Origin of the sequence: Acinetobacter sp. VT 511 (genome assembly GCF_001077515.1) — a bacterium.
Taxonomy (GTDB): domain Bacteria; phylum Pseudomonadota; class Gammaproteobacteria; order Pseudomonadales; family Moraxellaceae; genus Acinetobacter; species Acinetobacter schindleri.
Map to the genome: position 1 here is coordinate 173,015 of NZ_LFRE01000089.1, position 190,456 is coordinate 363,470.

The following is a 190,456-nucleotide window of genomic DNA, read 5'->3' on the forward strand; positions in this document are numbered from 1 at the left end:
AGCTTGCTCCGGTCGATCCGCGCTCAATCTTGCAAGGCGATTATATGGCACTGAATTATGAGCTGCATTTCGAGGGTGATGCTGAAGCTGACCGTGGAGAAGAGGGTGGTTTAGCGGATAAGAAAATTGCAGCCTTAGAAAAGCGTATTCAGGATCAGACACATCTTTTAAGCTATGTGCAGCTAGATGATCAGCATCGTGTGATTCAAACCAGCCTGGATGAAAATCTTTTAAAAACTCATCCGGGAAATTCCGCGCGTTTGCTTCTAAAAAATCCTTCCAACCGATTGGCCAATTTATATCCGGCAGCGAATAGCTTTCTGTTTGCAGAAGGATTGGAGCCATGCTATCACAACGCAAAATATGCCGAGATTAAAGTTAAAGATAATGGACAGGCTTTATTGGCGAATCTGGTAGATCAGAATCTGCGAGCTTTAAATTGCGAAAGCCAAAAAGACTGGGTACAGGGCAGTTAATTAAGGTTTATTTTTAGAAGTATTTTTCAATAAAAAAGCCCGCATATTGCGGGCTTTTTAAAATCTTGGACTTAAGCTACTTGCACAGGAATACAGTTCGCTGTGTGGTTTACCGTGTTGTCTGGATTTGCATAGACAAGGCGTGGTTTGTGGGCATTTGCTTCAGCTTCAGTGAAATCACCGAATGTAGCAATAATTACGATATCACCAACATCAGCCTGATGCGCAGCACCACCATTCACTGAAATGATGCCTGAATTGTCTTCGCCACGAATTGCATAAGTTGCAAAACGTTTACCATTGGTCACGTTCCACACATGAATTTCTTCGTATTCACGAATGCCAGCCAAATCCATCAAAACGCCATCAATTGCACATGAACCTTCATAGTGTAGTTCTGCATGTGTAACGTGAGCACGGTGAATTTTGCATTTTAATAAACGAGATAGCATGGCTAGCGTCCCCTGAGTTGACCTAAGAGTTTGATCATTTGGTTAAATCAATCTTGCTTGCTGTATGGTGAACAATCGAGCAAACGCATTTTGCTCTGAAATGCGTAAGATGGCAAGAAAGATTATTCAACAATTTATAGAATGATCAGTTTGGTTTATAGGCATTGATTTGGTTCATGGCCTGTTGTACTTCACCATTGACCAGCATCTTGATGCGATTCATGGCATGTGCAATCGCGTCATCCATTAAAGTCTGCTCACTGCTCGGTGCCTTACTCAGTACATGACCGGACACGCGTTCCTTAGAACCTGGGTGACCAATACCGATACGTAAGCGATGGAAGTTCGGACCGATGTGCGGCACGATATCGCGCAAACCATTGTGACCACCATGACCACCGCCAGTTTTCAGGCGAATGATTCCTGGATTCATATCCAGCTCATCATGTGCGATCAGGATTGACTCAGGAGCGATATTATAGAATTTGGCAAAGGGAACAACACTTTTACCAGAAAGATTCATGAATGTTGTTGGAAGAAGTAGACGAACGTCTTGGCCTTCGATATTACCACGACCGCTAAATCCATTGAATTTTGGGTCTTTTTTGAGGGAAATGCCATATTGTTTGGCAAGGCGTTCTACGAACCAGAAGCCTGCATTATGGCGGGTCTGGGCATACTCAGAACCTGGGTTGCCCAAACCTACAATCAGTGAAATATTTGACACTAATTTACACCATCAACACTTATGCGCGTTTGAAGTCAGCGTGCATAGGTGTGTTTTTAGCTGGGTGACGTTGAAGCGCTTGGATTTTAACGCTTTCAGTTTTGCCGTCGATGTTGATTTCAACAACTTCTTCGAAGAAAGCATTGCTTTCTAAAGCTTTAACAAGCTCACGAAGTTCAAGAGTAACAGCTACAGGAGCAGCTTCGCCACCGTAGATGATCGCTGGAACTTTAGCAGCATGACGAAGGCGGCGGCTCGAACCTTTCCCTTGTTGTGCTACTTCACGTGCTTCTGCGTTTAATACGAAGTTTGCCATGATAGACATCCTATTTAAGTTTTAAATGAACCAGACCTGCGACCGATCCGGTGATAGAAAGCCCCGCCAAATGGCAGGGCTTTGGAAATTCAGCGCACTATTATAGATAAGAATCGAACATTGCGCTAATAGATTCTTCGTTGTTAATACGACGAATTGTTTCAGCAACCATGCTTGCTACTGAAACCTGGCGAATCTTACCAAGAGATAAAGCTTCTTCTGAAAGCGGAATGGTATCAGTTACAACCAATTCGTCGATTACAGAATTTTTAAGATTTTCAATCGCTTTACCAGACAGTACCGGGTGAGTTGCATAAGCCACCACTTTACGAGCACCAAAAGTTTTCAATGCATCAGCTGCTTTGCAAAGCGTACCCGCTGTATCCACCATGTCATCAACAATGACACAGTCACGATCTTTTACATCACCAATCAAATGCATCACTTGTGATTCATTCGCTTTTTGACGACGTTTATCGATGATTGCCAGGTCGATATCACCCATCTGTTTCGCAACAGCACGAGCACGTACTACACCACCCACGTCAGGAGAAACAACCATCAGGTTATGATGCTGTTGTTGACGTAAGTCAGCAAGCAATGCTGGAGTACCGTAGATGTTGTCTACAGGGATATCGAAGAAGCCTTGGATTTGGTCAGCATGAAGGTCGATCATCACTACACGGTCAATACCCACAGTCGTCAGCATATCTGCAACAACTTTTGCGGTAATTGGTACACGGCTAGAACGAGGACGACGGTCTTGACGGGCATAACCGAAGTAAGGAATAACGGCGGTAATACGACCAGCACTTGCACGACGCAGCGCGTCAGCCATCACGAGGACTTCCATTAGGTTGTCGTTCGTTGGGGCACAAGTAGGTTGTACGATAAATACGTCTTTACCACGTACATTCTCAGTGATTTCTACAGCAATTTCACCATCAGAAAAGGTAGAAACAGATGCAGCACCTAGAGGAATATGTAAGTGACTTACGACTTTTTGAGCGAATTGTGGATGCGCGGTTCCACTAAAAACGACAAGATTGGGCATGAAGCACCCTTGGCGGTTGGTATGTATGGAAGTAGATGGCAGGGGTAGCTGGATTCGAACCAACGAATGCCGGGATCAAAACCCGGTGCCTTACCACTTGGCGATACCCCTAATGCGGCAGAACTTTAATATTTTTGCGGTATTGTGTCAAGGTAAATTAACACTCTTACTGCAAAACCATGTCCTGTCTTTTTTGAGAAAATGGCAGGGGCGGCTGGATTCGAACCAACGGATGGCGAGATCAAAACCCGCTGCCTTACCACTTGGCGACGCCCCTAATTTGATGACTGTAAGATGGCAGGGGCGGCTGGATTCGAACCAACGGATGGCGAGATCAAAACCCGCTGCCTTACCACTTGGCGACGCCCCTACTACAGTACATCTACAGGTGAAAAATGGCAGGGGTAGCTGGATTCGAACCAACGGATGGCGAGATCAAAACCCGCTGCCTTACCACTTGGCGATACCCCTAACAAACCTTAAAATGACGTAATGGTGATTCTTGTAAACTATTCACCAGGTAAGCTTTACATGGTGCATTTTCAAGAATGTTGGTTACATTCATCTTTTCAGTTACTTCGATAAACACGCAGGCACCTGTACCTGTAAGCTTTGCAACACCGAACTGGTCGAGATACTGCATTGCTTCATCGACTTCAGGATATAAGCTTCTTGCCAGTGGCTCAAAGTTATTTCCGAAATCAGATGGCGTTATCTGATAGGCGCAAAATTTAGAGCTCTTCGTGTCTCTTGTCAACGTTTTTTGTGAAAAAAGCAGTTGAGTGCTGATAAAACAGTCAGGTTTGAGCACAATGAACTGTTTTTGATCTAAGTCAATGAATGTTAAGTGTTCACCGATGCCTTCTGCCCATGCATTTCGGCCATAAACAAAAATCGGCACGTCGGCACCAAGCTTGACACCCAGTTCAGCTAACTGCTCAATTGTTAGCCCACAATCCCAAAGCTGGTTCACGACAATTAAAGTGGTGGCAGCATTCGATGAACCACCACCCAGTCCAGCACCCATCGGAATATTTTTTTCCAGACGGATTTTTAGACCCGAATAAGCTTTTGCATAAGGTTTAAGCACCTGAATCGCACGATAGATCAGGTTTTGTTCCAGATCGACAGATGCCAGCCCTTCAATCTGAATCTGTTTATCTGCAGTTTGCTCAAACTCCAGCCAGTCGCACAAATCAATCAGCTGAAAAATACTTTGCAGCTCATGATAACCATCTGGTCGGCAACCCGTAATGTGGAGAAACAAATTCAGTTTAGAAGGCGAGGGAACACGAATCATGGTTAAGTTTCAATCAAATGCATTAACGATTTTGAATCACCATTGTAATACGGTTTTCACCGCCATTCCCAAGTGTCTGTTTTAAAATCAGGCGGTTTGGCAGACGTGCCTGTGCTGCATAACTGAGATCCACGGTCCAGCCATCTTCAATAATCTGGCTGATGCGTTGAGTATCATCTTTTTGCAATTGGGCATTGCTGGTCGCAGGACGAGCCTGTACCCAATCGACCAGATGGGTAATCGGTGCCTGCCAGCCAGTTGCACGTTGCAGTAGCTCTTCTGGTGTAGCAGCTTTAATTAGACCTGTTTTGGCGCTATTCAGCGAAACTTGACCAGGTTGGCCAGTGATCTGGGTTTTGCCTACGCCCAGAATACCCGTCAGTTCAATATCAAATTGTTCCTGCTGCTGTGCCCAGGTAAAGAAGGCACTGCCACTTTGTTGTGGGGTACGCACACCAATCTTGCCTTGGAGCTGGAATTCATTTTCAGCAGTTGGAATTGCCGATGTGGCAGGTTGTTTCGGTTGCGCAATCTGCTGACAACCGGTCAGAATCAAAGTGCCTGATGCAAGGAAGCAACAGGCCAGCTGGCTAAGCTTAGGCATAATAGAATTAACTCGTTTTCATCGGTGGTGATAACAATAACGAATGAAGCTGCTTTAATTCAGGATCATCCGGATAATTTTGTTGTAATTGTTTAAAGACTTGTTGGAATTGTTCAATATCACCGTTCATGTACAGTGAGCGAGCCAGTCGTACGCCAATTTTTGCGCTCGGATTCAGGTTGTAGGCTTTTTCCCAAGCTAGAGCAGCAGTAGCAAAGTCATTTTGCTGATAGCAGATAAAGCCGAAGGTATCTAAAATCGAGGCTTGCTCAGGAGCATATTCCAGTGCTTGCTCGACATAACGACGGGCTTCTTCCAGACGACGGTTCTGCATTGCCAGTGTATAGGCATAGGCATTCAAATAAGCTGGATTATTCGGTTCAATGTTCAATAAGCGTTTCAGCAACTGATCGAGCAGAAGACGATCCTGATGTGGATCTAACAATAGTACTTGAGCATAGACCAGTTCCGGATCATCTGGCAGATTGTTGCTGGCTTCCTCCAGTAGACGCAGGGCAGCTTTCTTGTTGTCCATCTTTTTTAAGATATCTGCCTGAGCCAGATACAGAAAACTGGCATGTTGTGGATAATTAACTCGTTCCTGGGTCAGGAAACGCAGGGCATCTGTCAGTTTTTCCTGCTTGCTGAAGATAGAGATCATGTTACGCCTGGAAACGGTGTATAAGCTACCATCCACCAAACGGTAATAGGCTTTGGCAGTTTCATAATGCTGCTTACGCTCGGCATTAATCGCCAAATAATAATAAGCTTCATTCTGATACTGATCTGAGTAGCGCAGTTCGACCAGATATTTTTCTGCTTTGTCGTACTCTTCAAGGTCAATACTGGTCAGGCCTGCAATAAATAAGGCCTCTTCATGCGTAGGCCATTTTTTTAGAATAGTTTCCAGTTTTTGCAGGGCTAATCTAGTTTCATTGAGCTTGATCAGGTATTTGACTTCAGCCAGGCGCACTTCGATATTGTTGCGGTTTTTGTTGCTGGCTTTTTCATACCATTTTAAGGTCTGTTCCTGGTCATCTAAGGCCTGTAACAGATTGGCCTTCAGCAGAATATAGCCCGTAGATCTGGGACGCTTCTTTAGAGCACGATTAATGGTCAGCAGTGCCTGTTCAAACTGACCATTCTGGGCTTCCAGTCCTGCGACCAGGACAAGAATAGAGGGGTTATTTTTGGCTTTGCTGGAACTGAGTGCCTGTATCAGATAATTTCGATCGTCAGTATCTGTTGGGACGATTCCTGCAAGAATTTCTTCCAGATCGGCACTGTCATCAATCTGTAGAATTTTATCTAGGGTTTCTGCTGCCAGTTCATATTCGTGGGCTTTTAAGGCGATATGCGCCAGATAGAACATTGCTGGGACATCTTGTGGTTCCTGAACTACCCAATGTGTCGAAATATCAAGGGCTGCACGCAGATCATCATGTTCCAAAGCAACATTCAAGGCACGTTGTTTTACTGTGGTGGAATTGCTCTTGATGGCCAGCACAGTATAGTTATGTAGTGCAGTTGGAATGTCGTTGGAAGCTAAAGCAAACTCGGCGATCATACTCTGTTTTATTGCTTCATAATTTGGGTTGGCATGGTAAACTGTTCCTGCTGCCTGAAGCTGGGCAGTGGAAGCCATGCTACCCACAAGTAAGAATGTGGTAGAATATTGCTTAATTGTATGGCCGTGACCACGGCTGTTGATATATCGCAATTTTTTCTTGATCCAAGTAATGCTTTTTATGACACCGATGTTGCACAATAGCATAAATTTAGTGAAATGATGACCTGATATGTCTTTCTTTGCATTGGGTGTCAACCATCAAACTGCCTCTGTAGAACTTCGTGAACAAGTCGCTTTTAATCCTGAAAAATTAAGTGTCTTGCTTGCTGAACAAAGCCAGCACCCTGAGTTGAATGACATGGTGGTGGTGTCTACATGTAATCGAACTGAAATCTACGCGATGTCTGACAATGTCGACATGGTGCTGAACTGGCTCGCCCAAAAAAATGGGATTAATGTCAAGCAGCTGCAAAACCATGTGTATCGCTATGAAAATGCTCAGGCAGTTACTCATCTGATGCGTGTCGCCAGTGGTCTGGATTCACTGATGTTAGGTGAACCGCAGATTCTGGGACAAGTAAAAACCGCTTTATCCTTGGCTAAAGAAGCTCATACCGTTTCGCCAAACCTCAACCGTATATTTGAATATACCTTCTATGCAGCCAAACGTGTGCGTTCGGAAACTGCAGTGGGGAGTCATGCTGTATCGATGGGGTATGCGGTGGCACAGCTGGCGATTCAGGTTTTTTCCAAGCCAGAAAAACTGACCGTCATGATTGTTGCCGCAGGTGAAATGAATAGCCTGGTGGCCAAGCATCTGGCGGAAATGGGTGTCGGTAAGGTCATTATCTGCAACCGTACCCGCGCACGTGCTGAAAGTCTGGCACAGGAAATCGCGCATCGTGTCGATGTTGAAATTATTGAATTTGATCAGCTGGCAGCGAACCTGCATCGTGCTGATGTCATTTCCAGTTGTACAGGTAGTCTGCATCAGGTGATCCATTTTGCTGATGTCAAAGCCGCATTAAAGAAACGCCGTTACCAGCAAATGCTACTGGTTGATCTGGCTGTACCGCGGGATATCGATGCCAAGGTTGAAAAGCTGGATGGAGTCTATCTCTATGGTGTCGATGACCTGCAAAGCGTGATTGAGGAAAACCTGGCACAGCGTCGTCAGGCGGCGGTTGAAGCGGAAGTAATGGTCAATCAGCTGGCAACTGAACTGGTTACCCAACAGAAAGTAAATCTGGCAGGTGACACTATTCATGCCTATCGTGACTATGGTGAACAGTTACGTGAAGAAGAACTGGCCCATGCCATGCAACGTATTGCCAAAGGTGATCTAGCTGTAGAGGTACTGGCAGATTTATCACATCGTCTGACTCAAAAGCTGCTACATCCCACTTCGATTGTGCTGCGTGAAGCGGCCAAAGCTGAAGACCCGAGCTGTTTTGAGATGGTACAGCATACCTTGCATGAGGTCATGCTAAAACGCCGTAAACCAAAGCACTAGATGTTTTCGATCCAATAAAAAATGGAGATCTACAGATCTCCATTACTCAACTTAAAATAAGAAAATTATTCTTCAAGCAGTGTCATGGTACGCTTCCGGTCAATCTCAAAAATCTGCAACTTCAGATTCTTCATTTCTTCAATACTGCTAAATTTCTTCGACTTAATCTTGTTTTTTAAACATTGATATTGCAGCTTGGTCGAGAAATCAGCTGCCAGCTTGTCTGCCTGTTCAGGAGAAGAGGTATAGTCGCTGACATTGGCATGTTGCAGGATGTGCTGTAATTCATGGTGATGTGCGGCACAGGCACCGAGTACATAATAAGTCGACAATTCTGGATCATCTGGTAGATCATCAAAAATCACATTCAGAATATTCAAGATCTTATAGAGCAATTGGTCCGGTGAAACCAAGGCACGCAATGGTTCAAAATGAATGTACAAATAGGGATGATTCAGCAAGATTGCAATTACATATTCTTCAGCATCAATCTTAGTACTAAAGCTTAAGCTGGCATCATTATTAACCTTGGGTTGCCATTTGCGGTTAAAGCCCAGTTTTTCCCGGAAAAACTGTTGCAGCAAATAGCGATAAGAACCTTGCTTTGGTAATAGCTCGGTCAGCTGACGCAACTCTGCCATGACCTGGCTTTTACCCTCAGGTGTAGTCACATCATGGTTTTGAGCCAGATGAGCAAATACAAAATCGGATAACAGCGGAGCCTGATCTAATAGACGGCGAAAGTTTTCAATGCCTTCACGACGGATCAATGAATCTGGATCATGGTCATTTGGCAGTACAAAGAACTTCAGCTCACGACCATCATTGAGTAACGGCAGGGCAATCTCAAGTGTACGTCGTGCCGCTTTCTGACCGGCAGCATCACCGTCAAAGGCAATGGTAATACGATGATTCTGCTTGAACAGGATATTTAGATGTTCGGTATTACTGGCAGTCCCCAGTGTCGCCACAGCACCATGAATGCCATATTGCTGCAAGGCAATGACATCCATATAGCCTTCGACCATCAGCCACTCTTGGGCTTTCTGCTTACGGCCCTCATACAGGCCATACAGCAACTGATTCTTATGGAAAACTTCCGAATCCGGCGAGTTGATATATTTCGGCTTGATTTCATCATTGAGCGCACGGCCACCAAAGCCGACCACGCGACCTTTCGCATCTCGAATCGGGAAAATCACCCGGTCACGAAGCAGGTCGAAATCACGACCATTGTCGCTGGTACGAATCAAACCTAAGAGCTTGAGACCTTCAATATCCTGCGGGAAAGCTTTTTCCAGGTGCTGCCAGTCTTCCGGTGCATAGCCTAAGCGCCAATAGGCAATTGTTTCAGCACTGAGGCCACGTTGGCGGAAATACTGCTGTGCACTGGCACTATTCGGTAACTGGCGCTCATAGAACTGTGCGATATTTTCCAATAGGTCAAACAGGTTGCCTTCCTGAGGCGCGTCCTGCATTGGCATTTGCTCAAAAGCAGCAAACGGATCGCTATAGTAATCCTGTTCAGGATTCTGAAACTCTGCAAAAGGGTCAAAACTGGCGGCCGATGCAGTATCACTGGCAGTTGAAGGTGCCTGATTCTGATTATTGGATGTATTGGTTGCTGCCTTTGGCGCAGACGATTTTGTTGCAGCTTTAGGCTTCGCTGCTTCACGCTTATATTTAAGCTTGCTGGATTCCTGATTATCTTTAGGTAATTCAATGCCGGTCTGACTGGACAGGTCTTTCATCACTTCAATGAAATTACGGTTGCCAATGTCCATTAAAAAACGGATGGCATTCCCATTGGCCTGACAGCCGAAACAGTGAAAATACTGCTTGTCACGGTAAACGTGGAAAGAAGGCGATTTTTCCTGATGGAAAGGGCAACAGCCCGAATAGGTACGGCCAGTTTTTTTTAATTTCACGAATTGACCAATCACATCGACAATGTCGGTGCGATCGAGAATCTGATCAATCGTATGTTGAGGAATGGCCATAGTCTGCTGAGCTTCTCGTGCTGCGTTTATAAGGTGTAAATCATTGAAAAATTAAGAGTAGGAATTAAGCCGGCTCTATATAAATTCCTTTGTATACCTTTTGCACGATTTGTTCAAGCGCTGCTCAGAAATGGCAAAAGGGCAAGTATGATACCTTGCCCTTTGCAAAATTGCACCTGTAACAGTCGGCTTATTCAGCAGTCGGTTCAGGCTGTTCAGTTTCAGTGTTTTTAGGGCGATCTAACAAACCAAATGACATGCGATTGGTCAGGCTGCGTTCCTGTTTTGGTTCCGGAATATTGTCAGAACCTGAATAGGTACGCGCTTCTTTACCGAAGATCCCTAAGGTTGCACGGTTAAAGAAACTGCCTTCACTGCGTGCTGAACTTAAGTCCACTGTACCATCGGCATTCACCAGATTTGGATAGTTCAGTTTCAGCACTTCGATATATTGCTGTGAAGTTGCTTTATCACCGAGCTTGTCATAGCCGTAGGCAATGGTCGCCAGAGCTTCTGGAGTTTGTGGCACTTGTGGGTAATGTTCAATCACCCATTGCGCACGTTCAACAGCCGCAAGGTAAGCTTTACGCTTGATATTAAAACGCGCCGCATTCATTTCGTGCTCAGCCAGTTCCTGACCAATAAACTTCATACGTTGAGCAGCATCAACTGCATATTCGCTTGAAGGATAGCGACGAATGAAATCGACGAAGTTCTGATAAGCCACTTTCAGATAGCTGACATCGCGGTGTGACTGTTTCAGTTTGGTATAGCGCAGCAGACCGTTATAGTTCTGCTCCATGTTGGCTACACCACGCACATAGTAGGCATAGTCCACATTTGGATGTTGTGGATTCAGGCGGATGAAGCGTTCAGCCAATGCTACTGCACCTTCAAAATCCTTTTGCTGGAATTTGACATAGATCAGATCCAGTTGCGCCTGAGCTGCATACTGACTGGTAGGGAAATAGGTTTCCAGACCTTCAAGCTGACGTGCAGCATCACTATATTGCTGACGATCAAGCGCTTTTTGTGCTTTTTGAATATAAACCTGTTCGCTGGCTTCAGGGCCTTTATCCACGACGTCTTTTTTTGTTGGATTACTGCTACAGCCTACCATTGCCGATGCAACGCCTAACGTAATTGCAAGCATTGTCATTTTATAATGTGGTAGCGACATAAAAATTCCTCTGTTAATACGGGCAATGAGCTACAATTGCACTATTAAACCACTTTTGTCTGAATGAGCAAATGAGTCAAGCACAATCTTCCAATTCTAATTTCCCTGAAACTGATTTTAATTTACTTGAAGATTCTGAGGATGCAGATAACCATACTTCAGACACAACTGCAACACGTTTAGCGTTGCAATTTCAAGTGGATGAAACCTATCTGGGCCAGCGTATCGATCAGGTTGCCGCGATCGTATGGAGCGATTTTTCCCGCGAAAAGCTGAAACAGTGGATCAAAGACGGTAATTTATTGGTCAATGGCCAGCCTGTAAAGCCTAAATATAAATGTGATGGCTTTGAAACGCTTACATTAAATGTTGAACTTGAAGCACAGACCCGCAGCCTTCCTGAAGATATTCCACTGGATATCATCTATGAAGATGATGACATTATTGTGGTCAACAAACCAGTTGGCATGGTCGTACATCCGGGTGCAGGCAATAGTTCTGGTACTTTGGTGAATGCCTTATTGCATCATTATCCAAAATCAGCAGAACTGGCGCGTGCCGGTCTGGTGCACCGTATCGATAAAGATACCTCGGGTTTACTGGTCGTTGCGAAAAACCTTGAAGCGCAATTCTCTTTAAGCCGTCAGCTTGAGAAAAAATCGGTGTACCGCGTTTATGATCTGGTTGTGTATGGCAACATCATTGCCGGCGGTACCATTGATGAGCCAATCAAACGTCATCCGGTAGATCGTGTCAAAATGACCGTACTTCCAGGTGGCAAAGATGCAGTCACGCATTACAATGTGAAAGAACGCTTCCAGCACTTTACCCGTGTTCAAGCGCGTCTGGAAACTGGTCGTACTCACCAGATCCGTGTGCACTTTAGCTATATCGGTTATGGTCTGGTGGGTGATCAGGTGTATATGCCGCGTGTCCGTATGCCAGCCGGTGCTTCACAGTTGCTTGAAGATACCTTGCGTGGCTTTAAACGTCAGGCACTGCATGCTGCGACTTTAGGTCTGAAACATCCACGGACCAAAGAAGAAATGACCTTTAATGCGCCGTGGCCAGAAGATTTCACCAATCTGGTTGAAGTACTGCGCAGCGAAAACAAGGCTTATTAATTTCTTCATTTCCAGCATTGGTCATTAAAAGGAAAGAGACATGCAATTTGTACAAGGTTTGCCTCAAGGCGTTTATGTAGGGCAGACCCGTGTTCATCATGAACAGGTACAGCCATCGGAGCAGCCAGAATTGGCGGGCTTTAATCTGGCATTGCATGTCAATGACAATCCGGCGCGTGTGCAAAAACATCGCATCCAGTTGCTAAAAGACTTCCAGCCTTTTGGCGTGGATAAAATCACCTGGATGACCCAAACCCATAGCACGATTTGTCATACCATCAATGAGAAGATGCCATTTGAGGCGCTGATCGGTGATGGTCTGGTGACGCAGCGCAAAGCGCACGCCTTGATGATGATGACCGCAGACTGTTTACCTGTGGTACTGGGAAATGCAGATGGCACAGAAGTTGCCAATTTACATGCAGGCTGGCGCGGGCTGGCAGGGGGGATTGTGGAAAATACAATTACTGCCATGCAGACTCCGCCGACTTGGGCATGGCTCGGTGCGGCGATTAGTCAGCCGTGTTTTGAAATTGGCGCAGAAGTAAAAGCAGCTTTCTGTTCCAAATATCCTGAACTGGACAGTGCATTTCAGGCAGGAGAGCAGGCAGGCAAGCAATATGCCGATCTGTATGCAATTGCCCGTTATATCCTGAATCAGCATGGTATCAAAACTGTGCTGGGTGGTGATCAGTGCTCTTACCGTCAGGCAGATGAATACTTCTCTTATCGCCGTGAAGCCAAGACCGGACGTATGGCAACATTCGTGTTTATGGCTTGAAAATGTTAAACTTGACTGAAATTCTTGGTTTTTAAGTATTATGTCCCTATCTTCCCAATCTATTGCGATTGTTTATCACAGTCCTTATGGACACACGGCTAAAGTGGCAAATTTCATTGCCGATGGTGCACGGGAAACTGGTGTTCAGGTGCATATGATGAATGTCGAACATATAGATTGGGAGGTGCTGGACGCCGCAGATGCCATTATTTTTGGCTGTCCAACTTATATGGGTAGTCTAACCTCTGCGATGAAGCTGTTTATGGAGCAGTCGTCCAAGCGCTGGCTGGCACGTAGCTGGCAAGGCAAGCTGGCAGCAGCCTTTACCAATGGTGGTGGCTTAAGTGGGGACAAGCTGGCTGTCTTGCAGCAGATTAACCTGTTTGCGATGCAGCACGGCATGTTATGGGCAGGTTTGCCATTAATGCCAACTGGGCGTGGCGTAACTGACCTGAATCGTATGTCCAGCTTTTTAGGTTTGATGACTCAATCGGATAATGCACCTGTTGAAGTAACCCCACCTGAAGGGGATTTAAAAACTGCGCTGTGGTTCGGTGAATATATTGCCTTGACGCTGGCCCGTATGAATCTGAAGGCTTAATTGGATTCATAAAAAAACCTCCATTACATGGAGGTTTTTTTATAGGCATTATGTAACCATTAGCGATGGAAAATTCGCGCTTTGTCGCGTTGCCAGTCACGGTCTTTCTCAGTTGCACGCTTGTCATGCAGCTGTTTACCTTTTACCAACGCAATTTCCAGCTTGGCATGTGGACCTTTCCAGTAGCAAGCCAGTGGTACGCATGAATAACCCTTTTGGTTGATTGCACCCAGAAGTTTTTCAATTTCACGGCGATTCAGCAACAGTTTACGGGTACGCGTCGCTTCAGGCACTACATGGGTAGACGCGCTCAATAGCGGCTGAATCTGGGCACCAAACAGGAAAGCTTCACCATTTTTAAAGGTGATATAGCTCTCCACGATGGTCATACGACCAGCACGCAAGGATTTTACTTCCCAGCCTTGTAAGGAAAGCCCAGCTTCAAATTTTTCTTCAATAAAATAATCGTGACGGGCACGTTTGTTTAGCGCAATCGTTCCGCCGTTATTTTTTTTAACTACAATACTTGCTTTCGCCATAATCTGATACTTCCAAACTTGCTGCTATTGTACCGCAACTTTAATTGAGTTGAAGTTTTTAAATTGATGGAGTTTCTTCGCCAAAAAATCAAGATTTTGTTAAAATGGAAAACTTACACAATAAACAGAGTAAAAATGGATGACTAAAACTCGTGTAATTTATCCGGGGACCTTTGATCCGATCACCAATGGCCATATTGACCTGGTGACCCGTGCAGCAAAGATGTTTGATGAAGTGGTGGTTGCAATTGCGATTGGACATCACAAGAACCCGGTATTTAGTCTGGAAGAGCGAGTTGAGCTGGCCCAAGCGTCGTTGAGCCATTTGAACAATGTTGAATTTGTAGGATTTGACGGCCTGCTGGTGAATTTCTTCCGTGAGCAGAATGCTACAGCAGTCCTGCGTGGTCTACGTGCAGTGTCAGATTTTGAGTATGAATTTCAGTTGGCCAATATGAACCGTCAGCTGGATTCACATTTTGAAGCGGTATTTTTAACCCCTTCAGAACAGTATTCCTTTATTTCATCCACTCTGGTGCGTGAAATTGCCCGCTTGCGAGGGGATGTAACCAAGTTTGTTCCGCCAAACGTGGTTGCTGCCTTCGAGCGTAAACTTCAACAAGGTTGGTAGCGTGTCTTTATATATCACCGATGAATGCATCAACTGTGATGTCTGTGAACCTGTATGCCCGAATGAGGCAATTTATATGGGGGAACTCATTTACGAGATCAATCCTGATCTGTGTACCGAGTGCGTCGGACATCATGATAAACCGCAGTGTCAGTTATTCTGTCCTGTAGACTGTATCCCGCTGGATCCGAACCATGCAGAGACGCAGGAACAGCTTCAAGCCAAGTATGAAAAACTGACTGCTCAAAAAACATCAAGCAATTAGTTGCCAGATTTGATACTATGCGGCTCGAAGTGAGCCAGACGATCGCTGCTGTGGAGATCTCCGTGATTGAAGCAGGGGAGGAAAGTCCGGGCTTCATAGGGCAAGGTGCCAGGTAACGCCTGGGCGGCGTGAGCCGACGGAAAGTGCAGCAGAGAGTAGACCGCCTTCATTATGGTTCTGAGCAATCGGAATCGGAGGTAAGGGTGAAAGGGTGCGGTAAGAGCGCACCGCATGGCTGGTAACAGTTCATGGCGAGGTAAACCCCACCGGAAGCAAGACCAAATAGGAATCCATTAGGCATGGCCCATGCTGGATTCGGGTAGGTCGCTTGAGCGCATGAGTGATTGTGCGCCTAGAGGAATGATCGTTCACGACAGAACCCGGCTTATCGGCTCACTTCAACAAATTTTGATCAAACAGCACAATATGGGGTTGACGTGATTTACAGAAAATCCCATAATGCGCGCACAGTTTAAGGCTATGTAGCTCAGTTGGTTAGAGCACCGCACTCATAATGCGGGGGTCACAAGTTCAAGTCTCGTCATAGCCACCATATTCTGAAAAAGCCCACTCCGATTGAGTGGGTTTTTTTATGGCTGAAATTTATTTTTGTTAGTTTGAATATCTGAGATGGCTGATTTTAAGACCTGTAGACAAATTTTTGCTGTTTGTTCTCTAGGCGAAAATCTTTCAGTCATTTGCTGAAATGGGTGAATATAATTTCTAAAATCTCTTAGTTCTTTGCTGAATCTATAGGTATCTTTCTCGATTATTCCAATGGAATGGGATACTTCAATAAAATTATTGAGCGTCCATTGATCAAAATTTTTAACTTTTCCATCTTTTTTAGGACTATGTGGAGATAAATTAAAAACCTTAGGGTTTGAGGATGCAATATTTAAGAATAATCCTTCTAGTGTGCTACCTGCTAGTAAGACTACTGATAAGTACGCTTCTGCTTTAAATGCTTTTTCAATTTCTCGCATTCGACTATCAATTACAGGAAGTAGTGTTGGTATTAAATTGAGTTGTGAGTAATCAACTTTGAATTCGTGTTTAATAAAGTTATTTTCTAGATATTCTTTTTCTGTATGTAAGTTTTCATCGAGATTTATTTCATGAATAGGTTTAAGATGAATTTCTGTGTTTTTTCGAACAACTAGAAATTTATCAAATTGAAGATACTTATTAAAATCAGCTATTAGCGTATCCAATCTCTTTAGGTCATCCATATAATTAATAGGATTAAAGAGTTTTTGAATGCAGATTTTTATCTTTTCGCTACTATTTATCTTTGCTAAACGAGAATCTGTGTATGCCCATCTTGATGGAAAACCTTGACCATATACATCTGTGTAATCAAAAGCCGAAAAAAAATCTATAATTTTAGGGCCGGATCTATATTCGGTAGTTTCATTAATAAGGTCGCGCAGTTTTTCCAGTGTTTTAGTTGAAAGTTGCATATTTATTCAAAATAATTATTTGGAATAAATATAATGTTTAGATGAAATTTTGTACATGATGGAATAGTGATTTAACATCATCCGTCTGCAACTGCTCACGCATTTTTAGAAACTGCTTTTCATCTAAGTCATAAAGCTTAAGTGACAGCAGTTTTTTTATATCTTCATCAGGGAAACGATACTTAATAATTTTCGCAGGTACACCGCCAACGACTGCATAAGGTGGTACATCTTTCGTCACAACCGCACCTGTTGCCACCACAGCACCTTCGCCTAGCGTCACACCTTGCATAATCATGGCACGAGAGCCAATCCAGCAACCATCGCCAATCACTGTATCGCCAGCAGGGACAAAACTGCGTGTATCAAACGGGAAGGCTGAAATCCAGTCTGTACGATGCAGTTGGTTGCCACCCATCATAATCACGCATTCTGCGCCAAAACAGACGAAATTACCGATATAAAGCTGATCAATCGGCTTCTCAGGCGTTGCAGGCTTGTCATGTAAATAACGTACTACACAGCGCTCAAAACCTTGATCCCAATAGGCTGAATAGTAGGAATAATTCCCTTTAATATGAATATTCGGGTTCTTCACAGTTTTTGAGATGAACTCGAATTCACACCAATGATTCACAGGCGAATTAATTAACTTTTCAGACATAGAGGCAAGAACAATAAGGAATGGGTCATTATACCGAATTGTGCTGCAAGCTGAATTAACAATCTCAATCTAGTCCGTGAAGAAAATTTTAAAGTAAATGCTGATCTAAGTGCTTTGAGGGATACGGGCAATGACTTTAATTTCAAAATCAAAACCAGCCAGCCAGGTCACGCCCACAGCTGTCCAGTTCGGATAGGGCTTTTGCGTAAAAATCTGGTCTTTAACTTTCATAATGCTTTCAAATTGCTGTTCAGGATTGGTGTGAAAAGTGGTGACGTCGACAATATCATCGAAAGTACAACCAGCCGCTGCCAATGTAGCAGCCAAGTTTTCAAAAGCTCGTTCTACCTGTTTCTCAAAGTCAGGTTCAGGACTGCCATCTTCACGGCTACCAACCTGACCAGAAACAAATAATAAATCTTCTGATTTGATGGCAGCAGAATAACCATGCTGTTCATACAAAGCATGGCGATTTTGGGGAAATATTGCAGTTCTAGTCATGGCTATTCTCTTTAAAAAATTACTATGAAAATCCTTTCTTAAAGCGTTTGGCAGTTTAACATACGCTTCGTATGTAAACATAATTGACATACGCTGCGTATGTCAATTAAAATTTTTGTAATGCTGAAGTGAGAATAGAAATGTCTGTTCGTGAATTAAAAATGGCCGAGACCCGTAAAAAACTGATTCAAGTGGCACGCCGTGCATTTGGGGAATATGGCTATGCAGAGACTTCAATGGATAAACTCACAGCAGAAGCAGGGCTGACCCGTGGTGCGCTATATCATCATTTTGGTGACAAAAAGGGTTTATTTGCGGCGGTGGTCGATCAGATTGATTCAGAAATGGCTTCATCTGCCCAGCAACATCTGGAGCAGCCTGATGATCTTTGGGAAGGATTGATGCTAGAAGGGTGGACCTATATTCAAAATGCCCTGAATCCGGAATTCCAGCGCATTGTACTGCGTGACGGGCCGGCTGTGCTGGGTGATCCAGCGCATTGGCCAAGTCAAAATAAATGCTTGCAATCAACACGTGAATGTGTAGAACAGTTACTGGCTGAAGGTCGATTAAAACCAGTCGATGCGCTTGCTACCGCGGTCTTGCTAAATGGCGCAGCAATGAATGCAGCCCTCTGGGTGGCATCCAGCGATGATCCTGCACAGGTTTTACCTCAGGCTTTACAGGCATTTGAAGCATTGGCTTCTGGCTTCTTAAAATAAAATCGATGGAGATTTTCAGGATCAATAAAAAACCCCTCAAGCGAGGGGTCTTACAGCCTAAAAATATCTAAATAAAAATTAGATATATTCAACCTTGGAAATTTCGTATTCCACTTCACCTTGTGGTGTCACGATTTTCACTTCATCGCCTTCGTTTTTACCTAAAAGGCCACGTGCGATCGGAGAGTTCACAGAGATCTTGTTGATCTTAAAGTCTGCTTCGTCATCACCCACGATTTTGTAAGTTTTTTGTTCTTCAGTGTCCAGATTTTCAATGGTCACTGTTACGCCAAATACAACACGACCGTTTTGCTCCAGCGCTTTAACATCAATCACCTGGCAAGCACCAAGTTTACCTTCGATGTCCTGAATACGACCTTCACAGAAGCCCTGTTGTTCACGTGCAGCATGATACTCTGCATTTTCCTTTAGATCTCCATGTTCACGTGCTTCAGCAATTGCGGCTGTAATACGCGGGCGATCAACAGTTTTTAGCTGATGTAATTCTTTTTCCAAGGCAAGTTTGCCTTCAGGAGTCATAGGATAACGTTGCATAGTTGTCCCTCAAAATTAGGTATGTAAGTAGAATACAAAGTGTATAAATGAAAAAAAGCCCGCCACCGAGAAGGTGGCGGGACTTCTCAGTAACGAATTAACCTACTGTTAAATCTTGCAAACGATATACATCCATCGGCAATTTAATCGCTAAAGCTTGGCATACTGCGTCCGCACCATTCAAGGTAGTTGTGTTATACACTTTACCTTGAAGCGCTGAACGACGGATCGAGAATGAATCTTCCTGCGCTTTTTTACCTTCAGTCGTATTGATTACAAGGTGGATTTCGCCGTTTTTGATACGGTCCACAATGTTTGGACGACCTTCAGTTACTTTGTTTACGCGTTCACATTCAAGACCAGCTTCGCTAATCACTTTAAATGTACCATCAGTTGCAAGAATCTTGAAGCCTAGGTCAATCAATTGTTTCGCAATACCTGCTGCACGAGGTTTATCTGAGTCACGTACAGAAATGAATGCGTGTTTCACTTCACCTTCTGTCGGAAGACCGGGTAGACGTTCGTTCGCACCTAGAACAGCTTTATAAAATGCTTCACCGAATGTTTTACCAACCCCCATCACTTCGCCTGTAGATTTCATCTCAGGGCCAAGGATCGGGTCAACGCCAGGGAATTTGTTGAATGGGAATACTGCTTCTTTTACAGAGAAGTGTTCAGGGATAATCTCTGAAGTGAATCCTTGAGATTCTAGAGATTGACCCGCCATACAACGTGCAGCCACTTTCGCTAAAGATTCGCCGATACACTTAGAAACGAACGGCACAGTACGTGATGCACGTGGGTTCACTTCCAGGATGTAAACGTCTTCGCCTTTAACCGCAAACTGAACGTTCATTAGACCAATTACGCCAAGTTCTTTTGCCATTGCAATTGTTTGACGACGCATTTCGTCCTGAATCTCTTTAGACAGAGAATAAGGAGGAATCGAACATGCTGAGTCACCTGAGTGAATACCTGCTTGTTCAATATGCTGCATGATGCCGCCAATCACAACGTCTTTACCGTCAGAGACACAGTCTACGTCAACTTCGATTGCATCATCCAGGAAACGGTCAAGCAGAACAGGCGCTTCGTTTGATGCTTGAACTGCATCACGTAGGTAGCGTTTAAGTTCTTCATCGTTATAAACGATTTCCATCGCACGGCCACCAAGGACGTAAGATGGACGTACCACAAGTGGATAGCCTACTTTAGACGCTTCAGCCATACCTTCTTCAGCAGATTTTACGATGCTGTTGTTTGGTTGACGAAGTTGCAGACGTTGAATCATTTGCTGGAAGCGTTCACGGTCTTCTGCGCGGTCAATCGCATCAGGAGATGTACCAATGATTGGCGCACCCGCTTCTTCTAAAGCACGAGCCAATTTCAAAGGTGTTTGACCACCATACTGAACGATAATGCCTTTTGGCTTCTCGATACGTACGATTTCAAGCACATCTTCAAGTGTAATTGGTTCGAAGTACAAACGGTCAGATGTGTCGTAATCCGTAGAAACAGTTTCAGGGTTACAGTTCACCATGATGGTTTCATAGCCGTCTTCACGCATTGCAAGGGCAGCGTGTACACAGCAGTAATCGAATTCGATACCTTGACCGATACGGTTAGGGCCGCCACCAATCACCATGATCTTGTCACGAGTCGATGGATTTGCTTCACATTCTTCATCGTAAGTTGAATACATGTAAGCTGTATCAGATTCGAATTCTGCAGCACATGTATCGACACGTTTGTAAACTGGCGTTACGCCCAGGTTCCAACGGTGTTTACGGAATTGTTTTTGTGAAATGCCCATCAAGTTCGCAATGCGAAGATCTGATAAACCTTTACGTTTGAATGCACGGATGTTATCCGCATTCAAATCACCAAAACCTAAAGTTTTGATTTGGTTTTCAGTTTTTATGATATCTTCGATTTGGATCAAGAACCAACGGTCGATGTTCGTCGCAGCAAAGACTTCATCAAGCGTGAAACCGTGACGGAATGCATCGCCCACGTACCAGATACGCTCAGGACCTGGAACTTTAAGCTCTTGTAAGATTTTCTCACGCGCGCCTTCAGTACCCGCTTCGATTTTCTCATCAAAGCCAGATGCACCGACTTCAAGACCACGAAGCGCTTTTTGCATAGACTCCTGGAAGTTACGACCAATGGCCATCACTTCACCCACAGATTTCATCTGTGTTGTCAAAGTTGCATCAGCTTGTGGGAATTTCTCGAAGTTGAAACGAGGAATCTTAGTAACTACATAGTCAATCGCAGGTTCGAATGATGCAGGTGTTGTACCGCCAGTAATGTCATTTTTCAGTTCATCAAGGGTATAACCTACAGCTAGTTTCGCCGCAATTTTCGCAATTGGGAAACCAGTTGCTTTAGACGCAAGCGCAGATGAACGAGAAACACGCGGGTTCATCTCGATCACCACCATACGGCCATCTTTCGGGTTAATACCGAACTGAACGTTAGAACCGCCTGTTTCTACACCAATTTCACGAAGTACAGCTAGAGAAGCGTTACGTAGTAACTGGAATTCTTTATCTGTAAGGGTTTGCGCAGGCGCAACAGTGATCGAGTCACCTGTGTGCACGCCCATTGGGTCGAAGTTTTCAATGGTACATACAATGATACAATTGTCGTTTTTGTCACGAACAACTTCCATTTCGTATTCTTTCCAGCCAATTAATGATTCATCGATCAATAACTGTTTGGTTGGAGAAAGATCGAAACCGCGTTCACAGATTTCAATGAATTCTTCTTTGTTGTATGCGATACCGCCGCCTGAACCACCCATGGTGAATGATGGACGGATAATCACAGGGAAGCCGAAGCGTGCTTGAATCTCTAAAGCTTCTTCCATTGATTCGGCAATGTCTGCTTTTGGACATTCAAGACCAATTTTACGCATTGCCTGGTCGAACAGTTTACGGTCTTCAGCTTTTTCAATTGCTTCTTTGGTCGCACCGATCAACTCAACATTGTATTTTTCTAAAATGCCGTGCTCATCAAGGGCAAGGGCACAGTTCAATGCTGTTTGACCACCCATTGTAGGAAGAACTGCGTCTGGACGTTCTTTCTCAATGATTGCTGCAACAGTCTGCCAGGTAATCGGTTCGATATACGTTGCATCTGCCATTGCAGGGTCAGTCATAATGGTTGCCGGGTTAGAGTTCACCAAAATAACACGGTAGCCTTCTTCACGAAGCGCTTTACACGCTTGCGCGCCTGAATAGTCAAACTCACACGCCTGACCAATCACAATAGGACCAGCACCGATAATTAAGATGCTTTTAATGTCTGTACGTTTAGCCATGATGCTTCCTTAATTACTTCTTAGATGCTTCGATAAGTTCGATGAAATGATCAAACAATGGTGCGCAGTCATGTGGACCAGGGCTTGCTTCAGGGTGACCCTGGAAGCTGAATGCAGGTTTGTCTGTGCGATGGATACCTTGGTTAGTACCATCAAACAGTGAGCGATGAGTCACACGTAATACCGCAGGCAAGGTGCTTTCATCCACTGCGAAGCCATGGTTTTGAGAAGTAATCATCACTGTACCAGTTTCAATGTTCTGTACAGGATGGTTGGCACCGTGATGGCCGTGAGGCATTTTCACAGTCTTGGCACCGCTTGCAAGCGCAAGAATCTGATGACCTAGGCAAATCCCGAATACAGGAATATTGCGGGCATCTTCTACAATTGTTTTTACAGCTTCAATTGCGTAGTCACATGCAGCTGGATCGCCAGGGCCGTTCGACAAGAACACGCCATCTGGATTCAGTGCAAGTACGTCAGCAGCAGGAGTTTGCGCAGGCACAACGGTCAATTTACAGCCGCGATCTGCAAGCATACGTAAGATGTTGGTTTTGACACCGTAATCGTATGCAACAACATGGAATTTAAATTCTGGTTGAGCGAAGCCTTTACCTAAAGTCCATGAACCTTCAGTCCATTCAAAACCTTCAGGATCACAGCATTCTTTTGCAAGGTCTAAACCATTCAGACCACCGAATGCGCGTGCTTTTTCAAGTGCTTCTTCTTCAGTGATGTTTTCGCCTGCAAGGATACAACCGTTTTGTGCACCTTTATCACGCAAAATTCGAGTTAATCGTCGCGTGTCGATGTCAGCAATAGCCACTACATTGTGCTGTTCTAGATATTCACCTAGGGATTGTTCAGCACGGAAGTTACTGTGTAATAAAGGAAGGTCACGGATAATTAAACCGTTTGCCCATACTTTATGAATACGACCTGATTCTGCGTCTTCTTCGTTGCAACCCGTATTACCGATATGTGGGTAAGTTAAAGTTACAAGCTGCTGTGCATAACTTGGATCAGTCAAAATTTCTTGATAGCCAGTCATGGCAGTGTTGAAAACGACTTCACCAGTCGTACAACCCGATGCGCCAATCGAAGTACCTTTAAAGATAGTTCCGTCGGCAAGGGCTAAAATTGCTGGGGTGCTCAAACCAAAGCTCCTGAAATTTAGGCTGTAAAAAAGCGAGTAGACGAAAAAAAAGGAAGGTTAATTTTTAAACCTACCCTCCTATGTCTGCTCGCTTGAACTTAACACGGCATTATACGCAGTAACACCTGCTAAGTCCAATAGCTTTGCTGCAAAAGTATGAGATAAATGGCTTGCTTTTTGCTTGAAAGTCTGTTTCGTGATCAATGTTGAAAAATGTAACCATTTAATAATTGTCAGACAAATCAAGTCTTAAATTTTATCGAATTTACTAATATGAAAGCGTCAAAACATAACTAAAGGCAAAAGACATGGCTACCACAACTAAAACTACAACATCTAAAAAAAATCTGAATGTCGTTGTCACTGAAACTGCCGAGCAGCTTGAAAAAGCAGCAATAGAGGCGAAAGAGCAGGCAGTGGAAACGCTTGGCGAAAGCAAAGAAAATATTGAAGCTGAAGTAAAAAAACTGAGCAATACTGTAACTGATCAGCTAACCCAGTTTAAACAGGATTTACTGCAGCGCATCGATACCCTGAAAGAGCAGTTGTTTAGCTCACAAAAAGAGTTGAATGAACTGACCAGCTTCATTAAAACCGAATTTAATGCGGTCATTGATGATCTATCAAAACTCGGTAAAGAATTAAAAGAAGATGTCACCCAGATTTCAACCAAGCATAAGGATCATCTGGCAGATACCCTAAAACGCTCTAAAGACAGTACGATTGAAGTTTTGAAAAAAGTTAAACCCGTCGTTGTAAAAGGAGAAACCGAAGAAAAAGAAACTGATCTAAAAAGTTAAACAAGCAACAAAACAAAAAAAGCAGCCGAAGGGGAGCATCTATGTTCTCCTTTCGTATTAGACGCAACACTGACTCATAAAACAAAAATAGGGGGTCATGATGCAACATCATCTTATAGCGGCAATATTGCTACTTGCCTTGATCATGGTTTTAAATCTTGAAACCTGGAAAAGCCGTCTAGCCTATCTTGCCATGGTAATACTGAGTTTTAGCTATTTCAGTGTTTTACAGGCCGCAGTTTTCATTATTGCGATTACTATGATTCTGATTTTTTACGCTGCTGTGACAGCAGTACAGAGAAATGCAAGACTACATCACTAATCTACTTACCCTGAACTTCAGGCAAAATAAAAAACGTGAGACCGATGAGCCTCACGTTTTTATATTTTTATCATTTGTGTATTACAGGAGAGTATTTACATCCTAGAACACATGTAACCAGTCACGCTTGTTATGAAAGTCTGCCTGTGGACTGCTGTGCTGCATGGCATAGTATTGATCGCCTTGAGGGGTTTTCAATACAGCAGACAAGCCAAGGAACAGATCAGCCCATTTTAGCTTGTTCAGGGCCATGAAATCGGTTAGATCCAAGCTGACATTGAGTCCATAATGGGTACGCTTGAGCTGGTTCAGGTCGATATCATAAGCCACTTGTGGCGGCATTTCTTCCGGATAACGGTATTCTTCAAACTGATAGGCTTGCCAAGCCTGAGAAGGAGAGAGATTGATTTCGCGATAAAAATCCTCTTCCTTTACCCCAATAAAAATTTCAAAACACGTCTGTTCCCAGAGAAAGTCCTGACGGGGGTGTGCTGCGACCAGTTCTGGCCAAAGCACATACTGGTTCGGATCGCGTAGCCAAAAACCCACATTCAATGTGGATGGGCCTTGCTGTTCAATCGCGCCGACCAGCGAGATCGCCTGAAAACGACGATCGAATGCATTCAGTTCGTAACTAGCCATAGATCCTGAACTTAGTTAGACAAGTGCGCAAAGCGAACAAGGTTAGACAGTTTTTGGTTCTGTTTCGGCGCTTTTTTGTAAAGCAACGCGATTTTACCAATGGTTTGTACGATTTCAGCACCTGTTGCTTCAACGATCTCAGTAATGAGAACAGCACGTGCTTCACGATCTTCAGCCACAACTTTCACTTTAATCAGTTCGTGGTCGTTAAGCGCACGCTCAAGTTCTTCGATCACATTTTCAGTCAGGCCTTTGTCACCAAGCATTACCACCGGGTTTAATGCATGTCCGATTTGACGTAAACGTTTACGTTCCTGAATAGATAAAGACGCCATGAGAGATAACCTGATTTTTAAAACGGCTTAGTATAACAAAAGCAAAAAACAAACGCTTTATATTCTCAGGAAATAATCGGTGCCATCACATAAAAAATCCAACCAACTGTCTTAGATTTAGATACAGATCAATACTGCAAATCATGTGTTTTTCACGTACAATTAATAATTGGAAGTTTTTTTTATTTAGAGAGTTATGGCAACACGCATTACCAACCAGAAGTTATCCAAAAGTAGTCGTGCGTGGATGAGAGAGCATCTCGATGACTTTTATGTGAAGAAAGCGCAAAAAGAAGGTTATCGGGCACGTGCAGCGTATAAACTTCTTGAGATTCAAGAAAAATACGGCATTATCAAACCAGGTATGACGGTTGTCGATCTGGGCGCAGCGCCAGGAAGCTGGTCGCAAATTGCTGGTAAACTGGTCGGTTCTAAAGGTCTGGTGATCGCATCGGATATCCTGGAAATGGATGCACTGCCAGATGTGACCTTCCTGCAAGGTGACTTTCGTGAGCAGGAAGTGTTCGATAAATTGTTAAATATTTTAGATGGACGTACGGTAGACGTTGTAATTTCCGATATGGCCCCCAATACATCAGGTAATAAGGCTGTAGATCAACCGCGTCAGATCTATCTCTGTGAACTGGCCCTTGACTTTGCCAACAAGGTTTTAGGTCCTAAAGGTCAGTTTATTGTTAAAGTCTTCCAGGGCACTGGCTTTGATGAATTCCGTAAGGAAGTTGTTAATAGTTTTGATGTTCTGAAAACGGTAAAACCTGCTGCATCGCGTGCTCGCTCGAAAGAAGTCTTTCTGGTGGGGCAGGGGCGCAAGAAGGCTTCTAAATAAAGTCTACTTGCCAACACGCTAAAAATTGTGCATTTTGTACGTTTTTAATAATTGCAAGTTGAACAAACTTGGAAATTCAGGTCACCCGCGAGGGCATGATCAAATTAGATTGGAAATGGGAATAAAGCTTTGAGCGATCTTTTTAAGAATGCCGTATTGTGGCTCGTGATACTGGGTGTGCTGGTGCTCATCTTCAGCAACGTCAGTGATCGCAATCAGCCGACAACAATGAACTATTCAGAGTTTGTTGCAGCGGTGAATGACGGCCAGATTAAGCAAGTGACAATAGATGGCGAAAGAATTCGTGGTGAGAAATCAAACGGTTCCGAGTTTGAAAGTATTCGTCCGGCAGTTCAGGATCCTGAACTGATGCCGAATCTCATCAAGAACAATGTGGTTGTTGAAGGTACTGCACCACAACGCCAAGGCTTGTTGATGCAGTTACTGATTGCAAGTTTCCCTGTGCTCTTAATCATTTTGTTATTCATGTTCTTTATGCGCAACATGGGTGGCGGTGCAGGCGGCAAGAACGGCCCGATGAGCTTCGGTAAGTCGAAGGCGAAAATGCTGTCTGAAGACCAGATTAAAGTCACCTTTACTGATGTTGCGGGTTGTGATGAAGCAAAACAGGAAGTCGTGGAAATCGTTGACTTCCTGAAAGATCCTGCGAAATTCAAACGTCTGGGTGCCACTATTCCTAAGGGCGTCCTGATGGTGGGTCCTCCGGGTACGGGTAAAACCTTGCTTGCAAAAGCGATTGCAGGTGAAGCGAAAGTTCCATTTTTCAGTATTTCCGGTTCTGACTTCGTAGAAATGTTCGTGGGTGTCGGTGCATCTCGTGTACGTGATATGTTCGAACAGGCGAAACGCCATGCGCCATGTATCATCTTCATCGATGAGATTGATGCTGTCGGTCGTCACCGTGGTTCAGGTACAGGCGGTGGTCACGATGAACGTGAACAGACCCTCAACCAGATGCTGGTTGAAATGGATGGTTTCGAAGGCAATGAAGGGATTATCGTCATCGCGGCAACTAACCGTGCCGATGTACTGGATAAAGCCTTACTTCGTCCCGGTCGTTTTGACCGTCAAGTGATGGTTGGCTTGCCAGACATTAAAGGTCGTGAACAAATCCTGAATGTTCACTTGAAGAAACTGCCGTCTACAACGGGTGTGGATGTGAAAGTCTTGGCTCGTGGTACTCCTGGTTTCTCTGGTGCGCAGTTAGCAAACCTTGTAAACGAAGCAGCATTATTCGCGGCACGTCGTAACAAGAATACTGTCGACATGCATGACTTTGAAGATGCTAAAGACAAGCTGTATATGGGTCCTGAACGTAAATCGATGGTACTTCGTGAAGAAGAGCGTCGTGCTACGGCTTACCATGAAGCAGGACATGCAATTGTTGCGGAAATGCTGCCAGGTACTGACCCTGTGCATAAAGTAACGATCATGCCGCGTGGTTGGGCATTAGGTGTAACCTGGCAGTTGCCTGAGTTTGACCAGACCAGCCATTACAAAGATAAAATGCTGAATGATATTTCGATCTTGTTCGGTGGTCGTATCGCAGAAGAAGTCTTCATTAACCAGATGTCGACTGGTGCCTCAAATGACTTTGAACGTGCAACCAAAGTTGCGCGTGCGATGGTGACCAAATACGGTATGTCTGACAAGTTAGGCGTAATGGTCTATGAGGATGACTCGCAACAATCATTCATGGGCAGCATTGGTAGCCGTACAATTTCTGAAGCGACTCAACAGCAGGTTGATGCTGAAGTACGCCGTATCATCGATGAGCAATATAAAGTGGCTCGTGATATTCTGGAAAACAACAAGGATATCGCGCATGCCATGGTGAAAGCGTTGATGGAATGGGAAACAATCGATCGCGAGCAAATCCGTGACATCATGGAAGGTCGTGAGCCTAAGCCACCTAAGGTCTATGTTTCAGACAATCCTGTGATTGATGTAACACCGAAGGATGGTCCGTTGACTCCTCCGCCATTACCAGCCAATTAAGCAGAAAATAAAAAACCACCTTCGGGTGGTTTTTTTATGGCAATGATGGATTGTTTTGGCGTGATGCTATATTCAGCTATAAAAAACCAATGAGCAAAAATAAAAATGACAATAGCTGTTTTGGAATCCCGTATTTATCAGTTACTTTTAGAACCATTAACTTGGGAGCATTTTACAGATTTAGAAGGAGCTTGTGCTGAAGGAGATTTGGGCGAAGTGCTTTATAATTCTGTACCTTACTTAAGCGAATTAAAACAATATGTACAGCAAGCTTTGGTTCAACAAGCTCAGGGTACAAGGATGGCTTTTGCTGTGATTGATTTAACATCGGGTCGAGCGATTGGAACCACCAGTTATCATGATATCAAGCCTGAAATTCCACGTGTGGATATTGGTTATACCTGGTATGCACAGCGTTATCAGCGTACCTATGTGAATCGGGTCTGTAAATATCTTCTTTTAAGTCATGCCTTTGAAGAGCTTAATGCTCGGGTAGTAGGCTTTCGTACGGATCATCTGAATCTAAAAAGTCAAAAAGCCATTGAAGCTCTAGGAGCTAAACGGGATGGCATCATTCGATGTCATATGTTGCGTAAAGATGGTCAGACAGTGCGGGATAGCTATATCTATAGTATTTTAAGAAGTGAATGGGTAGAGGTAAAATCACAGTTACAACCTAAGCTCATGCAATACTCAAATAAACCGCAGTTTGAAATTTAATTCTGGCTTGTTTCAGCTTTGCTTTATATCGCTATCCATACGACAATACGCTAGTTATTGGATTTAGGATGAAAACATGCAGCTGATGCCGTTATTACCACGCGTATGGACATTTGAACACTCAACACTGGATCTGTCTCAGCCGCATGTGATGGGGATTCTGAATGTTACACCGGATTCATTTAGTGATGGGGGCAAACATAATTCTCAAGATGCTGCAGTAGCGCGTGCATTGGAAATGATGGCAGAAGGCGCAACGGTCATTGATGTGGGTGGCGAGTCGACTCGTCCGGGTGCATCGGTGGTTGAAGTAGAAGAAGAAATTCGCCGTGTGGTGCCTGTGGTTGAAGAACTGGCCAAGCACAATGTCGTGATTTCAATTGATACTTCCCAGCCAGAAGTGATTAAGGCTGCAGTGAAAGCTGGAGCACATATCTGGAATGATGTTCGTGCACTGACACGACCGAATGCCTTGGTAACTGCTGCTGAGTTGGATATTCCGGTCATTATTATGCATATGCGTGGTGAACCTACTACGATGAATAATCTGGATCAGTATCAAGATGTCACGCTTGATGTCATTGCAGAATTAAAACAGCGCGTGCAGGATGCATTAGATGCCGGGGTGAAAGCTGAGCACATTATGATTGATCCCGGTTTTGGATTTGCCAAAAATGCTGAACAGAACCTGAAACTACTGAATGAATTGTACAAACTAACTCAACTTGGTTATCCAATATTGTCGGCGTTGTCACGTAAACGCTTTATTGGACAGGTGCTGGGTGGAGCAGAAGCCGTAGAACGCGCAGTGGGATCAGTAGCAGCACACTTGCTAAGTATTCAACAAGGTGCCTGCATGGTACGTGTACATGATGTCAAAGCGACAGCAGATGCAATTAAGGTCTGGAAGGCAATGCAAGCTGCGGTTTAATTGTTGGCTAGATTGTATGTTAGGCGGCGTGCTGTTTGGCTTTTAAGCGGCAATATGGTATATAGGGCACGCTTAATTTTTAGTTATAGTTTTAGAGTGCCTGTAATGTTTGCAGATTTACTTCTCCCAATGTTCGATGATGAATATTATCCCGATATTCTGGTTGCTGAAGTAAAGCAGCACATCGAACGTTTTGCCAAAAAGGTGACAAAATCTGGTTTATCTGAATACGAGATTTATCAGTTTGCCAATGCGACTGTGGCAGAAATCAATGAAATGAAACCGCAGTTCGAAGACCTGGATTCCTCTTTAGATGATACCGCAGCAGATTATATTGCTGAAGCCATGATGATGGTGGTACAGGAACAGGGATACTTCGAAGTTGAAATGGAAGAGCTGGTCGCGACTCGTGAATGGTGAAAAAAGCCCTGTTTTCACAGGGCTTTTTTTAATGATCTAAAAATGCTTCTTTAAAATTTTTATAATGAATTTCATTTAGGAGTTTCTGTTCTTCCTGCATGCAGCGTTGATGTAATTCTAGATAATATTTTTTTAAATCCTTTTGCAGTGGCACAGGTTCCGGCTCTTTACTTTGCGACTGTTGATAAGACCAGTAAGCCATTTGGCGGATATGCTGCAAACGTACCAGCAGGGTGCTGCGGGTAGAGTTTCTAAAGCCGGGCTCAATTAATACTGCTACAAAACTGCTGAAGGCAAGTAGGCCCAGGCAAGGTAAAGCAATGAACGCTGAATGTAAATACTGGTAATTGATCAGTGACAGAACAACAATCAGGGTTTGAATATATAAACAGGATTGCAGGCGCTTTGCGTAGCGTACAGAACTGTACTTGGCCTGAAACTGGGCACGCCAGATATAAGGATAGAGCATACTAATAAGTACGATCGTACCCGCACTAATGGCCTGATTCTTCGAATCCATAAAGTCTGGATAAAAAGGCAGGGAAAAGCACAGACCACAAAATGCTGTAATCAGCATCAAAATCCCGATACGCAAATATAAATACGGATCAATGGTTTGATTCAAATATTTATAGCGGCTATAGCTAAGTCTGCAAAAGAATGCATCAGGATGGCGTAACTGTAATCTGGCTAGATCGAAAGAGCGGGGTGCGGACATGAGGAGGCACACTCTATTTATAAATTTCAGGCACAAAAAAACCAGCTCATTGCTGGGTTTCTGCATTTGCACCATTTTAAACTGAATCAAAATGGTGCCCGAGGCCAGACTCGAACTGGCACGCTTTGTGGGCGGGGGATTTTAAATCCCCTGTGTCTACCGATTTCACCACTCGGGCATGCGCGCCATCATAGATGAGCAGCGAGAACTTGGCAAGATGATTTCTTATTATTTGTTTTATTTTCAGGCAATTTAGCCATTAAAATTTAAAAGAAAGCAAAGCTGATGTTATTCAAAGCTTTAAATTTCAATAAATTAATCGATTTACAGCATTTCATCCAGATAACTGTCCACATCAATATGTTTAATGCTTTTACAGTACTGGTGTTCAGATTTGAATAACTGGCTATATAGGTCGGCATAGCGGTTTAGCTGACGCTTGAGTACTTCGTATTCAGGACTTTGAGCCGAAGTCATATAGAGTTTTAATCGGGTTCTCAGGCTTTGTTTGTATGCCCAGAAACACACACGACGCAGTTGATGCAGCTGATAATATTCACTGTCCTGACTGTTTTGACGAAACAGATTTTCCTTATAAAAACGCACAAAGCCAAAACTGACACCAAAGAACAGGAGCGCCCACATCACAAACTGACTTTGTAAAAATTGAATATTCAGGGCAGACAGAATGACGATTACAGCAAGCTTGACAGGACTATGTCGTAATAGTTGATAAAGTGAATGCGAAGAATGTCGAATCTGTTTAATGACCAAAGGGACAATCACCATCAAGAATAAAAGAATTGCCAGAATGGCATAGGCTTGTGCCTGAAAGTTACTCAGCTCAGTAAAATTACTCAGGAAAATATCTTTCAGTACGAAACTGATTGGCACAAAAATCATGCTTGCCAATAGCCAGGGAATAAATTCACGACGGTCATCCAGTAAACCTCTGGTCTTGATCTGGCTATAAAACAGGTAATTGTGCTTAAAAGCCGCCGGATAGAGCCGCTGAAGTTGCTGAAGCAGCACATTGACTTGTTGGTTTTGCATGTATGAAGTCGGGCAGGAGATGGATGAGTAAGATTACTATAAAGTAAATTGCTGAATTTTTCCGAAAAATTGCAATGCGCAATTAAATCATCTCACTTGCAGCAGGATTTTGTCTTTTTGTCCGGGAATTATGCGAAAATAGCCCATTGTAAATATTATTTGTAAGGGCAGTTCATGACTGATCAATCTCCTGAGACTTTAAGCGACATCGAAATTCTGGATCTGTTACAGGCAATGAAAAATGATGAATTAGATACCGAAGCGAAAGAAGCTATTCGTCAGGGTGGTAAAGCGGGTCGTCAGGAAGCGCATAAACAGGCGCTGGTTAAATTGCATCAGTCATTTGAAGAAAAATTTGTTGAAGCAGTGTCTATCGCGCTTCACTTGAATGAAGCTCAGATCAAAAAGATTCGTTATAAGAAAGACCGTATCCGTATTTTAAAAGCGCGTGGTATTGATTACCTGGCGATTGATGGTGCGGAAACTGCATTTGTATTGGCACAGATCGCGCAGGCTATTGTGCGTGAAGATGCAATCGTGACGCATGACCTGCATAATATTTTCCCATTCTGGAAAGAAGGCTGGCCAATGGTGCAGTTCGATAATGCCTATAAAATTCTGGAAGATGATATTCGTATTCACTACCAGTCAGTATTAGATGCATTGATCAGCAAATACTGATTCAAATGAAAAAGCACCTTAGGGTGCTTTTTTAATCTCTATAGATCAGGGCAATCAGCCAGCTGACCGGTAGAATAAACACTCTCCACCAGCTAATAAGTGGCCAGTAAAAATATTCACCCCACGTCAGGGTGGAATCAAAGCCACGTCGTCTGCGTTCATGCGGATAAGGAATTAAAATTACAGTAAAAACCAGCAGGCCAATTCCTGCCAGTATTAAAATCGGATTCTTTTCCTGCATAAAAAAGAAATACAGCAGATAAATTCCGGAATAAAAACTGAGACAGGCCAACAAGGCAGACAGATTCATCCAAGTTCCTTTTTATTATTGATTTTAAAAGAGAAGAATCAGATTAGCCTGATTCTTCCTCAATATTATTTTTATTGGGTTCCAGTAAGCGAGTCACCAGCAACTGGTCAATTTTGAAATGATCGACATCGACAACTTCAAATTTATAACCTGCATGAATCACGATATCAGCCGGACGTGGAATCTTGCGCAGCTTGTACATCATAAAACCAGCCAGCGTTTCATAATTTTCTTCATCTGGCATTTCATCAATGCCTAAGGCATGTTTCATGTCTTCAATTGGCGTACTGCCTTCAATCAGCCATGAATCAGCATCACGTTTAAAGATCTGCTGATCTTCTTCCATTGGTGTTACCCAGTCACCCATTACGGTAATCATGATGTCAGACAGGGTAATCACACCCACGACAAGTGCATATTCGTTAATGACCACTGCAAACTTTTCTTTGCTCGAACGGAAGCGGTCCAGAAGTTCAGATAACGTCAGGGTGTCCGGAATCATCAACACATTACGAATGGTAGATTCATTCAGCTGATTGATTTTCTGGTTGTTGAGAATACGGACCAGAATGTCTTTGGCATCGACATAGCCAATTACCTGGTCGATATTTTCATTACAGACCAGAAATTTGGAATAAGGATATTGCGCCAGCTTTTGACGAATACTGTCTTCAGCTTCAGTCAGGGTAAAGAACACCACATTTTCACGTGTGGTCATACTGGAAGGAACATTACGTTCTTCAAGTTCAAATACGTTTTCAATAAAGTGGTGTTCCTGCTTTTGCAGTACGCCAGCCTGAGCACCAGCATCCATCACGGCAGAAATATCTGCAAAGGTAATATTGTCATCCCGGATCGTATTGACTTTGAATAACCGGAACAACAGATTGGCAATGGCATTAATTATCCAAGCCAATGGCTTGCAGATTTTAATAAAAATTTGAATCGGGTTGATAACTGCGACTGAAATTTTTTCCGGTGCAATCATTGCCAGGCGTTTTGGCATCAGATCGGCAAACAGAATGAATAATGAAGTCACCAGAGTGAAAGATAAGGCAAAGCTGATGTTCTCGGTCCAAGGACCATCATATATACGCGAGACAAATTCGGCGATATAAGGACGGAAAGCCCCTTCACCCAGAATACCGCCGAGAATGGCGACAGCATTTAAGCCAATTTGGGAGGCAGCAAAGAAGTCTGCTGAGTTTTCCTGCAAATCCAGCACTTTCTGGGCACGGACGTCGCCTGATTCGGCCAAAATTTTAAGTTTGACCTTACGGGCACCTGCGAGTGCGATTTCAGTCAGTGATAAAAAACCAGCCCCCGCGATGAGTATTAAGATAATCACGATGTTTTGAAAGAGGCTCACGTAATCCACCTGTGGATTGATGTTATCTTGGAATATTTTTAACACAAAAAAGGACTTGAGGTGTAAAAACAGATCTCAAGTCCTTACAGTATAAGCTTAAAAAATAATAATTTATGTGAAATTCATTTTAATAAGGTGAAAATTGCGAATTATTCTGCATAAATTCACGATTCTCCTCTTCAATCATCTGGCGCGCTACATACAGAATCAGCTGACGCAACCAGCGATGTGCCGGATGATGATGCAGTAATGGACACCATGCCATCTTCAGTTCAAATTCAGGAATATAGAAGGGTGGATCTTTAAGTAGCAAATTATGGTTCTTGGCTTGCAGGCGGGCAATACGGGTTGGTAGCGTTGCTACCAGATCTACATTTGACGCCAAAAGTCCCGGCATCTGATAGTGACGGGTAAATACTGAAATCTTACGTTTTTGCCCAATACGTTCCAGCGCCTGATCAATCCAGCCAAGTCCGGCCTGCTTTTCAGGATTAACCCCGAATCCCACGCCCATGCCGGTTTTAGATACCCAGATATGCTGTGCATCTAAATAGCTTTTCAGATTCAGGTTACCAGCAGCAGGATGTTTATTATTTAACAGACAAGAAAAGCTGTCACGCCACACCAGTACCTGATGGAAACTTTGCGGAATTTCATTAAACCGGTTAATCGCCAGATCAACCTTACCTTGTTCCATGTCACGATAAGACACATCACTTGGTGTCAGGAAGTCTAGAACTACATTGGGTGCTTCAGAGCGTAAAGCTTTGACCAGGCGCGGTACCAGCGTCGCTTCAGCATAATCTGAAGTCATGATACGAAATACACGATTTGAGGTATAAGGGCGGAACTCGGTACGGGGTTCCAGAATCATGGACAGATCAGACAGGGCATCGCGAATGCGTGGCTGCAGTTCGAGTGCACGTTCAGTCGGTGTCATCCCTTCAGAAGAACGGATCAGGAGGGGATCATTAAATAAATTGCGCAGACGACGCAAAATGTTACTCATGGCAGGCTGGGTCACGCCAAGTTGCTCAGCTGCACGTGTGACATTTTTTTCGCGAAGAAGTACATCAAGATAAATTAATAGATTGAGATCGACCCGCTCCAGATTCATAAAAAAAATACCGAAAATAAAATCATGAAATTATAGTGATTATGCCATAAGTACTGCGGCTTGTGTACGTGACCGATGAAAAAAAAGCCACCGAATTTATAGTAGTTTTTATTCATTTTCAAGCAAGAGGAGTCTATTAATCAAGTCTGGGTTTTTTCTGTCAATTTGGTCAATTACCGGATCAAACTGGATACCTATTTTTAGTTAAAACAGGGCAAGTGAAAAATGATTTCAAGACAAGAAATGAGTCAATGATTAATAGTAGATAAATTATGTGAAATATATAGTTTGGCATTAATTCAGTTTATCGGAAATATAAAGGAAGACTGGCAAAAAAGACCAAAAAAGTCAGGTCATCAAGCGAGTCAAGACTTAAGTCTAATGAATATTTTATATTCAATAAGCTGAAATTTTAGACAAAAATAAATTTTAAAAATTTAAAAATAAATTATTAAATACAATAATTTATATAAAAGTGATCAATATATAATTAGACTTTCATCTACATATTTTTTAAATAAATAGTGATAATTCTTGCAGAATATTGGATTAATTTTTTTATTGCATCTAATCTCTAAACATCGCAACGAGCTGACTAAAATCTAAACAAAGTTTTGAGGGTCTGATTTTAGAACAACGTTGCAGAAAAATCCTAATATTATTACAGGAATATATCATGACTACATATCAAACAGCGATTGATGCAATCCGCGAATTAAAAGCGAAATTCGGCAACACTTGGGCAGACATCAGTCCTGAAGATGCTGCGCGTATGCAACTTCAGAACCGTTTCAAAACAGGTTTAGACATTGCAAAATACACAGCAGCAATTATGCGTCGTGATATGGCTGCTTATGATGCTGACTCTAGCAAATACACTCAATCTCTGGGTTGCTGGCACGGTTTCATCGCACAACAAAAAATGATTGCGAACAAAAAATACTTCGGTACAACTGAACGTCGCTACATCTACCTTTCTGGCTGGATGGTTGCAGCACTTCGTTCAGAGTTCGGTCCACTTCCTGACCAATCTATGCACGAAAAAACTTCTGTTCCTGCATTGATTGAAGAAATCTACACATTCTTACGTCAAGCTGACGCGAAAGAATTGAACGATCTGTTCCGTTCACTTAAAAAAGCTCAAGAAGCTGGTGACACTGCTAAAGCTGCTGAAATCACTTCTCAAATCGACAACTTCCAAACTCACGTTGTGCCAATCATTGCGGACATCGACGCTGGTTTCGGTAACGAAGAAGCAACTTACTTACTAGCGAAGAAAATGATCGAAGCGGGTGCTTGTGCACTTCAAATCGAAAACCAGGTTTCTGACGCGAAACAATGTGGTCACCAAGCGGGTAAAGTAACTGTTCCACACGAAGACTTCATCGCGAAAATCCACGCGCTTCGCTATGCATTCCTGGAAATGGGTCTTGACGACGGTATCATCGTTGCACGTACTGACTCTGAAGGCGCTGACTTGACTCAAAAAATCCCAGTGGTTAAAGAGCCAGGTGACATCGCTTCTCAATACATCAGCTACTTAGATACAACTGAAATTGACATTTCAGAAGCGCAAGAAGACGAAATCCTGATCAAACGTGATGGCAAACTTCACCGTCCAAAACGTCTTGCTTCTGGTCTGTACCAGTTCCGTGAAGGCACTCAAATCGACCGCGTTGTACTTGACTGTGTAACTAGCCTTCAAAACGGTGCTGACCTTCTTTGGATCGAAACTGCGACTCCAAACGTAGCTGAAATCGCTCACATGGTTAACCGTGTTAAAGAAGTTGTTCCAAATGCGAAACTTGTTTACAACAACTCTCCATCGTTCAACTGGACTTTAAACTTCCGTCAACAAGCGTACGACCGTTGGGTTGCTGAAGGTAAAGACGTATCTGCATACGACCGCGCTAAATTGATGAGCGCTGAGTACGACGATTCTGAATTGGCTGCTGAAGCTGACGAAAAAGTTCGTACATTCCAAGCAGACGCTTCTCGTGAAGCAGGCGTGTTCCACCACTTGATCACTCTGCCTACTTACCACACAGCTGCTCTTTCAACTCACGAGCTTGCTCAAGGTTACTTCGGTTCTGAAGGTATGTTGGCTTATGTTGCTGGCGTACAACGTAAAGAAATCCGCGGCGGTATCGCTTGTGTGAAACACCAAGCAATGGCGGGTTCTGACATCGGTGACGACCACAAAGAAATCTTCGCTGGTGACAACGCGCTTAAAGCGGGTGACGATGCGAAAAACACAATGAACCAATTCTCTGCATAAGCACTGAACTGATTCAAAGAAGACCCTGCGCAAGCAGGGTTTTTTTATTGGAACAATAAAAAAATAATGACATAAATAACTGTAACAGCAGCCTAAAGGCAGTATCTTCATAATTGCTTCATGATTTAATTTTATACATGTTTTTCTGTGATCAAGCCTTGTAATTTCAATGCCACTGCTTGAATATCCATATAGCTGATTCAGTTGTCCAACTCATCCTAAAATTCATCAAATTCAAAGTGATTCAGACCTATGCTGTCTAAGTTTTTTATTCATCGACCTATTTTTGCAGGCGTGCTGGCCATCGTCGTGATGGCGATCGGATTATTTGCGGTCATGAATTTACCTGTGGAACGTTATCCAGATATTGCGCCACCGCGAGTGACCGTATCGGCAACCTATTCCGGCGCATCTGCGGAAACGGTGGAGGAGAGCGTGACCCAGGTACTGGAACAGCAGATTAAAGGCATTGATCACTTGCTGTATTTCAGTTCCAGCAGCGATTCCTCCGGGCGTAGCCGGATCAATATCAGCTTTGAAAACGGGACTGATCCAGACACGGCTCAGGTACAGGTACAAAATGCGATTAATGGGGTGCTGAACCGCCTGCCTGAAGATGTACAACGGCAGGGTGTGAATGTGTTCAAGTCGCTGGGCGATACGCATATGGTGATCAGCCTGTATGACGAATCCGGGCGCAGTGACAATATTGCCTTGTCGGACTACCTGATGACACATCTGGAACAGGACATTTCCCGGATTGAAGGCATTGGTGAGGTGGATGTTTTTGGCTCGCAATACGCCATGCGAATCTGGCTGAATCCACTCAAGCTGAAACAGTATAACCTGATGCCTAGCGATGTGCGTGCTGCGATTGAATCACAGAATACCCAGGTCGCAGCTGGTGCTGTGGGCGATCTGCCTACGGTCGAGGATCAATATCTGAATGCCAAGGTAACTTCGGGCACGCGACTCAGAACAGTAGAAGAATTTGAAAATATCATTGTAAAGTCTGCCCGGGATGGCAGCTTTATCTATTTAAAAGATGTGGCACGTGTTGAACTCGGTGCAGAAAATTATCAATCCTATAGTACCAATAATGGTTATGCATCCGCAGGTCTGGCGATCTCGCTGGCTTCCGGTGCCAATGCCATCGCGACCTCAGAACGAATCAAGGCGGAAATTGCCCGTCTGTCTAATCAGTTGCCGGAAGGCTATAAGATTGCCTATCCACGGGATAACACGCCATTCGTTCAGGAATCCATTAAGGAAGTCCTTAAAACACTGGTTGAAGCCATCATCCTGGTGATTGTGGTGATGTTTATCTTCCTGCAAAACTGGCGCGCTACCCTGATTCCAGCAGTCACTGTACCAGTGGTTTTACTCGGTACTATGGCAATCCTGTATGCTCTTGGGTTCAGTATCAATACCCTGACTTTATTTGCCCTGGTTCTGGCAATCGGTCTGCTGGTGGATGATGCTATTGTCGTGGTGGAAAACGTTGAACGTCTAATGCATGAGAAGCAGTTGACCGCCAAGGAAGCAGCACTAGAATCCATGCAGGAAATCAGTGGGGCTCTGGTCGGTATTACTTTGGTATTGACGGCAGTATTTATTCCCATGGCGTTCTTTGGTGGTTCTACCGGGGTTATTTATCGTCAGTTTTCCATTACGCTGGTTGCTGCCATGTCATTGTCACTGATGGTGGCCCTGATTCTGACACCAGCCCTGTGTGCGCTGATTCTCAAACCAAATCCGAATCCGGCACGTTGGGCGCAATGGTTTAACCATAAACTGGAAAGTGTTAAGCAGCGTTATCTGAAACTTTCTAATGTCACCCTACAACATAAGGCCATCTGTTTAATTTTATTTGCCGGTTTGGTTGCTGTATTTGGTCTGTTCTATAAGGCTTTGCCAACCAGCTTTCTGCCAAGTGAAGATCAGGGAACGCTTAGCATTCAGGTGCGCCTGCAAGAAGGTGCGCCGCTAAAGAATACGGTGGCCACCGGAGAAAAGATTCGTGAATATTTCCTGGAACAGGAAAAAGACAATATCAATCTGGTGATGATGCGTTATGGCCGTAACTTCTCGGGTACCGGTCAGAACCTGGCAACCGGTTTTGTGGCACTGAAACACTGGGATGATCGTCCTGGCGAGGAAAATACTGCGCAAGCTATTCGTGAACGTGCCTTAAAACATTTCCGTGGTTTTAAGGATGCACAGGTCAATATCAATATGCCAGCTTCAGTCAGCGGCCTGGGACAAACCGATGGACTGGAATTCTGGATTCGGGATATAGAGGGAAATGGCCGTCAATATCTGGAACAGCAATTTAAAGAACTGGAAGAAAAAACCAAGCAATATTTAACGTTTGAAAATCTGGGTAAGCGCTCCAATCCGGAGAAGGCTGAATTGAAGGTTAATATTGATCAGAAACAGGCCATGGCCAATGGCCTGACCCAATCCGCGATCAACAGTACACTTTCTGCTGCCTGGGGGGGGAACTATGTCAATGACTTCATCGACCGAGGCCGGATTAAACGGGTAATGATGCAGGGTGATGCAGAATTCCGTTCCAAACCTGAAGATCTGGCGATGTGGCATGTGCGCAATGACCAGAATCAGATGGTGCCGTTCAGTAATTTTGCGACGGTAGACTGGAGCGGTGGTCCGGAAGTGGTCAATCGTTTTATGGGTTATACCGCTTTGCAGATGGAAGCGGATGTCACCAAAGATGCCAGTACCGGTGAAGCGATGCGGGATGTAGAAGCATTAGTAGCCGATCAAAAAGGTATTGATGTGACCTGGAGTGGATTGTCCTTCGAAGAAAAACAATCCAGCAATCAGGCCATCTGGCTCTATGCGATTTCGATTGGCTTTATCTTCCTGTGTCTGGCTGCACTCTATGAAAGCTGGAGTATTCCAACTGCGGTAATGTCAGCAATTCCGCTGGGTATTGGTGGGAATATCATTTTCAGTTATTTCGCAGGCTTTCCAAATGATATCTATTTCCAGATAGCCTTACTGACCACGATTGGTTTGTCCTGTAAGAACGCCATTCTGATTGTGGAATTTGCTGCCTTGGCAGAGCAGCATGGCAAATCCGTTGTCGCGGCAGCGCTGGAAGGTGCAAGCTTGCGTCTACGTCCAATTTTAATGACGTCGTTGGCCTTTGGTGCCGGGATTCTGCCACTGGTTTTTGCCTTTGGTGCCGGGGCGGTCAGCCGTCAGGAAATCGGGGTTAGTGTTCTGGGTGGGGTAATCTTTGGAACTGTGTTGGTGCTGATCTTTATTCCATTTATGTATGTGATGATCCGTAGCCTGTTTCAGAAGAAAAAGCAGGCACTGAATTAAGATGCCTGTCATCTACCTTCAGCTATAAAGATCAATGAAGTAACACCATGCTTCACTCAGCTGAGGCATAGTGAATGAAACTAGAATATAAAAATATATGATAACAAGAGGGCAGCAGCGCGCAGATGGATCAGCAAGTTGAACAGGTACGGGAATTATTAAAATTGCATCAGACAGGTGCAGGCCAGCAGCTGGCACAATTGAATATCGCCGATCAGGCAAGGCTATTAGCCGAGCTGAAACCAGCTGAACGGCAGCATCACTTTGAGCAGCTGCAACGCCCGGTAGAAGTCTTTGAATACTTGCCTCTGCATCAGCAGCTTCAGCTTACGGCATCATTATCTCTCGAAGAACTGGTGACCTTACTGGATGCAATGCATTCGGATGACTTTATTGACCTGTATAAACAGCTGCCTCTTTCGGTACAGCAGCAATTGCTGGGCAAGCTTTCAGCACAGTCATGTCAGGTACTAAAAGTACTCCATGCCTATCCGGAGGAAACTGCCGGTGCATTGATGAGTTCGGATTATTTGACGCTGCCTCCTGAACTCAGCATGAACGAGGCAATTGAAACGCTACGTGATATTGCTGGAAATCATGACACGCTGTATCTGATCTATATTGTAGATGCACAGCAACATCTGCTGGGGGTAATTTCATTACGTCAGATTATTCAGGCACTGCCTACCGCGACTATTGCCGAGGTTATGACGAAAGAAGTGATTTATGGCACGGTGGATGAAGATCAGGAAAAGATTGCACGCACACTGGCTTATTACGACTTTATTGCCTTGCCGATTGTTGATACTTCCAAAAAACTGGTCGGGATTGTGACTTATGACGATGCCATGGATATTGCCGAGGCCGAGAGTACGGAGGATTTCCAAAAAGCAGGTGCGGTATCACCGCTAGATCAACACAGTATCAAAACTGTGCCGATTTTATCGCTGTATAAAAAACGGGTATTCTGGCTGGTACTGCTGGTGTTTGGCAGTTTGCTGTCCAGCTTTGGTATTGCCAAATATGAGGACGTCATTGCGGAACATATCGTATTGGTATTTTTCCTGCCACTGCTGGTGGGAAGTGGCGGGAATGCGGGTTCTCAGTCTGCTACATTGATGGTCCGGGCATTGGCAACTGGCGATGTACAGTTTTCAGACTGGTTCCGTCTGGTTGGACGGGAGTCTCTGGTCGCGCTGTGTCTTGGTCTAACTATGGCCTGTGCTGTTTCGATTCTGGGTTATATCCGGGGCGATCTGATGGTTGCTGTAGTACTTGCCATCAGTATGACTGGGATTGTTTTGCTTGGTTGTCTGATCGGCATGAGTCTGCCATTTGTCTTGAATAAGCTAAAACTCGATCCTGCCAGTGCTTCAGCACCACTGGTGACATCGATCTGCGATGCCAGTGGGGTGGTGGTGTATTTGTTCGTGGCATCCAGACTTTTGTTTTAAGTTAATAAAATTACGCTATATTTTTAATATCTAATTAGGTTAGGCTGAATCATTACACAATGATAAACGGGTTGTTCCGATGATTGAGACAGACAACAGCAACTCACCAAAACTGACACAACAGGAAGTCATTCGCCTGGAACGGGATTTGGCCAAGTTTGCCAATATGATGGACTCCGTAGTCCGGATTCCGTTTACCAAGCAGGGTGTTGGTGCTGATGCTGCACTCAGTACCGTACCTGTGGCGGGAGATCTGGCTGGTTTTGCCTTGACCTGTTATGCCATTTATAAGGCACGTCAGATCGGCGTGCCACAGTCCAAACTGAATCCGGTCATTAAATTGGCAACCATGGACGCCGTGGTCGGTTTTATTCCCGTGGCTGGGACCATCTTCGACATTTTTATCCGTCCTAGCCGTAAGGCCTTGGATATCGTGCATGATCATATCCGTGAGGAATACCAGATCCAAACGGATCGGCATGTGGTACATCCTTTTCTGCATGAAAAACTGGAACAGAAACAGCAGCAGTCTGCATTCTGGCGCAATCCAGTAGTTGCCTGGATCTGGATTCATATTCCGGATATTCTGGGTACCATCTTCCTGATTCTGTTTGTACTGGCAATTGGCTGGGGTGGGATGGCCCTGTATCAATGGATCAGTCAAGCTACTTAAACATAAAACTATAAATAAAAGAAAAGCCTCCGTCAGGAGGCTTTTCGGTATAGCGTTGTGCTCAGTAGATTAAGGACAATCAAGCTGATGCAAAGCGGCTACACGTTGTTCAATCGTTGGATGTGTCTGGAACAATGCAGCTAAGCTGAAACCTTGTTCTTGACCTGCTGAAATTGCAAAGGCTTTCATTTCTTTCGGCATGGCATCTGGCATTTCAGATTCGGCCTGTAAGCGTAATAGCGCAGAAATCATGGCCTGTTTACCTGCTAAACGTGCACCGGCTTCATCGGCACGGTATTCACGATGACGTGAGAACCACATCACAATAGCGGATGCCAGGATACCAAATACGATATCAAGCACAATGGTAATCACGAAGAAAGCAATTCCTGGTGCTTCACCATCTTCACGGCCAAATACGTTACGGTCGATAAAATCACCAGCAACCCGGGCAAAGAACATGACGAAGGCGTTAACCACACCCTGAATCAGAGCAAGTGTTACCATGTCACCATTGGCAACGTGACCAATTTCATGGGCAAGTACTGCACGTAACTCATCTTTGTTCATGCGTTCTAGCAAGCCTGTAGAAACAGACACCAGTGCATCGTTTTTGTTCCAGCCGGTCGCGAAAGCGTTTGACTGGTAAGATGGGAAAATACCCACTTCTGGCATTTTAATACCAGCGCGCTGAGATAGCTGTGCTACTTCCTGTAATAACCATGCTTCTGCCTGGTTACGAGGAGCATTCGGATCAATCAGTTCAGTACCAGTAGTCTTCTTCGCCATCCATTTAGACATGAATAGTGAGATTAAAGAACCCACCATACCGAACACAAAACAGATCACTAGCAGGTTGCCTAGATTCAAGCCACCCGCGCCATGGTAACTACCGACACCGAAGAGTGACAAGATAATGCCAGCTACAACCAGTACCGCGAGGTTGGTTAGCAAAAACAAACCAATCCGCATCATTGAGAAATCCTCTTATTATAGAAAAATAATCTGATTAGCAAATTACAATCATTACCCTCAATATGAGGTGAAATGACTCAAATTTCAAGAAAAAAAATAGTAAATTACCCAGAATTTACCTCATCACCATGATCAACCAAAACTTAGGATGAATGATGAAGAGGAAGGGCTTAATCGTTGATATATATTCTGGCGGATGCAGTGGCATGTGCGGTGGCATAAGAACCGGCAGGCGCATCAGTGAAGCTGCCATCTGCATTGGCAATGATCTGACGCTGATAATTGCTGGCTTTAATGGTAGGCGCTGCCGACGTTTTATAATTGGCAGAGCTGGCCAGAATCTTGGCGGTTTCAACCGGTGCCGTAGCGGCGGTCAGATTAACACCACTGGAATATAGATTGTGATACCGGCTGGTCACACGGCGTACATAGTCTTGCGTCTCGCGGAAGGGCGGGATACCGCCATATTTGCTGACATTGCCTTCACCAGCGTTATAACCTGCCAGTGCTAAAGCGGTATTGCCATTAAAACGTTTCATTAGCCAGGCCAGATATTTGGCACCTGCCATAATATTCTGATGCGGATCATAAGCATTAGATACATTAAAGCGGCGTGCGGTAGCAGGCATGAGCTGCATTAGTCCCTGAGCACCGACTGGAGAACGGGCATGGACATTAAAGCCAGATTCAGTATGCATCACAGCCTTGATCAGACCTTCAGAAATACCGTGCTTTTGTGCAGCCTCACGGATAATTGAATCAAAGGCATTTTTGTTTTTGCTATAGCTCGGCAATACCGAAGCCTCACTTGAGCCCCAGTTGCTATAGCTATGAATGTTACTGTCCGGGTAATAGGTCTTTTTTTCTACTTTTAGATTACTGTAGCGACCTTTATTATTCGTCAGCAGGGTAACACCATTGCTATCTTTCATTTGATAGATCGTCTGACCTGCATGCGAAAAAGCAGCAGTTCCCATCAAAATATAAAGACAACTTAGTACAGAAGTCCCCTTAAACCACAAATTTTTATTCATTGTAAGTATATGTATTGAACATTTGTCCCCAAAACTTACTACAGAGTTTAACAAAATTTACTGTAATGAAAAGTGATGAGCGACGCATTTATAAACAAGTTTGTAAATGCAAGTCCCTAATGTTGAAGAACTAACCAAAAAAAATATTTATTTTTTTTTAATATGGCTTTCTTGACACGGTTAAGCAATTGATTTTAAATATAAAATAAATTGGTTAAAAAATGATCAATTTAAATAGAACCCTTATTTTTGGGGCCGATAAAGCTGTCAAGTCGTTTTAAATCCACAAAGTTATCCACAGGTTTTGTGGAAAACTGTGGAAAAGTCCAAAACATAAGCATCCTGGATAAAAAACGAACTGTTTCGTTCAATTTATCAATCTAAATAAAACATGAAGTTTAGAGTATTACTTCAATAACAGGAAAATAAATTCTTTTGATGCGAGAAGCACCCGAATCGGATAAAATTGCGCGGTATTTTTATTTATGGGTTATTCTCGTCTATGTACTCGCCAGTTGAATCCGAGCAAGGATTTAATTTCAAACCGGAATTGCCAACAAGCTCTGCCTATTACCGTTTGTTGAAAAAGCTTCGCCGTCAGGTCGGACACGCTATTCGTGACTTTAAAATGATCGAAGATGGCGACAAGGTCATGGTGTGTATTTCTGGTGGTAAAGACAGCTATACCTTGTTAGATATCATGCTGCAGTTCAAGCGTATCGCACCTATCAACTTTGATGTAGTTGCGGTAAACCTGGACCAGAAACAGCCGGGCTTCCCTGAAGATGTATTACCACGTTATCTTGAAGAAAATAACATTCCGTATTACATCCTGGAAAAAGACACTTACAGCATTACCAAGAAGCTGACGCCTGAAGGCAAGACTTACTGTGCCGTATGTTCTCGTCTGCGCCGTGGCTCGCTGTATGGTTTCGCGCAAGAAATTGGTGCGACCAAAGTTGCGCTCGGTCATCACCGTGATGACATCCTGGCGACGTTCTTCCTGAACCTGTTCCATGGCGGCAGCTTAAAAGCGATGCCACCAAAACTGTTGTCTTCAGACAAGAAGAACATCCTGATCCGTCCACTGGCTTATGTGGAAGAGAAGGACATCATCAAATATGCCGAGATGCGTCAGTTCCCGATCATTCCATGTAACCTGTGTGGTTCTCAGGAAAACCTGCAACGTGCCATTATTAATGACATGCTGCGTGACTGGGATAAAGCTCATCCGAAACGTCTGCACAGCATTTTCGGTGCACTGCAAAATGTTTCACCGTCACAACTGGCTGACCGTGAACTGTTTGACTTCGAGGCACTCGACAGCCAACGTGAATTCGACTTTAAAGATTCTTGCTCAACTGAAGAAGCAGTAGAAGGCGAAAGCAAGCGAATTAATATGGTCAACCTCGGTTTTGCTGCAGATTAAGACCTTTTTGACGGGTATTCATTCAAGTTGAGTGCCCGTCAAGCCTTATCAATCAAGACTACGTACATAAAAACAGAAAGATAATGACAAAAATTGAACGCTGCGTACAAAATTCGTTAGCCATTCGACAAATGATCATGTTATAACAATCTGCAAGCGCAATAGCGTCAACAATGATGTTGTCTGGATAGACGACACACACGAACTAATAAATTGAGGAAAGATCATGCCTGCTTTTTTAACTGATGATTGGTTTTCAACTGTAGAAACTCTGACTGCTCAAGCAGGTGACCTAAACCTGGCGCCAGCGCTTGCGAATCTTGCAATCAACCTGGTGGTTGCGGACGCTACAGGTAATACTGAATTATCTTTAGATGGTGGAGCGATCAAAAAAGGTCTGTCTTCAAATGCGAAGACTACGCTGAACATGGATGCAGAAACTCTGCGTAAAGTATTCCTTGAGTTTGACATGGCTGCTGCAATGCAAGCATTCATGACCGGTAAGATCAAGGTTCAGGGGGATATGTCTCAGCTGATGGCATTGCAAACTGCAAAACCAAGCCAAGAGCAAAAAGATCTGTTCAAGAAAGTGCTTGAGCAAACAACCTGATCAGTCCTATCTGCATAAAAAAAGCTTACCCAAGGGTAAGCTTTTTTTATAGCTTGAATAAATCAGATATTCACAAGCTCTGAACTTTTGATCTGTTCCAGATAAGAACGGATACGGGTTACATATTGCAATGCCTGACGATAACGGCCATTGCTGGCTTTGTTATGCTCCAGATAGCTATACAGGTTTACCCAGTTATCCGGATCCTTCCCCTGGTTACGGATACTGTTCTGAATTTTCTGAACTGCACCTGGACCCATGTTATAGGCTACTAAGGCATACCAGTTACGGTCTGGCATAGGAATATGCTCAAAGCGTGACAGCATCTTGTCATAGTATTTCGCACCGCCTTCAATACTTTGAACAGGATCGGTACGGTTATTTACACCCATTGCCTTTGCGGTTGAGCTTGTCAGCATCATCAGACCACGGACACCGGTCGGGGACACGGAGTTTGGCTTGAGATAAGATTCCTGGTAGCCGATCGCGGCGAGCAGATGCCAGTCCAGGCCGTATTGCTGTGCAGATCGCTGGAAGCTGGCCTTGTAAATGGGGAGGCGCTGGCTAAGATCCTGATGGATATTATCCCTGAAATGCTCCTCGACTACATTCTGATTGTAAAAGGAAGCGAGCTGATTGATTGCGCCGCTTTGCTTGCTGTTACATACGAAATTACTTGCAGTCTGGCTCAATGGATCATTGGCTGATTTGAAAACCCAGTTCAGGTTGGCATTCAGACCTTTAGACGACAGGGAACTGCCATCACCACAAGTTGCAGAGAATGACGTCAGTTTACGCGCTTCAATGCTGCTGATACTGCTTGTAGTCATTGCCATGTTGGCTTTGCCTTGAGCAACCATTTTCAATGCAGAGGCATCATCGCTCACCGTTTTGAAATCCAGTTTTACATTCATGTTTTTGGCATAGTTACGAACCAGATCATAACCAAAACCATGCAGGTGACCGCCTTCTTCAAACACTGTGGTCGGGCTCTTCACAGCAACAACAGTAAGCTTATTGCTGTTGACGACACTATCAAACTGGTGTGCCGGTGTTTTACTTGCATTGATGGCGTGGAATGGAACAAGCGCAGTGCTCAATACAAGAATTTTTACAGGGAGAGAGGAAAATAAAGATCTTAGGCAAAGCCTCGACCCAGAAGATGAACTACTGTGCATGTTGTCTCCGCTACAAGTAATTTATGCCCTCGAAAGTTTTAGGCAAAAGACACCACAGAACTTTCTTAAAGTTGATAAATTCAATTAGGGTTGGGCAGTCATGACGTCATTCAAAATGACTTGGGATTAAACGGCAATGTGTAGAAAAACTACACAGAGTAAAAAATAAACAAAGTTAATCAGATGTGCGCATGGTAATGATCAAAAAATAGATTGTCAAATTTTGTACGCAAAAATGTTTAAAAATGTAATTTAAGTATTTAAAATCATTAGAAAATTTTTTTAGTATTATGTTTGCTTGTTAAAATAGCCAATAAAATAGGGCAGTTAGCAAGGAAAATGATGTCATGAGTGGTGTAAGAAAACGATGAAATCCAATTTGATTACCCGTGGTGGGCATGACAAATTAGTGGCAGAACTTAAATATCTGTGGCATGAAGAACGACCGGAAATCACTAAAAAAGTGAACTGGGCCGCCAGCCTCGGCGACCGTTCTGAAAACGCTGACTACCAGTACAACAAGCAGCTGTTACGCAAGATCGACCGTCGTGTCCGTTATTTGGGCAAACGTCTGGAAGAGCTACGGATCATTGACTTTTCACCTGAGCAGGAAGGGAAGGTTTACTTTGGTGCTTGGGTCGAAATTGAAAATGAAGCCGGAGAACAAAAGACTTTACGGATAGTGGGAGTTGATGAAATTTATGACCACCATCCACAGCATATTTCGATTGATTCGCCAATGGCACGTGCGCTGCTCGGCAAGCAGGTTGATGATGAAGCAGAAGTAATAACACCCTCCGGTAAGAAAGTCTGGTTCATCAATACCATCCGCTATGAAAAGCCTGAAAATTCAGCAAATTGACCGAATTGATTTTATTTTGTGCATTTGATAACTAAATTTCTCAAAAATATTTGCCAAGCCGGATTTTTATTTATATGATGGCGCCCATGGAAGCGTGGCAGAGCGGTTTAATGCACCGGTCTTGAAAACCGACGAGGGCTTATACCCCTCCGTGAGTTCGAATCTCACCGCTTCCGCCAAATTTGAAAACCCCGATCGAGAGATTGGGGTTTTTTTATGCTTATAATTTTTTTTCATGTTAGTGATTCTGTTTTAATCAGCATTATAAATTTATTGGGTTTATTTTTATTATTCATCTATCTATCAAGTGTCTACTCAAGAAAAGCGTCCGGCTGAAAATTAGATGATTGAACGGATTTTTTAATAAGTTTTGCGAAAATTTATTGCCAAGAAACAGAAATATTTATATGATGGCGCCCATGGAAGCGTGGCAGAGCGGTTTAATGCACCGGTCTTGAAAACCGACGAGGGCTTATACCCCTCCGTGAGTTCGAATCTCACCGCTTCCGCCAGATTTGCAAAGCCCCAGTCGAAAGATTGGGGTTTTTTTATGGGACTTCAGATTTAGTCTGAATGGGTTCTTGCTGTAGTTCTTCTTTCATCCAGTTTACAAATCTGGCAATGAGCGTGGAATGTTCATTATGAGCATGAATCAGGTGATAGGCCCGACGTCGTTCCAGTTTCTGATCGGAAATTTTCACCAATTCTCCATTGGCGAGTTCTGTTTCAATCAGCATCTGCGGAATCAGGGCCATTCCCATATCATGTTTGGCTGCAACGGCCAGCATAGAAAATAATTCATGCCGCTGTCCGCCTAAAGGATTTGGATGTTTTACCTGATGCAATTCGAACCAGTCCTGCCAGATTGTGGGGCGGGTCGTCTGTTGTAAAAGCGGTAACTGTAATAGCTGTTCAGCACTCAGTATTAAATGTGGTGTATCAGCTGTTACCTTCATTTTTAAATGTGTTTTGATGAGACTGGGTGAACAGACAGCAACCACATCTTCATGCATCAGGAAATGGCTGGTAATCCCGGGCCACTGTGCGACCTGTTCTGGTGTACCTGCATAAATGGCAGCATCGAAGATAGTTTCATGAAACAGGAAGGGGCGTGTGCTGGTTTCCAGATGTACAGTAATTTCCGGATGACGCTGTTGGAAACGATGTAGTTTAGGTAGTAGCCACCGGGTTGCAAAAGTAGGAACAACTCCCAGTTTCAGCGTACCGCCTTGACCTTTATGTTCTATGACATCCAGCGTAGCTTGTTCCAGACTTATTAATAAAGGTTTGATACTTTCATAATATTGCTGTCCTGCTGCGGTCAGTTCCACGCCATGACGCGTACGGCTAAACAATTGTACCTCGAGTAATTCTTCCAGATGCTGGATCTGACGTGAGATCGCACTCTGAGTCAGAAAGAGCTCCTGTGCAGCATGGGTATAACTGGAATGGCGTGCTGCAGATTCGAAGCACATGAGGCTTTGGGTAGAAGGGATTTTTCGGCGCATAATTTCCTCCCTGAAAATATCGTCCTATCACAAAATGACATATTAAACGTAAACCTATATACAACTTTGGTCTACAGCATTGAGTTAATCAGGCTTACAAATTTGTTGATTGAAAGGCTCATATCTCAGTTATGCAATTAACGCATATCTACATGCTAAATGCTCGTTTGAAAGCTGTTTCATTCCTGCCTAGGATCAAGTCAGAAGATTGAGAACAATAGACAGCTAAGCAGAGGATGCGATGAATCAAATGGTTAATACAAAAAAAGCCCAGAAAAACTATTTTGACTGGCAAGACCCATTTTTACTGGAGCAGCAACTGACAGAAGAAGAGCGCATGATTATGCAATCTGCACGCGCTTATTGTCAGGGTAAACTTCAACCACGTGTATTGGAACAATTCCGTCATGAAAAAACTGATCCGAATATTTTCCGTGAAATGGGTGAGCTCGGCTTGCTAGGACCGACGATTCCTGAACAGTACGGTGGTGCAGGCTTAAATTATGTCAGTTATGGCCTGATTGCTCGTGAAGTTGAACGTGTCGATTCAGGTTACCGTTCTATGGCCAGCGTACAAAGCTCGCTGGTGATGGTGCCAATCAATGAATTTGGCTCTGAAGAACAAAAACAGAAGTATTTACCAAAACTGGCAACTGGTGAATATATCGGCTGTTTCGGCCTGACTGAACCAGATCATGGTTCAGATCCGGGCAGCATGATTACCCGTGCCAAGAAAGTCGATGGCGGTTACCGCTTAACTGGCGCAAAAATGTGGATTACCAATAGTCCAATTGCCGATGTATTTGTTGTTTGGGCGAAAGAAGTCTCTGCTGAAGGTAATGTCGGTGATATTCGTGGCTTTATCCTGGAAAAAGGCTGGGAAGGTTTATCTGCACCAGCGATTCACGGCAAAGTGGGTCTGCGTGCTTCGATCACCGGTGAAATCGTGATGGATAATGTATTTGTTCCAGAAGAAAATGCGTTTCCGGAAATTCGTGGCTTACGTGGACCATTTACCTGTCTGAACAGTGCACGTTACGGCATTGCCTGGGGTGCGATGGGCGCAGCTGAATTCTGCTGGCATACTGCACATCAATACACCATGGACCGTAAACAGTTTGGTCGCCCATTGGCAGCCAACCAGCTAATTCAGAAAAAACTGGCCGATATGCAAACTGAAATCGCGCTTGGCTTACAGATCGCTTTACGTTTTGGCCGTATGAAAGATGAAGGGATTGCTTCGGTAGAAGGAACTTCACTGATCAAACGAAATAACTGTGGTAAAGCCCTGGATATTGCTCGTGTTGCGCGTGACATGATGGGCGGTAACGGCATCTCTGATGAATTTGGTGTAGCGCGTCATCTGGTCAACCTGGAAGTGGTGAATACCTATGAAGGTACCCATGATGTACACGCTCTGATTCTCGGTCGTGCCCAAACAGGTATCGCAGCTTTTTCTAATTAATTTATTTTCTAAATTCGGGATGCTCAGGGTTGAGCATCCTTAGGGCTTTTGTCCCTAAAAAACGGTCAATAACTTAAATAAAGGATTCATCGTGACGCTTTCTTGTCATTCTCAGTATTAATAAGCAGAAGTTCATAAGATGTAAGCAGAAAAAGAATAAAGAACGCTGCTGTAAACCTGAAGACAGAGGAATGTCGATGACTCATTTGGGAAAATGAGGTAATACATGAACAACGAAAATCAAAATAGTCTCCATCAGGACGCTGTTGCCTTGGGTATAAAGCTACCGAATAATGTCGGCACAGCTCATCGCATTCATGCCCATACCTGGAAACTGGCATTTATCTTCGCATTCGTCTCTCTGGTGATTGACGGTGTAGACATTATGCTGTTGTCTTTTAGCTTGACCAGTCTCAAAGCAGAATTTGGTCTGACTTCGTTTCAGGCCGGAATGCTGGGGAGTGCCTCTTTGGCCGGAATGGCACTTGGTGGGATTACGGGTGGATGGGCATGCGACAAGTTTGGACGGGTAAAAACCATCGCCTGGTCAGTTGTGTTTTTCTCGATCATGACCTGTATCTTGGGTTTCACTCAAAGCTATGAGCAATTCATGGTACTTCGCTTTATTGGTGCATTCGGTCTGGGTTCACTGTACATGGCCTGTAATACCTTGATGGCAGAATATGTACCGACCAAATACCGCACTACAGTACTAGGTACCTTACAGACGGGTCAAACTGTCGGTTATATCGTGGCGACTTTGATGGCTGGTGCGATTATTCCAGACTATGGCTGGCGCATGCTGTTCTACGTGACAATCATTCCCGCCGCTTTTGCATTGCTATTTATGCGTTTTGTGCCAGAGCCAGCATCCTGGCAGGAAGCGAAAATCGAGCAGGCGAAACGTAAAGCGCTGAAACTGGAAAATCCAGAAACAACAGTTACTGCTCAACAACCATCAGAAAGCATTTATAAGCGTATCTTTGGTCATCAGTCGCATCGCCGTATGTTCCTGTTATGGATGACAACTGCCGCATTTCTGCAGTTTGGTTATTACGGTGTCAATAACTGGATGCCGACCTATCTGGAAACCGAACTCAATATGAATTTCAAAGCCTTGACTGGCTATATGGTCGGTGCTTATACCGCCATGATTCTGGGCAAAATTATTGCCGGTTATGCAGCGGATAAATTTGGACGTCGTATTACCTTTGTATTTGGTACGGTCAGTACAGCGGCTTTCCTGCCAATCATCATTTTCTATAACACCCCAACTAATATTGCCTACTTATTGATTACTTTCGGTTTCCTTTACGGAATTCCATACGGTGTCAATGCAACTTATATGGCTGAAACCTTTTCAACTGATGTACGCGGTACGGCAATTGGCGGAGCCTATAACATGGGCCGTCTAGGTGCTGCGATTGCACCGGCAACTATCGGTTTTATCGCCGCAGGTGGTTCATTCACCATGGCATTTATCGTGATGGGAACTGCGTACTTTATTGCCGGGGTGATTCCAGGACTGTTTATTCGTGAGCGTCAATATGATCCACAACAGTCTAGCCTGGTGAAGCCGGCTGAAGCAGAACATGGCGATTCAGTTGGATCGGTGACTGCGAAGAAACCAACTCGTCCAGCGACTGCAAGTCAGTAATCATCAACATTATAAAGGCTGGGTTTCCTAGCCAATGAAAAAAGGATTGAGCATGAGTGCATTAAAAGGAATACGCGTACTGGATTTAAGCCGAGTGCTGGCAGGACCATGGTGTGGACAAATTCTGGCAGATCTGGGTGCTGAAGTGATTAAGATCGAGCGTCCAGGTGTAGGGGATGATACCCGCATGTGGGGACCACCGTGGATGAAAACGCCATCTGGTGAAAATACCCGTGAGGCAGGCTATTTTCAGTGTGCCAATCGTAATAAATATTCGGTCACTGTCGATATTGCCTCTGAACCAGGACAGGAACTCATCCGGGATATTGCCAAAACTGCGGATGTGGTGATTGAAAACTATAAAGTGGGTGCATTAGCACGCTATGGGCTGGATTATGAACGCTTAAAGGCCATTAATCCGAAGCTGGTGTATTGTTCGATTACTGGCTTTGGTCAGAACGGGCCTCGTGCCGAAGAGCCGGGTTATGACTTTATTATTCAAGGTATGTCAGGTCTGATGAGCATTACCGGTGAAGCAGATGATGTCCCGGGTGGTGGAGCACAGAAGGTCGGTGTAGCGGTTGTGGATATTCAAACCGGGCTGTATGCGACCATTGCCATTCAGGCTGCGCTGTTGGCTCGTCATCATACAGGTAAAGGTCAATATATCGATATGTCTTTGCTGGATGTACAGGTAGCCGCTTTGGCCAATCAGGGGATGAACTATCTTACTTCAGGCACGGCACCAAAACGAATGGGAAATCATCATCCCAATATTGTGCCTTATCAAACCTTTAAAGCCAAAGATAAGGAATTTATTATCGCCTGTGGCAATGATAAGCAATTCCGGGATTTATGCATGGCAATTGAGTTATCTGAACTTTTGCAGGATGAAAAATTCCAGCGCAATCAGGATCGGGTGAAACATCGTGATGAACTGATTCCCTTATTGTCAGAATATTTTCTTGCAAAGAATGCCAAAGAGTGGGTTGATGCCATTCACTCGGTCAAAGTCCCCGTCGGTGTGATTAACTCGATTGAAGATGCTTTGAATGAGCCCCAAGTTGCTGCACGGGAAATGCTGGTGGATTTACCGCATCCTTTAAACGCCCAGTTTAAAATGATTGGTTCACCGATCAAGCTATCGGATACACCTGTACAATATCGTCATGCACCGCCAAAACTGGGACAACATACCCAGCAGATTCTGTCCCAGTTCCGTAGTCCCGAAGAAATTGCCGCGCTCAATGCGCAGGGTATTATTGATCATGTTGTATCTGCGGCTTCCTAAACTGTTAATTTTTTTTTACTTAAACCGAAGCCAGTCTTCGGTTTTTTTAATCACTTAAGAAAATAGAAAGCCACATAACTGAATGGTCATCAGCAGCATCACGCGTTAAGATAACGGCATTGTGTTGTTGGAAGGCATTATGAAAATTGTCGCAGATGAAAATCTGGCATTTACCGATTATTTCTTTGCAGAATTTGCCGAGATTCAGCATTGTGCAGGGCGTACACTGACTGCGGCAGATGTGCAGGATGCAGATGCCTTACTGGTGCGTTCAGTGACCAAAGTCAATTCACAGCTACTAGAAGGCAGCCCGGTCAGGTTTGTTGGTAGTGCCACGATTGGTACGGATCATCTGGATATTGCTGCACTTGAACAGCAGGGAATTGCCTGGAGCAATGCTGCCGGTTGTAATGCCCAAGCCGTAGCTGAGTACGTGATTACTGCCTTATTAAAACTTCGTCCAGCACTCCTGGATGCTGGCCCCAATTTTACCTTGGGAATTATTGGGCTAGGCAACGTGGGTACGCGACTGGCTTATATGGCAGATCTGCTAGGCTGGCGTGTGATCGGTTGTGATCCTTTTGTACAACGAGACCATATTGAACAGGTTGATCTACAAAGCTTATTGGCGCAATCCGATGCGATCAGTATTCATGTTCCTTTGACCAAACAGGGTGAGCATCCGACTTATCATATGATCAATGCAGATGCCTTTGCCCAAATGAAGCCTGAAACTATCCTGATCAATTCAGCACGTGGACCAGTCGTTGAAGAAGCAGCATTAATCGCTGATATCCAGGCAACTCGGCGTCAGGTGGTACTGGACGTATTTGAACATGAACCGTTGATTTCAGCTGAAGTGCTGGATCTGGCCAGCTTGGTAACGCCACATATTGCCGGTTATAGTCTGGAAGGTAAGGCGCGTGGTACTCAAATGATCTATGAGGCTTTCTGTCGTCATTTTGGCTATGAAATTAATAAGCAGTTTGAAAGCCAGTTACCAGAATGTGTGCCATATTTCGCAGAGAAGGATTTAAAAGCAGCTCTCAAGCAGCACCTGAGTGAAATCTATGATATCCAACGTGACGATGCCAATCTGCGTGCTTGCTTAAAAGACGCTAAAGTCGATCAACAGGCTTTTGACCATTTACGTAAGACCTATCCGTTACGTCGTGAATGGGCGGCACATGGAGGGTCGAAAGCATGACGATTGCTTATCAACCGAGCTGTGATGTAAATGCGATGCGCGCACGTGCTCATTTATATGCACAGCTGCGTCAGTTCTTTGCGGAACGTGATGTGCTGGAAGTAGAAACCCCGATTTTGTCTCAAGCGGGTGTGACCGATGTGCATCTGGCATCTGTGCAAGCACAACGTCATGTACTAGGTAAGCTCAGTACTCATTATCTGCAAACTTCTCCTGAATTTGCGATGAAACGCCTGCTGGCAAGTGGTAGTGGTCCGATTTACCAGATTTGCAAAGTGTTTCGTGATGATGAGCATGGGCGTAAACATAACAGCGAATTCACCATGTTGGAATGGTATCGTCCGGGCTTTAGCCTGAAAGACCTGATGTTTGAAGTTTCAGATCTGTTGAATGTAGTATTAAAAGCCCGTTTTGGTGAAGTCCGTCCAACAGTACTGAGCTATAAACATGCCTTTATGGATCGACTGGATCTGAATCCCTTACAGGCAACTTTACAGGAATTGAAAGACTGCTGCCGTCGCGTTGGTTTAAATCTGGATCTGGGGCAGGATCGTCTGGCCTATATTGACCTGTTGTTCTCGCATATGGTGGAACCGAGCTTGGGATTTGACACAGTGGTATTTCTGACCGATTTCCCGCCTGAACTTGCTTCATTAGCAAAAACCAAAATCGATGAAGATGGTGAACTGGTTGCAGCACGTTTCGAACTTTATATAGAAGGTCTGGAACTGGCGAATGCCTATGATGAGCTGATTGATGCGGAAGTGTTACGCTCACGCTTTGAAGCAGATAATGCAGAGCGTAGCTCTCTCGGTTTACATGTCATACCGATTGATGAATATCTGTTGGCTGCTTTACCGAATATGCCGGAATGTTCTGGGATCGCACTTGGGGTGGATCGTCTGTTGATGATTGCCACCAATCAGATGAAGCTTGAGAAAGTTATTACTTTCCCGGCAGATATTTCCTGATCCTCCTCCTGATCTAATCAGCCTGTTATTTGAGCAGGCTGATTAAGCCAGATATTTTCGAAAACCGATACTGTAAGCATCAAAACCCAGATTCTGATAAAAAGCATGTGCAGTTAAACGTTCCTCACGATTGCCGCTATTTACTTGTATCAATTTTAAAACACGTTGTTTAGCTAACTCTTCAATCGCTGTAATGAGCCTTTTCCCCCACCTTGCCCTCGATGAGCCTGATCAACTACAAAAGCCTGAATTCGCAAATATCCCCCATCAAATTCCCAGGTGTATTCCTGAATTAAACCTGCATAGCCTATGACCTGTTGTTCATGTTCAACGACCAGCGTCAAATCATTCGCATCCTGATGAATGCGTTGCCAGCGCTGCTGAATATTTTCTACTGTGGTGAAATAGCCAAGTTGTGTAGTAAGTGCATGGATTGCATGCAAGTCCTGTTCAAGTTGCAAAGGACGAATCAGAAAATTTATAAGTTTTTATCCAGACAGAAGCGGAAGAGAGATAACCTGATTTTAGGTGGAAGATGAGGTCAATGAATTCTAATAATTTTGAATATGAATATAAGTGCGCAGAATAAAATTATTTTAGATATCAATATATACAAAGAAGAAAGCTCCCGAAGGAGCTTTCTTAAATTAAAGCAGTATGGCGTTCTTTCAGCTCGGCTAAGGCATGGATACGACGTTCAATCAGCATCTCGCCAATATCAGGACCTTGAATATCTGCGGGTAAATCCTGAGCCTTGATACCACGAACCACTTGCATGGCTTCCCGCACATATTGCGCTTGTGGATAGGCACGGTCTTCCAGACCTAAACGGCCACGAGAATCACATTCACAGGCTTGCACAAAAGCTTCTACACGTTCCGGGCGACGTAATACATCCAGACGCTGCAATAACCGCCATAAAGTACCTGGTTTCAGATTGAGTGCCTGATGGCATTTTAAATGTTCTTTACAGACTGCAATTGCCAGTTGTTTGGTATAAGTTGGTACTTTGAAACGCTCGCATAATTCAGTTACGGGCTGTACACCACGCTCTTCGTGCATGATATGACGTGGCAATTCCTCGGTAGGCGTTAAGGCTTTACCTAAGTCATGCACCAGAACAGCAAAACGTACATCCAAATCATAGTTCTGGCGACAAGCCTGTTGTAGCGACATCATGGTGTGAATGCCGCAGTCAATTTCCGGATGATATTCCGGACGTTGCGGGACGCCGAACAGGGCATCAATTTCTGGGAACAGTACTTTTAATGCACCACAGCTGCGTAATACTTCAAAATAAATATCCGCATGTGATTCCATCAGGGCACGGGATGTTTCTTTCCAGACCCGTTCAGGTGTTAGCGTATTTAATTCCCCTGATTCAGTGAGTTGACGCATCAAATCGAGTGTTTCTGTGGCAACATGGAAGCCCATTGCATGATAACGCGCAGCAAAGCGCGCTACACGTAATACGCGGAGTGGATCTTCAATAAAAGCATCAGAAACATGACGTAAAACGCGGTCAGCAAGATCCTGTTGACCATTATAGGGATCATGCACATGACCGGCTTCATCCATGGCCATGGCATTGATGGTCAGGTCGCGACGGATCAAGTCCTGTTCAAGCGTGACGCTGGTATCGGTATGGAATTCAAAACCATGATAACCAGTGCCGGATTTACGTTCGGTACGTGCTAATGCATATTCTTCTTTTGTTTCAGGATGCAAAAATACAGGAAAATCCTTCCCAACCGGTTGATAGCCCAGATTGAGCATTTGATTGGGGCTTGCACCCACTACTACATAATCTTTTTCGTGATAGGGGTGTCCGAGCAAATGATCTCGAACTGCGCCGCCTACTAAATAAACTTGCATGAAAAAACCTCTATTCTTAGAAGCATCATGCTACAGAATAGAGGTTTTCTCAAGTCAAGAAACTCGGCGTTCGCCGCGTTTGCTTACAGGGCGTCTTGTTCCGCTTGTTGGATTTCTGCAACAGTCAAAGCAGTCATATTCACGACGCGGCGTGTAGTCGCTGTCGGCGTTAAAATATGAACTGGTTTCGCTGCACCCAGCAGAATCGGGCCAATGGTCACATTGTTACCAGAAGTTGCTTTTAACAGGTTAAACGAAATGTTAGCTGCATCCAAGTTTGGCATGATCAACAGGTTCGCAGCACCTTTGAAGCGTGAGTTCGGATAAGCAAACTGGCGGATATTTTCATCCAATGCCGCATCGCCATGCATTTCACCTTCAACTTCTAGTTCAGGCGCAATATCAGACAGAATGTCGTAGACCTTACGCATTTTCTGTGCACTGGCATCGTTCTGGTCAGAACCGAAGCTAGAGTGAGACAATAGCGCAATACGTGGTGTCATACCGAAACGACGTACTTCTTCAGCAGCAAGAATGGTCATCTCAGCAAGCTGTTCAGCAGTTGGATTACGGTTGATATAGGTATCTGCAATAAACAGGTTACGCTCTTCAAGCATCAAGGCATTCAAAGTAAAGAAGGTATTGTGACCGTCTTTTTTACCAATGATATTGCTGACGAAGTCCAAGTGGATGTCGTAGCTTGAGTACGTACCACATAACATACCGTCTGCAAGGCCGTGTTTGACAAGCATAGATGCGATAAGTGTTGAGCGACGACGAGCTTCACGTTGTGCGTACTCTGGTGTTACCCCTTTACGCTGCATAATGCTGTAGTAGTCATCGGCAAATTTTTCGTAATCTGGATTCTTTTCTTGGTCAACGATGGTGATGTTCACCCCGTTTTCTAAGCGTAAGCCCAATTTTTTGATATTTGCTTCAATTACTGCTGTACGGCCCACCAAGATTGGCTTCGCCATGCCTTCATCCACTGCAATTTGTACAGCACGAAGTACACGAAGATCTTCACCTTCCGCATATGCAATACGCTTAGGATCTGATTTTGCTTGAGCAAAAATCGGTTTCATCATAAATGCTGAGTTATAAACAAACTCAGACAAACGTTGATGATACACAGAGAAGTCTTGAATTGGACGTGTTGCTACGCCAGAATCCATCGCTGCTCTAGCAACTGCTGGCGCAATCTCTAAAATCAAACGTTGATCCAGTGGGCGAGGAATTAAGTAATCACGACCAAATGATGCTGATTTTTCACCATAAGATGCAGCATCTGCTTCGACATGTGCCATACGCGCAATCGCGTGTACACAGGCAATCTTCATTTCTTCGTTAATGGTGGTTGCACCAACGTCGAGTGCGCCACGGAAGATGTATGGGAAGCAAAGAGCGTTATTCACCTGGTTCGGATAGTCTGAACGGCCAGTTGCCATGATCACGTCTGAACGTGCTTCATGGGCATGTTCTGGCAAAATTTCCGGATCCGGGTTAGCCAAGGCAAAGATGATTGGATCTTTGGCCATTTTCTTGACCATGTCTTGAGTCAGAATGCCTGCAGCAGACAGACCCAAGAACATATCTGCGCCGTCCATCACGTCAGCAAGCTGAGTACCTTCGATGTCTTGTACATACGCTTTTTTCGATTCATCTAAGCCTTCACGTTTTGTAGTCAATAAACCACGTGAGTCAGCAACGATGATATTCTCTTTCTTCGCGCCTAGTGCACAAAGAAGGTTCAAGCAAGACAATGCAGCAGCGCCTGCACCAGATGCTACGATCTTGATTTCTTCAATTTTTTTACCATTGATAATTAAAGCATTGAGTAATGCTGAACCTACAATGATTGATGTACCGTGTTGGTCATCGTGGAACACCGGAATGTTCATGCGTTCACGAAGTTTCTGTTCAATATAGAAACATTCTGGTGCTTTAATATCTTCGAGGTTAATACCACCAAAAGTCGGTTCTAATGCTGCAACGATGTCGACAATTTTGTCTGGATCATTTTCTGCGATTTCGATATCGAATACGTCGACGCCAGCAAATTTCTTGAACAGGACGCCTTTACCTTCCATAACCGGTTTAGATGCTAAAGGACCAATGTTACCCAGGCCAAGAACCGCTGTACCATTACTTACTACCGCAACAAGGTTACCACGTGCTGTATACAGTGCTGCTTTAGATGGGTCTTTTTCAATTTCCAAACACGGCGCTGCAACACCTGGAGAGTAAGCTAGTGCTAAATCATGTTGGTTAACGAGTTGTTTGCTTGGAGTGACGCTGATTTTGCCGGGGGTAGGAAATTCGTGGTAGTACAGTGCCTGTTGTTTTAAAGATTGTTCGTCCATTAGTCTCTCGATCTATCAATAATTACCCAATTGCAGGTAACATAACCGCGGAATACAGGAGAATATATCACTAGTTGTGCGCTTAGCCCAGCCAAACGCACCCGTTTTTTGAAGAAATAATTGGTCTTAGGTCTGGATTTATACCTGATAGGTATAAGTCTCAGGTGTCATATTTTGTTCAAGAAATTCGGTCGCTTGCTGTTCAGGAAGCGGCTTGGAAAACAGATAGCCCTGTGCAATATCACAACCGAGTTGACGCAGGAAATCTAGCTGCTGCTCTGTCTCAATACCTTCAGCTACTACTTTCATTCCCATGGCTTTGCCCATTGCAACCATTGCACTGACAATAGCATCCTGTTTGGATTCACCAATTTTGGATACAAAACTGCGGTCAATCTTTAAAATATCGATTGGGAACTCTGCCAGATAAGACAGGGACGAATAGCCCGTACCAAAGTCATCCAGGGAAATGTTGATATCACGTTCCTTGATCTGATTCAGCACATTCATTACAGTTTCAGAATTTTCTACCAATGAAGATTCGGTAATTTCCAGTTCCAGATTCGAACCAGAAATACAGTTCAGTTTGATCGCTTCATCCAGATCATCCAGTAACTGGCCGCGGCGGAGTTGCTGCGCCACAATATTCACTGAAATACAGATATTATGGAAACCCTGGTCATTCCATTTACGGATCTGCTTTGCCGTTTGCTGTATCACCAGTTGACCGATTTCCGAAATCATACTGGTCTGTTCTGCCAATGGAATAAACATCCCCGGTGGAATAATGCCTTTCTCCGGATGATTCCAGCGGATTAAGGCTTCAAAACCGTAGATCTTCTGGTCATTAAGATTGATCTTCGGCTGATAATAGACGATCAGTTCACCATTCTGGATGGCTTTACGCAGATCGCGTTCAATGAAAATTCCTTGTTCCAGCAGGGCAGTATTTTCACTTGAATAAAAGTGAATGGTATTCCCACCGAGATTCTTAGCTTCACTCAGTGCCTGTTCGGCACAGTTATTGAGATAATCCAGTTGACGGCCATGATCAGGATAAAAAGCTACCCCCATTGAAAGCGTAATTTCATAGTCCTGACCAAAGATATTGAATGGCTGACTAAAGGCTTTCGCAATATGCTCACAATGTTCCTGCACGGAAGGGCGAATATGCGAGATTTCATACAAAATGGCAAAGTCATCGCCATTCAAATGCGCAACAAACATGGCTTCAGCATTGGTTAAGCGTAAGCGCTGTGCCACCTGACGTAATAACTCATCACCACCGTTGTTGCTCAGATATTCATTCAGCGGACGGAAACGATCGATATTGATTCGAATCACCGCCATCTGCTTGATGGAATCTTTTTGTGTCACCAGGTACTGGTGCAGCTGATAGTTATAATAGAAACGATTTGGTAAGTCGGTCAGGGTGTCATAATTTTCCAGATAAGACAGACGCTGTTCCTGAAGCTTACGTTCAGTCAGGTCTGACACAATCCCGATATAGTGGGTGATACGGCCTTCATCATCCATAATGGCATTGATATGCAGCCATAGTGGCATCTCTTTGCCGGACAAGAATTTTTCATTAAGTTCGCCATCAAAAGAACCAATCTTCATGACCTGCTTGATGATATTGGCATGTACACTGCGCTGCTGAGATTTGGTATTTACCGTAATATCAAACAGGTGCTTGCCCAGAATTTGCTGACGTTCAAAACCAGAAAGTTGCTCGAAAAAAGGATTCACTTCGATATAGCTCAGCTCTTGATTAAGTATAAAGATACCTTCAGCCGCTTGCTCTAATACGCTGGCTGCAAGTTTTAATCCTTCCTGAGAATTACGTTCCTGCTGAATATCACGGCGAATACCGACCATGCGTACGGGTTTATTGGTTTTTGGATCACGGCTGATGACACGCCCGATATCATGAACCCAGCCCCATACCCCTTGGGTATTCTGGATGCGGTAGGTGGCTTCATAGCGCTCTACCTGACCGCGTAAGTGTTGTTTCATCATATCTTTGAAATGACGAAGATCATCCGGATGGATCAGATGATGTAGTTGTGCCTGATGCTGACCAGAACTGCGCTGGATTTTTTCTTGTGTATGTGTCGTCAGGGTAATGGTTCGATCTTTAATGTTCCAGTCCCACGGGCGGATGCCCGCAATTTCATGCGCAAGTTCCAGATTCTGATGCTGGTCCTGTAAGGCAAGATTAATCTGCTCGATATCATAAGTACGTTCCCGCACTTTTTGTTCCAGCAGCTGATTATTGAGCTGTAACTGAAGTTCGATATCTTTGGATTTATTCACTTCAGTTTGTAACTGTTTACACAGTTCATCAGTCCAGGTAACTTGCTGTTCAGCATTTGTTACTAACAGATTATTCTCTGCATATAGACGTGAAGTACGTTGATGAATACGGTAAGTACTATTGGCACACAGCAAAATTACAATGACAGAAAAGTTCAATGCCAGACTGAAAAACGGATTAAGTGAAGAGGATTCCGTAATCTGCAGAAAGAAGAATGGGACCAGGGACGGCAAGAATATCAGGCAGAAATAACTCAGTTTTTGCGTGAGATAGGTGAGACCAAAAGCTTGAGTCACCATAATCAGCAAGCCAGTCAGGGTCAATGCTTCAATCAGTTCAAAAGATGGATTTACACGCGGCAAATGAACATACAGGGTAAAAATCCCGGTTGAAATACAGATACCTACCAGTAGACACTGGATTTGTAGCCAGCGGTGAGCAGTTTCCAGCTTAAACTCATTCGGTTTAAAGTAGACGGTACTAATCAGCCAGCACATGCAGACCACCATCTCGGTAAGAATAAACCAGAGATTCAGGTAGTTGTCTGCCGGATGATAATGTAACTGGTAGATACAGAAGATATAAAGACATACCAGCAGGATACTAATTAAAAAGTATCGACTGTGACGAATCGTATTCACGATTTGTGCACTGTTTAGCTGCTGCTGAATATAATCATCCTGATTATGAATCATGATTAAGATGCCTTTAATCTACGTAAGGGTGGTACTGCATTGTTTTTATTAAGCCCCTTAAATAAGTAACTTTTATCATTTAATAGGTCATTCATTTTTATCTTATTAAGACTAAAGTGCCAATATATAAAAATCAATCAAAAGCCCCACAAATTTTTACAAATACGATAAAGTAAAATTGATCATTGAGAGAAATTAAAATTTGTAGTTCAAAATAGATAAAGCTACGACAGGCGCAGTTTCGGTACGCAGAACACGTTCACCAATACACCAGTTCACAAATCCATGAGTATTGGCAGCAGAGATTTCAGCTTCACTGAGTCCGCCCTCTGGACCAATGAGTAACGCCAAGTCTGGTGTTGCATTGTAAAGAACATCCACTTCATCTTTGTTTGGAGCCAACACGAGCTTGGTTTGAGGAAGTTCACTTTGCAACCAGTTTTCTAGTGACATCGGAGGGAGAATTTTTGGAACAATATTCAAACCACATTGTTCGCAGGCTGCCGTAGCAATAGCTTGCCAGTGATCGAGCTTTTTTTGGTCACGATCGTACTTGAGGCGCATTTCGCAGCGCTCAGAGGTTAAAAGCTGAATTTCTGAGACACCAAGTTCAACCGCTTTTTGAATGGCATAATCCATACGGTCGCCCTTACTCATGACCTGCCCAAGTAAAGCTGTGAATTTTGGCATGCGGTTGCTTGGGTTAAAGCTATTGACCTGTACAGTAGCTGACTTTTTGGCAACTTCTACAAGTTCAACTTCATATTCACCACCTTGTCCATTGAACAGGGTAGCTTTTTCACCGACTTGAGCACGTAATACCTTCACCCAATGATGAAAAACGGTTTCAGTTAACTCAACCGTGGAATCAACATTTAAGTCTGCTTCAATAAAAAAACGTGGCATTTAAGGATTACTCTCAAGTGGAACAAAACAAGACGGTATTTTTTTACGCCCCCTCTGTATTGCTCCCAAAGGGATAAATTAAGGAGGGAAAATACCGCCTCAAAACTTATGCAAGACCTAAGTCTTTTACAAGTTGACGTGTAGGGTCAGTGGTGTTCATGGTGTAGAAGTGCAGGCTTGGTGCACCGCCAGCAATCAGGCGTTCGCAAAGTTTAACGATCACTTCATGACCAAATGCTTTGATGGATGCAGTATCGTCACCATAAGTTGCCAATTGCTTGCGAATCCAGCGTGGAATCTCTGCACCTGTACCATCGGCAAAGCGGATTAAATTGCTGGCATTGGTAATTGGCATAATGCCCGGTGCGACAGGAATATTCACACCTTCTTTTTGGATACGTTCTACAAAGTAGAAGTACGCATCTGGATTAAAGAAGAACTGTGTAAGTGCAGCATTGGCACCAGCATGAGCTTTTTCACAGAAACGTTTGATATCAGCGTCAAAGTTGTCTGCTTGTGGATGCATTTCAGGGTAGGCTGCCACTTCAATATGGAAATGATCACCTGAATGTTCACGGATAAAACGAACCAAATCTTGCGCGTATGGTAGTTCACCTAAACCGACTTGACCTGATGGTAAATCACCACGCAGTGCCACAATACGGTTGATACCCTGAGATTTATATAAATCCAGTAATTCTGCAATACGTTCCTTGCTATCACCAATACATGAAAGGTGAGGGGCAACCGGTGTACCTTTGCCATTGAAGTCATTAATGGTCGATAAGGTACGTTCACGAGTTGAACCACCCGCACCATAGGTCACCGAGAAAAATTCTGGATTTAAAAGCTGAAGCTCTTGGTGTACGGTCTTGAGTTTTTCTGCACCGGCATCAGTTTTGGTTGGGAAGAACTCGAATGAAATCGGAATCTGTTTCGACATGGTTAAATCCTATTTTTATAAATACTTTTTATTCACCCTCTCCCTGACCTCTCCCAAAGGGAGAGGAGTATTCATTACTGAATAACGCAGAGTCTTGGCTCAAATTACTTAAATTTCACAAGTAAAACTCGTAATGTAAATGATTTGAGAGTTCACCCTCTCCCTATGGGAGAGGGATGGGGTGAGGGCTAATTAATATTTATAAGCATCCGATTTAAATGGACCTTCAACAGCTACACCAAGGTAATCCGCTTGTTCTTGCGTTAACTGCGTTAACACACCACCAAAGCCTGCAACCATGGCTGCCGCAACTTCTTCATCTAATTTCTTAGGAAGAAGTTCAACGCGAATCGCTGCTTGTTTTTGCTCTTCAGGTAGATCAGCAAATTTCTCAGCGAATAAATGCATTTGACCCAATACTTGGTTAGCAAAAGAACCGTCCATTACACGTGATGGGTGACCTGTTGCATTACCAAGGTTCACCAGACGACCTTCAGAAAGAAGGATCAGGTAATCATTTTCGTTTTCTGAACGATATACTTGGTGTACTTGAGGTTTCACTTCAACCCACTTGTAACCACGTAAGTAGTTGGTATCGATTTCAGTGTCAAAGTGACCGATGTTACATACCACAGCACCTGCTTTTAATGTATCAAGCATTGCAGCATCACATACGTGGTAGTTACCCGTCGTTGTTACGATCAAGTCAGTGTTTAAAAGAAGGTCAGCATTTACGTCTTCTTTCTTGCCTGTTTGCACGCCATTTTTGTATGGAGATACAACTTCGTAACCGTCCATACATGCTTGCATTGCACAGATTGGATCAATTTCAGAAACACGTACGATCATGCCTTCTTGACGAAGTGATTGAGCAGAACCTTTACCTACGTCACCGTAACCAATGACCAGTGCACGACGGCCAGATAATAGCATATCTGTTGCACGTTTAATGGCATCGTTCAGTGAGTGACGGCAACCGTATTTGTTGTCATTCTTAGATTTAGTTACTGAATCATTTACATTGATTGCAGGCACTTTAAGTGAACCGTCTTTCCACATTTCAAGCAGACGTTGAACACCTGTTGTGGTTTCTTCAGTAATACCGTGGATTTTTGCAAGAACTTCTGGGTATTTTTCATGAACAAGTGCAGTTAAGTCACCGCCATCATCCAGAATCATGTTGGCATCCCAAGGTGTACCGTTTACATTGATTTGTTGTTCAAGACACCACATGTATTCTTCTTCAGTTTCGCCTTTCCAAGCAAATACTGGAACACCAGACGCAGCAATGGCAGCAGCAGCGTGGTCTTGAGTTGAGAAGATGTTACAAGATGTCCAGCGAACTTCAGCGCCCAGTTCTACCAAAGTTTCGATAAGAACAGCTGTTTGGATTGTCATGTGGATACAACCCAAAATTTTAGCGCCAGCAAGTGGTTTAGCAGCAGAGTAACGCTTACGCAGACCCATTAGGGCTGGCATTTCAGCTTCTGCAAGTTTGATTTCTTTACGGCCGTAGTCAGCCAGTGAAATATCGGCAACTTTATAATCTGTAAATGAAGCATTAACCGCGTTCATCACGATCTCCTTATAAAAAACAATAATTGATCATTCAGTTCGCGGATGCCGTTGTTGGTCTGTCTAGAAAAAGATGGACCGATCGTCGAGCCTGGCGCTTTTACATTTCGTACCTGTAAAACGTCGCAGCATCCCTCGACTAGCGCAGTATTGTACTTGGAAATTAATTTGGTTCCAATCTGAAATTGTTTAATATCTGACTAATAAGAAAATTTGCAAAATATTTTGAAAAATAAATATTCTTTTAAAAGTTTAAATCAATTTAATTCTTATAAAAAAGCCCATCATCCGATGGGCTTTTTCTTTATTCTATTTCCTGCTCAGCTTCATCTGCTTTCTTAGTCCAGTTATCTGCCTGTATGTCATCAGCGACTACACCAAGACCATTGGCATAAATAAAGGCAAGGTCACGCATAGCCTGAACTTCACCCCATTCAGCTGCCTGTTTCACCAGTGCAATGGATTTTTCGACATCTTTTTCAACCACATCACCACGACGGTAAAAACTGGCAAGTTCTAAAGTTGCTGCTGGGTGTTTTTCGAAATTGGCTTTGCTGAGCCAGTAATAAGCTAACTCAAAGTGAGCTTTAGAATCTTCCGGGTCTTCCTCCGCAATTTCTTTGGCATAAACCGTATAACCTTCACCGAGCCAGTACATGGCTTCAACCAGACCGCCGTTCGCTGCTTTTAGTGCCCATTCTTCAGCCAGGATAATGTCATCTTCATGCTCGCTGTGCATATATAGTTCGGCAAGTTCAAATTGTGCTTCGGCATTGCCTGCCAATGCGCGGTTTGCCAGAGTGGCAGGGGGAGAAACACGCTCGGTCATGTCAAAATCTCAAAAATCTTTGCATGTAGATTAAAAGGTTCAAAATAAAAAAGCCAATCCGAAGACTGGCTTTTTTATAAAAGGAATTAAATTGAGCTTAAAATACGTAAATTAGTCCAGAAATGAATGCAATGAGCACAAAGCCAATACTGATTATTTTAATTTTTGATTCAAAGTAAGTCAGGCTCAGGCCAACTGCTAATGCTGCAAAAGTCAGACTACCTAGCCAATAGCTGACCATATTGCTGATCGTACCGCTAAACAGGCAAAAAATTAGCGCAATGATCAGCAGTCCCCAGCCAGCAAGCGTGGCTAGTCGGGTTTTGCCAACATCCAGTTCTTTGCCAAATATCTGTTTTTGATGTTTAGACATTGAAGCCGCCAGGGCAATAAAGCCCAGTACAGATACAGACCAGATGAATAAGAAGAACATCATACTTCAGTCTCCACAGCTGTAGTCTTGGCTTTTTTAGCAGGCAGATCTTGGTAATTTTTCACTTTCTTAAAGGCCAGCCAGAACACAACAGCTAGTAGCCACATAGCCAGATCAAAGCTCGCAATGACCCATTGACCATTCGCTATAGTATTCCAAATTGGCTGTCCACCAGTCAGGACATTTATGACCGGAAGCAGGGCAAATAAAGCAGTTGCCAGTGCCAGCAGCTCTAACCAGGCCTGACGATGCATCCGGATCATGGCATAGAAGAAAGTCAGCACCCATACTATAAAAAAGGTACGGATTTCCCAATTGGCACGCATTTCCAGTTCCACCGGAATAAAACGATTGGCATAGAAGTAAGCAGCACAGGCAATAGGCAGACCGATAATTGCTGCGATATTGGTCACTTCCACCGTACGATAACCAAAAGATTTATAGCCCTGTTTCTGCTGTTGCGGTGCGCGTTTTACACACCATAGAATCAGACCAGTAGCGATCATCAATGTGCCGACAATACCGGACAGGAACAGTAACCAGCGTAGGACGAGATCCACACCGCGTGCTTCATGCAGTGAAGTCAGCACGTTATAGATGCCATTCGAGACTGAAGGTGTTTTTAGTTCGGTTTGATCCGGTTTGAGCGCACCGGTTACGCCGTTGAATTCCAGACTTGGGTACACGCTACGATAGGCAACACTAACACCATTCAGAGCACGTAATTCGATTTCAGCTTTGCTGGTATTTGGCCGAATAATGGTGATGGTACCAACCGGATTGTTATTCCATTCTTTTTCCGCAGCTGCCAAAACCGGTGCCAGATCGGTTAAAGGCGCTGGACGGGCAGAGGGGTTTTCGTCACGAGATCGACGTGTTTCACCACGACCTGCCATTTCACCTCGTTCGCCACGTTCTTCACCAGCCCCATGAGGACGACGTTCTTCAGCTTCAGTACGGCCTTCACCACGACCAGTCATTTCGCCGCCACGTTCGCTACGACCTGCACGAGATTCAGCTTCCTGACTATTATCCTGAACTAAAGTTTTACGCTGATCTTGGAGGAAAGCACCACGATTTTCATAAATCTGGTTTACTCCCCAAGGCATGATGGTAAATAACAGCAGCAATAAGCCACTGCATGTAATCATAATATGGAAAGGAAGTGCAAATACCGCGGTTGCATTGTGTGCATCTAGCCATGAACGTTGCCCTTTACCTAGGCGGAAGGTAAAGAAATCCTTAAAGATTTTCTTATGGGTAATAATCCCGCTGATAATCCCAACCATCATCAGTAAAGTCGCAATCCCGACAATCCAGCGTGCCCACATACGTGGCATGCCATATAAATCAAAATGAAAACGGTACAGGAAACCACCACCACGGGTTTCGCGTGCTTCTAGTACTTCACCGGTTGCACTGTCCAAAGTAATTCGTGTGCCGCCGCGGCGTGCACGAGGATCTTCACCAGCGCCACGGATATTGAGCGTGGTATAGTTCTGACGAGCATGCGGCAGCTGAATGGCCCAGCTACCCGCATCAGGATGATTTTTCTGTAAATAGGCGAGTGCCACTCGGGTCTGTTCAATCTGGGTGGCTTGCGGAACAGACTGGTGCAACTCTGGTTTCATCCAGATAGTAATTTCATTCTGGAAAAAACTTAATGTACCTGTCAGAAAAATCGCATAAAGCAGCCAGCCCAAGATTAAACTGGCCCAAGTATGCAACCATGACATTGACTGGCGTGGACCTTCCTGTTTTGCATCTGGTCTCATCTTATTTCCCTAAAAACTGGTAAGCGATATAGAACAACCCAGCTGGAACCAAAATGCCCAGCGTCGCTTTTAGGGTTTTATTGACCATAAATACCCAGATGAAAGCCCCTGTCTGTAAAAGAAAAGCGATCATAGTGGCGGATATGGCAGCACTACTTTGATAATCACTGAAGTACTGAGCAATGACCATGGCTGCAAAAGTGGCTAAAGCATATCCGCCTAAAGCAGCAAGTATGAAACGGTAGAAAATCATAAAGCGATAAGCCGTGAGTTTGGGCTGCACTTTCTTTTTAGATCGGATGACTGGATTGGGGACAGCTAATTTTTCAGTAGCTGTAAGATCCATATGAGGACTGCTGGTCATTGAAAATACTGTCTATTTATTTGTGGGAATTTTATTGATGCGAATGATAACAATTATTGTTTATATTTTAAATAACTATTTTTAAAGATCTTTTAAATAATTAAAATGAAGTGTAAGTTTAAGCAGTGTAAATAGGGGAATAAAAGATTTTGAAGCACAGCATGGGAACCCAATACTGAAAATAAAACAGCGGCTCGAAGGCCGCTGTTTTATTAAAAATACTTAAGTCTTAGCTTTCTTGCTGGATACCCGCAACCTGCCAGTCCTGGTTAGAACCTGCAGGTTTTACAAAGTGCCAAACTTCAGCAAATGGCTGTGGCAGACTGTTCAGGTCTTCACTTACTGTACCGGTAAAGCGTACGCTCACTACGTATTGACCATTTTCATTTGATGAATCTACAACCATGGCATTCAGGTTAGAGAACTCAGCAACATCCTGATCCTGATTCGCCATAATGTCGTTATACATAGACTGATACAGGTCAGGGGTCAGATAACGCTGAATTTCTGAAATGTTGCTCGCCGTATTCATAGACTGAATATGGTTAAAACGCTGACGCGCAACACGCAAGAAGGCAGCAGGTTCAGTACCATCAGGCAGCTGACTACCGCTTTGAGTATAAGCAGTACCAAACGGCGCGTTATTTACCGGAGCAGAACCAAATGGGGCATTATTGCCAGGTGTTTGACCACCGACATTCTGACCAAAGATATTGGTACTATCACCACCGCGAGGTGCAGCAGGTGCTTGACCAAATGGTGCTGACGAACCAGCACCACTGTTTGGAGCGAATGGATTGCTAGAAGTTACTTTTTTTTTTGCGCCCATTTTACGGAAAATGAAGAAGGCAACAGCTGCAGCAAGTAAGATCCAGATCCAGCCTGGGATACCACCTTGTTCTTCTTCTTGAACAGCTTCAACTTGTGCTTGAGATGCCGCGTTGTCATCTGCCAAAGCATTCGCTGCGACGGCACCAATTGCAGCACCCGCTACACCCGCAGCAACCATACCACCCACACCAGGGCCAGATTTTTGCTGAGTTGCTGCACCTGCAGTCGGAGCCTGTTGTACAGGAGCTGCCTGACGGGGTTGCTGATAAGTCTGAGTCGGCGCAGCAGAACGTTGCATACCATGGCTTTTACCACCACCGGCACGTTTTGCTTCAGCAGCTAGAGGCGCAACCAGTAGTGCTGCAGTCAAGAAACCCGCGATCAAACCGCGCTGTCGAACTTCCATTCAGTTTTCCTATGTAAAAAATATATTTGAACACTCTATTTATATAGGCTTTACATGGAATTTCAATCAAAAAACTGTATTTTTTTACCGAAATTCCAAACTGAGTGCTACAAATTGAATCCTACAGTTCATCACTTAAAGTCATGGCTTCACTGAGGGCTTCATGCAGACGGGCAACCGCAATAAAGCGTACGCCCGGAATTTCTTTCTGCGGGGCATTGGCACGCGGCAGGATAATATATTTAAAACCATGCTTGATGGCTTCTTTGAGACGTTCCTGACCATTGGGTACCGGACGGATTTCTCCTGATAGACCAACTTCACCAAACACAGCCAGTTGCTGCGGCAGAGCTTTACCACGGATACTCGATGCACAGGCAAGTAGAACTGCCAGATCAGAACCCGTTTCGGTAATCTTTAAACCACCGACGATATTGACATAGACATCCTGACCAGAGGTTTGTACGCCGCCATGACGATGCATTACGGCTAACAGCATATTCAGACGGTTTTGTTCCAGACCTAACGCTACACGACGCGGTTGACCATGCGCATCATCGACCAGTGCCTGAACTTCAACCAGCAATGGACGTGTACCTTCGCGGCTGATCATCACAATTGAACCGGGTATGGCTTCATCATAACGACTCAGAAAAATGGCAGACGGGTTAGATACTTCACGCAGACCTTTATCGGTCATGCCGAATACCCCCAGCTCATTCACCGCACCAAATCGGTTTTTTACTGCACGGATCATACGGTAACGCGAATCCGACTGACCTTCAAAATATAGAACACAGTCCACCATATGTTCCAGCACACGCGGACCTGCGAGTGCACCTTCTTTGGTGACGTGACCGACAATAAACAGGGCAGTTCCGCTATTTTTGGCAAAACGGGTCAGGAGCGCTGCTGATTCACGAATCTGTGATACGCCACCCGGTGCAGACTGCAAGGTTTCAGTATAAAGCGTTTGAATCGAGTCAAGGATTGCAACCGCTGGTCGTTCCTGTGCCAGTACTTCACAAATGCGTTCCACACAGGTTTCTGCCATGACTTTAAGATGTTCAGTTGGCAAGTCCAGACGCTGAGCGCGTAATGCCACCTGAGATAAAGATTCTTCACCTGTCACATAGAGTGCGGAACTGTTACCCGCGGCCATATGTGTGGCAGTTTGTAGCAGAATAGTCGATTTACCAATCCCCGGATCACCACCAATCAACACAACGGAACCTGTCACCAGACCACCACCCAGAACCCGGTCGAATTCTCCAATTCCGGTCGGCATGCGACTTTCATGTGAAACGGAAACTTTATTAAGCGTGGTAATCGCAGCGGCCTGACCAGCATAGCCGCCAATTTTAGGCTGGGCACGATGAGTCACCGCAGGTGCAATGTTGACTTCCAGCAAGCTGTTCCACTCACCACATTCAGCGCACTGACCAGACCATTTAGGATGGTCTGCACCACATTGCTCACAACGATAGACACTTTTTGCTTTAGCCATAGTTTCCGAAAAACAAGATTGGGAATAGGGCTACAGCATAGCGGTGAATGCCACTGAAAACCAAGATCTTCGCCTGAAAAATTCGCTGTTTTACGTCAGCGTGTGACGTATCTGCATCTGCTACTCTACATGAGCATCAAATACACCCTATAATGACCTTAATCATCACGGGAACAGGAAGCCGGACATGCTACAACATATTGATGCAATCGCACGTGAAAAAGACCGTGATGTATTATTTGTACATTTTGAAAATTATGAACATGAAAATGCAGATGCTGACTCCTATCACCTGCGCCAGAATCTGATGGAGTGGCTGGAGCAACGCCAAATTGCTTTTGCACCATGTATGGGGATTGAACAACCCGGTGTGATTGAAAGCTATTCAGGTGATCTTTATATCGATGTGCCATTTGATGAAGCCAACCCAATCTATCAAATGCTGAGTGACCATCTGGAAGATAGCGAAGGGGAAATGAAAATTCCTGGCGTACTATTTTTTGTCTTATCTTTGGAAACTGCGCTTGAGATTGAAGCAGATCGTGAGGAATTTCTGAATCTTAATCAAAATCATGATGACGATGAATTTTCAGGTCGTCTGAACTGATTTCGTTTAGAACACTGGGACCGTAAAAAAAAGCCACTTTTACAGTGGCTTTTTTCTTTAGGGCTTTGGATTATATTAATAAAGCTCACCAGACTTGCGTCGGGCAATAAAGTCTTTCGATTCTTTGGCAATCACACCTGAAAGCAGTAACAAGCCGATCAAGTTTGGAATCGCCATCAGACCGTTGAAAGTATCGGCAAATAGCCAGACCAGATCTAGTGTAGCTATACAGCCAATGAATACGGTAGCAATGTAAATAATGCGGTAAGGCAAAACAAACTTTTCACCTAAGAGATAAGTCGCACATTTTTCGCCGTAGTAGCTCCAGCCCAGAATAGTGGAGTAGGCAAAGAAGATAATGCCGAAAGTCACGACCCAACCACCAACGCCTGGTAACAGTTTGTCGAATACACCGATGGTCAGTACCGCACCAGTTTGACCACCAAAATCATTGCCCGCCATGATAAAGCCCATCACCAGCACAATACCGGTAATCGAACAGACAATAATGGTATCAATAAAAGTACCTGTCATCGATACCAGACCCTGACGAGCCGGGTGATCCGTTTTTGCTGCAGCGGCGGCAATCGGTGCTGAACCCATACCGGCTTCGTTCGAGAATACACCACGTGCCACACCGTAGCGAATCGCTGCACCAATAGCGCCACCAACTGCTGCTTCACCGGTGAATGCATAGGTAAAGATCATTTTCAGGGCAGGACCAACCAGCTCCAGATTGTTAAAAATAATGATCAGACCGCCCGCGACATAACCAATCGCCATGATCGGTACAATAAAGGAAGAAGCTCTGGCAATGGATTTAATCCCGCCTAGAATCACCAGTGCAGAAAAGGCTGTGATGATCACGCCTGTAACCCAGGTTTCCAGACCAAAACCATTTTCAACGGCTAGTGCTACCGTATTAGACTGTACCGAGCTGCCGATCCCGAAAGAGGCAACAGCACCAAAAAATGCGAAAATTAAGGCTAACCATTTCCATTTCAGGCCGCGTTCGATGTAATACATCGGACCGCCAGACATTTCACCTTTCTCATTTTTTACCCGGTATTTTACCGCCAGAACACCTTCGCCATATTTGGTCGCCATACCGAACAGGGCAGTCATCCACATCCAGAAAACTGCACCAGGGCCACCCAAGACACAGGCTGTTGCCACCCCGGCAATATTACCGGTACCAATGGTGGCAGAAAGGGCGGTCATGAGTGAGCTAAACTGGGAAATATCGCCTTCGTGGGAAGGATGTTTGCCAAAAACCTGTTTAAAGGCCAGTGGCAACATACGGAATTGCCAGAAAAGTAATCGGAAAGTAAGGAATACGCCAGTACCGACAATCAGTACCAGCATATATGGACCCCAGACCCAACCACTGAGGGTTTCCATGATGCTTTGTAAATTTTGCATAAAGTTCTTCTTATTCGTCCTGAGTATCAGTTTAAAGTTCACTTAATTTTAATCAAGCAAATGACATGCCAGACGTGCTCATCCTCAGCACTATTCACGACATTTTTATAGGTTTATTTTTTACACAGTTTCGGAACTTTTACAACAAATATGCAGGAAATTTATCCAGAGCTTCTACGACTAAAGAGAACCTATTCGTTATATAAGAAAAATAAATTAACTTTTAAGATTAAGTGGAAAATACAAATGATGCGAATTTTCTTTTTGTATTCCCCCTTTTTTGCGTTAATTTGTCGCGATTAGACATCGAAGTTGAAAAATAATGTCAGGTCATCATACTGGTTCGCCGTCCGAAAACGGCGAGCTGCAGCGTAGTTTATCCAATCGACACCTGCAGCTGATTGCGATTGGAGGTGCTATTGGTACCGGCCTGTTTATGGGCTCAGGTAAAACCATTAGTCTGGCAGGGCCTTCGATTCTGGTGATCTATATGATCATCGGTTTCATGGTATTTCTCGTGATGCGTGCATTGGGCGAGTTATTACTGTCAAATTTACAATATAAGTCATTTATCGACTTCTCTACGGATCTGATCGGACCATGGGCGGGCTATTTTGTAGGCTGGACCTACTGGTTATGCTGGATTACGATCGGAATTGCCGACCTGTCTGCGATTATTTATTATTTACAGTTTTTTAATAATGGTCTCCCATTTACCCCGGGCGAAGGGGTATTAATCAGTATCGCCTCTATTGTCTTTATCATGGGACTGAATCTGGCCACCGTGAAGCTCTTTGGTGAAATGGAATTCTGGTTCGCCCTGATCAAAATTATTGCGATTGTAGTGCTGATTGCGGTTGGTCTGTGGATGATTTTCACCGGCTTTACCAATGATGCCGGTACGGTTGCATCCTTTGCGCACATTTGGGATCATGGTGGTTTGTTCCCGACGGGTGCTATGGGTTTCTTGGCTGGTTTCCAGATTGCGATTTTTGCCTTTGTGGGTGTTGAGCTTGTAGGTACCACGGCTGCGGAAACCAAAGACCCGGAGCGTAACCTGCCAAAAGCGGTGAACTCGATTCCGATCCGTATCATTATTTTCTATGTACTTGCTCTAGTCATTGTAATGTCTGTGACGCCGTGGGATCAGATTAATCCAAGTGTTTCTCCGTTCGTAAATCTGTTTAGCCAAGCCGGTATTGCAGCTGCTGCGATCATCATGAATCTGGTGGTGCTGTCATCCGTAATGTCTTCAATGAACAGTGGTGTGTTTTCGACCAGCCGTATGCTGTTCGGTCTGTCGCGTGAAGAACAGGCACCGAAAGCTTTCGGTCGTTTGAACCCGCGTGCTGTACCTGCCAATGCCCTGTATTTCTCTGCAGTCTGCTTATTATTGGGTGCAGCGTTACAGTATTTTGTACCGAATACTGTTGAAGCCTTTACATTGGCGACAACATTATCAACCATCCTGTTTATCTGTGTATGGCTGATGATTATCTGGAGTTACATGATTTATTACCGTACCCGTCCAGAGCTACATGCCAAATCAGTATTTAAGCTACCAGGTGGTTTGGTGACTTGCTGGATCGTGATTATTTTCTTTGTCGGCATGATTGGTGTGCTGGCATTAGAAGATGATACTCGCCGTGCCTTGATGGTCAGTCCGATCTGGTTTGTTCTATTGATTTTGGGCTATTTAGGCTTCTATAAACAGAAACATAAATAATCCATATCAATAAAAACGTCAGCGATCTGCTGGCGTTTTTTTTTGTCTAAAGATACTCTCTAGCGTTTAACGCTTTGGTCATGGCGAATGATCGCGTTATACTTCATCGAAACTATTCAATTAGGTGGTCAGATGCGCCAAGTCATTTGCTACATCAGTATCTTAGCAGCAGGTCTTGCTCTTGCAGGTTGTGGTCAGTCAGGTGCCTTGCACTTGCCAAATGATCCGGATTACGACAAGCGTGCCAAGTATCTGCTCTATAAAAATACCGAAGCTGAGTCTAAAACTTCCGATGAAGAACGAGATGCCCCTGTGCAACAACAGTTTGCTGCGCCCGAAACATCAGATTCAACCATTACACCTTAACGCTTTCAAAGAAAGGATACCTTCATGAGTTTCACCCGTATTAATGGGGTATTGCATGCCGAGCAATGTTCACTGCAACAGCTGGCAGAGCAATTTGGCACACCACTCTATGTTTATTCAAAGGCGACTTTTGAAAAGCATTATCTGGACATGGACCGTGCATTTGACTTTATTGATCACCAAATCTGTTTTGCCGTGAAGTCAAACTCCAATCTTGCGGTATTGAATGTATTGGCAAAACAAGGGGCAGGTTTTGACATCGTCACGGGCGGAGAGCTGGCACGTGTACTGAAAGCGGGTGGTGAACCTTCTAAAATCGTATTTTCGGGTCTAGGTAAATCAGAAGCAGACATCAAGAAAGCGCTAGAAGTTGGTATTGCCTGCTTTAACGTAGAATCTTATGCCGAGCTGGATCGTATTCAGAAAGTTGCGGCAGAACTGGGTTTAAAAGCACCGATCTCACTGCGTGTGAATCCAGATGTAGATGCGAAAACTCATCCCTACATTTCAACGGGTCTGAAAGAAAATAAATTCGGCATTCCATCGGATAGCGTATTTGAAACTTATCAGTATGCAGCATCTTTAGCCAACTTGGATGTCGTTGGAATTGACTGCCATATCGGTTCACAGCTGACTGAAACCCAGCCTTTTGTAGATGCGCTGGATCGTGTCATCGTGATGGTCGACCAGTTAAAAGAGATGGGGATCCACCTTAAACACATCGATATCGGTGGTGGTTTAGGGGTGACTTATAAAGATGAGACACCGCCATCTGTTCAAGAATATGCCAATGCGTTGCGTCCGGCTTTAGAAAAGCTGGGCCTGAAAGTCTATATGGAACCGGGCCGTAGTATTTCTGCCAATGCAGGTGTGCTACTGACCAAAGTGGATCTGCTGAAGCCGACCAGCCACCGCAATTTCGCGATCATTGATGCAGCGATGAATGACCTGATTCGTCCAGCTTTGTATGAAGCATGGATGGACATTCAGTCTGTGACACCGCGTAATGATGTCGAGACGAAAGAATGGGATGTGGTGGGTGCAATCTGTGAAACTGGCGATTTCCTCGGTAAAGAGCGTGAGCTTGCGATCAAGGAAAATGATGTGCTGGCAGTACTTGGTGCTGGTGCTTATGGTTTTGTGATGAGCTCGAATTACAATAGCCGTGGCCGTGCTGCTGAAGTGATGGTTGATGGTGATCAAGGACATTTGATTCGCGAACGCGAAACGATTGAATCATTGTGGGAACGTGAGCGTTTATTGCCTTAAGGAGACAGAATAATGTTACTTGAATTTACCAAGATGCATGGTCTGGGCAATGACTTTATGGTGGTTGACCTGATCAGCCAGCGTGCTTATCTGGATACCCTGACTATTCAGCGTCTGGCAAATCGCAATTTTGGCATTGGATTTGATCAGTTACTGATTGTAGAACCACCTGATGTAGCGAGTGCTGATTTTAAATACCGTATTTTCAATGCCGATGGTTCTGAAGTAGAACAATGCGGCAATGGCGTGCGCTGTTTTGCCCGTTTTGTGCATGAGCGTCAGCTGACGACGAAAACTAAAATCAAAGTACAGACCAAATCTGGCATTGTGGAACCTGAATTGGGCGCCAATGGTTGGGTGCGCGTCAATATGGGCTATCCAAAATTCTTGCCTCAAGAAATTCCATTCCTGGCCGATGAACCGGATAATCTGTATGACATCGATCTGGCAGAGGGTGAAAAACTCACGATTGATGTAGTGAACATGGGTAATCCTCATGCGGTAACAGTCGTACCGGATGTGATTAATGCAGATGTAACCCGTATTGGTCCACAAGTAGAATCGCATGCGCGTTTCCCGGCACGCGTCAATGCAGGCTTCATGCAGATCATTGATGAAAAGCATGCGCGTTTACGCGTATATGAGCGTGGTGTAGGTGAAACATTGGCATGCGGTACGGGTGCTTGTGCAGCCGCAGTATCTGGTATGCGCCGTGGCCTACTTGCCAACAATGTCGAGATTGAACTGGCGGGCGGCAAGTTGCAGATTGAATGGGTCGAGGGGGATGTAGTCTGGATGACTGGTCCAACCGCAACTGTTTATGAAGGTCGCTTAGACTTACGTTATTTCCAAGCTTAATTTAAAAAGCCCTGAAGAGTCAGGGCTTTTTTATATAGGCCGAATAAATTATTTTTGCATTATTTGATAGACTGATGTTTGTCAGGCTCAAACAGCCAAGGAGGATAGAATGCAGCTTGATCCACAGCAATTGTTATCCATATGGCTCAAAGAACGTGAAATCCAGAACCAGTCCAAACATACTTTGCAGGCCTATGAGCGTGATGTTTCCGACTTTCTGAATTTTTGTCAGCGTCATGCTTTAGCACTCGGAGATATTGAATCAACAGATTTACGCCAGTTTATGGCGGAAAAAGTTGAACAACAGGGCCTAAGTTCCAGCAGTCTGCAGCGGCTACTTTCAGCAATTCGCCAGTTTATGAAATGGGCTGAACAGGCACAGCATGTCAGTTTTAATCCGGCAGATGATTTTCAGCTGAAAAGACAATCCAGACCTTTGCCCGGTATGGTTGATATTGAAACCATTCATCAGATTCTGGATCAGCCTGAACCTGAAGGTGAGGTGCAGCAGCAGATGTGGAAACGCGATAAGACAATTCTGGAACTGCTTTATTCCAGTGGGCTACGTCTGGCTGAAATACAAGGCCTCAGAATTAAAGATATTGACTTCAACCGTCAGCTGCTTCGCATTACGGGTAAGGGGAATAAAACCCGTATTGTGCCATTTGGTTCCAAAGCCAAAGACAGTGTCATGGCGTGGTTACAGATTTATCCTGTATGGCATGGTGATTTTGTGCCAGAAGCACATGTCTTTATCACTCAGAAGGGTAATCCGCTAGGGGCAAGGCAGATTGAAAATCGGGTCAAGCTTCAGGCGCAGCGTGCAGGCGTCAATGTGGATCTGCATCCGCATTTGTTAAGACATTGTTTTGCGAGTCACATGTTATCCAATAGTCGGGACTTACGAGCCGTGCAGGAAATGCTGGGACATAGTAATCTGACTACAACCCAAATTTATACGCATGTCGATTTTGATCATCTGGCGCAGATTTATGATCAGGCGCATCCACGGGCACAACATAAACCTGAAAATCTTAAATAATCATTATTAAAAATATAAGTTGGCATAAAAATTTCATAAAGAATATTTATGCTGAGAGAAATAGAATGACCATGCAGATTATTTCACTATGGTCTTATTCGCGAAAGGCTAAAATTCAGGTATAACAAAAGAACAGAATTTAAGCTAAAAAACAGGGTATGGCTGAAAAGAATTCAGCCTGACAGGACTGGAAGTATATGGGCACAGAAATTATTGTAGATATACAACAAAAATATGATCGGTTAAGCGAAGCACAAAAAGAAATTTTTGCAGGTTATGGTCTGCGCCAGATCAAACATTTTGTGGAAATCAGTCTGCCAAATATTGAAGCATCTTTACCTGAAGGTGCTCATGTGCAGGGAATTAATACAGATGGTAAGGTTCAAGCCTACAATCCTGATAGTCATGAATACTATATCTGGATTTCAGACTTGCAATGGCAAGCGACTACTCGTGCGACCAAGGCAGTGGACTTAAAAGAAGATGCCATCGAAATCTGGAAGATCTTTGATTTAAAATCTTATGAACTGATTGACCTCAGTCATGTGCACCGTGACTTTCTGGAAAGTCGTGTCTAAAATTGATCTTCAGTAAAAAAGGACGATATCAATCGTCCTTTTTATTTGGCCAATATTAAAGATCATCTAAAGGTAGTTGAAAACTCTGCTTGATAATCTGACTCGGTAAATCGGTTTTGACACTGGTAATCCCATTCTTTTTAGTTAAATGCGTAGACTGGAATTTACGATAACTTTCCAGATCGGGCACCACCACTTTGAGCATTGCATCACATTCACCCAAAATAATATAGCATTCCATCACTTGGGGTAGTTCCTTCATGGCTTCAATAAAGGTGTCAATCGTTTCAGCATCCTGACCCACTAGCCAGATACGAGAAAATAAAATCAGCTGAAAACCAATCTTCTGCTGGTCCACGATCGTGGTATAGCTCTGGATTACCCCCGCATCTTCAAGCAGTTTTACCCGACGCAAACACGAAGAAGGCGAAAGGCCAATTTCACGTGCCAGATCGTTATTCTGAATCCGGCCATTGGCTTGTAAGTGTTGAATGATATTTTTGTCAATACGATCGAGTTTTACTCGAATAGACTTGGAAGATATCTTCATAAAATAGAATAATATTCTAAAAATAATGCATATTATAAAATAAATTGAAAGCCTATTTTGTAAAAAATCGCAGATACTAATTTCACTTTCCGACATGTACAGAGGAACAAGGAAATGTCTGTATTTGCACTTTTTGCACTGACCGTGCTTCCCCTTATTTTTACACCTGGACCAGATATGCTATTTATCCTGTCTCAAGTGATGGGTAAAGATGCAAAAGCAGGCATGATGGCGACTATTGGGGTATGTTGCGGTTATCTGGTGCATTCGATTCTGGTGGCGTTAGGAATTGCAGCAATTATTATGTCTTTTCCAGTGCTGTTTGAAACCATTCGCTGGTTAGGAATTGCTTATCTGTTATTTCTGGCATTTAGTCTGGTGAAATCGGTATTTAGCAAAAATACGTTGATCATTGAAAAGAAATCATCCAGCAATCCGGTACAAAAAGGCTTCATTACTGCGTTACTGAATCCGAAAGGCATGCTGATTTACTTTGCAATCCTGCCGCAGTTTATAGATAAAAGTGGGAATACGGTGAGCCAGGGTTTGATTCTGTCTTTTATCTTTATTGCCATGATCTTTGTGGTGTATTGTGCTTTAAGCCTTTTATTTGCTCGACTTACCCGTTCGGCTCAGATTGATGAACGTAAGCAAAAGTGGATTGATGGGACTTCAGGTGGTTTATTGGCACTCGCTGCTTCATGGCTAATCATTAATTAATGAGCTATAAAATTCACCAATGTTCATCAAATAAGTCATACATTCGTTTTAAAAATTTAAAAGCACGTGATCACAGCGTGCTTTTTTAATATATTTCCTTATAAAAATTATTTTCTGCTATTTCATTGATCTATTTATAAGAGGGAATTTTGACCAAATCTGGAAGAATGAATCGAACCCATCACCATATGTCAGAAATGACAGATTTAGATAGGAGTAATTTGTATTCTTTATAATAATAGTGACAAGAAATGAAATTAAATTTTATAAAATAGATCAAATCTTTTGATGTGCATAATCAAATAAAAAGATACTAAAAATCAATAGTTAAATTTTAAATAAAATGATGGGAATTTGTTCTGTATAAATGTCAAATCTTGAAATGTGAACGCGACGTTCAAGGAAAATTACGCATTTTTACACCCTATTGGTGAATTGTGACTTGACCGAAATGCCGAACGCATTGCAAGATAGGGCACCTAAAAAAATTTAAGTGAAGAGTTATTATAACTTTTCTAAATATTTACATTTGCTAAAACAGCCGAGGATTACATGAAGGCTCTTGTTGCTGTAAAACGTGTGGTTGATGCCAACGTTAAGGTTCGCGTTAAGCCGGACAACAGTGGTGTTGACTTAACAAACGTTAAAATGTCAATTAACCCATTCTGTGAAATCGCAGTGGAAGAAGCGGTTCGTTTAAAAGAAAAAGGAACTGTTTCAGAAATCGTTGTTGTTTCTATTGGTCCTAAAGAAGCTCAAGAACAAATCCGTTCTTCTATGGCTCTTGGTGCTGACCGCGGTATCCTGGTTGAAGCTGATGACAGCCAATTAGGTGCGTTAGAAGTAGCGAAAATTCTTAAAGGTGTTGTTGAAGCTGAACAACCACAATTAATCCTTCTTGGTAAGCAAGCGATTGATGACGACTCTAACCAAGTTGGTCAGATGCTTGGCGCGCTTTTAGGTGCAGGCCAGGGTACTTTTGCTTCTGAAGTGAAAGTTGAAGGCGACAAAGTACAAGTGACTCGTGAAATCGACGGTGGTTTACAAACTGTTGAATTGAACTTGCCTGCAATCATTACCACTGACTTACGTTTGAACGAGCCACGTTATGCTGCTCTTCCAAACATCATGAAAGCGCGTAAAAAACCGCTGGATACCAAGTCACCTGCAGATTTCGGTGTAACCACTACAACTAAACTGAAAACAGTAAAAGTTGAATCTCCTGCAGAGCGTAAAGCTGGTGTACAAGTGAAGTCTGTAGACGAGCTTGTAGAAAAATTGAAAAACGAAGCGAAAGTGATCTAATACAGAAGGATAAAAATCATGAGTATTTTAGTTATCGCTGAGCACGACAACAAAGCATTAAACGCTGCTACTTTAAACGTTGTTGCTGCGGCGCAAAAAATCGGTGGTGATATCACTGTATTGGTTGCTGGTTCTGGCGCTCAAGCAGTTGCTGACCAAGCGGCTAAAGTTGCTGGCGTAAGCAAAGTATTGCTTGCAGATGATGCTGCTTATGCAAACCAGTTGGCTGAAAACGTAGCGAAACTGGTTGCTGAATTGGGCAAAGGCTATAGTCATATTCTTGCTGCTTCTACCACGACTGGTAAAAACATCCTGCCACGTGCAGCTGCATTACTAGACGTAAGCATGATCACAGACATCATTGCTGTTGATTCTGCAAACACATTCAAACGTCCGATCTATGCAGGTAACGCGATTGCAACTGTAGAATCTTCTGAATCAGTTGTTGTTGCAACTGTTCGTGGTACTGCATTCGATCCAGTTGCTGCTGAAGGTGGTTCTGCTGCTGTTGAAGCTGCTACAGCGACTGGTGATGCTGGTATTTCTAAGTTCATTAACGAAGAAATCGTTAAATCTGAACGTCCAGAATTAACAGCTGCTCGTATCGTTGTTTCTGGTGGTCGTGGTGTGGGTTCTGGTGAGAACTATCACAAAATCCTTGATCCACTTGCAGACAAACTGGGTGCAGCTCAAGGTGCATCTCGTGCAGCTGTTGACGCAGGCTTCGTTCCTAACGATATGCAGGTTGGTCAAACTGGTAAGATCGTTGCGCCTGACCTGTACATCGCTGTAGGTATCTCTGGTGCGATCCAGCATTTGGCAGGTATGAAAGAGTCTAAAGTGATCGTTGCGATCAACAAGGACGAAGAAGCACCAATCAATGCAGTCGCTGACTATTGGTTAGTAGGTGACTTGAACACTGTTATTCCAGAATTAGTATCTAAAATCTAATTCCTGAATACAGTTTAAAAAGACGCTCTTGCGTGAGCAGTAAGTGAAGACTTACTGCTCTGTTCAGGGGCGTTTTTATTTATAATGAAAAATGAATAAAATAATAATGAAAGTTTCTATATTGCCTGTATATTAGCCTTTAATCGAAAATGCTCGATTTTATCGATTGTTTTGTTCAACTCTAATACTATTTGTTCTTGCTGTATTGGCTTATTTGATCATCCTAATACAGATCGCTGGACTGTGGCTTATTTTTGCTGCCTGTAGTTTTGTAGGGTTTATCCATTTGATCTATTTGAATACGCTTTCAGATGCACAGGTACTTGCGAAAGCAGAGCATTGGATCGAGCTTGATAATCAGCGATTTCAGAACAGTGCTTATGGTATCCAAGGCGATGCGCTGATGGTATTGGCGCTTATTTTTCCTTTTGTATTATCTACGTGGTTGTTGTATGGATGTTCTAAATTATTTAAAAATTAAGTATGAAAATTTGAATAATGATTAGAAAATTGGACTGAAAATAAAGATTAGATGTGTTGCTTTTGGTGCTTAATAGGGCAGATATTAAGTGAGCTTTAGAAGATTTAAAAGTAATACTAATATTCATATTTTAATTTATTTGCCGGTTTAGCGGCGTCTTCCTGTGAACTTTGATGATCTGTTACCCTGATGCATGCTGCTGATGTGGATTGTCGTCCAGTATTTAATTACCTAGCTATTGATGCAGCTGGATTGTACGCAGGTAAATCTTCTTTGTATGCTTGATCAAGAAAGAAACAGTGGATTCAGTACAAGATATTTCCGTGCATAAAATGCGATAATTCAAGCTAAGAATGAACCTCTGTGTGCAGAGGTTTTTTTATGCGTTAAAAATTGTGAAGTGGTTAAAATTTCTACCAAAAATCCTTTGGATAGTTGGGTCTGAAACGGCTTAATTTAGCCTGATTTATGCTATACTGTCCGACTGAATTTTAAATATTGGTTCAGCGTTTTTTGAACCAATTTATAGCTGGATTTACGACATATAAATACAGGTCAAACAGGACCTGTAGAATAAGGAGTATGCATGAGCGTATCGGAAATTAGACCGATTGCCATTGAGGATGAACTTAAAAGCTCATATCTCGATTATGCGATGAGCGTGATTGTGTCACGTGCATTGCCAGATGTACGAGATGGTTTAAAACCGGTTCATCGTCGTGTGCTTTTCGCAATGCACGAATTAGGCAATGACTATAACAAAGCATATAAAAAATCTGCACGTGTAGTCGGTGACGTGATCGGTAAATATCACCCGCATGGTGATTCTGCCGTTTATGAAACGATTGTCCGTATGGCACAAGACTTTAGCTTGCGTTACCAGTTGGTTGATGGCCAGGGTAACTTCGGTTCTGTCGATGGTGATAGTGCAGCGGCAATGCGTTATACCGAAGTACGTATGCGTAAGCTGACCCATGAGCTCCTTGCTGATCTTGAAAAAGATACAGTGGAATGGGAAGACAACTACGACGGTTCTGAGCGCATTCCACAAGTCATGCCGACGCGTATTCCTAACCTGTTGATTAATGGTGTTGCTGGTATTGCCGTAGGTATGGCGACCAATATGGCACCGCATAACATGACTGAAGTCATCAATGCGTGTTTAGCCTATGCCAATGATCCGAATATCAGCATTGAAGGGCTGATGGAACATATTTCGGGTCCAGATTTTCCTACTGGCGGTATTATTTACGGTAAATCGGGTATTGTAGATGCCTACCGTACCGGTAAAGGCCGTTTGCATATCCGTGGTAAATACCACATCGAAGAAGATGCCAAAACTGGCCGTAGCACGATTGTATTCACTGAAATTCCTTATCAGGTCAACAAAGCGAAAACCATTGAGCGTATTGCTGAGCTGGTGAAAGAGAAAAAACTCGAAGGGATTTCTGAACTTCGTGACGAATCTGATAAAGAAGGGATGCGTATTGCGATTGACCTGAAGCGTGGTGAAAACGCTGAAGTGATCGTGAATAACCTGTTCCAGAATACCCAGTTAGAAAACTCATTCAGCATCAACATGGTTTGTCTGGACAATGGACAACCGAAGTTGATGAACCTGAAAGACATCATTGCGGCATTTATCCGTCACCGTCAGGAAGTCGTGACACGTCGTACCATGTTTGAGTTACGCAAAGCACGTGAACGTGGTCATATCCTGGAGGGTTTGACGGTTGCACTTGCAAATATCGATCAGATTATTGAAACCATCAAGACTTCTGCGAATCCGGCTGAGGCGCGTGAGCGTTTACAAGCGGGCGAGTGGGCAGCAGGCGGTGTAGCAGCATTACTTGAAAAAGCAGGCGCGGTTTCTGTACGTCCTGACGAAATTGAAGGTGAAGATCCTAGCCGTCCATTTGGTATTGATGGCGATATCTATCGTTTATCACCGACCCAAGTGAACGCGATCATGGAGCTGCGTCTCCATCGCTTAACAGGTCTTGAACAAGATAAGCTGCAAGCTGAATATTCTGAAATTCTTGCGCAAATTGCTGAATATACTGCCATCTTGAATGACTTTAATTTATTGATGAATGTCATTCGTGAAGAGCTTGCACTGATTCTTCAGCAGTATGGTGATGCACGTAAGACCGATATCGTTGAATCACGTATCGACTTTTCTCGTGAAGATTTGATTCCTGAAGAGCAAATGGTGCTGACAGTTTCAAAAACTGGTTATGCAAAAACTCAACCATTGTCTGACTACGCGGCTCAGCGTCGTGGCGGCCGTGGTAAGTCTGCAACCAGCATGAAAGAAGACGATTATATCCAGCATATGGTGGTTACTTCGAACCATGCAACCGTGCTTTGCTTCACCAATGTCGGTAAGGTTTACCGTTTGAAAGTCTACGAAGTACCACAAGCCTCTCGTGGTGCCAAAGGTCGTCCAATGGTGAACTTGCTGCCCCTAGATGACAACGAAACCATTACTGCAATCTTGCCAGTGATTGATGCACCGAAGAAATTCAAAGAACGTTTGGCAGACTTTAAAGCATTTGTAAAAGCCAATGCTGCTCAGCTACAAAGCAACGAAGTGATCAACAGTCACTTTGCTGCACTAGAAGCTGCACTTGCTGAATCTGAAGAGGGTGCAGATGACATTTCTGATGCACTGCGTGTTCAGTTGAAAGAATTGGGCTTAGCGCTTTCAACCACTGATCTTGATGACGACATCATCAATGACTTTGCTCAGCAAGCTGAAGCCGTGCGCAAGAATTTCTATGTGTTTATGGCGACCGAGTACGGTACGATTAAACGTGTAGAACTGGAACAGTTCTCGAATGTTCGTTCAAACGGTTTGCGTGCGATTGAACTGAATGGCGATGACACCTTAATTGGTGTTGCGATTACTGACGGTGAACAGCAAATCATGTTGTTCTCGAACGAAGGTAAAGCCATTCGCTTTGCAGAAACTGATGTACGTTCAATGGGCCGTTCAGCCAAGGGTGTGCGCGGTATGCGTGTGACTATTGGTGCTTCGCAAGTTGAAGATGCAGAAGATGCAGAGGTTGAATCTGATGATGAAGATGCAACTGAAGCGAACTTCATTAGTCGTATCGTATCTCTGGTGGTGGTGCCTGAAACGGGTGAAGTACTGTGTGCCTCTGCAAATGGCTATGGTAAACGTACGCCTGTAGATGACTTCCCAACCAAAAAACGTGGCGGTAAGGGTGTGATTGCGATCAAGACCTCTGAACGTAACGGTGAGCTGGTGGGTGCAGTGGCAATTGATGCATCTAAAGAGTTGATGCTGATTTCTGATGGCGGTACTTTGGTTCGTACCCGTGCATCTGAAGTGGCACAAACTGGCCGTAATGCACAAGGTGTTCGTCTGATCCGTCTGGCTGAAGATGAAAAACTGGTTGGTGTAGAAGCCATTGAAGCCGTTGAAGATGAAGAATTGGATATGTTGGAAGAAACAGAAGTTTCAGAAGATCATCTGGCTGAAACTCCTGAGGCTGTAGATGCGGCTCAAGATGGCGAAAATACAGCAGAAGACTAAGTCTTCAATTCTTATAAAAAGGGCGCTTCGGCGTCCTTTTTTACAGACTTTACTGGAAATGACCATGATGAAAACTAAATTGATGTCACTTGCTGGGCTAGCTCTTCTTGCCGGTTGTAGCACTACCGAACAGGTAGCAGATCCAAGTACAGCCCAAGCCCAGGCAGCAGAAATTGCCTATAATGACTTGCGTGATGGTAAGTATGAAGAATTTTTAAGTTATCTGGATCCGAAATTACAGCAGTATTTTCAGGAAAATCAGAAAACCATGAAGAAATTTTCGCATTCCATTCCTGAAGGTGAGTATAAGTCTAAGACCTTGATGGTAAAAACTTTTGTTGAAAAATCAGGTCAACCAAGTGAATACAAGGTCAGCTATGAAATCGCTTATCCAAACAATCTGGTGCAATACGATGTCAGCTTTGACAAGCCCAACGGCAGCAGCAAAATCCAGAACTTTTATATCCGCGTATATGGGGAATAAGCTTTTAGCTTAACATGGTTCAAGCATTATTTAATGCGTAAGCATAGGCGATAATAGCCTAAGCTAAAGCAAAAAATTCCAACAATCAGCAGATAGGCGAGTTTCCCTAAAATCATGCTGGTCGGTACGCCCATCTGATTCAGTTGAATAAACATCTGTACGATCTGTGTGGAAGGCATGGCCTGTCCAAACATTTGCATCCAGAAGGGCATCGCGGCATGCGGCCAGGCGACTCCGGACAGCATAAATAAGGGAATTGAGGTAAAGACAATAACATGTCCGGCACGCTCTGGCATATCCAGAAAACTGGCGAACAGGGTCGTGATGCCGATCATGCAGAATACAAAAACCGGAACAGCCAGCAGCATGCCCCAGAAATTCCCGCCACGTGGATAGTCAAACAACCAGAAGGTGAAACCAAACAGGTAGTAGCACCCCAGACAGCCAATGGTCAAAATTGCCAGACTGATTCCACATAAGGTCGTCAAATTGATCACCTGTTTATTTTCACGATACAGCGCAATCAACATGCTGAGCCCCAGAAAAATCGTCTGATGAATAATCAGTGGGGCAACCGCTGGAAATACATAGCTTCCATAGCCAGAAAGTGGATTAAATAGTGGAATCTGGTGAATCGATAGGGCAGGAGAGAAATGCGAAATTTCGCTAAAGCGTTCTGCATATTCACTTAAGGTATTTTCGACAGAACCAACCAGGCCTAAACCGATCTGTTTGGTAATCAGGAAATTCGCTGCACTTAAATACAGCCCAATCCCGCCATTTTCACCGTGTCGAATGGATTGTGAAAGGTTGTCTGGTAATAACAAAATCCCGTCAGCCTTTTGAGCCTCCACCCACTGTTTGGCCTCCGCAAAATTTCCGGTAACTGCCTTGATCTGTACATTCGGGCTTTGGCTAACATGACTGATAATAGTATTGGTTAAGTCGCTTTGCTCTTCATCGACAATAATAATGGGTAAGGCTTCTGCGTGTTCAGCCTTATATGCCATTGGATAGAAAAAGCTGTAAAACAGTACAGATAGGATTAACGTAGTAAAAATACTGGTATTGCTAACAATATCTTTAAAAGTTTTACAGAAAGCGGCCCAGAGTGCTTTCATGTGGACACTCCTTTCACTATTTTCTTTAAAAATACATAGGCCAATACAGCATAAAGCACCACATAGGTAGTCAGTATGAATATTGGTTGAGCTGAGAGATATAAGGGACTACCAATCACCCATTGTTCAGTCTGTAATTTGGCATAAGGTGTATAGGGAATAATATTGGCCCAGAGTTGGGTAAACAGTGGTGCATTATTGAGAGGCAATGTGACACCGGCGAAGCTGAGCGATGAGCCACCATAGACTGCCAGCAAACCAAAAGATTTGCTTAGATCCTGCGTTGCCAGTACGACCGCGCTACTGATAAAGGCATAGGCACTATAGAATAGGGCCTGTGCCAATAAAATCAGCCATAATGAACCAGCAATAAACCAGCCACGAAACTCCACCATCCACAGCATCCAGACCCAGGTCCAGAAACAGAAAATTGCGACATAGACCAGATTTTTAGACAGTAATGCTGACCAGAGATTTTGTCCATTAATCCAATGATTAAAAGTATGACGCTTGATTTCCTGTCCTACAGCAAATGCTACACAGCAGCACAATAACAAATGCAAAATTGCCGGAACCATATAAGGTTCCAGATAAAATTCATAATTTAATTGCGGGTTATACAGCGGGGAAATTTTAATATTAGGTGTCGGTGCCTCCAGATAAGGTAGGGTATTACCCAGATACTGCCTGCCAGTAAATTCTGCCATTGCCTGAAGCGTGCTCAAGAACATAGCCGAAGAAATAGTATTGCCAATACTAAAATAGCTCTGATTAAAGGCAATACTAATTTCAGCATCCTGGGCTGTGACTAATCGTTGTTCTGCGCCCGCAGGAATATGGATATAACCCCAGATTTTATTCTGATTCAGCAGTTTTTCTACTTCAATGGTCTGATCAGAAACGATATATATCTGTAGGGTATGATTTAGCGATAAATGATTATAAATCTCGGTACTCAGGCGGCTTTGATCCTGATCAATAATCGCAATCGCTAAATGATCGGGCTTGCCTTGAGCAAACATGCTGCCGAGTAAAATCAAAATGCAGGCAGGGGCAAGTACAACCAAGGCCAGATCCCATTTTTCCCTGAGTAAATAGCACAGTTCGCGCCGGATACCTGCCCACATTATTTTGAAGACTCTTGCAGCTTAAACAGCACACTCATGCCAACTTTCAGTTCAGGAATTGTAGTCGCTGGTACAAGGTGGACTTTGAAGCTGCGAATATCGTAGCCACCAGTCTGACGTGTGGTTTTAATGGTGGCAAATTCACCTTCAGCACTAATACTTTTTACTTTAAATATTGCGTTTTTATTGAGTGCCGGGATAAAACCCTCGAGCTGCTTTTGTTCACCTAGGGAAGCATATTGGTCTTCACGAATATTCACACTGACCCAGCGTTCTGCCGAAATCAGACTGACCACAGGTACTGCGGTTGCAACCAGCTCAGAGAGATTGCCATAGGTTTTAGATACTGTACCATCAATAGGCGCCAGTAGTTCAGTCTCTGCTTCCAGGGCACTGGCTTCAGCGACTGCTGCACGGGCAATGTCGACCTGTGCATCTGCTGAACTTTTCTGTTCTGGGGTACTGCCACGTTTAGCGCGGATATATTGCTGATAAGCAGCTTCAGTCATCTGGGAGGCAGACTGTGAGGCAGCAAATAGCTCATCTCGGCGTTGACGGGAAATTACACCTTCTTGAAACAGGTTTGCACCGCGCTGATAAGAGGTTTTTGCCAACTGTTCCTGTGCTTTGAGAGACTGCCAGTTGGCATACAGTGAAGCGACATTTTCTTCTTGTGATCCGCGTTCGGCTGTCGATTGTAAGGCTAAGGCAGATTGCAAGCTTGCTAATGCCTGCTGTTTTTTCGCTTCTATTTCAGGACTATGCAACTTAACTAATACCTGACCTTGCTTGACGTCATCACCTTCCTGCACATAAATTTTTTCAATCCGGCTTGGAACCTTGGTCGCGACCTGTACGGTTTCAGCCTCAACCCGACCTTGCAGTTCGATGTCTTTAGGCTGATAAGTTTTCCACAAGCCAAAGCCAATTAAAACCAGGATGACTGGAATCAGACCTAACAGCAGGTATTTCTTGGTAGATTTGTCCTGTTTAGTTTCAGCAGGACTTTCTTTGGGTGAATCGATGTGATTCATTTCTGAAGCCGGTTCATCAACAGGAAATTCTGGCTTTTGCTCATCAGTCATGTTTGGCTCCATTAACGAATATAGTGAGTATTGGCATGTTGCATATAGTCTGGAAATTCAGTAATTGAGCCATGGCTTTGCAATAAAGTGGCAAGTGACATGATGTATTTATAGGCATTCAGGGCCATTTCAGCTTTCAGGCCACTCAACATATTTTGCGCATCAATTACCTGAGTCGCGGTGCCAACATCTTCCTTAAAAGACAGTTCCTGAATACGCAGATTTTCTTGTGCTGCTTTCAGGTTTCGTTGTAATAACAGATCACTTTGCTGGGCGCTGACCGCCTCACTAAATGATTTATAAATCAGGCTCTCAATTTCCTGCTGGGTACGTGCCGTCATCAATTCTGCTGCATGGCGCTTCAGTTCGGCAGCCTGAATATTCTTGTTTTTATCAATGCCGGAAAATAAGTTATAACGTGCTGCAACGCCGACAATCCAGTTCTGGTTTTCATCCAAGCTATATTCACCAAAGGCAAATACATTGGGTCTTTTTGTTGCCTGCTGGGCTTTAACATTGGCTTTGGCCAGCTCAGTATCCATTTTCATTTTTTTAATAAGCGGAGAGTTTTGGCTAAAACTGCTGAGCAGAATATTTACATTTTGAGGTTCAGCACGATTTACAAATAAAGGTGTGCTCAGTTCGGTAATATGGCTGTCCTGTAGAAAGTTATTCAGCTGGAATAAGGCAGCATTCAGATTCGCCTGAGTATTTTGTTGTGTTCGATCAGCATTGTTGCGCGCCACTTCAAACTGCATACGCTGACCCTTACTGATGAATCCCTGCTGTTCCATTTTCAGCGCATTACGGTAATGTTGCTGCATGGCATTTGAATTAAAACGTGCGGCTTCCAATAACTGTTTTTGCAGTTGCACATTAAAATAAGCCTGAATCAGTTCAAGGCGTTGTGTATCCTGCTGTTGCTGGTTGCTCAATTCACTGCGTCCCGCCTGAATACTGGCTATTTCTTTGGCACTACGGGTAAGTCCGCCGGTATAAAGTGGCATCATCACTGAAATAGTAGGGCGAATAACTTCATCTCTAAGTACAACATTGGATGAATCTGGAATTAAACCAACACCATCCTGAATAGGTTGCTTCAAGCTTTCTTTAAGCGGGTCGGCAATAGCCTGGTCTAAATTAAACTCATCAATTTTATTATTTAAGCCATTGGTAAGTGACTGCTCAAGGTTATTTTTAACAGCACCTAAAGGAATGTCTAATTCATTACGAAAGGCATAAGCACGGACATTCAGATCAACCCGTGGTAAACCAATGCCTTTAACCGCTTCTGCTTCCAGTTTTGCAGCCTGTTCCAGATTCTGGAAAGCCTGACTGGTATAGGAACGTTGCAGCAGTTGTCGTTCTGCATCCTGAAAGCTCATAGTTTGTGCATAGGCAAAGCCGCCATACATCATGGATGCAAGTACAGACAGACCCCAGTAAACACATCGTTTATTTTTCTTCATATTCATAAAGTAGAGATGCAAAATCATATTAAATCAGTTTTATGAGTATTATAAGTCAAGTGCTTGTAGGTTAGGAGAAAAGGAAAGTTGTAATAGTGTTGTAATCACGACTTATAGGAATCATTTATATAAGAAGCAAATTCTGTGGTTAATATCGAAATATATATTTTGTGTAAAATATAAACATAAATATTGAGATTGATTCTAAAAAATGGATAAAAAAACATTAGAAAATTTAGCAGAATTCATATGTGGAACAAATGAAGAAATATATCCGGTTTATCGAAAAGGTTCAGATCTAACTTCTTTTTTCATAGTGTAGGTATACCTGTTTATCATGATGGATCAACACGTGCTAAATGGGTATTTGAGCAACTTGTAAGTTGTAGTAAAAGTCAGCTAGCTGATGTTTTAAAAAGATTGGCTTCTCCAAAAGAATATAGTGGAAATCATTCAAAAGTAATAAGTGCATTAAGACTTCTTAACAAAATTTTGTATATAGAAGGCTTCGAAATTTATCTGGAAGAAATTGAACCCAAGTTTAAAAAAATACAAATAAATTTTAGTGAGAAGATTGAACCTGAATTCAAGCCAATCCCTAGACCCAATTTTCTAGTATTAGGTTTAGAACCTGGTGTAGGAAAAATTCTTGATTATAGATGGGACGAAATCCAACGTTGTATCGAAGCTGATGCTAATTTATCGGCGGTAATTCTTATGGGAAGCTTATTGGAAGGATTACTTTTAGGAGTAATTCATAAAAACATTAAGCTTGCTAATCAAGCATATTCAGCTCCTAAAACCCGAGAAGGAAAGGTTAAACCTTTTTCAGAATGGAAATTGAGTGAAATGATTGATGTTGCTCATTCATTAGGTTGGATTGAAATTGATGTAAAAAGATTCTCCTATTCTCTCAGAGAATTTAGAAATTTAATTCATCCTTATGAACATATGATATCGAATTTTAATCCTAATAAAGATACTACTAGTATTTCTTGGTTGGTTGTTCAGGCCGCTATAAACGATTTAACGAAAACTTTAAGTTAACAGTAGAAATTAAATTTATCCCTCGAATCTACATTGATTTTTTGACTCTATCTTCATTCATGGATTGAAATAATTTTGTGCAAGCTAAGTCCAGATATGGTTAAATGCCATCATTTTATTGTGTTTCACTCTGAAAGGAAAAATCATGCGCGCGTACAACTTCTGTGCTGGTCCTGCTGCATTACCTACTGCCGTTCTTGAAAAAGCTCAAGCTGAAATGCTCGACTGGCAGGGCAAGGGTCTTTCGATCATGGAAATGAGTCACCGTAGTGCAGACTACGTCGCGGTTGCTGAGAAAGCAGAAGCAGATCTACGCAAACTCATGAACATTCCTGAGAACTATAAAGTATTGTTCTTACAGGGTGGTGCATCGCTACAGTTCTCTGCAATTCCGTTGAACTTGTTAGGTAAAAACAACAAGGCTGACTATATCCATACTGGCATCTGGTCTGAAAAAGCACTAAAAGAAGCAAAACGCTATGGTGACATCAATGTCATTGAAGCAGGTACTAAAACTGCTGACGGTAAATTAGCGATTACTGAGCAAAGTACCTGGAACCTGTCAGATGATGCTGCTTATGTGCACTATGCAGATAACGAAACGATTGGTGGCCTGCAATTTGCCCATATTCCTGAAACTGACAAGCCATTGGTGTGTGATTTCTCTTCAAGTATTCTATCTGCGCCAATCGATGTAACTAAATTTGGTCTGATCTATGCCGGTGCACAAAAGAATATTGGTCCTGCTGGTCTGACGCTGGTCATTATCCGTGAAGATCTATTGGATCAAGCGAAACCGGAAATTCCAAGCATCCTGAAATATGCAGATCAAGCGAAAAACGGCTCTATGGTGAACACTCCATCAACTTATGCCTGGTACCTGTCAGGTCTGGTATTTGAATGGTTGTTAGAGCAGGGCGGTGTGGATGCAATTTATAAAGCTAACCTCGCAAAAGCTGAACTGCTGTATGGTTATATCGACTCTAGCGATTTCTATGCAAACCCGATTGCCAAAGAAAACCGTTCAATGATGAACGTGCCATTTACTTTGGCGAAACCTGAACTGGAAAAACAGTTCCTGAAAGAAGCTGAAGAAAATCATCTGTTGAACCTTGCAGGTCACCGTTCAGTAGGTGGTATGCGTGCAAGTATCTACAATGCGGTTCCGCTTGAAGGTGTTCAGGCACTGGTAAAATTCATGGATGAGTTTGCACAACGCAACGCTTAAATTCAGCATGCAAAAAACCCAGCTCAGGCTGGGTTTTTTTATCTTCCGATTCTGAAAATTAAAACACGAAAAGATGAAGTAGAAAGGCGCAGATCAGCATGCCCAAGGCAAAAAACAAGCATGACATCATGTCAATGTCATAGCTCGAGCGAAGATGATGCTCGACTTGATGTAAATTTTCTTCCTGTACGATTTTCATAGATATTATTGTCCGATCTATTTATCGTTAATTACTATTTGTTATGAGCCTTTTTATCATAAAAAATTGGTTAAATAAAGTACATTTTTAATTTAACTGCATAAAGTTATTATTTTTTTATCCATTAAATAAATCTATTTATTTAATCCTGCGAAAGCAAGAGTCACTGTTTACAGGGTATTGCCAATATCATAAATAATATTCATTATTTTAAAAATGAATTTGTTTGAATTTAAAATTGTGGATAAGTGATTAATTTATGAATTTATAAAGTGTATTTAGAAGGGTAAATTGTGGATAAAATAACCAGCTCAATAAAAATCATTAATGAAAAATCTTTATTTAAAAAAACAGGAGATATTCAACGGATGTGAATATTTCCTGTTTTTGAATTTAAACTGTAAAATTTTTAGGCTTTGCTATAAATGTTGGCCTGAATCCATAGATTGCCACGGATATATTGCCCGATACTAAAGTCTTTATGTGCTGGATTGCGCGTAGCAACACGGAGCAGGGTGGCAGGGCGACCTTCATCATGAATCAAGGTGACATCATAAAGAGTGTATTCCTGATCCATAAATTGCATTGAAGTCTTACCGACAATATTGCCCTGGAACCAGGCTTCATCTTCCTGACCAATGGTTTCACCATAGAGGTAAGCCACCATTTTAGAGAAATCTACAGTAACCGGAGCTTTATCATCTTCAGATTTAGGTTCCCACGCATCAATCTGTTCCTGCAGATTTTCTGGTGCAACGCCATTGTTGGCTGCCAGAATATCATTCAGCGCACGGTGATGTTTGATTGAAGCCGGATCATCGACAATCAGATGTTCATGTTCCGCTACAGGCTCGAGTTCATAAGCCCAGGCATTCAGATTCACCAGATAATTTTGATCTTTATCATATTGTGTATGATTGACGCTATACAGACTGTCAAACGCATACACAATATTGTTCAGACCCAGATTCAGGCGTAACACGGCTTGAGTATTAGACTTGCAGCTGATAATCCGTTCAATTTGTGCCTTCACTTTATAAGGACTGTCGAAGCATGGAAAGGCAGTTTTCACAGCTTTGGGTTTATTGCTTTCCACCTCAATGATCTGGCTTAACTGCACAGTGGCCTTGCTCGGACCCTGAATCAGCCAGGTGTTTTCATCCATATCGCATTCTTGTTTGCAGAGACCCATCGGCATGACCGGGGCATCAAGTGCCTGAGTTAACCACTTCGGCACATCGGTACCTGGATTGTCTGTAAGGAGATTCCAGTGTTCAACATGACTACCGAAGTTTTGATCATCGATAGTGATGATCTCAGGACTGTTTGAATTTTTCATATGCACAATTGATCTGGGATTGCTTATTTATAGTTAATCGAGGGTCATTCTGATTTTTCAAGTCAATCAGATGAATTTTAAAATTAAATTGCCATCAGATTCTTGTCAATTCTTATTCGCAGTCCAGAGATCAGCATAGTTGTAATTGTCCAAAGGGTGTACCAAACATGTTCATATCAAAAGGGTATAAAGAAAACCGGAACGATGAGCACTGCATTTGCTAGAATAGATGACATTTATTTCTATCCCGGACCCATGCGTGTTGCCATTTAAACTTTGGGTAGATGCCGATGCATTACCCCGTATTCTTAAAGATGTCATTATTCGCGCTTCAGACCGTTATCAGCTTGAAGTGACCTTTGTAGCAAACCAGCCTGTAGGCATCACTCCTTCAATTCGTATTAACTCGATTCAGGCACTCAGTGGTGCCGATGCGGCAGATCAGGAAATTGTAGATCGTATGAATGAACATGACATCGTGATTACCCAGGACATTCCGCTGGCGGCACAAGTCATTGAAAAAGGTGGTATTGCCATTCATCCACGAGGTGAAATCTATACCACGGCAAATGTCAAAGCGCGTCTGCATTTACGTGATTTTATGGATACGCTGCGTGGCGCAGGGGTACAAACTGGCGGACCGCCACCAATTTCTGAGCGTGATAAACGCGAGTTTTCCAGTTCACTCGATCAAACCATTCAAAAGCAAAAGCGTAAAACAGCTGCAAAATAACGAGAAAATTTTCAAATGCCCAAACAAAGTAACCTGATGGTAACCTATGCCTTACTGGTTTTCATCTGGTCCACCACACCACTGGCAATTGTCTGGAGTGTGAAAGATCTGCATCCAATGTGGGCATTGGCAATCCGGTTCTTTCTGGCTCTGCCTTTGGCTTTGGGACTACTTTGGCTGTTTAAAACCCGGTTACCATTTGATCGTGTTTCCTTGCACAGCTATCTGGCAGGGGCCTGCAGTTTTATCGGCTCGCAGACCTTTACCTATTGGTCTACAGACTATCTTAGCTCCGGTATCATTGCCCTGATGTTTGGTCTTTCACCTGTGATTTCCGGCCTGATTGGGCGCTTCATGTTTGGGATGCATCTTTCTCTCAATCAATGGCTAGGGATGACAATTGCCTTAACAGGACTTTCCATTATTTGTCTGGGGGATGCGGATCAGCATATTCAACCAGTCGGGATTGTGATTGCGCTAATTGGTGTACTGGTTTATTGCATGTCTATGTATTGGGTGAAAAAGATTAATGCGCCAATTGATCCGATGGCACAGGCAGCAGGCTCGATTGGCTTGTCAGTAATTTTCTCTATCGGTATGCTGCCTTTTATCTGGCAATACGCACCTACTGCCATGCCACATGCCAAGAGTCTATTTGGATTAGGGTATGCCGTGATAATGGCTTCGCTGATTGCGATGTTCTGTTATTTTAAACTGGTGCAGAAGATCAAACCGACTACCTTGTCGCTCACCAATGTATTGACACCGATGTTGGCACTAATGATAGGCGCTTTACTGAATAATGAAAAATTGCCCCTCATTGCTTTGGTGGGGGTCGTAATTTTATTGTCTGGTCTTGTTGTATATTTCCTGAAAGAAATTCGGGCGAGCATTCAGGCCCGTCATAAAAAGCAATAATTTAGTCAGATTATTGAATTTCGTAAGCTTTCACACATTCACTAATTTTTGCCCGGTCCTGTGGATGTAGAGTAATGAAATAAGCCCCAGTGCGGAATTGGCCATTATCTTCGGCACGGCTATAAACCACTTGCGCTGTCGCTGCAATATGGAAGAAATTCTCTGGATGGCTTAAGGTCAGGTGAATATAGGTGCCTTCCTTGATGAGATGTTTACTAAAAAAGCTTAAGCCAGACTCGGAAAAGTTCACATCTTCAGGAACAGGTAACATGCTCTGTACAATTGAATCGTATAAAGACCCGGTGATCAGGTTTAATTTTTGGTTAAATAAGGATAAGATTCGAGCAATTTGTTGATCTTTTTCAGCTAATTGTTCTAATTCGTAGTTGAGTGCATGATCAAATTGATCTAACTCAGCAAGTAGTAGAAAATAGCGGGGCAATACGAAATTAGCATCGTAAGGATCATTTAAGGCTACATCATCGGAAATAATCTGATAATTAATTCGTAAGGCAGCATCGATGCGTGACATGACACGTCTTTCAGTAACTCCATGCTGATGCTGTAAATTTTCCATAATTTATTACCTCGGACTAGATGGTTATGTTCAAACCAATCTCGCTGTACATAGGGTTGAAATATACTCGCGCACGGCGCAGTAACCACTTTATTTCTTTTATCGCTTTAGTCTCTATGATCGGCCTCACGCTTGGTGTGGCAGTCCTCATTACAGTACTGTCTGTAATGAATGGTTTTGATCGAGAATTAAAAAATCGTGTCTTAGGAATGATACCTCAAGCCACTGTTTCTTCAACACAAATTTTAACAAATTGGCCTGAACTTGCAAAAAAAATTGAACAACATGAACATGTTCAAGGTGTTGCTCCATTTACCCAGTTACAGGGAATGTTGACTGCGCAAGGGCAGGTTGCCGGGATCATGGTCACAGGAATCGAACCAGATTATGAAAAGAATGTTTCTATCATTCAAAATCATATGGTTGAAGGCAGTATCGATCAGCTGAAAAAAGGCGAGTTCGGAATTGTGCTGGGCAAGCAGATGGCAGACTCAATGGGGGTCGGTTTAAACGACAGTATTACCTTGGTATTGCCGGAAGCCACGCCGTCACCTGCTGGTGTAGTGCCACGCTTTAAGCGCTTTAATGTGGTCGGAATATTCAGCATTGGTGCAGAAGTGGATTCAATGATGGGCTATATAGCCCTGAATGATGCGGCAACTTTGCTGCGTCTGCCAGATGGTGCACAGGGGATCCGCATGAAGCTGGATAATATCTTCCTGGCACCGCAAGTTTCACGTGATATTGTCATGAATTTGCCAGCAAACTTCTATGCTTCTGACTGGACTTATACTCACGGTAACCTGTTTAGTGCCATTCAGATGGAAAAGGCAATGGTGAGCTTGCTACTGTTCCTGATTGTCTTGGTCGCAGCGTTTAATATTGTCTCCTCTTTGGTAATGGTAGTAACTGACAAGAAATCGGATATTGCCATTTTACGTACCTTAGGTGCTTCACCTGCGACTATTACCAAAATCTTTATGGTGCAGGGAACTGTCATTGGTGTGATTGGTACCTGTGCCGGTGCAATTCTGGGTATCATTGCTGCAACCAGTATTAGTAGTCTGGTGGGCTGGCTGAACAATACTTTGGGTCTACATATGTTTGATGCCTACTTCATTAACTACTTGCCGTCTTATCTACGCTGGCAGGATGTAGTGCTGATTGTTGTGTTGTCATTGGTCTTAAGTTTTGTAGCAACAATCTATCCTGCGCTACGTGCAGCGAAGATTCAGCCTGCGGAGGCATTACGTTATGAGTAATATCATTCTAGATGCCCAGAATATTCAAAAATCTTTTACCGATGGTAAATCTACAGTTGAAGTGATCCGTGGTCTGTCTTTGCAGGTGCAGGCGGGTGAATTTGTTTCAATTGTTGGTTCAAGTGGTTCAGGCAAAAGTACTTTGCTGCATGTGCTCGGTGGTTTAGATCGTCCAACTTCGGGTCACGTGATGGTGAACGGCCAGCGTTTTGATACGCTGTCTGAAGCTGAGCGCGGTTATGTACGTAATGAGCACTTAGGCTTTGTCTATCAGTTCCACCACCTTCTGCCTGAGTTTACTGCACTTGAAAATGTCGCGATGCCACTGATGCTACGTAAGGGCAGCAAATTCAAGGAAGTGAAACAGCAAGCTGAGTATCTGCTGGAACGTGTGGGCCTAAGTCATCGTTTAACCCATAAACCGGGCGAGCTGTCTGGTGGTGAACGCCAGCGTGTGGCCATGGCGCGTGCCTTGGTGGGGAAACCAAAACTGATGATGGCCGATGAACCGACCGGGAATCTGGATCGTAAAACTGCGGTAAAAATTTTTGAGCTACTGACCGAATTACGTCAGGAGTTCAATATGGCCATGCTGATCGTAACCCATGATGAGCAATTGGCTCAGTCAGCAGACCGTATTCTGCATATGCAGGATGGATTATGGGTGAATGACTGATATTGTCCTAAAAATATTGGAATAATCCTCTTTGATTGAAGCTCACTCCGGTGGGCTTTATTATTGCGTCATAAAATAACAATAAAAAGAAAAATCATGCTGCAATGGCTAGGTGTAGGCTGGATTCTTGGCTTGACAACAATGGGGTGGAATAAAGCTGAATACCAGTTATCAGCAGGATCAGTCTGCCTGATTATGCTGGTATGGCTGCTTATCTACCGGGTCATCCATTTAAGGCTGCATCATGTTTATCTACGTTTTATTTCTATTTTATTTTCCCTAAGTCTGAGCTTTTTATTAGCGCAGGGCTTTGCCAATCATGCTCTTAATCAGCGATTGCAATTTATCGAGAAAGAAGTTGGGCAGCGAGAAGTTATCGTTTATATCTCCCGGCTCAACAAAATAAATACCAATATTATTCAGCAACCCTTACAGGTATTACAGCCGAATGGGACGCTAGTGCAGTGGCTAGGTTCTGTTAAACAGGAAGGACCAGTGCAGGCTGCGTTTAATATGTCAAATCAACTCCAGCTGGGACAGTATTATCGACTAAACGGGGAAGTACGACCGGCACATGCCTATGCCACGCCCGGTGTATTCGATGTAGAGAAATGGCACCTTGAGCAGAACCTGATGGCAGGATTTCGTATTCAACAGATTCAGCCTTTAACCCAGCAAGAAGTTTATGCACTCGGTTTTAGCCAGCATTTACGCCAACAGCAAAGTTTAAGATCCTCGCTACTTCTTTGGATTGAACAAAAACGATTAGAGTTAAGAGTATTTATTTACCAACAGCCAATACGAAACAAAGGATTGATGCTGGCTCTGCTAACGGGAGATGAGAGTTTACTGGATCCAGCAATTGAACAGCAGTTTCGCCGTTTCGGCATGAGTCACCTGCTGGCAATTTCTGGGCCGCATGTAGTGATTTTTGCACTGATATTCTGTGCGAGTTTACAGTTTTTGACAGCCAGGCTTTTTCCAGCTCTCTATCTGAAATGGCCCAGACAATTTTACCTGAGTATACCTTTTTTACTTTGTGTCTTACTGTACTGCGCCTTTGTGGGTTTTGAAATTCCGGCCCTACGTACCTTGTTGATCTGTGTAATGATCACGGCCAGTATCTGGTTGAGGCAGTATGTACAACCTTTAAAGTTACTGATCTTAAGTGCAGCAATATTACTGTTACTGGATCCTTTTAGTATTTTGTCCGCAGCTTTCTGGTTGTCTTATGGTGCCTGTTTTGTCTTGCTGCGAATTTATCAGACCATACAGCGACAACCACGAGATGTAATCCAAAGTCCAGGACAACGTCTATATTTTGCAGTAAAAGTTTTAGTTGAATCTCAGTGGAAAATTTTTGTCGCCTTATTTCCCTTAATGATTATTTTCTTTAAACAGCTGGCCTGGATCGCACCATTGAGTAATTTGTTCGCGATTCCATGGATTGGTCTACTTATTGTGCCACTGGATATTATTGCCGCTCTATTTTTCTTCATTGCGGAACCATTCGCGGCACTGATCTTTCAAATGAACGATCTGATGATCAGTATGTTACTTGGTTTTTTAAATCTACTGGATCATCTGTTTTCACCTGAACTGATCCCGGTCGCAATGACACCATGGCTACTGATATTGAGTGTAGTTATTCTTGTAATTCTTTTTATACCGCGTGGAGCGGTACCCAAGTCATGGGCAGCGTGTGGACTGGTCCCCATCATGGCAATACCGCTTTATCATTCGCCATTTCAATTGCATGTGCTGGATGTGGGGCAGGGTCAAAGCATCTTTATCCGTCAAGGCCAACATAACATGATGGTGGATACTGGTGGTAATTATGATGAAAGTCGTTTTAGTATCGGTGAGCAGATTATTCTTCCATTTCTATCCGTGCAGGGAATATCTAAGCTTGATCAGCTGGTATTGACCCATTTGGATCAGGATCATAGTGGAGCTTATATGCATATCCGTGATCAACTTAAGGTTTCAGAGCTTATCGCCAGTGAACAGCCTGAACTGAATGAAAGTACTCAATTTAAATTATGTCAGCAGGGACAGTCCTGGAACTGGAATGAACAGATTTATTTTCAGGTGTTATCACCGCGGTCAGACTCACTTAATCAGTTTAAACCTGATAAAAATGAAAATTCCTGTGTTATCCATGTACAAGTTAAAGATGCCTGGCCTTATCAGCATTTTTTACTGATGGGCGATACAGGCTGGCAAACTGAGTTTCATTTGCTAAGAGATTATCCGGATTTAAAAGTCGATGTGTTGGTCTTGGGGCATCATGGTAGTCAGCACAGTTCAGCCTATCAGTTTTTACAGCATTACCGCCCCAAAATCGCGATTGCTTCTGCTGGGCGATTTAATCGTTATGGCCATCCCAGTCGATTGACTCAAGCACGATTACAAGCTTTAAATATTCCACTGTTAAGTACGCCAGAGCACGGTAGCGTCGAGTTTTTTATTAAAGAAAAACAAATACATCTTACATCTTATCGATCAAAATATAGATGGTTGCAGAGAGAAGATCTTAAGATTCAATAGCTGTATTTGTATTTAAAGTCTGTAAAGTTTCTGCTGCAAGTTTTGCCTGTTCGTCCTGATAGGCCTGGCGCAGATCATTAATTTTAGCCAGTGCTTCATCTTGTGGAATGCGATAAATGGTGCCGCCCAGAGACTCATGCGCTTTAAAGCGTTTATAGCTCCAATGGTAGTGCTCCGGGTAACGATGAATCAATTCTTCCATTTTCTTGAAAATAATCTCGGTACCCTGATTCGGGGTAGAGTTATAGATTTGCTCATCGAGGGGCTCGAAGAATACATCAAAGCCTCCTTCAGTATTACGCATTGCAAAAAGGAACAGGCATTTTGCCTTGGTCTTTTGAATCAGTTTGGCGCTGAGGTTGCTTGAGCTGAGTGGTACACCAAAAAAAGGAATATATTCACCGCCTGCAGTTGGGGTATGGTCTGGAAGAATCACTGTCGTGCCGCCTTGTTTCAAGGCTTTAAAAATCTGACGAACGCCTGTTTCATCGGTGGGTAATAAGGTAGCCTGCTCACGACTCCGTGCCTCACGAACAAAGTTATCCACGGCAGGATCTTTGACTGGCTTGTACATAATGCTCATTTGAGTAAATTGAGCGAGATAAGCATTCATGATTTCCCAGGTACCAAAATGCGGCACAATCAGTACCAGCCCTTTATTTGCTGCAAGTGCTTCCTTAAGTAAATGTTGTCCTTCTACATGATGGATACGTTGAAGATTTTTTTCATTGCTCGAGCCCCAAATACTAAAAAACTCAAAATAAGACATCAATTCATTCCGGATTGAGGCACGCGTAATCTCTTCACGTTGCTGTTCTGAAAGCTCCGGAAGTGCAATTTTCAGATTAAAGCGAATAGTTTCTGAGGTCTTGGAAGTCTTCAATAGATTTACAATGCCCGCAAGACTGCTTGCCATCAATCTCGTAATTGGGAGCGGAAGTCGGCTGACGAATTTAAGCAAACCATAGGTTGAATTCTTTGAGCTTTGTGCAGTCATTGAATTGATATTAAGAGCAATGGGAAGGAATAATTGAAATTTATTATAGGATAAAACTGCTGGTTTAGACAGAAATACTCAAATCGATGTATATAATGGGCACAATATAATTATGTGTTGGATTGTTTATGTCCGATTGGCCACCAAAACCTGAAAATCAAATACAAAATACGCCACAACCTCAGCAACCGACAGGACCTGAGTGGAAACTGCTTGAAAAAGCGGTACTTGCCTCTATAGAAGAGCAGCGCCGCGCACGTCGTTGGGGGATCTTCTTTAAATTCCTGACGTTTGCCTATTTGCTGTTTATTATCCTTGCCATGGGCAAAAGCTGCAGTACAGCATCGACTGATGCCACTAAAACATCAGATGAGCATCTGGCGGTGGTTGATATTATTGGCACGATTGCATCAGACAAGCAAAGTGTGAATAGTAACAACACCATCAAGTCGCTGAAGAAAGCTTATGCAAGTAAGCAGGCGAAAGCAGTGGTTCTGAATATCAATTCTCCAGGGGGGTCACCAGTGCAATCTGATGAAATCTGGCAGGAAATTCAGTACCTGAAAAAGCAGTATCCGCAGAAAAAGCTGTATGCTGTAATTGGTGATACTGGCGCTTCGGGTGCTTATTATATTGCTTCTGCTGCAGATGAAATTATTGTCAATCCATCGAGTCTGGTCGGTTCAATTGGCGTAATCATGCCGAACTATGGCGTGAGTAACCTGATGCAGAAACTGGGCGTGGAAGACCGTACCATGACTTCGGGTGAAAATAAGGCACTACTTTCGATGACCCAGCCGGTTGATGCTGCACAGAAAGCCCATGTTCAAGGGGTGTTGGATAATGTGCATGCTCACTTTATCAATGCAGTGAAACAAGGTCGTGGAGCAAAGCTTAAATCAACTGATCCTGCAATTTTCTCAGGCCTGTTCTGGACGGGTGAACAGGCAGTACAATTAGGTATTGCTGACCGTACCGGTAGCTTACAAACCCTGAAGCGTGAACTGAAAACTGATAAAGCCTTGAACTACACCGTTGAATACAGCCCATTTGAGTCTATCTTAGGCCGTATGGGGGCTTCCCTAGGTGAAGGTATTGCCAGCTCGGTCGCTCAGAAACTCAGTACTGAAAGTCAGACCAAACTGCAATGAAGCCAATTATTCATTTTGCGCACGCCAATGGCGTGCCTTCTCGTGTCTATCAGAAACTGTTTGATGGACTAAAAGATGAGTATGACATTATCTATGTGCCGTTGCTGGGTCCAGATAAACGTTATCCGATTGATAATCATTGGAATAGCCTGACCCAGCAAGTAATCGACAGTATCGTACGCCAAGCACAAGGTCGCCAGGTGATTGGTCTGGGGCATTCGCTAGGTGGAGCCTTAACCATGATGGCTGCTCGTCAACGGCCCGAACTGTTCGAGCAGGTGATCATGCTGGACCCACCTTTGATTATGGGACCGTCTTCATTGATGCTGCATATGGCAAAAGTATTCAAGCTAAAGGCTGTGGATACGATGTCACCTGCTGCTTTATCTTTACGCCGTCGTGATCATTGGGAATCCCGTGAGCAGGCAGCAGAATTACTACGTTCAAAGGGCTTTTATAAAGATTTTGATCAGGAGTGTTTTCAAGCCTATATTGATCATGCCTTGAAAGATGACCCAGTGCGGGGTGGGGTTGAGCTGACCATTCCCAAAATGGACGAAGTGAATATCTTTCGTACCAATCCATCCTTATGGTGGTTACCGCAAGCAAAGGTCAAACTGCCGATGCATCTTGTTGTAGGTAATGAAAGCCTGTTTCATAAAAGACAGTTTCCAAGACTGGTTCAGAAGAAGTTTGGTATTCCCTTTACGGTAACGCCAGGTGGACACATGTTTCCTTTAGAAAGACCGTATGAAGTCGTTGGTCTGATCAAGCAGCTCATCGCAGAGCAGTCTTTAAAGTAAAAAAAGTGAAACATAAAAAAACGCATCCGGGGATGCGTTTTTTTATGCAGTGTATTCTTTAGAATTTGCAGAATTGAACCGGTTCCTGCATCAACTCACCGCGATACATTACGCCAGCAGCAGTATGCTGAATCGTACCAGTACAGATCCATTCCACCACTTGCGGGTAAATCAGATGTTCCAGTACATGCACGCGCTGAGCTAAAGAGTGTGTCGTATCTTGATGAGATACTTTTAAAACCCCTTGAGCCAAGGCCTGACCAGCATCCAGTTCAGCGGTTACATAATGTACGGTACAGCCGTGCAGGGTATCCCCAGTATTCAGCACCCTTTGATGCGTGTGCATACCTTTGTAATTCGGCAAGAGAGAAGGATGGATGTTCACCATTTTACCTTCCCAGGCTTTAACAAATTTTTCACTTAAAATTCGCATAAAGCCTGCCAGTATCACTAAATCCACATCCCAATCTAACAGTTGCTGATGCATTACATCATCAAAGGCTTCACGATTCGGATACTGCTTGTGTTCAATGACTGCAGTCTGAATTCCAGCTTTTTGCGCACGCGCTAAAGCATAAGCTTCAGGCTTGTTGGAAATTACGCCGACAATTTGCCCTGACAGATTGGCATCAATCAAGGCTTGCAGGTTAGATCCACTGCCTGAAACAAGAACAGCAATTTTAATCATGCGATTATGCGAAGATCACACGGATTTTTTCATCAGCGCCTTCTACAGACTCGGCATTGTCCGCAATGTGACCCATCGTCCATGCTTTTTCGCCAAGGCTGTTCAGTACGTCTACAGTCTTGTCTGCATCTGCTGCGTCAACAACAAGTACCATACCTACGCCGCAGTTAAATGTACGATACATTTCAAACTGTTCTACACCACCTTCGCGTTGAAGAAGCTTGAATAGTTCAGGCCATTCCCAAGAAGACTCATTCACAACTGCTTGAGCCCCGTTTGGAAGTACGCGAGGCAGGTTACCTGGCAAACCACCACCAGTGATGTGTGCCATTGCATGCACATCTACCTGTTTAAGCAATTCAAGAATCGGTTTTACATAAATACGTGTTGGTTCCATTGCTACGTCAGCAAGTGGTCGACCATCGATGATCTGGTTTAAATCAACGTTTTTCACGTCAAGAATTTTACGAAGTAGTGAGTAACCATTTGAGTGTGCACCTGAAGATGCAACACCAACTAGCACATCGCCTGCTTTAACTTTAGAGCCATCAATAATTTTACTTTGCTCAACAACACCCACACAGAAACCTGCAAGGTCGTAGTCTTCGCCTTCATACATGCCTGGCATTTCAGCAGTTTCACCGCCAACCAATGCACAACCAGCAAGTTCACAGCCAGCACCAATGCCAGTAACAACATTTGCTGCGACATCAACATTCAAGTGACCAGTTGCATAGTAATCCAGGAAGAACAGTGGTTCAGCACCACAAACGAGAAGGTCGTTTACACACATTGCAACCAGATCCTGACCAATTGTGTCATGACGGTTCAAATTCAATGCTAAACGTAATTTTGTACCAACACCATCAGTGCCAGATACGAGAACAGGTTCTTCATAACCTTTAGGGATTTTACAAAGTGCACCAAAGCCACCAAGACCGCCCATAACTTCAGGACGTTTAGTGCGCTTAGCGACGGACTTGATTCGGTCGACTAACGCGTCTCCCGCTTCAATATCGACACCTGCATCTTTGTAGCTTAAACCAGTGTTTGGGGTAGAAGTTGAGTTGCTCATAATGAAGTCTCCGCATTCGCGGCGCTGATTATACCCGAATATACGAAACTCTTATGTTATTTATGTCCTAAAATGCTATCTTTATTCAAATATTTTACTTTTTATAATGATTAATAGAGAAAAGGCAAGACTTTATGGTAGATCGTACCTTACGTCGCATTTTTATCTTGGCTGGTATCGCCTTGATTATTTGGGTGTTATACCTACTTAAGCCTGTTGTTGTTCCATTTGTCGGCGCATTTTTTATCGCCTATCTATTTAGTCCTTTGGTTGATCGTTTACATCGTATTGGTCTGCCGCGCTGGCTCTCTATCAGTATTGTTTTTATCGGGATCGGGGTGGTGCTGACCCTAGCCATGTGGTACTTGGTGCCGTTGGTGTGGAAACAGTTAATGTATGCCCGCGACAGCATTCCTGCTGGAATTCACTGGGTCAATTATACTTTCCTGCCGTGGCTGTCTGATACTTTTAATCTCGTGCCAATGGAAATTGACACCAACCAGATTTCCAGTGTGGTCATGGATTATGTCCAGACCAATTATAGTGCCGACAGCATTCAGGCAATGGCCTTGAAATTGGCACAATCAGGGATCAGTTTTATTCAGATTGGTGGAACAATTGTTCTTATTCCTATCATTGCTTTTTATTTCCTGCTCGACTGGGAACGCATGCTCGACAGCATGCGCCGACTCATTCCACGTCCATACGAGCGTAGTACTTTGGAAGTTGTTGGTGAATGTCACGAAGTTTTGGGTGCATTTGTGAAAGGACAATTTCTGGTCATGGTATTACTAGGCGTTGTTTATGCCGTCGGTTTACAATTGATTGGCCTGGAAATCGGCCTGATCATCGGGATGGTCGCAGGCCTGTGCAGTATTATCCCGTATCTGGGTTTTGCAGTTGGGATTATTGCAGCAGTAGTGGCGACTTTATTCCAGTTTGGAATTGACTGGTGGCAACTGGTTCTAGTAGGCATTGTATTCATGGTAGGTCAGGCGGTAGAAGGCTATATCCTGCAACCATTCCTGCTTGGCGATAAAATAGGCCTGTCACCAGTCGCTGTGGTATTTGCCGTATTGGCAGGTGCTCAACTGGCAGGATTCCTGGGTATGCTGATTGCCTTGCCAGTCGCTGCGGTGATCGTTGTATTACTGCGTCATGCCCGTGAATTCTATGAAAAAAGTGCACTCTACGATAATAGAACCCTCATCATCCAAAAGGCCTCTACTGGCTCTATCAATATTGAAACCCCTAATGTAGATGTAGATATTGACCTGAAATCGCCTCATGAGAAAGCACTGCAAGCAGATGAAAAATCGAGTAAGATTGAAAAAACCCAGCTTAAAGATGGATAGGCCAAAAAATAGATATGCGTCAATTGCAACTTGATATTGAACCCCAGCTCGATGCCCGAATCAGTGATTTTTCGGGTCCGGGATGGGGACATGTAATTGATGCGATTCGCCAGCTCCATGCGGGTCTGATTAATCGTTTCTATGTCTATGGGGGTGCTGGAACAGGTAAGAGTCATTTACTTTCTGCAATTTGTGATTCTTACTTAGAAGTGGGGAAAACTGCAATTCAGGTCTCTTTATTGGAACTTTTGGATGCACCTACAGAAGCCATTACCTCACTTGACCGCTATGATCTGGTAGCTTTAGATGATATTGAAGCGATTAGTGGCGTACCCCACTGGCAAAAGGCAGTTTTTCACTTAATTAATTATAATAATGAAGGCGGTGGTCAGCTGGTCTTTTCTTCAAGGTTTGCTCCGATTGAACTTAAGCTGGAATTACCGGATTTACAGTCTCGTTTGACCCAAGCGGTAAGTACGCGCGTTCCGAACGGAAGTCTTTATGCTGACCGTTTTGCCTTGGTATCATCAGTATTGGATAGACGTGGGATTCATCTGGATCAGCAAATTTTTGATTACCTGCTGAGTCATGGTCCGCATCAGACCTCAGTACTTTTACAAACACTTGAACAGATTATTCAACTTTTAAAGGGTGAGAAACTCAAAGTGAGTAATGCTAATTTAAGGCAGATTTATGCATTGATTGACGAATATCGATAAATAATAAAAAATCTTGAGTAATTACTCAAGTTATGACAGATTAGAGCAAAATAATTCAAATATCGCTAGGATGATGCGATTTTAGAATAAAAAGAAAGAATATAAGAAATTAGGAGAAGGTCATGCTCAAGAAGAGCTTAGGCATTGCTTTGCTATGTATTATGGGGCAGGCATACAGTGCTGAAATTGTCGTCACCACCACTGAAGATATCGTCAGGGATGATAAAGAATGTTCCCTACGTGAGGCTGTGCAATATATTAATCAGGGGATGGATAAGCCTTATCTGGGCTGTGGGGATGACAAGCCTGTTCCTGTTATTAAGTTAAAAGAGAAGGAAATTTATAAGTTAAATTCTCCATTACAAATAATACGCTCCATGTATATCCATACCACCTATGAAAAGAAGATGGGGGATAATCTAGAGGATGGTTTGAGCAATGCAACTATAACAATTATGGACAATCTGCCTGCTAATACCTTGGGCGGAATTTTCAGTATTGCTAATTCTGAAACAGTTTCAGAAAAAAATCAGACCGTATCTGTCAGACTGCGTGAAGTTACACTAGAAGGATGTGGTGCTATCAGTTGTAAAGTGAGCAAAGGAGGCTTAATTTATAACCAAGGTAAGCTCACCCTAGAGTATGTGAAATTACATCGCGGTATGGCCAACGATGGAGGAGCAATTTATATCGCTGGCACAAATAAGACCGATCAAACTAAAAATGGTAGCCTCACGGTTCAAAACTCCTTACTCGAAAACAATACAGCGAATGAAGGGGGGGCTATTTATAATGAATTACCAAACTTCCATATCAGGCAATCTGTAATTAGTAAAAATACAACGACAGCTACAAGTTCTCGTTCATCCAATATTTATACTGAAGATGTGTTATCCAATGAAGAAACTGATGTACTTGTTTTGCCACAATCTTCAATTTACAGTTCTACTCTGTATGGAAATACAGGGGCAGCAGTAACTATTCTTGATGCTATTGCTATTAATAACACCACAATTATAAGTAATTCAATTGGGGTCAAGTTCGATGTAGTAAACAAACCTGGTTATCTAGCAAATAGTATTGTATTGAATAATCCAGGGAGTACCTCTGCTAACACTGATCAGAACTGTCAATTTAGTTCTGAGCAAGTCAAAGTGAGTTCTATTTTGCAGAATAACTTGGTAGGAAACTCCTGTGGTATGGGGTCTTCTATTTATGCAAATGAAATTCTGGATGATGCTTATACGGTTCTTACTGGTGATCAGTTAGAGGGCAAGTGTCCGAATATTACCACTTCATCAAATGCGATTTTATGCCCCTATTTTAAAAATGAAAAACAATTTTTGGGGTATTTCAGGCCAAGAATCCTGATGACATATACAAGTTTGAATACCACTCCAATCTTGAATAAAGGTGAACAGAATACTGATAAAACTAAAGCTGGATGTGTAGGTTATGACCAGCGTGGCAAGTCACCGTTTGGTAAATGCGATCGAGGTGCAATCGAAATCCAAGATTCCAGAGATACGAGTCTGGTGGGACAGGATTTACTGATCGGTAAGTTAAATAATCAGGTGGCCCGGATTTCTATCATAGAAGCATTAGGTGATAGCGATCTTCTGCCTAAAGAGAAATGTAAGGAAGTGGTACTAGACCATCCTCAGGGTGAAGAATGGCAAGACGGCTGTTTACTGATTGAACAACAGGCTCATGTAAGTTCTAAGGGAACCGTTTCTTTGGATTTGGATGGTAATTTAGTTTATACCCCAAAAAATCCTAAAGCAGGCGCAGATCTATTTACTATACGTGTAGTGACTACGATGAATCGTTTTGATTCAAATGCAGCTTATCTTCCAATTCGAGTAAATATCGTAATGGAAGCAGAAAATAATATGAAAAGCGATAAAGTCAAAACATCAGGTGGGGCAACCAGTATATTCTGGCTGATACTATTGATGGGCGGCTTGACCTGGCGAAAACTAGAAAAATAATTTGGAAATACGTGATGAAGAATTATAAAAAAGGACTTTTCACAGCTGCCTTTTTGTCAACTATGTCATTGATGGCAGCTGAAAGTAGAATTATCCAAGTAACGACGACTTTGGATATAGATGATCGTAAATCATGTTCACTACGACAAGCAATCAGAACAGCTTATGAAAATAAAAGTTATGGAAGCTGTAATGTAGGTAATCGTTTACCTGGACAGCCTGATTATATTCAGTTAGAAAAAGGTGAATATGTACTTACTCGGGGTGAGCTCAAGTTAAATTCACCAATATCTTTGTATGGTGCATTACCATTTGATGAGCAGGCTAAAGACTTATTAAAAGGAACTTTCCCGGCCCAACAGCCAATTCAGACCAGTATTAATGCACAAGGCCAGTCACGAATTTTTAATACGGTTACTTCTGGAACTACACTTGAAATTAATAATATTGCGCTAAAGAATGGTTATGCCAAGGCATCTAGTACCGATCGTGGCAATGGTGGAGCTTTATTTATTGGGGGAATACTCAAAATCTACAATTCCGCCATTCTCGATTCCAAAGCGGATAATGAGGGCGGAGCAATCTACTTTGTCGGTAGTGATAGTGAAAGAACCGTATCTCTCATCAAAACCCTGATCATGCGTAATCATGCCCCACTGGGTAGTGTCTGGGCAATGGATTGTGAGCGTAAAGGACTACCAACGACCTCACCAACCAGTATCAGTCATAGCAGTATTGTCGAGAATGGTAATTATCAAACGGGAATGAGTTCCAGCACAAGCATCATTGATTATTGTGGCGCAGGCAGTATTGATATTCATGCTTCTACTATTGCTAAAAATAGGGTAGATGAAGAAGATGGTGCAATTATTCAGTTCAGCTCTCGTACTCAAAAGCCTCTTAATGGTTTAGCTTTATTAGGTTTAGTGAGTAATACGATTGTAGAAAATGAAGCTGCTGCAACCCTCTTATATGATGATAAGGGAATGAAAGCATTTAACTCTAATATATTGGCATTTAATACCGGTCAATCCTGTAGTTATGCCTTAAATGGAGGGAATACGGCAGATCAGTCAATTAATATGATTCTGACAAATAATGCATTAGATAGTACATGTACGGTCCCGGCCGTAAAATTAATAGATGCTGCGAAAAACATCATCATCCCTGCAGCCATAGAACGTTCAGAATTGCTCTCGGATTATAAACCTGCCTCTCCATATAATATATATTTGCCATTGTATTACCCTATAGATAAAAACAGTAATACAGATTTTGTAAATGCTGGACATCTTAACTGTAGTGAAAGTGATCAGCGTGAAATTTTCCGTGTTTCGAATGGAACATTATTGCTCAATCCAGAGAATGCCAATACCTGCGATATTGGTTCTGTTGAACTGATGCGCCTAACTGCAGCAGATATACAGTCATTAAGTAATATCGCATATAGTGAAATGATTACTGTTTATGAAGATCGAATCCAGCAGCTGGAAGCTATGCTAGATGATCCTGGAAATGCACCAAGAAAATTGCAAATTCAGGCTGAACTCGATGACTTTAATTCTTTATTAACAAATACGAGAATATCTGCAAAGTACCGTGCAATTTATATCGATCCATTTGAATTGGCATTACCTAAACAAATTGAAAAAGATGGTGAACTACGAAATAAACCATTTGATGCAGATCAGTATTCGATAACTACTCAAGCCAAAGGTGTAGGAAAATTGGATGCCAGTGCTACAGGTGGAACTAACTTATTTCCTTTTGGTCCAGACGAACAACAAGTATGTGAATGGGTGCCTGAGCTGAAACGTATTATGTTTTACCGTAAGGATGGTGCTATCACACCGCCTGGTGTGAGTGAGTATTGTGTTTATACTCTTACAGAGAATCTTTCTGATAGTGAAAGAGCGAATGGTGTAGTGGCAGAAAGTTCATCGGGTGTATTAGCTGCAACCTTTAACAATATTGCACCTGTAGCTAAAAATGATATTTATACCATTCGTCCAGAAAATGATTTAAGGGTAGAAGTCAATCCATTAAGTAATGACTTCGACGATGATGGACCAATGGATAATTTAGCGCCACAATACAGGAAAACTCCAACTCATTTGGATAACACGGCAGCACCTATTCGCTTTGAAGATATTGATCCTTCATTAATCAATATGTATGCGGAACGTGAGGGAGTATGTCTGGATGGAACGACGAGTGAGAAATGTTATGGTGGTAAAATTACTTTCGAGATTAAAAATAATTTAAGTCAGTTTGATTATCCAATTAAGTATCACTATTATGACACAGAAGGTATAAAGTCAAATACTGCAACTATTATTTTAAGAAATAGCGCGAAAAATACCAATAGCGATAGCAGCGGTGGCGGTGCCATTAATATCATTGCTTTATTCGGTCTGCTTGGCATTGCAGCTTATCGTTCACGTCGTTTATTCAAGAGTTAAAGCGTTATAGAAACAATAAAAAAGCCTCAATTGAGGCTTTTTTAATATCTTTTATTTTTAGCAATAATTTTAATAGTCGGGCTGGGAGAATTAGTTTTCAGCAACTATCAAATGTTTGTTGAAATATTCTTCACGAATCGCAGGGCGTTGTTCAGGCGTTGCTTTTTGCATACGTGAAGCTAACTCTTTGCGTTCATGAGAACTCATTTTCTGCCAGGTTTCGCGCATCTTTTGCTTTTCAGCTTCGGGCAGTTGGGTAAACCAGTCCATGCGCTGTTGTAAGCTTACGCTTTGCTCTGCAGGAAGTTCTTTTAATGTCTGATAACGCTTAATTAAAGCGACCTGTTCTGCATCTGAAAGAGTATTCCAGGTTTCATTGACTTGTGTATCAGCATCTTTGGAAAAAATCCAAAAGCGCTCAAATCCGGCAAAGCTGGTTTGCAGAAAGCCGAATGCACAAAATGCGAGTGCGAGTTTTTTAGCTGCCATGTGGAACCTGGTCCTCACCTAAAACCATTAACATTTCCAAGTCTTCAACCATTTGGGGTGAAAGCTTAGGTACGGACACGACTTGGGTTTGAGGCTCCTCTTGGTTAGCGACATTTGGTAAAACAACAATACCTGCAATGGCAGCTGCAAGTGCAAAACCTGACATTTTGAAGAATGCAAAACGAGAATGCTTGGTCTCCTGAATTTCTTCAAGAACACGGTTCATCACAACAGGTTTGTCCTTATGCTGTTGTGCCATACCATCAAGTTTGGAAGTTACTTTTTTTAAGAAATCATCTTGATTCATTCGGATGACCCTCCCAGAAATGGATTTAGATGTGCAAGTGAGGCACGCAGACCCTGGATTGCACGGTGATAGTGAGTTTTCACACTGCCTTCGCTGCAGTTCATAATTTGTGCGGTGGTATGCGTATCAAAACCTTCCCATGCACGAAGCATGAAAGCCTGTTGTTGACGAACAGGCAATTGGGCAATGGCTTGCTGGATTTCTTCAGCTGTAACGGCTTGATCCAGAAACTCTAATGGGGATGGCGTTGCTTCATCGACGACATCATTGAGTTCGGCATCATCGTCATCGAGCTGAACTTTTTTAAAAAATGAAAATGGCTGATTACGACGCATTTCTTTACGTCGCCAGTCCTGTAACTTATTATTTAAAATGGTGTAGAACAGGGGATACCATTCTTCAGTGGATCGATCTGCATAGGATTTATGCAGGGAAATAAACGCTTCCTGGACCAGATCCATGGCAATGCCATGCTGGCTTTGGGTTGCACTTTCCATCATCACCAATGCACGACCCGTTACGTCTTGCATAAAATTCTTCAGGCGTGACTCAGCTGTACTCTTTAGAGTACTGGCATCTTGCGACTGAAGCTGTTTTGGCGCTAAATCCATAGAGATGGAAAATCCTGTCATTGGATACCCACCATTATTTTCAAGTACATGTCTATATAACGTTGAAAATAATGGTTTGGTTGACATTACACTTGATTATTTTTTCTAGTGTAATCTATTTTTTATGCAGGTCGCTGAGAAATAAAATAAAGTAACTTAAATGTGTGATCAGATACGTTGACGGACCATTTCAAAGAAACAGATTGAACCTGCAATGGCAACATTCAGTGATTCCTGACCGCCTGGTTGAGGGATAGTAACTGCTTCGGCATGTTCCAGTGCATAGTCAGAAACGCCTTGACCTTCATTGCCCAGAATCCATACACAGGCCTTACGCAAATCTTTGCTATATAAGCTGCTAGAACGGTGAGAGCTGGTCACATAAACAGGAATCTTAAAGTTATTAAGCACTTCTTCTAAAGTGACATTTTCAAAACACTGTAAAGAAAAATGTGCACCCATTCCTGCACGTAATACCCGTGGAGACCAGAGCGATGCAGAACCTTTGGTGCAAATGATCTGATCAATGCCAGCCGCAGCAGCTGAGCGGAGCAAAGTACCGACATTGCCCGGATCTTGAACATTTTCAAGAATCAGTGTGTCTGCGGTGTAATCCAATGCTTGGCTAGAGCTTGGAATATCCACGATTGCCATACAGGCAATCGAAGTTCCTAATGTACTTAAGTCTTTATATAAAGATTCACCAATAACGAAAACGACACCGGTGTATTTCTGTAAAATGATCTCAAAGTCTGGATGTTGCAGGGCATGTTCGGTGGTGAAAATAGAATTGATTTTCTTGCTTTCATGAAGCCATGCAAGACACAGGTGTGTGCCTTCAAGCACAGTTTGTCCTTGCTTTTTTCGATACGAATTCTGTTCAATCAAGCCACGCAAGTGCTTAATTTTAGGATTATCTTTAGATTCAAGGAAGATTGTTGGCATGGGAGAGAAGTCCACGGCAGTCAGTAGAACGCCAACTGCCGTTTTTAAATATTAGTTATGGTAGCTAGTGACAAGAGCAACTTCGTTTTTCGAACCGATGATCACTGGAACACGCTGATGCAAGTCAGTAGGCTGGATGTCAAGAATGCGAACACGACCAGTCGTAGATGCACCACCTGCCTGTTCCATCAACATACTCATTGGATTTGCCTCATACATCAGACGTAAACGGCCAGCTTTTTTCGGATCTTTCAGGTCATATGGATACATGAAGATACCGCTACGGCACAGGATACGGTGAATATCGCCTACCATACATGCAACCCAGCGCATGTTAAAGTCTTTTTCACGAGAACCAGTTTTGCCTGCAAGAAGTTCATCGATATAACGTTTTACAGGTTCTTCCCAATGACGTTGGTTTGATGCATTAATTGCATATTCTTTAGTATCTGCAGCAACCTGAATATTTTCAGAAGTCAGCAGGAATTCCTGGGTTTCTGGATCGAAAGTGAAAAAGTTTGTACCTGCACCTACAGTCAGCGCCATCATGGTAGATGGACCGTACAATACATAACCTGCTGCAACCTGATTGACACCCGCTTGCATGAAGTCTTCTGCCTGAGTTAGGGCATTTTTAGCAGGTAAAATCGAGAAGATGGTGCCAACACACATATTGATATCAATATTGCTTGAACCATCAAGTGGATCGAACAATACCAGGAATTGACCATTTTCCTGTGCAGGAGTGAACTCATCCAGTTCTTCAGATGCCAGGCCACCTACATTTGGATGAACTTTTAATGCATCGATCAAATAGTCATTAGAGATGACATCCAGTTTTTTTTGTTCTTCGCCCTGAACGTTCTCATGCTGAGCACTGCCCAATACGCCAGCCAATGCACCTTTTTGCAGTGCTTGATCAATTGTCTTAGATGTATTTGCAATTGTTTCAATCACTTGTGCAAGTTCAGGCGTGAGATTCCCAGTTTTTTGCTGTAAAAATTGGGAAAGGCTTAGGTAAGACATGTCAGAAAAACTCCGAATAAAAATTTATCAGAATGATAAAAATGTAATTGGGCTATATTTTAGATGAGAACGTGGTAAAAGAAAAATTAAACTGAGACTATTTGCTATGATTTTACACTTGCAAGTCCGCTAGAAAATGCTATGTTGATTAAAAGGAAAACATAGGTTCAGGAGCACAAATATGACAACATTAAAGTTTGATGCGACTCCTACGCCGAGCGAAGCCATTAATTTAGATGAAATTTCTGAAGATAAGATGAAGGAAGCCTGGAAGGCTTATGAGGCTAAGCCGGAGTATAAAGAGTTCAATAAACACGACATGATTGAGTCGATGCAGTATCCCGAGGACGAAGAAGCTCAACACTAAAATATGTTTCGCATTCAAAAAAAGCACTCATCAATGAGTGCTTTTTTATTTGCAGAACTGAGAACAGTTCAGGCAGTTTTATTTGAGTAGTGGTGGAACCGCTTCGTAGTTAATTTCTACACGACGGTTTTCTTTCCAGGCATTTTCGTCATGACCTGGATTCACTGGCATTTCTTTACCATAGCTCACCGCTTCAAGTTGACCTGCATTCACGCCAGTCGTTATCAAGAAGCTTTCTACCGCTTTGGCACGACGTTCACCAAGTGCCATGTTGTATTCACGTGTACCACGTTCATCAGTATGACCTGTCAAAGCAACACGTGAATTGGCATTTGCCATCAGGAATTGGGCGTGGGCTTGCAGGGTGAGAAGATCGTCATTTGACAATTCACTACTGTCATAGTCGAAGTGCACCACACGTTTTGCCAGGTAAGCTTTATTTTCAGCAGTGACACCTTTAGAAGATGCACCAGCCATGCTTTGTGCATTTAGTGCAGCATCTTCGCTCAAACCTTGAGTGTCGACAGTTGTGGCTGAACCTGCGCCAAGTTCACCGGTTTGCGTTTGTGTTGCTGGTTTACGGCTGGCACAGCCAGTCATCACTAGTGCAGCAGCCAGTAATGGAAGTGCGAATAATTGTACTTTTTTCATCTTCATCTCCATGAAGTTTTGAGTATGTTGAAGTAATGGGTTATTTAGGTGCCCAAGCTGGTTCACGAACTTCACCTTGTTCACTTGGCAGGTTCATACGGAAACGGCCATCAAGTGACATGATCGATAGCAGCCCACGTGAACCTTCACGTGTTGCATAGACTACCATCTGACCATTTGGTGAGAAGCTTGGTGATTCATCCAGACTGGTAGGCGTGAGGATATTATTCACACCTGAATTCAAGTCTTGAATGGCAACTTTGTAATTACTGCCACTTGGACGGTGAACCAATGCCAGTTTTTTACCATCTGCGCTTAAAGTACCGCGAGCATTGAAGGCACCACGGAACGTAAGACGTTTGGTTGCACTGTTGGCAAAATCATAACGATAAATCTGTGGCGAACCGCCGCGGTCAGAGGTGAAAATAAAAGATTTGCCATCTGGTGCATAACGCGCCTCAGTATCAATCGCTGAGTCATTTGTCAGACGTTTTAACTGGCGAGTTTCTAGATTCATTTCATAGATTTCAGGATTGCCATGCATAGAAGCTGTAAATAGCATATTCTTGCCATCTGGGGAGAAACTTGGCGCACCATTTAGACCACGGAAGCTGGCCAATTTTTCACGTTGACCAGTTGCCAGATTTTGTAGGTAAATTGCCGGACGTTTGGTTTCAAATGAAACATAGGCAATCTTTTTCGCATCTGGTGTCCAGGCTGGGGACAGGATTGGATCACGTGAAGTCAGGATGGTTTTTGGTTGTTCACCATCGGTATCAGCAATCTGCAGGGTATAACGCTGATCAGGTGTCGCAGGATTGCGCAGTACATAGGCAATACGGCCGCTAAAATCACCTGGAATACCGGTCAATGCTTGGAAAATGGCATCACTGATCATGTGAGCAGCTTGACGGGTACGTGTAGCCGGTACTGTTAACAGTTCATTCAATAGATACTGTTTTTTCTCAATATCATAGAGCTGATATTGAATTTCATAAGAACCATCAGCATTGGTTTTGGATGAGCCTGTTACCACATAAGGTACACCTGCAGCTGCCCAGGCATCCGCATTCGGATTATTCAGGGTTGCTGTTGCCGGCAGGTTTTTTGAAGCACTAGTAAACTTGCCAGAACGGTTCAGGTCATTTTCCACAATCGGGTAGATGCTCTGGTCCTGACTGAATGGCACGATCGCAATCTTTGGAGCTGCTTCAGGGGCCTTAGTAATTTCAAGATGCAGTTGCGCCTGTGATTGTGTTGCAGTCAGTGTACCCAGCGCAGCGAATATGGCAAGGCAGAGTAAGTGTTTGCGCGTTTTTTCCATCATTCGTTATTTACTCAAATCAACGGATTTATTGTGAATATGATTTGCGTTACATCATCGCATGAATTTGGCTGAATGAAACCACTCAGCAATGATCAAACTGTTATAACACTGTGAAAAGTGAATATTATTTTGCCGCTCTTTGCTGAAGTTTAACTTAAAAAAATAAAAGCCATAACTGTTTTTCAGATTATGGCTTAAATTTTTATTGTGCAGTGAAGGTAGAGGTGAAACTCCGGGCTTCACGCCGTGCATCTGGATCAGATGGCATCGGGTAGGGTGCAGCAGCACGAACTGCGGCTTCTACACTGGCTTTCATGTCTGGATCGCTAGCATTCACGATCACAGAAACCACAGAACCGCTGTCACTTAAGGTAACCCGGGCAGTCGCTTTCTGACCGGAAGAACCAGTAGGCGTATCCCAGGCACGCTTGATCTTATTTTCAAAGTCGCGTTTTGCTGTAGAGGCAATCCGTTTTGCTTCAGCTTTTTTCTGGGCAGCTTCTTCAGCGGCCTGTTTAGCAGCAGAAGCTTTTGCCTCAGCTTCAGCTTGTGCTTTAGCTTCGGCATCCGCTTTAGCTTTCGCATCGGCAGCAGCTTTATTTTTGGCGGTGGCATCCGCTTTAGCTTTAGCATCTGCTTCGGCTTTGCGTTTGGCCTCAGCATCGGCTTTCGCTTTTGCAGCGGTATCCGATTTTTCCTTGGCAGCGGCATCTGCTTTGGCTTTCGCGGCAGCATCAGCCTTACGTTTTGCTTCGGCATCAGCTTTCGCTTTTGCATCAGCGGCAGCTTTATTTTTCGCAGCAGCATCGGCTTTTGCCTTAGCAGCAGCTTCAGCCTTGGCTTTCGCCTGTGCATCCGCTTGCTGTTTAGCTGCTAAGTCAGCTCGCTTTTGTGCTTCTAGTTTTGCTTTTTCTGCAGCAACTGCTTTCTGCTGAGCTTGCTGTTCTGCACGGCGGGCAGCTTCTTGTTCAGCTTTTGATTTGTTTGCAGCATCGGCTTTTGCTTTAGCAGCCGCTGCCTTGGCCTGTTCTGCAGCCTCAGCACGTTTTGCTGCTTCTGCGGCTTGCTGTTCAGCCTTGCGTTGTGCTGCTTCTGCGGCTTTCGCTTCTTGTGCGGCCTTTTGAGTATCTACTTTTGGTGCCGGTGGCGTCACTGGAGGGGCAGCAGTTGGAATTACTGGGGCTGCTTCCGTAGGCTCAGCAGTCTGCGTGATCTGTTCTGCCACATTTTCATGGGCAGTTTCATCAAACTCGGTTTCTTCACGTGTGACCGGTTTTAAGTCTTCAGGATTTACCAGTACAGTTTTAATCTGTTTTGGCGGTTCCGGCGGTTTGCTCATCCCCAGATAAAGTAATCCCACCAAAGCGACTGTATGGACTCCAATCGTGAATCCAATCGCAAGCACTTTCTGCTTAGAGGGTGGCTTTTTGAAATCTTTCATAAATTACTTTATAGGGGCGGTAAGCAAGCCGACTTGTGCGAGACCGGCATCCTGTAGGGCAGACATGAGTTTCATGACTTCGCCATAAGGACGAGTCTCACTCCCATTAATCAAAACGCTAAGCTGTTTGTTCGCAGTCTGTGCTTCATTTTGTGCATTGGTCAGGACTGTTTTTAATTCATCGAGCGTTAACACATCATTTGCGTGATTTTTATCTTCTAATTTAATCGTACCATCTGCTTCTAAAGTCACGATCGCAGGGCGGTCCTCAGCTTGAATTGGATTGCTATTGGCTTGTGGCAAATCAACCTTAATACCGGTAGTAATCATAGGTGCCGTCACCATAAAAATCACCAGAAGCACCAACATCACGTCAATATAAGGCACGACGTTCATGTCACTTTTCAGTGGTTTTTTAATACGCTCAAAGCGTCCTGAACGTTGAATAGCCATTAGTCATTGTCCTGAGGCTGGCCAAGTGACTGACGTTGTAACAGGGCCACCATTTCTTCTGCGAACAGGGCACGATCAGAATAAACTGCTTCACCTTTAGCTGTGTAATGGTTGAATGCCAATACTGCTGGAATGGCAGCAAATAAACCAATTGCGGTTGCAATTAAAGCTTCCGCAATGCCTGGCGCTACAGTTGCTAGCGTGACCTGATCCACATCTGCCAGACCAATGAAAGCATTCATGATGCCCCAGACTGTACCGAACAGACCGACATAAGGCGCAACTGAACCGATACTGGCCAAGGCACCTAAGCCATTTTCCAGGCTACCCTGATCACGGCTTAAGCCCACGCGCAGAATACGTTCAGTGCCTTCAATCGACTGGGTGGTAGAGGCATTGCGTTTTTTCAGTTTAAGAAACTCACCCAGGCCCTGATAGAAAATATCTTCCAGACCGGTACGTTTAGAGTTCAGCTGAGCATTGTTATAAAGGGTATTCAGTTCAGCACCAGACCAGAAGATCTTCTGAAAATGTTCATCTTCAGCCTGTGCTTTTTTGTAGCCCATGTAAAGCTTGGCAATCAGATACCAGCTATACAGAGATGCCAGTAAAAGAGACAGCATAACCAGTTGTACGACAGGGCTTGCTTGTAAAATAAGATCTGATACTTGTAGGGATGATGCTAACTCGGTTGCCATAGTGTTTACATGTGCCAATTCATTTTTTTAATCTTGTTCCAATTCTTGTCGAATCAGGTCGCGTATTTCATCAGGTAGGCGACGTGGACGCATATCAGCGCCGATACAGGCCAGCTCTACCTCACCCGATGCAAGCATGATTTCACCACGATAAATATTTTGTTGCAATACAAAAGATGAAGCTTTAAGTGAAACGACACTTGCAGTGACGGTAATTAAGTCATCCATCATAATAGGACGCGAATATTTCACGTTAATTTTATGTACAACAAAATTGTAATCTTTTTGATGCCAGTAGTGGCTGATGCCTGATGCACGCAGCCATTCGGTACGTGTACGTTCCATAAAGCGAATATGATTGGCGTGATAGACAATGCCACCCGCATCTGTGTCTTCAATATAAACGCGGATATTGAATTCAAATTTATTCGCCATAATGCTTTTCCATTGGTTTTACATGCAGATTAATGCTGCTTTCTGCACCTAATTTTGAGCTTAGAATTTGCCAAAATCAGGCTACAAGTCAAGTGATATCAGGCTGGGCAGTTTAGCATACTGACTTTTTTGACCAATGGCACAAGATTTCAAAGACGTGAAAAATTTTATCTGTAGGGGCGGTATTAGAGAGACCGCTAGCGATAAGAACTAATCAATTAATTTTTAAACAGTCCTACATTGAACTGGATGATTGTCATAGTCGCCTTTAAAGAAAATGGATTGCGTATCGCGGTTTATGGACAGTACATAACTTGGACTGTTATGAGGGTGATCACGATCTACCCAGCGAATTTGAGGAAGTTGAAGTAGGGGTTGAGCGTTGACGTAAGTCACTGAAGCTTCACCATTCCAGCAGGCATTTTCGGCACAGATGGAGACATGTTTATGACGATTGACTGAGATTGTTAATTTATCTGGTGAAGAACTAGATGGGTTTTTAATACAATTTGGATGCGGGTAAAGACTTTGCAAAATTGCATTATTGCACTCCCAGACATCTTGGGCAGAAGTTATTGCAGGATATAAAATAGCGCAGGTCGCCAATAAGAACACTTTCATGACTTAATCCTCATTGAATACTTTTTTATAGTCTTAGAATGCCTATCTGCTGATTTTTATTTGTATTTTAAAAACTATGTATGGAAGAAAATTTAATCAGAATAGACAGTTTAAGCTTTATATTTTTTCTAAAGAATTTTAATCACTTTTTATTTTAAGTGAGTATTGCTTCTCATTTTTTAAATTTAAAAGTTTTATATAGACCAATCAATATCTTCAGAGAGAGGATTTGTAGCGAACGGTAAAGAGTAAGCATAATATGTAATAAAGAATTAAAGTTTTAAATCATATAATATTTAACATGCTTGAATATTAGACGATAAGACAGGAGATATTGAAGAAAAAATATATTTGAAAATACAAGTTATTTAGACAGCTTTTAAATAGATGAATGGCATGCTATTAAATAATAGCTAAAAGAAATTAATCTTATCCTATACAGGTTTTTGTTAAATTAATTGAACAATATTAAGAATCACCAGCAAAAAGTGAGTAAATCACCTGTTCTGATTCAAACACTAGACTCTAGCTGCTTTGATCTGTCTCTTTATTATAAGGCTCCTTAGATTGATTTTCTTTCTAAGGGGAGCTGCAAACAGTACGGTGAATATCTACCTAGGGTTATTGTGGAATATAAGAGAAGAGAGTTGATGTTTAAATCAGAACAGATAGAAAAGTGTTGTATAGAAAGATGAAAAAATGAATGAGTCCAAAAACTCATTCATTTGGATACATCAGATTATTTCTTCTTTTTCCAGTTGGCCTGCACCTGCTCAGCCACTTTCGGATAGTCCAGAATAAAGCGAACATGACTTTCAACCCCAGTTTTCAGGGTCGCATCATCGACAATGAAATTCGGGTTATGGTTTGGTGCGGCCTGATTCATATCCTGATCAGCTGGTGTTGCTCCAACAAATACAAACAGGGATGGCATCAGCTGGCCATAGTAAGCAAAATCTTCACTAGCGCTGGCATTGTTGTCTAAAACATGCAGTTTATCTTCGCCCTGTACGCTTGCTAAGGTCGGGCGCATTAATTCAGTCAAGGTTTTATCATTGGTGGTGACCGGTGCATAGGGAGAGATTTCAACCTTGACCTTGACATCGTTGGCAGCAGCATTGTGTTCCAGCATTTTCGGCAAGTCTTTTAAAATGCCTTGACGCACATCTTCACTATTGGAACGGATGGTGCCGACCATATTGACCTGATCTGGAATGACATTACCGGTTGTGCCACCCTGTATGCTGCCAATACTGACCACGCCCATCCCTTTAGTCAGGTCGGCTTTACGGCTGATCAGACTTTGTAAATTGGTCACCATCTGGGCAGAGGCATAAATCGGGTCTTTACCTGCCCAAGGCATGGAGCCATGTACCTGACTGCCATTCACCTGAATGCTTAAATGATCGGCACTATTTAAAATCGCACCATCTTTATAGAAAATATTGCCACTTGGCATACCTGCCATGACATGCATCCCGAAAATCACTTCAGGTTTTGGATTGTTCAAGGCACCATCGGCAATCATTTTGCGTGAGCCAATCTGATCGCCATGGGTGAAATTATCAATATCTGCACCACCTTCTTCAGCTGGCTGGAATACCAACACCACTGTTCCTGCAATTTTATCTTTATTGGCGGCCAGAACTTTGGCTGCCCCTAGGAGCATGGCAGTATGTGCATCATGACCACAGGCATGCATTACATGGGTTTCTTTGCCCTGATAAATCGCTTTTTGCTTGCTGGCGAATGATACTGGTGCAGTTTCCTGGATGGGTAAGGCATCCATATCTGCACGCAGGGCCATGACTGGACCCGGTTTTGCACCTTTCAAAACTCCAATCACACCAGTCTTGGCATAACCTTTGCGGACCTCAATACCATAGGACTTCAGTTCCCTTTGCACCAGTTCGGAGGTTTTAAATTCCATATTGCCCAGTTCAGGATGCTGGTGGATATGCTGGCGTAACTTGATGGTATGAGCTTCAGCTTTCTGCACAGAATTATCAATCCAGTCTGCCAGACTCATCTGACTGGCAAACGCAAGTGGAAGACAAAGGCAAAGCCGCTTATACATATTCATATCTGGGGAGAACCTTAAGAATCGGAGATGGTTAAAAGGATATTCTAGAATGGCATACTGGCTTTAAATTAACCAAAACCTGCACGGTATATAGTCAATACTTCTAAGGTATAAAGAGGGAGTTACCTTGCTGTTTAAGGAAATTATTCAGTAAGTTTTATTGTAATTTTATGTATCTCAGGGACATGTGGTTTTTCTCTCTTTATATACCTGCTTCCTATATTGAAATTTATTCAAAGAAGTATAGATCGATCAAATGATTAAATTTTGAATATTTATGATGGGGTATGTACCAGATTGGCATTAGGATTGCATGAAGTTAGCTTGCATTAATTTTTCATGGAATTTGAACATATGTTAAAACCTTTAGCTTTGTCTCTTGCTGTAGCAGCAAGCTTTTCTTTTATTTCTGCACATGCGGCAGCTGAAGATTTTAAAATTTTAAAACAGCTTGAAAGTAAACCAGTCTTACTCAAAAGTGGGGAATATAAAGGGAATTATTATGTTCCAAGCACCTTGAATACCATCACTTGGGGCTATTTACCTAACAAAGATGCCAAACCTGTGTTGACCATTCCATCGGGCAGCACTATTACCTTTGATACAGTTTCGCATGAAGGCTTGCTTGAAGACCAAGGACGTGATGCTGAAAAGTATTTCACTTCTAAAGGTGTGAAACCTGAGCATATTTTGCCTGAAGCGAAACTGATTACAGGTTCTAAGTTAAAGCACGATTTCCATAAAGATGGTCCACATATTATTACCGGACCTGTCTATGTGAAAGATGCGATGCCAGGTGATATTTTAAAAGTCGAGATTTTAAAGGTTGAGCCACGTGTGCCGTATGGTGTGATTTCGAACCGCCATGGCAAAGGCACATTGCCTGAGTTTCCTAAGCGTCAAAAGCATGATCATGCATCGCCTGCAAACCCAGAAGCCTATGGCAATGTTTCCATCTTTACTCCAATTGAAAAGAATAAAGAGGGTATTTGGGAAGGCGTTTTAAAAACTGAATCTGGTAAAGCGATTCGTTTCCCGCTGAATCCGTTTATGGGCACGATGGGCGTTGCACCAAATACGAGCGACCCTGTGCATTCTGTGCCACCATCGTTCTATGGCGGTAACATTGATATTAATGATTTAACCGCAGGTGCGACGGCTTACTATCCTGTACAAGTGCCGGGTGCGTTGTTCTATACGGGTGATAGTCATTTTGTTCAAGGTGATGGTGAGGTCGCATTGACCGCACTTGAAGGTTCTGCACGTGCGACCTTTAAAATTACGGTATTAAAAGCGGGGAGTGACAAAATACCAGGTAAATCGTTGAAGCAGCCTTTGGGTGAAAATGATGAGTTTTGGATTACACCAGGTTTAGATGAAGACCTTGATGAAGCGATGCGTAAGTCGACTCGTGAAGCAGTACGTTTTCTTGTAGATGAATACGGGATTTCAGAAGAAATTGCTTATGCGTACTTAAGTGCTGCAACGGATTTTGAAGTGTCTCAAGTGGTAGATAAAACCAAAGGAATTCATGCCATGATTCGTAAAGCGGACTTTAAGGAGTTTAAGAAAGACACAAAATAAGTCTGAATAAAAACTTAGAAAAAAATAGGTTTGTGCTTTTGCCAACTGATTTAGACATGGTCAGTTGGCTTTTTCTTTTGTAATGCTTTGAAAGTGTTTAGAATATGATAAATGAATAGTCGCTTTAAAATAAAAAGGGCAAGTTGTGGCAGTAGAAGAAAAACAAGCAGTCGTTTTAAAATAGCCGAAAGATCAGAAAGTGTATTTAGATGTGCAGCACTCGACAGATTGGGTTGTTGTAATTAGTGTTATAGCATCAGCTCTTATTAGCTTTATAGGATTCTTAATTACTATATATATATTGTGAAGAAATCAACAGAAAGCCAAATCGTTTCTAATAAAAATCTCGTAAAGCAACAAGAAAGGTTAAAGATTATAGAACTGAAAATATTAAATAGAAATAATATTTTGGATAAAATAAAAGAGTTAGTGAGTGATAATCTTTACTTGGCTGGAAATATACAAAACCAAATTGAAATAGGGATTAATGAGATACGACAACAGAAATTTAATGATTTTTTTCATTCTAGGCATCATGGTGATTTCAAGATAGTACTTAATAATTATCAAAGCTCTATAAATCGTCTAAAAGTATATCTAGGGAATGAAAATCGACATGCACAAGAATTAAATAAACATTTTCGAAGAATGCAATTACTTTCTTGGAGTCTATATACTGCCAATATGCATGAACCAGCTTTGAGTGAAAGTCTTGATCAATGGATAAAAGAGTTTAAAGTGGGTGAAATTTTGGTGCAAAACTATTTGAATGATGAACTTAAACTTATTTATGAAGATTAATAAAAAAGCAGCTTAAGCTGCTTTTTAAAATCACTTATCTTTTGGTTCAGGCGGTGTCATCCCAAACTGCAAATACGCCATATTGGTGGCAATACGACCACGTGCAGTACGCATCACATACCCTTGCTGAATTAAATACGGCTCAATCACATCTTCAAGCGTTCCTGAATCTTCAGCCATTGCTGCAGCCAACGCTTCAACACCGGCAGGACCACCATCAAAACGCTCAAGCAACATCGATAAATAACGGCGGTCGAGTGTATCTAAACCATCTTTATCGACATTCAGCATATCTAGCGCACGTTGTGCCATGTCTTGGGTCACTTCGCCTGTGCCTTTGACCTGTGCATAGTCACGCACACGACGTAATAAACGATTAGCAATACGTGGTGTACCACGAGAGCGGCGAGCAACTTCAAGCGCACCTTCGTCGGTCATAGGCACATCCATCAAACTCGCTGAACGTTTAACAATATGGGTTAAGTCTTCAACTGAATAGAACTCTAGACGCTGCACAATCCCGAAACGGTCACGCAGCGGAGAGGTAAGCAAACCTGCACGTGTGGTAGCAGCCACCAACGTAAATGGCGGTAAATCCAATTTAATCGAACGTGCCGCAGGACCTTCACCAATCATGATGTCGAGTTGGTAATCTTCCATCGCCGGGTAAAGAATTTCTTCAATGACGGGTGAAAGACGATGAATTTCATCAATAAATAAAACGTCACCTTCCTCTAAGTTGGTCAGCATGGCCGCCAAGTCACCTGCACGTTCAAGCACTGGGCCAGAAGTGGATTTGAGATTACCACCCATTTCACGTGCAATAATATTGGCCAGCGTGGTCTTGCCCAGACCGGGAGGACCAAAGATCAGGGTATGATCAAGGGCTTCTTCACGGCCACGGGCTGCACCTATAAAGATTTCCATTTGCTCACGAACTACTGGCTGACCAATGTAGTCATCGAGGGAGGTTGGGCGAATCGCACGATCAAACTGATCTTCGGGTTTTTCAGAACCACTGATGAGACGGTCTTGCATATCTAATAACTTAATCTCTTTATTGAAGCTGTTTGATGCTGCGGAAACAGCCTCAAATAATGATTTGTGTTTAGCTGCCATTGTGTAGGCGTTGTTTTACTTTTGAAAGATCAAAAGTAACAAAAATCTTTTGTTGAGTTGAGGGTACGTCCTGTACCCCAACTCAACTGGCGACATCCATGTCGCTAGTCAAGTATTGAAAATAGGAGAATAAACAAACTTATTTAACATTAAGTCATTTTCCTATTATTTATTCATCGACTTTAATGCCGCACGGATAATATCACTGGCTTCAGTAAAATCACCTTTGGCTGCATTAACCAGTTTTTGGGCTTCCAGAGGTTTGTAACCCAATGACTGTAATGCAGCTTCCGCTTCTGCCACTGCAGAATTGCCAGTAAATTGGATTTGCTCAGTGGTAGAGTTGCTTGGTGCTGTACTTGAAGCCATGGCTTTAAAGCGGTCACGTAATTCAATCATTAAACGTTCTGCGGTTTTCTTGCCTACGCCGGGCACTTTCACCAGCGTATTCACATCTTCATGTTCAACGGTATGAATCAGCATTTCTACACTCAGGGTAGACAGAATGCCAAGTGCCATTTTAGGGCCAACGCCGTTCACCTTTAATAAGGTGCGGAAAATAGTTTTTTCCTGTGCATTAATAAAGCCATAAAGTAACTGGGCATCTTCACGCACGGCCAAATGTGTCCAAAGGGTAATTTTCTGGCCTTTTTGCAGCTGGCAAAAAGTGGTCAGTGGCGTATCAATTTCATAACCGATACCATTTACATTCAACAAAACAGTCGGTGCTTCCAGTGCCAGCACTTCACCAATCAGACATCCAATCATTTTTTATAAATACTCAATTTCAATACGGGCATAGTAGTCAGCATTCGGTCTAAAGGCAAAATACTGCAAATCAAAAAGTTGCGATTTGTCGAGATTATCAGCAAATCGTATAGATTATTAAATTAATCCAGCTTTATTGCCATGCAGTTCCTGAGCCAGGTTATAAGCCTGATGATCCGAAAACTTGGAAATAATATCCAGTACCTGCATGATATTGTCATAATGATCTGCATGGAACTGTGCACCTGAACGGTTCAGAATCGCCATCAGGCGCTGTTCCTTAAAGCTCAGGTTTTTATGGGGTGTGGTCAGTGGAATAAAGGCATCTAGAATGGTTTGCAGACTCTGATGGGCAATAATTTCCAGACCGGCTTTTTGCGGATGTTCAAAGATTTTGTCTCTCGCCAGTTCTTTGGCCCGGTTAATCCCAATCTCTATGTCTGAACTGCAATAACCTAGCAATGAGCCTTTTAGCTGGCCCATCAGAATTTCCTGCTGGTGATGGGCAAATGCCGTCGTGACTTCAGCTACCAGACGTTTCATTACCCGGCCACGCAGGGCAGCAATTTTTTGCTGCCAGGTTGTATCCGGCATCCCGATCTCGGATGGTGTTCCATAATCCCCTAACAAGTTTAAAAATACTGGTTCTACTTCGCCATAGCTGAGCATATTCAGACTGATGCCATCTTCCAGATCAATCAGGGCATAACAGATATCATCGGCAGCTTCGAGCAGATAGGTTAGGGGATGACGACAGTAGCGATATTCACCCAGCTGTATCAGTCCAAGCTGTTCAGCAATTTCTTTTAAAATCTCTTTTTCAGATTGATAACAACCAAATTTCGGACGATGGCTGGCTGGCGTATTGCCAGTAGGATCGATGGTCTGAGAGAGCCATGGATATTTCAAGTAAGCACCCAGCGTGGCATAGGTCAGACGCATACCGCCATCGTTAGGATGATAGTCAATCTTGGTCAGCAGGCGCAGACCCTGCGCATTGCCTTCAAACTGACGAACATCAGCTTCCTGTTCCGGGCTTAAATTTTTCAGGAAATCAGTATGAGAGGCATCATCAAACCATTCACGAATAGCGTATTCACCGGCATGGCCAAAAGGCGGATTACCAATATCATGTGCCAGACAGGCAGCCTGAATGATGGCACCGACATCGGCAGGAGAAATCCAGGGAGGTAACTGATCCTTGATTTTTTCCGCAGCCAGCATACCCAGGGAACGCCCAATACAGGACACTTCCAGTGAATGGGTTAAACGGGTATGAATGCCATCATGCTGAGTCAGAGGGTGGACCTGAGTTTTACGATTTAACTGGCGAAAACTTTGCGAAAAAATAATACGATCATAGTCTTTATGGAACGGGCTACGCGCCAGTTCAGAACTTTGCTTTTTGCTGCCAATACGGACAGTGGAGAGTAATTCCAGCCAACGCATTTGAGTCATTTATCATTATTCAATCAATTCTTTAATGCATGATGCCAAAAATGGAGCTAAAAATATATGGAGTTGCGACATAAGTTGCCGTCTTAAAGTGAGATAAGGGTAAAGAGTTTTTAAAAGATGATTTTAATATTAAGATACTTCAATGGACGACAAGAAATATTTATTTTCAAATAAAGGGAGTTTTTTTAAGGTATTCGGCACACTGAAGCGAGTAAGAAAGTTTAATTCTAGATAAATTTGTTGTTGAAAAATAATACAATTTTGCGACTAAAAATAAAACTTTAACGGTTTTGATTTTTCTGCAAGAAAATGTGTTAATCTAATCGACTACATTAAATTTTTTTAACTGAAAATAAAAGTATTATTTTAAAAATCCTGATAGTTTAGCGATCAGATTTATTAATTCCTCACTAGCTGATTCCAGTATTTCACAGTAGAATATGCGCTCTCTCAAGTCACATTGTGGCATGGTTCACAAGACCATCCCGTGGAGCCAAAATCAGCATGTTTATCGTTGCCGGTGCACCTGCACATTCTTCTTTTAAGAAAACTCAACTACTTTCGCGTTTGTCGTCAATTAGTTCTGTTCAATCACTAGAAAGTCAATTTGTTTATCTTTTTGACCAAGCGCTCAACGAGCAACAACAGCAATCCGCTTTACAGCTTCTCAACGATGGTCAATCATTTGAACTGCACCAGGCTGCAAGTGATGAAATCCAGATTTTAGTCACACCACGTGTCGGCACGATTTCGCCGTGGTCCTCGAAAGCGACTGATATTTTCAAGAATTGTAATACACCGGTTCATCGTCTTGAACGCGGTGTTTTATTTACGCTGAAGGGTGTAAAAGAGCTTTCTACAGAAGCATTACAGGTCTTGCATGACCGCATGACTGAAAGCGTATTTAACGCAATTGAAGATGCGGCTGCACTATTCATCGAAACTGCGCCAAAACCTTTGAACTCGATTGATATTCTGGGTCAAGGAAAAGAAGCACTGGTAAAAGCCAATAACGAGTTTGGTTTTGCACTGTCTGATCAGGAAATTGATTACCTGACAGAAGCGTTCACTAAACTGGGCCGTAACCCGAATGACATCGAACTGATGATGTTTGCTCAGGCAAACTCTGAACACTGCCGTCATAAAATCTTTGGTTCTGAATGGACTATTGACGGTGAAGTTCAGCCATTGTCATTATTCCAGATGATCAAAAATACCTATAAAGAATCACCAACAGACGTATTGTCAGCATATAAAGACAACGCATCGGTGATTGTTGGTTTTGATACTCAGCGTTTCTACCCAACGCAAGAAGAAAACGGTCAACACGTTTATAAATACAAGAGCCAGGCTGCTCACATCCTGATGAAAGTGGAAACCCACAACCATCCAACAGCGATTGCACCATTTGCCGGTGCAGCGACAGGTTCAGGCGGAGAAATCCGTGATGAAGGCGCGACTGGTCGTGGTGGTAAGCCAAAAGCTGGTTTAACTGGTTTCACCGTATCTAACCTGAATATTCCTGGCTTTGAACAGCCTTGGGAAGAAAACTACGGCAAACCATCACGTATGGCATCTCCACTTCAAATCATGATTGAAGGTCCATTGGGTGGTGCCGCGTTCAACAATGAATTTGGTCGTCCTGCGTTAAATGGTTACTTCCGTACTTTTGAACAAAATGTAAATGGCGAAGTCAAGGGTTTCCATAAGCCAATCATGATTGCCGGTGGTTACGGTAACATCCGTTCAGACCATGTTGAAAAAGATGCAATCCAGCCAGGCGATTTACTGATCGTTCTTGGTGGTCCTGCGATGCTGATCGGTCTTGGCGGTGGTGCAGCGTCTTCTGTAGACAGCGGTAAACTTGGTGAAAACCTGGACTTTGCTTCTGTACAGCGTGAAAACCCGGAAATGGAACGCCGTTGTCAGGAAGTGATTGATACCTGCTGGCGCATGGAAGATCACAACCCGATCGTTTCAGTACACGATGTGGGTGCGGGTGGTATTTCAAACGCAATGCCTGAACTTGTAAACGATCACGAGCTTGGTGCGGTACTTGATCTGCGTAAGATTCCATCGCTTGAGCCAGGTATGTCTCCAATGGAAATCTGGTCAAACGAAGCACAAGAACGTTATGTGCTTGCGATCCGCCCGTCTTCATTAGAATTATTTGAATCAATCTGTGCACGTGAACGTTGTCCGTTTGCGGTATTGGGTGAAGCGACTGAAGCGCGTCACTTGACTGTTGAAGATCCATTGTTCGGCAACAAGCCTGTGGATATGCCAATGCAGGTAATGCTTGGCGGTACACCGCGTATGAGCCGCTCATACGAAACAGCTGAACGCAAAGGCGACGACTTCGATGCGTCTAAAGTGACTGATCTTAAAGATGCGATTTATCGTGTCATTAAGAACCCGACGGTTGCCTCTAAATCATTCTTAATCACCATTGGTGACCGTTCGATTACCGGTATGGTTGCACGTGACCAGATGGTTGGTCCATGGCAAGTGCCTGTAGCGGATGCTGCAGTCACCACAACAAGCCTTGTAGGTTACACTGGTGAAGCAATGGCAATGGGCGAACGTCCACCAGTTGCATTGTTAAACCCAGCAGCTTCTGCGCGTTTATCTGTTGCTGAATCAATCTCGAATATCATGTCTGCGAAGATTGATCAAATCAGCGACATTAAATTGTCTGCAAACTGGATGGCTGCTGCGGGTCAACCGGGTGAAGATCAAGCCCTATTTGAAGGCGTTAAAGCGATTGGTATGGAAATGTGCCCAGCATTGGGTATCGCAATTCCAGTCGGTAAAGACTCGCTTTCAATGCGTACCACTTGGGATGACGAAGGCGAAGACAAATCTGTGACTTCTCCAATGTCAGGCGTGATTACTGCATTTGCACCAGTCACTGATGTTCGTAAAACATTAACCCCTGAGCTGAAAAATATTGAGTCTGTACTGGTTCGTATTGATCTGTCTAAGGGTCAGTTCCGTCTGGGCGGTTCGATCCTGGCTCAGGTGTATAAAGCCATCGGTTCTGTAACTCCAGATGTTGATAGCTTCGATGACTTCAAAGCATTCTTTGCACTGGTTCAAGATTGGAACAACCGTGGTCTGATCAAGGCTTACCATGACATCGGTGATGGTGGTTTATTAGCGACTGTTGCAGAAATGATGTTTGCTGCACGCTTAGGTGTGGCGCTAGAAGACCAATCAGTTGAAGCATTGTTCGCTGAAGAAATCGGTGCAGTTCTGCAAATTGCGAAAGCAGATTGGGAAGCATTGCAAGCAGAAATCGCTGCTTCTACTCTGAAAGATGCGATCTCTGTAGTTGGTACAGTGAATAACTCTGACCAGTTATCTGTAAATGGTCTGGTACTTGAACGTGCTGACCTGCAAGTGGCTTGGACTGAAGTTTCTCATCAAATCCAGCGTTTACGTGACAACGTAGAAACTGCGGATCAGGAATTTGCATTAGTTACAGACAAAGCGCACAAAGGTTTGATTGCTCAACCGACATTTGATCTGAACGAACAAATCGAAGCACCGTTCATTAACTCACGTCGTCCAAGCATGGCTATTCTGCGTGAGCAAGGTGTCAACGGTCATGTCGAAATGGCAGCTGCGTTCGACAAAGTTGGTTTTAGTACAGTTGACGTACACATGAGCGACCTGTTGGCAGGCCGTATCAGCCTTGATGATTTCGAAGGTCTGGTGACATGTGGTGGCTTCTCTTATGGTGACGTATTGGGTGCAGGCGGCGGCTGGGCAAAATCAGTACTCTTTAACCAGCAACTGCGTGACCAGTTTGAGAAATTCTTCAACCGCCAGGAAACCTTCTCTTTAGGTATTTGTAACGGTTGTCAGATGTTGTCTCAATTGGCTCCATTGATTCCAGGTGCGAATGCATGGCCTCGTTTCCATCGCAACAAGTCAGAAGTATTTGAAGCGCGTAGCGTAAACGTTCGTGTAGAGAAATCTCATTCTGTATTGCTTGAAGGTATGGAAGGCTCAATCCTGCCAATCGCTGTGGCTCATGGTGAAGGTCGTGTGGTTGCATCAGCTGAAAGCATTACTGCGTTGAATGCCAATAACCAGGTAATCATGCGTTATGTAGATAGCCAGGGTAATGCAACTGAGCAATATCCATTGAACCCGAACGGTTCGCCTGAAGGTATCTCTGGTGTGACCTCTAAAGATGGTCGTGCAACGATCCTGATGCCACACCCTGAGCGTAACTTCCGTGCAATCCAGCATTCTTGGAAACCAGAAGACTGGGATCAGGACGGTGCTTGGTTACGTATGTTCCGTAATGCTCGTAAATTTATTGGTTAATTAAATCAGTGAGTTGAGAAAGCCACCGGAAGGTGGCTTTTTTTATTTGCCAAAACTCGTTTTGTATAATTTTCATATGTCAGTTGAATTTAGCTGAATTGTATTACGAATTTAGAGGTAGAGTTTATTACAGCTTTATTTGATGCATAAAATAATTATAAAAATAATGACAGTGTTTATATTCACGTTTTTAGCAGGTTGTGAGTGGTATATGTGGGGAGTGAACTTTCATCGAATCGATACGGCTAAAAAATAGGATAGTTGCCAAAGCTCAGCGCAAGCAGTATTAATGGTAGATAAAACTGACACGATTCATGTGAGAAGATTAAATTTTGAAGTCGCACGAGCAATCTCGTGCATATACGATGTATTTCCGCTTGAAAATCATGTTTCATTGAATGTTGTGAAAAAGTATAGAGGAAATCACAACTAATACTAAACAACGCTTTTACGAAAAAGTAGAATTTTCTAAAGCATTGGATAGTACTTCGATGATAATGCCGCGAAATGATTATTGTAATTAATAGTTTTTTAAAAACAATAACTAAAATTTATCATATGGAAAAATAGTAATTTATTCAGTAAGATGTAGATACTCAGCCACCCATTCGGTGGTTTTTTGTTTTTAAAGCATTTTGCTTTTATTTTTAATCTCTCACTGAACTGGTTTGGATTTTGCTTTTATATAGGTATAGAGGTGATATTGTGTAATTTATGCACAATAGATATGCATTTTAAAGCAAAGATGATATAGATCATTTTAGTATCAACACTCATGTATGAGGTGATGACATGGCTAAAACACTCAGAATAATAGATAGAACGGAACTACGTCAGAAAGGTTGGTGGTTATTTGGTTTTGTTGTTGGTTTACAGGTGCTATTTTTGCTAGGCAGTTATTTGCTACAGGGTTCTTGATCATCAGATTTAATAAAAGCCACCGAGAGGTGGTTTTTTTCATTTTTGATTTTATGTGTGTATTACTTTTAATGAAGCGTCTTGGTTACTTTGAAGAATGAGAAATATATTCCGTAAAGTAACCAAAATCCTTTGTTAGCCTGATGGGCATCTATGTCCTACGAGTTGACGAGTGGCATCTATGCCGTAGGGTATTTTTAAAATAATGAGATATTAGGGAAAAGATGTATAATCTTAATGATCGACAACTATAATTCTTTTACCACTAATAAAGAAAAACCACCCGAAGGTGGCTCTTTATCTCTAAACAGTTAATTGAATCTGTTTCAACACCGCCTTCAGTGTATTCACAAAATCAAACTGATCATTGGTACTGTCCTGATAACGCCATGCGACATAACCATCCGGACGAACCAGAATTGCACCAGATTCATGAATTTCAGACTTGGCATTCCAGGTGCCATACACATCGCGGTAGTCACGTGAACCGATTTGAATTACATCCAAATAAGGTAAGTTCAGTGATTCGGTCGCCTGTTTCCAGCCTTTACCCGATAAACCAGTCAGCAGGGTAAAACGACCTTTACCGGTAATATCCAGAGTGGACTGCTTTTGACCATTGGTATTAACCAGCCAGGTATGTGGCACTTTAGCACCCGGACGTGTTGTTGCTTGCAGATAAAGCTGCTGATCACGCTCAAATCTTTCAGGCTCAGCTTCACTAATGACTGCATTAGAGGTATAGCGCTGATTTAACTCTACACCTTGCGCATTAAACTCATAGTTTTTAACTGCCAATGCTTTAAACAGCTTTGACGGATTTCAGCACCTTGCTCATCTTCAGCAAAGATACGTTCCAGCATTTGTTTTTGTGTAGCCACGCCTTGATCAAAACCAAAGACTTCTTTCAGGTATTTATAGTCAAAACGTGACTGGTTCGCACGCGACACGATCTGTTTGCCCACAGGTGCACGTTCAATTGTATAGGAATCCAGCAGGGAAGGCGCAGCCCAGCCCTTGACTGCATAAGCCAGTTTCCAGCCCAGGTTAAAGGCATCCTGCATACAGGTATTCGAACCTAAACCACTGGATGGTGGATGACGATGCACTGCATCTCCGCCACAGAACACACGGCCTTTGGAATATTCGGTTGCCCGGGTCTGGTTCACATACCAGTAAGACAGTTTTTGAATTTCGACATCTTCTACTTCAGCACCAACAAATGTATTAAGACGTGCCCGAACCTGTTCTTCAGTGACTTGTGGCTCACCTTTGGAAATGTCAAAGCCCCAGCCCATAATTTATTCATTCCACGGTGTAATGGCACGCAGTAAGCCCATACCAAGATCACCAAAACTCGCTTCTGGATTGACAATCCATTGTAGGATGGCAGGGCGGTGCTGCACATATTTAGTCAAATCAGCCTTAAAGGTCACATACACTGTACCGGCACGGGCCATGACACCTTCCAATGGCAAACCAAGTTGTTCCAGTACGCGTGACTTGGCACCATCCATACCGACCAGATATTTCGCTCTTAAGCTAAATTCAGTATTGGTAATCCGGTTCAGGAAAGTCGCTGTGACGCCATGTTCATCCTGTACATGAGAGAGATATTCAGTATTAAAGTTATAAACGGCGCCTCGTTCACCCGCATTCTTCACCAGTAAAGCTTCCATTTTTGGTTGAATCAGATCAACCAGTGGGCATGGACTGCCTTTGATATAGTCACCATAACGTTCCTCACCGGTACCCCAGGCACTCATGCGCGCAATTTCTTCGCCAACCAGGCTGGTAGTAATCAGGCTTTCACCCATTTGTTCCCAAGGTGTAGCAATTTCTTTGACCTGTTCTTCAACTCCTAAATCACGTAATACCTCCATGGCACGTTGGTTAGTAATATGTGCGCGTGGACTATTGGCCAGCCAGCTAAACTGGGTAAACAGTTGTACCTTGATACCATAATTGGCCAAAGCCAAACCCAATGTTGAACCTGCAGGACCGGTACCAATGATCAAAACATCAGTGTCATAATGCTGTGTCATACAAGACTCCATGTATATGCGTGAAGAACAAGCCATCTATATGGTCATGCAGTCTAGTAAAACAGGATCTGTTCATATACCGATATTCATATAAACTATCGACCTATTCTTATTTGCAATGCGCGGGTTAATCTTAAGATGCTGACCTGATCAGAAACCGGGCAGCTTATGGAACTTCGACATTTATGCTATTTTATGACTGTGGCGCAGCAACAAAGTTTTACCAAGGCTGCCGAAAAGCTGTTTACTGCTCAACCGTCATTAAGCCAGCAAATTAAGGATCTGGAACAGGAAGTTGGGGTGAACCTGTTTGATCGTTCATCCAGAAAAGTCAAACTTACCGATGAAGGGCGTGCTTTTCAGATCTATGCGGAAAAAGCACTGGAAAATGCCAAGCTGGCAGTAGCAGCACGCCAGCTCGCACAGCAGAAAAATAATCAGATTCATATTGGCTTTCTGAATGTTGCAGAAATCAAGGTGATGCCTCAGATTCTGGCGCAGCTTAAAAAAACCATGCCTGACTTAAAAATTCACTTGCATAGCCTGACCTGTATGGAACAGATTCAGCGGCTAAAAAATGCTGAACTGGATTTGTGTATTACCCGTTTTCATCTGGATCATCCCGATTTTGACAATATTCATTTATTGACCGAGCAAATTTATCTGGTTACCGCTCAGCATTTACATCCTACAGATCGAATCCTGAAATTATAGGAACTCAAAAATCACAATATGATTATGTGCGAGCAGAACGCATCCCCCGTGTTTTATGAAAAGCTGGATAAACTGCTCTGCATTGATCAGTTCGAACATGAACAGCTGTTGTGGGTGACCAATGTCTTGCAACACATCAATCTGACCAATATGGGCATGGGCTTTAGTTTTGCGCCCGAATATTTACTGCGTTTTTTGAATGATCATGTGAAAATCATCCAGACTGATCAGGCACTGCCAAAACTGGGTTTATATGCAACATTTAACAAGAATTCTCAAAATCCTGCATTGAAGATGATTACCCAAGCCCTTCACAATACGACAAGCATCTGAATTTCAGGAAGGAATATATGTTAAAGCTGATTTACTACGTGCCGGATGAAAACTTGGAAGACACCAAGAATGCAGTATTTTCAGCAGGAGCGGGCGGTATTGGTGAGTATACGAATTGTGCCTGGCAAGTTTTAGGAACCGGACAGTTTAAGCCGCAGGAAGGTGCAGATCCTCATATTGGTGAAGTGGGTAAACTGGAACAGGTACAAGAATGGCGGGTAGAAATTCTGGTGCCGGATGAAAAGGCAGTCGAAGTGGCCAAGGCGCTGAAAGAAAGTCATCCTTATGAAGAGCCAGCTTTTGAGTTTATTCAGCTTCTGGAGATCAAAGTCTAAAATTATAAAATTGATGCTCTGCTGCGGCGCGTTTGACTTGGCGCGCCGTTAGTCTAGATTCAGAAACCATCCAACCTGTTTTTGTTATTATCATCTCTGCCAGAAAAATCCAAAGAAAAAATATAATAAGGAAAATAACAATGCCGTGGCCAAAACCGCTGAGCAGCGTCTGGAAAAATACGCTCAGTAAATCCATTCAATACGGTGCAGAAATCCTGCACAGCCGTATTCCCTATTCGCCAGACAATCCCTATCTGGAAGGTATATTTGCACCAGAGCGGCAGGAGCACTTTTCTACAAATTTAAAGGTCGAAGGGCAGATTCCTGCAGAACTGGATGGCGCATTAATGCGGATTGGTCCAAATCCTATTAACATCAGAAACCCATGCAACTATCACTGGTTTACGGGCGATGGCATGTTGCATGCGCTCAGACTGAAGGGTGGCGAGGCACATTGGTATAAAAGCAGTTATATCGGTTCTGCCAGTGTGCAGAAAAAACTTCATCGACCACAAATTCCAGGTAAAACCCGAGGTGTCGCTGATGCAGTCAATACCAATGTCATCCACTTTGCCGGGAAAATCTGGGCATTGGTAGAAGCAGGTGCTTATCCAGTTGAGTTGAATGTTGCACTGGAGTCAAAACGACATCATTTGTTTGAAGATGATCAGGATCTACCATTTACTGCCCATCCGCATATTGATCCTGAAACCGGTGATATTCATGCGGTTTGTTATGATGCTTTAAGTCAGAACAAAGTTCTTTACTTGCAGATAGATTCAAAAGGTAAGTTGAAACATCATGTCGACATTCAAGTGAAACATGGTCCGATGATTCATGATTGTGCCATTACCAAATCTCAGGTGCTGATTCTGGATCTGAATGTAAACTTCTCTGTACGCAGTGCATTAAAGGGTTCAATGTTGCCATATCAATGGAATCCAAAACGGCAGGCACGCATTGGTATATTGCCTTTTGGCGGTAAGGCAATTGCTATTCGCTGGTATGAGATTGATCCCTGTTTTATTTTTCATACCGTGAATGCTTATGAGCTGGATTCTGGTGATGTGGTTATGGATGCGGTGGTGCACTGCAAAGCATTGGTCAGTTCGATTCAGGGACCGATTGAAGATCAGGATATTCGGCTGGAGCGGTTCATTTTTGAACACGGCACTGGAAAAGTGGCTCGGACGATATTATCCGAGATGAAACAGGAATTCCCACGGATTAATGACGCTTATACAGGTCAGCCTTGTCGTTATGTCTACACTATTTCCTGTGGCGAGTTTGATGATCCTTCTCATGTCAGCAGCAATACTCTTTTTAGCCATGATGTGGAAACTGGCAATTCAGAAAGCTATTCTTTTGGAGAAAACTGGGTGACAGGAGAGGTGATATTCGTCGCACGGGAAGGGGCCCAAGCTGAAAATGATGGCTGGCTAATGTCTTATATCCATGCTTTAGATTGTAGCCCCTCGAAAGTTGTAATTCTGGATGCCCAGCATATTACAGAAGGACCCATTGCAACGATTCATTTACCAGTTCGGGTACCGGTCGGATTTCATTGTAACTGGATTGATTATCGGAAATTAAGAGCGAACTATTCTTAAAAAATGATTTAGCATCGACTTGTATTTGCTCTAAATAGATTTCTTCCTTTTCGCCATCCGCGTATCAAATATTATTTCTTTTCAAAATAGTAGTGAATTTACATTGAGGTGACATGGATGTCACCTGCCAGACAGAGGTTCAAGGATGAACCTTCTGTCTGGCAATGGCTTTGGTTACTTTGGCCTGTCAAAGTAACGAAAATGCCTACGCGTATATCAGTTAATTTAAGAAAACAGTCGAGGCCGTGATATTCATTCAATAAACGTACTTAAACCTTCTGAATAAACAGCTCACGATCAAAACGGTACTGCGGGAAGAACACGCCGTCTTCAGCACGTTCACCCGCACCAATTACCATGACCGGATACTGTTCATCATTCAATTTCAGAATTTCACGAACCATCGGCTCATCAAAACCTTCCATCATACAGCTGTCAAAACCATAAGCAGGTAAAGCTAAGACCAGATTTTCACAAGCGAGCGCCGTCGTTTTGGTCGCCCACAGTTTCGCATCAGCCGGACTGAATGCAGAAACTGGCATTTGTTTATCCAATGTACGGGCAACTTTGAAAGCCACTTTCTTAAAGTTACCAAAAGCATTCAGATAACCAGTCTTATAGTTGTAAGGAATATATTTATAGTATTTCTTAATTGCAGGCGGTGCTTCAGGAAATGGAAATTCATTCACATTACGTTTCGCCATTTCATCGATACGGTCGGTACGTGCGATACAGACAATTAGCTCAGAAGCTGTTTTGGCTGCCAGTTGACTCATACAGGCTTTTACCAAACGCTTTTTCTTGCCCGGATTTTGTACCACATAAAAAGTCCAAGGCTGTAAGTTCGACGAATTCGGTGCCAACAACGACAAATCCAGACAGGCATCCAGAACTTCAACGGGAATTGGCTTTTTGGTAAATTTACGCACCGAACGTCGGCTTTCAATCACCTTACGAAAATTATCTATATCTATATCTTGAGGTGCAGGTTCGTAATAACGTTTCTTTTCTGGATTTGAACTATCTGTTGTTTGAGAAGAGGTTTGGGAGTCTTGATTTGGCATACTTCAGATTCTTGGAAAAATAAAAGATTGAGGCAGTCTAAACCACCTCATTGAACTCATAAGTTTGAAAATTAGTTGAATTGTGTGAAATCAGGTTTCCGTTTTTGTATAAAGGCTTGAACCGCTTCCAGCATTTCTGGCGAGCCGACACGCTGCATGAAAATTTCTGCTTCATGGTCAATCCATTCTACAATTTCATTCACATTGTGTTTCATCAAGGCTTTGGATTGCACCAGTGATGCCAATGGCAGGGCAGAGAGCTGGGCAGCTTGTGCTGCTGCTTTAGTGTAAACATCTTCTTCAATGCTATTCACCAGACCTGCGTCGAGCGCTTTTTCGCTATTGAATTTTTGCGCAGTCAGCAATAATTCAGCTGCTTTATGATAACCCGCTTGCTGAATCAACAGCTTGCTTGAAGCGCCTTCAGGCGATAGACCCAGACTGACAAATGGAATCTGGAACAAGGCAGTATTGTCACTATAGACCAGATCACAATGCAATAAGATCGTCACGCCAATGCCGATCGCAACACCACGCACCGCAGCAATCAAAGGCTTGGAAAATTTTGCAGCAGATTTCAGTAAAACAAACGGTGGGCCTTCAGCGGCGGGTGCCTGACCTTTCTTCGCAGCAGATTTCATAAAATCCTGCATATCATTGCCCGCACTAAAGTCTGCATCCTGACCACGTAATACAACTACACGAACTTCAGGCGCCCGATCAGCTTCATCTAAAGCTTTCGCAATCCAGAGATACAGCTCGCTATATAACGCATTTTTCGCTTCCGGGCGATTGATGGCTAAAGTGAGTACACCATGTTCTAAATTCGCATTCAAATGCTCATGAGGTTGTTGAATACAGCTCAGTGTCATCGTACTATCCTTGCTTTAAAACTTAATTTGATTTTATGGGAATGATTATGTCGCATATTTATTGGGACAGCACAACTCATGAGTCATAAAAAACTGATCCCTTATGAACTATACATTTGATTATCTGGTTTTCATTGGCCGCTTTCAGCCTTTTCATCTGGCACACATGCAAACGATTAACATTGCCCTGCAGCACAGTCAGAATGTGATTTTGGCTCTTGGTTCTGCACAAAATGAACGTAATATCAAGAATCCATTTTTGGCTTCGGAGCGTGAAGCCATGATCCTGTCAAATTTTAGTCCAGAAGATCGGGCTCGGATCAAATTTGTAGAAGTCATAGATGTTTATAACGATGAAAAATGGCAAAAACTGGTGAAATCGCTGGTGAACCAGGTTATTGAACCGGATGCCAAAGTCGGGCTGATTGGGCACTTTAAAGATGATTCTTCTTATTATTTAAAGTTTTTCCCAGAATGGGAAATGGTCGAACTTGACAGTCTTGAAGATGCCTTATCCGCCACGCCGATGCGTGAAGCTTATTATCGTGGCGAAATTCAACGGGATAAATTTCCACAAGGCACAATTGATTTTCTAGAGAATTTCCAAAAAACCACGACCTATCAGCAACTCAGTGAAAAATTTGCCCAGAATGATAAAACCAATCTAGTTTAAAAGTATCAGGTTGTTATGGGTTGATTCATGGTAGTTTGAGCATGCTGTTTCAAACATTCGCCTAAAATTTCCAGGGCAGACGACTGTTCTTTCCAGTGATGCCAATACAAGGGTACTTCAATTCGCATCTCACTCGAAAGTTCAAGCAGTTCACCTGACTCCAGCAAATCCCTGGTTTGATAGTCCGGCAGCCAGCCATATCCTAGACCCATGACAATCGCATCAAAAAACGCATGGGTCGATGGAATAAAGAAATGAGGATATTGAGCAAGGTTCAGGCCAAATTCGTGCTGAATAAATTGGGTATGGAGTTGGTCTTTTTCATTAAAAATAATGGCAGGGGCAAGGCGTAGCGCATCCCGATGTACCCCTTGATGAAACCAGTTTCGGGAAAAGTCAGGGGTGGCGACCAGACGATACTGCATCTGTCCGATCAACTCAGCCCGGCAACCTTTCATTGCCTTACTCTCTGTACTCAAACAGGCATTGACGAGACCTGCTTCTAACAGATGATGAGTCTGTGATTGATCATCTACCTGAAAATGCAGCACAATTTTATGCTGGATCAGCTGGGTTTGTAAGGTTGGTAATAGCCAGGTCGCGAGTGAATCAGCATTGGTGGCAATATTCAGGCAGTAGAAACCTTCATGTTGCAGCTGTCCACCCAGATCCTGCATCAGATTCTGTTCTAGCAAACGTTGATGCTGTAAATAATGCAATAAAGTTTGTCCTGATTGGGTCACGCGGCAAGGCCGATCTCTCACCAGAAGCAATTGTCCCAATTTTTTTTCCAGACTTTGAACACGAAGGGTCACTGCCGAGGCAGTAATATTTAGCTGCTCGGCAGCCAGATCGAAACTTCCCGTTTTTGCAACTGCGTAAAAAGCATCACATTGTTTCGCATTCAGCATATCTGTTATCTAAAAATAATTTAGTTAAATTGATATTAACTTAGTTTTAATTAATCGCATCCATTTTGTTGAATAATTCATTTATTCAAAAAAGGGGAATGTGATGTTCAGTTATATGGTGAGTGGTTTTGCTGTGGGAATGAGCCTGATCATCAGTATCGGTGCACAGAATGCTTTTGTATTAAAACAAGGTTTAAAGCAACAGCATGTGTTCTGGGTCTGTGTGATTTGTGCCTTGTCTGATTCCATTTTAATTCTGCTTGGCGTACTGGGCTTTGCGCGCGTCATTGAACATTATCCGGATATTGTTATATTTTCTAAATATATTGGCGCAGGATTCCTATTTTATTATGGTTTGCACCATGCGATCAGCGCATTTAAATCAACAGAGGTTTTAGCACCAAGTGATCAGCTAACAGAGCATTTTCTACAAGTACTGATGATCTGCCTGGCTTTTACCTGGCTAAATCCGCATGTTTACTTAGACACAGTCATATTGATTGGATCAATTTCAACCCAATACGCCTTAGGAAAATGGTGGTTTGCTTTAGGTGCTGTCTGTGCTTCCTGGTTTTTCTTCTTTAGTTTGGGATATGGGGCAAAGATACTGACGCCTTGGTTCCAATATCCAAAAGCATGGAAAATACTGGATGCTATTATTGCCTGTACTATGTGGGGCGTCGCAGTGTCATTAATTCTCAGTATTTGATTCAGGCTACGAAAGCCGATAGATCGGTTAAGAGTTATCTAAGCGTGTCATTTTAGATAGTGATGGAGAATAGGCAGCGCAGAAAACAACTCTTTTCAGTGCTGCAAGCACATGGATATTTCCAATATAAATTGAACTTAAAATAAACGATCTGTCTTATATAAAAAATTTATAAAATCAGAATTTTATAAGATGAAACCAGTTTCCTGCTCGCCTAGCAGGGCCACTTATCAGAAAAAAATCAGCTCAAGTATTTTGTCCGTTAGTCATGAATGATTTTACAAAAACTTCAATAAACTGGTATAAAAATAACGAAAACCTGTTCGCTCAAAAAACAAAAAAATTAGTTTCAGATTAAGCCGTGGACTTAAATCCGATCAATAAGAAATTAAACAAGGTGGATTTAAAATTGAAAACAACAATAAAAATTGGGCTCCTTGGCCTAGCGATGTGTTTAGCTTTGACTAGTCAGTCTTTTGCAAGATCATGGACCTTAACTCCCAAAAGTGATGTCGGTTTTGAGATTAAGTCGATGGGTCTTACTGTGGTTAAAGCCAAGTTCAATCAGGTTCAATCCACGATGCAGTTTGACGTTAAAGCACCGCAAAATGCCTCAACTCATCTGGTCATGGATGTGGAAAGTTTAAGCTTTAGTAAACCGCTATTTAAACATATGATTTTGGGCGAAGACCTGTTTTATGTAGAAAAATATAAGACTGTAATTTTTAAAAGTATCCAGTTTAAAGACTTGGGTAATGGCAAATACAATGTTTTAGGTCATTTAACCCTACGTGGTGTGACCAAACCTGTGATTTTTGAAACCACGTTTAAACCCAGTATGTCAAATGCCAACCTGCTTGATGTTCAGGCATCAGCCGTGATTAACCGTAGGGATTTTGGTATGAAAAAAGGAATTGCCGGGGTAGGGGATAAAGTTAATCTTCATCTATCAGGCCAGTGTGAAACGAACTAGGGTAGATATAAAATACTTGATGATATGAACGTTATTGTAAAAAAAGCTCGAATATTTCGAGCTTTTGTCTATACGGTAAGCATGCAATTAAGCAGCTTGCAAAGCTTTTAAATCTTCCAGAACTTGTTCTGCGTGACCTGCTGCTTTGACCTTACGGTATTCTTTGACCAGTTGACCGTTATGGAAAATGAAAGTCGAACGCTCAATGCCCATCACTTGTTTACCATACATGTTCTTTTCTTTAATCACATCAAAGTGATTGCACAACACCTCTTCTTTATCACTGATCAGGTTGATGCTCAGGTTCTGCTTTTCCGTAAAGTTTTGGTGAGCTTTAACTGAATCGCGTGATATCCCCAGAATTGTTGTATTTAGTGCATCAAACTGGTCTTTTAGACAGGAAAAAACAACAGCTTGTGTAGTACAGCCTGGGGTAGAGTCTTTTGGATAAAAATAGATGATTAACCACGCTGCATCTAATAGAGCCAAGTTGATTTCACCAGTCGTAGTAGGGAAAACATGGTCAAGCAAGCCGATCTCAGACATAAAAAACTCCATTGCTGTTGTAATTTTCACAAAAAAATAAGCCACATTATAGTGGCTTATTTATGCAAAGAATAATCAGAAATTATTTTTTGGCAGCAGCAGCTTTTTGGGCCTGTTCAGTTAAGGTTTTTAACTTACCAGTTAACTGTGGGCCAAAACATGCTTGCAAATCTTTATTTTGCTTTTGTACAAAAGCTAAAGTTGCTGGACTTTTCTTCTGGTTAATGGTGCTTTGAATTTCCCATTTCTGTGCATTGGTTAATTTACCATCTGCTTCAACAGCACAAGTACAATATTTGCTCACTTCAGAACTGGTCAGCTGTTTGCCTTTGCCAGTTTCTTCTTTACAAACATTGATCAGAGCAGCTTTAATATTGGTACTTTTGTAAGCATTTTGCAGTTTGCTGTCATCTGCTTGAGCAGTAGTTGCAAACAGCGCAGCGGCTGAAACTAAAGCTGAAAGAACAATATTTGACTTAAAATTTTTCATAAACTTTACCTTGTTATTACGGTATATAACGTGTCGGATCTTCAACACCTGCATCTGCAAAACCTTGTTTACGCAGACGGCAACTGTCACATGTACCACAAGCACGTCCTTGGTCATCTGCCTGGTAGCAAGATACCGTTTGGCTATAGTCTACGCCATGATCAAGACCTAAGCGAATGATATTTGCTTTGGATAAATGTAACAGAGGTGTTTCAAATTTGAGCGCCTGACCCTCTACACCGACCTTAGTTGCAAGGCGTGCCATATTGGCAAAGGCTTCAATAAATTCAGGACGACAGTCAGGATAACCGGAATAATCGACGGCATTAATTCCGATCACAATTGCTTCTGCACCAAAAACTTCAGCTGCAGCCAGTGCATAAGACAAGAAAATTGTATTGCGTGCTGGGACATACGTCACAGGAATACCTTCCTGAAGTTGGTCTGGCACATCAATACTGTGATCAGTCAGGGCAGAGCCACCGAGGTTGCCTAAGTCAATATTGATGACACGATGTTCAACACCTGCACGACCAGTCAAAGCTCTTGCTGCATCAAGTTCAGTGGTCGAACGCTGGCCATACATAAAACTTAAAGCAATACATTCGTAGCGTGCCTGCGCCCAGGCTAAACACGTGGTTGAGTCTAATCCGCCAGATAACAATACAATGGCACGAGGGCGCATAGCTAAATCTCCAAAATATTTGATAAATAATTAACGACCAGTTTCGTCATTCCATAACAGTTTATGTAACTGTAGCTGGAAGCGAACAGGGAGATGGTCTTCTAAAATCCATTGGGCCAGATCACGTGCCAGCTGTGGCATACGCGCTGTACCTTTTTCCACTTCAAAAGCAGGCGAGAACCAAACCGTACTGACTTTTTCACTAAGCTGGTATTGTTCAACCTGCTGTTTGGACCATTCATAATCTTCACGATTACAGATTACGAACTTGATCTGATCGTGCTGGGTTAAGTGGTCGAGATTAGAAAGCAAATTTCGTGCAACTTCACCTGAAGTTGGCGTTTTCAAGTCTAATACTTTTGATACACGAGGGTCTACCTTAGACACATCCAGCGCACCGCTGGTTTCCAAGGAGACTTCACAGCCTGCATCGGCCAGGCGCTGCATTAACGGCAAGGCATTCGGCTGCGCCAGTGGTTCACCACCAGTCACGCAGATATAAGGTGTTTTAAAATAAAGTGTGGTTTGAATGATTTCTTCTAAAGATTTACGCTCACCACCTTCGAAAGAATAAGTGGTATCGCAATAGGTACAACGCAGTGGACAACCCGTCAAACGGATAAAGACTGTTGGCAGACCTGCTGTATTGGCTTCACCTTGTAATGAATAAAAGATCTCCGTGATGCGTAAACCCGCAGACGGATCAGAAACAGGGATAGCAGAAGATCGAAGCATACTCATAACAAAATTAACCAGGGAAGAAAGAACAATGTATAAAAATAAAAATCCCTACGATCATTACTGACCGTAGAGACGAAGAGCGACTAAAGCTCTGAGGAACATTAAGTTCCTAAAAAGTTAAGACTTAGTCTTCACGTAACAGATCATTCAGGCTAGTTTTCGCACGTGTTTTCGCGTCAACTTTTTTCACAATTACAGCAGCGTACAGGCTGTATTTACCGCATTTAGAAGGAAGACTGCCAGATACAACGACTGAACCAGCAGGTACACGGCCGTAGTGGATTTCGCCAGTTTCACGGTCATAAATCTTGGTGGATTGACCAATGAATACGCCCATAGAAATCACAGAGCCTTCTTCTACGATTACGCCTTCTACGATTTCAGAACGTGCACCGATAAAGCAGTTGTCTTCGATAATGGTCGGGTTTGCTTGAAGTGGCTCAAGAACACCACCAATCCCTACACCACCTGACAGGTGAACATTTTTACCGATTTGCGCACATGAACCTACAGTTGCCCATGTATCAACCATCGTACCTTCATCAACATACGCACCGATGTTCACATAAGAAGGCATCAATACCACATTTTTCGCCTGGTAAGAACCTTTACGTGCTACAGCAGGTGGTACTACACGTACACCAGCAGCTTTGAACTGTTCTTCAGTCCAGTCACCAAATTTAGTATCTACTTTGTCATAGAAGCGAAGATCACATGCTTCCATTGGTTTGTTGTCATTCAGTTTGAAAGACAACAATACAGCTTTTTTAATCCATTGATGAACAACCCATTCACCATCGATTTTTTCAGCTACACGTAAAGAGCCATTGTCCAGGCCAGCAATTACTTCCTCAACTGCTTGACGAACTTCAGCAGGACAATCCGCTGCTGTGAAATTCGCACGGTCTTCAAACGCTTGTTCAATGATTGTTGAAAGCTGAGACATGATCTTCCTTCCAGAAAAAAAATTTCCAAGATTTTACACTATATTGAGCAAAGATTAGATGGAAAACACGACTTATATCAAAATTAATTCTTCCGAATTATGGAGAAAATGGATGTGTCAAGTTTCATTAAAAGATTAATGAATATTATATTTATATAGCTCATGATTTAATCAATAAAAAGAAAATTTCCAGTAAAAGCATCCAATTAAGATGACTGTGCAAAAAACCTCATGAAAATCATATAAAAGGCATCAAATGTATCAAAAGTTTACATAAACTCAGCAAAACTTGAATAAAGAGTGAGCAGATTGTGAATTAAGATGCAGGCATAACGAAGAGTAAAAACGTTAAAAATAATTTTTTTGAGGAGACATAGATGAAAACTTTTGCTAAATATTTTGCGCTGTCTGTACTTACGGCAGCAACTACTTCCGTCATGGCAGCTGATGAAGTCATTGTAACCGATGAAGGCGTTGCTGAATTTTCTTTCTTTAAACCTGCTGCCGTTCGTGCTGAAGTTGGTACTACTGGTTACGGTGGTGCAATCTCTTGGAATGCTAATCCATACGTAGGTGTTACTTTGGGTTATAACGGTGGTGATATTTCATGGTCAGACGATTTATCGATTAATGGCAATGAATATGACCTAGATATGGACAATAACCTAACTTATCTGAATGCTGAAATCCGTCCATGGGCAAACTGGTTCTATATGGCTGCTGGTGTAGCTTATATTGACAATGACTATAAACTAGAACGTCGTTCAGGAACTAATGCATCATTTACAGTTGGTGGAGAACGTTTTGCTAACACAGATGGTGGCGATGTTCGTATTAATGGCGATTTATCCTATAAAAATAATATTGCTCCATATGTAGGTATTGGCTTCTCACCATCGATTACAGATCGTTGGGGTGTATTTGGTGAAATTGGTGCGTACTACAACGGTAACCCAACTGCAAATCTACGTGTGAATCCAGAGGCAGCAGGTTTAATTGGTGATGAAGGTACTCCATTAGCTTTGGCATTAGAAGAAGAAGAGCGTGATATTCGTAATGATAATAAATACGAATGGTTACCAGTAGCTAAACTGGGTGTAAGCTTCCGCTTCTAATGATTAAATTCAAGAAAAAACGAGCTTCGGCTCGTTTTTTTATATTTATCAAGTTATTAAATTAATTTATGTGTTTAATCTTACTTCAATATATCAAGCTAAAAGTCCATAAGTTTCTTAATTTTTAAATATCCTTCTGAAGCTCACTTATGCCTGTATTTCAAACATACTTAGTTGAAACAAGCATAAAAAGAGGCTAAAAAGCCTCATTTCATCTATTTAGATTTTATAGATTAGTCATCCGGATAAGCTACTTTTTTTAATGCTCGAATGTCTGCATCCGGAGAGCAAAGCGAGATAAATTCGTAGCCATACCCACGTAATAAATGGCCTTTACGTACAGCAATCCATGTTGTATTTACACCAAAAATATCAGTTTTAATCTGTTTTAAGCGATAATCACGTTCTGGGTCGTATGCCACATCATTGACAATACCGACCCCCATATTCAGCTCTACATAAGTTTTGATCACGTCGGCATCGAGTGCGGACATTACGATATCCACATCAAAACCTGCTTCTTCAAAAGCGGTATCGATTTTAGAACGGCCTGTAAAACCACCGTGATAAGTGATGATCGGATAATTCGCCAGATCTTCAATACGGATATTATCTTTCTTGGTTAATGGGTGGTTTTGAGGCGTAATAATGCTGTGTTGCCAGTTATAGTACGGCACACTGGCCAGGTTATCTTCAGTAGTTAAGGCTTCAGTCGCAATCCCGATGTCTGCTTCACCTTGTAGCAGCATTTCAGTAATTTCAACCGGACTGGCCTGTTGCAAAATCAAATGAACTTTTGGAAATTCTTTTTTAAACTGATTTACGATTGGCGGTAATACATAACGTGCCTGTGTATGCGTTGTCGCAATGGTCAATGTCCCTTCATCAACCTTGTTAAAGTCATCTGCCAGACGTTTGATATTGTCAGCATCGACCAGCATGCGCTCCACAATTCCGAGCAGTGCCTGACCTGGTTCAGTCAGACCGAGTAGACGCTTACCTTTACGAATGAACAACTGTACACCAAGTTCATCTTCCAGGTCTTTAATATGCTTACTCACACCCGATTGTGAGGTATACAGTGCTGCAGAAGCTTCAGTTAAATTAAATTTTTGACGAACAGTTTCTCGAATAATTCTTAATTGTTGGAAATTCATTTTCTATATACCCTATAAGCGGATGGGGCTGAAATGGCCCCATCTGAATGTTTCTTAAGCAACCTGATTTGCAAATAAATGCAGGTTAAGTGGACTTAACCATACGGTCTGATTTGGTCGGAATTGATGCGCTCGCGCTTCTTCAGGCGTCAGTGAAATTTCAATCAGGTTACCCTGACGGTCATTCAGTTCTGCAACGACTTTACCGGCAATCCATAATTCACGAATGAAAGTCGCCTGAATTGCATTCTCTTGTGGCTGAGCGGAGATACGTAGTTCATCAGGACGGGCAAATACAATGACATCACCTTGTGGATGCTGTTCTGCCGCAGCAAATTGGATACGATCTTCACCCAATTGAATGATGCCGCCATTATTCTGACCTTCGAAACGGTTGGCTTGACCCAAGAAGTCGAACACAAATGGCGTTTTCGGGGTTTCATATACTTCACGTGGTGAACCAATCTGTTCTACATTCCCTTTGTTCATCACCACAATTTGATCTGCAACTTCCAGTGCTTCTTCTTGGTCGTGCGTCACGAAGATAGAAGTGATATGCAGCTCATCATGCAGGGTACGTAACCAGCGACGCAGTTCTTTACGCACTTTGGCATCTAGCGCACCAAAAGGTTCATCTAGTAATAGTACGCGTGGTTCAACCGCTAGGGCACGCGCAAGCGCAATACGCTGACGCTGACCACCAGACAATTGAGCAGGGTAGCGATCTGCCAGAAAGCCCAGTTGAACCAGATCCAATAAACGGGTAACACGTTTCTTGATTTCAGTCTCTGATGGACGGGTTGAACGTGGGCGAACACGTAAACCAAATGCCACGTTGTCATACACTGTCATATGACGGAACAGCGCATAGTGCTGGAAGACAAAACCGACTTCACGTTCACGCACATGAACATTGGTTGCATCCTGACCTTCCAGAATGACCTGCCCCCCATCTGCAGATTCAAGACCAGCGATAATACGCAGCAGGGTGGTTTTACCACAGCCTGAAGGACCCAAAAGAGCTACTAACTGGCCATCCGGGAAATCCAGGGAAATATTATTCAGTGCATGGAATGCACCAAAGTGTTTTTCAATATTTTTAACTTGAATACTCATGTGGGCATTCCTTAAGAAACTGTTAAATCGTCATTACGTTTGTTTTGTTTTTCCTGGCGCATTTCTACCCAGGTTTTAAGCACCAGGGTCACAATTGCGAGGAGAGCCAGGAGCGAAGACACAGCAAACGCAGCACTAAAGGTATATTCGTTATAGAGAATTTCGACATGTAGCGGCAAAGTATTGGTTTCACCGCGGATATGACCGGATACTACCGATACCGCGCCGAACTCACCCATGGCACGTGCATTACACAGAATCACACCATAGATTAGACCCCATTTAATATTTGGCAGGGTCACTTTCCAGAAGGTTTTCCAGCCTGATGCACCGAGTACAATTGCAGCTTCTTCCTCTTCAGTGCCTTGAGCTTCCATTAAAGGAATCAATTCACGCGCTACGAAAGGTACCGTAATAAAGATGGTGGCCAAAACAATTGCGGGTACGGCATACAGGATCTTAATGTCATTATCCATTAACCAGCTGCCCATCCAGCCTTGGGTACCGAAAATCAGCACTAGCATCATACCGGCGATGACCGGTGATACCGAGAAGGGTATATCGATAATCGTGGTCAGAATGGACTTGCCCGGGAAGTTAAACTTCGCCACTGACCAGGCAGCAGCCACACCAAATACCACGTTTAACGGTACTGCAATTGCAGCAGTTAATAGTGTTAGTTTTACCGCAGATAATGTGTCTGGATGAACCAGTGCCTGAGTATATACCCCGACGCCTTGCTTGAATGCTTCAACAAAGACCAATACCAGCGGCAGAATCAGGCAGCTTAAAAAAAAGATCAGCGCAATTGTGAGCAGGGTATAACGTACCCATTTTGGCTCGCGAGTTGCATCACGGGATTGCAGCTTTTCAGCAAGTGCATTGCTGTTGGTATTTAAACTCATCGTGCAGTTCTCCCTGTGCGACGGCTAGCCCAAGCTTGTAATAAGTTAATCAGGAACAGCATCACAAATGAAATCAATAGCATCACGACAGCAATCGTGGTTGCACCCGCATAGTCATATTCTTCCAGACGCGAGATAATCATGAGTGGAGCAATTTCCGTTTTAAACGGCTGGTTACCGGCAATAAAGATGACCGAACCGTATTCACCCACGCCACGTGCAAATGCCAGTGCAAAGCCTGTAATCAATGCGGGTAGCAGAATCGGGAAAATAATTTTGGTCACGATTTGGAAGCGGTTTGCCCCGAGCGCAGAAGCAGCTTCCTCAAGTTCAGTTTCCAGATCAGACAGTACCGGCTGAACCGTACGCACCACAAAAGGAATGCCAATAAAGATCAGCGCCAGCGTAATACCTATTGGGGTATAAGCCACTTGAATACCTATTGGTTCCAGATACTGACCGATCCAGCCTGTAGGTGCATACAGTGAAGTTAATGCAATACCGGCTACGGCAGTCGGCAGGGCAAATGGTAAATCCACTAGAGCATCAATAATACGTTTACCTGGGAAGCTATAACGTACCAGACACCAAGCCAGTAACAGACCAAAAACAACATTGATCAGGGCTGCGATAATGGCGGCACTAAAACTCAACTGAAGTGATTTGAGAATACGTTCAGAGCTCAGGATTTCCCATAAGCCATCCCAGCCAATGCCAAGCGATTTAATAAATACGGCAGACAGCGGAATAAGAACGATTAATGACAAATACGCTAGGGTAAAGCCTAGAGATAGACCAAATCCTGGCAGCACTCGGGATCGCTGCGACATGATTACTCCTCAAAAGAGAGAATGCTGATTGAAGACAACCAGCGAATATTAAAAATGAAATTTGCGACAAGCATAATTTGCAACATCTAAAATGCAAATTTAAAAAAATACTTGCCTTCATCAGTATTGCTGATATGTTGCATCGGCATCTCTGAATTCAGGTATTGTTTAATTTCAGGGAAGGGGCCAAAGCCCGAAGCAACATTGACATGACCGACGGCGCCCAGATTAACCGGCTGGATTTTCCAGGATTTGGCAAAAGCATGTGCATCTTCAAAACTCAGCCAGGGATCATTTTCACTGATCAGCATGATGGTCGGGACCAGAAGCTTGAGCTGATGGAAATAAGCGCTGTAATCTGTTTGACTATCACGTGCAAAGCCATTTTCACCAAAACGGACTGGATTGGCCGGAGCCACCAGAACCAGTTTTTTAATTTTTCGACAAAGTTCTGGATGCTGGTCAAGTGCTGCAAGACTGGTCAGGCAGCCAAAGCTGTGCGCTACGATTTCAATATCATCTTCAATTTGCTGTACAGATTTGACAAACTGCGCTACCCAGCTACTCAATACCGGATGGTTCCAGTCTTGCTGTTGAACACGGGAGCATTGCATCAGACCACGTTGCAACCAGGATTGCCAGTGATCATGTTCACTGCCACCTACACCTGGAACAATGAGGGTATGTATCATGCGAATGCTCCTTATCTGTTCAATGCGAAACTTATTTTGCTGTATTGGCTTTCACGATTTGATCGAAAATGCCGCCATTTTCAAAGTGAGCCTTTTGCACTTTGTCCCAACCACCAAATTCCTGATCAATAGTCACCAGTTTTAGTGGCTTGAAGACCTGACTGTACTTTGCCAGTACTTTTTCATTGCGTGGGCGGTAGAAGTTACGTGCTGAAATTTCTTGACCTAGTGGTGAGTAGAGGAAGTTCAGGTAACCTTGTGCTAGGTATTTGTTGCCTTTTTTCGCTACTGTTTTTTCTACGATCGCAACTGGTGGCTCAGCCAGAATAGACAAAGAAGGTGTGATGATTTCAAACTTGCCGGGTTGTTCACGAAGTGCCAGATGCGCTTCATTTTCCCACGCCAGTAATACGTCACCGATACCGCGTTCAGCAAATGTCGTTGTTGAACCACGTGCACCTGAATCTAGGACTTTGGTCTGCTTGTAGATTTTGCGAACAAATTCTTGTGCTTTGGCATCATTACCGCCTGGTAGGTGTTTTGCATAAGCCCACGCTGCCAGATAATTCCAACGCGCCCCACCAGAGGTTTTTGGATTTGGTGTAATGATTGCGACATTAGGTTTAACCAGATCGCCCCAGTCTTTAATATTCTTTGGATTGCCTTTACGCACCAGGAATACGATGGTTGATGTATAAGGTGTAGAGTTGTGAGGCAATTTTTTTTGCCAATCCGCAGGGAGTAATTTGGCTTTTTCTGCAATAACGTCGATATCAGCAGCCAGTGCTAATGTCACTACATCAGCTTCCAGACCATCAATCACAGCACGTGCCTGTTTACCAGAACCACCATGTGACTGTTTAAAGTTAATAGTTTGGCCCGTACGGCTTTTCCAGTATTTGCCAAATTCTTTGTTGACGTCTTCATAGAGTTCACGCGTCGGATCATAAGAGACATTCAGAAAATCCCGCGCTGCTGCACCAAAAGAAGTTGCTGAAACAACAGCAGCCAAAACTCCAATTTTTAATTTTGTTGTAATGCTCATGTGAACCTCAAACTCTTACACGTTTTGTAACATGAGTGAAGAATAAACTTATTCTTTATGCATAAAAAATAATTAAAAACGAATTTTATATGAAAATAAAAGATAAGTGGATAAGTAAGTATATGAAACAAGAATGGCCTTATTAAATAAGGCCATTAACGCTGCATTTATAAGACTTTATTTTGCACTGTTCGCTTTTACGATCTGGTCAAAGATACCGCCATTGTCAAAGTGTTGCTTCTGAACCTTAGTCCAGCCTCCAAATTCTTTATCAATCGTAACCAGTTTTAGTGATTTAAATACATGACTGTATTGCTTTAAGACGGCTGCATTACGAGGACGATAGAAGTTCTTTGCTGCAACGGCTTGGCCAGCAGGTGAGTACAGATAGTTGAGGTAGGCTTTAGCCAGATTTTCATTACCATCTTTCTTGGCATTCTTTTCTACAATTGCCACAGGTGGTTCAGCCAGAATAGACAGAGAAGGCGTGATGATTTCAAACTTGCCTGGTTGTTCACGAAGTGCCAGATGTGCTTCATTTTCCCAGGCCAGCAATACATCACCAATGCCGCGTTCAGCAAATGTCGTTGTTGCACCACGTGCGCCAGAATCCAGTACTTTGGTCTGTTTATAAATCTGGCGAACAAATTCTTGTGCCTTGGCATCATTACCCCCTGGCTGGTGTTTTGCCCATGCCCAAGCTGCCAGGTAGTTCCAGCGCGCGCCACCAGAAGTCTTCGGGTTTGGCGTAATAATATCTACACCCGGTTTAACCAGGTCGCCCCAGTCCTTAATGCCTTTCGGATTGCCTTTTTTGACTAAGAAAACAATTGTTGAGGTATATGGTGTCGAGTTTTGCGGGAATTTCTTCTGCCAGTCTGTCGGTAACAGGCCACGTTTAGCAATTTCATCAATATCTGCTGCCAGAGCCAGTGTAACGACATCTGCATCCAGACCATCAATCACGGCACGTGCCTGTTTGCCTGAACCGCCATGTGATTGTTTAAAATTAATATCTTGGCCAGTAGATTTTTTCCAGTAAGCACTGAATTCTTTGTTAAAGTTGTCGTACAATTCGCGAGTTGGGTCATAGGATACATTTAAGAAATCCTTTGCAGACACACTAAATGCAGTCGCTGAAATCAGTGCTGCAAGTACCCCAATTTTTAATTTACGGACGTTCATATTTGCCTCAAGTGTTCTTGGTTTTTATTGGATGAGGCAAGAATAGCTGGAGTTTTTTTACATAAAAAATAATTAAATAAGAATTTTATGTGAGTAAAACAGATATGTGGATGCAGTATAGCTTTGCATGCTGTGACATCGACCTGAGAGGTGGGAAATCATGCTGTGTTTTAAAAATGCACAACAAGTCAATCAGATAGATTTGCTTGATCGCGCCTTTCATTATGGCGATGGCTGCTTTACGACAGCCCGGATTCGCAATAACCGTATTGAACTGCAGGACCGGCATTTATCACGCCTGCATTTAAGCAGTCAGAAAATGCAGCTACAAGCGGACTTAAGCCTGATTGATGCAACCTTAGAACAATTACGTGAATTAACTTCTAGCTTAAACGGCACCTTGAAAATTATTCTGAGTCGGGGCATTGGCCAGCGCGGCTATAGCTTGCCAGACCATCCAGCAGATGTTTGGCTGTATTACTTTCCGCAAATGCTTCCTGAGCATCACTTTGAGCAGATTGAAAGTGGTGTCCTAAATACTGCACTCGGTCTATGTATGCCGCAGTTAGTCGGATTGAAAACATTGAATCGTTTGGAACAGGTCATGCTCAAACAGGAAGCAGATCAGCAGGGTTGGAGTGAAGCACTGGTTTGTGATGTGCAGGGTGAAATTGTTGAAGGGGTGAGCAGTAATTGTTTTTTAAGGATAAACAACACGTGGATTACTCCGGAACTTCGCTATAATGGCGTTACCGGGGTAATGCGTGCCGAGATTCTGGAACGTATGTTGCAGCAAGGCATTATTTGTGAACAGCGCAGTCTGGATTTGAATGAAATTTCTTCTATTCAGAGTCTATTCTTCTGCAATGCACTGAGCCCTATGAAAATTGTTACTCAATTTGAACAAAAAACACTGGATACAGAAGTCTGTATTGAGTTATTTCATCGTCTTCATTTACATCAGATCATTTAAAATATGTCCGCCAGCAAATCCACACGAAAAAAGAAAAATAAAGCGAAATCAGCTTTTCCACTTAAAGGTGTATTGGTCGTTGTCTTGGGTCTTGTATTGATCTTGGCCGTGATTCTCAAAAGCAGCCTGTTTAGAGATTATCCGGTTGAAGGTAAAAAACAGATGCTGGCGATCAGTGCTGGGGATACCTATTCTGGCTTTATTGACCGTCTGGCGAAAGAAGGTCATGTCAGCTTTCCGATCCTTTTGAAAGTTTATCAGCGCTTCATCATTCATGACACGATGAAAGCAGGTGTTTATGAAGTACGCGATGGCATGAGTATCCGTCAGGTGCTGGAAATGATTTCCAATTCGGAAAATGCCCAGATGAACCGTATTCTGGTAATTGAAGGTACCACTTTCAAACAGCTGATCGATACTTTAAAGAAAGATGATTTAGTCACGAAAGAAGTAGTAAATCTGCCAACTGATCAATTGTTGAAAGAGTTAAATATTCCGTTTGATCATCCTGAGGGTTTATTTGCACCGAATACCTATTTCTTTGCCAAAGGTGAAACCGATCGTAAGATTCTGACAGATTTGTATCGTCATCAGATGCAGTCTTTAGATGAGGCTTGGAAAAACCGTGCCAGTGATTTGCCTTATCAGAATAAATACGAAGCACTGATTATGGCCTCGATTATTGAAAAAGAAACCAGTCTGGATAGCGAACTGGAGCAGGTGTCTGGTGTATTTGTACGCCGTCTGAAAATGGGAATGCGCTTGCAAACTGACCCAACCGTGATTTATGGCATGGGAGATAAATATCAAGGCAATATTACCCGTCAGGATCTGCGCACACCGACAGCATATAACACCTATACCATTTCAGGCTTGCCGCCAACACCAATTGCCCTGCCGAGCAAAAAAGCGATTGAAGCAGCGATGCATCCAGATAATTCACAAAATATTTACTTTGTTGCAACGGGTAATGGTGGGCATAAGTTCAGCACGAATCTGCAAGATCACAATAGAGCAGTGCAGGAATATCTCACTGTTTTACGTTCAAAAAATTAAGGAGTGAGCATGTTTATCAGCTTTGAAGGCACTGAAGGTGTAGGGAAAACCACGCTCATTCGTCGTATCTATGATGATTTTGTTGCACAGGGCAAAGAAGTGGTGTTGACCCGTGAACCGGGTGGCACGCCGATGGCCGAACAGATCCGTTCACTATTGCTGGCGGTGAATCATGAAGAAGCCATGTGTAATGACACTGAGCTGTTATTGATGTATGCCGCACGAGCACAGCATTTAGCACAGGTTATTCTGCCTGCGCTTAAGGCAGGTAAGATAGTCTTGTGTGACCGTTTTACTGATGCCAGTTTTGCCTATCAATGTGCAGGGCGTGGACTCAGTGAAGCCAAGCTGAATTTACTGAATGATAATTTCGTGGCACGTATGCCAGATGTCACTTTCTGGCTGGATGCGCCAATTGAACTAGGCATGAACCGTGCCCGTGAACGTGGTGCGCTGGATCGTTTTGAACAGGAGAAAGTCTCTTTCTTTGAGAAAGTAAGAAGCGGTTATGAAACTTTGTGGCAGCGTCATTCGCAACGTATGAAGCGTCTCGATGCGACTCAAGCTCCAGAGCAGGTTTTTGCTCAAGCCATGGCAGAATTACAGGTGGTCTGAGCAGTCAGATTAAAACCAGTTCAATTCTTTAAAAATCTTCTATATTGTTTTTAATACGGAAGATTTTTTATGAAAAGTACACTTGAACAGATCCAGCAGTTTTTAGAAGTAGAATTTCCACAAAGCCTTGAGTATTGTGAGGTCATTAATGTACAGCTTCAAAACTCAACTGTCCGTTACCGTGTGAGTGATAGTCAGTTGCGTCCAGGTGGTACGATTTCTGGGCCAACCATAATGACGATTGCGGACTTTGGTTTGTATATCGCAATTTTAGGAGAGATTGGTCTGATAGGGTTGGCTGTCACCACCAATATCAATATTAATTTTTTGCGTAAGCCGGATGGACAGCGTGATCTGATTGGAAAATGTCGCCTGATAAAAGTTGGAAAAGCGCTTATTGTCGGGGAAGTTTGGGTCTATTCAGAAGGTATGGAAGAACCTGTTGCACATGTCACCGGAACTTATTCGATTCCGCCTAAATCAGTATCTTAATCACATAAAATAAAAGAACTATATTTTTCATAATGATAAAAATAAATAAATTCAATTAGGTGGGTTTTAATTTTTTATTTATACAGCTAATTTTGGAACGGCGATACAAAAGCTGGCCCTGCGCAAATAATGAGGCACAATTGACCGGAAGATTGGGAAGGTCAATGGCAACCGCAGATCATAAAATGGACAGCTATTTCAGCAGAAACTGCATCCATTTGCGGAAAAACTGCTAGAGAGACTTAATGAGCTCACATCAGACTGCACGCCGTCGTTATGTTTATACTCAAGTGATGGGTTTAGATTTATCTCAAAATCTTGAAAGCCGCAATCAAGATATATAGCAAATAAAAAACCGGATCATGAGATCCGGTTTTTTACACTTAAGTGTTTAAACTTCTGCTGTATTCACCAATGGCTGTTCCACTTTAAAACTTGGGGCAATCAGTACGGTTTTGCGTAACTCAGGTAACTGTTCCGGATAGTCCAAGGTATAGTGCAGACCACGGGATTCTTTACGCTGCATGGCACAGCGCACAATCATCTCCGATACCAGCACCAGATTACGCAGTTCTATCAGGTTTTTGCTGACCTGATAATCCTGATAATATTCGGTAATTTCTTTTTTCAGCATTTCAATCCGGTGCAAGGCACGTTCCAGACGCTTGGTGGTACGGACAATGCCTACATAGTTCCACATGGTCTGACGCAGCTCATCCCAGTTTTGCAGAATCACTACATCTTCATCCGGATTAGTTACCTGTGAATCATCCCAGGCTGGGACTTCAGGTATGGATTGGTCCGCTTTAAAATTTTCCTGAATATGCTTGGCTGCACTCATGCCATAAACAAAGCATTCAAGCAGTGAATTACTGGCCATACGATTCGCGCCATGCAGGCCGGTATATGAAGTCTCTCCAATAGCATATAGGCCAGCAATATCAGTCTGACTATTCTCATCAACCACCACACCGCCACAGGTATAGTGTGCTGCGGGTACGACCGGAATCATTTCCTTGGTGATATCAATTCCCAGCTCTAATAGGCGTGCATACAGCGTCGGGAAGTGCTCTTTAATAAAGTCTTCATCTTTATGGGTAATGTCCAGCCAGACATGACGGATCCCCAGGCGTTTAATTTCATAGTCAATGGCACGCGCCACGATGTCACGCGGTGCCAGTTCAGCACGTTCATCAAAACGCAGCATGAAACGTTCACCATCCGGTAGACGTAAGTATGCTCCTTCACCACGCATGGCTTCAGTAATCAGGAATGAACGCGCTTGCGGGTGGTATAAACAGGTCGGATGAAACTGGTTGAACTCCATATTGGCGACACGGCAGCCGGCACGGTAAGCCATCGCAATACCGTCACCAGTGGCAATATCTGGATTAGATGTATAAAGATAAGCCTTCATTGCACCACCACAGGCTAGGGCAGTAAATGGTGCCAGGAAAGTATGTACCTGTTCGGTGTGTTCATCCAATGCATACAGGCCGAGTGCCCGGTTTTCACCTGCATGACCAAGTTTTTTGGAGCAGATCAGATCAATCGCAATATAATTTTCAAAGATATGAATATTCTGCTTTTCTTGGGCGCGCTGTACCAAAGTAGTGGAAATCGCACGTCCTGTAGCATCTGCTGCGTGAATAATACGGCGCTGAGAATGGCCCCCTTCACGGGTCAAATGCAGTTGTTCCTGTTCGTCTAGTGTGAACTGCACGCCATGCTTGAGCAGGAAATCGACTGAAAGCTTGCCCCCTTCAACGGTCTGCTTGACTGCATCCATTTCACACAATTGTGCCCCGGCAATCATGGTGTCATCGATATGCTGTTCGAGAGAATCCATTTCATCAAGTACAGCTGCCACACCCCCCTGGGCATAAAATGTACTCGCATCCGTAAGCGTTGATTTGGCTAAAACTGCAATATTAAAATGTTCTGGTAAAGATAAGGCTAAACTTAAGCCGGCGCCGCCGCTGCCCACAATAATCACATCAAAATGATGTGTCGTGTGTAAATTAGACATGACTATTCAGCTAACTGAAAAAAAGTCCGGCTATCACAGCGCTTTTTTGTACAAAAGGCAAGCATTTATCTACCCATAAATTTATGAAAAAAAGTAATGAAAGCTGAAACTTAAGTCTTTAAAAATGGCATAATATCAGCAAGTAGAATAAGAACATTTCGTTACTTAAATTTTGTATAGTTTATGATAAAACTAATTTAAATAGGTTTATCAGTCATTTGAGTGAATAAATATATGAAAATCTTGGATGTTAAACACGGAATATTTGCAGCAACGTTAACAATGACAGCATTGCAGGCGGGGGCAGCCACTCCAGTTGATTTTTCAAATCTGGTTGCACAAGTCAGTCCGGCAGTGGTGAGTGTCAATGTTGTTAAAAAAATGTCCGAAGAAGAGCTATTACAACAACAAATTCCAGATATTTTACGCCGTTTCTTTGGTAATCAGGTCATTATTCCTCAGCCACGTGCACCTCAAGAAAAAACAGGGTATGGCAGCGCCTTCTTTATCAGTAAAGACGGCTATTTGCTGACTAATCACCATGTGATTGAAAATGCATCCAAGGTGACCATTACCTTAAATGACCGTCGTGAAATTGATGCGACAGTTGTAGGTAGCGATGAACGTACTGACGTGGCTTTACTTAAGGTCAATGGTGCAGGTTTCCCGGAGTTACGCACGGGAGATGTCGGGCGTTTACGTGTCGGTGAGCCTGTACTCGCCATCGGTTCACCATTTGGTTTTGACTATTCGGCTTCTGCCGGAATTGTCAGCGCCAAGATGCGTAATATGATGGGTGAAACTGCAGTGCCATTCATTCAGACTGATGTAGCTTTAAACCCGGGGAATTCTGGTGGGCCGCTGTTTAACCAGCACGGTGAAGTAGTCGGGGTGAATTCACGTATCTTTAGTGGAACTGGCGGTTATATGGGCTTGTCATTCTCCATTCCAATTGATGTCGCAATGGAAGTGGCAGACCAGTTGAAACGCAATGGTAAAGTTACCCGTTCTTATCTGGGCGTAAGCTTGCAAGATATTGACCGCAATCTGGCAGAATCTTATAAGCTGTCTAAGCCGGAAGGTTCATTGGTAACCCAGATTGCACCCAACTCGCCAGCGGCCAAAGCAGGCTTACAGGCGGGAGATGTCATTCTTAAATATAACGGGACTGATATTTCTCGTACCAGTGAATTGTTGAATTACTTAAATCGTTCTGCACCAAAACAGCAGATCCAGTTAGAAGTATTACGTGATGACAAACGCCGTAATATCAATGCGACTTTAAGTACAGCACCGGACGATACCCCAGCGAATGCCAGTAATCAGGCGCAACCAAACAAAGGGCCAGTCATTGGGGTCACTATCCGTAACCTGACACCAAATGAAATGAGTAGTTTAGATATCAAAGGTGGTGTAGTGATTCAGGATGTGCGTCCAGGTGGGGTTGCGGCACAAGCACGTATTATGCCGAATGATGTGGTGACCAATATTAATGGAAAGACTGTTCTGAACAGTAACCAGTTTGTGGAAACTGTATCTGAATTAAACAAAGGCAGCGTCGCTCGGGTAACACTCATCCGTCAAGGACAGCGTGTGATCGTCGGCATGCGAGTCTCATAAACGCATCATTGGTTGGTAAAAACCGTCTGAACTCAGGCGGTTTTTTTAATATTTGGCAATTTACCCTGCAAATAAAATCTGTAGACTCTAAGTCGCTATATGATCTAAAGGATAAGCAACGCGTGAAGGGTATTTTTGACCTGAAGTTAACAGTAAAACCAGAACATATTGATATCTTGGGGCATGTAAATAATGTGGTCTATGTGCAGTGGATGCAGGATGTTGCAACCGCGCATATTGAACAGATCGGTTTGGGTCTAGAGCAGTACCTGGAACTAAAGCATGCTATGGTCGCAGTTGAGCATCATGTGCAATATCGTAAGGCAGCATTTGAAGGTGATGAGCTGATTTTGCGTACTTGGTTAAATGATATCAATGCACTCTATTCATTCCGCCAATATGCCTTCTATCGCCCGGCAGATCAGAGTCTACTATTTACAGGGAGTACGCAATGGGCCTGTGTGGAAATTGCCACTGGTCGTCCGAAGCGGATGTCACCAACATTTACCCAAGCTTATCAACCCTTATTAGCAGATATCAATCCTTTGGATTTTAGTCAGTTGTATCTGGCAGATTAAAAATCAGCAATGAAGCAGACTTAAATGTGGTTGTATGTATTTAATGACAATCGCTCTGATATTGCCAAAACTTGGTTAGAGCGATTTCATGGCAAACAAAGTAGTGGAATGAGCGACGAAAATATAATTCTTTTTCTGTAACTGCATTCTGCTATAATCCTCGGCAATTTCTATTCGGCTTTTGTTGTGCAATCCCTTTATATTGCATGGCGCGTTTTTTTCTCAAGGTAGCCCATGGCGCAAGCTAAAAAATCTGTTGATATTAAAAACATTCGTAACTTCTCGATTATTGCGCATATTGACCACGGTAAATCGACCCTGGCGGATCGATTCATTCAAACCTGTGGTGGTTTGCAGGATCGTGAAATGCAGGCTCAGGTTCTCGATTCTATGGAACTTGAACGCGAACGTGGGATTACCATTAAAGCGGCATCGGTGACCTTGTACTACACACACCCGAATGGTCAGGAATATCAGCTAAACTTCATTGATACTCCGGGACACGTGGACTTCTCTTATGAAGTATCGCGTTCGCTTGCGGCGTGCGAAGGTGCATTGCTGGTTGTAGATGCAGCACAGGGTGTAGAAGCACAGTCTGTTGCAAACTGCTATACCGCAATTGAGCAAGGTCTGGAAGTATTGCCAGTTCTGAACAAGATTGACTTGCCGCAGGCTGAACCTGAGCGTGTAATTCAGGAAATTGAAGACATCATTGGTATTGAAGCCACTGAAGCACCGACCTGTTCTGCAAAAACAGGCCTAGGTATTGAAGGTGTGCTGGAAACTCTGGTGAATGTGATTCCTGCGCCAACAGGTGACCGTGATGCACCGCTGCAAGCATTGATTATCGACTCATGGTTCGATAACTACCTGGGCGTTGTGTCTTTAGTTCGTGTGAAACAGGGTCGTGTGCGTAAAGGCGACAAGATGTTGATGAAATCAACTGGTCAGACGCACATTATTACTTCAGTAGGTATCTTCAATCCAAAGCATACTGAAACCGATATTCTTGAAGCGGGTGAAGTTGGCTTTGTAATCGCAGGTATTAAAGACATCTTTGGTGCGCCAGTCGGTGATACGATCACCCTTGCATCCACTCCAGATGTTGAAGTATTGCCAGGTTTCAAGAAGGTAAAACCTCAGGTTTATGCAGGTCTGTTCCCGATTGATGCCAGTGACTTTGAACCTTTCCGTGAAGCGCTGCAAAAATTACAGATTAACGACTCTGCCTTGTTCTTTGAACCTGAAAGTTCAGATGCACTTGGTTTTGGTTTCCGTTGTGGCTTCTTGGGGATGCTGCATATGGAGATCGTACAGGAGCGCCTGGAACGTGAATACGATCTGGATCTGATTTCATCTGCACCGACTGTAATTTATGAAGCGGTGATGAAAAATGGTCAAACGATCTATGTCGACAGTCCATCAAAAATGCCAGACGGTTCAACAGTAGAAGACCTGCGTGAACCGATTGCAGAGTGTCATATTTTGGTGCCACAAGAATATCTGGGTAATGTGATGACCTTATGTGTTGAGCGCCGTGGTGTGCAAAAAGACATGAAGTTCATGAGTAATCAGGTATCCATTACCTTTGAAATTCCCATGGCTGAAGTGGTCATGGATTTCTTCGACAAACTGAAGTCTTGCTCACGTGGTTTTGCCTCACTGGACTATAACTTTGTGCGCTTTGAAAGTTCATCATTGGTTAAGGTTGATGTTCTGATCAATGGTGACAAAGTGGATGCCTTGGCGATGATCTGTCACCGTCAGGATGCACGTCACCGTGGTATTGCCCTGGTTGAAAAAATGAAAGACCTGATTCCACGTCAAATGTTTGATGTCGCGATTCAGGCAGCCATTGGTGCGCAAATCATTGCCCGTTCTACTGTAAAAGCGATGCGTAAAAACGTATTGGCAAAGTGTTATGGTGGTGACGTGTCACGTAAGAAAAAACTTCTGTCTAAACAGAAAGAAGGTAAGAAACGTATGAAACAGGTGGGTAGCGTAGAAATCCCACAGGAAGCGTTCTTAGCCGTATTAAAAGTCGAACGCTAAAATAATAAGGATATAAGCCCATGGATTTTGATTTTAATTTAATTCTTGTTCCTGCCACGCTGTTTTTTATTGCAATCTGGCTGCTTGATAAGTTTGTTCTGAAACAGCGACAGACCAAAGGCAAGGGCAATGAAAATTTTATCATTACCTGGGCTTATGACTTCTGGCCAGTGCTGACCGTTGTGCTGGTTCTGCGTTCATTCTTGTACGAGCCTTTTAATATTCCATCTGATTCCATGGTGCCCACCCTGGAAACAGGTGACTTCATTCTGGTCAATAAATTCGATTATGGTGTGCGTCTGCCCATCATCAATAGCAAAATTATTGATACTGGAAGTCCAGAACGTGGTGAAGTGGCGGTATTCCGTTATCCACCACAACCTGGTATTAGCTATATCAAACGTATTGTAGGTTTACCGGGTGATCATATTGTCTATGATCATGGTCAATTGATTATTAATGGTGAAAAAGTCACTAAAGTTCCTGTTGAATTTAGCCGTGAAAAAGACCGTTTAGATACGCCTGAATCAATTTATCACAAAGAGACTTTAGGTAAGCATACCTTTACCATGCGTGAGCTTGAAGGGGTAAATGTGGCGCGTCAGGCACCATTTATCAACTTTGTGGAAAATGGTAAATATTCAGGTGAAAATGGTTTATATTGGGAAGTAAAAGTTCCAGAAGGTCAGTACTTTGCGATGGGGGATAATCGTGATCAAAGTGCTGACAGTCGCTTCTGGGGATTTGTTCCGGAAGAAAATTTAACCGGTCGCGCATTCTATGTATGGATGCATAAAGAACCAGGTTTTAAATTACCTTCGTTTAGCCGAAACGGAACAATTGACTAATTTATTGTTTCAATTGGGAAAATAAAAATGAGACATCAACAAGGTGCATCGTATATTGCAATATTGTTTGCAATTATGGGGTTTGCTTTTCTGGCAAAAATCGCAATTGCGGTATGGGGACCGTATTTCGATGATCGCCTAGTAGATAGCCAGATTGAGGAGCTACTAAAAACAGCTCCCGCAAATATCACGCCGGAGAAATTTAATTCGGAACTGTCTAAGCGTTTAGAGATGAATAACATTCGCGATTTTGACATTAAGCAGAATGTTATTCTCGACAATGCGCAAGCGATGGTCGTAAGAAAGAATTATGAAGTTCGCAAGAATTTTCTAATGAATATCGATTTAGTGATGAAGTTTGAGAAAGAGTTTGATCAAAGCACAGTCAAAGCTAAATGATGAACGTCTTGCCAAGCGGATCGGCTATCAGTTTAAACAGGCTGATTTGCTGAAACTGGCATTGACCCATCGTTCAGTCAGTCATAAACACAACTACGAGCGCCTGGAATTTCTGGGCGATTCGCTTTTAGGGATGATCATTGCCAATTATCTCTTCACTGCTTATCCACACGAAAATGAAGGCCGTTTAACGCGTATGCGTGCGACTCTGGTTCGTCAGGAAGCATTAGGAAAAATCGCCAATGATTTAAAGCTGAGCCAGAATTTAATTCTCAGTACCGGTGAATTGAAATCTGGTGGTCATCATCGTGAGTCTATACTGGCAGATACGGTAGAAGCCATTATTGGTGCGATCTATGTCGATTGCGGTGATCTCACCGTGTTAGAGCCGATTGTGTTAAAATGGTACGAACCGTATTTAGATCATATTGAGCCGACCGATCAGCTTAAAGACCCTAAATCTCGCTTACAAGAGTATTTACAAGCACGTAAGAAACCTCTCCCAGTTTACGAGGTTGTAGATATTCAAGGGGATGCCCCAAACCAGCATTTCAAAGTGGAGTGCCGGATTGAGGACTTACCTATCCTGATCGGCGAGGGTTCAAGTCGCCGTTTTGCTGAACAAGCAGTTGCAGCAGAAATTTTAAAACTATTGGAGCATAAGTCTTAATGACTACTCATTCCGATCACATCGATGCTGATCACGAGTCGCAAAGCGACAGCAATGACTTAATTAGTCAATTTTTTAGCGAACAAGGCACTGAAATCCCTTCGGATTACCGCAGTGGTTTTGTTGCGATTGTTGGTCGTCCAAACGTGGGCAAATCAACCTTGATGAACCATATTTTGGGCCAGAAACTTTCGATTACTTCACGTAAGCCACAAACCACACGTCACAAGATTGTGGGCATTGATTCACGTGAGAAATCTCAGGCAGTATTTGTGGATACTCCAGGGATGCACAAGAAAGAAGTACGTGCCATCAATAAAATGATGAACCGCGCTGCGCATTCTGCATTGCGTGATGTAAACCTGGTTTTATTTGTTGTTGATGCAGATAAGTGGACGCCAAACGACGACCTGGTTTTGGAAAAGCTGAAAAATGCGGATATGCCGGTCATTCTAGTGATCAATAAGATTGATACACTAGAAAATAAAAACCATGCATTACCTTTGATTCAAGAACGTGCCAAGCTGATGAACTTTGCTGAAATCGTACCGGTTTCTGCACTTCGTGGTGCTAACCTTGAGCATCTGCGTACAACGATTGCGAATTATCTACCGTTCCAGCCACCGTTATATTCACTGGATCAGCTGACTGACCGTTCAGAGCGCTTCCTGGCATCTGAAATTATCCGTGAAAAGATCATGCGTCAGTTAGGTGAAGAACTGCCATACGATTTAACTGTTCAGATCGAATCTTTCAAAACTGAAGAGCCGACCCTGAACGAAAAAACAGGTCGTATGAAGCCGGCATGTACTTATATTGATGCGACTATTTTCGTTGATCGTGCTGGCCAGAAAGCCATTGTGATTGGTGAAAAAGGCTCCAAGCTGAAAAAAATCGGTATGGATGCTCGTGTCGACATGGAAAAAATGTTCGAGCAGAAAATCATGCTAACGCTTTGGGTGAAAGTCAAAGGCGGCTGGTCTGATGATGAGCGGGCACTGAAAAGTCTAGGTTATAGCGACATTTAAATTGGACGGGAACGGATCATGATGAAATTTCTGGCAGTCATTGCATGTGTTTTATTTTTGCAGGGCTGTATTCATAAAGTAGTGACCGTTCCTGCCAAAGTTGCCTATAAAACCACAAAGTACGCGGTCAAAGGAACCGCGGCTGTTGTGGGTGCCGCCATTCCTGATGGGGATGACGAAGAAGACGAGAAAAACTCAAAAAAGAATAAAGATTAAAGAAGCAGCCTATGCGTAATGAAGTGCTGCATGGATACCTGATTCATCATCGTAAATATCGCGATCGCAGTCATATTGTGCATTTATTTACCCAGGAATATGGCCGTATCGACGGGATACTGAGACAAAATCCTCCACCCCAATATCAACCCATCAGCTTGTTAGCTTCAGGCAAATCTGAACTGAAAAACTTCACCAAATTAGAAATTGTTAATCAGCCGATCTTTTTTTTCGGTGATGCCTTCTTTTCTGGTTTTTATCTGAATGAAATCCTGTTGCGTTTATGTCCGCTTGAAGTGCAAATGCCGCTGACCTTTGCCAAATATGGCGAAACACTGAATGCCTTGCAAAAACTCTCCGATCAGGAAAATCCCAATACTTATTTAAAACAGGTTCTGCGTCAGTTTGAACATATCTTATTAGAAGAACTGGGCTATGAACTGGATTTTTCGGTCGATGCTAATCAGGCACCAATCAATCCCGTGCAACATTACTATTTTCAGTTGAATGAAGGTTTTATGCCTTCGGCTAAAGCCTTGCGTTCAACCATGTCAGGTCAGCAGATTTTAACAATGCAGCACTATGAAAATGGTAGGGATTTTAATTCAGAACAGTTACAATTATTGACGAAGCTTTATCGACAGGTCATCACTGCCTTACTTGGTGATCGGCCACTCAAAAGTCGACAATTGTGGATCCAAAATTCTCAATCTCAATCGTAGTTAGGAAAATATTATGGCTGCATTACTTGGTGTCAATATTGACCATGTCGCAACTTTAAGACAAGCACGTGGTACGACGTACCCAGACCCAGTCAATGCTGCATTGATCTGCGAACAGGCGGGTGCAGAGGGCATTACCCTGCATTTACGTGAAGACCGTCGTCATATCCAGGATGATGATGTACGTCGTATGCGTCCGGTATTGACCACGCATATGAATCTGGAAATGGCAGTAACTAATGAAATGGTGGCTTTTGCTAAAGAAATTCAGCCACATCATGTCTGTTTTGTGCCTGAAAAACGTCAGGAAGTCACTACTGAAGGCGGTCTGGATGTGGTTGGCCATTTTGAAGATGTAAAGAAGGCTACTCAAGAACTGACTGCGATTGGTTGTGATGTGTCGCTATTTATTGATGCTGACTTTGCCCAGATTGATGCTGCGGTCGCGTGTGGTGCACCAACGATTGAAATTCATACCGGTGCTTATGCGGATGCTGAAACACCTGAAGCACAAAAAGCTGAACTAGAGCGCATTATCAAAGGGGCAGAGTATGCTGCTTCTAAAGGTCTGGTGGTGAATGCAGGTCATGGTCTGAATCTGGATAATGTCACTCCAATCGCTGCGATTCCACAAATTCATGAATTAAACATTGGCCACTCGATTATTGCAGATGCAGTTTTTGTTGGTCTGGCACAAGCTGTACAACAAATGAAGGCTGCAATTAAAGCTGCACGTTAAGATTAAAAAGTTATGTCGAATATTGATTATGATGAACTTATGAAGCCAGTCATTGGTTTCCTGGGTTGTGAAACTCCTAAAGCCTGGTTGGATGAAGCCTTACAGAATCTGGAGATCCTGATGCAGGATCATGCCAACTGTGAGAAGAAAGCTGCCAGTACTGCAATGAACCTGATGTTTCGTTATAGCTTTTTCGTAGACTTACAGGTAAAGCTGGCACAGCTGGTACGCGAAGAAATGCTGCACTATGAACAGGTGTTGGAATTCATGAACAAGCGTGGTCAGCAGTGGACTGGTCTCAGTGCAGGACGCTATGCTGGTGGCTTACGCAAAGAAATCCGTACTTATGAACCGGAATCGCTGATTGATGTGTTAGTCATTGGTGCCTTTGTAGAAGCTCGCTCTTGTGAGCGATTCTATGCACTGGCACCGCATGTGGATGAAGAACTTGGGCGTTATTACCGTTACCTGCTCAAATCCGAATCTCGCCATTTTGAGGACTATCTAGCACTCGCTATGGATGTAGCGAAAACAGCAAAACTGAAAAATCCAAAAGAAGATATTCAGGCGCGTATTGAACATATTCGTGAAGTAGAAAAGAATCTGATTCTCAGTCCAGATGAGATGTTCCGCTTCCATAGTGGTGTACCAGTAAAAGCTGCTTAAAGCATCCTTAAAAAAAATCCTCCAAAATGGGGGATTTTTTATATCTATCGAAAGTATAGCTCAGTGTCTTTTAAGTTTAAAAAATAGCCTAAGCAATTTTAAATGTCTACTATTACTGTGTGGATTTAAAGGCAACTCTACTTAGGGATATATTAAATATTAAATATTAATTGTTAAAAAAATGTACGAGTTAAAAATAAAATCCTTCATATCTGATGGAAGTATGGTTATCAATCACGATCATTCTAATTTCATGGAGGAAAGAGAAGGGGGAGATGAAAAGTTTTTATGTGAATAAAGCTTAAAGCAATAAAAAAAGCCCAAGTCTAAAATGCTTGGGCTTTCTTGAATTTGGCTCTCCCACCTGGGCTCGAACCAGGGACCTGCGGATTAACAGTCCGTCGCTCTACCGACTGAGCTATGGGAGAATCTGAATGCGATTATAGAGGGATTTTGACAGGGGTCAAGCAAAAACTTCTATATTTATTGCAAATATAGTTTGTCTGATTTTAATTTAGACAATCAAATTTAAAATTCAAAAAAAGCTTGTCAGCGCATAAGCGAATTGCTAAATTGAAAATATAAAGTCGTTTGACCAGATGGTCAAACAGTGTGGATTTAAACCTACTTGCCAGCACAAAAATGGCTAAACCGGAGAAAGCGAATGAATACGCTCACTATCCCTCAAATTTTCGCCCAACTGTCTTTCTATCAAGAAAACTACCTTGATATTATTCAAGATTTTACCCAATATTTTACTCCTGTTCATGGCGCTGAAATCCGTTTATGGCCCTTAGCTGCAAAACAGTTGTATTTGGGTGACTTGTTACAATTGTGGTTTGCAGAAAAATGGCTGGTTGAGAAGGAACGCCAATTTAGCTTTGAAGTATTCCTGAATGCGCCTGAAATACAGCCAAAAGATCTGTTTATTTATGCTATTTCGGGCAATTTCATCACGGGTTCAAATCAGTCTAAAGTTTGGCAGACATCTACTGCACAGACTCAAGAATTAAGTCTAGCGAATGTCTCTAGACATTATTTTGAGTATCAGGCTTTGACTCAACCAAAAGCTGTTCAAGCACCGCATGCGAAGTGGGGTATGCTTTAAGCCTTTCTTAAACTAGAAGTTTTTAACGAAAAATCATACAGGTGGCTGTTGCATGAGCATAAAGCTTGCCATCTTCATCGATAATTTTTCCTTCTGAGATTGCAAGATTTTTGCTGGTATTAATGAGTTGACCAATAGCCGTCAATGGTCTGTTTTGGGGAATGGGGCGACACATTTTAATATTGAGATCAATCGTGCCATATCCTGCGCCTGCTTCTAAAACGGTATGAATTGCACAGCCTGTTACGGTGTCCAGTACTGTTGCAGCAAAGCCCCCGTGTACACCGCCTAAAGGATTTAAATGGTGTTGATCTGCCTGCACCTCAAACGTGACCTGACCACTTTCAATTAAAGTAGGTTTCATGGGAATGGTTGTTGCCATAGAAGGCATCGGCAGGTTGCCATTACACATTTCTTGCATAATCTGTAAACCTGATAGATTCTTGATATCCATTGCTTGCTCTTGTTATTTTAGATTTTGGAATGATCTTTAAATTCTAGATGGATGGAGGCTCAGGCATCAATTAAAAATTGTATGATTGGAGTATGCAGGGTTTATACCTTGGCTTAAAAATAAATATAAAAAATAAGTTCAATGAGGAATACTGATGAAAGCAAGATGTTTATGTGGTGCAACTCAGTTTGAAGTACAACTCAGGAATCATGAAGTTGCTGCCTGTCATTGCTCGATGTGTCGCCGCCAGACCAGTGGGCCATTAATGGCTATTGATATCGAAGATATTCATTTTGTCGATCAGCAGTATTTATCTGTTTTTAACTCTTCAGAATGGGCGGAGCGCGGCTTTTGTAGTGTTTGTGGTACTTTTATTTTTGGCGAACCAAAGATCACTCATTTGCCAATATCAATGTTTTTACATTGGAGGAATTACCTGATGATCTGGATTTTAATCTGGAGATTTATGTGGATCATCAGCCAGCCTTCTATTTATTTAATAATCAAACCCAAAAAATGACTGAAGCTGAAGTCATCGAGATGTTTAATTCGGATCGCTCATAATTTTAGTTTTGAAAGTGCAAAATTTAAGGTTAAATTTAAAGAGAACAAATAAAAAAACCCGCGATAAATGCGGGTTTCTTATTTAAAAACTTGAGAAAGTCTCTAAATTATTTAGCAGCTTTTTCAGCTTCGATAGAAGCAATCGCAGCATCTACGCCTTCGATTGAATCAGCAGCTTTCTTGATACGAGCAAGTGCATCAACCAATACTTCGTCAGCAGTTGCGTAAGAGATACGCATGAAGCCGCCTAGACCAAATGCATCACCTGGAACGACTGCAACACCAGTTTCTTCCAGTAACCAAGCAGAGAATTCTGTGCAAGATTTAAGACCTTTGGCACGAATCAATGGTTTGATGTTTGCATATGCATAGAATGCACCGTCCGCAGGTAGGCAAGAAATACCATTGATATCATTTAAGCCTTTTACAACCAGGTCATGACGACGTTTGAATGCTTCAATCATTGGCTCAAGTACGTCTTGAGGACCATTTAATGCAGCTTCAGCAGCAACTTGCGAAATTGAAGTCGGGTTAGAAGTTGATTGAGACTGGATTTTCTTCATTGCGCCAATCAGTTTCGCAGGACCAGCTGCGTAGCCGATACGCCAGCCTGTCATTGCATAGGCTTTAGACACACCGTTTAATACGATTGTACGGTCATAAAGGTCTGGAGCAACAGTTGCGATATTGTAGAACTCGTCATCCCAACGGATTGGTTCATACATGTCATCAGATGCGATATACACTTCTGGGTATTTACGCAGTACTGCAGCTAAGGCTTCTAGTTCAGCTTTCGTATAGATCATGCCAGTCGGGTTAGAAGGGCTGTTCAATACCACTAGACGAGTTTTATCAGTGATCGCCGCTTCTAATTGTTCAGGAGTAATTTTGAAACGTTGTTCTTCACCACATTTCACAATAACAGGAACACCTTCAGCAATGATCACCATATCAGGGTAGCTTACCCAGAATGGTGCAGGGATGATGACTTCATCACCCTTGTTTAACAAGGCAAGTGCCAGGTTAAAGAATGATTGCTTGCCACCACAAGAAACCAGGATCTGGTTTGCTGCATAGTCAAGGTTGTTGTCACGTTTGAATTTGGCAATAATGGCTTTTTTAAGACTTGGCGTACCGTCTACAGCGGTGTATTTGGTGAAACCGTTGTTAATCGCTGCAATTGCTGCATCTTTGATGTGTTGTGGTGTATCAAAATCTGGTTCACCTGCACCCAAGCCAATTACGTTATGACCAGCAGCTTTAAGTTCAGCAGCTTTGTTAGTCACAGCAAGCGTTGGGGACGGTTTGATGGCATTTACACGATCAGAGAGACGTACGTCCACGGCGGTATTCCTTCTTATAGGGATTAAAAAATAAAAAGCACAATATCTTAGCCTATATTGGTGCACATTAGGCAAAAGAATTTATAAAACTTTACGGAAAAAGTGTTTTGATAGCCGAAGTTTATCTTGAACTTCGATGTTAAGGCGCAGTAACTGAAGGGTTTCAGGCTAAACTTGAAATCTATAAAATATGTGAAATATAAAATAAAAAAGGCTACCTGTGGGTAACCTTTTTTGTGCGCTTCCTGTAAGGATTATGCCGTAAAACGTGACAAATCTTCTTCAGGGCGGGCAGTCAGGACTTCTACGCCATGTTTTGTTACTAAAAGAGTATGCTCATATTGCGCAGATAATTTGTGATCCTTGGTCACAACCGTCCATTTGTCACCCAGCAATTTGGTTTGCCAAACACCTGCATTGACCATTGGTTCAATCGTAAATGTCATACCTTCTTCTAAGATCATACCGGTATTTGGCTGGCCATAATGCAGCACCTGCGGTTCGTCATGGAAAGTGGTGCCGATGCCATGACCACAGTATTCACGTACTACGCTAAAACGTTCAGATTCCACATATTTTTGGATCGCATGACCGATATCACCCATGGTTGCACCTGGTTTCACCACCGCGATACCACGATACATGGCTTCTTGAGCGACTTTACATAGACGGTTCGCCAGAATAGAAGTTTCACCACCCACGATGTACATCATGTTGGTATCGCCATGAAAACCATCTTTGATGACAGTCACGTCAATATTAAGAATATCGCCTTTTTTCAGGATCTTGCCTTCAGAGGGAATACCGTGACAGACCACATGGTTGACTGATGTACAGATGGTATGCTGGAAAGCAGGACGGCCTGGCGCTGCGCCATAGCCCAGACATGCTGGAATCGCATTCTGTACATTTACAATATAGTCATGACAAATCGTATCCAATTCAAGCGTTGATACACCTGGTTTGATATGCGGTTTGATCATATCCAACACTTCTGCCGCCAGTCGTCCAGCTACACGCATCTTTTCGATATCTTCAGCGGATTTGATTAAACGACGGGGAGCTTGATAAGTAGTGTTCATGATCTCTAAAAACTTTTGGAAATTTGTGTGCGACTATGGTATAAATAGCCGCCCATTTTATCAAATGCTTTTTCGTGAATATATTTGCGTAGCTTGATGAATGGTGTATTAAAAATCCGCACATATATCGTCACATTACTCTGGGTGCCCGCAAGGGTGGAGAATGCGGATATATGGAGGCCTAACCCAAATCTTTAAGGTAAAGAAAATGGCAGATTACAACGTAAGCATGCGCGACCTTCTACAAGCTGGCGCGCACTTTGGTCACCAAACTCGTTTCTGGAACCCAAAAATGCGTCAATACATCTTTGGCGCGCGTAACAAAATTCACATCATCAACCTTGAGCACACTGTTCCTGCGTTAAATGATGCTTTGAACTTTGCTAACCAATTGGCTAGCAAAAAGAACAAAGTTTTGTTCGTTGGTACTAAACGTGCAGCTTCTGCAATCATCCGTGAGCAAGCTCAACGTGCTGGTCAACCATACGTTGATCACCGTTGGTTAGGTGGTATGTTGACTAACTGGAAAACTCTTCGTCAGTCAATCAACCGTCTAAAAGACCTTCAAACCCAATCTCAAGACGGTACTTTCGCTAAGCTGACTAAACGTGAAGCTCTTGAGCGTACTCGTGAGATGGAAAAACTTGAACGCGGTCTTGGCGGCGTTAAAAACATGGGTGGTTTACCTGACGCACTATTCGTAATCGACGTTGATCACGAAGCAATTGCAATCAAAGAAGCTAAAAACCTTGGTATTCCTGTAATCGGTATCGTTGATACAAACTCTAACCCAGACAACGTAGATTACGTTATTCCGGGTAACGACGATGCGATCCGTGCAGTTACTCTTTATGCTTCTGCTATGGCTGACGCGATTCTTGCTGGTAAAGAATATGCTCAATCACAAGCAAATGCACAAGCTAAAGCAGAAGAAGCTCCAGCTTCTGAGGCTTAATGCGTTAGACGCTAGCTTGTCATTTTTGCGACACGTGATGGTGGCAAAGTAAGCGTCGTGTATGCAGGCGGCCCATGAGAATCCTCTGGGCCGTTTCTGTTCTATAAAGAATTCATTTTCTAACGAATTTAGGAGATAAACATGACTGCAGTTACAGCAAGCATGGTTAAAGAATTGCGTGATCGTACAGGTCTTGCAATGATGGAATGTAAAAAAGCTTTGACAGAAGCTGGTGGTGACATCGAACTTGCGATCGATAACCTGCGTAAATCTGGTCAAGCAAAAGCAGCTAAAAAAGCTGGTAATATTGCTGCTGACGGCGCGATCACGATCACTCAGGAAGGCAACAAAGCAATTCTTTTAGAAGTAAACTGTCAAACTGACTTCGTTGCTAAAGACGAAAACTTTGCTGGTTTCTCTGCTAAAGTTGCTGCTGCTGCTCTTGCTGCTAACGAAACTGATGTTGCTAAAATCGCTGAACTTAAACTTGAAGATGGTACTACTGTTGAAGAAGCTCGTATCGCGCTTGTTCAAAAAATCGGTGAAAACATCCAAGTACGTCGTGCGAAAATTGTTGAAGGCGAAAACCTTGCAGTTTATAAACACGGTCTTAAGATCGGTGTTGTTGTGTCTTATACAGGTGACGACGCGACTGGTAAAGGTATTGCAATGCACGTTGCTGCGTTCAACCCGGTTGCAGTTTCTGCTGAACAAGTTCCAGCTGAGCTAATTGCGAAAGAAAAAGAAATCGCTGAAGCGAAAGCACTTGAATCTGGCAAACCAGCAAACATCGTTGAGAAGATGGTTGTAGGTTCTGTTGAGAAATACCTGAACGAAGTTGTTCTTGAGCGTCAACAATACGTTATCGACAACGACAAAAAAGTTGCTGAAATCCTTAAAACAACTGGTACTACAGTTGCTCAATTTACTCGCTTCGAAGTGGGTGAAGGCATCGAGAAGAAAGCTGAAATGAGCTTTGCTGATGAAGTTGCTGCTGCTCAAGCTGCTGCTGCTCAATAATTTTTACCTTTAGGTAAAAGTTAAAAAAAGCCCCATTTAATGGGGCTTTTTTTATGATTAAGTCATTACTGATCAGGGGAGAATGATGGCAAATAAAGCAAATATAGGGATTGGGGCAGTCATCGTACTACTGGTTGCTGCTTATTTGGGACTTGATCTTTCTGAGTCCAGGCAACAGACCAATACTTTCACACCTGTACAGGAAGCTACTGAACAACATAAACAGCAGCCTGATCGTGCAAATATTAATACGGTAGATACGGGTATTGCACGTATACAACAGGCTTATTAGCAAAGACAAAGTGATATTCAAGTTCAAGGTGCGGGTGAGGTGACTGCGATATTAAAAGATGATAATAAAGGATCTCGTCATCAGAAGTTTATTTTAGAACTAAACAATGGCCATACCGTGCTAGTGGCTCATAACATTGATCTGGCACCGTGGATTCCAAATATTCAAAAAGGCGACGTGGTTGAATTTTTTGGTGAATATGAATATAGCAAAAAGGGTGGTGTCATTCATTGGACCCATCATGATCCAAGCCGAAAACACGTTGATGGCTGGTTAAAACATCAAGGAAGAACCTATCAATAAGGTCCTTCCCATGAAGGAAAATGAGAAATAGCGCTAAATGCGCTTCATTTTGCTTATTTGGCGACTTTTCCAAAAAGGAATTACTTTACCTAGATAGGCATCCATGCACCAAATCGGGCCAATAAGAAGGAATTGGAGGTCTTTAAAAAAAGAAGGCTTTTTACCTTCCACTTTATGCCCATAAAACTGGCCAACCCAGGCAAAAACAAATAGCCCGATATAAAAACCGACGCCGACTGGCAGGATCCATATCAACCAGGCCATAACTAAAGTCAGTGCTGCCATAGCAACCGCCAATACAATATCAAGACGCGTATAAAAGATCATTGCCAAGACAACCAGTAATACAGTGAGTAATGCACTGAAGTGAGCAAGAATACCGATAATAGAAAAATAGATAGTGGGCACACAGACCCAGTGGATCAGCTTGTTAGTCTTGTTCTGATGACTGTCGCTGTATTCATCAAACCATTCCGTTATAGTCTTCATTTTCCACTCCTGCTGCTTCTATTTCTTAAAATATAAAGCAGAACAGGGTGGTGGTCAAAACGCACTCGTCAGGAAGTCAGCTTATTGGAAAAAGACCAATAGACGAGCAGGGCGGATAAGAGCAGTAACAGTACACCTGAAATAAGTTCTAATTTAAGCACAGCAAATCATTCCATAAAAAAAAGCCACATTATCTGTGGCTTTTGGTCAAATGCGTTAATAAGCTAAATCTTAAGAGTTTGGCCCTTGTACACGCTCAATACTAACTTTGGCAGTACCCGCATTGGTGATGCCAATTTGCTTGGCTGCACCATAAGATAAATCAAGTACACGGTTGCCATGGAATGGACCACGGTCATTTACTTTCACTACCACACTCTTACCATTGTTCTTGTTAGTCACACGAATGTAACAATTCAATGGGAGGCTACGGTGAGCTGCAGTCATTCCGTTCATGTCGAAAGTTTCGCCGCTAGCCGTTTTACGACCGTGGAACTGACGACCATACCAAGATGCTGTACCAGTCTGGCTGAATTTACGAACTGTGTTGGAAGCAACAGTGTTCAGTTTTTCAATCACTGAAGGCTCATCTTCAGGGATTTCAATTTTAGCTGCAATCGTTTCACGACGAACTTTATCGCCAGAACGCTCAGTGATTGAAAGGCTGTTTAAATTTGTAAAGTTTGAATTGAAGCTTTGAGCTTCACGATTCAGAACACGTGTGGCAACACGCGAACGGTCATTATCATTATTTAATGATGATGACTGAACCAATTCTGCCTGCGACTGCGTCAGTGTGACGGTCGTGGCAATGGCCATTAAGTATTTGATTGAAGAATGCATCGAATCAACTCCTAGCAGCGGGTTCAAAAGGTTAATCTAAAGTGCTGAAAAACCAAGTAAACGAGCCTGATATTTAACTTATGCAACTACATTTGACGAAATGGATAATATTCATGCCGGTAATAGCCTGTCTAGTCTTTAATTAAAATAGTCTTGAAAAGAACGTAAAATAAACAATAATTGGTTAAAAAATAACCATAATTGTAACAAAGTATGAAAAAAGTCCAGAATTTGAACTATTTCTCATAAATATTTGTTGACTTTTGTGTCTTGCGGTAAATAAGAGCCTTATCGACTCACGATTTCTGTACCTAATAACCACAAAGCAGTGGCGTACATTCGGCTGCGATTATAGGTGGTAATCACCTGAAAATTTGGATAAGTAATGTAGTAAATCGGTCCATAATTTTCTTGCAATTGAATGACATTGACCAAATCCAGATCGTCGATTTTTACGATCGGATTCATAGGACTAATTCCTTGAGTTTTTAATACACCATAGGGTGTTGGCTGGGTCAGGTCCTTGGCAATTATTGCATCCGGATTTGAACCAGCATAACGTGCAGGGAAAGCAATTGGCTGGTTGCGTTGCCAGCCATGCTGAGCCAGATAATTGGCAATTGAACCAATAGCGTCCACAGCAGAGTTACGAAGATCAATATGACCATTGCCATCATAGTCGACACCAAACTTGGGAATATTGCTTGGCATAAACTGAGGATAACCGATCGCACCGGCATAAGAACCCACTACGGAGTTGGTTGGCACCCCATCTTTATATGACCAGGCAATCAGAGCAGAAAGCTCATCCTGAAAGTATCCATTGCGGCGATCACCATTAAATCCAAGAGTGGCTAATGCATCACGAGTGATAAAAGAACCTTTGTTGCTACCAAAACCGGTTTCTACTCCTAGAATCCCAAGAATAATCGCCTGTGGTACACCAAACTGCTGTTCAGCACGATTCAGGGTATCGGCATACTGCTGTTTAAAACGCACACCACGCTGAATGGTACTTTCAGCCAGAAAATTGTTCTTATAGCTATACCACGGTTTGCTTTCACCTGGACGGCTCATGATGCTCAACACATTCGGTAAATTGCGTGTACCATTCATGGCCCAGTCAATCTGTTCATTACTTAAACCATACTGTTGCATGGTTTTGATTTTAAAAGCAGAATAAGAGGGATGCGTTTGGAAATCATTGGCTTGGCTAAAACTACTAAAACTAATTGCAGCGAGTACTAGAGAGAGTCGTTTAAGTTTTTTATAAAAATGTGGTTTTAACATCTGACAGTGATTTCCAATTTCATGAATGAGTTGGCAATAAGAGCATCCTGCACTTCTATTTATGCCCGAAAAAAGAGGCAAAAAATCGATAAAATCTTGTAAACAGAACACAATTGCTCAGGATTATTAAAGATAACATTGACTGGATAATGACATCCAACCGCTTTGACAAAAAGAGACAAAGTATGGCTATTTTTAACGCATTTTTCTTGTGAAAATGCATTTACTGTAACAAGCTATTTCATTGGCAATAAAAAAGCCCGACATCAGTCAGGCTTCTTTTACCAACTTATATTAAGAATAGAACAAAGTATCGTGGTATTCCGCCATTGCCTTTAGTTCATCCTTATTTAATTTCAGGATAATTTTATCAGCAGCAATATTGATTGCCTTGATCACTGCAGAAGCACCGATATCTGCTGCTTTACGTTTAATCATGCCCAGATCCAGGGTTTTGTTAAAATCCACCATAAAATGACGCACAGTCGCCTCACCAAACTCTTTATAGAGATTGCTCAAGGTCTGTTTATCGATTTCATTGCCTGCTTTTACTTCAGCAAACTGGTACTTAAGGCTAGTGACCAGATTGGCATCCAGAGATTCACCGATACGGATGTTGCCTTCAGGATCCTTAAACAGACTGCGTTCAGAAAAGGCAATGGATTCACGTACCACATCATTGGGAGCTTTGCCCAATAACTGCTTGAGCAAGACTGCTACCGTGGACTTGATATATCCTGCCAGTTTTTCCGCAGTATCACGCTTATCACTTGCTGGAAATTTGAGTACAAGTTCAGTCAAAATGGCATCAATGATCTCATCATTGATCATTAATGCCGTTTTGTCACGAAGTGGATACAGCGGTTCGCTGGAGTTTTTATTTTTCTGCGCAGTCTGAATTGTATTTAAAAGTTCTGCTGAAGGAATAAATCCAAAAAAAGGCATCGTTAAACCTCAATGTTTCTTATTGTCGCGCTAAACGAATAGGGCGAGGCATCCATGTGGAGTCCGATACACGGCAAGGGTTGATATCCAATCCACCACGGCGTGTATAGGCCGCATATACCATCAGCTTTTCCGGTTTTAGATTTTGCCAGATATCGGCAAATATCTGTTCCACACATTGTTCGTGGAAACCGTTGTGCTGACGATACGAAATAATATAAGCCAATATGCTCTTATAACAAGGTTTTTTACCTTGATAGCGTATAAATACTGTACCCCAGTCTGGTTGTCCAGTGACTGGACAGTTACTTCTTAATAAATGTGAATAAAGCTGAACTTCGACATTTTCATCACTTTCATTATCTAGAGCCAATAACGTCGCATCAGGATGATTTTCCAGACGTTCTGGGATCAGTTCATCCAGGCAGATTCCTTCAGGCTTGGCAATGTCCAGCTCATCTACATGGAACAGATCTAGCTTTACGTCCGCTTCAGCGGCTTTAGATAAATCCTGTTCGACTGTCGCAATAAAAGCTGATTTAGACTCAAACTTGGCAAAATTCAGGCTATTGAAATACAGCTTAAGAGATTTGGATTCGATCAAGTTTGGGGAAGATGCGGGTAAAATCATTCGACCAATTGCGACCTGTGGTACACCGGCAGCATTTAACCAGGATATTTCAAAAATATGCCACCAGTCCGTACCTTGTTGAATAGCTTCAATATGAGCATATTTCTCACGCGCAGGTGCACGTGAAATTGGGTACAGAATCTCCGGTTGATATTCTGTTGGATAGTTGGTGTCTTTACCAAGAAGAGAATGTTCTACACTCATTATTCACGCATTCCTGAACCACGAGACAATAAATAGTAAGCAATACCGTATAACACAGCACACCAGAAGGTAATCACAGCCAATGAAATGGAAACATTGACATCGCTATGACCTAAAATGCCGAAACGGAATGCATTCACCATATAGACGATCGGGTTAATTAAAGAGAGATTTTGCCAAAAAGGGCTTAAAACACTGATGGCATAGAATACACCACCTAAATAAGTCAGGGGAGTCAGCACAAAAGTGGGGATAATCGAGATGTCATCAAAGGATTTGGCATATACCGCATTAATAAAACCACCCAATGAAAACAGTAGCGAAGTAACGAGTACTGTATATATAGTGACGAACCAGTTAGTAATATATAAGTCAGTAAAAAATAGACTCATGCTGGTCACAATAATTGCCACCAAAATACCACGTGCCACGCCACCTAGAACATAGCCCCACAGGATTGCATGTAGCGGTACCGGACTCATAATCAGTTCTTCAATGCTCTTTTGAAATTTAGAACTAAAGAAGCTGGAAGATACGTTGGCATAACTGTTGGTAATGACCGCCATCATGATCAAACCGGGCACAATGAACTGCATATAGCTAAAGCCGCCCATTTCTCCAATCCGTGAACCCACCAGATTGCCAAAAATCACGAAATATAAAGTCATGGTAATGGCAGGTGGAAGCAGGGTTTGGGGCCAGATCCGCATAAAGCGGCGGATTTCTTTATAAATGATGGTATAAAGGGCAACGCCAAGCTGATTTAAATTCATTGCGCAGCTCCATTGAGGTTTTTCTCAACCATTTTCACAAACAATTCTTCAAGACGGTTGGATTTGTTACGCATACTACGAACTTGGATATTCTGTGCTTCGAGTAACTGGAACAGTTCATTCATACTATGTGCTTTATCTAAAGTGACTTCCAATGTCATTGGATCGACCAGATTAAACTTCACCCCTATAATATCGAGCTGGAGAGGTTCGATTGGTTCGGCCAGATCGAAGATAAAGGATTCTTCATTTAGCTGATTGAGGAAGTTCTTCATGGTGGTGTCTTCTTTAATGACACCACGGTCAATGATTGCAATCCGGCGACACAACATCTCTGCTTCTTCTAAGTAGTGAGTGGTCAGAATGATCGATGTGCCTTTATTGTTCATCTCATTCAGAAAGTCCCACATTGAGCGACGCAGCTCGATATCGACACCCGCCGTTGGTTCATCCAGAATTAACAGTTTTGGTTCATGCATCATGGCACGGGCGATCATCAGACGACGCTTCATCCCGCCTGAAAGCATGCGTGCCTGTGTAGCGCGTTTTTCCCACAAACCCAGTTTGTTTAAATATTCTTCGGCACGTTCTTGAGCAATTTTCTTTGGAATACCGTAATAACCCGCCTGCGTAACAAGGATGTCGAACGTTTTCTCGAACTGGGAGAAGTTGAATTCTTGTGGTACTACGCCTAAACACTGTTTCGCTTCAGAAGGGTGGGTATCCAAGTTGTGACCAAAAACCTCAACAGTCCCAGAGGTTTTTCTTGTTAAGGAACTAATGATGCCGATGGTTGTAGATTTACCTGCACCATTCGGGCCGAGCAGGGCATAAAACTCACCCTCTGGTACATCCAGATTAATACCTTTTAATGCTTGAAAGCCATTGTGATAGGTCTTTGACAAATCCCTTAAGGTCAATGCATCAGTCATGGAGATCTCAAATGGTGAAAAATTGAGATATTGTGAGTGATCTGTATAAATAAGCCAAGTGATTGAGTGGGAATTCTTTTATAAAGGTGTGAGAAGATTGTTCAAAGCGTAGTCACTAAAATCACTAGCTTATATATAGTTGTTTACCTTATGCGATTTTTTGTTATGATGTGCGCACTCCTCATATAAGCGCTCATAGCTCAACTGGATAGAGTACAGGTCTCCGAAGCCTGTGGCGTGGGTTCGAGTCCCGCTGAGCGCACCATCTCCTTGTTTGATTACATTCGAATTAATCCTAATGTTATTAAAAATTAATAACTTATATTTTTCTGTTGTCCGATAATATCCGAAGGCGTTTTAGGATACTGTAAAAAGGTTTATCATATTGAGCTTGGATTTTAGCAGCAACGTGAAGATGAACATAAAGATTTCATTTATAATAATATATTTTCTTTTATTAATGATAATTAATAGACCTCTTTCATAAATCATTTTTTGCTCAGTTCCAAGTTGTAGATTCCAGCGATTAAATTGAATCTCAAACCAAGCCTTTTACCTCTATTTCGATAACGCTCAGCAAGGATTTTGAAGGTTTTCAGGCTGCCAAATACATGCTCAATTCCGATTCTTCTTTTATTGATTTCTTGATTATAGATTTTCAATTCAGGATCCAATTTACAGTGTCTTTTGGCTTTTAATGGCAACAGGCTATTCGGATACAGCACATAAATCCCCTGATAGCCTTTATCTGCAAGGATAAAAGCCCCAAAAGGAATCTGGTTTAAATTGCGTTTGAACAACTCGAAATCATGCACTGCACCGCGACTGGTACATAAACTCAGAATTTGCTGAGTTTTGTAGTGAATCATGGCCTGTACTTTAAAGGTATGGGTCTTTTTCTTGCCGCTATAGCTTTTCTTCTGTTTTTTTAGGCCTTTGGATTGGAATTTCCGTGGCATCCACGATCACAACATTCCAGTCGATGCCTTCGCCCTCGGGTAAATCTTTGGGTAAATTAAACAGATTGGACCGAATCAGGCAGTCTTCAACATGACGGACAATTCTTGAGGCTGTGGGCTCTGAAACCCCGTAACTCGTCGCAACGTGAAATAAGGTTCGGTATTCCCGCCAATAGCTCAGACAGAGCAGAACCTGATCCTCCAGGCTTAACTTGGGCGGTCTGCCTTTGGCAGAGACATGCTTCTGCAATTGCTCAACCATCAAATAGAAAGTTGACCATGAGATGCCTGTGTATCGCTTGAACTGAGGATCAGCAAAACATGTTTGAATCGATGTATTTCATCCGCACATTAAGCAAACGAAAAG

At 43.0% G+C, this 190,456-nt stretch carries 178 protein-coding genes, 10 tRNA genes, 1 other RNA gene and 4 pseudogenes (1 of these 193 only partly in view); 91 read left to right on the forward strand and 102 right to left on the reverse strand.

Annotated features, from left to right (window positions below; genetic code table 11):
- A protein-coding gene (locus tag ACS72_RS13585; protein WP_048882396.1) for a GDYXXLXY domain-containing protein crosses the window boundary here: on the forward strand, window positions 1-476 show its 3' portion. The gene continues 109 nt to the left of window position 1, outside the view; 476 of the gene's 585 nt are visible here — the last part of the coding sequence; the start codon falls outside the window, past its left edge; it ends in the stop codon at window positions 474-476.
- Between the two features lie 71 nt (window positions 477-547).
- Here ACS72_RS13585 and panD read toward each other — a convergent pair whose 3' ends face one another.
- The 11 genes from panD to ACS72_RS13640 form a co-directional block, all read right to left on the reverse strand.
- Window positions 548-928 carry an aspartate 1-decarboxylase gene (gene panD / locus ACS72_RS13590; RefSeq protein ID WP_008307603.1) on the reverse strand — a complete coding sequence of 127 codons (381 nt, stop codon included), beginning with the start codon at window positions 926-928 and terminating at the stop codon, window positions 548-550.
- A gap of 145 nt (window positions 929-1,073) precedes the next feature.
- Window positions 1,074-1,655, reverse strand: a complete 582-nt coding sequence (gene pth / locus ACS72_RS13595) for an aminoacyl-tRNA hydrolase (protein WP_048882397.1) — start codon at window positions 1,653-1,655, stop codon at window positions 1,074-1,076.
- 19 nt (window positions 1,656-1,674) lie between these two features.
- Window positions 1,675-1,971 (reverse strand): 50S ribosomal protein L25, encoded by a 297-nt coding sequence (gene rplY / locus ACS72_RS13600; protein ID WP_004814908.1) that lies wholly within the window; start codon window positions 1,969-1,971, stop codon window positions 1,675-1,677.
- Between the two features lie 100 nt (window positions 1,972-2,071).
- Entirely contained in the window at window positions 2,072-3,025 is a 954-nt protein-coding gene (locus ACS72_RS13605; protein ID WP_048882398.1) for a ribose-phosphate pyrophosphokinase, read from the reverse strand.
- A gap of 36 nt (window positions 3,026-3,061) precedes the next feature.
- Window positions 3,062-3,136 (reverse strand) — tRNA-Gln (locus ACS72_RS13610).
- A 91-nt stretch (window positions 3,137-3,227) separates the two neighbouring features.
- Window positions 3,228-3,302: transfer RNA gene (locus tag ACS72_RS13615), tRNA-Gln, on the reverse strand.
- A gap of 18 nt (window positions 3,303-3,320) precedes the next feature.
- Window positions 3,321-3,395: transfer RNA gene (locus tag ACS72_RS13620), tRNA-Gln, on the reverse strand.
- 26 nt (window positions 3,396-3,421) lie between these two features.
- Window positions 3,422-3,496, reverse strand: a tRNA-Gln gene (locus ACS72_RS13625).
- A complete protein-coding gene (gene ispE / locus ACS72_RS13630; protein ID WP_008307607.1) occupies window positions 3,495-4,325 on the reverse strand; it encodes a 4-(cytidine 5'-diphospho)-2-C-methyl-D-erythritol kinase in 831 nt (276 codons plus the stop codon). Before ispE ends, ACS72_RS13625 begins: the two co-directional genes overlap by 2 nt.
- A gap of 22 nt (window positions 4,326-4,347) precedes the next feature.
- Window positions 4,348-4,929, reverse strand: coding sequence for a lipoprotein insertase outer membrane protein LolB (lolB, locus tag ACS72_RS13635; RefSeq protein WP_004891964.1), 582 nt, complete (start codon window positions 4,927-4,929; stop codon window positions 4,348-4,350).
- A 7-nt stretch (window positions 4,930-4,936) separates the two neighbouring features.
- Window positions 4,937-6,649, reverse strand: coding sequence for a tetratricopeptide repeat protein (locus ACS72_RS13640; protein ID WP_034425016.1), 1,713 nt, complete (start codon window positions 6,647-6,649; stop codon window positions 4,937-4,939).
- Window positions 6,650-6,728: 79 nt separating this feature from the next.
- Here ACS72_RS13640 and hemA point away from each other — a divergent pair, with 79 nt between their 5' ends.
- Window positions 6,729-8,012, forward strand: a complete 1,284-nt coding sequence (gene hemA, locus ACS72_RS13645) for a glutamyl-tRNA reductase (RefSeq protein ID WP_048882399.1) — start codon at window positions 6,729-6,731, stop codon at window positions 8,010-8,012.
- A gap of 65 nt (window positions 8,013-8,077) precedes the next feature.
- Here the strand turns inward: hemA and ACS72_RS13650 are convergent, their stop codons facing one another.
- Both ACS72_RS13650 and ACS72_RS13655 read right to left on the reverse strand, forming a co-directional pair.
- On the reverse strand, window positions 8,078-10,012 hold the full coding sequence (locus tag ACS72_RS13650; protein WP_048882400.1) for a DNA primase: 1,935 nt from the start codon (window positions 10,010-10,012) through the stop codon (window positions 8,078-8,080).
- Between the two features lie 190 nt (window positions 10,013-10,202).
- The gene (locus ACS72_RS13655; protein WP_004814916.1) at window positions 10,203-11,192 is read right to left on the reverse strand and encodes an outer membrane protein assembly factor BamD; all 990 of its coding nucleotides are present in this window, start codon (window positions 11,190-11,192) and stop codon (window positions 10,203-10,205) included.
- 71 nt (window positions 11,193-11,263) lie between these two features.
- Here ACS72_RS13655 and rluD point away from each other — a divergent pair, with 71 nt between their 5' ends.
- The 3 genes from rluD to ACS72_RS13670 are packed head-to-tail and all read left to right on the forward strand — an operon-like array spanning window position 11,264 to window position 13,698.
- The gene (gene rluD / locus ACS72_RS13660) at window positions 11,264-12,316 is read left to right on the forward strand and encodes a 23S rRNA pseudouridine(1911/1915/1917) synthase RluD (protein ID WP_004814917.1); all 1,053 of its coding nucleotides are present in this window, start codon (window positions 11,264-11,266) and stop codon (window positions 12,314-12,316) included.
- Between the two features lie 40 nt (window positions 12,317-12,356).
- Complete coding sequence (gene pgeF, locus ACS72_RS13665; protein WP_048882401.1) at window positions 12,357-13,097, forward strand: peptidoglycan editing factor PgeF; 741 nt, start codon at window positions 12,357-12,359, stop codon at window positions 13,095-13,097.
- Window positions 13,098-13,137: 40 nt separating this feature from the next.
- Window positions 13,138-13,698 (forward strand): flavodoxin family protein, encoded by a 561-nt coding sequence (locus ACS72_RS13670; protein ID WP_048882402.1) that lies wholly within the window; start codon window positions 13,138-13,140, stop codon window positions 13,696-13,698.
- Window positions 13,699-13,757: 59 nt separating this feature from the next.
- Here the strand turns inward: ACS72_RS13670 and smpB are convergent, their stop codons facing one another.
- On the reverse strand, window positions 13,758-14,237 hold the full coding sequence (gene smpB, locus ACS72_RS13675; RefSeq protein WP_048882403.1) for an SsrA-binding protein SmpB: 480 nt from the start codon (window positions 14,235-14,237) through the stop codon (window positions 13,758-13,760).
- A 139-nt stretch (window positions 14,238-14,376) separates the two neighbouring features.
- On the opposite strand from smpB, the gene coaD reads away from it, so the two are divergent.
- From coaD to ACS72_RS13690, 4 genes are all read left to right on the forward strand, one after another.
- Entirely contained in the window at window positions 14,377-14,868 is a 492-nt protein-coding gene (gene coaD / locus ACS72_RS13680; protein WP_004814921.1) for a pantetheine-phosphate adenylyltransferase, read from the forward strand.
- Between the two features lies 1 nt (window position 14,869).
- Window positions 14,870-15,133 (forward strand): YfhL family 4Fe-4S dicluster ferredoxin, encoded by a 264-nt coding sequence (locus tag ACS72_RS13685; RefSeq protein ID WP_034434081.1) that lies wholly within the window; start codon window positions 14,870-14,872, stop codon window positions 15,131-15,133.
- A 26-nt stretch (window positions 15,134-15,159) separates the two neighbouring features.
- An RNA gene (rnpB, locus tag ACS72_RS16995) (RNase P RNA component class A) lies at window positions 15,160-15,537 on the forward strand.
- Window positions 15,538-15,609: 72 nt separating this feature from the next.
- Window positions 15,610-15,686, forward strand: a tRNA-Met gene (locus tag ACS72_RS13690).
- A 37-nt stretch (window positions 15,687-15,723) separates the two neighbouring features.
- Here the strand turns inward: ACS72_RS13690 and ACS72_RS13695 are convergent.
- The 3 genes from ACS72_RS13695 to ACS72_RS13705 form a co-directional block, all read right to left on the reverse strand.
- Window positions 15,724-16,596 carry a hypothetical protein gene (locus tag ACS72_RS13695; RefSeq protein ID WP_048882404.1) on the reverse strand — a complete coding sequence of 291 codons (873 nt, stop codon included), beginning with the start codon at window positions 16,594-16,596 and terminating at the stop codon, window positions 15,724-15,726.
- Between the two features lie 37 nt (window positions 16,597-16,633).
- Window positions 16,634-17,260, reverse strand: coding sequence for a CatB-related O-acetyltransferase (locus tag ACS72_RS13700; protein WP_048882405.1), 627 nt, complete (start codon window positions 17,258-17,260; stop codon window positions 16,634-16,636).
- A 105-nt stretch (window positions 17,261-17,365) separates the two neighbouring features.
- Window positions 17,366-17,761 carry a RidA family protein gene (locus ACS72_RS13705; protein WP_048882406.1) on the reverse strand — a complete coding sequence of 132 codons (396 nt, stop codon included), beginning with the start codon at window positions 17,759-17,761 and terminating at the stop codon, window positions 17,366-17,368.
- 140 nt (window positions 17,762-17,901) lie between these two features.
- On the opposite strand from ACS72_RS13705, the gene ACS72_RS13710 reads away from it, so the two are divergent.
- Window positions 17,902-18,483 carry a TetR/AcrR family transcriptional regulator gene (locus ACS72_RS13710; RefSeq protein ID WP_048882407.1) on the forward strand — a complete coding sequence of 194 codons (582 nt, stop codon included), beginning with the start codon at window positions 17,902-17,904 and terminating at the stop codon, window positions 18,481-18,483.
- A gap of 78 nt (window positions 18,484-18,561) precedes the next feature.
- On the opposite strand, the gene greA is transcribed toward ACS72_RS13710, so the two are convergent.
- The 3 genes from greA to carA form a co-directional block, all read right to left on the reverse strand.
- A complete protein-coding gene (gene greA, locus ACS72_RS13715; RefSeq protein WP_005222895.1) occupies window positions 18,562-19,038 on the reverse strand; it encodes a transcription elongation factor GreA in 477 nt (158 codons plus the stop codon).
- Window positions 19,039-19,135: 97 nt separating this feature from the next.
- Window positions 19,136-22,366, reverse strand: coding sequence for a carbamoyl-phosphate synthase large subunit (carB, locus tag ACS72_RS13720; protein ID WP_048882408.1), 3,231 nt, complete (start codon window positions 22,364-22,366; stop codon window positions 19,136-19,138).
- A gap of 13 nt (window positions 22,367-22,379) precedes the next feature.
- Window positions 22,380-23,522: a glutamine-hydrolyzing carbamoyl-phosphate synthase small subunit gene (gene carA / locus ACS72_RS13725; protein ID WP_004814933.1), complete on the reverse strand. Its 1,143-nt coding sequence runs from the start codon at window positions 23,520-23,522 to the stop codon at window positions 22,380-22,382.
- Between the two features lie 308 nt (window positions 23,523-23,830).
- Between carA and ACS72_RS13730 the strand changes: the two genes are divergently transcribed.
- Complete coding sequence (locus ACS72_RS13730) at window positions 23,831-24,322, forward strand: hypothetical protein (protein ID WP_048882409.1); 492 nt, start codon at window positions 23,831-23,833, stop codon at window positions 24,320-24,322.
- A gap of 100 nt (window positions 24,323-24,422) precedes the next feature.
- The gene (locus tag ACS72_RS13735) at window positions 24,423-24,644 is read left to right on the forward strand and encodes a hypothetical protein (RefSeq protein ID WP_048882410.1); all 222 of its coding nucleotides are present in this window, start codon (window positions 24,423-24,425) and stop codon (window positions 24,642-24,644) included.
- Between the two features lie 102 nt (window positions 24,645-24,746).
- Here the strand turns inward: ACS72_RS13735 and ACS72_RS13740 are convergent, their stop codons facing one another.
- Both ACS72_RS13740 and yhbY read right to left on the reverse strand, forming a co-directional pair.
- A complete protein-coding gene (locus ACS72_RS13740; RefSeq protein ID WP_048882411.1) occupies window positions 24,747-25,286 on the reverse strand; it encodes a DOMON-like domain-containing protein in 540 nt (179 codons plus the stop codon).
- A gap of 11 nt (window positions 25,287-25,297) precedes the next feature.
- The gene (gene yhbY / locus ACS72_RS13745; protein ID WP_004814942.1) at window positions 25,298-25,621 is read right to left on the reverse strand and encodes a ribosome assembly RNA-binding protein YhbY; all 324 of its coding nucleotides are present in this window, start codon (window positions 25,619-25,621) and stop codon (window positions 25,298-25,300) included.
- Between the two features lie 196 nt (window positions 25,622-25,817).
- Here yhbY and rlmE point away from each other — a divergent pair, with 196 nt between their 5' ends.
- The 5 genes from rlmE (at window position 25,818) to ACS72_RS13770 (ending at window position 30,558) form a co-directional block, all read left to right on the forward strand.
- Window positions 25,818-26,468, forward strand: coding sequence for a 23S rRNA (uridine(2552)-2'-O)-methyltransferase RlmE (gene rlmE / locus ACS72_RS13750; RefSeq protein ID WP_048882412.1), 651 nt, complete (start codon window positions 25,818-25,820; stop codon window positions 26,466-26,468).
- Between the two features lie 129 nt (window positions 26,469-26,597).
- Window positions 26,598-28,487 (forward strand): ATP-dependent zinc metalloprotease FtsH, encoded by a 1,890-nt coding sequence (ftsH, locus tag ACS72_RS13755; protein WP_004814946.1) that lies wholly within the window; start codon window positions 26,598-26,600, stop codon window positions 28,485-28,487.
- A gap of 105 nt (window positions 28,488-28,592) precedes the next feature.
- Window positions 28,593-29,207, forward strand: coding sequence for a GNAT family N-acetyltransferase (locus ACS72_RS13760; RefSeq protein WP_048882413.1), 615 nt, complete (start codon window positions 28,593-28,595; stop codon window positions 29,205-29,207).
- A 76-nt stretch (window positions 29,208-29,283) separates the two neighbouring features.
- Window positions 29,284-30,138, forward strand: coding sequence for a dihydropteroate synthase (folP, locus tag ACS72_RS13765; RefSeq protein WP_048882414.1), 855 nt, complete (start codon window positions 29,284-29,286; stop codon window positions 30,136-30,138).
- A 105-nt stretch (window positions 30,139-30,243) separates the two neighbouring features.
- Entirely contained in the window at window positions 30,244-30,558 is a 315-nt protein-coding gene (locus ACS72_RS13770) for a DUF5713 family protein (RefSeq protein WP_004892021.1), read from the forward strand.
- Between the two features lie 28 nt (window positions 30,559-30,586).
- Here the strand turns inward: ACS72_RS13770 and ACS72_RS13775 are convergent, their stop codons facing one another.
- The 3 genes from ACS72_RS13775 to ACS72_RS13785 all read right to left on the reverse strand — a co-directional run bounded on the left by ACS72_RS13775 (window position 30,587) and on the right by ACS72_RS13785 (window position 32,329).
- On the reverse strand, window positions 30,587-31,276 hold the full coding sequence (locus tag ACS72_RS13775) for a hypothetical protein (RefSeq protein WP_048882415.1): 690 nt from the start codon (window positions 31,274-31,276) through the stop codon (window positions 30,587-30,589).
- 92 nt (window positions 31,277-31,368) lie between these two features.
- A tRNA-Leu gene (locus ACS72_RS13780) sits at window positions 31,369-31,454 on the reverse strand.
- Window positions 31,455-31,600: 146 nt separating this feature from the next.
- Window positions 31,601-32,329, reverse strand: a complete 729-nt coding sequence (locus ACS72_RS13785; RefSeq protein WP_048882416.1) for a hypothetical protein — start codon at window positions 32,327-32,329, stop codon at window positions 31,601-31,603.
- Between the two features lie 174 nt (window positions 32,330-32,503).
- Between ACS72_RS13785 and ACS72_RS13790 the strand changes: the two genes are divergently transcribed.
- Window positions 32,504-33,010: a hypothetical protein gene (locus ACS72_RS13790; RefSeq protein WP_048882417.1), complete on the forward strand. Its 507-nt coding sequence runs from the start codon at window positions 32,504-32,506 to the stop codon at window positions 33,008-33,010.
- Between the two features lie 31 nt (window positions 33,011-33,041).
- On the opposite strand, the gene ACS72_RS13795 is transcribed toward ACS72_RS13790, so the two are convergent.
- The 3 genes from ACS72_RS13795 to ACS72_RS13805 all read right to left on the reverse strand — a co-directional run bounded on the left by ACS72_RS13795 (window position 33,042) and on the right by ACS72_RS13805 (window position 35,806).
- Window positions 33,042-33,320: a hypothetical protein gene (locus ACS72_RS13795; RefSeq protein ID WP_005222873.1), complete on the reverse strand. Its 279-nt coding sequence runs from the start codon at window positions 33,318-33,320 to the stop codon at window positions 33,042-33,044.
- Between the two features lie 43 nt (window positions 33,321-33,363).
- Complete coding sequence (locus ACS72_RS13800) at window positions 33,364-34,689, reverse strand: hemolysin family protein (protein WP_004892036.1); 1,326 nt, start codon at window positions 34,687-34,689, stop codon at window positions 33,364-33,366.
- 127 nt (window positions 34,690-34,816) lie between these two features.
- A complete protein-coding gene (locus tag ACS72_RS13805) occupies window positions 34,817-35,806 on the reverse strand; it encodes a LysR family transcriptional regulator (RefSeq protein ID WP_004814962.1) in 990 nt (329 codons plus the stop codon).
- A 676-nt stretch (window positions 35,807-36,482) separates the two neighbouring features.
- Here ACS72_RS13805 and ACS72_RS13810 point away from each other — a divergent pair.
- The 4 genes from ACS72_RS13810 to ACS72_RS13825 all read left to right on the forward strand — a co-directional run bounded on the left by ACS72_RS13810 (window position 36,483) and on the right by ACS72_RS13825 (window position 43,565).
- Window positions 36,483-38,084: an isocitrate lyase gene (locus ACS72_RS13810; protein ID WP_005222870.1), complete on the forward strand. Its 1,602-nt coding sequence runs from the start codon at window positions 36,483-36,485 to the stop codon at window positions 38,082-38,084.
- Window positions 38,085-38,336: 252 nt separating this feature from the next.
- Complete coding sequence (locus ACS72_RS13815; protein ID WP_048882418.1) at window positions 38,337-41,438, forward strand: multidrug efflux RND transporter permease subunit; 3,102 nt, start codon at window positions 38,337-38,339, stop codon at window positions 41,436-41,438.
- A 125-nt stretch (window positions 41,439-41,563) separates the two neighbouring features.
- Window positions 41,564-42,892, forward strand: a complete 1,329-nt coding sequence (mgtE, locus tag ACS72_RS13820; RefSeq protein ID WP_008305694.1) for a magnesium transporter — start codon at window positions 41,564-41,566, stop codon at window positions 42,890-42,892.
- A gap of 79 nt (window positions 42,893-42,971) precedes the next feature.
- Entirely contained in the window at window positions 42,972-43,565 is a 594-nt protein-coding gene (locus ACS72_RS13825; RefSeq protein WP_008305697.1) for a DUF4112 domain-containing protein, read from the forward strand.
- Between the two features lie 69 nt (window positions 43,566-43,634).
- Here the strand turns inward: ACS72_RS13825 and htpX are convergent, their stop codons facing one another.
- Window positions 43,635-44,540: a protease HtpX gene (htpX, locus tag ACS72_RS13830; RefSeq protein WP_004814968.1), complete on the reverse strand. Its 906-nt coding sequence runs from the start codon at window positions 44,538-44,540 to the stop codon at window positions 43,635-43,637.
- Between the two features lie 170 nt (window positions 44,541-44,710).
- Window positions 44,711-45,517, reverse strand: a complete 807-nt coding sequence (locus ACS72_RS13835; RefSeq protein WP_171249869.1) for a lytic transglycosylase domain-containing protein — start codon at window positions 45,515-45,517, stop codon at window positions 44,711-44,713.
- Between the two features lie 559 nt (window positions 45,518-46,076).
- On the opposite strand from ACS72_RS13835, the gene ttcA reads away from it, so the two are divergent.
- Window positions 46,077-47,003: a tRNA 2-thiocytidine(32) synthetase TtcA gene (gene ttcA / locus ACS72_RS13840; protein WP_004814970.1), complete on the forward strand. Its 927-nt coding sequence runs from the start codon at window positions 46,077-46,079 to the stop codon at window positions 47,001-47,003.
- A 226-nt stretch (window positions 47,004-47,229) separates the two neighbouring features.
- Window positions 47,230-47,613, forward strand: a complete 384-nt coding sequence (locus tag ACS72_RS13845; protein ID WP_004814972.1) for an SCP2 sterol-binding domain-containing protein — start codon at window positions 47,230-47,232, stop codon at window positions 47,611-47,613.
- Between the two features lie 62 nt (window positions 47,614-47,675).
- Here the strand turns inward: ACS72_RS13845 and ACS72_RS13850 are convergent, their stop codons facing one another.
- Window positions 47,676-48,791 carry a transglycosylase SLT domain-containing protein gene (locus ACS72_RS13850; protein ID WP_034592750.1) on the reverse strand — a complete coding sequence of 372 codons (1,116 nt, stop codon included), beginning with the start codon at window positions 48,789-48,791 and terminating at the stop codon, window positions 47,676-47,678.
- Window positions 48,792-49,158: 367 nt separating this feature from the next.
- Between ACS72_RS13850 and greB the strand changes: the two genes are divergently transcribed.
- From greB to ACS72_RS13865, 3 genes are all read left to right on the forward strand, one after another.
- On the forward strand, window positions 49,159-49,653 hold the full coding sequence (greB, locus tag ACS72_RS13855) for a transcription elongation factor GreB (protein ID WP_004814978.1): 495 nt from the start codon (window positions 49,159-49,161) through the stop codon (window positions 49,651-49,653).
- Window positions 49,654-49,741: 88 nt separating this feature from the next.
- Window positions 49,742-49,832, forward strand: a tRNA-Ser gene (locus tag ACS72_RS13860).
- Between the two features lie 242 nt (window positions 49,833-50,074).
- Window positions 50,075-50,165: transfer RNA gene (locus ACS72_RS13865), tRNA-Ser, on the forward strand.
- Between the two features lie 36 nt (window positions 50,166-50,201).
- On the opposite strand, the gene ACS72_RS13870 is transcribed toward ACS72_RS13865, so the two are convergent.
- Window positions 50,202-51,161 (reverse strand): LysR substrate-binding domain-containing protein, encoded by a 960-nt coding sequence (locus ACS72_RS13870; protein WP_048882420.1) that lies wholly within the window; start codon window positions 51,159-51,161, stop codon window positions 50,202-50,204.
- A gap of 241 nt (window positions 51,162-51,402) precedes the next feature.
- On the opposite strand from ACS72_RS13870, the gene ACS72_RS13875 reads away from it, so the two are divergent.
- From ACS72_RS13875 to epmA, 5 genes are all read left to right on the forward strand, one after another.
- On the forward strand, window positions 51,403-52,626 hold the full coding sequence (locus tag ACS72_RS13875; protein ID WP_048882421.1) for an acyl-CoA dehydrogenase: 1,224 nt from the start codon (window positions 51,403-51,405) through the stop codon (window positions 52,624-52,626).
- Window positions 52,627-52,852: 226 nt separating this feature from the next.
- Complete coding sequence (locus tag ACS72_RS13880) at window positions 52,853-54,283, forward strand: MFS transporter (protein ID WP_008302341.1); 1,431 nt, start codon at window positions 52,853-52,855, stop codon at window positions 54,281-54,283.
- 52 nt (window positions 54,284-54,335) lie between these two features.
- Window positions 54,336-55,574 carry a CaiB/BaiF CoA-transferase family protein gene (locus tag ACS72_RS13885; protein ID WP_048882422.1) on the forward strand — a complete coding sequence of 413 codons (1,239 nt, stop codon included), beginning with the start codon at window positions 54,336-54,338 and terminating at the stop codon, window positions 55,572-55,574.
- 139 nt (window positions 55,575-55,713) lie between these two features.
- The gene (locus ACS72_RS13890) at window positions 55,714-56,781 is read left to right on the forward strand and encodes a 4-phosphoerythronate dehydrogenase (RefSeq protein ID WP_008302344.1); all 1,068 of its coding nucleotides are present in this window, start codon (window positions 55,714-55,716) and stop codon (window positions 56,779-56,781) included.
- Window positions 56,778-57,752: an EF-P lysine aminoacylase EpmA gene (gene epmA, locus ACS72_RS13895; protein WP_048882423.1), complete on the forward strand. Its 975-nt coding sequence runs from the start codon at window positions 56,778-56,780 to the stop codon at window positions 57,750-57,752. Before ACS72_RS13890 ends, epmA begins: the two co-directional genes overlap by 4 nt.
- Window positions 57,753-57,925: 173 nt before the next feature.
- Here epmA and ACS72_RS13900 read toward each other — a convergent pair whose 3' ends face one another.
- The 13 genes from ACS72_RS13900 to radA all read right to left on the reverse strand — a co-directional run bounded on the left by ACS72_RS13900 (window position 57,926) and on the right by radA (window position 74,574).
- Window positions 57,926-58,213 (reverse strand): GNAT family N-acetyltransferase, encoded by a 288-nt coding sequence (locus ACS72_RS13900; protein WP_228156235.1) that lies wholly within the window; start codon window positions 58,211-58,213, stop codon window positions 57,926-57,928.
- 181 nt (window positions 58,214-58,394) lie between these two features.
- The gene (locus ACS72_RS13905) at window positions 58,395-59,627 is read right to left on the reverse strand and encodes a multifunctional CCA addition/repair protein (RefSeq protein WP_008302349.1); all 1,233 of its coding nucleotides are present in this window, start codon (window positions 59,625-59,627) and stop codon (window positions 58,395-58,397) included.
- Between the two features lie 83 nt (window positions 59,628-59,710).
- Window positions 59,711-61,990 carry an NADP-dependent malic enzyme gene (locus ACS72_RS13910; protein WP_048882424.1) on the reverse strand — a complete coding sequence of 760 codons (2,280 nt, stop codon included), beginning with the start codon at window positions 61,988-61,990 and terminating at the stop codon, window positions 59,711-59,713.
- A 138-nt stretch (window positions 61,991-62,128) separates the two neighbouring features.
- Window positions 62,129-65,005, reverse strand: a complete 2,877-nt coding sequence (locus ACS72_RS13915; RefSeq protein ID WP_008302354.1) for a bifunctional diguanylate cyclase/phosphodiesterase — start codon at window positions 65,003-65,005, stop codon at window positions 62,129-62,131.
- A 195-nt stretch (window positions 65,006-65,200) separates the two neighbouring features.
- Window positions 65,201-65,911 carry a 16S rRNA (uracil(1498)-N(3))-methyltransferase gene (locus ACS72_RS13920; protein ID WP_008302356.1) on the reverse strand — a complete coding sequence of 237 codons (711 nt, stop codon included), beginning with the start codon at window positions 65,909-65,911 and terminating at the stop codon, window positions 65,201-65,203.
- A gap of 106 nt (window positions 65,912-66,017) precedes the next feature.
- Entirely contained in the window at window positions 66,018-66,854 is an 837-nt protein-coding gene (metF, locus tag ACS72_RS13925) for a methylenetetrahydrofolate reductase [NAD(P)H] (protein ID WP_008302358.1), read from the reverse strand.
- A gap of 192 nt (window positions 66,855-67,046) precedes the next feature.
- Window positions 67,047-68,429, reverse strand: coding sequence for an adenosylhomocysteinase (gene ahcY, locus ACS72_RS13930; RefSeq protein ID WP_048882425.1), 1,383 nt, complete (start codon window positions 68,427-68,429; stop codon window positions 67,047-67,049).
- Window positions 68,430-68,733: 304 nt separating this feature from the next.
- Window positions 68,734-69,258, reverse strand: coding sequence for a tetratricopeptide repeat protein (locus ACS72_RS13935; protein WP_048882426.1), 525 nt, complete (start codon window positions 69,256-69,258; stop codon window positions 68,734-68,736).
- 97 nt (window positions 69,259-69,355) lie between these two features.
- Window positions 69,356-69,694: a DUF3325 domain-containing protein gene (locus ACS72_RS13940; RefSeq protein WP_008302364.1), complete on the reverse strand. Its 339-nt coding sequence runs from the start codon at window positions 69,692-69,694 to the stop codon at window positions 69,356-69,358.
- A complete protein-coding gene (locus tag ACS72_RS13945; RefSeq protein ID WP_008302366.1) occupies window positions 69,691-71,466 on the reverse strand; it encodes a PepSY domain-containing protein in 1,776 nt (591 codons plus the stop codon). Before ACS72_RS13945 ends, ACS72_RS13940 begins: the two co-directional genes overlap by 4 nt.
- Before the next feature lies 1 nt (window position 71,467).
- Complete coding sequence (locus ACS72_RS13950) at window positions 71,468-71,812, reverse strand: hypothetical protein (protein WP_008302367.1); 345 nt, start codon at window positions 71,810-71,812, stop codon at window positions 71,468-71,470.
- A 247-nt stretch (window positions 71,813-72,059) separates the two neighbouring features.
- Complete coding sequence (locus ACS72_RS13955; RefSeq protein ID WP_048882428.1) at window positions 72,060-73,067, reverse strand: Tim44 domain-containing protein; 1,008 nt, start codon at window positions 73,065-73,067, stop codon at window positions 72,060-72,062.
- Window positions 73,068-73,188: 121 nt separating this feature from the next.
- Window positions 73,189-74,574 carry a DNA repair protein RadA gene (radA, locus tag ACS72_RS13960; protein ID WP_004815011.1) on the reverse strand — a complete coding sequence of 462 codons (1,386 nt, stop codon included), beginning with the start codon at window positions 74,572-74,574 and terminating at the stop codon, window positions 73,189-73,191.
- Window positions 74,575-74,761: 187 nt separating this feature from the next.
- On the opposite strand from radA, the gene ACS72_RS13965 reads away from it, so the two are divergent.
- Window positions 74,762-75,181, forward strand: coding sequence for a hypothetical protein (locus ACS72_RS13965; RefSeq protein ID WP_008302371.1), 420 nt, complete (start codon window positions 74,762-74,764; stop codon window positions 75,179-75,181).
- Between the two features lie 75 nt (window positions 75,182-75,256).
- Here ACS72_RS13965 and ACS72_RS13970 read toward each other — a convergent pair whose 3' ends face one another.
- Complete coding sequence (locus ACS72_RS13970; protein ID WP_048882429.1) at window positions 75,257-76,603, reverse strand: sodium:alanine symporter family protein; 1,347 nt, start codon at window positions 76,601-76,603, stop codon at window positions 75,257-75,259.
- Between the two features lie 322 nt (window positions 76,604-76,925).
- Here ACS72_RS13970 and ACS72_RS13975 point away from each other — a divergent pair, with 322 nt between their 5' ends.
- The 6 genes from ACS72_RS13975 (at window position 76,926) to ACS72_RS14000 (ending at window position 82,442) form a co-directional block, all read left to right on the forward strand.
- Window positions 76,926-78,329 carry an amino acid permease gene (locus ACS72_RS13975; RefSeq protein WP_004815018.1) on the forward strand — a complete coding sequence of 468 codons (1,404 nt, stop codon included), beginning with the start codon at window positions 76,926-76,928 and terminating at the stop codon, window positions 78,327-78,329.
- Window positions 78,330-78,461: 132 nt separating this feature from the next.
- A complete protein-coding gene (locus tag ACS72_RS13980; protein ID WP_026056785.1) occupies window positions 78,462-78,695 on the forward strand; it encodes a lipoprotein in 234 nt (77 codons plus the stop codon).
- 24 nt (window positions 78,696-78,719) lie between these two features.
- Entirely contained in the window at window positions 78,720-79,964 is a 1,245-nt protein-coding gene (lysA, locus tag ACS72_RS13985) for a diaminopimelate decarboxylase (RefSeq protein ID WP_048882430.1), read from the forward strand.
- Between the two features lie 12 nt (window positions 79,965-79,976).
- Entirely contained in the window at window positions 79,977-80,822 is an 846-nt protein-coding gene (gene dapF, locus ACS72_RS13990; protein ID WP_048882431.1) for a diaminopimelate epimerase, read from the forward strand.
- Between the two features lie 109 nt (window positions 80,823-80,931).
- Complete coding sequence (xerA, locus tag ACS72_RS13995) at window positions 80,932-81,864, forward strand: site-specific tyrosine recombinase/integron integrase (RefSeq protein ID WP_048882432.1); 933 nt, start codon at window positions 80,932-80,934, stop codon at window positions 81,862-81,864.
- 197 nt (window positions 81,865-82,061) lie between these two features.
- Window positions 82,062-82,442, forward strand: coding sequence for a hypothetical protein (locus ACS72_RS14000; RefSeq protein WP_048882433.1), 381 nt, complete (start codon window positions 82,062-82,064; stop codon window positions 82,440-82,442).
- Window positions 82,443-82,497: 55 nt separating this feature from the next.
- Here ACS72_RS14000 and ACS72_RS14005 read toward each other — a convergent pair whose 3' ends face one another.
- Window positions 82,498-82,992 (reverse strand): Lrp/AsnC family transcriptional regulator, encoded by a 495-nt coding sequence (locus ACS72_RS14005; protein ID WP_004815034.1) that lies wholly within the window; start codon window positions 82,990-82,992, stop codon window positions 82,498-82,500.
- 114 nt (window positions 82,993-83,106) lie between these two features.
- On the opposite strand from ACS72_RS14005, the gene ACS72_RS14010 reads away from it, so the two are divergent.
- From ACS72_RS14010 to ACS72_RS14035, 6 genes are all read left to right on the forward strand, one after another.
- Window positions 83,107-83,712, forward strand: coding sequence for a LysE family translocator (locus ACS72_RS14010; protein WP_048882434.1), 606 nt, complete (start codon window positions 83,107-83,109; stop codon window positions 83,710-83,712).
- 552 nt (window positions 83,713-84,264) lie between these two features.
- Window positions 84,265-85,017 carry an electron transfer flavoprotein subunit beta/FixA family protein gene (locus ACS72_RS14015; protein WP_004815037.1) on the forward strand — a complete coding sequence of 251 codons (753 nt, stop codon included), beginning with the start codon at window positions 84,265-84,267 and terminating at the stop codon, window positions 85,015-85,017.
- 18 nt (window positions 85,018-85,035) lie between these two features.
- The gene (locus ACS72_RS14020; RefSeq protein ID WP_004815039.1) at window positions 85,036-85,968 is read left to right on the forward strand and encodes an electron transfer flavoprotein subunit alpha/FixB family protein; all 933 of its coding nucleotides are present in this window, start codon (window positions 85,036-85,038) and stop codon (window positions 85,966-85,968) included.
- Window positions 85,969-86,254: 286 nt separating this feature from the next.
- A complete protein-coding gene (locus ACS72_RS18760; protein ID WP_228156242.1) occupies window positions 86,255-86,449 on the forward strand; it encodes a hypothetical protein in 195 nt (64 codons plus the stop codon).
- A 586-nt stretch (window positions 86,450-87,035) separates the two neighbouring features.
- Complete coding sequence (gene gyrA / locus ACS72_RS14030) at window positions 87,036-90,011, forward strand: DNA gyrase subunit A (RefSeq protein WP_048882435.1); 2,976 nt, start codon at window positions 87,036-87,038, stop codon at window positions 90,009-90,011.
- Between the two features lie 67 nt (window positions 90,012-90,078).
- On the forward strand, window positions 90,079-90,495 hold the full coding sequence (locus ACS72_RS14035; protein WP_008302383.1) for a DUF4878 domain-containing protein: 417 nt from the start codon (window positions 90,079-90,081) through the stop codon (window positions 90,493-90,495).
- Window positions 90,496-90,521: 26 nt separating this feature from the next.
- On the opposite strand, the gene ACS72_RS14040 is transcribed toward ACS72_RS14035, so the two are convergent.
- Genes ACS72_RS14040 through ACS72_RS14055 form a run of 4 tightly spaced genes read right to left on the reverse strand, consistent with a single transcriptional unit; the run spans window position 90,522 to window position 95,303 of the window.
- Entirely contained in the window at window positions 90,522-91,616 is a 1,095-nt protein-coding gene (locus ACS72_RS14040) for an ABC transporter permease (RefSeq protein WP_048882436.1), read from the reverse strand.
- Window positions 91,613-92,743 (reverse strand): ABC transporter permease, encoded by a 1,131-nt coding sequence (locus tag ACS72_RS14045; protein ID WP_048882437.1) that lies wholly within the window; start codon window positions 92,741-92,743, stop codon window positions 91,613-91,615. The genes ACS72_RS14040 and ACS72_RS14045 overlap by 4 nt, the downstream gene beginning before the upstream one ends.
- A complete protein-coding gene (locus ACS72_RS14050; RefSeq protein ID WP_048882438.1) occupies window positions 92,743-93,828 on the reverse strand; it encodes an HlyD family secretion protein in 1,086 nt (361 codons plus the stop codon). Before ACS72_RS14050 ends, ACS72_RS14045 begins: the two co-directional genes overlap by 1 nt.
- A gap of 11 nt (window positions 93,829-93,839) precedes the next feature.
- Window positions 93,840-95,303 (reverse strand): TolC family protein, encoded by a 1,464-nt coding sequence (locus ACS72_RS14055; protein ID WP_048882439.1) that lies wholly within the window; start codon window positions 95,301-95,303, stop codon window positions 93,840-93,842.
- 414 nt (window positions 95,304-95,717) lie between these two features.
- Between ACS72_RS14055 and ACS72_RS14060 the strand changes: the two genes are divergently transcribed.
- Together ACS72_RS14060 and serC are read left to right on the forward strand one after the other, a co-directional pair.
- Complete coding sequence (locus ACS72_RS14060) at window positions 95,718-96,344, forward strand: hypothetical protein (RefSeq protein ID WP_228156241.1); 627 nt, start codon at window positions 95,718-95,720, stop codon at window positions 96,342-96,344.
- 145 nt (window positions 96,345-96,489) lie between these two features.
- On the forward strand, window positions 96,490-97,572 hold the full coding sequence (gene serC / locus ACS72_RS14065) for a 3-phosphoserine/phosphohydroxythreonine transaminase (protein WP_048882440.1): 1,083 nt from the start codon (window positions 96,490-96,492) through the stop codon (window positions 97,570-97,572).
- 608 nt (window positions 97,573-98,180) lie between these two features.
- Here serC and ACS72_RS14070 read toward each other — a convergent pair.
- On the reverse strand, window positions 98,181-99,110 hold the full coding sequence (locus ACS72_RS14070; RefSeq protein ID WP_004815058.1) for a hypothetical protein: 930 nt from the start codon (window positions 99,108-99,110) through the stop codon (window positions 98,181-98,183).
- A 229-nt stretch (window positions 99,111-99,339) separates the two neighbouring features.
- Between ACS72_RS14070 and ACS72_RS14075 the strand changes: the two genes are divergently transcribed.
- Both ACS72_RS14075 and ACS72_RS14080 read left to right on the forward strand, forming a co-directional pair.
- On the forward strand, window positions 99,340-99,843 hold the full coding sequence (locus ACS72_RS14075; RefSeq protein ID WP_163165409.1) for a YaiI/YqxD family protein: 504 nt from the start codon (window positions 99,340-99,342) through the stop codon (window positions 99,841-99,843).
- Between the two features lie 15 nt (window positions 99,844-99,858).
- Window positions 99,859-100,761, forward strand: coding sequence for a DMT family transporter (locus ACS72_RS14080; protein WP_048882441.1), 903 nt, complete (start codon window positions 99,859-99,861; stop codon window positions 100,759-100,761).
- Between the two features lie 10 nt (window positions 100,762-100,771).
- On the opposite strand, the gene ACS72_RS14085 is transcribed toward ACS72_RS14080, so the two are convergent.
- Window positions 100,772-101,338, reverse strand: a complete 567-nt coding sequence (locus ACS72_RS14085; RefSeq protein ID WP_048882442.1) for a PilZ domain-containing protein — start codon at window positions 101,336-101,338, stop codon at window positions 100,772-100,774.
- A 26-nt stretch (window positions 101,339-101,364) separates the two neighbouring features.
- Here ACS72_RS14085 and ACS72_RS14090 point away from each other — a divergent pair, with 26 nt between their 5' ends.
- The 3 genes from ACS72_RS14090 to ACS72_RS14100 all read left to right on the forward strand — a co-directional run bounded on the left by ACS72_RS14090 (window position 101,365) and on the right by ACS72_RS14100 (window position 105,826).
- A complete protein-coding gene (locus tag ACS72_RS14090; RefSeq protein ID WP_048882443.1) occupies window positions 101,365-102,600 on the forward strand; it encodes a lipoprotein-releasing ABC transporter permease subunit in 1,236 nt (411 codons plus the stop codon).
- A complete protein-coding gene (lolD, locus tag ACS72_RS14095) occupies window positions 102,593-103,276 on the forward strand; it encodes a lipoprotein-releasing ABC transporter ATP-binding protein LolD (RefSeq protein WP_004815072.1) in 684 nt (227 codons plus the stop codon). Before ACS72_RS14090 ends, lolD begins: the two co-directional genes overlap by 8 nt.
- Window positions 103,277-103,372: 96 nt before the next feature.
- Complete coding sequence (locus tag ACS72_RS14100) at window positions 103,373-105,826, forward strand: DNA internalization-related competence protein ComEC/Rec2 (protein ID WP_048882444.1); 2,454 nt, start codon at window positions 103,373-103,375, stop codon at window positions 105,824-105,826.
- Here ACS72_RS14100 and ACS72_RS14105 read toward each other — a convergent pair.
- Window positions 105,813-106,823, reverse strand: a complete 1,011-nt coding sequence (locus ACS72_RS14105; RefSeq protein ID WP_034591971.1) for a lysophospholipid acyltransferase family protein — start codon at window positions 106,821-106,823, stop codon at window positions 105,813-105,815. The genes ACS72_RS14100 and ACS72_RS14105 overlap by 14 nt on opposite strands.
- Before the next feature lie 128 nt (window positions 106,824-106,951).
- On the opposite strand from ACS72_RS14105, the gene sppA reads away from it, so the two are divergent.
- Window positions 106,952-107,974 (forward strand): signal peptide peptidase SppA, encoded by a 1,023-nt coding sequence (gene sppA / locus ACS72_RS14110; protein ID WP_008302409.1) that lies wholly within the window; start codon window positions 106,952-106,954, stop codon window positions 107,972-107,974.
- The gene (locus tag ACS72_RS14115) at window positions 107,971-108,777 is read left to right on the forward strand and encodes an alpha/beta fold hydrolase (RefSeq protein WP_008302411.1); all 807 of its coding nucleotides are present in this window, start codon (window positions 107,971-107,973) and stop codon (window positions 108,775-108,777) included. The genes sppA and ACS72_RS14115 overlap by 4 nt, the downstream gene beginning before the upstream one ends.
- A gap of 58 nt (window positions 108,778-108,835) precedes the next feature.
- Here ACS72_RS14115 and purN read toward each other — a convergent pair whose 3' ends face one another.
- On the reverse strand, window positions 108,836-109,465 hold the full coding sequence (gene purN, locus ACS72_RS14120) for a phosphoribosylglycinamide formyltransferase (RefSeq protein ID WP_008302413.1): 630 nt from the start codon (window positions 109,463-109,465) through the stop codon (window positions 108,836-108,838).
- A 4-nt stretch (window positions 109,466-109,469) separates the two neighbouring features.
- Complete coding sequence (purM, locus tag ACS72_RS14125) at window positions 109,470-110,540, reverse strand: phosphoribosylformylglycinamidine cyclo-ligase (RefSeq protein WP_004892154.1); 1,071 nt, start codon at window positions 110,538-110,540, stop codon at window positions 109,470-109,472.
- A gap of 134 nt (window positions 110,541-110,674) precedes the next feature.
- Here purM and cxpE point away from each other — a divergent pair, with 134 nt between their 5' ends.
- From cxpE to ACS72_RS14145, 4 genes are all read left to right on the forward strand, one after another.
- Entirely contained in the window at window positions 110,675-111,895 is a 1,221-nt protein-coding gene (gene cxpE, locus ACS72_RS14130; protein WP_004815086.1) for a chloramphenicol efflux transporter CxpE, read from the forward strand.
- 14 nt (window positions 111,896-111,909) lie between these two features.
- Window positions 111,910-112,614 carry a DnaA regulatory inactivator Hda gene (gene hda / locus ACS72_RS14135; RefSeq protein WP_004815088.1) on the forward strand — a complete coding sequence of 235 codons (705 nt, stop codon included), beginning with the start codon at window positions 111,910-111,912 and terminating at the stop codon, window positions 112,612-112,614.
- Window positions 112,615-112,736: 122 nt separating this feature from the next.
- Window positions 112,737-114,605 carry a rhombotarget A gene (gene rbtA, locus ACS72_RS14140; RefSeq protein ID WP_048882445.1) on the forward strand — a complete coding sequence of 623 codons (1,869 nt, stop codon included), beginning with the start codon at window positions 112,737-112,739 and terminating at the stop codon, window positions 114,603-114,605.
- A 14-nt stretch (window positions 114,606-114,619) separates the two neighbouring features.
- Window positions 114,620-117,067: a hypothetical protein gene (locus ACS72_RS14145; RefSeq protein WP_228156240.1), complete on the forward strand. Its 2,448-nt coding sequence runs from the start codon at window positions 114,620-114,622 to the stop codon at window positions 117,065-117,067.
- A gap of 90 nt (window positions 117,068-117,157) precedes the next feature.
- Here ACS72_RS14145 and ACS72_RS14150 read toward each other — a convergent pair whose 3' ends face one another.
- The 5 genes from ACS72_RS14150 to ACS72_RS14170 form a co-directional block, all read right to left on the reverse strand.
- Window positions 117,158-117,556, reverse strand: a complete 399-nt coding sequence (locus ACS72_RS14150; protein ID WP_048882447.1) for a DUF3106 domain-containing protein — start codon at window positions 117,554-117,556, stop codon at window positions 117,158-117,160.
- Window positions 117,546-117,863 carry a hypothetical protein gene (locus ACS72_RS14155; RefSeq protein WP_004815094.1) on the reverse strand — a complete coding sequence of 106 codons (318 nt, stop codon included), beginning with the start codon at window positions 117,861-117,863 and terminating at the stop codon, window positions 117,546-117,548. Before ACS72_RS14155 ends, ACS72_RS14150 begins: the two co-directional genes overlap by 11 nt.
- Window positions 117,860-118,474: an RNA polymerase sigma factor gene (locus ACS72_RS14160; RefSeq protein WP_004815096.1), complete on the reverse strand. Its 615-nt coding sequence runs from the start codon at window positions 118,472-118,474 to the stop codon at window positions 117,860-117,862. Before ACS72_RS14160 ends, ACS72_RS14155 begins: the two co-directional genes overlap by 4 nt.
- 168 nt (window positions 118,475-118,642) lie before the next feature.
- Window positions 118,643-119,419, reverse strand: coding sequence for an RNA methyltransferase (locus ACS72_RS14165; protein WP_048882448.1), 777 nt, complete (start codon window positions 119,417-119,419; stop codon window positions 118,643-118,645).
- A gap of 51 nt (window positions 119,420-119,470) precedes the next feature.
- Window positions 119,471-120,445 carry a class 1 fructose-bisphosphatase gene (locus tag ACS72_RS14170; RefSeq protein WP_048882449.1) on the reverse strand — a complete coding sequence of 325 codons (975 nt, stop codon included), beginning with the start codon at window positions 120,443-120,445 and terminating at the stop codon, window positions 119,471-119,473.
- Window positions 120,446-120,626: 181 nt separating this feature from the next.
- Here ACS72_RS14170 and ACS72_RS14175 point away from each other — a divergent pair, with 181 nt between their 5' ends.
- Entirely contained in the window at window positions 120,627-120,812 is a 186-nt protein-coding gene (locus ACS72_RS14175; protein ID WP_048882450.1) for an NF038105 family protein, read from the forward strand.
- Window positions 120,813-120,890: 78 nt separating this feature from the next.
- Here ACS72_RS14175 and pal read toward each other — a convergent pair whose 3' ends face one another.
- The 8 genes from pal to ACS72_RS14215 all read right to left on the reverse strand — a co-directional run bounded on the left by pal (window position 120,891) and on the right by ACS72_RS14215 (window position 128,515).
- The gene (gene pal, locus ACS72_RS14180; protein ID WP_048882451.1) at window positions 120,891-121,463 is read right to left on the reverse strand and encodes a peptidoglycan-associated lipoprotein Pal; all 573 of its coding nucleotides are present in this window, start codon (window positions 121,461-121,463) and stop codon (window positions 120,891-120,893) included.
- 40 nt (window positions 121,464-121,503) lie between these two features.
- Window positions 121,504-122,787, reverse strand: coding sequence for a Tol-Pal system beta propeller repeat protein TolB (gene tolB, locus ACS72_RS14185; protein ID WP_171249871.1), 1,284 nt, complete (start codon window positions 122,785-122,787; stop codon window positions 121,504-121,506).
- Window positions 122,788-122,992: 205 nt separating this feature from the next.
- A complete protein-coding gene (gene tolA, locus ACS72_RS14190; protein ID WP_004815108.1) occupies window positions 122,993-124,231 on the reverse strand; it encodes a cell envelope integrity protein TolA in 1,239 nt (412 codons plus the stop codon).
- 3 nt (window positions 124,232-124,234) lie between these two features.
- On the reverse strand, window positions 124,235-124,684 hold the full coding sequence (gene tolR, locus ACS72_RS14195) for a protein TolR (protein ID WP_004815110.1): 450 nt from the start codon (window positions 124,682-124,684) through the stop codon (window positions 124,235-124,237).
- Entirely contained in the window at window positions 124,684-125,382 is a 699-nt protein-coding gene (tolQ, locus tag ACS72_RS14200) for a protein TolQ (RefSeq protein WP_004815111.1), read from the reverse strand. Before tolQ ends, tolR begins: the two co-directional genes overlap by 1 nt.
- A 27-nt stretch (window positions 125,383-125,409) precedes the next feature.
- Window positions 125,410-125,817, reverse strand: coding sequence for a tol-pal system-associated acyl-CoA thioesterase (ybgC, locus tag ACS72_RS14205; protein WP_004815113.1), 408 nt, complete (start codon window positions 125,815-125,817; stop codon window positions 125,410-125,412).
- A 225-nt stretch (window positions 125,818-126,042) separates the two neighbouring features.
- Window positions 126,043-126,438 carry a hypothetical protein gene (locus tag ACS72_RS14210; protein WP_004815116.1) on the reverse strand — a complete coding sequence of 132 codons (396 nt, stop codon included), beginning with the start codon at window positions 126,436-126,438 and terminating at the stop codon, window positions 126,043-126,045.
- Between the two features lie 739 nt (window positions 126,439-127,177).
- Window positions 127,178-128,515 carry an amidohydrolase gene (locus ACS72_RS14215; protein ID WP_171249872.1) on the reverse strand — a complete coding sequence of 446 codons (1,338 nt, stop codon included), beginning with the start codon at window positions 128,513-128,515 and terminating at the stop codon, window positions 127,178-127,180.
- Window positions 128,516-128,875: 360 nt separating this feature from the next.
- On the opposite strand from ACS72_RS14215, the gene ACS72_RS14220 reads away from it, so the two are divergent.
- Entirely contained in the window at window positions 128,876-130,105 is a 1,230-nt protein-coding gene (locus ACS72_RS14220; RefSeq protein ID WP_048882477.1) for an acetamidase/formamidase family protein, read from the forward strand.
- Window positions 130,106-130,408: 303 nt separating this feature from the next.
- Window positions 130,409-130,906, forward strand: coding sequence for a hypothetical protein (locus tag ACS72_RS14225; RefSeq protein WP_228156231.1), 498 nt, complete (start codon window positions 130,409-130,411; stop codon window positions 130,904-130,906).
- 30 nt (window positions 130,907-130,936) lie between these two features.
- Here ACS72_RS14225 and ruvB read toward each other — a convergent pair whose 3' ends face one another.
- From ruvB to ACS72_RS14240, 3 genes are all read right to left on the reverse strand, one after another.
- Window positions 130,937-131,944 carry a Holliday junction branch migration DNA helicase RuvB gene (gene ruvB / locus ACS72_RS14230; protein ID WP_048882478.1) on the reverse strand — a complete coding sequence of 336 codons (1,008 nt, stop codon included), beginning with the start codon at window positions 131,942-131,944 and terminating at the stop codon, window positions 130,937-130,939.
- Window positions 131,945-132,190: 246 nt separating this feature from the next.
- The gene (gene ruvA, locus ACS72_RS14235) at window positions 132,191-132,793 is read right to left on the reverse strand and encodes a Holliday junction branch migration protein RuvA (RefSeq protein WP_008303701.1); all 603 of its coding nucleotides are present in this window, start codon (window positions 132,791-132,793) and stop codon (window positions 132,191-132,193) included.
- Between the two features lie 117 nt (window positions 132,794-132,910).
- Window positions 132,911-134,251 carry a deoxyguanosinetriphosphate triphosphohydrolase gene (locus tag ACS72_RS14240; protein ID WP_048882454.1) on the reverse strand — a complete coding sequence of 447 codons (1,341 nt, stop codon included), beginning with the start codon at window positions 134,249-134,251 and terminating at the stop codon, window positions 132,911-132,913.
- A 504-nt stretch (window positions 134,252-134,755) separates the two neighbouring features.
- On the opposite strand from ACS72_RS14240, the gene purL reads away from it, so the two are divergent.
- Both purL and ACS72_RS18910 read left to right on the forward strand, forming a co-directional pair.
- Window positions 134,756-138,589 carry a phosphoribosylformylglycinamidine synthase gene (purL, locus tag ACS72_RS14245; protein WP_004892203.1) on the forward strand — a complete coding sequence of 1,278 codons (3,834 nt, stop codon included), beginning with the start codon at window positions 134,756-134,758 and terminating at the stop codon, window positions 138,587-138,589.
- Window positions 138,590-139,381: 792 nt separating this feature from the next.
- Complete coding sequence (locus ACS72_RS18910; protein WP_004815134.1) at window positions 139,382-139,507, forward strand: KGW motif small protein; 126 nt, start codon at window positions 139,382-139,384, stop codon at window positions 139,505-139,507.
- Between the two features lie 303 nt (window positions 139,508-139,810).
- Here ACS72_RS18910 and ACS72_RS14250 read toward each other — a convergent pair.
- Window positions 139,811-141,552, reverse strand: a pseudogene (locus tag ACS72_RS14250) (FAD-dependent monooxygenase).
- Window positions 141,553-141,720: 168 nt separating this feature from the next.
- Between ACS72_RS14250 and ACS72_RS19010 the strand changes: the two are divergent.
- The 3 genes and pseudogenes from ACS72_RS19010 (at window position 141,721) to ACS72_RS14270 (ending at window position 144,544) form a co-directional block, all read left to right on the forward strand.
- Window positions 141,721-142,599 (forward strand): annotated as a pseudogene (locus ACS72_RS19010) (LysR substrate-binding domain-containing protein).
- A 17-nt stretch (window positions 142,600-142,616) separates the two neighbouring features.
- Window positions 142,617-142,934, forward strand: a complete 318-nt coding sequence (locus tag ACS72_RS14265) for an NGG1p interacting factor 3 protein, NIF3 (protein WP_048882457.1) — start codon at window positions 142,617-142,619, stop codon at window positions 142,932-142,934.
- 140 nt (window positions 142,935-143,074) lie between these two features.
- Entirely contained in the window at window positions 143,075-144,544 is a 1,470-nt protein-coding gene (locus ACS72_RS14270) for a carotenoid oxygenase family protein (RefSeq protein ID WP_048882458.1), read from the forward strand.
- A gap of 269 nt (window positions 144,545-144,813) precedes the next feature.
- On the opposite strand, the gene ACS72_RS14275 is transcribed toward ACS72_RS14270, so the two are convergent.
- Both ACS72_RS14275 and ACS72_RS14280 read right to left on the reverse strand, forming a co-directional pair.
- Window positions 144,814-145,608 carry a nitroreductase family protein gene (locus ACS72_RS14275; protein WP_048882459.1) on the reverse strand — a complete coding sequence of 265 codons (795 nt, stop codon included), beginning with the start codon at window positions 145,606-145,608 and terminating at the stop codon, window positions 144,814-144,816.
- Window positions 145,609-145,679: 71 nt separating this feature from the next.
- Window positions 145,680-146,480 carry an enoyl-CoA hydratase-related protein gene (locus tag ACS72_RS14280; RefSeq protein ID WP_048882460.1) on the reverse strand — a complete coding sequence of 267 codons (801 nt, stop codon included), beginning with the start codon at window positions 146,478-146,480 and terminating at the stop codon, window positions 145,680-145,682.
- 103 nt (window positions 146,481-146,583) lie between these two features.
- Here ACS72_RS14280 and ACS72_RS14285 point away from each other — a divergent pair, with 103 nt between their 5' ends.
- Window positions 146,584-147,153: a nicotinate-nicotinamide nucleotide adenylyltransferase gene (locus ACS72_RS14285; protein WP_048882461.1), complete on the forward strand. Its 570-nt coding sequence runs from the start codon at window positions 146,584-146,586 to the stop codon at window positions 147,151-147,153.
- Window positions 147,154-147,158: 5 nt separating this feature from the next.
- Here the strand turns inward: ACS72_RS14285 and ACS72_RS14290 are convergent, their stop codons facing one another.
- Window positions 147,159-148,064, reverse strand: coding sequence for a LysR family transcriptional regulator ArgP (locus ACS72_RS14290; RefSeq protein ID WP_048882462.1), 906 nt, complete (start codon window positions 148,062-148,064; stop codon window positions 147,159-147,161).
- Window positions 148,065-148,167: 103 nt separating this feature from the next.
- On the opposite strand from ACS72_RS14290, the gene ACS72_RS14295 reads away from it, so the two are divergent.
- On the forward strand, window positions 148,168-148,773 hold the full coding sequence (locus ACS72_RS14295; RefSeq protein ID WP_048882463.1) for a LysE/ArgO family amino acid transporter: 606 nt from the start codon (window positions 148,168-148,170) through the stop codon (window positions 148,771-148,773).
- A 448-nt stretch (window positions 148,774-149,221) separates the two neighbouring features.
- A complete protein-coding gene (locus ACS72_RS14300; RefSeq protein ID WP_228156233.1) occupies window positions 149,222-149,746 on the forward strand; it encodes a YceI family protein in 525 nt (174 codons plus the stop codon).
- An 87-nt stretch (window positions 149,747-149,833) separates the two neighbouring features.
- On the opposite strand, the gene ACS72_RS14305 is transcribed toward ACS72_RS14300, so the two are convergent.
- The 5 genes from ACS72_RS14305 to dapD form a co-directional block, all read right to left on the reverse strand.
- Window positions 149,834-150,292, reverse strand: a complete 459-nt coding sequence (locus tag ACS72_RS14305) for a peroxiredoxin (protein ID WP_048882464.1) — start codon at window positions 150,290-150,292, stop codon at window positions 149,834-149,836.
- A gap of 82 nt (window positions 150,293-150,374) precedes the next feature.
- Window positions 150,375-150,782 (reverse strand): hypothetical protein, encoded by a 408-nt coding sequence (locus ACS72_RS14310; RefSeq protein WP_004815159.1) that lies wholly within the window; start codon window positions 150,780-150,782, stop codon window positions 150,375-150,377.
- Between the two features lie 16 nt (window positions 150,783-150,798).
- Window positions 150,799-151,467, reverse strand: a complete 669-nt coding sequence (queC, locus tag ACS72_RS14315; RefSeq protein WP_004815160.1) for a 7-cyano-7-deazaguanine synthase QueC — start codon at window positions 151,465-151,467, stop codon at window positions 150,799-150,801.
- A gap of 30 nt (window positions 151,468-151,497) precedes the next feature.
- Window positions 151,498-152,208 carry a 7-carboxy-7-deazaguanine synthase QueE gene (gene queE, locus ACS72_RS14320; protein WP_048882465.1) on the reverse strand — a complete coding sequence of 237 codons (711 nt, stop codon included), beginning with the start codon at window positions 152,206-152,208 and terminating at the stop codon, window positions 151,498-151,500.
- A 124-nt stretch (window positions 152,209-152,332) separates the two neighbouring features.
- The gene (gene dapD / locus ACS72_RS14325; RefSeq protein WP_004815162.1) at window positions 152,333-153,154 is read right to left on the reverse strand and encodes a 2,3,4,5-tetrahydropyridine-2,6-dicarboxylate N-succinyltransferase; all 822 of its coding nucleotides are present in this window, start codon (window positions 153,152-153,154) and stop codon (window positions 152,333-152,335) included.
- A gap of 377 nt (window positions 153,155-153,531) precedes the next feature.
- On the opposite strand from dapD, the gene carO reads away from it, so the two are divergent.
- Window positions 153,532-154,269, forward strand: coding sequence for an ornithine uptake porin CarO (gene carO / locus ACS72_RS14330; protein ID WP_048882466.1), 738 nt, complete (start codon window positions 153,532-153,534; stop codon window positions 154,267-154,269).
- 233 nt (window positions 154,270-154,502) lie between these two features.
- Here the strand turns inward: carO and ACS72_RS14335 are convergent, their stop codons facing one another.
- The 7 genes from ACS72_RS14335 to ACS72_RS14365 all read right to left on the reverse strand — a co-directional run bounded on the left by ACS72_RS14335 (window position 154,503) and on the right by ACS72_RS14365 (window position 161,199).
- A complete protein-coding gene (locus ACS72_RS14335; protein WP_004892236.1) occupies window positions 154,503-155,426 on the reverse strand; it encodes a CysB family HTH-type transcriptional regulator in 924 nt (307 codons plus the stop codon).
- 54 nt (window positions 155,427-155,480) lie between these two features.
- Window positions 155,481-156,542: a sulfate/molybdate ABC transporter ATP-binding protein gene (locus ACS72_RS14340; RefSeq protein WP_048882467.1), complete on the reverse strand. Its 1,062-nt coding sequence runs from the start codon at window positions 156,540-156,542 to the stop codon at window positions 155,481-155,483.
- Window positions 156,543-156,553: 11 nt separating this feature from the next.
- Window positions 156,554-157,447: a sulfate ABC transporter permease subunit CysW gene (gene cysW, locus ACS72_RS14345; protein ID WP_004892240.1), complete on the reverse strand. Its 894-nt coding sequence runs from the start codon at window positions 157,445-157,447 to the stop codon at window positions 156,554-156,556.
- Complete coding sequence (gene cysT / locus ACS72_RS14350; RefSeq protein WP_004815168.1) at window positions 157,444-158,277, reverse strand: sulfate ABC transporter permease subunit CysT; 834 nt, start codon at window positions 158,275-158,277, stop codon at window positions 157,444-157,446. The genes cysW and cysT overlap by 4 nt, the downstream gene beginning before the upstream one ends.
- Before the next feature lie 86 nt (window positions 158,278-158,363).
- Entirely contained in the window at window positions 158,364-158,969 is a 606-nt protein-coding gene (locus ACS72_RS14355; protein ID WP_048882468.1) for an alpha/beta hydrolase, read from the reverse strand.
- 31 nt (window positions 158,970-159,000) lie between these two features.
- Complete coding sequence (locus ACS72_RS14360) at window positions 159,001-160,014, reverse strand: sulfate ABC transporter substrate-binding protein (RefSeq protein WP_004815172.1); 1,014 nt, start codon at window positions 160,012-160,014, stop codon at window positions 159,001-159,003.
- A 177-nt stretch (window positions 160,015-160,191) separates the two neighbouring features.
- Window positions 160,192-161,199 (reverse strand): sulfate ABC transporter substrate-binding protein, encoded by a 1,008-nt coding sequence (locus ACS72_RS14365; RefSeq protein WP_004815174.1) that lies wholly within the window; start codon window positions 161,197-161,199, stop codon window positions 160,192-160,194.
- Window positions 161,200-161,359: 160 nt separating this feature from the next.
- On the opposite strand from ACS72_RS14365, the gene pabC reads away from it, so the two are divergent.
- The 4 genes from pabC to ACS72_RS14385 all read left to right on the forward strand — a co-directional run bounded on the left by pabC (window position 161,360) and on the right by ACS72_RS14385 (window position 164,335).
- Window positions 161,360-162,172: an aminodeoxychorismate lyase gene (gene pabC, locus ACS72_RS14370; RefSeq protein WP_048882469.1), complete on the forward strand. Its 813-nt coding sequence runs from the start codon at window positions 161,360-161,362 to the stop codon at window positions 162,170-162,172.
- A 3-nt stretch (window positions 162,173-162,175) separates the two neighbouring features.
- A complete protein-coding gene (mltG, locus tag ACS72_RS14375) occupies window positions 162,176-163,228 on the forward strand; it encodes an endolytic transglycosylase MltG (protein ID WP_008307628.1) in 1,053 nt (350 codons plus the stop codon).
- Between the two features lie 9 nt (window positions 163,229-163,237).
- Complete coding sequence (gene tmk / locus ACS72_RS14380) at window positions 163,238-163,843, forward strand: dTMP kinase (protein WP_008307630.1); 606 nt, start codon at window positions 163,238-163,240, stop codon at window positions 163,841-163,843.
- A gap of 69 nt (window positions 163,844-163,912) precedes the next feature.
- Window positions 163,913-164,335: a PaaI family thioesterase gene (locus tag ACS72_RS14385; RefSeq protein WP_008307632.1), complete on the forward strand. Its 423-nt coding sequence runs from the start codon at window positions 163,913-163,915 to the stop codon at window positions 164,333-164,335.
- A gap of 391 nt (window positions 164,336-164,726) precedes the next feature.
- Here the strand turns inward: ACS72_RS14385 and nadB are convergent, their stop codons facing one another.
- Window positions 164,727-166,370, reverse strand: coding sequence for an L-aspartate oxidase (gene nadB, locus ACS72_RS14390; RefSeq protein WP_171249873.1), 1,644 nt, complete (start codon window positions 166,368-166,370; stop codon window positions 164,727-164,729).
- Window positions 166,371-166,598: 228 nt separating this feature from the next.
- Here nadB and ACS72_RS14395 point away from each other — a divergent pair, with 228 nt between their 5' ends.
- From ACS72_RS14395 to ACS72_RS14445, 11 genes are all read left to right on the forward strand, one after another.
- On the forward strand, window positions 166,599-167,984 hold the full coding sequence (locus ACS72_RS14395; RefSeq protein WP_005222762.1) for a Do family serine endopeptidase: 1,386 nt from the start codon (window positions 166,599-166,601) through the stop codon (window positions 167,982-167,984).
- A gap of 122 nt (window positions 167,985-168,106) precedes the next feature.
- A complete protein-coding gene (locus ACS72_RS14400) occupies window positions 168,107-168,562 on the forward strand; it encodes a thioesterase family protein (protein ID WP_048882480.1) in 456 nt (151 codons plus the stop codon).
- Between the two features lie 234 nt (window positions 168,563-168,796).
- Window positions 168,797-170,614 carry a translation elongation factor 4 gene (lepA, locus tag ACS72_RS14405; protein ID WP_004815191.1) on the forward strand — a complete coding sequence of 606 codons (1,818 nt, stop codon included), beginning with the start codon at window positions 168,797-168,799 and terminating at the stop codon, window positions 170,612-170,614.
- A 20-nt stretch (window positions 170,615-170,634) separates the two neighbouring features.
- Window positions 170,635-171,462: a signal peptidase I gene (lepB, locus tag ACS72_RS14410; RefSeq protein ID WP_004815193.1), complete on the forward strand. Its 828-nt coding sequence runs from the start codon at window positions 170,635-170,637 to the stop codon at window positions 171,460-171,462.
- A 27-nt stretch (window positions 171,463-171,489) separates the two neighbouring features.
- The gene (locus ACS72_RS14415; RefSeq protein ID WP_004815195.1) at window positions 171,490-171,861 is read left to right on the forward strand and encodes a DUF4845 domain-containing protein; all 372 of its coding nucleotides are present in this window, start codon (window positions 171,490-171,492) and stop codon (window positions 171,859-171,861) included.
- A complete protein-coding gene (gene rnc / locus ACS72_RS14420; RefSeq protein WP_171056683.1) occupies window positions 171,821-172,531 on the forward strand; it encodes a ribonuclease III in 711 nt (236 codons plus the stop codon). Before ACS72_RS14415 ends, rnc begins: the two co-directional genes overlap by 41 nt.
- Window positions 172,531-173,559 carry a GTPase Era gene (gene era, locus ACS72_RS14425; protein WP_008307641.1) on the forward strand — a complete coding sequence of 343 codons (1,029 nt, stop codon included), beginning with the start codon at window positions 172,531-172,533 and terminating at the stop codon, window positions 173,557-173,559. Before rnc ends, era begins: the two co-directional genes overlap by 1 nt.
- 18 nt (window positions 173,560-173,577) lie before the next feature.
- Window positions 173,578-173,775 (forward strand): NF038104 family lipoprotein, encoded by a 198-nt coding sequence (locus ACS72_RS14430; protein WP_034593121.1) that lies wholly within the window; start codon window positions 173,578-173,580, stop codon window positions 173,773-173,775.
- A gap of 11 nt (window positions 173,776-173,786) precedes the next feature.
- Window positions 173,787-174,497, forward strand: coding sequence for a DNA repair protein RecO (locus ACS72_RS14435; protein ID WP_008307643.1), 711 nt, complete (start codon window positions 173,787-173,789; stop codon window positions 174,495-174,497).
- Between the two features lie 13 nt (window positions 174,498-174,510).
- Window positions 174,511-175,236, forward strand: coding sequence for a pyridoxine 5'-phosphate synthase (gene pdxJ / locus ACS72_RS14440; RefSeq protein WP_008307644.1), 726 nt, complete (start codon window positions 174,511-174,513; stop codon window positions 175,234-175,236).
- Window positions 175,237-175,248: 12 nt separating this feature from the next.
- Window positions 175,249-175,902 carry a tRNA-(ms[2]io[6]A)-hydroxylase gene (locus ACS72_RS14445; RefSeq protein ID WP_008307646.1) on the forward strand — a complete coding sequence of 218 codons (654 nt, stop codon included), beginning with the start codon at window positions 175,249-175,251 and terminating at the stop codon, window positions 175,900-175,902.
- 352 nt (window positions 175,903-176,254) lie between these two features.
- On the opposite strand, the gene ACS72_RS14450 is transcribed toward ACS72_RS14445, so the two are convergent.
- A tRNA-Asn gene (locus tag ACS72_RS14450) sits at window positions 176,255-176,330 on the reverse strand.
- 236 nt (window positions 176,331-176,566) lie between these two features.
- On the opposite strand from ACS72_RS14450, the gene ACS72_RS14455 reads away from it, so the two are divergent.
- Window positions 176,567-177,010, forward strand: coding sequence for a hypothetical protein (locus ACS72_RS14455; protein WP_048882471.1), 444 nt, complete (start codon window positions 176,567-176,569; stop codon window positions 177,008-177,010).
- Between the two features lie 22 nt (window positions 177,011-177,032).
- Here ACS72_RS14455 and ACS72_RS14460 read toward each other — a convergent pair whose 3' ends face one another.
- On the reverse strand, window positions 177,033-177,464 hold the full coding sequence (locus ACS72_RS14460) for a PaaI family thioesterase (protein ID WP_004815217.1): 432 nt from the start codon (window positions 177,462-177,464) through the stop codon (window positions 177,033-177,035).
- Window positions 177,465-177,618: 154 nt separating this feature from the next.
- Here ACS72_RS14460 and ACS72_RS14465 point away from each other — a divergent pair.
- A pseudogene (locus ACS72_RS14465) lies at window positions 177,619-178,028 on the forward strand (GFA family protein).
- Window positions 178,029-178,135: 107 nt separating this feature from the next.
- On the opposite strand, the gene ACS72_RS14470 reads toward ACS72_RS14465, so the two are convergent.
- Window positions 178,136-179,371, reverse strand: a complete 1,236-nt coding sequence (locus ACS72_RS14470; RefSeq protein ID WP_048882472.1) for a pyridoxal phosphate-dependent aminotransferase — start codon at window positions 179,369-179,371, stop codon at window positions 178,136-178,138.
- 254 nt (window positions 179,372-179,625) lie between these two features.
- Window positions 179,626-180,453, reverse strand: coding sequence for a type I methionyl aminopeptidase (gene map, locus ACS72_RS14475; RefSeq protein WP_004892289.1), 828 nt, complete (start codon window positions 180,451-180,453; stop codon window positions 179,626-179,628).
- 208 nt (window positions 180,454-180,661) lie between these two features.
- Here map and rpsB point away from each other — a divergent pair, with 208 nt between their 5' ends.
- From rpsB to ACS72_RS14490, 3 genes and pseudogenes are all read left to right on the forward strand, one after another.
- On the forward strand, window positions 180,662-181,408 hold the full coding sequence (gene rpsB, locus ACS72_RS14480; RefSeq protein ID WP_004892292.1) for a 30S ribosomal protein S2: 747 nt from the start codon (window positions 180,662-180,664) through the stop codon (window positions 181,406-181,408).
- A 141-nt stretch (window positions 181,409-181,549) separates the two neighbouring features.
- Window positions 181,550-182,428, forward strand: coding sequence for a translation elongation factor Ts (tsf, locus tag ACS72_RS14485; RefSeq protein WP_008307652.1), 879 nt, complete (start codon window positions 181,550-181,552; stop codon window positions 182,426-182,428).
- Between the two features lie 85 nt (window positions 182,429-182,513).
- Window positions 182,514-183,023, forward strand: a pseudogene (locus ACS72_RS14490) (DUF3465 domain-containing protein).
- A 33-nt stretch (window positions 183,024-183,056) separates the two neighbouring features.
- On the opposite strand, the gene ACS72_RS14495 reads toward ACS72_RS14490, so the two are convergent.
- The 7 genes from ACS72_RS14495 to ACS72_RS14525 form a co-directional block, all read right to left on the reverse strand.
- Window positions 183,057-183,512: a DUF962 domain-containing protein gene (locus ACS72_RS14495; RefSeq protein WP_048882473.1), complete on the reverse strand. Its 456-nt coding sequence runs from the start codon at window positions 183,510-183,512 to the stop codon at window positions 183,057-183,059.
- 231 nt (window positions 183,513-183,743) lie between these two features.
- Window positions 183,744-184,355, reverse strand: coding sequence for a septal ring lytic transglycosylase RlpA family protein (locus tag ACS72_RS14500; protein ID WP_004815231.1), 612 nt, complete (start codon window positions 184,353-184,355; stop codon window positions 183,744-183,746).
- A 288-nt stretch (window positions 184,356-184,643) separates the two neighbouring features.
- Window positions 184,644-185,645 (reverse strand): lytic murein transglycosylase B, encoded by a 1,002-nt coding sequence (gene mltB / locus ACS72_RS14505; protein ID WP_048882474.1) that lies wholly within the window; start codon window positions 185,643-185,645, stop codon window positions 184,644-184,646.
- A gap of 294 nt (window positions 185,646-185,939) precedes the next feature.
- Window positions 185,940-186,590: a hypothetical protein gene (locus ACS72_RS14510; RefSeq protein WP_048882475.1), complete on the reverse strand. Its 651-nt coding sequence runs from the start codon at window positions 186,588-186,590 to the stop codon at window positions 185,940-185,942.
- A gap of 19 nt (window positions 186,591-186,609) precedes the next feature.
- Window positions 186,610-187,425: an NADPH-dependent 7-cyano-7-deazaguanine reductase QueF gene (gene queF, locus ACS72_RS14515; RefSeq protein ID WP_048882476.1), complete on the reverse strand. Its 816-nt coding sequence runs from the start codon at window positions 187,423-187,425 to the stop codon at window positions 186,610-186,612.
- A complete protein-coding gene (locus ACS72_RS14520; RefSeq protein WP_004815236.1) occupies window positions 187,425-188,198 on the reverse strand; it encodes an ABC transporter permease in 774 nt (257 codons plus the stop codon). Before ACS72_RS14520 ends, queF begins: the two co-directional genes overlap by 1 nt.
- Window positions 188,195-189,130 (reverse strand): ABC transporter ATP-binding protein, encoded by a 936-nt coding sequence (locus tag ACS72_RS14525; RefSeq protein ID WP_004815237.1) that lies wholly within the window; start codon window positions 189,128-189,130, stop codon window positions 188,195-188,197. The genes ACS72_RS14520 and ACS72_RS14525 overlap by 4 nt, the downstream gene beginning before the upstream one ends.
- Window positions 189,131-189,319: 189 nt before the next feature.
- Here ACS72_RS14525 and ACS72_RS14530 point away from each other — a divergent pair.
- Window positions 189,320-189,395, forward strand: a tRNA-Arg gene (locus ACS72_RS14530).
- 223 nt (window positions 189,396-189,618) lie between these two features.
- Here ACS72_RS14530 and ACS72_RS14535 read toward each other — a convergent pair.
- Both ACS72_RS14535 and ACS72_RS17625 read right to left on the reverse strand, forming a co-directional pair.
- The gene (locus ACS72_RS14535) at window positions 189,619-190,089 is read right to left on the reverse strand and encodes an IS5/IS1182 family transposase (protein WP_004809604.1); all 471 of its coding nucleotides are present in this window, start codon (window positions 190,087-190,089) and stop codon (window positions 189,619-189,621) included.
- The gene (locus ACS72_RS17625) at window positions 190,037-190,351 is read right to left on the reverse strand and encodes a transposase family protein (RefSeq protein ID WP_004782176.1); all 315 of its coding nucleotides are present in this window, start codon (window positions 190,349-190,351) and stop codon (window positions 190,037-190,039) included. Before ACS72_RS17625 ends, ACS72_RS14535 begins: the two co-directional genes overlap by 53 nt.
- Window positions 190,352-190,456 lie beyond the last annotated feature (105 nt).

What these genes read in the sequence shown, in the direction of transcription:
- panD (WP_008307603.1), bottom strand. Translation starts at nt 928, where the DNA reads ATGCTATCTCGTTTATTAAAATGCAAAATTCACCGTGCTCACGTTACA.
- rplY (WP_004814908.1), bottom strand. Translation starts at nt 1,971, where the DNA reads ATGGCAAACTTCGTATTAAACGCAGAAGCACGTGAAGTAGCACAACAA.
- ACS72_RS13605 (WP_048882398.1), bottom strand. Translation starts at nt 3,025, where the DNA reads ATGCCCAATCTTGTCGTTTTTAGTGGAACCGCGCATCCACAATTCGCT.
- ispE (WP_008307607.1), bottom strand. Translation starts at nt 4,325, where the DNA reads ATGATTCGTGTTCCCTCGCCTTCTAAACTGAATTTGTTTCTCCACATT.
- lolB (WP_004891964.1), bottom strand. Translation starts at nt 4,929, where the DNA reads ATGCCTAAGCTTAGCCAGCTGGCCTGTTGCTTCCTTGCATCAGGCACT.
- hemA (WP_048882399.1), top strand. Translation starts at nt 6,729, where the DNA reads ATGTCTTTCTTTGCATTGGGTGTCAACCATCAAACTGCCTCTGTAGAA.
- ACS72_RS13650 (WP_048882400.1), bottom strand. Translation starts at nt 10,012, where the DNA reads ATGGCCATTCCTCAACATACGATTGATCAGATTCTCGATCGCACCGAC.
- ACS72_RS13655 (WP_004814916.1), bottom strand. Translation starts at nt 11,192, where the DNA reads ATGTCGCTACCACATTATAAAATGACAATGCTTGCAATTACGTTAGGC.
- rluD (WP_004814917.1), top strand. Translation starts at nt 11,264, where the DNA reads ATGAGTCAAGCACAATCTTCCAATTCTAATTTCCCTGAAACTGATTTT.
- pgeF (WP_048882401.1), top strand. Translation starts at nt 12,357, where the DNA reads ATGCAATTTGTACAAGGTTTGCCTCAAGGCGTTTATGTAGGGCAGACC.
- ACS72_RS13670 (WP_048882402.1), top strand. Translation starts at nt 13,138, where the DNA reads ATGTCCCTATCTTCCCAATCTATTGCGATTGTTTATCACAGTCCTTAT.
- smpB (WP_048882403.1), bottom strand. Translation starts at nt 14,237, where the DNA reads ATGGCGAAAGCAAGTATTGTAGTTAAAAAAAATAACGGCGGAACGATT.
- coaD (WP_004814921.1), top strand. Translation starts at nt 14,377, where the DNA reads ATGACTAAAACTCGTGTAATTTATCCGGGGACCTTTGATCCGATCACC.
- ACS72_RS13695 (WP_048882404.1), bottom strand. Translation starts at nt 16,596, where the DNA reads ATGCAACTTTCAACTAAAACACTGGAAAAACTGCGCGACCTTATTAAT.
- ACS72_RS13700 (WP_048882405.1), bottom strand. Translation starts at nt 17,260, where the DNA reads ATGTCTGAAAAGTTAATTAATTCGCCTGTGAATCATTGGTGTGAATTC.
- ACS72_RS13705 (WP_048882406.1), bottom strand. Translation starts at nt 17,761, where the DNA reads ATGACTAGAACTGCAATATTTCCCCAAAATCGCCATGCTTTGTATGAA.
- ACS72_RS13710 (WP_048882407.1), top strand. Translation starts at nt 17,902, where the DNA reads ATGTCTGTTCGTGAATTAAAAATGGCCGAGACCCGTAAAAAACTGATT.
- greA (WP_005222895.1), bottom strand. Translation starts at nt 19,038, where the DNA reads ATGCAACGTTATCCTATGACTCCTGAAGGCAAACTTGCCTTGGAAAAA.
- carB (WP_048882408.1), bottom strand. Translation starts at nt 22,366, where the DNA reads ATGGCTAAACGTACAGACATTAAAAGCATCTTAATTATCGGTGCTGGT.
- ACS72_RS13730 (WP_048882409.1), top strand. Translation starts at nt 23,831, where the DNA reads ATGGCTACCACAACTAAAACTACAACATCTAAAAAAAATCTGAATGTC.
- ACS72_RS13735 (WP_048882410.1), top strand. Translation starts at nt 24,423, where the DNA reads ATGCAACATCATCTTATAGCGGCAATATTGCTACTTGCCTTGATCATG.
- ACS72_RS13740 (WP_048882411.1), bottom strand. Translation starts at nt 25,286, where the DNA reads ATGGCTAGTTACGAACTGAATGCATTCGATCGTCGTTTTCAGGCGATC.
- yhbY (WP_004814942.1), bottom strand. Translation starts at nt 25,621, where the DNA reads ATGGCGTCTTTATCTATTCAGGAACGTAAACGTTTACGTCAAATCGGA.
- rlmE (WP_048882412.1), top strand. Translation starts at nt 25,818, where the DNA reads ATGGCAACACGCATTACCAACCAGAAGTTATCCAAAAGTAGTCGTGCG.
- ACS72_RS13760 (WP_048882413.1), top strand. Translation starts at nt 28,593, where the DNA reads ATGACAATAGCTGTTTTGGAATCCCGTATTTATCAGTTACTTTTAGAA.
- folP (WP_048882414.1), top strand. Translation starts at nt 29,284, where the DNA reads ATGCAGCTGATGCCGTTATTACCACGCGTATGGACATTTGAACACTCA.
- ACS72_RS13770 (WP_004892021.1), top strand. Translation starts at nt 30,244, where the DNA reads ATGTTTGCAGATTTACTTCTCCCAATGTTCGATGATGAATATTATCCC.
- ACS72_RS13775 (WP_048882415.1), bottom strand. Translation starts at nt 31,276, where the DNA reads ATGTCCGCACCCCGCTCTTTCGATCTAGCCAGATTACAGTTACGCCAT.
- ACS72_RS13785 (WP_048882416.1), bottom strand. Translation starts at nt 32,329, where the DNA reads ATGCAAAACCAACAAGTCAATGTGCTGCTTCAGCAACTTCAGCGGCTC.
- ACS72_RS13790 (WP_048882417.1), top strand. Translation starts at nt 32,504, where the DNA reads ATGACTGATCAATCTCCTGAGACTTTAAGCGACATCGAAATTCTGGAT.
- ACS72_RS13795 (WP_005222873.1), bottom strand. Translation starts at nt 33,320, where the DNA reads ATGAATCTGTCTGCCTTGTTGGCCTGTCTCAGTTTTTATTCCGGAATT.
- ACS72_RS13805 (WP_004814962.1), bottom strand. Translation starts at nt 35,806, where the DNA reads ATGAATCTGGAGCGGGTCGATCTCAATCTATTAATTTATCTTGATGTA.
- ACS72_RS13810 (WP_005222870.1), top strand. Translation starts at nt 36,483, where the DNA reads ATGACTACATATCAAACAGCGATTGATGCAATCCGCGAATTAAAAGCG.
- ACS72_RS13815 (WP_048882418.1), top strand. Translation starts at nt 38,337, where the DNA reads ATGCTGTCTAAGTTTTTTATTCATCGACCTATTTTTGCAGGCGTGCTG.
- mgtE (WP_008305694.1), top strand. Translation starts at nt 41,564, where the DNA reads ATGGATCAGCAAGTTGAACAGGTACGGGAATTATTAAAATTGCATCAG.
- ACS72_RS13825 (WP_008305697.1), top strand. Translation starts at nt 42,972, where the DNA reads ATGATTGAGACAGACAACAGCAACTCACCAAAACTGACACAACAGGAA.
- htpX (WP_004814968.1), bottom strand. Translation starts at nt 44,540, where the DNA reads ATGATGCGGATTGGTTTGTTTTTGCTAACCAACCTCGCGGTACTGGTT.
- ACS72_RS13835 (WP_171249869.1), bottom strand. Translation starts at nt 45,517, where the DNA reads ATGGGAACTGCTGCTTTTTCGCATGCAGGTCAGACGATCTATCAAATG.
- ttcA (WP_004814970.1), top strand. Translation starts at nt 46,077, where the DNA reads ATGTACTCGCCAGTTGAATCCGAGCAAGGATTTAATTTCAAACCGGAA.
- ACS72_RS13845 (WP_004814972.1), top strand. Translation starts at nt 47,230, where the DNA reads ATGCCTGCTTTTTTAACTGATGATTGGTTTTCAACTGTAGAAACTCTG.
- ACS72_RS13850 (WP_034592750.1), bottom strand. Translation starts at nt 48,791, where the DNA reads ATGCACAGTAGTTCATCTTCTGGGTCGAGGCTTTGCCTAAGATCTTTA.
- greB (WP_004814978.1), top strand. Translation starts at nt 49,159, where the DNA reads ATGAAATCCAATTTGATTACCCGTGGTGGGCATGACAAATTAGTGGCA.
- ACS72_RS13870 (WP_048882420.1), bottom strand. Translation starts at nt 51,161, where the DNA reads ATGCGCCGAAAAATCCCTTCTACCCAAAGCCTCATGTGCTTCGAATCT.
- ACS72_RS13875 (WP_048882421.1), top strand. Translation starts at nt 51,403, where the DNA reads ATGAATCAAATGGTTAATACAAAAAAAGCCCAGAAAAACTATTTTGAC.
- ACS72_RS13880 (WP_008302341.1), top strand. Translation starts at nt 52,853, where the DNA reads ATGAACAACGAAAATCAAAATAGTCTCCATCAGGACGCTGTTGCCTTG.
- ACS72_RS13885 (WP_048882422.1), top strand. Translation starts at nt 54,336, where the DNA reads ATGAGTGCATTAAAAGGAATACGCGTACTGGATTTAAGCCGAGTGCTG.
- ACS72_RS13890 (WP_008302344.1), top strand. Translation starts at nt 55,714, where the DNA reads ATGAAAATTGTCGCAGATGAAAATCTGGCATTTACCGATTATTTCTTT.
- epmA (WP_048882423.1), top strand. Translation starts at nt 56,778, where the DNA reads ATGACGATTGCTTATCAACCGAGCTGTGATGTAAATGCGATGCGCGCA.
- ACS72_RS13905 (WP_008302349.1), bottom strand. Translation starts at nt 59,627, where the DNA reads ATGCAAGTTTATTTAGTAGGCGGCGCAGTTCGAGATCATTTGCTCGGA.
- ACS72_RS13910 (WP_048882424.1), bottom strand. Translation starts at nt 61,990, where the DNA reads ATGGACGAACAATCTTTAAAACAACAGGCACTGTACTACCACGAATTT.
- ACS72_RS13915 (WP_008302354.1), bottom strand. Translation starts at nt 65,005, where the DNA reads ATGATTCATAATCAGGATGATTATATTCAGCAGCAGCTAAACAGTGCA.
- ACS72_RS13920 (WP_008302356.1), bottom strand. Translation starts at nt 65,911, where the DNA reads ATGCCACGTTTTTTTATTGAAGCAGACTTAAATGTTGATTCCACGGTT.
- metF (WP_008302358.1), bottom strand. Translation starts at nt 66,854, where the DNA reads ATGTCGAAACAGATTCCGATTTCATTCGAGTTCTTCCCAACCAAAACT.
- ahcY (WP_048882425.1), bottom strand. Translation starts at nt 68,429, where the DNA reads ATGAACGCGGTTAATGCTTCATTTACAGATTATAAAGTTGCCGATATT.
- ACS72_RS13935 (WP_048882426.1), bottom strand. Translation starts at nt 69,258, where the DNA reads ATGACCGAGCGTGTTTCTCCCCCTGCCACTCTGGCAAACCGCGCATTG.
- ACS72_RS13940 (WP_008302364.1), bottom strand. Translation starts at nt 69,694, where the DNA reads ATGATGTTCTTCTTATTCATCTGGTCTGTATCTGTACTGGGCTTTATT.
- ACS72_RS13945 (WP_008302366.1), bottom strand. Translation starts at nt 71,466, where the DNA reads ATGAGACCAGATGCAAAACAGGAAGGTCCACGCCAGTCAATGTCATGG.
- ACS72_RS13950 (WP_008302367.1), bottom strand. Translation starts at nt 71,812, where the DNA reads ATGGATCTTACAGCTACTGAAAAATTAGCTGTCCCCAATCCAGTCATC.
- ACS72_RS13955 (WP_048882428.1), bottom strand. Translation starts at nt 73,067, where the DNA reads ATGGAAGTTCGACAGCGCGGTTTGATCGCGGGTTTCTTGACTGCAGCA.
- radA (WP_004815011.1), bottom strand. Translation starts at nt 74,574, where the DNA reads ATGGCTAAAGCAAAAAGTGTCTATCGTTGTGAGCAATGTGGTGCAGAC.
- ACS72_RS13965 (WP_008302371.1), top strand. Translation starts at nt 74,762, where the DNA reads ATGCTACAACATATTGATGCAATCGCACGTGAAAAAGACCGTGATGTA.
- ACS72_RS13970 (WP_048882429.1), bottom strand. Translation starts at nt 76,603, where the DNA reads ATGCAAAATTTACAAAGCATCATGGAAACCCTCAGTGGTTGGGTCTGG.
- ACS72_RS13975 (WP_004815018.1), top strand. Translation starts at nt 76,926, where the DNA reads ATGTCAGGTCATCATACTGGTTCGCCGTCCGAAAACGGCGAGCTGCAG.
- ACS72_RS13980 (WP_026056785.1), top strand. Translation starts at nt 78,462, where the DNA reads ATGCGCCAAGTCATTTGCTACATCAGTATCTTAGCAGCAGGTCTTGCT.
- lysA (WP_048882430.1), top strand. Translation starts at nt 78,720, where the DNA reads ATGAGTTTCACCCGTATTAATGGGGTATTGCATGCCGAGCAATGTTCA.
- dapF (WP_048882431.1), top strand. Translation starts at nt 79,977, where the DNA reads ATGTTACTTGAATTTACCAAGATGCATGGTCTGGGCAATGACTTTATG.
- xerA (WP_048882432.1), top strand. Translation starts at nt 80,932, where the DNA reads ATGCAGCTTGATCCACAGCAATTGTTATCCATATGGCTCAAAGAACGT.
- ACS72_RS14000 (WP_048882433.1), top strand. Translation starts at nt 82,062, where the DNA reads ATGGGCACAGAAATTATTGTAGATATACAACAAAAATATGATCGGTTA.
- ACS72_RS14005 (WP_004815034.1), bottom strand. Translation starts at nt 82,992, where the DNA reads ATGAAGATATCTTCCAAGTCTATTCGAGTAAAACTCGATCGTATTGAC.
- ACS72_RS14010 (WP_048882434.1), top strand. Translation starts at nt 83,107, where the DNA reads ATGTCTGTATTTGCACTTTTTGCACTGACCGTGCTTCCCCTTATTTTT.
- ACS72_RS14015 (WP_004815037.1), top strand. Translation starts at nt 84,265, where the DNA reads ATGAAGGCTCTTGTTGCTGTAAAACGTGTGGTTGATGCCAACGTTAAG.
- ACS72_RS14020 (WP_004815039.1), top strand. Translation starts at nt 85,036, where the DNA reads ATGAGTATTTTAGTTATCGCTGAGCACGACAACAAAGCATTAAACGCT.
- gyrA (WP_048882435.1), top strand. Translation starts at nt 87,036, where the DNA reads ATGAGCGTATCGGAAATTAGACCGATTGCCATTGAGGATGAACTTAAA.
- ACS72_RS14035 (WP_008302383.1), top strand. Translation starts at nt 90,079, where the DNA reads ATGAAAACTAAATTGATGTCACTTGCTGGGCTAGCTCTTCTTGCCGGT.
- ACS72_RS14040 (WP_048882436.1), bottom strand. Translation starts at nt 91,616, where the DNA reads ATGAAAGCACTCTGGGCCGCTTTCTGTAAAACTTTTAAAGATATTGTT.
- ACS72_RS14045 (WP_048882437.1), bottom strand. Translation starts at nt 92,743, where the DNA reads ATGTGGGCAGGTATCCGGCGCGAACTGTGCTATTTACTCAGGGAAAAA.
- ACS72_RS14050 (WP_048882438.1), bottom strand. Translation starts at nt 93,828, where the DNA reads ATGACTGATGAGCAAAAGCCAGAATTTCCTGTTGATGAACCGGCTTCA.
- ACS72_RS14055 (WP_048882439.1), bottom strand. Translation starts at nt 95,303, where the DNA reads ATGAATATGAAGAAAAATAAACGATGTGTTTACTGGGGTCTGTCTGTA.
- serC (WP_048882440.1), top strand. Translation starts at nt 96,490, where the DNA reads ATGCGCGCGTACAACTTCTGTGCTGGTCCTGCTGCATTACCTACTGCC.
- ACS72_RS14070 (WP_004815058.1), bottom strand. Translation starts at nt 99,110, where the DNA reads ATGAAAAATTCAAACAGTCCTGAGATCATCACTATCGATGATCAAAAC.
- ACS72_RS14075 (WP_163165409.1), top strand. Translation starts at nt 99,340, where the DNA reads ATGACATTTATTTCTATCCCGGACCCATGCGTGTTGCCATTTAAACTT.
- ACS72_RS14080 (WP_048882441.1), top strand. Translation starts at nt 99,859, where the DNA reads ATGCCCAAACAAAGTAACCTGATGGTAACCTATGCCTTACTGGTTTTC.
- ACS72_RS14085 (WP_048882442.1), bottom strand. Translation starts at nt 101,338, where the DNA reads ATGGAAAATTTACAGCATCAGCATGGAGTTACTGAAAGACGTGTCATG.
- ACS72_RS14090 (WP_048882443.1), top strand. Translation starts at nt 101,365, where the DNA reads ATGTTCAAACCAATCTCGCTGTACATAGGGTTGAAATATACTCGCGCA.
- lolD (WP_004815072.1), top strand. Translation starts at nt 102,593, where the DNA reads ATGAGTAATATCATTCTAGATGCCCAGAATATTCAAAAATCTTTTACC.
- ACS72_RS14100 (WP_048882444.1), top strand. Translation starts at nt 103,373, where the DNA reads ATGCTGCAATGGCTAGGTGTAGGCTGGATTCTTGGCTTGACAACAATG.
- ACS72_RS14105 (WP_034591971.1), bottom strand. Translation starts at nt 106,823, where the DNA reads ATGACTGCACAAAGCTCAAAGAATTCAACCTATGGTTTGCTTAAATTC.
- sppA (WP_008302409.1), top strand. Translation starts at nt 106,952, where the DNA reads ATGTCCGATTGGCCACCAAAACCTGAAAATCAAATACAAAATACGCCA.
- ACS72_RS14115 (WP_008302411.1), top strand. Translation starts at nt 107,971, where the DNA reads ATGAAGCCAATTATTCATTTTGCGCACGCCAATGGCGTGCCTTCTCGT.
- purN (WP_008302413.1), bottom strand. Translation starts at nt 109,465, where the DNA reads ATGATTAAAATTGCTGTTCTTGTTTCAGGCAGTGGATCTAACCTGCAA.
- purM (WP_004892154.1), bottom strand. Translation starts at nt 110,540, where the DNA reads ATGAGCAACTCAACTTCTACCCCAAACACTGGTTTAAGCTACAAAGAT.
- cxpE (WP_004815086.1), top strand. Translation starts at nt 110,675, where the DNA reads ATGGTAGATCGTACCTTACGTCGCATTTTTATCTTGGCTGGTATCGCC.
- hda (WP_004815088.1), top strand. Translation starts at nt 111,910, where the DNA reads ATGCGTCAATTGCAACTTGATATTGAACCCCAGCTCGATGCCCGAATC.
- rbtA (WP_048882445.1), top strand. Translation starts at nt 112,737, where the DNA reads ATGCTCAAGAAGAGCTTAGGCATTGCTTTGCTATGTATTATGGGGCAG.
- ACS72_RS14145 (WP_228156240.1), top strand. Translation starts at nt 114,620, where the DNA reads ATGAAGAATTATAAAAAAGGACTTTTCACAGCTGCCTTTTTGTCAACT.
- ACS72_RS14150 (WP_048882447.1), bottom strand. Translation starts at nt 117,556, where the DNA reads ATGGCAGCTAAAAAACTCGCACTCGCATTTTGTGCATTCGGCTTTCTG.
- ACS72_RS14155 (WP_004815094.1), bottom strand. Translation starts at nt 117,863, where the DNA reads ATGAATCAAGATGATTTCTTAAAAAAAGTAACTTCCAAACTTGATGGT.
- ACS72_RS14160 (WP_004815096.1), bottom strand. Translation starts at nt 118,474, where the DNA reads ATGGATTTAGCGCCAAAACAGCTTCAGTCGCAAGATGCCAGTACTCTA.
- ACS72_RS14165 (WP_048882448.1), bottom strand. Translation starts at nt 119,419, where the DNA reads ATGCCAACAATCTTCCTTGAATCTAAAGATAATCCTAAAATTAAGCAC.
- ACS72_RS14170 (WP_048882449.1), bottom strand. Translation starts at nt 120,445, where the DNA reads ATGTCTTACCTAAGCCTTTCCCAATTTTTACAGCAAAAAACTGGGAAT.
- ACS72_RS14175 (WP_048882450.1), top strand. Translation starts at nt 120,627, where the DNA reads ATGACAACATTAAAGTTTGATGCGACTCCTACGCCGAGCGAAGCCATT.
- pal (WP_048882451.1), bottom strand. Translation starts at nt 121,463, where the DNA reads ATGAAAAAAGTACAATTATTCGCACTTCCATTACTGGCTGCTGCACTA.
- tolB (WP_171249871.1), bottom strand. Translation starts at nt 122,787, where the DNA reads ATGGAAAAAACGCGCAAACACTTACTCTGCCTTGCCATATTCGCTGCG.
- tolA (WP_004815108.1), bottom strand. Translation starts at nt 124,231, where the DNA reads ATGAAAGATTTCAAAAAGCCACCCTCTAAGCAGAAAGTGCTTGCGATT.
- tolR (WP_004815110.1), bottom strand. Translation starts at nt 124,684, where the DNA reads ATGGCTATTCAACGTTCAGGACGCTTTGAGCGTATTAAAAAACCACTG.
- tolQ (WP_004815111.1), bottom strand. Translation starts at nt 125,382, where the DNA reads ATGGCAACCGAGTTAGCATCATCCCTACAAGTATCAGATCTTATTTTA.
- ybgC (WP_004815113.1), bottom strand. Translation starts at nt 125,817, where the DNA reads ATGGCGAATAAATTTGAATTCAATATCCGCGTTTATATTGAAGACACA.
- ACS72_RS14210 (WP_004815116.1), bottom strand. Translation starts at nt 126,438, where the DNA reads ATGAAAGTGTTCTTATTGGCGACCTGCGCTATTTTATATCCTGCAATA.
- ACS72_RS14215 (WP_171249872.1), bottom strand. Translation starts at nt 128,515, where the DNA reads ATGTATAAGCGGCTTTGCCTTTGTCTTCCACTTGCGTTTGCCAGTCAG.
- ACS72_RS14220 (WP_048882477.1), top strand. Translation starts at nt 128,876, where the DNA reads ATGTTAAAACCTTTAGCTTTGTCTCTTGCTGTAGCAGCAAGCTTTTCT.
- ruvB (WP_048882478.1), bottom strand. Translation starts at nt 131,944, where the DNA reads ATGCAAGACCGTCTCATCAGTGGTTCTGAAAAACCCGAAGATCAGTTT.
- ruvA (WP_008303701.1), bottom strand. Translation starts at nt 132,793, where the DNA reads ATGATTGGATGTCTGATTGGTGAAGTGCTGGCACTGGAAGCACCGACT.
- ACS72_RS14240 (WP_048882454.1), bottom strand. Translation starts at nt 134,251, where the DNA reads ATGACTCAAATGCGTTGGCTGGAATTACTCTCCACTGTCCGTATTGGC.
- purL (WP_004892203.1), top strand. Translation starts at nt 134,756, where the DNA reads ATGTTTATCGTTGCCGGTGCACCTGCACATTCTTCTTTTAAGAAAACT.
- ACS72_RS18910 (WP_004815134.1), top strand. Translation starts at nt 139,382, where the DNA reads ATGGCTAAAACACTCAGAATAATAGATAGAACGGAACTACGTCAGAAA.
- ACS72_RS14265 (WP_048882457.1), top strand. Translation starts at nt 142,617, where the DNA reads ATGTTAAAGCTGATTTACTACGTGCCGGATGAAAACTTGGAAGACACC.
- ACS72_RS14270 (WP_048882458.1), top strand. Translation starts at nt 143,075, where the DNA reads ATGCCGTGGCCAAAACCGCTGAGCAGCGTCTGGAAAAATACGCTCAGT.
- ACS72_RS14275 (WP_048882459.1), bottom strand. Translation starts at nt 145,608, where the DNA reads ATGCCAAATCAAGACTCCCAAACCTCTTCTCAAACAACAGATAGTTCA.
- ACS72_RS14280 (WP_048882460.1), bottom strand. Translation starts at nt 146,480, where the DNA reads ATGACACTGAGCTGTATTCAACAACCTCATGAGCATTTGAATGCGAAT.
- ACS72_RS14285 (WP_048882461.1), top strand. Translation starts at nt 146,584, where the DNA reads ATGAACTATACATTTGATTATCTGGTTTTCATTGGCCGCTTTCAGCCT.
- ACS72_RS14290 (WP_048882462.1), bottom strand. Translation starts at nt 148,064, where the DNA reads ATGCTGAATGCGAAACAATGTGATGCTTTTTACGCAGTTGCAAAAACG.
- ACS72_RS14295 (WP_048882463.1), top strand. Translation starts at nt 148,168, where the DNA reads ATGTTCAGTTATATGGTGAGTGGTTTTGCTGTGGGAATGAGCCTGATC.
- ACS72_RS14300 (WP_228156233.1), top strand. Translation starts at nt 149,222, where the DNA reads ATGTGTTTAGCTTTGACTAGTCAGTCTTTTGCAAGATCATGGACCTTA.
- ACS72_RS14305 (WP_048882464.1), bottom strand. Translation starts at nt 150,292, where the DNA reads ATGTCTGAGATCGGCTTGCTTGACCATGTTTTCCCTACTACGACTGGT.
- ACS72_RS14310 (WP_004815159.1), bottom strand. Translation starts at nt 150,782, where the DNA reads ATGAAAAATTTTAAGTCAAATATTGTTCTTTCAGCTTTAGTTTCAGCC.
- queC (WP_004815160.1), bottom strand. Translation starts at nt 151,467, where the DNA reads ATGCGCCCTCGTGCCATTGTATTGTTATCTGGCGGATTAGACTCAACC.
- queE (WP_048882465.1), bottom strand. Translation starts at nt 152,208, where the DNA reads ATGAGTATGCTTCGATCTTCTGCTATCCCTGTTTCTGATCCGTCTGCG.
- dapD (WP_004815162.1), bottom strand. Translation starts at nt 153,154, where the DNA reads ATGTCTCAGCTTTCAACAATCATTGAACAAGCGTTTGAAGACCGTGCG.
- carO (WP_048882466.1), top strand. Translation starts at nt 153,532, where the DNA reads ATGAAAACTTTTGCTAAATATTTTGCGCTGTCTGTACTTACGGCAGCA.
- ACS72_RS14335 (WP_004892236.1), bottom strand. Translation starts at nt 155,426, where the DNA reads ATGAATTTCCAACAATTAAGAATTATTCGAGAAACTGTTCGTCAAAAA.
- ACS72_RS14340 (WP_048882467.1), bottom strand. Translation starts at nt 156,542, where the DNA reads ATGAGTATTCAAGTTAAAAATATTGAAAAACACTTTGGTGCATTCCAT.
- cysW (WP_004892240.1), bottom strand. Translation starts at nt 157,447, where the DNA reads ATGAGTTTAAATACCAACAGCAATGCACTTGCTGAAAAGCTGCAATCC.
- cysT (WP_004815168.1), bottom strand. Translation starts at nt 158,277, where the DNA reads ATGTCGCAGCGATCCCGAGTGCTGCCAGGATTTGGTCTATCTCTAGGC.
- ACS72_RS14355 (WP_048882468.1), bottom strand. Translation starts at nt 158,969, where the DNA reads ATGATACATACCCTCATTGTTCCAGGTGTAGGTGGCAGTGAACATGAT.
- ACS72_RS14360 (WP_004815172.1), bottom strand. Translation starts at nt 160,014, where the DNA reads ATGAGCATTACAACAAAATTAAAAATTGGAGTTTTGGCTGCTGTTGTT.
- ACS72_RS14365 (WP_004815174.1), bottom strand. Translation starts at nt 161,199, where the DNA reads ATGAACGTCCGTAAATTAAAAATTGGGGTACTTGCAGCACTGATTTCA.
- pabC (WP_048882469.1), top strand. Translation starts at nt 161,360, where the DNA reads ATGCTGTGTTTTAAAAATGCACAACAAGTCAATCAGATAGATTTGCTT.
- mltG (WP_008307628.1), top strand. Translation starts at nt 162,176, where the DNA reads ATGTCCGCCAGCAAATCCACACGAAAAAAGAAAAATAAAGCGAAATCA.
- tmk (WP_008307630.1), top strand. Translation starts at nt 163,238, where the DNA reads ATGTTTATCAGCTTTGAAGGCACTGAAGGTGTAGGGAAAACCACGCTC.
- ACS72_RS14385 (WP_008307632.1), top strand. Translation starts at nt 163,913, where the DNA reads ATGAAAAGTACACTTGAACAGATCCAGCAGTTTTTAGAAGTAGAATTT.
- ACS72_RS14395 (WP_005222762.1), top strand. Translation starts at nt 166,599, where the DNA reads ATGAAAATCTTGGATGTTAAACACGGAATATTTGCAGCAACGTTAACA.
- lepA (WP_004815191.1), top strand. Translation starts at nt 168,797, where the DNA reads ATGGCGCAAGCTAAAAAATCTGTTGATATTAAAAACATTCGTAACTTC.
- lepB (WP_004815193.1), top strand. Translation starts at nt 170,635, where the DNA reads ATGGATTTTGATTTTAATTTAATTCTTGTTCCTGCCACGCTGTTTTTT.
- ACS72_RS14415 (WP_004815195.1), top strand. Translation starts at nt 171,490, where the DNA reads ATGAGACATCAACAAGGTGCATCGTATATTGCAATATTGTTTGCAATT.
- era (WP_008307641.1), top strand. Translation starts at nt 172,531, where the DNA reads ATGACTACTCATTCCGATCACATCGATGCTGATCACGAGTCGCAAAGC.
- ACS72_RS14430 (WP_034593121.1), top strand. Translation starts at nt 173,578, where the DNA reads ATGATGAAATTTCTGGCAGTCATTGCATGTGTTTTATTTTTGCAGGGC.
- ACS72_RS14435 (WP_008307643.1), top strand. Translation starts at nt 173,787, where the DNA reads ATGCGTAATGAAGTGCTGCATGGATACCTGATTCATCATCGTAAATAT.
- pdxJ (WP_008307644.1), top strand. Translation starts at nt 174,511, where the DNA reads ATGGCTGCATTACTTGGTGTCAATATTGACCATGTCGCAACTTTAAGA.
- ACS72_RS14445 (WP_008307646.1), top strand. Translation starts at nt 175,249, where the DNA reads ATGTCGAATATTGATTATGATGAACTTATGAAGCCAGTCATTGGTTTC.
- ACS72_RS14455 (WP_048882471.1), top strand. Translation starts at nt 176,567, where the DNA reads ATGAATACGCTCACTATCCCTCAAATTTTCGCCCAACTGTCTTTCTAT.
- ACS72_RS14460 (WP_004815217.1), bottom strand. Translation starts at nt 177,464, where the DNA reads ATGGATATCAAGAATCTATCAGGTTTACAGATTATGCAAGAAATGTGT.
- map (WP_004892289.1), bottom strand. Translation starts at nt 180,453, where the DNA reads ATGAACACTACTTATCAAGCTCCCCGTCGTTTAATCAAATCCGCTGAA.
- rpsB (WP_004892292.1), top strand. Translation starts at nt 180,662, where the DNA reads ATGGCAGATTACAACGTAAGCATGCGCGACCTTCTACAAGCTGGCGCG.
- tsf (WP_008307652.1), top strand. Translation starts at nt 181,550, where the DNA reads ATGACTGCAGTTACAGCAAGCATGGTTAAAGAATTGCGTGATCGTACA.
- ACS72_RS14495 (WP_048882473.1), bottom strand. Translation starts at nt 183,512, where the DNA reads ATGAAGACTATAACGGAATGGTTTGATGAATACAGCGACAGTCATCAG.
- ACS72_RS14500 (WP_004815231.1), bottom strand. Translation starts at nt 184,355, where the DNA reads ATGCATTCTTCAATCAAATACTTAATGGCCATTGCCACGACCGTCACA.
- mltB (WP_048882474.1), bottom strand. Translation starts at nt 185,645, where the DNA reads ATGTTAAAACCACATTTTTATAAAAAACTTAAACGACTCTCTCTAGTA.
- ACS72_RS14510 (WP_048882475.1), bottom strand. Translation starts at nt 186,590, where the DNA reads ATGCCTTTTTTTGGATTTATTCCTTCAGCAGAACTTTTAAATACAATT.
- queF (WP_048882476.1), bottom strand. Translation starts at nt 187,425, where the DNA reads ATGAGTGTAGAACATTCTCTTCTTGGTAAAGACACCAACTATCCAACA.
- ACS72_RS14520 (WP_004815236.1), bottom strand. Translation starts at nt 188,198, where the DNA reads ATGAATTTAAATCAGCTTGGCGTTGCCCTTTATACCATCATTTATAAA.
- ACS72_RS14525 (WP_004815237.1), bottom strand. Translation starts at nt 189,130, where the DNA reads ATGACTGATGCATTGACCTTAAGGGATTTGTCAAAGACCTATCACAAT.
- ACS72_RS14535 (WP_004809604.1), bottom strand. Translation starts at nt 190,089, where the DNA reads ATGCCACGGAAATTCCAATCCAAAGGCCTAAAAAAACAGAAGAAAAGC.
- ACS72_RS17625 (WP_004782176.1), bottom strand. Translation starts at nt 190,351, where the DNA reads ATGGTTGAGCAATTGCAGAAGCATGTCTCTGCCAAAGGCAGACCGCCC.